This is a genomic window from Streptomyces sp. NBC_01471, assembly GCF_041438865.1.
Taxonomy (GTDB): domain Bacteria; phylum Actinomycetota; class Actinomycetes; order Streptomycetales; family Streptomycetaceae; genus Streptomyces.
In genome coordinates this window covers 6,450,001-6,676,570 of sequence record NZ_CP109450.1, presented here as the reverse complement: position 1 = coordinate 6,676,570, position 226,570 = coordinate 6,450,001, and the positions used below count along the sequence as shown (strand labels likewise).

The following is a 226,570-nucleotide window of genomic DNA, read 5'->3' as shown; positions in this document are numbered from 1 at the left end:
CCCCCTACCCTCCGGTAATCATGTCTGGCAGGCTTCGGCCATGACGCCCCGTGCTGCTGACCGGACCCGGTACGACCGGGCCACCGCCGCCCTCGATGCCCCACTGGCGATCGTCGACCTCGAAGCCTTCGACGCGAACGCCGACGACCTGGTCCGCCGTGCGGCGGGCAAGCCGATCCGGGTGGCCAGCAAGTCCATCCGCTGCCGGACGCTCCTGGAACGGGTGCTGGGGCGGGCCGGGTTCGCCGGGCTGATGTCCTTCACCCTGGCGGAATCGCTGTGGCTGGCCCGTTCCGGGTTCGACGACGTCCTCCTCGCGTACCCGTCGGCCGACCGCGGCGGGTACGCCGAGCTGGCGGCCGACCCCAAGCTCGCCGCCGCCGTGACCGTGATGGTGGACGATCCGGCTCAGCTGGAGCTGATCGACCGCGCACGGGACGGCGGCCGTGAGGAGATCCGGGTCTGCCTGGAGCTGGACACCTCGCTGCGGATGCTCGGCGGGCGGGTACGGATCGGGGCGCTCAGGTCACCGCTGCGCGAGCCCGCCCAACTGGCCGAACTGGCAAGGTCGGTGGCCCGCCGCCCCGGGTTCCGGCTGGTGGGGCTGATGGCGTACGAGGGCCATGTCGCCGGTGTGGGCGACTCGGTCGCCGGGCGGCCGCTGCGCTCCCGCGCGGTGCGGCTGATGCAGTCGGCGGCCCGCAGGGAGCTGGCGGCCCGGCGGGCCGCCGTGGTGCGGGCGGTCCGGGCGGTGGCGCCGGATCTGGAGTTCGTCAACGGCGGTGGGACGGGCAGCGTCCAGCACACGGCGGCCGAGGACGCGGTGACCGAGATCGCGGCGGGCTCCGGCCTCTACGTGCCGCGGCTCTTCGACAACTACACGTCGTTCACGGGGCGTCCGGCAGCCCTCTTCGCCCTGCCGGTGGTGCGCAGGCCCGGCGTGGGCGTGGTGACCGTGCTCGGTGGCGGCTACCCGGCTTCGGGCGCGGCGGGCGCGGACCGGCTGCCCGTCCCGTACCTTCCCGAGGGGCTGCGCTACGACCCGCAGGAGGGGCCCGGCGAGGTCCAGACACCGCTGCTGGGCTCCCCGGCCGACGATCTGCTCATCGGCGACAAGGTGTGGTTCCGGCACGCGAAGTCGGGTGAGCTGTGCGAGCGGTTCGACACGCTCCAGCTGGTCGAGGGCGACCGGGTGACCGGTACGGCGCCGACGTACCGCGGTGAGGGCCACACCTTCCTGTAGTCAGTGGCCGATGCTGCTGCCCCGGCTGGTGCCATCCCGGCTGCGCCGGACCGGACTGCTGCGGTACGGCAGCGAGCGGGCGGGTGTGCGCGGTCCAGGCCGCGCCGTCCCACCACCGCTCGGTGGCGGGCAGCCCGGTGTCCGGGTACCAGCCGGGCGGGGTCGTATGGGTCGTCCGGTCACTCTAGAGTTCGGCGCCCGGCGCGCGCGGCCGGGGCGGACGCAGGGCTTGACCCCCGGTGAACCGGCCCCGGGCGCGGGCCGGGCGGGGTGTCTTGCGGAGCGTCACCGGCCGCCCGGTTCGGTCGGATGCCACCGCCTCCACCGGCTGCGGCAGGTTCCCCGCCCGCTCACCGACACCCAGCAGTGAGTCGAACGCCGGCCACCCCTCCCAGTCCCGTATGTCGGCGTCCACATCCGGCTTGACGGGCGCGAACCGGCCGAGTTCGAAATCGTTCCCGTCCAGGTCGAACCAGCGCTCACCGAAGACCTCCGTCCCCAGCCCTGCCGCCTTGGCCGTGAGCCGTACCAGCATCCGTACCGAGTGCGCGCCGTCGAGGCGGGTGCCCTGGATCTCCCGGATGGGGACGTCCGGTACGGCCGCCTCCACCGGGATCCACACGGTGAGCGGTGCGCCGCGGTCCATGATGAACCAGGTGCGTTCCTGGGCGAGCTGCCCGTGCTGGTCCAGCACATGCAGCTGCTGTTTGTAGAAGACCGGTGTGCCGTCGTGCGGCGAGGGGCGCAGGTACCAGAGGTAGACACGCGCCGAGAGATCGATGACGGCCAGGTTCTCCATCCGGTTGTAGAACCGCACGGCCAGGATCCGGTGGTCGCTGCCGACGTGCTGCTCCGCGAAGTTGCGGGCGTCCGCCTGGTGCGCGTAGCTCACGCTGACCCGGTTGCGCCAGACGAAGGGACGCACCGAGAACATCTTGATGAAGACCACGCCGACCAGCGTCGCCGGCACGATGGCGCCGACGGCGGAGGCGAGGGTGGAGAGGGTCTCCTGGGCGCTGTTGCCCTCCTGCGGATCGATGTTGTCGGTACCGACACAGGCCCGCAGCGAGTGCAGGGTCAGATTCGTCAGGGCGTGCACATCGCCCATCCGCGCGCCCAGTCCGCGCGGCGAATCGAGCGTGAGCGTCAGGCCGACAGCGATGGCCGCCGACAGTGCCACCAGCGACCCGAAGGCGAGGCAGAAGAGTCCGAGAACCGTGCGTTCCGCGATCCACCACCGCAAGGACGTACGGAAGCGCGGATGCCCGCGGCCGCTCACCATCGCACGTGTCAGCATCAGCAAACCGCTTCCCCCATAGCCGAGTTGAGCTGTGAGACGGGATTCTAGCCAGCCGGCGCGGAGGGGTCTCCCGAGTTGCGGCACCGTGTTCACCTGGCGGCGGCGGTCCTGTGGCAAGCTCAGCGGGCGGAGAGCGTCGTCGACGAAGGGGAAGAACCGTGCAGGACCGTTCACTCGAAGCACTCGGCCTCGCTGTGGTGCCGGCCAAGGAACCGCTCAGCTACCCGGGCCTGCCCGTCGCTGAGCCCTCGCTCCTCGAAGAGCGGACGCTGCTCACCCTGGCTCCCGGCACCGGCCCGGTGGAGACCTGGAGCGTCGGCACCGGGACCGGGCCCGTACCGCTGGACGAGCGTCTCGCCGCCCGGGGCCTGCCGCTGCTCGCCGAGCGCCACCCCGCGATGTCCGTGGGCTCCAACGCCTCCCCCGCCCAGCTCAGCAACAAGCTACTGAGCCGGGGGATCTCCGGGACCGTGCCCATGGTCCCGGTGCGGGTCGAGGGCCTCGCGATCGGGTGCTGCGCCCACATCTACCCCGCCGGATACGTCGCGACCGCGCCGTACACCGACCGCGGTTCGGTCCTCTCGCTGGCCGTCACCTGGCTGGACGACGATCAGCTGGCCGCGGTCGACGCGACCGAACTCCCGTACTACGAGCGGGTGCTGCTGCCGTACCGGGAGTTCCCCATGGAGCTGCCGAACGGCCTGCCGGTGGACGAGGTGCATCTCTACGCGAGCTCCATGGGCGTCCTGGCCGGGCCGGACGGCCGGCCGCGGCCGGCCCCCGCGACGCAGGCCGCTCTCCTCACGGAACTGCTGACGGCCTCGCCCCGGCTGCACGAGCTGCTGGGGCCCGATCCGCAGACCTGGGTGGACCGGGCGTCGAAGGACCCGGAGCTCGCGGACGAGGGAACCCGGCTGTTCCGTACGGAGGGCTGGGTCGTCATGCTGGACGACTTCCTGCCGTACGCGGAGGCCCGCTCCTGATCCGGCCTGCCCCCGACCGGTCCGATCCGGTCTCGTTCCGATCGGGTCCGATCCGAACGAGCGACGCAGGGCGCCGCGGCGCTAGCGCCGCGGGTCGGCGGTCGCGTCGACGTGCTCGGCGACAGCGACGACGACGATCCGGGTCTCGGGTGCCGTGGCCCGCCAGCGGTGCCGCACCCCCCCGGAGAGGAACAGGCTGTCGCCGCGCTCCAGGCGGTACGCGCGGCCCTCGGCCTCCACCTCCGCCGCGCCCTCGGCCACGTACAGCACCTCGTCGTTGCGGTGCTGGAACTCGCGCCCGGTGTCCTGCTCGCCCCTGAACTCCATGGCGTGCAGCTGGTGGTGTCCGCGCACCAGGTCCCGGATCTGCGGCTCGGGAGCCGGGACGGTGCCCGTGGCGGCGACCGCACGGACGACGTCGACCGTGCGTCCCGCTTCGGATGCGGCCAGCAGTTCCACGGCCGTGGTCTCCAGCGCGTCGGCGACCCGCTGGAGGGAGCGCTCGCTCGGCCGGGCCCGCTCGTTCTCGATCTGGCTGAGGAAGGGCACGGAGAGCCCGCTGCGCGCGGAGACCTTGGCGAGGGTGAGCCCCAGTGTGCGGCGGCGCCTGCGGACGGCGGCCCCCACCCGGAACGCCTCCTTCTCGTTAGCGTCCATCCCTGGTTCCCTCCCCGTGCCCTGTCGCCCGTCGTGTCTGCAAGCACCTTACGCAGCTTCGGGCCCCTGGAGGGCGCTCCTGCAACACCCGCGTCGCGCAACCCCTCCGCCGTACAGCCGCATACCCGCCCCCGGCCTCCCCCGGGGCCGCCGCCCCCAAGTGCCGATCTCCGGTGAGGAGTTGACGGTACGGCGCCCGGAACGCCGCAAGGGGTGGGCAACGCCGGTGGCGTTGCCCACCCCTTGCGGGAGAGCCTTCCGCGGAAGACCCCTTCGGGGAGGGTCGGATCAGCTGCCGACAGGCGCCAGCTTGTCCTCCAGGCCCGGGTTGGAGTCGAGCCACTTGCGGGCGGACTTCTTCTCGTTGCCCGCACCGCCGTCCTGGATCGCGACCTCCAGGGAGTTGAGCTTGTCCTCGCTGAGCTTGAACTTCTTCAGCCAGCCGTTCAGCTCGGGCAGGTCCTTGCCGAAGTCCTTGCGGGCCACGGTGTGGATCGAGTCGCTCTTGCCCCAGGCACCCTTCGGGTCCTTGAGCTTCGTCAGGTCGTACTTGCCGTACGCCCAGTGCGGCGACCACAGCACGACCACGACCGGCTCCTTCTTCTTGATGGAGCGGTCCAGCTGGGCCAGCATCGACGACGTGCTCGACGACACCACCTTGTACTCGCCCTGCAGCCCGTAGGCCTTCAGGACCTTCTTGTTCAGCAGACCCATCTCACCGGCACTCGACTCAATACCGATGATCTTGCCGTTGAACTCCTTGCCCTTGCCCTTCAGATCCGCCAGGGACTTCACACCCTTGACGTACGAAGGCACGGACAGCTCAAGGGATGTGGGCCCGTACCAGGAGCCGACATCGGTGAGTTTGTTCTTGTATCTGTCCCAGTACTGCTTGTGCGTCGTCGGCAGCCAGGAGTCGAACTGCACGTCCTCCTGGCCCTGGGCCAGCGCGGTGTACAGCGGCCCCGGGTCGAGCTGCTTGACGTTGGGCTTGTAGCCGCGGTCCTCCAGGATGTTCTGCCAGAGGTACGTGGAGGCGATGGCCTCGTCCCACGGGAAGAAGCCCAGGTTGACGCTCTTGCCGGCGTCCTTGCCCTTCTGCGGGGCGCCCGCGCCCTTCGCGACCGGCGCGAGCTTGTTGGCCATGTCCGGGTTCTTCTTCAGCCAGGCGCGCACACCGTCCTGCTCGTGCCCCTCGCCCGCGCCCTGGACCGCGTTCTCCAGGCTGGTCAGCTGGCCCTCGGAGAGCTTGAAGTCCTTCAGCCACTTCGCGACCGTCGGGTCCTTCTTGTCGAAGCCCTTGTGCGCGACGGTGTGGATCGAGTCGCTCTTGCCCCAGGCACCCTTCGGGTCCTTGAGCTTCGTCAGGTCGTACTTGCCGTACGCCCAGTGCGGCGACCACAGCACCACGACGACCGGCTCCTTCTTCTTGATGGAGCGGTCCAGCTGGGCCAGCATCGACGACGTGCTCGACGACACCACCTTGTACTCGCCCTGCAGCCCGTAGGCCTTCAGGACCTTCTTGTTCAGCAGACCCATCTCACCGGCACTCGACTCAATACCGATGATCTTGCCGTTGAACTCCTTGCCCTTGCCCTTCAGATCCGCCAGGGACTTCACACCCTTGACGTACGAAGGCACGGTGAGCTCCAGCGACGTCGGGCCGTACCACTTGCCCATGTCGTCGAGCTGGGACTTGTACTTGTTCCAGTAGTCCTTGTGCGTCGTCGGCAGCCAGGAGTCGGTCTGGAAGTCGATGTCGCCGCGGGCCACACCGGAGTAGAGCGGGCCGGCGTCGAGCTGCTTGACGTCGGTCGTGTAGCCGCGCTCCTCCAGGAGCTCCTTCCACAGGAACGTGGAGGCGATGCCCTCGTCCCAGGGGATGTAGCCCATCTTGATCTGCTTGCCGTGGCCGACGTCGGAGCCCGCCTGCGACGAGCCCTTGCTGTCGGAGGCCGAGCCGAGGTTCATGCCGCCCGCGACGAGCCCCAGGATCACGACGCCGATCACGGCGACGGTGGTGCCGGGACGGTAGTGCGTGAAGCTCCACTTCTGGGCCATGGTGGCCGCCTTCGCGGCGGCCCGGCGGCCGAGCGGGGAGACCCGCTGGTTGAGGGCGCCGGTCATCCGGTCCAGGTAGATGGCGAGGATGACCACGGCCACACCGCTCTCGGCGGCGAGACCGACCTGGAGCTGGGTGATGGCCGCGTAGACCTTCTCACCGAGACCGCCCGCACCGGCCATACCGCCGATGACGACCATGGAGAGCGCGAGCATGATGACCTGGTTGACACCGGCCATGATCGTCGGCAGCGCGAGAGGCAGCTGAACCCGGCGCAGGATGTTGCGCGGGGACGTGCCGAAGGCCTCGGCGGCCTCGACCAGTTCACCGTCGACCTGCCGGATGCCGAGCTCGGTCATGCGGACGCCCGGGGGCATCGCGAAGACGATCGTGGCGATCACGCCGGGGGTGACCCCGACGCCGAAGAACATGACGCCCGGGATCAGGTAGACGAAGGCGGGCATCGTCTGCATGACGTCGAGCACCGGGCGGACGGCGGCGCCGACCTTCGCGCTGCGCGCCGCCCAGATGCCCAGCGGTACCGCGATCACGATCGTGATGACGGCAGCGACGATCACCAGTGACAGCGTCTCCATCCCGTCGTCCCAGAGGGCGAGGGAATCGATGAGCGCGAAGCCGACGAAGGTCAGTACCGCCGGTACCAGACCGCGCAGCCAGAAGGCGAGGACGGCGAAGATGCCCGCCATCAGCAGCGGTTCACCGCCGCCGAGCACGGCGTTGACGCCGTCGAACATGTTCGTGAGAACGCTGTTGATCGCGTCGAAGAGCCAGCCGACGTGATCCTGCAGCCACTTGACGAGATTTTCGACCCAGTCGCCGAAATGGAACCTAGGCACTGGCGACCGCCTTGTTCTTGGGGGCTGCGTCGCAGGCCAGCGGGGCCTCGGCGTACTCGCCGAGGAATCCTATGAGACGGGACTGCTGGACGACACCGACCAGCTTGCCCTGGGCGTCCTTCACGGCCACCGGGTGCGGGACGCGTGCACTCACGCCGCACAGGTCGGCGAACGAGGTGTCGGGGGTGACGGTCTCGCAGCCGCACTCGCCCGCGTCGGGACGGTCGGCGTCGGTCATCATCGCCGCAGCGGTGAGAACCCGGGTGCGGTCCACGTCCTTGGTGAAGGAGGCGACGTAGTCGTTGGCCGGCGTGATGAGGATGTCCTCGGCGGTGCCGAGCTGGACTATCTCACCGTCGCGCATGACCGCGATGCTGTCGCCGAGGCGCATGGCCTCGTTGAGGTCGTGGGTGATGAAGACGATCGTCTTCTTCAGCCGCTTCTGCAGTTCGAGCAGCTGGTCCTGCATGTCGCGGCGGATCAGCGGGTCGAGCGCGCTGAAGGACTCGTCCATCAGCAGCAGGTCCGCGTCGGTGGCGAGCGCGCGGGCCAGGCCCACACGCTGCTGCATACCGCCGGACAGCTCGTCGGGCCAGGAGTTCTCCCAGCCGGCGAGACCCGTCATCTCCAGGGCCTCGGCCGCGCGCTTGTCGCGCTCCGCGCGGGGCACTCCCTGGACCTCCAGGCCGTAGCCCGCGTTCTCCAGGACACTGCGGTGGGGGAAGAGCGCGAAGTGCTGGAAGACCATGCTGATCTTCTTCGAGCGCACTTCGCGCAGCGCGCTGTCGCTGAGGGCGGTCAGGTCCTCGCCGTCGAAGAGCACCCGGCCCGACGTCGGCTCAAGGAGTCCGTTGAGCATGCGCAGGAGCGTGGACTTGCCGGATCCCGAGAGACCCATGACCACGAAGATGTTGCCCGGCTCGACGGTGAAGGATGCGTCGATGACCGCAGCAGTCGTCCCCTCACCGCGCAGCTCATCGCGGCCGGTGCCGTTCTCGAGTTTCTGCACGGCTTCATCGGGTCGTCTGCCGAACACTTTGTACAAGCGGTCGGCTTGCAGCCTGGACACATACACCTCACGCGTTGAAACGAAAACGACCCGTCACCCCCGTGTCGACGGGTCGTGGAGCGGCGCGGGATCGGTCCGCTTCACCCTCGCAATACTTGAATCTGCTACTGGTTCCGCTCCGCGGCGGCGCCTGCCCGCCTTTATGCGCCCTAAACAGAAGAGTGACTCAGCTCACTTCGGCTGGGCTGTCAGTGGCGTACGGCATGATCGGAGGGTGACGCGACGCCTGATGCTCCTCGACACCGCTTCCCTCTACTACCGGGCCTATTTCGGGGTCCCCGACACGGTACGGGCTCCGGACGGCACCCCGGTCAACGCCGTCCGCGGGCTGCTCGACTTCATCGCCCGGCTGGTGCAGGACCACCGCCCGGACTCCCTGGTCGCCTGCATGGACGCGGACTGGCGCCCCCAGTGGCGGGTGGACCTGATCCCCTCGTACAAGGCGCACCGGGTGGCCCGGGAGACCGAGCAGGGCCCCGACGAGGAGGACACCCCCGACACGCTGGCCCCGCAGGTGCCGATGATCGAGCAGGTGCTCGACGCCCTGGGTATCGCCCGGGTGGGCGTCGAGGGGTACGAGGCGGACGACGTGATCGGCACGCTCACCGGCCGGGCCACCGGGCCCGTCGACATCGTCACCGGGGACCGCGACCTCTACCAGCTGGTCGACGACGCCCGTGGCGTCCGGGTGCTGTACCCCCTGAAGGGCGTCGGGAACCTGCAGCTGACCGACGAGGCGCTGCTGCGTGAGAAGTACGGGGTGACCGGCCAGGGCTATGTGGACCTGGCGCTGCTGCGGGGCGACCCGAGCGACGGGCTGCCCGGTGTCCCCGGGATCGGCGAGAAGACGGCGGCGAAGCTGCTCGACGCGTTCGGCGATCTGGCCGGGATCATGGCCGCGGTCGACGACCCGGCGTCCCGGCTCACCCCTTCGCAGCGCAGGAAGCTGGACGAGGCGCGCCCCTATGTCGCGGTGGCGCCGAAGGTCGTGCGGGTGGCATCCGACGTACCGCTGCCGCCGTTCGACCCGGCCCTGCCGGCCGAACCGCGCGATCCCGCCACCCTGGAACAGCAGGGCGCCCTGTGGGGCCTGGGCGGTTCGCTCCAGCGGCTGCTCTCCACGCTGCGGGGCTGACCTGTCCGGGGCCGGGGTGCTAACTTAGGTGAGCCTAACTATCACGATCAGGGGAGCTGTCCGTGGCGGAAGCACCGGCCCGTAAGACACCGCAGGCCCGCGAGGCGCAGGTGGTCCGCACCGAGCGGATCACCCCGCACATGGTCCGTCTGGTCCTCGGCGGTGAGGGGCTGGACGCGTTCGACGCATCCGAGTTCACCGACCACTACATCAAGGTGCTCTTCCCGCCCGAGGGCGTGAGCTATCCGGAACCGTTCGACATGGCCCGGATTCGCGAGGAGTTCCCGCGCGAGCAGTGGCCGGTCACCCGGACGTACACGGTGCGGTCCTGGGATCCGGCGCTGCGCGAGCTGGCGGTGGACTTCGTCGTGCACGGCACCGAAGGGCTGGCCGGTCCGTGGGCGGCCGGCGCCCGGCCCGGCGACACGGTGCGCTTCCTCGGCCCCGGCGGCGGATACGCGCCGGACCCGGCCGCCGACTGGCACCTGCTGGCGGGCGACGAGAGCGCGCTGCCCGCCATCGCGGCCGCGGTGGAGCGGATGCCCGCGGGCGCGGTGGTGCACGCGTTCGTCGAGGTGTCCGGCCCCGACGAGGAGCAGAAGATCGCGGCGCCGGACGGCGTCGGAGTGCGCTGGCTGCACCGCGGCGCACGCCCGGCGGGCGAGGCTCTGATCGACGCGGTGCGGGCACTGGACTTCCCGGCCGGTGAGGTCAGCGCCTTCGTGCACGGCGAGGCGGGCTGTGTGAAGGAGCTGCGGCGCCATCTGCGGCTGGACCGCGGGATCCCCCGCGAGCAGCTGTCCATCTCGGGCTACTGGCGGCTGGGGCAGAACGACGAGACCTGGCGCGCGGTGAAGCGCGAGTGGAACGCCCAGGTGGAGGCCGAGCAGGAGCAGGCGGGCTGACCCGCCCCCCGGAGAAGCCCCGGCGGCGAGCGTGCGCTCGCGGCCGGGGCTTCCCGCTGTCCGGGACACCGGTCAGCCGGGCGGGACACCGGTCGTCCGGGTGCGGCACGATCGTGGGGAATCCCGGACCCGCGGGAGGAATCCGGAACCATTCGCACGTCTGACCAATCCGTCGCCCCACCCGCTCCGAATGGCCAGCGAGAACCCGTATGCCGCCTGCCCGCACCGTGGAGGAATCTCGCGTGAAAGAAGCCGTGCACATCAGCGGAGCCGCTTCGGCGGGACCTGATCTGCAGCAATTGCTCGCCCTGGTCGCCCGCGGCGACCAAGACGCTTTCTCGCGTCTGTACGACTCCGTGTGCGGCCCCGTTCTCGGCCTGGTGCGCGCGGTGCTGCGCGATCCCGCGCAGTCGGAGGAGGTGGCCCAGGAAGTGCTCCTGGAGGTGTGGCGCAGCGCGGCACGCTTCCAGCCCGACCGGGGATCGGCGATGAACTGGGTCCTGATGCTCGCCCACCGCCGGGCAGTCGACCGGGTGCGCTCGGCCCAGGCAGCTTCGGACCGTGAGCACCGGGCCGCACTGCTCGACCGGACACCGGCGTTCGACGAGGTCGTCGAGCAGGTCGAGTCCCGGCTCGAACGGGAGCAGGTACGCCGCTGTCTGGGATCCCTGACAGAGGTGCAGCGCGAGTCGGTGACACTCGCGTACTACAGGGGCCTTGCCTACCGGGAAGTGGCCGAGCTGCTCTCCGTACCGCTCGGCACCATCAAGACTCGACTGCGCGACGGACTCATCCGGATGCGCGACTGCCTGGGGGTCAGCGCATGATGACAGCGGATCTGCACACGCTCACCGGCGCCTACGCACTCCACGCGCTGGAACCCGACGAGCGCGCCGAATTCGAGCAGCACCTCCAGGCGTGCCCCGCCTGCACTCAGGAGGTCCGTGAGCTGGTGGCGACGGCGGGCAGGCTGGCGCTCGCCGTCACGGTGACCCCGCCCCCCGCCCTCAAACAGGAGGTCCTGCGGAGGATCGCCACCGAGCGCCAGGACGCCCCGCTGCTGCCTCAGCAGCACCGCGGCGGTGGCGGCACCGTACGCGGCGGGCGTGCGCTCTCGCGCTTCGCGCTGGCGGCCTGTCTCGCCGCGGCCGTCGGTCTCGGCGGGGTCGCGGTGTGGCAGCACCAGGAGGCGGGTGACGCCAGGAACAGCGCGGCGCAGTCGCAGCAGCAGGCGCGGGCACTGGCCGCGGTGCTCGCCGCACCGGACGCCAAGGTCACGACGGGGAAGCTGAAGGGCGGGGCGACCGGCACGGTGGTCGTATCGCACAGCAAGGACAAGGCGGCGTTCCTCACCTCGGGGCTGGCGAAGCCGCCGGGCGGCAAGGTCTATCAGCTCTGGTTCAACGACAACGGAACGATGCGCTCCGCCGGTCTGCTGAATCCTTCGTCCTCGTCGGAGAGCGTGCTCATGAAGGGCTCCGTGGACGGCGCGGCGGGCATGGGGATCACGGTCGAACCGGCCGGTGGCTCGAAGGCGCCGACGACCGACCCGATCGCGCTGATGCAGTTCGCGACCTGACCGGGCGGTGCTGAAGACGTGAAGGGGGGAGCCCGGCCGGTCGGCCGTGCTCCCCCCTTCACGTTCCGCCGCTCCGGGCTCCCGTGTCAGCTCCGCTTCGGCGGCAGCGGGAAGAAACCACTGGTCCGCGCGGTGTACTCGGCGAAGCCCGGCCGGTCGGCCATGTGCCGCTCAAGCAGCCGCTTCCCGCTTCCGCCGATCAGCAGGAAGCTCATCACGAGCGGGCTCACCACGGTCGCGGCGGCCACCACCGGATCGTCGCAGACGAGCAGGAAGAGCCCCCACCAGACACAGAAGTCGCCGAAGTAGTTCGGGTGCCTGGTCCAGGACCAGAGGCCGCGGTCCATGATCCGCCCCCGGTGAGCCGGATCGGCCTTGAAGCGGGCCAGCTGCCAGTCCCCCACACCCTCGAAGAGCAGACCGGCCAGCCATACCGCGCAGCCCGCGTACCCGGCGGGCCCCATCGCCCCCGGCAGGTACTGCGCGGCCTGGACCGGCAGCGACACGAGCAGGACCAGCGCTCCCTGGAGCAGATAGACCATGCGCAGCGCGTACAGGTCCCGGTTGCCCGGGGCCTTGGCGAGCATCGCCTCGTAGCGTGCGTCCTCTCCGTGGCCGCGTCCGCGCCGCGCGATGTGGGCGCCGAGCCGCAGCCCCCAGATCACGGTCAGGGCGGTGACCACGAGCCGGCGTACCCCGTCGCCGCCCTCCCCCGCCGAGACGGCGTACGAGACGACCGCGACCGCAGCGAACGCCGGGCCCCAGGCGATGTCGACGATCCGGTGCAGTCCCTTCGCCACCGCGATGGCGAAGGTGAGCAGCATGACCGCGAGCGCGGCGGCGGCCGCCGCGCCGGCCCCCTGTCCGAAGGCGCCCCACGGATAGCCGCTCACCGGCGGGCGTCCTCGGCGTACCAGTCGTGCGGGGTGGCGGGCATCGCGCTGTCGCCGCTGTCGTCGGGCCGTACGGCGAGGATCTGGTCCACGCCCATCCGGCGCTCCTCGAACGCGAGCCGCCCGCCCACCAGATAGAGCCGCCACACCCGGGCGGTCTCCTCACCGACCAGGGCGCGGAACTCCTCCCAGCGCTCCTCCAGCGTCCGCTCCCAGGCGCCGACCGTCCGGGTGTAGTGCTCGCGGATCGACTCCACGGCCCGTACCTCAAGACCCGCGCCCTCAAGGAGCGAGACCGTCTCACCCAGCGGGCGCATGTGCATGTCGGGTGCGATGTACGCCTCGATGAAGGCGCCGCCGCCCGGGGCGACCGCGCCGCGGGACATCTGCTGGACCAGCACGCGGCCCGCCGGGCGGAGCATCCCGAACAGCGTGGCGGTGAAGCCGGGGTACTGCTCGTCGCCGACGTGCTCGCCCATCTCGATGGTGGACACAGCGTCGTAGTCGCCGCCCGTGATGTCGCGGTAGTCCGAGAGCCGGACCTCCACCAGGTCGGTCAGCCCGCGCTCCACCACCTGGCGCCTGACGTACTCCGCCTGCTCAGCGGCCAGGGTGACCGCGGTGACCTTCACCCGGTACTCCTGCGCCGCGTACAGGGTGAGCGATCCCCAGCCGCAGCCGATGTCGAGCAGCCGGGCACCGGGGGTCAGCGCCAGCTTGCGGCAGATCAGTTCCAGCTTGTCGCGCTGGGCGTCGGCCGCGCCGTACTCGGGCTTGTCGCTGGTCCAGTAGCCGCAGGAGTACGCCATCGTCTCGTCGAGCAGCAGGGCGTAGAAGTCGTTGGAGAGGTCGTAGTGGTGGCTGATGGCGGCCCGGTCGCGCGCCTTGCTGTGCAGCGCGCCGCGCAGCCTGGCCTGGGCGGCCGGCGGAGCCGGGCGCGGGCCGACGGCGCCGAGCCGCACCGCGGTGCGCAGCGCTCGTGCACGGTCGGCGACGGTGAGCCGCGGCGGGCGCAGCCCGCGGGCCCGGACCGCGCTCCACACGGTGCGCAGGCCGTCGGCGAGGTCGCCTTCGATGTCCAGTTCGCCGGTGACGTAGGCCTGGGCCAGGCCGAGTTCGTCCGGCTGCCACACCAGCCGGCGCAGTGCCCGGCGGGAGCGCAGGACCACGACGGGTGCGCCGTCGGGGCCCGCGGTGGAGCCGTCCCAGGCCCGCAGGCGCAGCGGAAGGCGGCCGCCGAGGAACTGTTCGGCCAGGGGGAACAGCTGCTGGGCGGCGCCGGTCCGGGTCTGAAGGCGCGTCATCGGGGGGTCTCCTCCTTGGCGAGCAGCAGTTGCTGCACATCGAGATAGCCGGAGCGGAAGCCCGCTTCGGAGTAGGCGAGGTAGAAGGTCCACAGCCGTCGGAAGGTCTGGTCGAAGCCGAGTGCCCCGACCTCGTCGGCCTGTTCCTCGAACCGTTCGCGCCAGAGTCTGAGGGTCTCGGCGTAGTGCGGTCCGAACTCCTCGCGCCGCCGGACGCGCAGCTCCGTGTGTTCGGTGGTGATCTGCTCGATCGCCTCGGTCGACGGCAGCAGACCACCGGGGAAGATGTACTTCTGGATCCAGGTGAAGGTGTCCTTGCTGGCCAGCATCCGCTCGTGCGGCATGGTGATCGCCTGGAGCGCGATCCTCCCGCCGGGCGCCAGCAGCCGGTCCAGGGTCGTGAAGTACTCGGGCCAGAACTCGGCGCCGACGGCCTCGATCATCTCGACGCTCACGATGGCGTCGTAACTGCCCTCCACCCGGCGGTAGTCGAGGATCTCCACCGAGACACTGTCCTCGTGCCCGGCGGCGCGGATGCGCTCCACGGCCAGCTCACGCTGCTCCCTGGAGAGCGTCACGGTGCGCACCCTGGCGCCGCGCGCCGCGGCCCGGACGGCCAGTTCGCCCCAGCCGGTGCCGATTTCGAGGAGTCGGGTGCCGGGGCCCACCCCGGCCTCGTCGAGCAGCCGGTCGATCTTGCGGTGCTGGGCGGCGGCCAGCAGCGACCGGTCGGCGGGGAAGCCGCGGAAGAGCGCCGCCGAGTAGGAGAGCGTCTCGTCGAGGAAGAGCGCGAACAGGTCGTTGGAGAGGTCGTAGTGGTGGCTGATGTTCTCGCGCGAGCCCTCGGGTGTGTTGCGCTGGGCCACCGGCTGCTTCCTGGCCCAGACGGTGCGCAGTCTCTGCAGCGGCGCGGGGATCAGGCTCGCGGCCCGTTCGGCCAGCACGGTCAGGACTCCGACCAGGTCGGCGGCCGCCCACTCGCCCGCCATCCAGGACTCGCCGAAGCCGATCAGCCCGCCCGCGCCGATCCGGCGGAAGAACGCCTCGGGATCCTGCACGTCGAGCAGCGGTCCCCCGAGTCCGAGTGTCTCGGCGCCCGCAAGGCGGACCCGCAGCGGAAGTCCGGCGAGCGCCCGGCGGACGATGCGTTCCGCGATGGCGGTGCGCAGCCAGGACGCGTCCGGGAGCCGGGCGACGTCCGGCCAGCGCTCGGCGTCGACCGCGGTGCGGGGCAGTGCTGTCGAGGGGGTGGCGGGCCCGGGAGATCCTGTGGATCCGGGAGACGCCGGGGAGACGGACACACTCACTTCACGCCCTCCTGGGGCAGATGACGGGGGCGGGGCTGGACGGGCAGCCCGCGCAGATACAGCCAGATGCCATGTACCCGGATCCCGAGGGAGAGGGCCATGGTCGACCACGGATGGCGGAGCGCCGACCGCAGCAGAACGGCCGGGGTGGCGGCCCGGCGTTCCCCCCGTACGGTCGCGGTGAACGGACGCGCGTCGTCGCGTTCCAGATGTACCGCGAGACTCAGCCGCTCGCCCGGTTCGGGCAGCCGCATCCGGTAGTCGCCGTCCACGGGGAAGAACGGCGATACGTAGAACTCCTTCGGTACGACGTCGCGGCCCGCCGGGTCGGGGCGCAGCAGATAGCAGTGCCGCTCGCCGTAGGTGTTGTGCACCTCGGCGACGACGCACAGCGGCCGGCCGTCCGCGTCACGGCACCAGTAGACGGTCAGCGGATTGAAGACGTGGCCGAACACCCGGGCGTGGGCGAGCATCAGGACGCTGCCGCCGCCGAGATCCACACCACGGGCGGCAAGGAACTTCTCCAGGCCCGCACGGATGGTCCGGTCGCCCCCGCCGAAGTGGTCGCGGGCGTCGAACCGGGCGAGGGGACGCAGCCCGCGCGGCAGCCGGGGCGGCGTGTCGGGGTCGATCAGCCACATATAGGTGTGGTGGTGCATGGTGTGCCGCTTCGGCGCGGTCCGCACGTGGGTGATCGTGGCCGGGTAGACGGCGTTCACCAGGTCACCCCCAGCGCCTGTGCGGCGACGGCGCCCGAACGGCAGCCGTCCTCGTGGAAACCCGAGCCGTGGTACGCCCCCGCGTAGGCGGTGACCGGGCCGCTCAGTGCGGGGAGCCGGCGCTGGGCGGCCACCGAATCGACGCTGAACACGGGGTGCTCGTACACCATGCGGTCGAGCACCCGGTCGTCGGCGATCCGGTCGGCGCCGTTCAGTGTGACGACATAGGTCTCCGGCGCGTCGAGGCGCTGGAGGCGGTTCATGTCGTAGCTGACCCGGACGCGGTCCGCACCGGCGGCGCACTGCGGCATCAGGTAGTTCCAGGAGGCGCGGGCCCGCGGGCTGCGCGGCAGGATCGCGGTGTCCGTGTGCAGCACGGTGGGATTGCGGGAGTAGCGGAAGGCTCCCAGGACGCTGCTCTCCTGCTCGGTCGGGTCGGCCAGCAGGGCGAGCGCCTGGTCGGGGTGGACGGCGATGACCACCGAGTCGTACCGCTCGGTCGTCCCGTCGTCCGTGGTGATCTCGACGCCGCCGGAGACGCGCCGCACGCTGCGGACCGGGGTCGAGGTGTGCAGCGCCGTGAGTTCCTTGCCGACCCGCTCGACGTACGTACGCGAACCGCCGGTCACCGTGCGCCAGGTCGGGGACCCGGTCACCGAGAGGAGACCGTGGTGTTCCAGGAAGCGGAAGAGCGGTCCTGCGGGGTGGCCCAGCGCGGTCACCGGGTCGCAGGACCAGACAGCTGAGACCAGCGGGGTCATGAAGTGCGCGGTGAAGTACGGCGAGAAGCCGCCTCGGGCGAGGAACTCCCCCAGCGTCAGTGTCTCCGCGCCTTCGCCGGCCGCCAGCAGTTTCCGGGCCAGGCGGTGGAAGCGCGGCACTTCGGCGAGCATCCGCAGATAGCGGCCGCGGAAGGCGTTGCGCGGCTGGGCGAGGAGCCCGGAGAGGCCGCGCGCACCGGCGTATTCGAGGCCGCACCCCTCGCACCGCACCGACATGCTCATCTCCGACTCCTGCGTCTCGACGCCGAGTTCGGCGAAGAGCCGCAGCAACTGCGGATAGGTGCGCTGGTTGTGGACGATGAACCCGGAGTCGACGGCGTGCACGCGGCCGTCGGCCGACGGTATGTCGTGGGTGTGCGCGTGGCCGCCGAGCCGGTCGTCCGCCTCGTACAGCGAGACCTCATGCGCGCGCCGCAGGACATGCGCGGCGGTCAGCCCCGCGATCCCGCTTCCCACCACGGCCGTCCGACGCCTCTGGTCCGCCATGCCGCTCCCTCCGGTAAGTGATGTCGGGCACCGCCCCTCACCAGGTATTCGCAGCCGGAGTCCACCCGGATTGGTCCGTCACACGATCGGATGACAGACCAATCCGCGACCGCACCTGGCCCGAATAGCCGACGTGAGTGCACTTCGGAGAGATGCGGCCGCACCGGGTTTTTGGACAGAACACCCGCTGCGCGACGCGCTGCGTGTCGGCGGCTCTCTCCGCTGGTGCCCCATCCCTTGCAGACGTTCTGAGCAACCCTTTCCATGAGGAGAACCCCATGCGCACCACCCGCTTCCCCCGCATCACGCTCGCCGTCGTCGGCGCGGTCGCCCTTCCCCTGGCGCTCTCGGCGTGCTCGTCCAACGACTCGAAGAAGGACGACTCGAAGGCGGACAAGCCCTCGGCGGCGGCGACCAAGTCGAACGCCATGGACACCAGCAAGCCGTTCGGCCCGGGCTGTGCCACGGTCCCCAAGAACGGTGCGGGAAGCTTCAACGGCATGGCCAAGGACCCGGTGGCCACCGCCGCTTCGAACAACCCGGCGCTGTCCACCCTGGTGACGGCCGTCAAGAAGGCCGGCCTGGTCGACACCCTGAACAACGCCAAGAACATCACCGTGTTCGCCCCGACCAACGACGCCTTCAACAAGATCCCGAAGGCCCAGCTGGACAAGGTCCTCAACGACAAGGCGATGCTCACCAAGATCCTCACGTACCACGTCGTCGGCCAGAAGCTCACGCCGAAGATGCTGGAGAACGGCAGCTACCCGACGCTGGAGAAGAGCAAGCTCACCACCTCGGGCTCCGGCGTCTCGTACAAGGTCAACAACGCCTCGAACGTGGTCTGCGGCAACGTCCCGACGGCCAACGCCACGGTGTACATCGTCGACTCGGTGCTGATGCCGAAGTAAGCGCATCGGAGCCGGTACACGCACCGCCTCAAGCGTCCCACGGCGCGGGCCGCCGCACATCTGCTGCGGCGGCCCGCGCCGTGCGCGGGCGCGGGGCGGGGCCACGGAGTGTCTGTATGGCGGGGCGGGGTGTGTGCCCTTCGCCCCGCCGCTCGTACCCTTGAGCCACGATGAGACGCAAGACTTCCCGGCTCCCGGGCCCCCTGCCCCAGCGCGAGGGCATCGACGCGGTACGGCTGAGGCTTCCCGTGGACGGAGTGTGGACCACCGTCAGGGAACATCTGGCGGAGCGGCTGCCGGGCGGTGCCGCCGAGGTCGACGCCATGCTGCGGGAGGGCGCGTTCGTCGGGGTGGACGGGCCGGTCCTGGCCGACACGCCGTATCTGCCGGGTGCCTCGGTCTGGTTCCACCGGGACTTCCCCGCTGAGGTGCCCGTGCCGTTCGAGATCGCTGTGCGCTACCGCGACGAACACATCGTCGTCGCGGACAAACCGCACTTCCTGGCCACCACCCCGCGGGGCAGGCACATCACCCAGACCGCGCTGGCACGGCTCCGCAGGGACCTCGGGCTGCCCGCACTGAGCCCCGCCCACCGGCTCGACCGGCTGACCGCTGGCCTCGTGCTGTTCTCGGTGCGGCCCGGGGAGCGCGGTGCGTACCAGACGCTGTTCCGCGACCGGAAGGTGCGCAAGGTGTACGAGGCCGTCGCCCCGTACCGGGCCGGTCTTGAACTGCCGCACGTCTCCCGCAGCCGCATCGAGAAGGTGCCGGGGATCGTCGCCGCCTTCGAGACACCCGGGGAACCGAACAGCGAGACGCGGATCGAGCTCGCCGGACAGAGGGGGGATCTCGCCCGCTACCGGCTCACCCCGGTCACCGGCCGTACGCACCAGCTGCGCGTCCATATGAACGCGCTGGGCGTCCCGCTCCTCGGCGACCCGTTCTTCCCGGTGGTCACCGACCCGCCACCGGACGACTTCCGCAGGCCGCTGCAACTGCTGGCCCGGGTACTGGAGTTCACCGATCCGGTCACCGGCGCCGAGCACCGCTTCGAGAGCGGGCGTTCGCTCCTGGCCTGGACGGCGTACGACGAGTGGGCGGCGGGCCGCTGAGCAGACGCGTACGGCCCCCGCAGGGAGCGATCCCTGCGGGGGCCGTACGGCCGTACCGCGTTGAGCGCGTCAGCCCACCGAGCTGTACGCGACCACGCCCCGCCGTACGGCGTCGACTGCCTTGCGGGCGTTGCGCGAGACCGTGCTGTTCTCGCCCGGCGCCGCCGCCGCGATCTGGCCGAGGACATCGATCACCTGCTTGCACCAGCGGACGAAGTCACCGGCCGGCATCTCGGCGTCGCGCAGCACCTCGTCGAGGCCCCGGCCGGATGCCCACTGGTAGGCAGCCCAGGCGAAGCCGAGGTCGGGCTCGCGCTGGCCCACGCCCTCCGTCTGGTTGATCTTGAAGTCCTCCTCCAGGGCGTCGAGCCTGCCCCAGATCCGGACCATCTCGCCCAGCGCGGTCTTCGCCGCACCGTCGGGGACCTTGGGCGCGACGGCGTCGTCGGACTGGCGCGCCTCGAAGACCAGCGCCGAGGCGCACGCGGCGAGTTCGGCGGGGCTGAGCCCTTCCCAGACACCGGCCCGCAGACACTCCGACGCCAGCAGGTCCAGCTCGCCGTAGAGCCGGGCGAGGCGCTTGCCGTGGACGGTCGACTCGTCGCCCCGGAGGTAGTCCAGCTCGGTCAGCAGGGCGTAGATCCGGTCGAAGGTGCGGGCGATGGTGTTGGTGCGGCCCTCGATCCGGCGCTCCAGCTGCCGGGTGTCACGCTGCAGACGGTGGTAGCGCTCGGCCCAGCGCGCGTGGTCCTCCCGCTCGTCGCAGCCGTGGCAGGGGTGCGCGCGCAGTTCGGTGCGCAGCCGGGCGATCTCCCGGTCGTCGGCGGCGGCGGCCCGCGGCTTGCGGTGCCGGTCCGGCACGATGTGCCCGGCCTTGGTGCGCAGCGCGGACGCCAGATCGCGCCTGGACTGGGGCGACTTGGCATTGAACGACTTCGGGATCCGCATCCGGTCCAGCGCCTCGACGGCCACCGGGAAGTCCATGGCGGCGAGCCGTTTGACCTGCCGCTCGGCGGTGAGCACCAGCGGCCGGGGCCCGTCGTACGCCTCGAAGCCCCGGTGCCCGTTGGCCCGGCCGGCCGGCAGTCCCGGGTCCAGGACCAGTGCGAGCCCGGCGAACTTGCCCGTCGGCACGTGGATGACATCGCCCGGCCTCAGCTTCTCCAGGGCGTCGGCGGCGGCGGCCCGCCGCTGCACGGCCCCCTGCTTGGCCAGCTCCGTCTCACGGTCCTTGAGATCGCGGCGCAGCCGTGCGTACTCCTCGAAGTCCCCGAGGTGGCAGGTCATGCCCTCGCGGTAGCCGGCGATGCCCTCCTCGTTCTTCTGCACCTGCTTGGAGATGCCGACGACCGACTTGTCGGCCTGGAACTGCGCGAAGGACGTTTCGAGCAGTTCCCGCGAGCGGTGCCGGCCGAACTGCTGCACCAGGTTGACGGCCATGTTGTACGAGGGCCGGAAGCTGGAGCGCAGCGGATAGGTACGGGTGCCGGCGAGGCCGGCGAGCGCGCCGGGATCCATGGCGCGCTGCCAGAGCACCACCGCGTGGCCCTCGACATCGATACCGCGCCGCCCGGCCCGGCCGGTCAGCTGGGTGTACTCGCCGGGGGTGATGTCGGCGTGCTGCTCGCCGTTCCACTTGACGAGCTTCTCCAGGACCACTGAGCGGGCGGGCATGTTGATGCCGAGCGCCAGGGTCTCCGTCGCGAACACGGCCTTGACGAGCCCGCGTACGAAGAGCTCCTCGACGACCTCCTTGAAGGTCGGCAGCATCCCGGCGTGGTGCGCGGCGATGCCCCGCTCCAGGCCTTCCAGCCACTCGTAGTACCCGAGGACGTGGAGGTCCTCGCGCGGGATGGCGGCGGTGCGCTCCTCGACGATCTCGCGGACCGTCTGACGTGCTTCCTCCGGGTTGAGCCGCAGCCCCGCGTAGAGGCACTGCTGGACCGCGGCCTCGCAGCCGGCCCTGCTGAAGATGAAGGTGATGGCGGGCAGCAGCCCCTCGGCGTCGAGCCGGGCGATGACCTCGGCCCTGCTCGGGGTCCAGATCCGGCTGCGGGAGCGGCGCTCGCGCTCGCGGTCCGCCTCGCGCACCATCTTGCCGCGGCGGCGGTCGCGCGGGTTGTACGTGCGCTGGTTCTCCTGCCGGGCCATCCGGAGCAGGTCGGGGTTGACCTCGCGCTTGGCGCCGCCCCGGCCGCCGTGGTCCGTCGACTCCTCGAAGAGGTCGTACATCCGGCGCCCGGCGAGCACGTGCTGCCAGAGCGGGACGGGCCGGTGCTCGGAGACGATCACTTCGGTGTCACCGCGCACGGTGTCCAGCCAGTCGCCGAACTCCTCGGCGTTGGACACGGTCGCCGAGAGCGACACCAGGGTCACCGAATCCGGCAGGTGGATGATCACCTCCTCCCACACGGCGCCGCGGAAGCGGTCGGAGAGGTAGTGCACCTCGTCCATCACCACATAGCCGAGCCCCAGGAGCGACTGGGAGCTCGCGTACAGCATGTTCCGCAGGACCTCGGTGGTCATGACGACCACCGGGGCGTCCGCGTTCACGCTGTTGTCACCGGTGAGCAGGCCGACCTTGTCCGCCCCGTACCGCTTCGCCAGGTCCGCGTACTTCTGGTTGGACAGGGCCTTGATCGGGGTGGTGTAGAAGCACTTGCGACCCTGCTCCAGGGCCAGGTGCACGGCGAACTCGCCGACGATCGTCTTTCCCGAACCGGTGGGTGCCGCGACGAGCACACCCTTGCCCGCCTCCAGGGCCCGGCACGCCTCGATCTGGAACGGATCGAGATCGAAGTCGTACATGCGGCGGAAGGGGGCCAGCGCGGCGGCCTCTTCGACAGCGCGGGTGCGGGCAGCTGCATAACGCTCAGCGGGCGAAAGGTCCTCGGTCATCTTGTCAACGAGCCTACCCGCCGCCTCCGACAGTCAGCACGATCTTTAGTCCCATGCGGGCGCAGACCTCCAGCGGCGTTCAGCAAGCCCGGGACGGGCGCGACGGGGGGAAAAGACGGATAAATCGGCTCCACAGTAACCAGCAAACGAAATAGCACACTGATCAGGAAAAATCAGCAGTCCACTCACAATGCCGAGGCGAAGCGTCAATAAATCTCCTTGACTCTCATTCGGGAGTCTGAATATATTCATCGAGCTCACGAACACACTGGGTGACGGTACGCGGACTCCGAGCCATCGTCGCTCACCAAGAGGGGGGAAACATATGCGTAAGAACCTGCTCCAGCGCTTGGGAGCTGTCGCTGCGGCTGCTGCGGCAATCCTCGCGGTCTCAGCATCGACTCCGGCGATGGCCGCCACCTCGGCCGATGCTTCTCCGCTCTCCTACCATTCAGGATCGACAGGTTGTTTCAACTGGTCCTGGACGGACGGATCGGTGACATGGACCGTTTATTACCACAACACCTGTAGCGGGAAATCAGGCCTTGAGGTCAGAACAGGTGCGTTTACTACCGAATGCATAAAGGCGTCCGGAGGCGCCAAGGGTAACTATGTGTTCTACAACAAGCCCATCGGCTTCAAGAGCTGCTGAACTCGAACCTTGAGCTACTTGGTCTAGCCCCTGATTGCGCCAAGACTTGAAGTTCCACCCAAGCACGAAAATGCGGTTCCACGAATTCCGTGGAACCGCATTTTTCGCAGCAGATTTTCTCCCGCAAATCAATTCACGACGGAAGGAAAGCCATCAATTAGGTGATGTCGTCATGCTCGCCAACCCTATTGAAACCGCTCCGCTCGGGAACCATTGGCGAAGGGGAGACTGGCTCGATCGCTCCTACGCCTTCAGGTGTCAGGTCCAGCTCGGAGGGTTCGTCAGCATCGGGTTCGTTAGCCTCGCGCGATGCCTTACGGCGATCGTGAAAAATCGCCACACCGACTGCGAGGAAGTACAACAAGCAGATTGGAGCAGCCAGTGCGAGCATGCTGAGCGGATCGACGCTGGGAGTTGCCACGGCAGCGAACACCGTGATGCCCATGATCATGCCGCGCCACCAGCCCAGCATCCGACGACCGGTGCAAATCCCGACGAAGTTGAGCATCACCAGAAGCAACGGCATCTCGAAAGAAAGTCCGAAAACGACAATCATTCGCGTCACGAGGTCAAGCAGGTCGTCGAGCGGTAGCAAGTTGTCCACGCCCAGCGGAGTGAACTTGATAAGCACCGAAGCAGTTGTCGGGAGGATCTTGTAGGCGAACAGTGCCCCGCCGAGAAAAAGCGGAACTCCCGCCCCAGCAAAGAAGCGCGCATACCGCTTCTCGTGCCGGTGCAAGCCAGGCGCTACGAAGGCCCACAGCTGATAGAGCCAGACGGGCGACGCCACAACAACACCCGCTGTCAGGGAGACCTTCAGTGCCAGCGTGAACGGAGCGAGGAGGCCGTTGAGCGTAATGCGGGCGCAGGTACCGGCGGGCTTGGCTGCCAAGTCGGCGAAACTCGTGTTGCAACCAACAGATTGCAGTACCGGCTTGGTGACGATATCGATTATGTGGTCATAGAAGAAAGCCGCAATAATCGTGACGACCATGATCGCCAGCAATGCCTTCGCTACGCGGTTACGCAGCTCACGCAAGTGCTCCACGAGAGGCATGCGCCCGTCGGGCCCTGTTTCCGACTTGCGGTCAGAATTAAGCAACCCACGTCCTCATCTCGTGCGGCGGGCGGCCGCTCACCGCGGTGCCCGCTCCGGCCCGGTTGTCAGCGCTTGGTCGAGTCCGACGGCTCGGTCACAGGACGGGCGCTGGTCACGTCTCCCGGAGCAGCCTGGATCGTACGCGGGACGTCGGTCTGGGCGTTGTCCTGCGGCGGGTCGGCCGGGGCGGTCTGCTGGCCTTCCGACTTCATCGCCTTGGCCTCGCTCTTGAGGATGCGGGCGGACTTGCCCAGGGACCGGGCCATGTCCGGAAGCTTCTTCGCACCGAACAGCAGGACGATGACGACGAGGATCAGGATGATCTCGGGGGCGCCGAGCCTTCCGAACATAAGCTGTACCTTCTCACCGAGGCGGCTGGGGTGGGGCTGCCCGACCGATCGGACAGGCGTCCGGTCGTCGTGCTGGCAGCGATCGTAACCCGCGGGGGTAAACGCAGGGCAATCCCTGTGCAGACTCGCGCTTGCGGCCCGCGCCTCGCTCCCGGGCCCGCGACCAGCAGCGTACCGCCCGAAACGGCCCCGCAGCAGAGCCGAGCGCCTCTATCGCAAACTTTCACCGCTCCGTGCGAGCCCGGTGGCCGCACGCTCCAGGCCCTCGGCGGCCTGGCCGATCTGTTGTGTGGCACGCGCCACTTGGGTGCCGAGGCGCTGGGCCTCGACGAAAACCCTGATGGCGAGCACACCGAGCACGGCGATTCCGAGGAACCCCAGGACGATCGCGGTCATCGGCCAGAACATGTGAGCACCCTAGACAGTGGAGTGGAGGCGCAGCGTCCGCACGCCTCCGCCGGTGAGGAGTTCGACGATCCGCTCACCGGCCGGCTTGCGCACCGACGATCCGCAGTCGGGGCAGGTGAAGGAGTAGAAGGTGGTGCGCCGGCTGGCGCCGATCGCCAGCCGCAGCGCGCCCGCGGCCAGCTCGAACCGGCTGCGGCAGTCCGGGCAGGCGGCCCGGAAGATGACCGGGCCCACTTGCGCCGCGAATCCGGGCATAACCGACATATTTCCCAACTCCTCTACTCCTGCCCGTCGTAGGCCGCGAGCGCCTCACGGGCCGCGAGCTGTGCGCTGGCCGCCAGGTCACCCGGCGAGACGATGCGCCCGTCCCGGCCCAGCCGCAGGGCGAGCCTGCGCAGCGAGGCGGGGTCGGGGGTGCGCAGGGTGATGCGCAGCCCGCCGTCGGCGAGTTCCTCCGCGGTGTCGTGGGGGTAGTACTCGGCGACCCAGCGGCCGCCCGGTCCGACCTCGACCACGACCTCGGGGTCCTCGGCCGCGGGCTGGACGAGCCCCGCCGACAGATCGCGCAGCTCCAGCTCGGGCGGCGCGGAGGGCTCGTCGAGCAGCCGGATCTCGGCGACCCGGTCCAGCCGGAAGGTGCGCCGGGCCTCGGACAGGTAGCACCAGGCCTCCATGTACGTATGGCCGACCGCGAACAGCCTGATCGGGTCGACCTCGCGCTCGGTGAGCTCGTCGCGCGCCGGTGAGTAGTACCGCAGCCAGAGCCTGCGCCGCTCCGAGATGGCCCGGTCGACGTCGGCGAACACGCCGCCCTCGGACTCGAAGGTCACCGAGAGCCGGGAGCTGGCACCCGCCGCCTCACCGGCCGCGGCCTCCAGCTTGGCGGTGGCCCGCAGCAGCGCCTGCCGGTCGCCCTCGCGGAGCCCCGGCAGGGTCGCCACGGCGCGCGCGGCCACCAGCAGGGCCGTGGCCTCGTCGGCCGCGAGCCGCAGCGGCGCGGCGACGTCGTCGGCGTTGTGCCACCAGATGGACTCGCCGTCGGTGTCGATGTCGAGGAGGTCGCCGCCGCGGAAGCTCGTTCCGCACATGGGCAGCACGTCGAGGTCCGAGATCAGCTCGTCCTCGGTGATGCCGAAGGCGCGCGCGACATCTCCGACCCGGGCACCGGGGCGCTCGCGCAGATAGGTCACCAGGGACAGCATCCGGCGGGTCTGGTCGATCGCGTTCGTAGCCACGTGCTCCTCAGTCCTTGGCCACGGCGCGCAGCCGGTCCACCACATCGGCCCGCAGGTCCACGGGCTCCAGCACGATCACGTCGGGTCCGAACTCCACCAGCCAGGCATCCAGGCCGTGTCCGTACGGAATCTCCAACTCGTCCCATCCGTCGCCGAGTTCCCGGACGGCTGTGGCACGAGAGCGCAGCGGGTATCCGGCACCCGAGCGCAGCCGGATCCGCGCGCTGCGGGTCGCGGTCTCGCCCGCCCAGGTCTCCACGGTCTCGCGCACGGTCACCACGTCCGGCACCTCGGCGGTGAACACACCGGGCCGTGAACGGACTTTGCCGGTGATACGGGAGAGCCGGAACACCCGCTCGGCGCCGCGCTCACGGTCCCAGCCCGCGAGATACCAGTGGCCGCGCCAGCACTCCAGCGTCCACGGTTCGACCTGACGGGCCTCGGGGCGGGCCGCGTTGGCCTTGCGGTAGTCGAAGACGACCGGGCGGCGGTCGCGGCAGGCCAGCATCAGCGGTTCGAACGCGGCCTCGTGGACCGGGATGCGCGGTTCCAGGGCGCCGTGCTGCACGGCGTACGGGTCCTCGGCCTCGGGCATGCCGGCGGCCCGCAGTTTCTGCAGCGCGCCGCTGGCGGCGCCGGCCAGCCGGGCCTGCTGCCAGACCTTGGCGGCCAGTCCGAGCGCGGCGGCCTCCTCGGCGTCGAGCGCGACCGGCGGAAGCCTGTTGCTGTCGCGGCGGGCCAGATATCCGGCGTCCCCGTCCAGGCTCTCGACCGTCTCGATCACCAGGCCGAGTTCCCGCAGATCGTCCTTGTCCCGCTCGAACATCCGGTTGAAGGATTCGTCCGAACCCGCTTCCAGATACGCCTCGATGGACCCCCGCAGTTCCCGCTTGCTGAGGGGTCGCCTGGTTCCGAGCAGGCACAGTGCCAGATTCATGAGCCGCTCGGCCTTGGCAATCGCCATCGACGCCCTCTCTGGAGTCCGGGTGCGTCCGCCGGGGCCATTCCCCGGGAAGAACGCAGCACGTGGAACGCAGGACGTTCCACGATCGCCGACCGTACCGCTCCGCGGTGCCCGGTCAAAAGCCGAGGGTCCATGCCGGCAGGCATGGACCCTCGGAAACGATCAGTTCCGGTCAGACAGCGACCAGGTCACAGACGAAGATCAGCGTCTCGCCCGGCTTGATACGGCCACCGGCGCCGCGGTCGCCGTACGCGAGGTGCGCGGGGATGGTCAGCTGGCGGCGGCCGCCGACCTTCATGCCCTGGACGCCCTGGTCCCAGCCGGCGATAACCTGGCCGACACCGAGCTGGAACTCCAGCGGAGTGCCCCGGTTCCAGCTCGCGTCGAACTCCTCGCCGGTGGAGAAGGCCACGCCCACGTAGTGGACCTTGACCTTGTCCCCGGCCTTGGCGACAGCGCCGTCGCCCTCCCAGATCTCCTTGATCTCCAGGTCGGCAGGCGGCTCGCCGCCCGGGAAGTCGATCTCGGGCTTGTCGATGCTCACGTAACTGCTCCTACTTCTTGGTGCTGGACAACCGGGACAGTCTTACATTGCCGCCAGAATGTCGACGACGAAGACCAGCGTCGACTTGGCGGGCAGGGTCGTGCCCTGGGCCTTGTCGCCGTACGCCAGCTCCGGCGGGATCACCAGCATGACCCGGCTGCCGACCTTCTTGCCGACGATTCCCTGGTCCCAGCCCTTGATGACCGCGCCCTCACCGATGGCGGTCTGGAACGGCGTGCCGGTCTTCCAGGACGAGTCGAAGAGCGTCGCGGAGGCCTTGCCCTCGTTGGGCTTCCAGGCAGCACCGCTGTACTGCATGTAGACGGTCTGGCCCTTCTTGACCGTGGCGCCCTTGCCCTGGATCAGCTCCTTGTCGACCAGCTTCTTCGGCGGGTCGCTCTTCGGTACGGAGATGGTGGCGGGGGCTTCTTTGTCCGCCTTGATCTGGGGCAGGTCGGACGAGGTGGGGGCCTGGGTGCCCTCGACCTTCTTCGGGATCACCTTCTTGATGTCCAGCGCGAAGATCAGGGTGTCCTTGCCGGTGACACCGAGCTGCTGCTGGCCCTGGCTGCCGAAGGCCGCGCTGGGCGGCGCGACGACCAGGACGCGGCTGCCGATCTTCTTGCCGGTGACGGCGTCGGCGAAGGCCGGGATGATCGTCTTGGAACCGGCGGTGATGAGCTGCGGGGCGCCGCCCTTGTCGAACGAGCTGCCGATGTCCTTGCCGCTCTTCCAGACCTTGCCGGTGAAGTCGGCCATCACCAGGTCGTTCTTCTTGACCACGGCGCCACTGCCCTCGGAGAGGGTGTGGATGACGAACTTCCCGCTCGGGTCCTTCTTGGGGACCGTGATGGTCGCCTTCTTGCCCGCGCCGCCCGACACCGTCGGCAGTGGGGACGCCGAATCGACAGGCTTGGGCACGGCCGTGGCGGCGGCCTTGTCGGGCGGTGAGGACGAGTCATCCGTCTTCTTGGAGTCCTCACCTCCGCAGGCGGTCAGCACCAGGGCCGGCACGATGAGCAAGGCAGCAAAACGGCGTCGCACAGTGGTCCTCGGGGTAGTGGGGGTGTCAGTGGCCGCCACTCTACGACTCCGCGTCCCCCATGTGGGCTCACGGCATGCGCGAGGGCCCCGCGCACTGATGTGTGCGGGGCCCTCGCGCGACCGGGGGTGAGGACGGTCACATCCCGGCGATCAGCTTCTCCACCCGGTCGTCCACCGACCGGAAAGGGTCTTTGCAGAGCACGGTGCGCTGCGCCTGGTCGTTGAGCTTGAGATGGACCCAGTCGACGGTGAAGTCCCTGCGCTGCTCCTGGGCCCGGCGGATGAAGTCGCCGCGCAGCCGCGCCCTGGTGGTCTGCGGGGGCACCGACTTGCCCTCGAAGATCTTCAGGTCGTCACAGATCCGCGCGGCCTGGCCGCGCTTCTCCAGCAGGTAGTACAGCCCGCGCCGGCGGTGGATGTCGTGATAGGCGAGGTCTATCTGAGCGACCCGCGGATTCGACATGGTCATGTTGTGCTTGTCCCGGTACCGCTCGATGAGCTTGTACTTCATCACCCAGTCGATCTCGGTGCCGATCCTGTCGAGGTCCTCCTCCTCGATCGCGTCGAGCGTGCGGCCCCAGAGCTCCAGGACCTGCGCGACCTGGCCCGTACGGATGCCGCGGCGGTCCACGAAGTCCACGGCCTTCTCGTAGTACTCGCGCTGGACTTCGAGCGCCGAGGCCTCCCGCCCGCTGGCGAGGCGCACCTTGCGCTGACCCGTGGTGTCGTGGCTGACCTCGCGGATGGCCCTGATCGGGTTCTCCAGGGTCAGATCACGCATGACCGTGCCCGCCTCGATCATGCGCAGGACGAGGTCGGTCGCCCCGACCTTCAGCAGCATGGTCGTCTCGGACATGTTCGAGTCACCGACGATGACGTGCAGCCTGCGGTAGCGCTCGGCGTCCGCGTGCGGCTCGTCGCGGGTGTTGATGATGGGACGGGAACGGGTGGTCGCGGAACTGACACCCTCCCAGATGTGCTCCGCCCGCTGACTCACGCAGAAGACCGCTCCGCGCGGTGTCTGCAGCACCTTTCCGGCGCCGCAGAGCAATTGGCGGGTGACGAGGAAGGGGATGAGAATGTCCGCGAGCCGCGAGAACTCCCCGTGGCGGGCGACGAGATAGTTCTCGTGGCAGCCGTAGGAGTTTCCCGCCGAGTCGGTGTTGTTCTTGAAAAGATAGACGTCGCCCGCGATTCCCTCCTCGTGCAGGCGGCGTTCGGCGTCGACGAGCAGGCCTTCCAGAATGCGCTCGCCGGCCTTGTCGTGTGTGACCAGTTCAGCCACGTTGTCGCACTCGGGAGTTGCGTATTCCGGATGCGATCCCACGTCGAGGTAGAGGCGGGCGCCGTTCCGCAGAAAGACGTTGCTGCTGCGGCCCCATGACACAACACGGCGGAAGAGGTAGCGCGCCACTTCGTCAGGTGACAGTCGGCGCTGTCCCCTGAATGTGCACGTGACGCCGTACTCGTTCTCCAGCCCGAAAATGCGGCGGTCCATGACTGAACATTACGCCTGATGGCCTGTCCTGAAACCGGGTTCGACGGCCCCGTTCCGATCATTTTCGGAACCGGCCTCGACGGAGCTGGTACCGCCGGGAGCTGCGAGGACCCGCTGAGTGGCCAGCAGGACGAGCAGCGCGGCGGTCCCCCCGCCTCCAGCGGCGGCGAACCCGGCGGGCGCACCGCCCGCCTCGACGGCCGGTCCGGCCACGGCCGTACCCAGCGCGGCACCGACGCCGAAGGTCGTCACCAGCCAGGAGAACGCCTCGGTCACCGTGCCGCGCGGGGCGTGCCGGTCGACGAGGATGAAGGCGCAGGCGAGGGCCGGGGCGAGGAAGACGCCGGCCACCGTCATCAGTGCGGACATCGCGGTCACCCCGGGCACCAGCATCAGTGGCAGGTAGCAGAGCGCGAGGGCGCCGACGAGGACGCGCAGCCGCTTCTCCGCGGCGCCCGCCCACTGCCGTGCCCCGTACAGCAGCCCGCCGACGAGCGCACCGAGGCCGATCGCCGCCATCAGCACGCCGTACGCGGCGTCGCCGCCGTTTCCGTCCGAGTAGGCGACCGCGGCCACCGTGATCGAACCCAGCGCCAGGCCGACGAAGAAGAAGGCACCCAGGAGCGCGAGCAGCCCGGGCGAGCGCAGCGCGCCCAGCCAGTGGGCCTCTCGGGGCGCCGAGCGCCAGCTGCGCGAGGGTTCCGAGACAACCACGGAGAGCGCCCCGAGCACCCCGAGGACGTTGACGGCCACCAGCGCGACGGCCTCCGACCACAGCGAGGCCGCCAGAGTGATCAGCAGCGGGCCGACGGTGAACATCACCTCCTGGGCCACCGCGTCCATCGCGTACGCGGCGTGCACCCGGTCCTCGCGCTTGAGGACGCCGGGCCACAGGGCGCGCAGTCCGCCCTCCAGGGGCGGCGTGAAGAGCCCGGCGATCAGCATCGCGGCGACGGCGACCGGGAGCGGATCGGTGCCGGCCACGGCGAAGAGCACCATGCCGAGGGCCGACACCAGGGCCGACGGCAGCATCACCCGGGGCTGTCCGTACAGGTCGACGGCCCGGCCCAGCAGCGGCTGGCCCACCGCGGTGGCCAGCCCGTAGACGGCGGAGAGCGCCCCCGCGAGCGAGTAGCTGCCGCCCTGGGCGCGGACGAAGAGCACGACGGCGATGGCGGCTGTCGCGTTCGGCAGCCGGCCGACGAGGGTGCCGGTCAGCAGCCGCGTCACATGCCTGGTGCCGAAGAGTTCCGCGTATCCCGCGGCCATGTCCGCCCCTTGTCTCCCGGCCCTGACCGGAGTGTTACGTATAACTTGCTGGCTCATACGTACCATGTGCGCAGACCGCGAGTCCAGATGGCCGCGGTCGGGAACAGGCCGGACGGAGGCCCGAGTGGACGCCCGAGCGACCAGCCCGGAACCAGTGGTTCCGGCTCGCCCCACCAGCCGTGACGTGGCCCGCGCCGCAGGCGTCTCACAGGCCACCGTCTCGCTGGTGCTCGGCGACAAGTGGCGCGGGCGGGTCTCCGAGCGCACGGCCGGTCTGGTCCGTGACGCGGCCCGGCAGCTCGGCTACCGGCCGAATCTCGCCGCCCGCGATCTCCGTCTGGGCAGCACCCGGACCGTGCTGCTTGTCGTCCCGGCGCTGACCACGGAGTTCTTCGCCCGCGTCTACACGGGTGCCGCGGCGACAGCGGCCGAGCACGGCTTCGGGGTGGTGCTCTACCCCTCCCCCGACGGTGTGGGGCCGGCCCGGGATCCCTTCGGCTCGGCGCGGACCGCGCTGGACGGGGTCATCGCTTCGTCGATGGCCGTCGGCGCGCTCGCCGCGATCCAGGAGTCCGGTCTGCCGCTGGTGATGCTGGACAGCGATCCCGGCCAGTCGGGGGCTGCGGCTCATGTGAATCTGGACATCGCGGACGGTATGCGCCAGGTGACGGACCATCTGCTCGCATTGGGCCACCGCAGATTCGTCCATCTGGCACCGGCGGTCGACTCCTGGACCTTCGATGTACGGGACACCGTGCTGCGGTCCGCGCTGCGCGGCGCGGAGGTCCGGACCGTCACCGCCCCGCTGGCGGTGGACGCCGCGCGGCAGGCGGCGGAGGACGCGCTCACCGGCCCCGGCCCCCGGCCGACCGCGGTGATCTGCGACGACGACATCCTGGCCGCGGGGGCCTGCAAGGCGGCGCGGCGGCTGGGGCTGCGGGTGCCCGAGGACCTGTCCGTCACCGGTTTCGACGATCTGGCGCTCGCGACCGCGATCGAACCGGAGCTGACCACGGTGGCCCTGCCGGCCGAGCAGATCGGCCGGCGCGGAATGGCGGCCCTGCTCGCCGTGCTCGACGGCCGCCCGCCGCAGAGCGGCGACCTGCCGGTGAACCTTCTCGTACGCGGCTCGACGGCCCCGGCACCGGTGCCGGACTGACGGACCCGGTACGGCCCCCGGGAGCCGTACGGGGTCCGACGGGGCCGCACAGGCGCGTGCCCCGGGCCGCGCAGGCGGACCGGGGCACGGACGGAACCGGGCGGCAGCCGGGCTACTCGTCCTCGTCCGACGGCGCGTCCGTCTCGGCGGTCGCGGCGTCGTCCGCGGCGAGCAGCCGGGACAGCTGGCGGCCGACGATGCGCTTGAACTTGCGCTGCTGCGGCCGGGTCCGGTCCAGCACCGCCACTTCGAGACGCTCGGCGGGGATCTCCCGCTCTCCTCCGTTGGTGTCGCGGGACAGCGCCTGCACGGCCAGCTTGAGCGCCTCCGCGAGCGTCATCCCCTCGCGGTGCTGCTGGTCCAGGAAGGTGCTGATCGTCTCGGCGTTGCCCCCGACCGCGACCGAACCGTGCTCATCCACGATCGATCCGTCGTGCGGCAGCCGGTAGATCTGGTCGCCGTCGGGCTCGGACCCGACCTCGGCGACGACCAGCTCCACCTCGTACGGCTTCTCGGCCGCACTGGAGAAGATCGTGCCCAGCGTCTGCGCGTAGACATTCGCCAGTCCACGGGCCGTCACGTCGTCGCGGTCGTAGGTGTAGCCGCGCAGATCGGCGTAGCGCACACCGCCGATCCGCAGGTTCTCGTATTCGTTGTACTTGCCGGCGGCGGCGAAGCCGATCCGGTCGTAGATCTCGCTGAACTTGTGCAGCGCACGGGACGGGTTCTCGCCGACGAAGACGATGCCGTCGGCGTACTGCAGCACGACCAGGCTGCGACCACGGGCGATGCCCTTCCGGGCGTATTCCGCCCGGTCGGCCATGGCCTGCTGAGGTGAGACATAGAACGGCGTCGACACCGGCTATCCGTCCCTTTCTGTCAGTGACGAGTGCATCGGAAGGACCTCAGAGCAGCTCGGCGCGGGGGCCGTCGGGCTGTTCGAGACGCCGCGCCAGGATCGAACGGGCGAGCTCGGAGCCCTCCTCCTCGGTCAGCCTGCGGCAGCCCTCGTCGGTGATGACCGTGACGATCGGATAGATCCGGCGGGCCACGTCGGGCCCCCCGGTCGCCGAGTCGTCGTCGGCCGCGTCGTACAGCGCCTGTACGACCAGGGTGGTGGCCTGCTGCTCCGTCAGGTCGTCGCGGTAGAGCTTCTTCATCGAGCCGCGCGCGAAGATCGAGCCGGAGCCCGTGGAGGCGTATCCGTGTTCCTCGGAGCGGCCGCCCGTGACGTCGTAGGAGAAGATCCGGCCCTTCTCGCGGTCGACGTCGTACCCGGCGAAGAGCGGGACCACCGCGAGGCCCTGCATGGCCATGGAGAGATTGCCCCGGATCATCGTGGAGAGCCGGTTGGCCTTGCCCTCCAGGGAGAGGGTGGCGCCCTCGACCTTCTCGAAGTGCTCCAGTTCGAGCTGGAACAGCTTGACCATCTCGACGGCGAGGCCGGCCGTCCCCGCGATCCCGACCGCCGAGTACTCGTCGGCCGGGAAGACCTTTTCGATGTCGCGCTGGGCGATCATGTTCCCCATGGTCGCTCGCCGGTCACCGGCGAGGACGACCCCGCCGGGGAAGGTCGCGGCGACGATGGTCGTCCCGTGCGGCGCCTCGACCGGCCCCTGGGTGGGCGGCAACGGCCGCCTGCCCGGCAGGATTTCCGGCGAGTGGTCGGACAGGAAGTCCATGAACGAGGAGGATCCCGGCGTCAGGAAAGCGGCCGGCAGACGCCCGGTGCTACGAGGGTTGGCTTCCACGCGTTTCCTTCCGGATGGGCGGCGGCCCGCCTTCTGGAGGCCGGGCCGATCTTGCGGACTGTGAACGGACCTTACCCGTGCCCGCGCCGGTCATCCGTCGCGGTGCGGTCGGCTTCCGCCGGCCGCACCGGACACGGACAACAGGTGCTACTCGCCACCCTTTTGAACGAATGACCGAACGAAGTCCTCGGCGTTCTCCTCAAGCACGTCGTCGATCTCGTCGAGAACGGAGTCGACGTCGTCCGAGAGCTTCTCCTGGCGCTCCTTGAGGTCCTCGGAGCCCTGCGCCTCAGGCGCCTGCTCCTCGGTCTCCTCGGTGGAGCGCGTCGCCTTCTGCTGCCCGCCGCCGGTGTCCTTGGTCGCCATCTACCTCACCCCGCTCGGTTCGATGTTGTTGAAGCTAAAACAGACTGGAACAGACTGGGAACGAACTGAATCGGCCCGACCCGGTCAGAAGCATGATCGGATCCGCTTGATCAGACACTACAAGCGGGGTCCGACATTGGCCCCGCACTTTCCTCAACGTCCGGGACCTACCCTGATGATTCCCACAGGCAGGGCTTTTCAGCCGCCCTGCAACACCCGGACCAGGTCTTCCGCCGTCCGGCACCGGTCAAGGAGCTCCTTGACGTGCTCACGGGTCCCGCGCAGCGGCTCCAGCGTGGGTACCCGCTGCAGTGAGTCGTGCCCCGGCAGATCAAAGATCACGGAGTCCCAGGAGGCCGCGGCGACGTCGTCCGCGTACTGTTCCAGACAGCGGCCCCGGAAGTACGCCCTGGTGTCCTCGGGCGGGTTCGCCACGGCCCGTACGACCGCGGGCTCGTCCAGCAGCCGCTTCATCTTCCCGCGGGCCACCAGGCGGTTGTACAGCCCCTTCTCGGGCCGTACGTCCGCGTACTGCAGGTCCACCAGATGGAGCCTCGCCGCGTCCCAGTCGACACCGTCCCGGCGCCGGTAGCCCTCCAGGATCTCCTGCTTCGTGATCCAGTCGAGCTCCCCGGACAGGCTCATCGGATTGTTCTCCAGCCGGTTCAGCACGTCCTCCCAGCGGCCCAGGACGTCCCTGGTCTGCTCGTCCGCGTCCGCGCCGTACCGCTCCTCCACGTACTTCCGCGCCAGCTCGAAGTACTCCATCTGGAGCTGTACGGCGGTGAGGGTACGGCCGCTGCGCAGCGTGATCAGCTGCTGGAGCCCGGGGTCGTGCGAGACCTGGTGGAGGGTGCGTACCGGCTGGTCGACGGCGAGGTCCACATTGATGAACCCGTCCTCGATCATCGCCAGCACCAGCGATGTCGTGCCCAGCTTGAGATAGGTCGAGATCTCCGAGAGGTTCGCGTCGCCGATGATCACGTGGAGGCGGCGGTACTTCTCGGCGTCCGAGTGCGGTTCGTCGCGGGTGTTGATGATCGGCCGCTTGAGCGTGGTCTCCAGGCCGACCTCGACCTCGAAGTAGTCCGCGCGCTGGCTGATCTGGAACCCGTGCTCGTGGCCGTCCTGGCCGATACCGACGCGGCCGGCCCCGGTCACCACCTGGCGGGAGACGAAGAAGGGGGTCAGATGGCGCACGATGTCCGAGAAGGGGGTCTCCCGCTTCATCAGGTAGTTCTCGTGCGTCCCGTACGAGGCGCCCTTGTTGTCGGTGTTGTTCTTGTACAGGTGGATCGGCTGGGCGCCCGGGATCTCGGCGGCCCGTTCGGCGGCCTCCGCCATGATCCGCTCGCCCGCCTTGTCCCAGAGCACGGCGTCGCGCGGATTGGTGATCTCCGGGGAGCTGTACTCCGGGTGGGCGTGGTCGACGTAGAGGCGAGCCCCGTTGGTGAGGATCACATTGGCCAGGCCGATGTCCTCGTCGGTCAGCTGGCTGGTGTCCGCGGTCTCCCGGGCGAGGTCGAAGCCTCGCGCGTCCCGCAGCGGGTTCTCCTCCTCGAAGTCCCAGCGGGCGCGGCGCGCCCGGTGCATCGCCGCCGCGTAGGCGTTGACGATCTGGGACGAGGTGAGCATGGCATTGGCGTTCGGGTGGCCCGGAACGGAGATGCCGTACTCCGTCTCGATGCCCATTACCCGCCGTACGGTCATGCGGCCCTCCTTGCCCGGCAGCGCCCCTCGCGGGAACGTCGCTCAAGTACCGCTGCTTCTCCGGTGCGTGCGCGGTCGTCCCCCGCACTGCGCGACTCGGTGATACCGAAGAGCGTAGAGCGCCATGGCGCCGCTGGGGAGATCATTACAGGCATTGCTGTCCTTGCGGCCGAAGGCCGGAAAACACGGCGGCTGCGGGTACCCGCCGGGGGACCCGCAGCCGCCCTGCCTTTTACAGGTACTGACCGGTGTTCGCCACCGTGTCGATGGAGCGCCCGGTGTCCGCGCCCTGCTTTCCGGTGACAAGGGTGCGGATGAAGACGATCCGCTCGCCCTTCTTGCCGGAGATACGGGCCCAGTCGTCGGGGTTGGTGGTGTTCGGCAGGTCCTCGTTCTCCTTGAACTCATCCACACATGCCTGGAGGAGGTGGGAGACCCGCAGACCCTTCTGTCCCTGGTCGAGGAAGGCCTTGATGGCCATCTTCTTGGCCCGGTCGACGATGTTCTGGATCATCGCGCCGGAGTTGAAGTCCTTGAAGTACAGGACTTCCTTGTCGCCGTTGGCGTACGTGACTTCGAGGAAGCGGTTCTCCTCGGACTCCGTGTACATCCGCTCCACGACGGACTGGATCATGGCGCTGACCGTGACGTCGGGGTTCTCCCGGTGTTCGGCCAGGTCGTCCGTGTGCAGCGGCAGCGAAGAACGCAGGTACTTGGCGAAGATGTCCTTCGCCGCCTCCGCGTCCGGACGCTCGATCTTGATCTTGACGTCGAGCCGGCCCGGCCGCAGGATCGCCGGGTCGATCATGTCCTCGCGGTTGGATGCGCCGATGACGATGACGTTCTCCAGGCCCTCCACACCGTCGATCTCGGCGAGCAGCTGCGGGACGATGGTGTTCTCCACGTCCGAGCTGACGCCTGACCCACGGGTGCGGAAGAGGGATTCCATCTCGTCGAAGAAGACGATGACGGGGGTGCCCTCGCTCGCCTTCTCCCGGGCACGCTGGAAGACCAGGCGGATGTGCCGCTCGGTCTCACCGACGTACTTGTTGAGGAGCTCGGGGCCCTTGATGTTGAGGAAGTAGCTCTTCCCCGCGGGCTGACCGGTGACCTCGGCGACTTTCTTGGCAAGGGAGTTGGCCACGGCCTTGGCAATGAGAGTCTTGCCGCAGCCGGGCGGGCCGTAGAGCAGGATGCCCTTCGGCGGCCGCAGCTCGTGCTCCTTGAAGAGGTCGGGGTGGAGGTACGGAAGCTCGACCGCGTCGCGGATCAGCTCGATCTGGTCGCCCAGGCCGCCGATCTTGTCGTAGTCGATGTCCGGGACCTCTTCGAGGACGAGCTCCTCGACCTCGCTCTTCGGCACCACTTCATAGACGTAACCGGACCTGGAGTCGAGCAGCAGGGCGTCGCCGGGGCGGATGGTGATGTCCAGCAGGGGCTCGGCGAGCCGCACCACCCGTTCCTCGTCGGTGTGCCCGATCACCAGGGCACGCTCGCCGTCCTCAAGGATCTCCTTGAGGGTGACGATGTCCCCGGCGCGCTCGAATTCCATGGCCTCGACCACGTTGAGCGCTTCGTTGAGCATGACTTCCTGGCCACGCCTGAGCTCTTCGAGCTCGACGCTGGGACTCACGTTCACCCGGAGCTTGCGGCCCCCGGTGAAGATGTCGCAGGTCCCGTCCTCATTGGCCTGCAGGAAGACACCGAAGCCGGCCGGCGGCTGTGCGAGCCGGTCGACCTCCTCCTTGAGGGCCACGATCTGGTCGCGGGCCTCACGGAGTGTATTGGCGAGCCGCTCGTTCTGCGCGGACACGCCTGCCAGGTTGGTCTGCAGCTCGACGATCCGCTCTTCGAGAATCCTCGTATGACGCGGAGAGTCGGCGAGCTTGCGGCGCAGGACGGCGATTTCCTGCTCGAGATAGGCAACCTGGCCGGCGGGGTCCTCGGACCCTCGCGCGGGCCGGGTGCCGCGGTTGATGTCGTCGTCGTGGGCTGCCACGGTCCTCACCTCCTCCAAGGGGAGCTGGACGCTTCCTGACCCTACCTGGGCGGCTGGTGATTGAAACCCCTAGATCACAAAGACCGTCGGGGTGTGTCTGATCTTCACCCTTGCGTACTCCCTCACGCCTTGGGAATACCCACCCAACAACATCGGAAAGCGGCCGGTTGTATCGTCGAAGTGTTCAACACCCGTCAGGGCTGGCTTCAATTGGTTCAACCGCGCAGGAACGGCAGGAGAAATGACCGTGCAGGACGAGGCTCCCACCAGCGACGGCGCCCAGGCGCTGGAGGTCTGGATCGACCAGGATCTCTGCACCGGGGACGGCATCTGCGCCCAGTACGCGCCCGAGGTGTTCGAGCTGGACATCGACGGGCTGGCGTACGTGAAGAGCGCCGACGACGAACTGCTCCAGTCGGTCGGCGCCACAACGCCCGTACCGCTGCCGCTCCTCCAGGACGTGGTGGACTCGGCCAAGGAGTGCCCGGGCGACTGCATCCATGTACGGCGTGTTTCGGACAGCGTCGAGGTCTACGGACCCGCTGCCGAGTAGGCCGTCATACGCCAGGCGCCGTCACGTGCCCGTACACCTGGTGCCGTCACGTACTCGCCGTCGGCGTACGCCCGCCACCGTCATACGCTCCGCGCCTGGGAAGGCACGGAGCGTACGAACTTGCCGCCCTGCCAGCGCCACTTGGCCTGCTGCCGTACGTCCGGATTCCAGCGCGGCACATCGGGCGAGGAGTAGCCGAGCAGCGTCGTGGTCACCGCGCCGTCCCGTACCGCGAGAGCGCCCACGGTCTGCTGCTCCGCCGGGGTGACCAGCGTCGCGACGATCCGGGGCGGGCCGTGGCCGGCCCTCGGCCGGGTGAGCACGTAGAGACCGCTGGGCGGTGTGCCCGATCCGGCGTCGCAGCGCACCGCGGCCACCGTTTCCGGGCTGCCGTCCCCGTCGAGGTCGCCGGACGCCTTCTTGGTGACGGTGGTGCCCGCCCCGCCGCACTTCAGCGGGAAGGTGACGGCCGCCGGGTCCGGCGCGGCCGCCCGGGTGCGGGCCGGTGGTCTTCCGCCGGGCTGGGACGCGGTGGCCGGGTCGGGCGTCAGGACGCCCGCCAGGGCGACGACGCCGGCCATCGCGGTGGCCGTGGCCAGCCAGTGGACCGGGCTGGTCCTGTTGTGCGCGAGGTCCGGGGGTACGAGGTCCGGGAGCGCGGAGGGCTGCACGCGAGAGGTCTCCTGTGGGGCTGTGCCGGAGGGGGTGGCCAGAATAGTGCCACACGTCACAGGGGATCGGAACGCCGGGGTCCGTAAGTTCAACGTAAAGAAGCCGTCGCGGAGTTCCCCGATGTGCTGGGGGAACTCCGCGACGGCGTCGGTGCGTTGTGCGGTCAGACGGTCTCGTCGGACCCGGTGGAGTCGCCCTCGGTCCCGGCCTTCGGCTGGGCGGGGCTCTTCCCGGGGCCGCTGTAGTCCTCACCGTAGGCGCCCTTGGACGGCCGGCGGCGGCGCAGCGGGGCCTCCACTCCGTCGGCGAGGCGGCGGGCGGTGACGAGGAAGCCGGTGTGGCCGATCATCCGGTGGTCCGGGCGGACGGCGAGCCCCTCGACGTGCCAGTTGCGGACCATCGACTCCCAGGGCTGCGGCTCGGCGAAGCAGCCGATCTCCCTGATCGACTCGACGGTGCGCGAGAGCTGGGTGGTGGTGGCCACGTAGCAGCAGAGGATGCCGCCGGGGACGAGCGCCTTGGAGACGGCGTCCAGGCACTCCCAGGGGGCGAGCATGTCCAGCACCACACGGTCGACGTCCGTGTCGGAGAGGTTGTCCTGGAGGTCGCCGACGGTGAGCTGCCAGGCGGGGTGAGGACCGCCGAAGTAGCGCTCCACGTTCTGCGTGGCGATCTCCGCGAAGTCCTCACGGCGCTCGTACGAGTGCAGCATCCCCTGCTCGCCGATGGCGCGCAGCAGGAAGCTGCTGAGCGCGCCGGACCCCACACCCGCCTCGACGACCCGTGCGCCGGGGAAGATGTCCCCGAAGGCCAGGATCTGGCCCGCGTCCTTGGGGTAGACCACGGCGGCGCCGCGGGGCATGGACAGGACGAAATCGGGGAGCAGGGGGCGCAGCGCGAGGTAGGCGACGTTTCCCGTGGTTCGGACAACACTGCCCTCGGGAGCACCGATCAGCTCGTCGTGCGAGAAAGAACCCTTGTGGGTGTGGAAGTTCTTTCCTGCTTCGAGCGTGAAGGTGTAGTGGCGTCCCTTGGGGTCGGTGAGCTGGACCTGGTCCCCGACTTTGAAGGGCCCACGTCGGCGGGCGGCACCGGTCGGTTCGGACATACGAGCAGACTACCGGCCTCAGGAACCGGGTCGCGCCATCGCCTGGACGAATGCCCGTTCGACGTCGGCCGTGGAGAGGACTCCGTAGATCGCGCCGCTCTCCTCGACCACCAGGTACTCGGTGGCGGGACTGGCCCGCAGCTTGTCGAGGAGCGCCTCGCCCGCCAGCTCGGCCGGCACCCGCATGCCCTCGGTGAGGTCCTGGGCGAGTCCGCTGACCGCGACCCAGGGGCGCCGGTGCTCCGGCACACCGACGATGGCCGCTTCCCTGACCAGGGCGGTCGGGTCGCCCTGGCTGTCCACGACGACCAGCGCGCGGGCTCCGGCGTCGTTGGCCCTGCGCAGCGCCTCGGAGAGCGGTGTCGTCGTCTCCACGGGGACGGCACGCCGGGTGAGCGTACGGGCGCGCAGCTCGGGGAGGTGCTCGCGCAGCCTGGCCATCCGCAGGCTGTTGCCCGCGCCGGTCCAGATGATCGCGGCGAGGATCGCCGCGAGCAGCGCGTCCATGACCGTCTCCATGCCGCCCACGTCGGCGTCGGAGCCGGTGTGGGTGAGCAGCGGGAGACCGATCAGGACGGAGACAGCGAGCAGGCGGCCGAACCAGGCGGCGGCGATGGTGCCGCTCATCGGCTTGCCGGTGATCTTCCAGACGACCGCGCGGAGCATCCGGCCGCCGTCCAGCGGCAGCCCGGGAAGGAGGTTGAAGATCGCCACGATGAGGTTGGAGATCATCAGTCCGGCCAGCAGGACCCCGGGGACGGTTCCGGGCTCCACCGCCTTCATCCCGAGGTAGAAGAGGCCGGAGAGGACCAGCGACAGCAGCGGTCCGACGAAGGCCAGGATGAACTCGCGCCCCGGGGTGTCGGACTCCTTCTCGATCTCCGAGACACCGCCGAAGAACTGGAGCTGGATGCGGCGCACCGGGAGCTTGAACCGCAGCGCGGCGACGGTGTGGGCCAGTTCGTGGACCAGTACGGACGCGTAGAAGGCGACCGCGAAGAAGAGGGAGACCAGATACCGGAGGTTGCCGAGCTCGGGGAGGATCCGGTCGAGCTGGCCGCCGAAGACCCAGGTGATGAGCGCTGCCACCAGGAACCAGCTGGGGGCGACATACACCGGAACGCCGAAGGGGCGGCCCATCAGGATGCCGCCGCCCGGCGCGTCCCGGCGCTGCGGCTTGCCGCCATCGGGTGCGGGGCCGGGGCCTGACCCGTCCGCACCGGGCTGCGGGCGCCCGCTGTCGCCGCTCTCGTCCACGGTGTCCCTTCGTATCGTTCGGATGCGTTCCGCACCACCGCCGGTCCTTCACCGCTTTCCGCGGTTTCCGCGATGGTCTGATCATGCAGTGTGAGGAGGTCTGCCGTCGATGGTATGCGGCTCGGTGTCAGTGGCGGGTCGTAGGGTCTGGGACATGACTACCGCCCAGCAGCCCACTTCACTCTCGCCGTCGCGTGCGAGCGACTTCATGCGGTGTCCGCTGCTGTACAGGTTCCGGGTGATCGACAAGCTGCCGGAGAAGCCCAGCCCCGCGGCGACGCGCGGAACTCTGGTGCACGCGGTGCTGGAGCGGATGTTCGACGACCCGGCGGCGGAGCGGACGGTTCCGCGTGCCCGGGCGATGGTCCCCGGTCAGTGGGACCGCCTTCTGTCGGCCAAGCCCGAGCTGGGCGAGCTGTTCGCGGACGACCCGGGGGGCGAGCAGCTCGCGAAGTGGCTGTCGGAGGCCGAGTCGCTGGTCGAGCGGTGGTTCACGCTGGAGGATCCGACGCGGCTGGAGCCCGCCGAGCGGGAGCTGTTCATCGAGACGGAGCTGGCGTCCGGGCTGCGGCTGCGCGGGATCATCGACCGGGTCGATGTGGCACCGACCGGCGAGGTCCGGATCGTCGACTACAAGACGGGCAAGGCGCCGCGTCCGCAGTTCGCGGAGGGCGCGCTCTTCCAGATGAAGTTCTACGCGCTGGTCGTGTGGCGGCTGAAGGGGGTCGTGCCGCGCCGGCTCCAGCTGGTGTATCTGGGAAGCGGCGAGGTGGTGACGTACGACCCGGTCGAGGCCGATCTGGAGCGGGTCGAGCGGAAGCTGCTGGCGCTCTGGGACGCGATCAGGAAGGCCACGGAGAGCGGCGACTGGCAGCCGCGGCAGTCGAAGCTCTGCGGCTGGTGCGACCACCAGGCGGTCTGTCCGGAATTCGGCGGCACCCCGCCCGTCTACCCGCTGGAAGTGGTGCGCGGGGCCGAGGTGTCCGGCGGGGCCGGGCCCCAGTAGCTCCGGGCGGCCGGGCCGGCGCTGTGTCTGATCCGTCCGGGACTCCCCCGGTACGCCCCGCCGGGTCCCGGTGGGCCGGTCAGGGCAGAATGGGGCCGGTCTAGTGAAGGAGTTCCCGTGGCGATCCGCGTCCTACTGGTCGACGACCAGCCGCTGCTGCGCACCGGTTTCCGGATGATTCTGGAGGCCGAGCAGGACCTCGCGGTGGTCGGTGAGGCCGGGGACGGCCTCCAGGCCCTCGACCAGGTCCGGGCGCTGCAGCCCGATGTGGTGCTGATGGACATCCGGATGCCCCGGATGGACGGGGTCGAGGCCACCCGCCAGATCACCGGCCCCGGCCGGGACGGTCCGGCGAAGGTCCTGGTGCTGACCACCTTCGACCTGGACGAGTACGTCGTGGAGGCCCTGCGGGCCGGCGCGAGCGGCTTTCTGCTCAAGGACGCGCCCGCCAATGAACTGGTCCAGGCGATCCGGGTGGTGGCGGGCGGCGAGGCGATGCTGGCGCCGAGCATCACCCGCAGGCTGCTCGACAAGTACGCGGACCACCTGCCGTCCGGCGAGGATCCCGTTCCGAACACGCTGCACACGCTGACCGAGCGCGAGGTGGAAGTCCTCAAGCTGGTCGCGCGCGGCCTGTCGAACGCCGAGATCGCCGCCGACCTGTTCGTCAGCGAGACCACGGTCAAGACGCATGTGGGCCACGTACTGACCAAGCTGGGGCTGCGCGACCGGGTCCAGGCCGCGGTCTACGCGTACGAGAGCGGTCTGGTCCGCCCGGGCGCCCAGCAGTAGCTCCCGGGCCGCCGGGCTCTTCCGGACCAGCCGGCGGCGCACCGGGCCAACCCGGCAGCACGACGGAGCGGACCCGGGCGGCAGCACACCGCCGGCGCCCGGGTCGGGCGCCCGCGGTGTACTGCCGCCGGCCGGTCAGCTGACGCCGCGGCCGAGCTCCCAGATCTGCAGGGCGGACGAGTTGCTGAGCGCCCACTCCGCACCGGTGAGGTCGTCCCGGGCCGCCACGTACTGCTTGTTCTGCCAGAGCGGCAGCACGGGGACGTCGTCCGCGACGGTGTCCTGGATCTTCTGGAGCGGGGCCATCGCCGTGGTGCGGTCCGCGGCACGGCGGGAATCCGGGATGTACTTGTCGCGGATGGTGCTGTTCGCATAGGGCAGGTTGAGGAAGTTCCCCTTGCTGAGGAACGGCGCGATGAAGTTGTCCGCGTCGGGGAAGTCCGGGAACCAGCCCATGCCGTAGACCGCGTAGTCACCCTTCAGCTCGGCGGGGCGGAACTGGGCCCACTTGTGGCCCTGGACCGACACATCGAAGAGTCCGGAGGCGTTCAGCTGCTTCTTGAGCAGCGCGAACTCCTTCGCCGTACCCGGCCCGTAGTGGTCGCTCGTGTAATGCAGCGTCAGCTTGACCTTGTCGTTGATCCCCGCGGAGTGCAGGATCTGGGTGGCCTCGCTCTTGCTCGGATCGCCGTACTTGTTGAAGAACGAATTCGTGTGGCCGCCGATACCGGTGGGGATCAGCGAGTAGAGCGGCTCGGCGGTCGCGCCGTACACCTGGCTGGCGATCTGACCGCGGTCGACAAGGGCGGCCATCGCCTGGCGGACCGCCTTGTTCTTCACCGACGTGTCATTCGTGTTGAAGCCGAGGTAGCGGATCTCCAGACCGGGGCTCTCGATAAAGTTGATGTTCGGCGACGAGCCGTCCGAGAACTTCTTGATCTGCTCCGGGGAGAGGGTGCGGGCCATCATGTCGATCTTCCCGGACTTCAGCGCGGAGCCCATGCCCGCGGCGTCGGCGAAGGAATCGATCTCGACCTTGTCGTTCTGCAGCTTCAGCGAACCCTTGTAGTGGGGGTTCTTGGTGAAGATCGCCTTCTGGAGACGTCCGTTGCTGACCTGCGCCTTGAAGGTGTACGGGCCCGAGCCGTCGACCACGAAGCCCTTGCGCAGCTTGTTCGGCGCGTACTGGCTCTTCTCCACGATGCCCGCGGCCGGGGTCGCCAGCTTGTACGGGAAGGTGGCGTCGGACGTCTTGAGGTGGAAGACCAGCTCGTGAGAGCTCAGGGTCTCGATGGTGTCGATGTTGTCCAGCAGACCGGCCGGCCCGTTCGGGTCGTGGATGCGGGTGACGCGCTCCATCGAGTACTTCACATCGGCTGCCGTGAGGGGGTCGCCGTTGGCGAACTCCAGCCCGCTGCGGAGCTTGCAGCGGTAGCTCTCGTTCTCGGTGTCCGTGAAGCGGCAGTCGCTGGCGGCGTCCGGCACCGGCAGGCCGCCACCACGCGGCATCTGCATCAGCGACTGGAGGGTCGGGCGCAGGAAGTTCCAGACGCCGGTGTCATAGGTGTAGGCGGGGTCGAGAGGAGCCGGAGCCTTCGCGCCGGACTCGATGAAGTCCGTCGTGCCCACGACGATGGCCTTGCCACCGTCGTCGCCGCTTCCTGTGCCGCCGCACGCGGCGAGTACCGGAGCGAGCAGGCACACTATCGCCGGCAGCACCAGAGTCTTGCGGTTCATTCTGGACGTTCTCCTCATCCGGCACTGGGATACAGCGATGTACAGACACTCCGCCGCTGCCGCCCGATCGGGGCGGGGCGATCGGGCCGGGTACAGAGCGATCAGTCCGGTGATCCCGGCCGCTTGGTGGGCACCGGGGGCACAGAAGTGTACGGCGAAGTTCTCGCCATGAGATTAGTGGGGAACGTCAGGAAACCCGGACCGGGGGCGACTTGGGTGGGATCCACACCACCTTCACGAATAGCGGAGCGTCAATATCCGACCACCGAAATGATTCGTACACCGCTTCACCAATCGGGACACATGGGCATGTGCTGAGCGGTGATTCGCCGCTCGCAGCACGCAAACGGCCCCGTGTCGATGTTTCATCAGGTGATGAACGTCACTCCGGGCTCGGCTTTCGTAAAGCACGAAGCCCTCTCTTCATGTTCACGTAAATGCAGGTGGATGGCGGACACCGATTCTCTTCAAAACAAAGTCAGCACGCTCAGTGTCCGGCTCGGTGCATTCCGTTGACCAGTGCCCTGAGAAAGCCCAGGTCGACTTCTTCCAGAGATCCGACGACTACGCGTCCGTCCGCTGCGGCGATCGGTGCCACGGAGGGTACGGCCACCACCCGGCAGCCTGCGGCCTCCGCCGCCGCCACTCCGGTCGCGGTGTCCTCGATGACCGCACAGCGGGCCGGATCGGCGTCCAGGCCGGCCGCGGCGGTGAGGTAGGGATCCGGGTGCGGCTTCGTCCGCGCCACCTCGTCGCCGGCGACCGTCAGGGCGAAGTTGGCCGGGCCGAGCGACGTGAGGACCCGGTCGATGATCCGGCGGTGCGAGGCGGACACCAGGGCCGTGGGGACACCGTGGGCGGCCAGTTCGGTGAGCAGCCGCAGCGCCCCGGGCATCAGCGGCACCCCGCCCGAGATCCGCGCCTCGAACCGGTCGTTGAGCAGTGTGGTCAGCTCGGGGAGCGCGATGTCCGCGCCGGTGACCTCGATGAGGTATCCGGCGCTCCGGGTCATGGGCCCGCCGACCACGGTGTCCCGCCAGCTTTCGTCGAGCCGGTGGCCGAGGGCGCCGAACACCTCCACCTCGGCGTCCCACCAGATGCCCTCGGTGTCCACCAGAGTGCCGTCCATGTCGAGCAGGACGGCCTGCAGAGCTGCGCCTTCGGCCATACGGGTATCGAGCGCGGTAACCGTACTGGTCATACGGGGACACCTCCTGGTGGGACACGAAGGCCGGTCACCCGCCCTGCTGGGAAGGCAACCGGCCTGCACCGGACCGATAAGTGTACGTCGGGACGGTCCGGTGCGCGCTGCGATACGGCGCATCTGCGGACGCCGGCGAGCGACCGGGCTGCTGGGCTACCGGGCTACCGGGCTACCGGGCTACCGGGCTACCGGGCGTTGAAGTACTTGGCCTCGGGGTGGTGGATGATGATCGCGTCGGTGGACTGCTCGGGGTGGAGCTGGAACTCCTCCGAGAGGTGGACCCCGATCCGCTCCGGCTGGAGCAGCTCGGCGATCTTCGCGCGGTCCTCCAGGTCGGGGCAGGCGCCGTAACCGAGGGAGAAACGCGCGCCGCGGTACTTGAGCGCGAACATGTCCTGGACCTCGGAGGGGTCCTCGCCCGCGTAGCCGAGCTCGGAGCGGACCCGCGCGTGCCAGTACTCCGCGAGGGCTTCCGCCAACTGCACCGACAGACCGTGCAGTTCGAGGTAGTCCCGGTAGGAGTTCGCCTCGAACAGCTCGGCGGTGGCCTCACCGATCTTCGAGCCGACCGTGACGACCTGGAGGCCGATCACGTCCCGCTGCCCGGACTCCTCCGGGCGGAAGAAGTCCGCCAGGCACAGACGGCGGCCGCGGCGCTGGCGGGGGAAGGTGAAGCGGGTGCGCTCACTGCCGTCGTCGTTGAGGAGGATCAGGTCGTCGCCCTTGGACACGCAGGGGAAGTAACCGTAGACCACGGCCGCCTCCAGCATGTTCTTGGTGTGCAACTGGTCCAGCCAGCCGCGCAGATGCGGGCGTCCCTCGGTCTCGACCAGCTCCTCGTAGGTGGGGCCTTCGCCCTTGCGAGCCTCCTTGAGTCCCCACTGCCCCTTGAACAGGGCGCCCTCGTCCAGCCAGGACGCGTACTCCTTGAGCTGGATGCCCTTGACGACCCGGGTCCCCCAGAACGGCGGCTCCGGGACCGGGTTGTCGACGGAGACGTCCGAGCGGACGGACCCCTCGGGCTCCTGGACCTCCGGCACGGCGGCGGTGTCCCGCTTGGGCACCCGGCGCTGCTTGAGATCGGGCAGTACGGCGCCGGGGACACCGCGCTTGACGCCGATGAGGGCGTCCATCAGGCGCAGGCCCTCGAACGCGTCGCGGGCGTAGCGGACTTCGCCCTCGTAGATCTCGTGGAGGTCCTGCTCCACGTACGCCCTGGTCAGCGCGGCACCGCCCAGGATGACGGGGAAGTCGGCCGCCAGCTTGCGCTGGTTCAGCTCCTGCAGGTTCTCCTTCATGATCACGGTGGACTTGACGAGGAGGCCGGACATGCCGATGACGTCGGCCTTGTGCTCCTCGGCGGCTTCCAGGATCGCGGAGACGGGCTGCTTGATGCCCAGGTTGACGACGTTGTAGCCGTTGTTGGTCAGGATGATGTCGACGAGGTTCTTGCCGATGTCGTGGACGTCGCCGCGGACCGTGGCCAGGACGATGGTGCCCTTGCCGTCGTCGTCGGTCTTCTCCATGTGCGGCTCCAGATGGGCCACCGCGCTCTTCATCACCTCGGCCGACTGGAGCACGAACGGCAGCTGCATCTGGCCGGAACCGAAGAGCTCACCGACGACCTTCATGCCCTCCAGGAGGGTGGCGTTGACGATGTCCAGCGCCGGGCGGTCCTGGAGTGCTTCGTCGAGGTCGGCCTCCAGGCCGTTCTTCTCGCCGTCGATGATGCGCCGCTGCAGGCGCTCGTCCAGCGGGAGCGCCATGAGTTCCTCGGCCCTGCCCTGCTTCATGGACTTCATGTTGACGCCCTCGAAGAGCTCCATGAGCTTCTGCAGGGGGTCGTAGCCCTCGGCGCGCCGGTCGTGGATCAGGTCGAGGGCCACCTTGACCTGTTCCTCCTCCAGACGCGCGATCGGCAGGATCTTCGAGGCGTGCACGATCGCCGAATCCAGCCCAGCCTTGACGCACTCGTCCAGGAAGACGGAGTTCAGCACCACCCGGGCGGCCGGGTTGAGGCCGAAGGAGATGTTGGACAGGCCCAGCGTGGTCTGGACGTCCGGGTGGCGGCGCTTCAGCTCACGGATCGCCTCGATGGTGGCGATCCCGTCGCCGCGGGACTCCTCCTGACCGGTGCAGATGGTGAAGGTCAGGGTGTCGATGAGGATGTCCGACTCGCGCACACCCCAGTTGCCGGTCAGGTCCTCGATCAGCCGCTCGGCGACGGCGACCTTGTGCTCGACCGTACGCGCCTGGCCCTCCTCGTCGATGGTCAGCGCGATCAGCGCGGCGCCGTGCTCCTTCGCCAGCCCGGTCACCCTGGCGAAGCGGGACTCGGGCCCGTCACCGTCCTCGTAGTTGACGGAGTTGAGGACCGCCCGGCCCCCCAGCTTCTCCAACCCGGCCTGCAGCACCGGCAGTTCGGTGGAGTCCAGCACGATCGGCAGGGTCGATGCGGTGGCGAAGCGGCCGGCCAGCTCGGCCATGTCGGCCACCCCGTCGCGGCCCACGTAGTCGACGCACAGGTCGAGCATGTGGGCGCCCTCACGGATCTGGTCGCGCGCCATCTCCACGCAGTCGTCCCAGCGGGCCTCCAGCATCGCCTCACGGAACTTCTTCGACCCGTTCGCGTTCGTCCGCTCACCGATCGCCATGTACGCCGTGTCCTGCCGGAACGGAACGCTCTGGTAGAGGGAGGCCGCGCCCGGCTCGGGGCGCGGGTCGCGCACGGTGGGCGTGAGGGCGCGGGCGCGCTCGACGACCTGGCGCAGATGCTCGGGCGTCGTCCCGCAGCAGCCGCCGATCAGGGACAGGCCGTAGTCGCTCACGAATACTTCCTGCGCGTCAGCCAGCCCCTCGGGGTCGAGCGGGAAGTGCGCACCGTCCTTGGTCAGCACGGGCAGGCCCGCATTCGGCATGCACATCAGCGGCGTACGCGAGTGGCGCGCCAGATAACGCAGGTGTTCGCTCATCTCGGCCGGGCCCGTCGAGCAGTTCAGCCCGATCAGGTCGATGCCCAGCGGCTCCAGGGCGGTCAGCGCCGCCCCGATCTCGGAGCCGAGCAGCATGACGCCGGTCGTCTCGAAGGCGAGCGAGCAGATCAGCGGCACGTCGATACCCAGGGCGTCCATCGCGCGACGCGCGCCGATCAGGCTCGACTTGGTCTGCAGCAGGTCCTGCGTGGTTTCCACGATCAGGGCGTCCGCGCCGCCGGCGAGCAGGCCCTCGGCGTTCTGCTGGTAGCCGTCCCGCAGCACGTCGTACGTGGTGTGGCCGAGCGACGGCAGCTTGGTGCCGGGACCGATCGAGCCGAGAACCCAGCGCTGGCGGCCGTCCTTCGCGCCGAACTCGTCGGCGACCTCCCGGGCGATACGGGCGCCCGCCTCGGACAGCTCCACGATCCGGTCGGCGATGTCGTACTCGTTCGCCGCCGAGTGGTTCGACCCGAAGGTGTTCGTCTCCACACAGTCGACGCCGACAGCGAAGTACTCCTCGTGCACCGAGCGGACGATGTCCGGCCTGGTCACGTTGAGAATCTCGTTGCAGCCCTCCAGCTGCTGGAAGTCCTCAAGAGTGGGATCCTGCGCCTGCAGCATCGTGCCCATCGCACCGTCGGCCACCACCACGCGGGTGGCCAGTGCCTCTCGGAGGGCGTCGGCTCGGGTCCGGCTGTCAGCGGAAGGGGCTGGCGACGAGGCCATGGAATGTACTCCCTGGGATGCGACGGCTGTCGGCTTTGCGCCTTCCGGCAGGATGGCGCACCTCGCCAGGGTAACGGGGACGGCGCCGATCGGGGCCGGCGTTCCACGGGGCGGACGCCCCTGCCACCGCAGGGGACTGTGGAAGGGTCGGGTACCGCCCGGCCGCACTCCGCGTGACACTGGGTCGACATGGACCGATAGTGTTCAGCATTGCCGAACAGCGTGGAGGGTGGCTCAGCAATGGCGAAGAACATTCAGTCCCTGGAGCGGGCGGCTGCGATGCTGAGGCTGCTGGCGGGCGGCGAGCGGCGGCTCGGGCTGTCCGACATCGCCTCCTCCCTCGACCTGGCCAAGGGCACCGCCCACGGCATCCTGCGCACCCTCCAGCAGGAAGGCTTCGTGGAGCAGGACCCGGCGTCCGGGCGCTATCAGCTGGGAGCCGAGCTGCTGCGTCTGGGCAACAGCTATCTGGACGTGCACGAGCTGCGGGCACGCGCCCTCGTCTGGACCGACGACCTGGCCCGCTCCAGCGGTGAGAGCGTCTATCTGGGCGTGCTGCACCAGCGGGGCGTCCTCATCGTCCACCATGTCTTCCGACCCGACGACAGCCGCCAGGTGCTGGAGGTCGGAGCCATGCAGCCACTGCACTCCAGCGCCCTCGGCAAGGTGCTCTCGGCATACGACCCGGTGGCGCACAGCGAAGCCCTGGAGACCGAGCGCGAGAGCTTCACCCCGCGCACGGTCAGCGACCTGGAGCCGTTCGAATCGGTGCTCGACCTCACCAGGGCGCGCGGCTGGGGCTCCGACGTCGAGGAGACCTGGGAGGGCGTGGCTTCGGTGGCCGCCCCCATCCACGACCGGCGCAGGATGCCGCTGGGCGCCATCGCGGTGACCGGTGCGGTCGAGCGGGTCTGCGTGGACGGGGAGCTGCGCCCCGAGCTGGTGGCCGCGGTGCGCGACTGCGCCCGCTCCGTCTCGCGCGATCTGGGCGCCGGCCGCTTCTGAGGCGCGCGGCGGGCACGGTTCCCGGGCCCTTTCCACGGCCCGTGGCCGCCCCCGATCAGGCCCCGGCGGAAACCCTGATCGAGTTTCACGTCACAGCCTCTTGACCTTTACCGACCGCAGGACAAAACTGCCGTTCATCGGTCGGCATTGTCGAACACCTACCGGAAATAGGCGTTAAGGTGTGACAGTGCCAAAGGGCCGGCAACGCCCTCACCTGAGGGCGCGGACGACCGGAGGAAACCGGTGTCCGGCTTCCCCTGGACGAAGGACAAAGGAGTCGCGGGTGTCCAGCTCCGACATCTTCATCGGCGAGACCATCGGTACCGCCGTACTCGTACTGCTCGGCGCCGGCGTGTGCGCCGGCGTAACCCTGAAGCGCTCCAAGGCCAAGGACGCGGGCTGGCTGGCCGTCACGTTCGGCTGGGGTTTCGCCGTTCTGACCGCCGCCTACATCTCCACGGGCATCTCCGGCGCGCAGCTGAACCCGGCGGTGACCATAGGCCTGGCCGTCAAGGGCGACACCGCGTGGAGCGACGTGCCCCTGTACCTCGGCTCGCAGCTGCTCGGCGCCATGATCGGCGCGGCGCTCGTCTGGGTGGCGTACTACGGTCACTTCCAGGCCCACCTGAAGGACCCGGAGATCGTGGCGCTGGACAAGAGCCCCGCGAAGAGCGAGCCGGGCCCCGGCCCGGTGGGCGGCGTCTTCTTCACCTCGCCCGAGATCCGCAACGTGGCGCAGAACCTGGCCACCGAGATCATCGGCACCCTGGTCCTCGTCCTGGCGATCCTGACCCAGGGGCTGAGCGCGGACGGCAAGGGTCTGAGCACCCTCGGCGCACTGATCACCGCGCTGGTCGTCGTCTCCATCGGGCTGTCGCTCGGCGGTCCGACCGGTTACGCCATCAACCCGGTCCGTGACCTCGGCCCGCGTATCGTCCACTCCCTGCTGCGGCTCCCCCACAAGGGCAGCTCGGACTGGAGCTACGCGTGGATACCCGTGGCGGGCCCGCTCATAGGCGGCGCTCTCGCAGGCGGTCTGTACAACCTCGCCTTCGCGTGAGCACCCGGCACCGACGACCACCCCTCAGACTTTCGGAGCACACCGTGACCACTGACGCTCACACCACCGGGCCGTTCATCGCGGCCATCGACCAGGGCACCACCTCCAGCCGCTGCATCGTCTTCGACCGGGACGGACGGATCGTCGCCGTCGACCAGAAGGAGCACGAGCAGATCTTCCCGAAGCCGGGCTGGGTCGAGCACGACGCCGCCGAGATCTGGACCAACGTCCAGGAGGTCGTGGCGAGCGCGGTCGAGAAGGCCGGCATCACAGCGGACGACGTCAAGGCCATCGGCATCACCAACCAGCGCGAGACCACGCTGCTGTGGGACAAGAACACCGGTGAGCCCGTCCACAACGCCATCGTGTGGCAGGACACCCGCACCGACGCGGTCTGTCGCGAGCTGGGCCGCAACGTGGGCCAGGACCGGTTCCGCCGGGAGACCGGCCTGCCGCTGGCCTCGTACTTCGCCGGGCCGAAGATCCGCTGGCTGCTCGACAACGTCGAAGGGCTGCGCGAGCGCGCGGAGGCAGGCGACATCCTCTTCGGCACCATGGACTCCTGGGTCATCTGGAACCTGACGGGCGGGGTGAACGGCGGCGTCCACGTCACGGACGTCACCAACGCCTCCCGCACGCTGCTGATGAACCTGCACACGATGAAGTGGGACCCGAAGATCCTCGCCTCCATCGAGATCCCGGCGGCCGTGCTGCCGGAGATCCGCTCGTCCGCCGAGGTGTACGGCACGGCCGCCGGGGGCGTGCTGGCCGGTGTCCCCGTGGCTTCCGCGCTCGGCGACCAGCAGGCGGCCCTGTTCGGCCAGACCTGTTTCGCCGAGGGCGAGGCCAAGTCGACGTACGGCACCGGCACCTTCATGCTGATGAACACCGGTGGCACGCCCGTCAACTCGTACAACGGCCTGCTGACGACGGTCGGCTACCAGATCGGCGACCAGAAGCCGGTGTACGCCCTGGAGGGGTCGATCGCCGTCACGGGCTCGCTCGTCCAGTGGCTGCGCGACCAGATGGGCATGATCAACAGTGCCGCAGAGGTCGAGACGCTGGCCTCCTCGGTCGACGACAACGGCGGCGCGTACTTCGTACCGGCCTTCTCCGGTCTGTTCGCCCCGTACTGGCGCCCCGACGCGCGCGGCGTGATCGCCGGTCTGACCCGCTACGTCACCAAGGCGCACATCGCCCGTGCCGTACTGGAGGCCACCGCCTGGCAGACGCGGGAGATCAGCGACGCCATGACCAAGGACTCCGGCGTCGAGCTGACCTCGCTCAAGGTCGACGGCGGTATGACCTCCAACAACCTGCTGATGCAGACCCTCTCCGACTTCCTGGACGCACCGGTGGTGCGCCCGATGGTGGCCGAGACGACCTGCCTCGGCGCTGCCTACGCCGCCGGTCTCGCCGTCGGCTTCTGGCCGGACACCGACACCCTGCGCGCCAACTGGCGCAGGGCCGCCGAGTGGACACCCCGGATGGATGCGGCCGTCCGTGACCGCGAGTACAAGAACTGGCTCAAGGCCGTGCAGCGGACCATGGGCTGGCTCGAAGACGAGGAGTAACCAATATGACCACCCTGCAGAGCGTCCCGGCCCTCGGGACGCACCCGGCCTCCGGCTCCCTTCCGAGCCGCGCCGAGACTCGGGAGCAGCTTTCCAAGGCGACGTACGACCTCCTGGTGATCGGCGGCGGAATCCTGGGCATCTCCACCGCCTGGCACGCCGCGCAGTCCGGGCTGCGGGTGGCCCTGGTGGACGCCGGCGACTTCGCCGGCGCCACCTCGTCCGCTTCCTCCAAACTTCTGCACGGTGGCCTCCGCTACCTCCAGACGGGGGCCGTGAAGCTGGTCGCGGAGAACCACTTCGAGCGCCGCGCCGTCTCCCGTGACGTGGCCCCGCACCTGGCCAACCCGCTGACGTTCTACCTGCCCGTGTACAAGGGCGGCCCGCACGGTGCGGCGAAGCTCGGCGCGGGCGTCTTCGCCTACTCGGCGCTCTCCGCCTTCGGCGACGGTGTCGGCCATGTCATCTCCCCCGCGAAGGCGCAGCGTGACGTGCCCGAGCTGCGGACCGACAACCTCAAGGCCGTCGCGGTCTACGGCGACGACCAGATGAACGACTCCCGGATGGCCCTGATGACGGTGCGCGCCGCCGTCGAGTCCGGCGCCACCGTGCTCAACCACGCGGAGGTCACCGGGCTGCGCTTCACGCGGGGCCGGGTGACCGGCGCGGAGCTCAAGGACCGTCTCGACGGCAGCGAGTTCGGCGTCAGCGCCCGGCTCGTACTGAACGCCACCGGCCCCTGGGTCGACCACCTGCGCAAGCTGGAGGACCCGAACGCGGCGCCCTCGATCCGGCTCTCCAAGGGCGCGCACCTGGTGCTCAAGCGCACCGCGCCCTGGCGTGCCGCGCTGGCGACGCCGATCGACAAGTACCGGATCACCTTCGCCCTCCCCTGGGAGGACCAGCTGCTGCTCGGTACCACCGACGAGGAGTACGAGGGCGACCCGGCCGACGTCGCGGTCAACGAGAAGGACATAGCCCAGATCCTGGACGAGGCCGCCTTCTCCGTACGGGACCAGCAGCTGTCGCGTGACCTGATCACGTACTCCTTCGCCGGACTCCGGGTGCTGCCCGGCGGCCCCGGTGACACCTCGAAGGCCAAGCGCGAGACGGTCGTGACCGAGGGGCGCGGCGGGATGCTGTCGGTGGCGGGCGGCAAGTGGACGACCTTCCGGCACATCGGCCGTACGGTCATGAACAAGCTGGCCGCGCTGCCCGGCCACCCGCTCGGCGACGACATGGAGCCGATCTCGCACCTGCCGAAGAAGCAGCCGCTGCCCGGCATCGCCAACCCGCAGGCGGTCGCGCACCGGCTGCTGGTGGACGGCGGGACGCCGGGGCCGCACATGGCGGCGGACACCGCCCGCCATCTGGCCACCCACTACGGCTCGCTCTCCTTCGACATCGCGAGGCTGGCGAACGAGGACCCGGCGCTGGCCGAACGGGTCCACCCGGACGCCCCGGAGATCTGGGCGCAGGTCGTCTACGCGCGCGACCACGAGTGGGCCGAGACGGCCGACGACGTGCTGCGCCGCCGTACGACGCTGACCATCCGGGGCCTGGCCACGGACGAGGTCCGCGCGAAGGTCGAGGACGTGCTCGGCAAGAAGTGACGGCCGTGCGCCGACAACCAGCGCGCTGACAACGGCAGCACGCTGAACACAGCAGTGAGGGGCGGTCCTGCGGGGCCGCCCCTCACTCGTGCCACACGGCAGCCACAGCGCCGCAATGTGCGGCGACCAGAGTTGCACCATGAAGTTTCAAGTGCTCTCCCTCATCAGCCACGCCCCCCACCCGCTGACCGGTGAACTGCCCTCCGCCGCAGACCGGTTGGCCGAGGTCGTCGATGTCGGCGTGGCGGCCGAGCAGCTCGGCTTCGACGGGTACGCGGTCGGCGAGCGGCACGCGGGGCCCTTTCTCTCGTCGAGCCCGACGGTGGTGCTGGGCGCCCTCGCCGCCCGGACCTCCAGGATCCGACTGCTGACCGGGGTCACGGTCGTGGCGATCCTCGATCCGGTCCGGGTCGCCGAGGACTACGCGACTCTGGACCAGCTGTCGCGGGGCCGTGTCGAGCTGGTCGTCGGCAAGGGGGCGGAGGCCGGGCACTTCGACCTCTTCGGGCTCGACGAGGAGCGGCAGTGGGACCTCCAGAAGGAGAAGTACGAGCTGCTGCGCCGGCTCTGGAGCGAGGAGGAGATCGACTGGGAAGGTGAGTTCAGGCCCGCCCTGCACGGGGCGACGACCCTCCCGCGTCCGTACGACGGGGTCCCGCGCATCTGGCACGGCTCCGCCACCAGCCTCAACTCCCCCGAACTGGCGGCGCGCCACGGTGACCCGCTCTTCACCGCCAACGCCATCCAGCCGCGCGAGGCGTATGCGGCGCTGATCGCCCACTACCGCGAGAAGTTCGAGGAGTACGGGCACGACCCGGCGCGGGCCCATGTCGCCGCCGGGTCGGGCGGGCTGCTGATCGCCGACAGTTCGCAGCAGGCGGTGGAACGCTTCAAGGAGCTGTACGAGGCGAAGGTGGCACAGACCTTCAAGCCCCATCTGGCGGGCAGAGCCGGATACAACACCCCCTTCCGCACCATCGAGGACGCGATGGGGAGCGGCCCGCAGCTCATCGGGTCCCCGCAGCAGATCATCGACAAGATCCTCGGCTACCACGCGGTCTACCGGCACGACCTCCAGTCCATCAGCGTCGACGGATTCGGGCTCGCGCGCGGGGAGCAGCTGGAGACACTTCAGCGGTTCGCGGAGGAGATCGCCCCGGTGGTGCGGAAGGAGGCGCCGTCGACCCTCTGGGAGTGAGGCCCGACCGGAACCCACCGGTCCGGGCGGCGGGCGGTGGAGGGCCCTTCAGGGCGGCCGGATCGGTTCAGGGCGGCGGCGGTTCAGGGCGAGACCTCCTCCAGGCGCCGCCCCGCCGTCTCCTCCGCGCCGAGCACCGCGACGGCCGCGCCCGCCAGGGCCACCGCGCCCAGCACCACGAAGACCGGGGAGACCTGTCCCCCGGCGTACACCGTGCCGACGGCGATCGGGCCGAGGATCACCCCGAGCCGGTTCATCGCGCCGCCCACGCTGCTGCCCAGGGCCCGCATCCGGGTCGGGAACAGTTCGGGTGTGTAGAGGTAGAGGCAGATGTTGGAGCCGAAGAAGAAGACCGCGGCGAGCGAGGTCCACACCATCACCTGGAGCGGTGTCCGGGCACCGAGGTACGCGAGGACGAAGAGCACCACGGCGGCTCCGGATAGGCAGACGGTGATGACGCGCCTGCGTCCGGCCCTGTCCACGGTGAGCGCGGCCGCCAGACAGCCCGCGAGTCCCGCGCAGGCGGTGATCGTCGAGTAGAGGAGCGCGGCGGAGAGCGAGAGGCCGTAGCGGTTCTGGTAGATCGTCGGCAGCCACGACGTGATGCCGTAGTTGACGAAGTAGCCGGTGAACCAGAGGGCTCCGATCACCAGGGTGCGGCGGCGGTAGCGGCCGGTGAACAGCCCGCGCAGACCGCTCGCCCCCGCCTCCGGAACCGGTTCGGGCGCCGTGCCCGCGCCGTCCGGCGGCGGTTCGCTGACCGGTGGCAGCGGTTTCCCGGTGGCGCGCTGGACTTCGGCCTCGATCCTGGTCATGACCTCGGCCGCCTCCTCGGCCCTGCCGTGTTCGGCGAGCCAGCGCGGGGACTCCGGTACGGCACGCTGCACCAGGACGCACAGCACCCCCGGTACGGCGGCCAGCACATACATCCAGCGCCAGCCGAGCAGCGGCACCACCCAGGCGGCGACCAGCGCGCCCACGGTGAGTCCGGCCGGGAAGACCAGCTCGTAGAGCAGGACGAACCGCCCCCGCCGGTGGCTGCGGGTGATCTCGGCGATGAAGGTGGCGGCCACCGGGACCTCGCCTCCGATGGCCAGGCCCTGGACGAAGCGCACCGCCATGAAGGAGCCCGACGACGTGGTCGCGGCCAGGGCGAGATTGGCGACGCTGGAGACGGCCACGCACAGGGCGATGACCTTGACCCGGCCGATCCGGTCGGCGAGCCGCCCGGACAGCACCGCACCGATCAGCATCCCGACCGATCCGACGGTGAGCAGCCAGGTGGACGCGGAGTCGGTCAGCTGCCACTCGTGGCGCAGCTGCGGCATCGCGTACGCGATGAGGAGCTGGTCGAACGCCTCGAAGAAGGTGACGGCGCCCACGATGAGCCGGACGGTGACATGCCAGCGGCTCATCGGGAGCCGTTCGAAACGGGCGGCGACGGCCGCCCGGACGGCTCGGTCCGCTGAAGCGTCGATCGTCATATGCGGGGTCCTCCGACTCCACGGCTGAGGGGCGAGGGCGAGGCGAGAAGAACGCGGTGTCCCACGGGGGTTGTCCGCAACCCGGGCTACGAAGCGCGTTAGGCCAAAGTTTCTTAGCGCTTAAGTTGTACCGCCCGCATACCGGAAGCCGTCAAGGGTCTGCACAGGTAAATCACCAGAGAATTGGGGGGTTGCGCTGAGATATTTAAGCCCTTAGATTCCTAGCCCTGACCCAAGTAAGCCCCCACCCAACCCCGTTCAGCCAGGAGGCTCCCGCATGCCCCGGTCCCCTGCTGCCGAAGTACCCGACGAAGCGCTCGTGGCCGGCGTGTGGCGCCGCGGCGCCGGCGCCCCGGCCGAGACCGTCGACCCGGCCACCGGCCAGGTGCTCGCCACCGTGCACGCCGTGACCGTGGCGGAGGTCGACGAGGCCGCCGAAGGCGCGGCCCGCGCCGCCGCCGACCCGGCCTGGCGCGCGCTCCTGCCCCATCAGCGCGCCCGGCTGCTGCACCGGATCGCCGAGCTGACCGAGGGCGCAGCCGAACACCTCGCCGCGCTCCAGACCGCCGACACGGGCAAGGCGCTGACCGAGACCCGCGCGCTGGTGGCCAGTGCGGCGGGGACCTTCCGGTACACGGCCGCCGCGCTGGAGACCGCCGAGGAGGCGATCACCCCCTCGCGCGGCGACTACCTCACGATGAGCACCTGGGAACCGATCGGTGTCGTCGGTGCGATCAACCCCTGGAACTCACCGGTGGCCAGTGACGCGCAGAAGCTCGCGCCCGCCCTGGCCGGCGGGAACGCGGTCCTGCTGAAGCCCGCCGAGTGGACCCCGCTGGTCTCGCTCGCGCTGGGCCGCCTGATCACCCGCGCCCTCGGCGAACTCTCCCTGCCCGCCGGGCTGCTGTCGGTGCTTCCCGGGCGCGGCAGCGTCGTGGGCGACGCCATCGTGCGCCATCCCCGTACCGGAAAGGTCAGTTTCACCGGCGGTACGGACACCGGACGGACGATCGCGCACGCCGCGGCCGAGAGGATCATGCCCGTCTCGCTGGAGCTCGGCGGCAAGTCACCGACGATCGTGCTCGCCGACGCCGACATCGAGCAGGCCCTGGCCGGAGTCATGTTCGGGGTCTTCTCCTCCAGCGGCCAGTCCTGCGTCGCCGGTTCACGGCTCTTCGTGGCGCGGGAGATCCACGACACCTTCGTCGGGGAACTCGTCGAGCGGACCAGGAAGCTGCGGGTCGGACCCGGAACCGCGCCGGACACCCAGGTCGGCCCGCTGGTGCACCACCGGCACCGGGACTCTGTGGCGGCCCGCGTCGACCTGGCGCGCGCCGAGGGGGCCCGGGTGCTCTGCGGCGGCTCGGTGCCGCCGGGCGACGCGTACCGGGACGGCGCCTACTACCTGCCGACCGTCCTGGACGGTCTGGACAACTCCTCGCGCACCTGCCAGGAGGAGATCTTCGGGCCGGTGCTCGCCGCGCTGCCCTTCGACGACGAGGACGACCTCGTCCGACAGGCCAACGCCTCGGTGTACGGGCTGGCCTGCGGCATCTGGACCCGTGACCACCGGGCCGCCTGGCGGATCGCCCGCCGGGTCGAGGCGGGCACCGTCTGGATCAACACCTACAAGCAGTTCAGCATCGCCACCCCCTTCGGCGGCCTCAAGGACAGCGGGCTCGGGCGGGAGAAGAGCCGCGACGGCATCCGCGCCTACCAGCACCAGAAGTCCCTGTACTGGGGCACGTCGGACGCCCCCCTCCCCTGGGCCGCCCCGTAGGCCCTGTCCGGTCGCCACAGCCCGTCTGGAGACACAGTCATGCCCCAACAACCCCCCATCGCCCGGCTGCGGTCGCTGCGCAGCGTCGAGCTGCTCACGCCCGCCTTCACCGAGACCGCCGACTTCTACCAGGAGGTCTGGGGCCTGGAGAGCGTCGAGTCCGGCCCCGGTGCGCGCTGGCTGCGCGGCACCGGTACCGAGCACCACGTCCTGCACCTCACCCGCGCCGACCGCACCGGCCTCGGCCGGATCGCCTTCGCCGTCGCGACACCGGCCGACGTGGACGAGGCCGCCCGGCGGCTGCTCGCCCGGGGCATCACCCCGGTCGCGGGCCCCGGCCCGCTCGACCAGGTGGGCGGCGGCTACGGCCTGCGCTTCACCGACCCCGAGCACCGGCTGATCGAGATCAGCGCCGAGGTCGAGGCGGTCGCACCGCGCGGCCGGGACGGCTCGGTGCCGGTCGGTGTCACCCACACCGTGCTCAACACCACCGACATCGACGCGTCCGTCGCCTTCTACCGCGACGTGCTCGGCCTGCGGGTCTCCGACTGGTCCGAGCACCGGATGGCGTTCCTGCGGTGCAACGCCGACCACCACTGCATCGCCTTCAACCAGGCCGAGTGGGCCTCGCTGAACCACGTGGCGTACGAGATGAGTTCGGTCGACCACTTCATGCGGGGACTGGGCCGCCTGCGCCACCACGGCATCGTCCCGCAGTGGGGCCCCGGCCGGCACGGTCCCGGCGACAACACCTTCTCGTACTTCACCGACCCGGCCGGGCTCGTCTGCGAGTACACGTCGGAGGTCGCGCAGATCGTGGAGGACGCGTGGATCGCCCGGGTCTGGCGGCGGACCCCCGAGCTGTCCGACCTCTGGGGGACGGCAGGACCGCCGTCGGCGGAGATCCGCGACCGGATGGCGGGCACCCCCGACCCCGGCCCGCTCGCCACCGGCCCGTCCACCGCAGGCCCGACCACCACGAGCCCGACCACCACGAGCACAGGCCCGTTCACCACCGACACCGAGGAGGTCCCGGTATGACCCGCCGCGTGGGACTCGTCGGCTGGGGCGCCATCGGCCGCACCGTGGGCACCGCACTCGCCGCGGGTGCCGTCGAAGGGGCCGAACTGGTCTGCGTGGTGGACAACCGCGCGATCGGCGAGGCGCCCGCCCCACAGCTGACGTTCGAGGAGGCCCTGGAGCGCTGCGATCTGATCGTGGAGGCGGCGGGCCAGGGCGTCGTACGGGAGTGGGCCGAACGCATCCTGCGGTCCGGGACGGATCTGCTGATCGCGTCGGCCGGGGCGCTCACCGACGAGGAGCTGACGAAGCGGCTGCTGGACGCCGGGCCGGGCCGGGTGTACGTCACGGCGGGCGCCGTCGGGGGCCTGGATCTGCTCCAGGCGGCCCGGGGCCTCGGACCGCTGCACGACGTACGGCTGACCACCACCAAACTGCCGTCGACGCTGGAACAGCCCTGGATGGACGCGGAGTTGCTGAGCCGACTGCGGTCGGCGACCGGTCCCGTGGAGGTCATGGCGGGCACCGCACGCGACATCCCGGTGAAATTCCCCAAGTCGACCAATGTGGCCGCTTCGGTGGCCCTCGCCGTGGGGGACCTGGACGCGGTACGGGTCCGGGTGGTCGCCGACCCGGGCGCCGACCGCACCCGTCATCTGATCGAGGCGGAGGGCCCGCAGGGGGCGTACCGCTTCGAGGTCGCGCACCTGCCCGACCCGGGCAACCCCGCCACCAGCCGGATCGTGCCGTACGCGGTGCTGCGCAGCATCGCGGCCGTCGCCGGGCGGACGGGGCAGATCCTGTGACCGCCGCACCGGTGACCGGCCCGCACGTGACGGAGGCCGGGACGCAGGGCCCGCTGCTGCTCTGTCTGCACGGCATCGGCTCCTCTTCGGCCGCCTTCGCCCCGCAGCTCGACGAACTCTCGGCGTACGTCCGGGTGGTGGCCTGGGACGCGCCGGGCTACGCGGCGTCACCCGACCCGCAGGGCCCCCTGACGCTCGACGGTTACGCGGACGCGGCGGCCGCTCTGATCGAGGAGCGCGGTGGCAGCGCCCATGTGCTGGGCGTCTCCTGGGGCGGGGTCATCGCGCTGCGGCTGGCCTCCCGCCACCCCGGGCTCGTCGCCTCACTGATCGTCGCCGGCTCCAGCGCCGGCTCGGGCACCGATCCGGCGAAGGCCGCGGCGATGCGCGGACGGGCGGCCGAACTGGCGGCAGCCGGGCCGCGGGCCTTCGCGGAACAGCGCGGCCCCCGGCTCGTCTCCGCCGCGGCGCCCCCGGATCTGGTGCGGCGGGTCGTCGACACCATGGCAGGCGCCGTCCGGCTGCCCGGTTACGGCTACGCGACGGAGGCGATGGCCGCGGCCGACCTCCGGGCCGAACTCGCCGGAATCACCGCCCCCGCCCTGGTCATCTGCGGTGACCAGGACCGGATCACCGGCGTCGGGGCGAGCCAGCTCATCGCGGGCTCCCTCCACAAGTCCGCCTACGTGATCGTCAAGGACGCCGGTCACCTGGCCAATCAGGAGCAGCCCAGGGCCTTCGACGCCTGGGTCCTCTCCCACCTCCGGATCACCGCACAGATCCCCGAATGACCGAGCGGCCCGAGCATCACCCCACGAAGAAGGAGCACATCATGCCCGTCACCACCACCGAGTACGACAACGGCGGCGACCTCGCCGGCTACACCGACTCGCTGATCGCCACCAAGGACTCCCGCGAGCCCGACTGGAACACCCTGGCCTTCCAGGCCAAGGCCGGTGAGCAGTACCGGCGCGCGCAGATCCGCTACGTCGGCTCCGGCGCGACCGGCAACCACGACGGCGACAACCGGATCCTGCCGTCCGGCGGCTTCACCTTCTCCAACATGCTGCTGCCGCCGGGCGCCGAGGGCCCCGAGCACACCCACCACGACGTCGAGGAGGCCTTCTTCGTCCTGGAGGGCAGGGTCCGCGTCGGAATCCACCGCGGGGACGACGAGTCCGAGTACCGCACGCTCGGCTACCGCGACATGATCGTGGTTCCGGCGGGCGTGGCACGTTCCCTGAAGAACGAGGGCGACACCGACGCGCTGTTCTGCGTCGTCATCGGTACGCAGAAGCCGCAGGTCCCGACCTACCCCGAGCACTCGCCGATGCACGGCGTGACCCGCGACTGATGCGCACCGTCGTCATCACCGGCGCCGGCCGTGGCCTGGGACTGGCCATGGCCCGCCGGGCGGGCCGGGACGGCTTCCGCACCGTGATCGCCGAACTGGACCCGGAACGCGGCGAACCGGCGGTCCGCGCGCTGCGCGACGAGGGGCTCGACGCCCACTTCGTACCGTGCGACGTGGCGGACCCCGCCTCGGTCGACGCCCTCGCGTCGGCCGTCGCCGGTCTCGGCCCGCTGCACGGTCTCGTCAACAACGCGGCGCTCGCCAACGGTGTCGGCGGCAAGGAGTTCCAGGACATCACCGTCGCGGAGTGGGACCGGCTGATGGCCGTGAACGCCCGCTCCCCCTGGCTGGTCTCCCGGGCGCTGCTGCCCCAGCTGCTGGCGCACGGCGAGAGCGGGCGCATCGTCCATCTCGCGTCCGACGCCGCCCTGTACGGCTCGGTACGGCTCGCCCACTACGTCACGTCCAAGGGCGCGGTGATCGCGCTCACCCGGGCGATGGCCCGGGAACTCGGCGACCGGGGCATCACCGTGAACGCGGTGGCGCCCGGCATCACCGAGGGCGAGGCCACCGATTCGGTACCGGCCGAGCGCCATGAGCTGTACCGCGCCAACCGGGCCATCTCACGCCCGCAGCGCCCCGACGACCTGCTGGGGCTCGTCTCGTTCCTGCTGGGCGCGGAGTCCCGCTATCTCACCGGACAGGTGATCGCCGTCAACGGCGGCTTCACCATGAACTGACCCTCGGAGCAACTGATATGGATCTGTGCCTCGCCGACCGCACCGTACTGGTCACCGGCGGCAGCTCGGGCGTCGGCCTGGCCACGGTCCGCGCCCTGCTCGACGAAGGCGCCAACGTCGCCACCTGCGGCCGCGACGCCGACCGGCTCGCCGCGGCCGCCGCCGGTCTCGGCGCGGGCGGTGACCGGCTGCTCACCGGGGTCTGCGACGTCCGGGACGCCGGAGCGGTCCGCCGCTTCACCGAGCGCACCGCGGAGCACTTCGGCGCGCTGGACGGGCTCGTCAACAACGCCGGCCAGTCGCGGATGAAGAGCCTCGCCGAGAGCACGGCGGAGGACTGGCGGGACGAGCTGGAGCTGAAGTTCGCCGGCGTCCTGAACCCGCTGCACGCGGGGCTCGCCCTGCTGCGCGCCTCGCCGGTCGCCTCCGTCGTCAACATCAACGCGGTACTCGCCAGGCAGCCCGAACCCCGGCTCATCACCACCAGCGCCGCACGCGCCGGGATCCTCAACCTCTCCAAGTCCCTGTCGCAGGAGCTGGCCCCGGACGGGATCCGGGTCAACTCGGTCTGCCTGGGCCTGGTCGACACCGGGCAGTGGACCCGCCGCCACACGGCGTCCGGCACCTCGCAGCCGTACGAGCGGTGGCAGGCGGAACTGGCCGCCGACCGCGGGGTCTCGCTCGGCCGGCTCGGCCGCGCCGAAGAGGTCGCCTACGCGGTGGTGGCCCTGCTCTCGCCCCGCGCCTCGTACATCACCGGCACCGCCGTCGACGTCTGCGGCGGCGTCGGCCGCTCCATCCTCTGAGGAGACCACCATGCGTTACACCACCGGAGGCGATCTCCTCGTCGCCGTCCTGCGCGAACTCGGCATCGACACGGTCTTCGGCATCGTCAGCGTGCACAACCTGCCGCTGGTCGAGGCCGTCGACCGGGAGCTGCGCTTCGTGCCCGTGCGGCACGAGGCCACCGCCGTCAGCGCCGCCGACGCGTACGGCCGGGCGCGCGGCTCGATCGGCTGCGCGCTCACCTCCACGGGCACCGGCGCGGGCAACGCGGCCGGCTCGCTCATCGAGTCGCTCAGCTCGGGCACAGCGGTCCTGCACGTCACCGGGCAGATCGACAGCGCCTATCTGGGCGGCGGGCGCGGCTTCATCCATGAGACCCGGGACCAGCTCGCGATGTTGCGCGCGGTCTCCGCCTACGCCGCGACCGTCACATCGGCCGATGACGCGGGCCGTCTGCTGCGCGAGGCGGCCCGGGCCGCGCTCACCGCTCCCGGCGGACCCGGCAGCGTCGAGTGGCCGGTGGATCTCCAGTACACGGCGCAGACCGACACCGGTGCGGTGCCCGGCGAACGCCCGCACCCGGTGCCCGACGCGGCGGAACTCGCCTCGGCGGCAGCGCTGCTGGCATCCGCCCGGCGCCCGCTGATCTGGGCGGGTGGCGGCGCGACCGGCGCCGGGCCGCAGCTGACGGCGCTGCTCGCCGCGACAGGCGCGGGCCTGCTGACGTCCAACTCGGGGCGGGGAGCGGTGCCGGAGGACCACCCGGCGGTCATCGGCAACTTCGCCACCACCCCGGCGGGGCGCGCCCTGCTCGCCGAGGCGGACGTGCTGCTCACCGTCGGCACGCACTTCCGGTCCAACGAGACCGCCGACTACACCCTCGAACTGCCCCCGGCCCACATCCAGCTCGATGTCGACCCGGCCGCACCGGGCCGTGTCTACCCGGCGCGTCACGCCCTGCACGGGCGGGCGGCCGATGTACTGGAATCCCTGCTGCCGCACGCGCGTGCGGCAGAACCGGACTGGACGGCCCGGGTCACGGCCGTGCGCGAGGAGGTACGGGCCCTGCTGCACGACTCCATCGGCCCACAGGCGGCGGTCTGCGACGCACTGCGGGCCGTACTGCCCCGCGAGGCGGTCGTCGCCCGCGATGTCACCATCGCCTCCAGCAGCTGGGGCAACCGGCTGCTCGACATGTACGACCCCCGGTCCAATGTCTTCCCGCGCGGCGGGGGCATCGGACAGGGCCTCGGCATGGGCATAGGAGCGGCGCTCGCCCGGCCGGACACCCCCACGGTGGTGCTGGCGGGTGACGGCGGCCTCGCCGTCCACCTCGGCGAACTGCTCACGCTCGCCCAGGAGCGCCCGGCCCTGACGCTGGTCGTGTTCAACGACGGCGGCTACGGCGTACTCCGCAACATGCAGGACCGCTACAGCGAGCGGCGGTCCGGGGTCGATCTGGCCACACCCGACTTCGAACAGCTGGCCCGCGCCTGCGGCCTCCCGTACGCCCGGATCGCGGCCCCCGGCCACGCACACCCGGTACTCGAACAGGCGGTGGCGTCCGCCGGGCCGGTGCTCGTCGAGGTCGATCTGGCCGCGCTCGGCCCGATGAAGAACCCGTTCACCCCGCCCGTCACGATCCCCACGGCGTAGGGAGGCCACCATGGACGCGCCCAGCGAACCCCGGCTCGAACTTCTTGTCCGCACCATGACCCTGGAGGCCGACGGGGTCCTCTCGGTCGGCCTCGTCCACCCGGACGGCAAACCGCTGCCGGCCTGGGAGCCCGGTGCCCATCTCGACCTGGAGGTCGGCGGGCTCACCCGGCAGTACTCGCTCTGCGGAGACCCGCACGACCTGTCCGGCTACCGCATCGGCGTCCTGGACGAGCCGTCGTCGCGCGGCGGTTCGCGGTACGTGCACACCCGGCTGCGCCCCGGCCGGCGGGTCACCGCCACCGGGCCGCGGAACCACTTCCCACTGGACGGGGCGGAGCGTTACGTCTTCATCGCGGGCGGGATCGGCATCACCCCGATCCTGCCGATGGCCCGCGAGGCCGGTCGCCGGGCCGTTCCGTACACCCTGGTGCACGGTGGCCGGACGCGGGCCTCCATGGCGTTCGGCTCCGAACTGGCCGCGCTCGGCGGCGGGAATGTGGTCCTGCACCCGCAGGACGAGCTGGGCCACATCGATCTGGCGGCGGCGCTGGACGGTGTGGGGCCCGGCACCCTGGTCTACTGCTGCGGGCCCGAGCCGCTGCTCGCCGCCGTCGAGGCGGCCTGTCCGGCCGGACTGCTGCGGGTGGAGCGGTTCGCCGCACCGGCCGTCGAGCCGGCCGGTGACGACACGGCCTTCGACGTGGAGTGCCGGGCGTCCGGCGTCACCGTCACGGTCGGCAGCGGCACCTCCGTCCTGGCGGCCGTCGAAGCCGCGGGCATCCCGGTCGGCAGCTCGTGCCGGGACGGCATCTGCGGGACCTGCGAGACCCGGGTGCTCGAAGGCACCCCGGACCACCGGGACTTCGTCCTCAGCGACACCGAGCACGCGTCGAACGCGACCATGATGATCTGCGTGTCGCGCTGCGCCTCCGGCCCTCTCGTCCTCGACCTGTGAAACCCCGAACCCCTCTGGAGACTCCGCGATGACCACCGACTGGCCCTACCTGGACGTACATCAGTCGCGCACCCATGAGCCCACCCCCTACGAGTACCGGCTGGCCTCGGCGCTCGAAGAGGTCTTCACCCACGAGGGCCATGAACTGGCCGACATCGTACGGGGACTCAACGCCCGCCAGGTGCACTCCCCCGACGGCGCCCCGTGGACCGAGCGGTCCTTCCGCGACGAGATCAACCGACTGGGAGCGTGACATGACCACTTCGCCTGCCGACCGCCTCACCGCCGACCACATCTACGCCACCGGACTGCGCAACCAGTGGCACCCCGTCGTGCCCTCCCGCTTCGTGGCGCCGGGCGCCATGCGCAAGGTCACCGTGCTCGGGGAGCAGTGGCTGCTGTTCCGCCGCTCCGACTCGACGCTGAGCATGCTCGCCGACCGCTGCCCGCACCGCGGCGCACCGCTCTCGCTGGGCAAGCACCTGGGCGACCGGGTGGCCTGCTGGTACCACGGGCTCGAAATCGAGACCGACGGTACGGTTTCCTCGGTGCCCGGGCTGCCCGGCTGCAATCTGGAGGGCAAGAAGCTCGTCAGGAGCCTGCCGGTACGCGAGGTGGGCGGGGCGGTGCTCGCGTACTTCGGCGACGACGAGCACCCCGAACCGGCGCCGCTGACGCTGCCGGAGCCGCTCACCGACCCGGACACCGACTCGTTCCTCTGCTACGCGGAGTGGAACGGCCCCTGGCGGTACGCGGTGGAGAACCTGCTCGACCCGATGCACGGCGCGTTCCTGCACCACGAGTCGCACACCATGTTCGACGGCGACACCACGGCCAAGTTCCGCATCCGCGAGACGGACCGCGGCTACTTCTTCGAGAAGACCGACCAGCGGGGCGTCAACTTCGACTGGGTGGAACTGTGCAGGACCGGTGTGGACTGGGTCGACCTGTCGATCCCGTATCCGCCGTCGGCGGGCCCCGGGGGCCCGTTCGGCATCGTCGGGATGGTCTGCCCGGTGGACGAGAACCGTACGGGCGTCTTCTTCTGGCGCTACCGCAAGGTCGAGGGCTGGCAGCGGGACAGCTGGCGCTTCCTCTACCGGACCCTGATCGAGAAGCGCCACTGGGCGGTGCTGGAACAGGACCGGGTGATGCTGGAGGCGATGCCCGCCGACGCCGACCAGCGGGAGAACCTGTACCAGCACGACCTGGGCGTGGTCCGGCTGCGCAGGATGTACCGGGCGGAGGCCGAGGCGCAGGCCGCGGCACCGGCTCACTGACCGCCGGGGGCGCCCTGCGCGCCGGCCGGGCCGGGGTCCGTGTCCGAGCCGGTGATGGACCGCTCAAGACGGGAGAGCAGCCGTGCCAGCTGGCGGCACTCCGCGGGGGTGAGGCCGCCGAGCATCCGGCGTTCGTTGTCGAGATGCTCGGCGAACACCTCGTCCACCTTGGCCAGCCCGGCGTCCGTGAGCCGCGAGTAGACGACGCGGCGGTCCTCGGCGTCGCGTTCCCGGACGATCAGGCCGTCCTTCTCCAGCCGGTCGATCCGCAGCGTCACCCCGGCCGACGACACCAGGCCCGAGTCGGCGAGCTGGCCCGCCGTCAGCCGGTAGGGCGTACCGGACCTGCGCAGTGCGGTCAGTACGTCGAAGCCCGCCACCGAGAGTCCGTGCCGGTCGATCGCGGTGGTGAGCCGGGTGCTGTACCGGAGGAAGGTGCGGTGCAGCCTGGCGAGGACCTCCAGGGGCGCGGTGTCCAGTTCGGGGCGCTCCCTCGCCCAGTCCGCCACAATGGACGCGACAGCATCCTGATGTGCCCCCGCCGCCTTCTTCCCGGCCATGCGCCGCAGCCTCCCTGTCACCGCTCACAACGTCATACAAGGATGAAATCTTAGCCCTGAAATATGGCAGCTGACACAGGTCCGCACAGGTGGCGGACGGCCTGATCCGGCGGGTTCCGCGGACCCGCGTGCACGAGCGGGCCCGGAGGAGCCATAATCAGCAGATACATCGGATGTCTGTTGAGGCGAGGTTCCCATGGCTGTGACCGACGAGGCCATCGAGAAGATCAAGGAAATGATCGTCTCGGGCGCACTGCGGCCAGGCGACCGGCTGCCCAAGGAGAGCGAACTCGCCGCGGAGCTCGGCCTTTCGCGCAACTCGCTGCGCGAGGCGGTGCGTGCGCTGTCGCTGATCCGCATCCTCGATGTGCGGCAGGGCGACGGCACGTACGTCACGAGTCTCGACCCTCAGCTGCTGCTCGAAGCGATGAGCTTCGTCGTGGACTTCCACCGGGACGACACCGTGCTGGAGTTCCTGGCCGTACGCCGGATCCTGGAGCCCGCCGCGACGGCGATGGCCGCGCACCGCATCGGCGAGGAGGAGCTGGAGACGCTCAGCGCCCAGCTGGACGCGCTCGGCCCGCAGCCGTCCGTGGAGGAACTGGTCGCCTGCGACCTGGAGTTCCACCGGGGCATCGTGCAGAGCTCGGGGAACTCGGTGCTCTGCTCCCTGCTCGACAGCCTCTCCGGGCCCACCACCCGCGCCCGGGTGTGGCGGGGACTGACCCAGGAGGACGCGGTGAGCCGTACGCTCCACGAGCACCGCGCCATCCTGACGGCGCTCAGGGACCGGGACGCCGAAGCGGCCAGGTCCTGGGCGACGGTGCACATCGCGAGTGTCGAGCAGTGGCTGCGCTCGACCCTGTGAGTACGGCGCGGCCGGGGCCGGGAGCGCTCCCGGCCCCAGTCCCGGGGTGCGTCCGTCAGTCCTGCTCCTCACCGCTCGCGAAGCGGGAGGCGATCAGCGCGATGATGATGATCGCGCCGTTGAGGAACGTCTCCCACTGACCGGGCACCCCGGCGAGCGTCATGACATTGACCACCAGCTGGAGGGCGAGCACACCGGTGAGCGCGCCGAAGATGGTGCCCCGGCCGCCCTTCAGCCCGATGCCGCCGATGACCGCGGCCGCCATGACCTGGAAGATCATGTCCTTGCCCTGCGCGGCGCCGACCGAACCGTAGTGGCCGGTGTAGAGGATTCCGGCGAAGGCCGCGAGCAGCCCGCCGATCGCCAGCACGATCCAGGTGACCCGGTCCACCCGGATACCGGCCGCGCGGGCCGCCTCCGGGTTCCCGCCGATCGCGTACAGCGACCGGCCGTGCCGGGTCCAGGCCAGCGCGGCCCCGCCGACGGCGAACAGCGCCAGGCAGATCCAGACCGCGGCGGGGGCGCCGAGCCAGGAGGCCCGGCCCAGGTAGCTGAACGAGGCGGGGACCTCGATGATCGACTTGCCCTCGGTGATCCCGATGTGCAGCCCGCGGAGCATCATCAGCATGCCCAGCGTCGCGATGAAGCCGTTGACCCGCAGCTTGAGCATCAGGAAACCGTTGAACGCGCCGATCGCCAGCCCGGCGAGCAGGCAGAGCGGGATCGCCGTCCAGGCGGGCAGCAGCCCGAGGCCGGTGAACCGGTCCCCCGACGAGGGCAGGACCAGCCACAGCGCGATGACCGGCGCGATGCCGATCGTCGACTCCAGTGACAGGTCCATCCGCCCGCAGATCAGGATGAAGGCCTGGGCCAGCACCAGCAGGCTGAGTTCGGAGGACTGCTGGATGACGTTGATCAGGTTCTGGGACGTCAGGAACACCGGCGAGACGATGAACCCGATCACCATCAGCACCAGGATCACCGGCACGAGCGAGAAGTCGCTCCAGCGGATCAGCGCCAGCCTGGCGCGTACCGGGCTCACCTGCCCCTTGGTCTCCTCGGCCGCCACCGGCCGGATCGTGTCGGTCATGCCCGCTCCCCCACACCTTCCATGGCGGCGACCAGTTCCCCGTCCGTCCACCCACTGTCGTATTCGGCGACCACCCGCCCGTGGAAGAGCGCGACCACCCGGTCGCACACCCGCAGGTCGTCGAGTTCGTCGGAGATGATCACGGCGGCGTTGCCCTCGTCGGCGACCCGCCGCACCACGCCCAGGAGCGAGTCCTTGGACTTGATGTCCACGCCGGCCGTCGGCCGTACCGCCACCAGCGTGCTGGGGCCGCGGGCCAGCGCGCGGGCGACCACCACCTTCTGCTGGTTGCCCCCGGAGAGCCCGGAGACCTTCTGGTCGGGTCCGGTGGTCTTGATGTCCAGCGAGGAGATCATGGTCCTCGCGAACTCCCGGGTACGGGAGGGGAGCACGGTCCCCCACGGCCCCAGCTGGTCGGCGACCGTGAGGGTGGCGTTCTCCGCCACGCTGCGTTCCAGGACGAGGCCCTGGCGGTGCCGGTCCTCCGGGATGTAGCCGATCCCCGCCTTCAGGGCGTGCGGCACGCTGCCCGGCCTGACCTCGCGGCCCCGGACCGAGACCCGCCCGGAGGTGGCCTTGCGCATGCCGACGAGCGTCTCGCCCAGCGCGGTGTTGCCGCTGGCCGCCGCGCCCGCGATCCCGAGGACCTCGCCGGGGTGCACCGCGATGTCGAGCGGCTCGAACTCGCCTTCCACGGCCAGCCCCTCGGTCCGCAGGACGGGCTCGGCCGTCCCCGCCTTCGCGGCCGGCCTCTCACCGGACGCCGCGTGCCAGGCCACCGGGCCCGTCGCCGACTCGCCGGTCATGGCGGCGACCAGATCGGCCTTGCCCAGGTCGGCGACGGGCGCCGTCAGGACGTGCCGGGCGTCGCGGTAGACCGTGACCGCGGTGCACAGCTCGTACACCTCCTGGAGGTGGTGCGAGATGAAGAGGAACGCCACCCCCTGGCTCTGGAGGTCCCTGAGCTTGGTGAACAGGCTCTGGATCCCCCGCGCGTCGAGCTGCGCGGTGGGTTCGTCGAGGATGATCAGCCGGGCGCCGAAGGACAGCGCGCGGGCGATCTCCACGAACTGCACCTGCTCTACGGAGAGATCCTTCGCGCGGGTGCTGGGGTCGACGTTCACCCCGTACTCGGCGAGCAGCGCCGCGGCCCGCTTGCGCAGCCCGGACCAGCTGATCCAGCGGCCGCCCGCCTCACCCGGGCCGAGGCCGAAGTTGTTCAGGAAGAGGTTCTCGGCCACGGTGAGATCGGGTACGGCCATGGACTTCTGGTAGACGCAGGCGACCTTCGACTGCCAGGCCATGGTGTCGCCGAAGGCGGGCGCGGGCTCACCGCTGAAGGTGACCGTCCCCGCGTCCGGCTTGTGGAGTCCGGTGATGACGCTGACGAGGGTGGACTTTCCGGCGCCGTTGCGCCCGACCAGGGCGTGCGACTCACCGGGCTGGACTGTCAGGCGGACATCGTCGAGTGCGACGGTGGGACCGAAGCGCTTGACGATGCCCTGCGCATGAACCGCGGGTGCATCGGGCATGGTCAGTTCTTCTTCCCCAGCTGATTGGCCCACAGCTTCGGGTCGTTCACATTGGCCTTGGTCACGAGCGGCGCGGGAAGCTGGTCCTCGAAACCGTTCGGGATCTTGATGATGTTGGAGTTGTGGTCGGTCGGGCCCACCTTGAAGGTCTTGCCGTCGACGGCCGCCTTCGCGTAGTACAGCGCGTACTTCGCGTACAGGTCGGCGGGCTGGGAGATGGTCGCGTCGATCTTCCCCGCCTTGATCGCGTCGAACTCCTCCGGGATGCCGTCGTTGGAGATGATCGTGATGTGGCCCTTGGTGCCGGCCGGCTTCAACAGCTTCTTCTGCTCCAGGAGCGCGAGCGTGGGCTGCAGGAAGACGCCGCCCGCCTGCATGTAGATCCCGTTGATGTCGGGGTTGGCGGCCAGGGTGGACTGGAGCTTGGCGGAGGCGACATCGCCCTTCCAGTCGGTGGCCAGCTCGAAGACCTTGATCTTGGGGAAGTTCTTCGTCATGCACGACTTGAAGGCCACGGAGCGGTCACGGCCGTTGATCGACGACAGGTCGCCCTGGAACTCGACGACCTTGCCCTTGCCCTTCAGCTGCTCGCCGAGGTACTTGCAGGCGTTCTCGCCATAGGCGCGGTTGTCGGCGCGCACCACCATGTAGACGTCGCCCTTGTCGGGGCGGGTGTCGACGCTGATGACGGGGATCTTCTTCTTGTTGAGGTTCTGCAGTGTCGAGGCGATGGCCCCGGTGTCCTGCGGGGCCATGACGACGGCCTTGGCACCCTGGTCGCTGAAGGTCTGGACGTTGGCGACGAGCTTGCCGATGTCGTTCTGCGAGTTGGTCAGCGGGAGCGCCTTGACCTCACCGGCCGCGACGCCCTTCTTGACGTACTGCTGGTAGGAGTTCCAGAAGTCGCTGTCGCTGCGCGGCAGGTCGATGCCGACCTTCTTGTCCTCCGAGCCGCTGCCGGAGTCGCGGTTGCAGCCCGCGAGGGCAGTCACGGCCAGCAGTACGGCGCAGGCCGCCGCACTCGTTGTACGCACTCTCATTGGTGTCCCGTCCTTGATAGTGGCGCTTGATGCTCTGTCGGCCGTGCGGCCTGGGGTGCGCGGTGCCTCTGTTCAGTACGTCCGCGGCTGCTCACCCGGCGGCGGGGCGCAGGCGCAGTCCCTGCATGCCGCCGTCGACCGCGAGTGCCGTCCCGGTCACGGCCGCCGCCGCGGGGCTCGCCAGGTAGAGGACGGCCGCCGCCACCTCTTCGGCGGTGACCAGCCGCCCGGTGGGCTGGCGGGCGTTGAGCGCCGCGCGTTCGGCCGCCGGGTCGTCGGCCTGGCCGAGGAGCCGCCCGACCCACGGGGTGTCCGCGGTGCCGGGGTTGACGCAGTTGACCCGGATGCCCTCCCGGACGTGGTCGGCCGCCATGGCCAGCGTCAGCGAGAGGACCGCGCCCTTGCTGGCGCTGTAGAGGGCGCGCTGCGGCAGTCCGGCGGTCGCGGCGATCGAGCAGGTGTGGGTGACGGAGACGCAGCCCGGCCGGCCGGCGGCCGAACGGCGCAGGTGCGGCAGCGCGTGGCGGGCCGTGCGGACCATGCCGAGGACGTTGATGTCGAGGACCCGCTGCCACTCGTCGTCGGGGTTGTCGGCGACCGTGCCGACGGCCCCGATGCCCGCGTTGGAGACCACCGTGTGCAGCGCGCCGAATTCGGCCGCGGCGGCGTCGACCGCCTCCCGTACCGCGGCGTCGTCGGTGACGTCCGCCTTGAGCGCGAGAGTGCCGTCCGGTGCCCCGTCGGTCTCGCGATCGAGTACGGCGACCCGGGCGCCGCGGGCGAGCAGCTCGGTGGCGATGGCGGCCCCGATGCCGGAGGCCCCGCCGGTGACCAGGGCGCCGAGCCCTTCGAAGTCGCGTGCAATGGTCACGAGTTGACCTCCTGGGTGGTGCGGCGGGCCTGCCAGACGGGCCCGTCGGGGTAGCGGTGCGCGGTGAGGGAAGCGGGGTGCATACGGGCGGAGAAGCCCGGCGCGCGGGGCGCCCGGTAGCGTCCGCCCTCGATCACCGCGGGGTCGGTGAAGTGTTCGTGCAGGTGGTCCACGTACTCGATGACGCGGTCGTCCTGGCTGCCCGACACGGCGACGTAGTCGAACATCGCCAGGTGCTGGACCAGCTCGCACAGCCCGACGCCCCCGGCGTGGGGGCAGACCGGGACGCCGAACTTGGCCGCGAGCAGCAGGATCGCGAGGTTCTCGTTGACCCCGGCGACCCGGGCCGCGTCGATCTGTACGAAGTCCACGGCGCCCGCCTGGAGCAGCTGCTTGAAGACGACCCGGTTGGCGACGTGCTCGCCGGTGGCGACCTTCACGGGCTGCCCGGACCTGACCGCCGCGTGGCCGAGGATGTCGTCGGGGCTGGTGGGCTCCTCGATCCAGTGCGGGTCGTAGGGGGCGAGCGCCTCCATCCAGCGCAGCGCGTCCGGGACGTCCCAGCGCTGGTTGGCGTCCACGGCGACGCGGATGCCGGGGCCGACGGTCGCACGGGCCAGCTTCATTCTGCGGACGTCGTCGTCCAGGTCGGCGCCGACCTTCAGTTTGATCTGCCCGAAGCCGGCGTCGACCGCCTCCTGGGCGAGCCGCACCAGCTTCTCGTCGGAGTAGCCGAGCCAGCCGGGCGACGTGGTGTACGCGGGGTAGCCGTCGGCGCGCAGCAGGGCGGCCCGTTCGGCGCGGCCGGGTTCGGCGGCCCGCAGGATGGCGAGTGCCTCGTCGGGGGTGAGGGCGTCGGTCAGATAGCGGAAGTCCACCAGGGAGACGAGCTCCTCCGGACTCATACCGGCCAGGAACTCCCAGACCGGCTTGCCCGCCGCGGTGGCCGCCAGGTCCCAGGCGGCGTTGATGACGGCGCCCGCTGCCATGTGCATCACACCCTTCTCGGGGCCGAGCCAGCGCAGCTGCGAGTCGTGGGTGAGATCGTGGTGCAGCTCCGCGAGCCCGGCGGCGGTGAGCGGCGCGGGACGCCCCTCCACGTAGGGCCGCAGCGCTTCGATGGCGGCGGCGATGACGTCGTTTCCGCGCCCGATGGTGAAACAGAAGCCATGTCCCGCGACACCGCCCGGCGCATCGGTGCTGAGCACCACGTAGGCCGCCGAGTAGTCGGGGTCCGGGTTCATGGCGTCCGAGCCGTCGAGCTGTTCCGAGGTGGGGAATCGGATGTCGTGGACCTCGAACCCCGTGACGGTCGGACTCATCCACACTCCCTTGGTAAGAACGGGTAAGAACATCGGACCTTTAATTTGTCATCCGATGTATAGCCCCGCACATGCCATACCGTCCAGGGGTGGGACGAAATTTGCCGGTACAGCTCGGATGAATCGACGCGATATGGGCAGACTGTCGGAACGGCCTGTCGCGGTGCCGGGGTGTGCGGGGGAACGCACGCCGGGGTGAACGGAGCCGTGTGCAAGGGCTGCGTCGGGGCATGCGGAACGCCGTAAGGTTGGTGCGTAAGAGAAGAACTTCGGAGGGAGGCACTGGGTGATCGAGCTCGAGGGGGTTCCCGAGCTGATCGACCCGGTCATGGTGGCCGCGTTCGAGGGCTGGAACGACGCCGGCGACGCAGCCTCCACCGCGGTCGCGCACCTGGACCGGGAGTGGAAGGGCGAGGTGTTCGCGGCGCTGGACGCCGAGGACTACTACGACTTCCAGGTCAACCGGCCCACGGTGTGGCTGGACGGCGGGGTGCGCAAGGTCACTTGGCCGACGACCCGGCTCTCCGTGATCCGGGTGACCGGCGACAAGCCCCGCGACCTGGTACTGGTCCGCGGGATCGAGCCCTCCATGCGCTGGCGCTCGTTCTGCAACGAGATCCTGGGCTTCGCCCATGAGCTGGGCGTCGAGATGGTGGTGATCCTGGGCGCGCTGCTCGGTGACACCCCGCACACCAGGCCGGTGCCGGTCAGCGGAGTCACGTCCGACGCGGACCTGGCCAGGACGATGGACCTGGAGGAGACCCGGTACGAGGGGCCGACCGGCATCGTCGGCATCCTCCAGGAGGCGTGCACCCACGCCGGTGTGCCGGCGGTGAGCCTGTGGGCCGCCGTCCCGCACTACGTGTCGCAGCCGCCCAATCCGAAGGCGACGCTCGCCCTGCTGAACCGGCTGGAAGACCTGATCGACCTGCGGATCCCGCTGGGCGAACTGCCCGAGGACGCACGGGCCTGGCAGGTCGGGGTCGACCAACTGGCCGCGGAGGACAGCGAGGTGGCGGAGTACGTCCAGACGCTGGAGGAGGCACGCGACACCGCGGAGCTCCCCGAGGCGTCCGGCGAGGCCATCGCGCGGGAGTTCGAGCGGTATCTGCGCCGCCGTGACGGCGGCCCCGGCCCGGGCCAGGCCGGCGGCGGGCACGCCACGGACGGCGGCGAGGGCAGCAGCTATCTGCGGGACAGCTCCGGCCCCGGCAGCCGCTCCCGGCCCCCGAAGCCGCAGCGCCCCGACCCGGGAAGCGGCAAGCCCACCGAGGACCGGCCGACGGACGAGGAGAACGGCCCGGAGGACCCCTCGGAGGAGTGACACCGCCCCGGGAGGCCCGGGCACACCCCGGCCGAACGGACGTCGCCCCCGGACCCCACTGCTGGGGTCCGGGGGCGACGGCGTGGAAGCGGCGTTCTCGCCGAGGGCTAGAGGGCCACGCCGAGCAGGGCGTCGGCGGCGCGCGACACCAGGCCGGGCGCGCCCTCGTCCGTACCGCCGCCGGACTGCTGAAGAGCCGCCCAGCGGTCGACGGCGCGCAGCGCGGCGGGTGCGTCGAGGTCGTCGGCGAGCGCCTGCCTGATCTCCTCCACCAGGGCGTCGGCGGACGGTCCGTCGGGCCGGGAGACAGCAGCGCGCCAGCGGCCGAGCCGCTCCACCGCGTCCTCCAGGACCTGGTCCGTCCACTCCCAGTCCGAGCGGTAGTGGTGGGCCAGCAGGGCGAGCCGGATCGCGGCCGGGTCCACGCCGTCGTGGCGCAGCTTCGACACGAAGACCAGATTGCCCTTGGACTTGGACATCTTCTCGCCGTCCAGGGCGACCATGCCGGCGTGTACATAGGCCTGGGCGAACGGGTGCTCGCCGGTCAGCACCTGGGCGTGCGAAGCACCCATCTCGTGGTGCGGGAAGGCCAGGTCGGAGCCACCGCCCTGGACGTCGAAGCCCATCCCGAGGTGGTCGAGGGCGATGGCCACGCACTCGATGTGCCAGCCGGGCCTGCCGCGGCCCAGGGAGCCGCCGTCCCAGCTCGGCTCGCCCTCACGGGCACCCAGCCAGAGCATCGGGTCGAGCGGGTTCTTCTTGCCGGGGCGGTCGGGGTCGCCACCGCGCTCGGCGGAGAGCAGCCGCATCGCCTCGGCGTCGAGGTTCGACACCTCGCCGAAGTGCGTGTCGCTCTCCACGGAGAAGTAGACGTCGCCGTCGAGTTCGTAGGCCGCCCCGCAGTCCCGCAGCCGCTCGACGAGCGGCACGATGCCCGGTATGGCCTCGACCGCTCCGATGTAGTGCTTCGGCGGGAGCATCCGCAGTGCGGTCATGTCCTCGCGGAAGAGTGCCGTCTCGCGCTCCGCGAGCTCGGTCCAGTCCTCACCGTCGCGCACGGCCCGCTCCAGCAGCGGATCGTCCACGTCGGTCACGTTCTGCACGTAGTGGACCTGCCGCTTGGTGTCGAGCCACACGCGCTGAACGAGGTCGAACGCGTTGTAGGTCGCCGCATGACCGATGTGCGTCGCGTCGTACGGCGTGATGCCGCAGACGTAGATGCGGGCGACGGGGCCGGGGTCGAGGGTGACTCGTCCGCCGGTCGCGGTGGAGTGGATCTGGAGGTCGGCGCCCTTGCCGGGCAGGGCGGGAACCTCAGAAGCGGGCCAGGCATACATGTACACGAGCGTAACCGGACGTCAGTTCAGAGAACGAACCGGAGTAGTGACGTTGGCCGAATCGGCACTCTTGCGCGGGTGAGGTGCCCCCGTGATACGGGGCCTGCCCGATACGGGACCGACGGGACTGGGGTGGCGCAAAAGGCGCCCGCTCCTGGATCCCCTTGCCCCTACACAGGCGGCCAGGGGATCGCCGGCCACTCACCGCTCGGTACGGGGTGCCGTCCGGCCTTCCGCAGGCCCTCCACGCGCCCCCGCAGCGCTTCCAGCTCCGTCCCGGTGATGAGCCCCGCCAGCCGCTCCGTGAGCCCCGTGCCGGGCGCCAGCGCCTCCGCGAGCCGGTCCAGCACCCCGGCCGTCTCGGAGGTCAGCGGTTCGCCCGCCCATCCCCACAGCAGCGTCCGCAGTTTGCCGTCGGCGTTGAAGGTGACCCCGTGGTCGATGCCGTAGAGCCGCCCCTCGTCCGTCGGGAGCAGATGGCCGCCCTTGCGGTCGCCGTTGTTGATCACCGCGTCGAGCACCGAGAGCCGCCGCAGCCGCTCGTCGTCGGCGTGCACAAGGAGCGCCGATCTGCCCTCGCCCACGTCGGCGAAGCCGATGGCCTTCCAGCCGTCGGCGGGCTCGTCGTCCTCGACGAGGCCCAGCAGCGACGGTTCGGCGGCGGACTCGATCCACAACTGGCACATGCCCTCGCCGTACGGTCCGTCGCGCAGCACCGTCGGCGGGACGAATCCCCACCCGGTCGCCTCGGAGACCTCGTACGCCGCCACCTCGCGCTGGGCGAGCGTGCCGTCGGGGAAGTCCCACAGCGGCCGTTCACCGGCGACCGGCTTGTACACACAGGCCGCTTCCCGGCCCTCGTACGAGACCGAGCAGTACAGCACCGCGTTGGATGCCTCGCGCACCCGTCCGCGTACCGTCAGCTCCCCCTCCAGGAGGAGCCGGGTGGCCGTCACGCCCCCCTGCGGTATCCGTTCTGGCGCGGGCATACGTGTCCCTCCGGGTCGAGCGGCAGGCTGCACAGGGGGCACGGCGGCCGTCCCGCGTTGACGACGTCGAGCGCGCGCTTGGCGAAGGCCCTGGCCTGCGCGCCGGTCAGCCGTACGCGGAGCATCGGCGGGCCGTTCTCGTCGTCCTGGAGGAGCCGTTCCTCGGCCTCCGCGAGGTCTTCGTCGGTGTCCGCGTCCAGCTCGACGAGCGCCTGTGCCTCGATGATCATGCGCTGTTCGTCGCCGTCCCAGGCGAGCGCCATCGTGCCGACGCGGAACTCCTCCTCGACCGGAGCGTCCAGCGGGGCGGTGTCACCGACCTCGGTCGGGGCGACCGCGGGCACCGGGGAGTTGCCCCCGGTCCTGCGCACCACCTCGTCGAGCAGTTCGTCGATGCGCTCGGCGAGCGCGGCCACCTGGGTCTTCTCCAGCGCGACGCTGGTGGTGCGGGGGCCGGACGACGCCTGAAGGAAGAACGTACGGCGCCCAGGCAGCCCGACCGTACCGGCAACGAAGCGGTCCGGCGGGTCGTAGAAGTACACCTGACGGGACACGTCCTGATCTCCATGGGGTTCGGCTGCGAGGTGGTCCGGTTTACGGCCCGCCCACCCTACTGTGCGGAGCGATCACGGCGCGCCCGCGCCACCACCGACAGCCGCGTCCGATCCCGAACCGCTCTCGCGGGGCGCCAGTGAGCCGAACTCGCCGGTGTCGCCGAGCCGCAGGAGGAAGGGCCGCACCGCGGTGTAGCGGATGGCCGTGAGGGAACACGGGTCGACGTGGATCCGCTGGAAGAGGTCGAGGTGCATCCCGAGGGCGTCGGCGATCACCGACTTGATGATGTCGCCGTGCGAACACATCGCGTACACCGCGTCCTCGCCGTGTTCGGCGTCGATCCGGGCGTTCCAGTCCCGTACGGCGTCCACGGCACGCGCCTGCATCGCGCGCATCGACTCACCGCCGGGGAACCCGGCGGACGACGGGTGCTGCTGCACGGTCCTCATCAGCGGCTCGTCGCCGAGCTCGGCGAGTTTGCGCCCCGACCAGTCGCCGTAGTCGCACTCGCTGATGCGGTCCTCGGTGTGCGGGATCAGCTCCGGCCTGGCGGCGAGCAGCGGCGCGACGGTCTCCCGGCACCGCTGCAGCGGGCTGGTGACGACGGCGGCGAGCGGCAGCCCGGCCAGCCGCTCCGGCAGCGCGGCCGCCTGGGAAACACCCCGTTCATCGAGGGAGACCCCCGGCATCCGGCCCGCGAGCACGCCCGAGGTGTTGGCGGTGGAGCGTCCGTGCCGTACAAGAATCAGCGTGGCCATGGCGGCCAGCCTAAAGGCAGTCGGACGGCTTGTGGGGTCCGGTGGGATCGGGACGACGACCGGGAGACAGCCCCCCGCGCGTGCACGGGTGGTCCCGTCAGGGAAGAATGCGCGCCGTGATTGTCGATTGCGCCATCTACCGGGACGGACGCCGCATCGAGGGCCCGTCGGACCTCTCCGATGCTCTCGCCGAGGCACGCGCCGATGGGAACGCCTTCCTCTGGGTCGGGCTGCACGAGCCGACGCAGCAGGAATTCGACCTGGTCAGAAGCGAGTTCACGCTGCACCAGCTGGCCGTTGAGGATGCCCTGCGGGCCCACCAGCGACCCAAGCTGGAGGTCTACGACGAGACGCTCTTCATGGTGCTGAAACCGGTGATGTACGACGCGGACAGCGACACCGTGACCACCGACGAGCTCATGGTCTTCCTCGGCGACTCCTTCGTGGTGACGGTGCGGCACGGCGAGGGCGCCCCGCTCGCCGCCGTACGCAAGCGGCTGGAGCAGGAGCACGATGTGCTCAAGCACGGCCCCACGGCCATCCTCTACGCGGTGAGCGACACGGTCGTCGACCACTACATCGACGTGGCCGCCGAGCTCCAGACCGACCTGGAGGAGCTGGAGGCCGAGGTCTTCGCGCCCAACGGCGGTGATTCGAAGAACGTCGCGTCGCGGATCTACACCTTCAAGCGGCAGGTGCTCGAGTTCCGCCGTGCCACCGGGCCGCTGGCGGCCCCCATGGCCCGGCTCGCGGGGGCGGGGGTGCCGTTCGTGCACGAACACTCGCAGCCGTTCTTCCGGGACGTGGGCGACCATCTGACCCGCGCCAACGAGCAGGTGGAAGGGCTGGACCGGCTGCTGTCCGACATCCTCTCCGCGCATCTGGCGCAGATGGGTGTCCGGCAGAACGACGACATGCGGAAGATCTCCGCCTGGGCGGCGATGGCCGCGGTGCCGACCATGGTCGCCGGCATCTACGGCATGAACTTCGAGCACATGCCGGAACTCAAGTGGGTCTGGGCCTATCCGGCGGTGATCGCGCTGATGGTCGCGGTCGTCGTCGGCCTCCACCGGCAGTTCAAACGGCGCGGCTGGCTCTGAGGCGGGACGCCGGCGTCCGGCGGCCCCCGGCGGCCGCCACGCGGCACCGGGGCGGGCTCAGGCGAACTCGGCCGCGTGGGGTGCGGCCGGGCCACCGAGCGCGTTGCGGCGTTCGGGCATGGCCAGACGCACCGACCGGCGCCAGCCGCCCGCCCGCTCGAACCCGTACAGCCCCTGGATGCCCGCGGCCAGCACCGCCGACTTGGCCCCCGGCCAGCCGAGCAGGGCGCCCATCCGCTCCATCACCGCGAGACCCACCTCCCGGTAGACGCGGATCTCCTCCAGCGCGCTCTCCCGCAGTACGGAGTGGATGGTGCGGGCGTGGCCCCGCGCGGCCAGCCGCAGCAGTTCCTCGTGGCAGTAGGCGAGGTGGTTGTCCTCGTCGTGGCAGATCATGCGTACGGCCCTGCCGATGTCCGGCTGGTCACCGAGGAACCGCACCAGGGTGTTCATCTGCTCGGACGCACGCTGTTCGGTGACCCTGCTGTGCGCGAGGTAGACCACGATCTCCCGCTCGGTCAGCCGCTCGCTGCCGCGCAGCCTGCGGTGGCTCAGACCGACGCCCCGCCGTTCGAGCAGCATCGTGTAGTCGGTCGCCGCGGGCACCTCCACGGGGTCGAGCCCGCGCTTCTTGAGCAGGGCCCGGAAGATCCGGCCGTGCTTGTCCTCGTCGGCGCCGTGCCGGGCGATCTTCGGGGCGAGCGCGCTCATACTCTCCGGGGCGAGCGCGGAGATCCGGCCGTTCTCCCAGCCGCCCTGGGCCTCCCCGCCGGCCGCGATGGAGCAGAAGAGCCGGAAGGCGTCGTCGCTCTCGACGATCTCCTGGAAAATGCTCCGCGCCGAAAGCATCACTGCCACCTCCATGCCGATATCTGACGCTATGAGTCAAATGCGATATCGGGTGACCGGCAATGTGTGCCCCTGCCCGGTTCGGCCGAAAGGTGGTACGCCTGCCCGGTGCCCGGGGGCGTAACCGAGCGGGCCCCACGGCGTTGTTCAGCACGACGGCCGTGGCGGGGAAGACCCCCCGAGCCCCCACCACGGCCGCAGACCTCTCCCGGGCTCCAGAGGGGCTCCGGGGGTCTCGGCTACGCCAGCCCGGCCCGCTCCAGCGCCTCCGTACCGGCCCGCAGCCCGGCCACCCGCTCGTCGAGCGTGAATCCGGCGGGGGCCAGCGTCAGCGTGGTGACCCCGGCCGCGGCGTAGGCCTGCATCCGGTCGGCGATCCGCTCGACGGACCCGAGCAGCGTCGTCCGGTCGATCAGCTCGTGCGGTACGGCGGCGGCCGCGCCGTCCCGGTCGCCCGCCAGGTACTTGTCCTGGATCTCGGCGGCCTCCTTCTCGTACCCCATGCGCTGCGCGAGCTTGTTGTAGAAGTTCTGCTTGCGGCTGCCCATCCCTCCCACGTAGAGGGCGGTGTACGGGCGGAAGGTGTCGGCCAGCGCGGGCACGTCGTCGCCCACCGCCAGCGGCAGGGTCGGGCAGACGTCGAAGCCCTCCATCGTGAGCCCGGTCTTCTCCCGGCCGGCGCGCAGCGGGCTGATCGCGGTGGACTCCAGGTGCTCGGCCGAGGGGAAGATCAGCAGCGCGCCGTCGGCGATCTCACCGGTCTGCTCCAGGTTCTTGGGGCCGATCGCCGCGATGTAGAGCGGAATGTGCTCGCGCTGCGGGTGGACGGTGAGCTTGATGGGCTTGCCGGGGCCGCCGGGCAGCGGCAGCGTCCAGTGCTCACCCTCGTACGACAGGCGCTCGCGCGACATCGCCTTGCGGACGATCTCCACGTACTCACGGGTCCGCGAGAGCGGCTTGTCGAACTTGACGCCGTACCAGCCCTCGGAGACCTGCGGCCCCGAGACGCCGAGGCCGAGCCGGAAGCGGCCGCCGGAGAGCGAGTCGAGGGTGGCCGCGGTCATCGCCGTCATCGCGGGCGCCCTGGCCGGGATCTGGAAGATGGCGGAGCCCACGTCGATCCGCTCCGTACGGGCGGCGACCCAGGAGAGCACGGTCGGCCCGTCCGAGCCGTACGCCTCGGCCGCCCAGCAGACGTCATAGCCGAGCCGGTCGGCCTCCTGAGCCACGGCGAGGTTGTCGCCGTCCATCCCCGCACCCCAGTAGCCGAGGTTGATTCCGAGCCGCATGACCGCTCCCTTACCGCTGAGTAACGTCCCTGTTCCGGGGACTCTAACGCGCGGTGGCCCCATCCGTCAGGGGGTGGTTGTCCACAGGCCTCCACCGGGCCGCCCTGCGGCCAGTACTCTCAGCGCCCATGGAGCAGAGGCATCTCGGCCGCACGGGCCTGCGCGTATCCCGGATCGGGCTCGGCACCCTCACCTGGGGGCGGAGCACCGATGAGCACGACGCCGCCGACCTGTTGAAGGTGTTCTGGGAGGCCGGCGGCACACTCGTCGACACGGCCGATGTGTACGGGGACGGCGACGCCGAGTACCTGCTCGGGCAGCTCTGCGAACGGCTCATACCCCGCCGCGATCTCGTGATCGCCACCAAGGCGGGCAGCGTGCCGGACCCCTACCGCCGGTTCGACGGCTCGCGCGGGCATCTGCTGACGGCCCTGGACGCCTCGCTTGAGCGACTGGGGACCGACTACGTGGATCTGTGGCAGGTGCACGCGTTCGACCCGGAGACCCCGCTGGACGAGACACTCCAGGCACTGGACATCGCGGTCTCCAGCGGGCGGGCACGGTATGCGGGGCTGTCCAACTTCTCCGGCTGGCAGCTGGCCAAGGCCGCCACCTGGCAGCTCGCGGCGCCGGGGGTCAGAACCCGCCTCGCCAGTACCCAGATGGAGTACTCCCTGCTCCAGCGCGGGGTCGAGCGCGAGGTACTGCCGGCGGCGGTGGACCTGGGGGTCGGGCTGCTGCCGTCGTCGCCGCTCGGGCGCGGGGTGCTCACCGGCAAGTACCGCCGTGCGACTCCGGCTGACTCGCGCGGGGCGTCGGAGCAGCTGGCACCCTTCGTCGCGCCCTACCTGGACGACGCCGCGGGCAGGATCGTCGACGCGGTCGCCACGGCGGCCGACGGGCTCGCGACCACACCGCTGGAGGTCGCGCTGGCCTGGGTCCGCGACCGGCCGGGCGTGGTCGCCCCGATCATCGGCGCGCGCAACGCGCAGCAGCTCACGGCGGCATTGTCAGTGGAGACGCTTAGTCTTCCTGACGAGATCTGCCGGGCGCTCGACGATGTGTCGGAGCCCGTTCACCGTTATCCCGACCAGGACTGGACCGAGCTGTGAGTACGGATCGCCTCGACACCGAGGCCAGCACCGAGGCCGCTCCCGGCGCCGAAGCCGCACCGGAGACGGAGACCGAAGCCGACCCGGAGACCGAAGCCGCTCCGGAGACCGAATCCGCTTCGGAGACGGTGTCCGGGACCGCCGACGGGAGCGGCGGGAGCGACGCCGAGGCCGCCGACGGGAGCACCGGCGACACCGAACTGTCGCAGGTCGGCGCCGAAGAAGCGGACGGAGCGGAGTCGGCGGAGGAAACAGCGACGGAGGCCGCGGGAGAGACGGCGGCGGAGGCCACGGGGGCGGCCGGGGCGCCCGCCCTGTCCGAGGCCGAGGCCGAGCTGGCCGCCCAGCGCGAGCTGCGGGCCAGAATCGAGCAGCGCAAGGCCGAGAAGGACGGGCCCATCCAGGCCGGCACGAAGCTGAGCGGCCGCGCCGCCGATCTGCTCGCCGCGGTCAGGGCGGTGGAGGGCGGCGAGAAACCGTCCGTGCACTTCCCGCCGCCGGCACCCGAGCCGCGCCGCGCCGCGCCTGCCGCTCCGGCGGAGCCGCACCCGGTGCGTCCGGCCGCCGCGCCCACCGGTGCGGCGCCGGAGACCGTGTCGTCCGTGCGGGCCGTTCTGGCCGCGGGCGGCGCCCCCGAAGCACTGGCCGTACGGGCGGCCGGGACGCTCGGCGAGCAGGCCGCCGACGCCCTGCGGGAGGATCCCTGGCAGTTGCTGTCGGTTCCCGGGGTGCGGCCGGAGCAGGCGGACGGCTTCGCCCGCGCGCTGCTCGGCGCGGAGTGCGGCCCCGGCGACGAGCGGCGGGCCGCCGCACTTGTCGGCTGGCTCCTCGAGCGGGCAGCGCTCCAGGGGCACACCGCACTGGAGTCCGACGCGGTCCGCGCGGCGCTCGCGGAGCGGTCCGTACCGGACCCCGACGGGGCGCTGCAGAGCGCTGTCGCGGACGGCGCCGTGCTCGTCTTCCAGGACGCGCTGGACACCGCTCCCGGCGCGGCTGCCGAGCGGGAGGGCGGTCAGGACGCCGACGCCGCCGGGAGCGAGGACGAAGCGGCGCCGCAGCCCGTGCGGGTCCTGCTCGGTCTCGACCGGTACGCGCTCGCGGAAGAGAGCCTGGCGGACGGGCTCGCCCGGCTGCTGAACGCGGGTGCTCTCGCCCCCGGCGGTGAACAGGCCGGCTGGGAGCGGGCCGCGGCGGACGCCCCGTCCCCGTCGGCCGCCGAACTGATCCGGGCGGTCGCGCGGGACGGCCTGGTCGCCCACACCGGCGGCGAGGCTGCCCGGGCCGAACCGGCGGCGGTGGTCACGGCGGCTCGGGCCATGGGCCTGCGGGCGTACGCGGCCGCCCACACGCCCGACGGAAGGCGGCGGCTGGCCGCCGCCCTGGACGATCCTGCGGCGGCCGTCACCGTCTCCGGGCTGCTGGCCGGTTCGGAGGGCCCGGGACGGGACGGCGAGGGCGCTCTGGCGCTCGATCTGCTGGCCGTCGTGGACGCCCCGCAGCTGGATGTCGAGAGCGCGGCCGTACTGGTCGAGTCGCTGGCCGACGGCAGCCGCCTGGTCCTCAGCGGGGACCCCGGGGTGCTCTGTTCCGCCGGTGCCGGGCAGGTGTTCGCCGACGTCCTCGCAGCGCGTGCGTGCCCGCAGCTGGCCTCCCGCACACCCGATCCGGGACCCATCGGCGAGCTGGTCTCGGGGATCGGCATCGGCGAGCTGAACCAGGTGGCGGCGCCCGGCAGGGAAGTCGTGATCGTCCCCGTCCGGGAGCCCGGTGAGGCGGTGCACCGCACCGTGCAGCTCGTCGCCGACTCCGTACCCCGGGCCATCGGCGTACCGGTCTCCGACACCCAGGTCATCACACCCGGACACGGCGGTCCCGCCGGTACCCGTGCGCTCAACGTGGCGCTGAAGGAGCGCCTCAACCCCGGCCCGGGCCGCTTCGGCGGTTTCGATCCGGGCGACAGGGTCGCCTACACTCCGGCGCCCGGCAGGACCCTGCCCGGCACGGTCGTCTCGGCCGACGCCGACGGCCTTCATCTGGACTGCGCCGGCACCCCCGTCGTCGTACCGAAGGACCGGGTCGAGGCGTCGGTGCGGCACGGCTGGGCGCTCACCGCGCACCAGGCTGCCGGGCTGCGGTGGCCCGCGGTGGTCGTGGTGCTGCCCGGCGACGCGGCGGGCGGGCTGAGCAGGCCGTGGATCTACACCGCCTTCGGCCGCGGCGAACGGCATCTCTCGGTGGTGCACGGAGTCGACCAGGCGCTGCCGCACGCGGTGGCCGAAGTCCCCGCACAGCCCCGCACCACCAGGCTGCGCACACTTCTGCGGCCCGCGGCGGTCTAGGGCGACCCTGGGCGCTCGTACGGGCGGCGGCCGGGGCAGGAGCCCCGGCCCGCCGCCGCACCGGACACCGGACGTCACACGCCCGGATCAGACCCTCTCGTCCTCCGGGTCCCCGTGCGCGGCGGATGCGCCTGCGGCATCGTCCTCGTCATCCTCGTCGTCATGGTCCGCGGCCCCGTCATCGTCATCTTCATCGTCATCGAGCAGTTCGTCGTCGTCGAAGACCGAACTGACGTCGAACCGGCACACGATCTGCTGCGGGTCCGCCTGGTCGAAGGGCGCACTCAGCCACTCCCCCGGTTCCGGCAGGTCGTCGGCCGCCGAGACCCAGAGCGTGGAGTCGCCCTCCTCCAGGCCGAACTCCTTGTGCCGCGAGGCGACCTCGTCCGGTTCGTACTCGCCGAACAGCACCCCCAGCGCGGCGTGCACGCTGTTGCCCACGACAGCCCCCGCGCCGGGCCCGCCGTCCGCCTCCGGGTCGAGGTCGACGATGCGCTGTGCCTGCCCGAGCAGCCGCTGCGGCTGGGCCACCGCGTAGTCACGGCGGATGAGCACCGTGAGCGCGTGCGGGTCGTCGGGGCCCGCGTACGGCGGAAGTGCGTCGTCCGCAGCGGGAATCTCGAAGGGGGTGACCTCGTCGTACCGGTCGTAGAGCCTCTCGTCGTACGCCTCGGCGGCCGCCGCGAGCGCGTTGAACGCGCTGTAGACGGCCGGGTCGTCCTCTCCCGTACGGGCTTCGACCGCGTCGAGGTGACGGTCCAGCGCGGCTTTGACCGCCTCGGCGGCGGCGCGTACCTCGGCAGCCGTGGGCTGCGCAGCATCAGACATAGGGCAGACGCTATCCGTACCGGGCCTCTGCCCGCACAATAGATGCGATGCCGGAATACGAATTTGTCGACGTGTACGTACCGCGCGGGGTCTCCCGCAAGGACGCGACACGCCTGCTCACCGACCACGCCGAGTACGGACACTGGGAGTTGGACCGACTGAGTCTGCACCGGGACGGCAGCCGCAGAGTGCGGCTGCGCCGGCGCATCATTCGCCAGGTGCGCGCCACATGGTGAACAGGGAGCGGGCCCCGCGACTGCGGGACCCGCTCCCTTCCGTGCGTACGCGTGGGGCTCAGCGGCCCGTTACGCCGCTGCCCGGGACCGCCTGTACAGGACGATCCCCCCGAGCACCATGCCGGCGCTGGCCGGGATGATCAGCCCGAGCGGGGCGGAACCGGTGTGCGCGAGCTGCTCGGTGCCCGAGGGCACCGACACGGTCTGCGTGACCGGGGCGTGCGGTGCCGCGGGCTTCGGGGTGTTCGGCGTGTGGCCGCGCGGCGTCCCGGGCTTCTCCGGCTGACCCGGCTGACCGGGGTGGACCGGGTGGTGCGGGACGTGGACCGGCGGCGGGACGCTCTCGTCGTTGGCGCAGTCGTTGCCGAAGACCGGGTTGAGCAGACCGACCACGTCGACGCTGTTGCCGCAGACATTCACGGGTACGTCGACCGGAAGCTTCACGCTGTTGCCGGAGAGAACGCCGGGCGAGCCAGTCGTGTCGCCCTCTGCCACCGCTCCGCCGCCGCTGTGGCTGCCGGAGCCGCTGTTGTGGCTGCCGGTGTTGCCGTTGCCGGGGGCGCGGTGGTGGCCGCTGCCCTGGCCCTGGTGCCCGGTGTGGGACGTACCGGATCCGGGCTTGGCAGACGACACGTTGCCGCACCTGTTCCCGAACGCGGGATTGAGCAGCCCGACCACATCGACGGTGTTGCCGCAGACATTCACCGGCACGTGCACCGGCGCCTGCACCGAATTGCCGGAGAGCACTCCGGGCGAATTGGCCGCGGTCCCGTCAGCTGATGAGTCGGCGTACGCGTAGCCACCGCTGAGAGCGAGCACTCCGCCCGCGGCCGCAACGGTGATCAGGCCTTTCTTCGTGACCTGTCGCATAGGTTCGTTTCCTGCCTTCTACCTTCCGGAAAAGCCCGCGGACGTCGTTGCCCATGGGCCGAATGCCTCTCCGGCCCCGGAGCGCGTGGTGCGTGCTCCGGGGCCGGCGGGGCTCAGACCCTCACGGGTCGGAGGTACAACGTCACTTGTTGACGCAGGTGTTGCCGAAGGCGGGGTTGAGCAGCCCGATCACGGAGACCGTGTTGCCGCACAGGTTCACCGGGATGTGCACGGGCACCTGAATAACGTTGCCCGAGGCCACACCGGGAGAGTGCACGGCGGCACCCTGCGCGCCTGCGTCGGCGACGGCCATGCCCGCACCCGCGAGCACCAGACCACCAGTGACTGCCGCAGCAGCGACGACCTTCTTGATCATTAGTTCCTCCTAGTCGGCAAAACGGTCCAGACCGCGGACCGCACCACCTGTAACGAGGAGAACCCGGCGGGGCTACGAAACAGTCGGCCTATTCACTCTTTCCGGTTGGATGCGCACGTACGGCCGATTTAGCTGGAGAGTCCGGTCGGCATTTCCCCAGTTGGTCCTTGTCCAGTCAGCACTTGTCCAGGAAGCGGTCGAGCACCCGTACACCGAACTTCAGGCCGTCCACCGGTACCCGCTCGTCGACTCCGTGGAACATTCCGGCGAAGTCCAGCTCGGGCGGCAGCTTCAGCGGCGCGAATCCGAAGCAGCGGATCCCCAGGTCGTCGAAGGATTTGGCGTCCGTACCGCCCGAGAGCATGTACGGCACCGCCCGGGCGATCGGGTCCTCGGCCTTCAGCGCCACCTGCATGGCGTCGACCAGGTCCCCGTCGAAGCCCGTCTCCAGCGCCTTGTCGCCGTGCACGTCCTCACGCCTCACCCGGGGGCCCAGGAGCTTGTCGAGGTCGGTCAGGAACTCCTCCTCGTAGCCGGGCAGGAAGCGGCCATCGACGTGGGCCGTCGCCTGTCCGGGGATGACGTTCACCTTGTAACCGGCGCCGAGCATGGTCGGCGCGGCCGAGTTGCGCAGCGTCGCGCCGACCATCTTCGCGATGCCGCCGAGCTTGGCGAGGGTCGCCTCCATGTCCTCGGGGTCCAGCGGGGTGCCGAGCGCGTCGGACAGCTCGTCGAGGAAGGACCGCACCGTCTTGGTGACCCGCACCGGCCACTGGTGCCGCCCGAGCCGGCCCACCGCCTCGCAGAGCTCGGTGATGGCGTTGTCGGTGTTGGTCATGGAGCCGTGGCCCGCGGTGCCGTCCACGGTGAGGCGCATCCAGTGCATGCCCTTCTGCGCCGTCTCCACGAGATACAGCCGCAGATTCTCGTTGACGGTGAACGAGAAGCCGCCGACCTCACCGATGGCCTCCGTGACGCCCTCGAAGAGGTCCGGGTGGTTGTCCACGAGGTGGCGCGCGCCATACGTGCCGCCGGCCTCCTCGTCGGCGAGGAAGGCGAGCACGATGTCACGCGGGGGCTTGCGGCCGCTGCGGAGCCTGTCGCGCACGACCGCGAGGGTCATCGCGTCCATGTCCTTCATGTCGACCGCCCCGCGGCCCCACACGCAGTCGTCCACGATCTCCCCGGCGAAGGGGTGGTGCGTCCAGTCATCGGCGTTCGCGGGAACGACGTCGGTGTGCCCGTGGATGAGGAGCGCGGGCCGGGACCGGTCCTCCCCCTCGATCCGGGCCACCGTGGACGCGCGCCCCGGGTGGGACTCGAAGATCTGCGGTTCGAGACCGACCTCGGCGAGCTTCTCCGCCACGTACTCGGCGGCGGCCCGCTCACCCGGCCCCGAGTGGTCGCCGTAGTTGCTGGTGTCGATCCGGATCAGGTCACGACAGAGGTCAACGACCTCGTCCTCGCCGGAGACGTGCCGTTCGGTACCTGTCCTGCTGGGCTCGCTCACGCTGATTCCTCCCACTGTCGCTGCTGGTGGTTCCCCTTCCCATACTCGCCCGCACCACCCCCCGGACCCAAGCGCGGGGACCGGTCGTCATACACGGTTCACAGACTCCGGCGCGTGATCGAGCACCTCCCAATGTTTGCTATGGTTTTCCACGTCGGAACGGCCTGCGGCCGCGAGACAGACACCTTGTCCGGGTGGCGGAATGGCAGACGCGCTAGCTTGAGGTGCTAGTGCCCTTTATCGGGCGTGGGGGTTCAAGTCCCCCCTCGGACACCAGCACAGACGCACGAGATCAGATCGGAAGAACCCCAGCTCCCGCTGGGGTTCTTCCGCGTTTACGGGCACCTGCGGGCGGTCCACACGACCGAGGCGGTGGCCGATACATCGGATGTCGTTGCACCACCGCACCTCTTGCGGGCGCTCGAAAGCCGCCCAGAACGTTGACACGCCCCATCAGACATCGTACGTTTCCGTCGCTTCCTGAGGTGCCGTCATGGCACACCACGTCGAAGGGACCGGTAGATGACCCATGCCCCGGAACAACCCGCACCGTCGCGTCGAAGCGTTCTGGGGGCAGCGGGCGGAACCCTCGCCGCGGGCCTCGCGCTCGGTGGGCTGCGTCCCTTCACCGCCGCGGCCGCCGTACCGGGCCGGGACCACGTCGCCCGGCTCGTGCCCGAATCGGCTGCCACCGAGCTGCGTTACCCGGCGCCCGCGAGTGAGAGCCTGATCATCCAGCAGGGGCTGCCGATCGGAAACGGCCGCACGGGCGCCCTGCTGACCGGGGACCCCGCGCACGACGTGCTCTACCTCACCGACGCCACCCTGTGGACCGGCGGTCTCAACGACAGCCTCCAGAGCGACGGCCAGTTCCCTTACGGAGCCGACGACTTCGGCAGCTTCACGCTGCTCGCGAAAGCGGCGCTCGACCTCCCGGGCCACGAACTGTCCGCCGTCACCGGTTACCGCCGCACCCTCGACCTCAGCAACGGCCTGAGTACCGTCACCTACCGGCTGGGCGGGGTCACCTACCGCCGGGAGGTCTACGCCAGCCACCCCGACGAGGTCGTCGTCATCCGTCTCACCCAGAGCGGCGGGGGCACCTGCACCGGCTCGCTCTCCCTCGCCGGCCGGCACGGCGAGACGACCGTGGCGGACGGCGCCACCCGTACCGCCTCGTTCTCGGGCGCGTTCCCCAACGGACTGAGGTACGCGGCGGCGGCCGGTGTCTCCAGCGGCACCGGCACCGTGGCCTTCGAGGGCGCCGACATCACCTTCGCCGGGTGCTCCGAGGTGCTGGTGGTCATAGCCGGCGGTACGGACTATGCGCCGGACCCCGCGACCGGCTACCGGAACCCCGGCGCGGACCCGCACACCATCGCGACCGGCCGGCTGTCCGCCGCGGCGAGGGCGGGCGGCTCGGCGCTGCTCAGCGCCCATCTCGCCGACTACCAGCCGCTGTACAACCGGATGACGGTCGAGCTCGGGACGTCGACCGACGCGCAGCGCTCGCTCGACACCTGGTCCCGGCTCACCGCCCTCGGCGCGCAGGGAGCGCCTTCCGACCCGGAACTGGAAGCCGCCTACCTCCAGTTCGGCCGCTACCTGATGATCAGCGGCTCGCGCGACAGTGTGCCGCTCAACCTCCAGGGCCTGTGGATCGACCGCACGGACCCCGACTGGATGGGTGATTACCACACGGACATCAACGTCCAGATGAACTACTGGCTGGCCGACCGGGCCGGGCTCTCCGACTGCTTCGGCGCCTTCCTGGACTACTGCCTGGCCCAGGTGCCCTCCTGGACCCGGACCACCGCCAAGAGCTTCAACGACCCGCGCAACGGATTCCGCAACTCCAGCGGGAAGGTCGCGGGGTGGACGACCGCCATCTCCACCAACGTCCACGGCGGGATGGGCTGGTGGTGGCACCCCGCCGGGAACGCCTGGCTCTGCAACTCGCTCTGGCAGCACTACGAGTACACCCAGGACCGCACCGAGCTGAAGAAGATCTACCCGCTGCTCAAGGGCGCCTGCGAGTTCTGGGAGGCGCGGCTGGTCACCACGACCGTCACCGACCCGGCCACCGGCGCGTCCCGCCAGGTCCTGATCGACGACAGCGACTGGTCACCTGAGCAGGGGCCGACCGACGCCAAGGGCATCACCTACGCCCAGGAACTCGTCCACGACCTCTTCGCCTCGTACCGTACGGCGGCCGCGCTGCTCTCCACGGACGCCGGTTACGCGAAGACCGTCGCCGGGCTGCAGTCCCGCCTGTACCTCCCGGAGGTCAGCCCGGAGACCGGCTGGCTGGAGGAGTGGATGACCCCCAAGAACCTGGGCGAGACCGCACACCGGCATCTGTCACCCCTGATCGGCCTCTTCCCCGGCGACCGGATCACCCCCGAGGGCAGCCCGGCCGGACTGGTCACCGGCGCACGCAATCTGCTGACGGCGCGCGGGATGTCGAGCTTCGGCTGGGGGTGCGCCTGGCGCGCGGCGAGCTGGGCACGGCTGAAGGACGCCGATAAGGCGTACCAGCTGGTCCGTACGGTCATGGCGCCGTCCACCGGCACCAGCAACGGCACTTCGCAGAACCTCTTCGACATGTACGACCTGGGGTCGCGCGCCACCCTGCAGATCGATGCGAACTTCGGCACCCCGACCGCGATGATCGAGATGCTGGTCTACTCCAGGCCCGGCGTGATCGAGCTGCTGCCCGCCCTGCCCGGCGCCTGGGCCGCGGCGGGCCGGATCACGGGGGTCGGTGCGCGCGGCGGTGTCACCGTCGATCTGGAGTGGCACGCCGGGAAGGTCACCAGCGCGGTGCTGCGCTCCACGGTGAGCACGACGACCGAGGTACGGGCCGGGGACTGGCACCGGACGGTGCGTCTGCGGCCGGGCCGGGCGGTCACGCTCCGGCCCTAGGCCCGCGCCCGGCAGGTTCTTGCACGTACACAGGAGGGCGCTGAGCAATCCGCGGCGCCCTCCTGCGTACCGGGGGCACTCCCGCGGCCGGTCCGGACAGGGATCAGGCCCACTCCGGCACTTCACCCATGAGCTGGCACACCATGAGGTAGAGCGGGATCGGCGGGGTGTAGGGCAGGGAGTCCCCGGGCCAGTGGAGCAGCCGGGGACGGGCCGCCGGCACATAGGCGCCGGGGGCGTAGCGCACCCGGTCCGGCCAGGCGAGTTCGTGGTCGGAACCGGCAGGGACGATCCACCACCACCAGTCGTCGTCCGCGAAGACGCAGCCGGGCTTGGGCAGCCTCGCCAGGAGCCGGAAGCCGTGGTGTTCGGGCACACCGACCGCGTCGCAGCCGAGCGGTGTCGAGAGAGTGGGGACGCGCGCGAGCGCATTCCTCAGCACGGCCGCCCCGCGCGGCACTCCAGCTCCGCCCACACCAGCCGTCCTGGCCCGTGCGCGGCGTCGCGGACGCCCCAGGCGCTGCTGACGGCGTCGACCAGCAGCAGTCCGCGGCCGTGCTCCCCCTGCGGCGAACGGCAGAGCTGCGGGCCTGCGGCGGCGTGTCCCTGGTCCTGTATCGCGATGCGCAACTGGCCTCTGTCGTCCCGCAGTTCGCAGGCGATGTGGTCACCTGCCGTGTGGACGACCGCGTTGGTGACCAGCTCCGAGACGATCAGCAGCGCGGTGTCGCTGGCGTCCTCCGAGAAGTCCCAGCAGGCGAGCCGGTTCCGGGTCAGGCGGCGGGCGCGGGCCACGGAATCGGTACGTGCCGGTAATTCGAAGGCGTACCGCCGTACGTCGCTGCCGGGGCACTGGTCGATGAGCTGGGGGATGAGCGCGGTGCCTGGAGCCACAGCCGAAATCCTTACGGTGGGGTACCGCGACTGCCGCACCATCCCCCATGGGTATGCGCCAGTCGCGTGAGCTGGTTCGCCCGTCTACTCTCCTCCGTAACGGACACCTTGGCAAGAGGCACTTTGGAAAGTTCAGAGTGGCATTTCACTGATCGGGCGGGCATGGCACACTGCTGGACAACTGCCCAAGTGGAGGTCTCAGTTGAGTGAGCCGCGGTCCGCCCCGACCGTTGGCCAGGTCGTGCTCGGTAAGCGCCTGCAGGAACTGCGCGAGCGAGCCGGTCTGAGTCGCGAACAGGCTGCCAAAGTGCTCAGGGTCGCCCAGGCCACCATCCGCCGGATGGAGACCGCCGAGGTGGCGCTGAAGATCCCCTATGTGCAGTTACTGCTGAAGGCGTACGGGATCAGTGAGGCCGAGAACGATGCCTTCGTCGAGCTCGCCGAGGAGGCCAACCAGCCCGGCTGGTGGCAGCGGTTCCACGGGATCCTGCCCGACTGGTTCAGCATGTACGTCAGCCTGGAGGGCGCTGCCTCGCTCATCAGGCAGTACGAGCCGCACTTCGTACCCGGTGTGCTGCAGACCGAGGAGTACGCGCGCGCGGTCATGCTGAGCGGCGCCGTCGGCGAGACCAGCCCCGAGGACATCGAGCGGCATGTCGCGCTGCGGATGGAGCGGCAGTCCCTGCTGACACGGCCCAACGCACCGACGCTCTGGGTCGTGATGGACGAGACGGTGCTGCGGCGGCACGCGGGCGGCCGCGACGTCATGCGGGGCCAGATCGACCGCCTGCTGCGAGCGGCCGAGCTGCCGCATGTCACGCTGCAGATCGCGGAGTTCTCCACCGGTCACCATCCGGGGACCTATGGCCCCTTCGTCCTCTTCCGTTTCGCAATGCCCGAACTTCCCGACATGGTCTACAGCGAGTACCTGACCGGCGCCGTCTATCTGGACGCGCGTCCCGAGGTGGCTGCCCACCTCGAGGTCATGGACCGCATGGCGGCTCAGGCCGCAACTGCACAACGCACGAAGGAGATCCTCAAGGATTTCCGCAAGGAGCTGTAATGGATCGCATATACAACGGCATGCCTGCCGCGGACCTCGGCGCCGAGGGCTGGCACAAGCCGTGGAGCGGCGGTAACGGCGGCAACTGCATCGAGGCCATGAAGCTGGCCGACGGCAGGGTCGCCGTACGCCAGTCCGCCGACCCTGAAGGCCCCGCACTCATCTACTCCACCGGCGAGATCGCCGCGTTCATCCAGGGGGCGAAGTCCGGTCAGGCCGACTTCCTCCTGACCTGACCTGACCAGACCTGGCCTGGCCTCACCGGACCGGACCAGTAGCTTTGCCCGTCGTCGTTTGCCCGTTGTCATTGCCGCCGTTGTCCGACTGCCAACTGGAGCGTCCCGTGACCGGATCAGAGCCAGCGCACGTCCAGATCGACACCAGCAAGCCGCATCCCGCCCGGATGTACGACTGGTTCCTGGGCGGCAAGGACAACTATCCGGTCGACCAGGAGATGGCCGAGCAGCTCCTCGCCCTCGACCCGCGGGGCAAGGAGATGGCACGGGTCAACCGGGCGTTCATGCACCGCGCGACCCGCTGTCTGGCGGAGAGCGGCATCCGCCAGTTCCTGGACGTCGGGACGGGTATACCGACCGAACCCAACCTGCACCAGATCGCTCAGCGGTCGGCGCCGGACTCCCGCGTCGTCTACTGCGACAACGACCCGATCGTGCTGGCACACGCCGCGGCGCTGCTGCGCTCCACGCCCGAGGGCGCGACCGACTACATCCAGGCGGACGCCCGGGAGCCCTCCACCATCCTGGAGGCGGCGGGCAAGCTCCTGGACTTCGGCCGGCCGGTCGCGCTCTCGCTGGTGGCCCTGCTGCACTTCGTCGCGGACGAGGACGCGGACGAGCTGGTGAACCGCATGATGGAGCCGCTGGCGCCGGGCAGCTACCTCGTTCTCTCGCACATCACCGGGGAGTTCGACCCGGAGAGGTCGGCGAAGGCCGTCGAGATGTACCGGGCCCGCGGTCTGACCCTGCGGCCCCGGTCGCGTGCGGAGACCGCGCGGTTCTTCGAGGGCTTCGAACTCCTCGAACCCGGGGTCTCGCTGGCCGCCGAGTGGCGACCCGAACTCGGTGAGCGGGTGCCGGTCGCCGGCGACGACCCGATCCCCGGCTGGGTGGGCGTCGCCCGCAAGCCCTGAACCCGCCGGGTGCTCCGGAAGAACGCCGGACCGGCTGCCTTCCGGAGCACCCGCGGCGGTATCAGCTGTCCTGCGCCAGCCACTCCGGCAGGCCGGGAGCCTCTGCGCCGATCGTGGTGGAGTCGCCGTGGCCGGTGCGGACCACGGTCTGCGGGTCCAGCGTCAGCAGCCGGTCCCGGATGGACGCGACGATCGTCGGGTGGTCCGAGAACGACCGCCCGGTCGCACCGGGGCCGCCCTGGAACAGCGTGTCGCCGGTGAAGACCGTGGCCAGGCCGGGGGCGTGCAGACAGACCGCGCCCGGCGCGTGGCCCGGCGTGTGCAGCACCGTCAGCACGGTCCCCGCCACCGTCAGGATCTGCCCGTCCTGGAGCTCGCCGTCCGGCAGGCGGTCGGGGTGGGTCATCCGCCACAGCGGCAGATCGTCCGGGTGCAGCAGGACGGGCGCCCCGGTCGCCGCGGCCAGTGCGGGCGCCGCGTCGATGTGGTCGTTGTGCGCGTGCGTGCAGACGATGGCGCGCAGCGTACGGCCGTCCAGGGCGGCCTCGATCGCGGCGGCGTCATGGGCGGCGTCGATGACGATCGCCTCGCTGTCGTCGCCGACGATCCAGACGTTGTTGTCGACGTCCCAGCTGCCGCCGTCGAGCGAGAACGTGCCGGAGGTGACGAGATGGTCGATACGGGCCGCCATCAGAACTCCACCACCGAGCGCAGCACATCGCCGTCGGCCATCCGCCCGAATGCCTTCTCGACCTCGTCGAGCCCGATCTTCTCGGTGACGAAGGCTCCGAGGTCGATCCGGCCCTGCTGGTGCAGATCGACGAGCATCGGGAAGTCGCGGGAGGGCAGGCAGTCCCCGTACCAGGAGGACTTGAGCGACCCGCCGCGGCCGAAGACGTCGAGGAGCGGGAGTTCCAGCTTCATCTCCGGCGTCGGGACGCCGACCAGGACGACGGTCCCCGCCAGGTCGCGGGCGTAGAACGCCTGCTGGTACGTCTCGGGGCGGCCGACCGCCTCGATCACCACGTCGGCGCCGAAGCCGCCGGTGAGCTCCCTGATGGCCTCTACGGGGTCCGCGGTGCGCGAGTTGACGGTGTGGGTGGCGCCCATCCGCCGCGCGGTCGCGAGCTTCTTGTCGTCGATGTCGACGGCGATGATCTTCGCGGCCCCGGCGAGCCGGGCCCCGACGACGGCCGCGTCGCCGACGCCGCCGCAGCCGATGACCGCCACCGAGTCGCCGCGGCCGACCTGTCCGGTGTTGATGGCGGCGCCGATCCCCGCCATCACTCCGCAGCCGAGCAGACCGGCGACGGCCGGGGAGACGGCCGGGTCGACCTTGGTGCACTGGCCGGAGGCGACCAGGGTCTTCTCGGCGAAGGCACCGATGCCCAGCGCCGGGGAGAGCTCAGTCCCATCGGCCAGGGTCATCTTCTGCTTCGCGTTGTGCGTGTCGAAGCAGTACTGCGGCCTGCCGCGCAGACAGGCCCGGCACTGCCCGCACACGGCGCGCCAGTTGAGGATCACGAAGTCACCCGGGGCGACGTCGGTGACGCCCTCGCCGACCGACTCCACGACTCCGGCCGCCTCGTGGCCGAGCAGGAACGGGAAGTCGTCGTTGATCCCGCCCTGCTTGTAGTGGAGATCCGTGTGACAGACCCCGCAGGCCTGGATCTTCACCACGGCCTCGCCGGGCCCCGGGTCCGGGACCAGGATCGTCTCCACGCGGACGGGTTGGTTCCTGCCGGGGGCCACGACCCCTTGGACCTGCTGTGTCATGCCGTCAACAGCCTTCCTGAAACCGAGCGGTAAGGGGCCTCAGTCTTCCAGGCCCTGGCGCTCGGCGGCGACGGACGCGACCCGTCCGCGCACCACGAACCAGCCGCCGACGAGTGCGGCGGCGATCAGCGGCAGGCACTCGACGGTGGTGCGGCCCACTCCCCCGCCCCACCACATCAGGAACGCGACGGCGACCAGGAAGCAGAGGGTGACGATCTGGGTGTACGGCGCCCACGGCAGCCGGTAGGCGGGGCGGGTGACCCGGCCCTCCTTCGAGCGCTGCCAGAAGAGCAGCGAGCAGAGCATGACCATGCCCCAGGTGCCGAGGATGCCGATGGAGGCGAAGTTGAGGACGATCTCGAAGGCCTTGCCGGGGACCAGGTAGTTGAGGACGACGCCCAGCACCCCGAAGCCCGCAGTGAGCAGGATGCCGCCGTAGGGCACCTGGCCCTTGTTCATCCGGCCGGTGAAGCGCGGGGCGGAGCCGGAGAGCGCCATCGAGCGCAGGATACGGCCGGTGGAGTACAGGCCCGAGTTGAGGCTGGAGAGCGCCGCGGTCAGGACGACCAGGTTCATCACGCCGGCCGCGCCGGGGACGCCGATCTTCGAGAGCACCGTGACGAACGGGCTCTCGCCGTCGGAGTAAGCGGTGTACGGAAGCAGCAGGGCCAGCAGCACGACGGAGCCGACGTAGAAGATGCCGACCCGCCACATGATCGAGTTGATCGCCTTGGGGATGATCTTCCCGGGGTTCTCGGTCTCGCCCGCGGCGACGCCGCACAGCTCGACGGACGCGTAGGCGAAGACGACGCCCTGGATCACCAGCAGCATGGGCATCACGCCCTTGGGGAAGAGACCGCCGTGGTCACCGATGGTGGTGATCCCGGGGGTGTGCCCGTCGACCGAGTGCTGGGTGACCAGCAGATAGATGCCGATGCACATGAAGGCGACCAGTGCGGCGACCTTGATGATCGAGAACCAGAACTCCGTCTCGCCGAAGTACTTCACCGAGATGAGGTTGGCGGTGAGGACGAGGGCCAGGGCCACGAGCGCGCAGACCCACTGCGGGACCGAGCTGAACATCGACCAGAAGTGGGCGTAGGTGGCGGCGGCCGTGATGTCGGCGACCGCGGTGGTCGACCAGTTGAGGAAGTAGAGCCAGCCCGCGGTGTAGGCGCCCTTCTCCCCCATGAACTCACGTGCGTAGCTGACGAAGGCGCCGGACGAAGGGCGGTAGAGGACGAGTTCGCCCAGGGCCCGTACGACGAAGAAGGCGAAGGCTCCGCAGACCGCGTAGGCGATGGCGAGCGAGGGGCCGGCACCTGCCATCCGGCCGCCGGCGCCGAGGAAGAGGCCGGTGCCTATGGCCCCGCCGATGGCGATCATGTTGATGTGGCGGGACTTCAGGTCTTTGCTGTAGCCCTCGTCACCGGCATCGACGTGCGGAGAGGGTTCTGCCGCGGTGAGGGTGCGGTCAGTCATAGGTTGCGTCGCCTTACGTGGGGGAGGTGGCGGCCGATCACGATCAAGGCGTTAGCGTAAACGGGGCGTGTCGGGCGCGAGAACCGAATGAAATCTATGTCACAAAAACGTTTGGAACAGTTCCGGTCAGGGCGCCAGGACGTCGAGCTCCTTCAGTGCGCCGACCGCGATCTCTCTGGTCAACTCCTCCGCCCGGTCGGCATTGCCTTCCCTTACGGCCTCCGCCACTTGCACGTGCAAGGTAACGGCGGCCGGGTCGGGATCGTCGAACATCACCTGGTGCTCCGTACGCCCGGCGAGCACCTCGGCGACCACGTCGCCGAGCCGGGCGAACATCTCGTTCCCCGATCCGCGCAGAACAAGCCGGTGGAAGGCGATGTCGTGCACCAGATACGCGGCCAGCCGGTGGCCGCGGGACGTGGCGACCATGCCGAGCGCCTGCTCGGTGAGGGCGGCGCACTGCGCGGCGGTGGCGTGCCGGGCCGCGAGCCCGGCGGCGACCGGCTCCACGGAGTACCGCAGGACGGTCAGCGAGCGGAGCTGGCGGGACCGGTCGGCGCCGGCCAGCCGCCACCGGATGACCTGCGGGTCGTAGACGTTCCACTCCTCGGTGGGGCGCACGGTCACACCGACCCGGCGCCGGGACTCGACCAGGTGCATCGACTCCAGGACGCGGACGGCCTCGCGGATCACCGTGCGGGAGACGTCGAAGCGCCGGGCCAGTTCGTCGGTGCGCAGCACGCTGCCCGGCGGGTACTCCCCCGAGGTGATCGAGGGGCCGAGGTTTTCCAGCACGTGGGCGTGCAGCCCCGGGCCCTGAGTGGTCATGGCATCACCCTACGGGGCATCCCTGAGACCCATTAAGTATGACTTTTAAGTCACAGACTCTTGAATAAGTCGTACCTAATGGGTTTCAGTAGCGCGACGGATCCATGTCGCCCCGTCGAAGTCATGTCGAAGAGGACAGCGAGGCACCACCGATGAGCACCCCCCGAGTCGTAGTCCTGATGGGCGTGGCAGGGACCAGCAAGACCACGATCGGTCCGCTGCTCTCCGCCGCACTGGGCGTTCCGTACGCAGAGGGGGATGACTTCCACCCCGCCGCGAACATCGCCAAGATGTCGGCCGGCACGGCCCTCGAGGACGCCGACCGGTGGCCGTGGCTCGACGCGATCGGCCGCTGGGCGCACGAGCGCGCCGACCGGGGCGGGGTGGTCAGCTGCTCCGCGCTCAAGCGCTCCTACCGCGACCGGCTGCGGGCCGAGGCGCCCGGCGTCGTCTTTCTGCACCTGACCGGCGACCGGGAGCTGATCGAGCAGCGGATGGCGGAGCGCAAGGGGCACTTCATGCCCACCGCGCTCCTCGACTCGCAGTTCGCCACGCTCCAGCCGCTGGGCCGGGACGAGGCGGGCGCCGCCGTCGACATCTCCGGGACCCCCGAGGACATCACCGGGCGGGCCGTGGCCGCACTGCACGGCATCGGCCAGTAGCACCACCGTCACGCCGTACCGCTCACCGCACGACGGACACCTGCCTGACGAACCACCGCATGACGAACCACCGCCTCACGAACCGAAGGAATCCACCGTGTCCAGTCTCAGTGTCGAGATGCTGGCAGCGGACGCAGCGCCGATATCGTCGGCCGGCCATGCCCAGCTGGGGATCGCCGTCCTCGCGGGCATCGCCGTCATCGTCCTGCTCATCACGAAGACCAAGCTCCACGCGTTCCTGTCGCTGACCATCGGATCGCTCGTCCTGGGAGCGGTCGCGGGTGCTCCGCTCGACAAGGTCATCACCAGCTTCACCTCGGGGCTCGGTGACACCACCGCGAGTGTGGGTGTCCTGATCGCGCTCGGTGCCATCCTCGGCAAGCTCCTCGCGGACTCCGGCGGCGCCGACCAGATCGTCGACACCATCCTCGCGAAGGCGAGCCGGCGCAGCATGCCGTGGGCGATGGTGCTGATCGCGGCGATCGTCGGTCTGCCGCTCTTCTTCGAGATCGGCATCGTGCTGCTGATCCCGGTGGTCCTCCTGGTCGCCAAGCGCGGCAACTTCTCGCTGATGCGGATCGGTATCCCGGCGCTGGCCGGCCTGTCCGTGATGCACGGTCTGATACCGCCGCACCCCGGGCCGCTGGTGGCCATCGCAGCCGTGCACGCCAACCTCGGTGTGACGCTCGCGCTCGGTGTCCTGGTGGCCGTCCCCACCGTGGTCATCGCCGGTCCGGTCTTCTCCCGGTACGCGGCCCGCTGGGTGGACATCCAGGCGCCCGACCGGATGGTGCCGGAGCGCCCCTCGGAGGACCTGGCGAAGCGGCCCGGTTTCGGTGCCACCGTGGCGACCGTGCTGCTGCCCGTCGTGCTGATGCTGGCCAAGGCGCTCGTCGACATCGTGATCGACGATCCCGCGGACACGGTCCAGCGTGCGTTCGACGTCATCGGCTCGCCCCTGATCGCTCTGCTGGCCGCGGTACTCGTCGCCATGTTCACGCTCGGCCGGGCCGCCGGATTCAGCAAGGGGCGGATGTCGGAGACCGTCGAGAAGTCCCTCGCCCCGATCGCGAGCGTGCTGCTGATCGTCGGCGCGGGCGGCGGGTTCAAGCAGACCCTGATCGACTCGGGTGTGGGTCAGATGGTGCTGGACATCTCCAAGGACTGGTCGATCCCGGCGCTGCTGCTGGCCTGGCTGATCGCCGTGGTGATGCGCCTGGCGACCGGCTCCGCCACGGTGGCGACCGTGTCCGCCGCCGGTCTGGTCGCACCCCTCGCCGCGGACATGTCGACGGCACACGTGGCGCTGCTGGTACTCGCCATCGGCGCGGGCTCGCTCTTCTTCAGCCATGTGAACGACGCGGGATTCTGGCTGGTGAAGGAGTACTTCGGGATGGATGTCGGCCAGACGATCAAGACCTGGTCGGTCATGGAGACCATCATTTCGGTGGTCTCCATGATCTTCATCCTGCTGCTCTCACTCGTTGTCTAGTGCCCCGGCACCAGTAAGAACACGGAGTACGGGGCCACGGAGCAGCAGGCCCGCCGGCCGCCGCCCGCATCGGAGAGGACACACCTCATGCCACATCCGCTGTTCGAGATCGGCGGCCGTACGGCGCTGGTCACCGGGGCCGGCAGGGGCATCGGCCACGCGCTCGCCCGCGGTCTGCTGGAGGCGGGCTGCACCGTCGTCATCAACGGCCGGGACGAGGACCGGCTGAAGGCGGCCGCCGCCGCGCTCGCGGACGCCGGGGGCACGGTGCTCACCGCCGCCTTCGACGTCACCGACGGGCCCTCGGTCGCCGCCGGGATCGCCGCGGCCGAGGAGCAGGCGGGCCCGCTGGACATCCTGGTCAACAACGCGGGGATGCAGCTGCGTGCTCCACTGCTCGACTTCGCCGACGCCGACTGGCACCGCATCGTGGACACCAACCTCACCAGTGCCTTTCTGGTGGGTCGCGAGGCCGCCCGGCGGATGGTCCCCCGCGGCCACGGGAAGATCATCAACATCTGTTCGCTGCAGAGCGAGGTGGTGCGCCCCGGCATCGCTCCGTACGCGGCCACCAAGGGCGCCCTGAAGATGCTCACCAAGGGCATGTGCGCGGACTGGGGGCAGCACGGCATCCAGGTCAACGGTCTGGGCCCCGGCTACATCGAGACCGAGCTGACCCGGCCGCTGGTGGAGGACGAGGAGTTCAGCTCCTGGGTGCGCGGCCGTACCCCGGCCGGTCGCTGGGGGCGTACCGAGGACCTGGTGGGCGGTGTGCTCTACCTCGCCTCACCGGCCGCGGACTTCGTGAGCGGCCAGATCCTGTACGTCGACGGCGGAATGACGAGTGTGCTGTGATGCGCGGATGTGTGATCCACGGAGCGGGTGACCTGCGGGTCGAGGAGCTGCCCGAGCCGGTGGCCGGACCCGGCCGGGCCGTCGTCGCGGTGCGGTACGGCGGAGTGTGCGGCTCGGATCTGCACTACTGGCGGCACGGCGGGGTCGGTGACTTCCTTCTCAGCGAGCCGATGGTGCTGGGGCACGAGGTCGTCGGCACCGTGGTCGCGTACGGCGAGGGGGCGGACGGCCCCGCGCCGGGCACGCAGGTGGCGGTGCACCCCGCGACACCGTGCGGCGCGTGCCCGGAGTGCCTGGACGGGCGGGCCAACGTCTGCCGGGACACCCGCTATCTGGGCAGCGCGGCCCGTACGCCGCACGTGCAGGGCGGGTTCGCGGCCCGGATCGCGGTCCCGGCCGGCCAGCTGAGGGCCCTTCCGGCGGGCCTCGGACTGCGCAGGGCCGCACTGGCCGAGCCACTGTCGGTCGCGCTGCACGCGGTGCGCCGGGCCGGTCCCGTCGAGGGCCGGCACGTCCTGGTCACGGGTGCGGGGCCGATCGGCGCCCTGGTGGTGGCGGCGCTGCGGGCCGCGGGCGCCGCGGCCGTCACGGTCACCGACCTGCTGCCGAGGGCCCTGGAGTTCGCGGCCGCCGCGGGCGCGACGACGCTCGTACGGGCCGGCGACCCGGCGGATCCCGGTCTGCCGGAGGAGGTGGACACGGCGATCGAGGCCTCCGGGTCGGCAGCCGGTCTGGACACCTGTCTGCGGTCGGTGCGGCGGGGCGGGGCCGTCGTACAGCTGGGAATGCTGCCTCCGGGCATGAGCCCGTTCGCCGGAAACCTGGTGGTGAGCCGCGAGATCGAACTGCGCGGGGCGCTCCGCTTCGACGTGGAGTTCGACGGGGCGATCGAGCTGCTGGCCCGGGAGGACTCCTTCGACGCACTGGTCAGTGCGGTGGTGCCGGTGGAGCAGGCCGTGGAGGCGTTCGCCCTCGCCGCGGACCGGTCGCGGTCCTGCAAGGTCCTGCTGGACTTCGGCGCCTAGGGTATTCGGTCCGGGTCAGCCGGAGACCCCGGGCGCCGCGCCTCACTGCTCGTCCAGCCACCGCGGGTGCTCCCGCCGTGCCCAGCCGCGCCCGACCCATCCGGTCCGCATCCCCCGCCTGGCCTCCGGGTCGCCGAGCGCCATCCCGATGTGCCCGGCGACCACGATGCCGACGGCGAGAGCCAGCCAGTCGTGGATGAAGGTGGCGCTCGTCCGCCAGACCAGCGGTGCCAGGTGCGTGAACCACATCAGCAGCCCGGTCCCGAGCATCACCAGCGCGGCGCCCGCGATCCACCCCGCGTAGATCTTCTGGCCGCCGTTGAACTTGCCCGCCGTGCGCGGGGATCCGTCCCTGCGCAGCGCCGACCGGAGCCAGGCGCGGTCGTACGGCGCGAAGCGGTTGAGGCGGCCCAGGTCCGCCCGCAGCGCGCGCGAGACCAGGCCGAGCAGGACCGGCACCGGCAGCAGCACCCCGGACCACTCGTGGACGGTGACCACCAGATAGCGGCGGCCGACGAGTTCCGCGAGCTGCGGGATGTACAGGCAGCCGGCCGACGCGATGCACACCAGCATCAGGGCCGACGTCGTGCGGTGCACCCATCGCACCGGCCGGGTGAAGCGGCGCAGGTCAGACCGTGGGGTGGTCGTCGCGTCCGTTGGACTTGCCGACCCAGGCGTCGATGTCATAGCCCCGCTCCTCCCAGTAACCGCGTCGCACGTCACTGGTGACGGTGATCCCGGACAGCCATTTCGCGGACTTGTAGAAGTACATGGGCGCGACGTAGAGCCGGACCGGGCCGCCGTGGTTGTGGCTCACCGGCGCGTCCTGCATCCGCAGCGCCACCAGGACGTCAGCACGGCGCGCCTGGTCCAGGGTGAGGCTCTCGCTGTACGCGCCGTCGAAGCAGGTGAAGCGGACGGCACCGGCCCCGGGCCGCACGCCCGCCGCGTCGAGCAGCCGGGAGAGCCGGACGCCCTCGAAGGGGGTCCCGGGCACCCGCCAGCCGGTGACGCACTGCACATCGCGCACCAGCCTGGTCTGCGGCAGCCTGCGCAGTGAGCCGAGGGTGTACGTGGCGGGCCGCTCGACCATGCCGTCCACGGTGAGCCGGTAGGTGCCGGCGTCCTTGCGGGGCACCGACGAGGTGACCGAGTAGTAGCGGAATCCGCCGCCGTTGGGCAGCAGACCGGTCAGGCCGGTGGGGTCCTTGCCCGCGACCGTCCCCAGCGCCGAGTCGACCCCGCGCTGGATGTAGGGCGCGGTGACGAGCCCCGCGGCGCCCAGGCCGAGCATGCCGAGGACCAGACGGCGGCCGACCGGCGCGCCGTCCTGATCGGATGGTTCTGGTTTCACCCAACGATTCGAGCACTCGCGGCCGCCAGAAGCCAGCGGCCGCGGGTGCCGTCAGGATTCCGTCATATCTCCGCGGCGACTCCGGCCCGCGCCTCGGCGGCCTTGTCGAGCTGGAACGCCTCGTTGCCGAGCCCGATCCGGGCGTGCACCTCCGGCCGGCCCGAGCGCAGCACCAGTCCGTAGACCAGCCCGCCGAGCAGCGCGAGGCCGATGATGCCGGGCAGCAGCCAGCTCAGTACGGAGCCGGGGCCCGCGCCGACCAGCACGTCGAAGTCCTTGACCGTCATGAAGGCGATGCTGAGCAGGGCGAGGCAGGCGAGCCCGGACGCGGTCAGCCGCCAGATCTGCGCGCGGACCGCCCCGCGCCGGCCGAAGAAGGCGATGACCGCGACCGACGCGGCGGCCATCAGCAGGATGATGCCGAGGGCGCCGATGTTCCCCATCCAGGTGAAGAGGTGCAGGACGGGCGCCGTCGGGTCGCCGTGCGGCTTGCTGTCGGTCACCGCGAAGGCGATGACGACGACGAGGGAGATCACGGTCTGGAGCAGCGACCCGATGCCGGGTGCGCCGCTGGACTTGTTGGTACGGCCGAAGGCGGCGGGCAGCAGTCCTTCGCGGCCCATCGCGAAGGCGTAGCGGGCGACCACGTTGTGGAAGCTGAGCATGGCGGCGAACATGCCGGTGACGAAGAGGACGTGCAGTACGTCGGTGAAGGACTTGCCGAGCACCCCCTCGCTGAGGCCGAAGAGCAGTCCGGGGCCGAGCTTGCCCGCCCGGGCACTGATCGCCGACGGGCCGGCGGCCACGGTCAGCGCCCAGGAGCTGAGGGCGAAGAACAGCGCGACGAAGCCGACGCCGAGGAACATCACCCGGCGGACGACCACCTGCGGCCTGCTGGTCTCCTCGGCGTACACGGGGGCCTGTTCGAAGCCGACGAAGGCGGCGATGCAGAAGCAGAGGGCGGTTCCGAAGCCCGCTCCGGTGAGGGTGCCGGGGTTGAAGGCGTGCAGCGAGAGCCCTTCCGCGGCGGGGTTCGCGACCGAGGCGATGTCGAAGATCACCACGAGGGCGCACTCGATGAGCAGCAGCACCCCGAGGACCTTCGCGTTGAGGTCGATCTTCAGCCAGGACAGCACCCCGACGACCACGACGGCCGCCAGCGCCGGTATCCACCAGGCCAGTTCGGTGCTCAGGTAGGTGTCGAAGAGGCCGGAGACCTCGAAGCCGAAGATGCCGTAGATGCCGACCTGCATGGCGCTGTAGGCGACCAGGGCGACGAAGGAGGCACTCGCACCGGCGGTGGCGCCGAGGCCGCGGGCGATGTACGCGTAGAAGGCCCCGGCGTTGTGGACGTGCCGGCTCATCTCCGCGTAACCGACGCTGAACAGCGCCAGGACGACCGCCAGGATGACGTAGAGGATCGGCTGCCCGACGATCCCCATCAGACCGAAGATCGTGGGCATGACACCCGCGACGACCATCAGGGGAGCACTGGCCGCGAGCACGGAGAGCAGCAGCCCCGCCGTCCCCAGACGGCCGGCGCGCAACGCCTGGTCCTGGCCCTTGAACGTGCTGATCTCGTTGATCTCGCTCGTGCTCGAACTGCCCGGCGGCATGGCGGGTCGGTCCCTTCGGTGAGGAGTTAGACGGAGCCGAGCGCGGCACCGCGCGCGGCGCTGAACGCCTGGTACGGGTCCCGGTCGGGGTACGCCCAGGGGGCTGGCGTGATGTGCTCTCCGATGCGGTGGAACAGCGCGGCGGCCTCCGCCGGCCGGCCCTCGCAGAACTTCGCGTGGGCCAGGAAGTTGAGGTCGATGCGATTGCGCGGATGGTCCTCGCGCTCCCACTCCAGCCACCAGTCGAAGGCGGCCTTCATCACCTGTCGGGCCCGCCGGCCCGTCCAGTGCGCGGAGCGTGCGGGATCGCCCGGTTCGCTGCCCGCGGTGGCGAGCACCCGGTAGCGCTCCGCGTGGGCCACCACCGGCAGCACCGCGAGCGGCGAGTCGGCGGGCGCCTGTTCGGCCGCCCAGGCCGCGAAGTCGTACACCTCGTGGAGGGGGTCCTGGCCGGCTTCCGGATGGCGCTCGGCGAGCCGCGCCGCCATCAGGTGGTGGGCGTGGTGGTGCTCGGGGTGGCGTGAGCGCACCTCGTCGAAGAGGCGGCTGACCTCCTCCTCGGTACCCCGGCTGCGGGCCAGGATCAGCAGACCGAGCCAGGGCGTGGGGTCCGACGGCGCCATCCGGGCAGCGGCCCGGCAGGCCTCCCTGGCCGCGCCCTCCTCCTCGACGCCGGCCCGGCCGGTCCTGGCCGCCTTTCCGGACCTGCCGTCCTTGCCCCGGAGCGACCGCAGGACGGTGGCGCAGGCCAGCAGGGCGGCGGCGTCCGCGCTCTCCGGCTCGGCGAGCAGCCAGTCCTCCGCCCAGGCCACCGATCCCGCGCCCTCGGCGAGTACGACCAGACGGTGGCCCCGGCGGTCCCAGTCGTCGGCGGTCGCGGTGAGCAGCGAACTGACGCTGCCCCAGCGGCCCTGGGCCAACTGGGTTCTCGCTTCGGCGAGTTCGACATCGTCGAGTGCCGGGTCGGCGAGCTGGCCGGCCCGTCTTCGGGAGCGGCCGAGGAGAGGGGGCATCCGCGGGGTTCCTCAGGGCGCCGGGGGCAATGATCACGCACAGCAAACCGGTATTGATGGCTCCACGTCAAGGCCGTACGGGCGCCACCCCCTCCTCAACTCCCCTTGCGCCGCCATGTTTTACCCGTGTGCGTACGCTGGTGCCATGACCGGTCCCGAGCCTCTCAAGCCCCTGCTTTTCGCCTTCCCCGGCCCGCTCCGCGATCAGCTCGTCGACTCCGTGCTGCGCGGGGAGAAGGTCTCGACCAGCGGGTTGCTCGCCGAGTACGAGGCGGAGCAGGAGGAACTGCCTCCCGTCGGCGAGCGCTCCGCGCTGATCGACTCGGACGGCCGCGAGGTCGCGGTGGTCGAGCTCACCGGGGTCCTGGTCCTGCGGCTGGGGGACGTCGGGCTCCAGCACGCGCTGGACGAGGGCGAGGGATACGCATCGGTCGCCGAGTGGCGCGCCGGGCACGAGCGGTTCTGGCACGGGGACGAGATGCGGGAGGCGCTGCGGGACCCGGAGTTCACCGTGGACGACGACACGATGATCGTGGCCGAGAGGTTCCGGGTGGTGGAACGGCTGTAGGGCGGGCGCCCCGGACAGCCCTCCGGGCCCCGCCACCGCTCAGCCCGCTCATCCCACCGCCCGGGCCGCCGCCCGCCCGGCGATCCGCCCGGAGTAGATGCAGCCGCCCAGGAACGTGCCCTCCAGCGACCGGTAGCCGTGCACCCCGCCCCCGCCGAACCCGGCGGCCTCCCCCGCCGCGTACAGACCGGGCACGGGCCGGCCCCGGTCCGGGCCGGCGCCCGGCTCGGCGACGACCCGCGACGACAGGTCCGTCTCCAGGCCGCCCAGCGACTTGCGGGTCAGGATGTGCAGTTTCACCGCGATCAGCGGCCCCGCGGCGGGGTCCAGGATCCGGTGCGGCGCTGCCGTACGGATGAGTTTGTCGCCCAGGTAGTTCCGGGCGCCGCGGACCGCCATCACCTGGAGGTCCTTGGTGAAGGGGTTACTGATCTCCCGGTCGCGGGCGACGATCTCCCGGCGCAGCCCGGCCTCGTCGATCAGCGGCTGGTCGGTGAGCGCGTTCATCCCCCGCACCAGCGACGCGAGGTCCTTCTCGACGACGAAGTCCGCGCCGTTGTCCATGAAGGCCCTGACCGGCGCGGGTACGTCGGCCCGCGCCCGCCCGATGACGTCACGGACGGACTTCCCGGTCAGGTCCGGGTTCTGCTCGGAGCCCGAGAGCGCGAACTCCTTGCCGATGATGCGCTGGTCGAGGACGAACCAGGTGTGGTCGTGGCCCGACTTCATGATGTGGTCGAGCGTGCCCAGGGTGTCGAAGCCGGGGAAGAGCGGCACCGGCAGGCGTTTGCCGCGTGCGTCGAACCAGAGCGACGAGGGCCCCGGCAGGATGCGGATGCCGTGCTTCGCCCAGATCGGGTTCCAGTTCTGGATGCCCTCGGTGTAGTGCCACATCCGGTCCCGGTTGATCTGGCTGCCGCCGGCGGCCTCCGTGATGCCCAGCATCAGCCCGTCCACATGGGCGGGCACCCCCGACAGCATGTGGGCGGGCGGGGTGCCGAGCCGCTCCGGCCACTGCGCCCGTACGAGGTCGTGGTTGCCGCCGATCCCGCCGGAGGTGACGATGACCGCCTGCGCCCGGTAGCTGAACTCGCCGGTGACCGTACGGCTGCTCGCGGTGCCCCGCTCGGCCCCGCTCTCCTCCAGCACCTCGCCGGTCACCGTGTCGACCGCGCCGGCGCTGCGGGCGAGGCCGGTCACCCGGTGGCGGAACCTGAGCTGCACCAGGCCGCGCGCCACACCGGCCCGCACCCGGCGTTCGAAGGGCGCGACGACACCGGGCCCGGTCCCCCAGGTGATGTGGAAGCGGGGCACCGAGTTGCCGTGGCCCGTCGCGTCGTACCCGCCGCGCTCCGCCCAGCCGACGACCGGGAAGAAGCGCATCCCCTGGGCGTGCAGCCAGGCCCGCTTCTCGCCCGACGCGAAGTCGACGTACGCCTCGGCCCACTGCCGCGGCCAGTGGTCCTCCGGCCGGTCGAAACCGGCGGTGCCGAGCCAGTCCTGCATCGCCAGCTCGTGACTGTCCTTGATGCGGAAGCGCCGCTGTTCGGGCGAGTCGACGAAGAAGAGACCGCCGAAGGACCAGTGCGCCTGCCCGCCGGCCGACTGCTCGGGTTCCTGGTCGAGGAGGATCACCTTCTTCCCCGCGTCCACCAGCTCGGCGGTGGCCACCAGACCGGCCAGACCGGCCCCGATCACGATCACGTCAGCGTCGTCCGCCATGAGCCCCATCCCTGCCAGGTTACTTGTGGGTCACATCTTCAGTTCGTCCCGAAGCTGCGTCAACCGTCCCGTTCGGTGCACTCAACGGGTACAGGTGCCCCTCCAAGCGCTATCGTCGCCAGCATCCCGCCCCCTCTGGCCGGTCTTGAGGTTGATCACGTGTCGGTACTCGTCGTCGCGCTCTCCGTGGGCGCGGCCTGCTGTCTCGGCTTCGGTTTCGTGCTCCAGCAGAGAGCGGCGCGGCACGCCCCGATGAAGGACTTCCTCTCCTTCCGGCTGCTGCTCGACCTGGTGCGGGTGCCGCTCTGGCTGGGCGGCATCGGCCTCATGGTCTGCGGCATGGTGCTGGGCGCCCTGGCACTCGGCCAGGGCGAGATCTCCCTGGTCGAACCACTGCTCGCGACGAACCTGCTCTTCGCCATGGCGCTCTCCCGGCACCAGACCGGGCAGCCGCTGGGACGGCAGGGCTGGGGCGGTCTCGCGCTGCTGGCGGGCGGTGTCGCGGTCTTCATCCTGGCGGGCCAGCCGAAGGCCGGTGCCGCGTCGGTGGACGAGCTGCGGCACTGGCTGATCATCGGCGCGGTGGCCGGTACCGCGATGCTCCTGGCGTTCTGCGCCAAACGGACCCGGCTGACCGTGGGGCCCGCGCTCCTCGCACTCGGCGCGGGGCTGCTGTACGGGCTCCAGGACGCCCTGACCCGGGTCAGCGGACAGCATCTGGAGCACGGCGGCTGGGCGGGGCTCGTGAGCGGCTGGGAGGTGTACGCCGTGATCGTGCTCGGCGTCACCGGCCTGGTCCTGGTCCAGAGCGCCTTCGAGGCCGCGCCGCTGCGCAGTTCGCTGCCCGCGCTCACCGCCGCACAGCCGCTCGCGGGCATCGTATGCGGCGTGGGCTTCCTCGGCGACCGGCTGCACACCGATACCGGAGCCCTGGCCTGGGAGTCGGCCGGGCTGGCGGCGATCGTCGTGGGGATCATCCTCCTGGGGCGGCATCCGGCGATGCCCTCCGGCTCGGCGCGGGCGCCGCGCGAGAAGATGGCCGCATGACCGCTGCACACCCCGTACCCCCCGCTTCCCCCGCCGACGAGATCCTCGATGTGGTCGACGCGTCCGACCAGGTGACCGGGCAGGCCCCGCGGGGCGAGGTGTACGCGAAGGGGCTGCTGCACCGCTGCGTCTTCGTCCTCGCCCGGGACGCCGAGGACCGGATCTTCGTCCACCGGCGGACCCCGGTGAAGCTGGTCTTCCCCTCGCTGTACGACATGTTCGTCGGCGGGGTGGTCGGCGCGGGCGAGTCCTACGACGCGGCGGCGCTGCGGGAGGCCGAGGAGGAGCTCGGCGTCTCGGGGCTGCCCGCGCCCGTACCGCTCTTCAAGTTCCTGTACGAGGGCCCCGGGCAGGGCTGGTGGTCCTGGGTCTACGAGGTGCGCTGCACACTTCCGGTGAATCCCCAGGTGGAGGAGGTCGCCTGGCACGGCTTCCTCTCCGACGAGGAGCTGGCGCTCCGTATCGGCAGCTGGGAGTGGGTGCCCGACGGCCTCGCCGCGTACCGCCGCCTGACCGCTCCGCGCCCGCGGTGACGGCGGCCCGCCGGCCTCCGCGGCGGGCCGCCGGGTCGGCGTGCGGCATGCCGGCGCGAGGACCGTCCGGGCATCGGGGAGCCCGCGGACCCGGCGTGCCGGCGGATCCGCGGTGCCCGCGGGAGGATCCTCGGGGCGCCGTTCCGGGAAGTCCGGGAAGGCGCCCCGGTGCGCGTACGGGTCAGGCCGCGTCCCAGTCGACCGTGACGACGATCTTGCCGCGGGTGTGGCCTTCCGCGATGAGCCGCTGCGCCTCGGCCGCCTGCTCCAGCGGGAGGACCCGGTCGACGTGGACGGCGATCTCCCCCTGGTCGGCCAGTTCGCCCAGGACGTGCAGATCCAGGGCGTCGGGCCGTACGAAGACATAGCGCCCGCCGAATTCGGCCACGTCACCGTCGACGATGGAGGCGAGCCGGCCCTCCGGGGCGAGCAGGTTCGCCGACAGCCTGAGGGTGTCGCCGCCGACCGTGTCGAGGACCGCGTCCACTCCGTCGGGCGCCAGGGCCCGCACCCGGTCGGCGAGCCCGCCGCCGTAGGCCACCGGTTCCGCGCCCAGCGTGCGCAGATGGTCGTGGTTGTGGGTGCTCGCCGTGCCGATGACCCGTGCACCCGAGTGCAGGGCGAGCTGTACGGCCATCGAGCCGACGCCGCCCGCCGCCGCGTGCACCAGGACGGTGTCGTCGGAACGGATTTCGAGCGCGCGCAGGGCCTGGTAGGCGGTGAGCCCGGTCAGCGGCAGCCCGGCGGCCTCCTCGAAACTCAGCCGCAGCGGCTTGCGGGCGAGGGTGCGCACCGGGGCAGCCACGTACTCGGCGAAGGTCCCGCGCGAGAGGAAGTCCTCCCGTACGTACCCCATCACCTCGTCCCCGACGGCGAACTCGGTCACGGCCGCCCCCGGCTGCACCACGACACCGGAGACGTCCCAGCCCGGCACGACCGGGAAGACGGCTTGGAGCCCCGCGTCGAGGTGTCCCTCGCGGGCGTGCACATCGACCGGGTTGACCGCTGCCGCACGGACTTTCACCAGTACGGAGTCCGGCCCGACCTTGGGCTCGGGGCGCTCGCCGTACTCCAGGACCTCGGGGCCGCCGTAACGGCTGTAGCTGATCGCCTTCATGCCTACGAGCCTCTGGTCAGGCCACGCCTCGCGCAACCGGACCCCGTGCAAACGGGAGTCCGGTTCCCTCCCGGCCGACGCCGGCCGGGAGGGAACCGGACGCGGCCGAGCGGTGTATCAGAGATGTGACGACCGCGCACCGGCTGCCGGAAAAGGGCCGGGGGTGGACGGCATACCGACTGGTCGGCATGATGGGCGCAGGCGTTACGGCGAGCGTTCCAGCAGTCATCCGCGCGACGGTCCACCCGGACGGTCCGCCCCTACACACGGAGGTGCCCCATGAGCGCAGTCCATCCACCGGGAATCGACCCCGAGGCGCTGCGCGGTCATCTCGACCGGGTGCGGCCCGGCCTGGTGAGCGGACCGCTCAGCGCGCGGCTGATCGAGGGCGGCCGGTCCAATCTGACGTACGCCGTGACCGACGGGACCGGCCGGTGGGTCGTGCGCAGGCCCCCGCTCGGCCATGTCCTGGCCACCGCGCACGACATGAAGCGCGAGCACCGGGTGATCAGCGCGCTGCACCCGACGGGGGTTCCGGTGCCCGCGCCGGTGCTGCTGTGCGAGGACGAGTCGGTGATCGGATCACCTTTCTACGTCATGGAGTTCGTCGAGGGCACCCCGTACCGTACGGCCGCCCAGCTGGCGCCCCTCGGCGCCGAGCGGACCCGTGCGGCGGTGCTCGGGCTGGTCGACACGCTGGTGGATCTGCATGCCGTGGATCCGGAGGCGGTGGGTCTCGCGGACTTCGGGCGCCCCGAGGGGTTCCTCGACCGGCAGCTGCGCCGCTGGGGCAAGCAGCTGGACGCCTCGCGCAACCGCGAGCTGGCCGGCATCGACGAGCTGCATGCCACGCTCGGACGCGACCTGCCCGGGTCCCCCGCCCCCACGGTCGTGCACGGCGACTACCGCCTGGACAACGTCCTGCTCGGTGACGACGACAGGATCAACGCGATCCTGGACTGGGAGATGTCGACACTCGGTGATCCGCTCACCGATCTGGGGCTGCTCGTGATGTACAGCTCCGACCTGGGCATCCCCGAGTCGCCCGTCTCCACGACGAGCGGTGCGGCGGGCCACCCCTCGCCCACCGAACTGGTCGAGCGCTACGCGGCCCGCTCGGGCCGGGACACCTCCGCCATCGCCTGGTACACGGCGTTCGCCTGGTTCAAGCTCGCCGTGATCCTCGAAGGAATCCACTACCGCTACACCCTCGGCCAGACCGTCGGCGCCGGCTTCGACCAGATCGGCTCTCTGGTCCCCGTCTTCATCGAGCACGGCCTCACCACCCTCCAGGAAGGCTGAACACCCCATGGACTTCGCATTCGACGCGCGCACCGAAGAGCTGCGCGGCAAGCTCCTCGCCTTCATGGACGAGCACGTCCTGCCCGCCGAGGCCGTCGCCCACGAGCAGCGCGCGCGGCTCGCCTCTCCCTGGGACACCCCGGCGGTGGTGGCCGAACTGAAGGCCGAGGCGCGCCGCCAGGGCCTGTGGAACCTCTTCCTGCCGGACGCCGAGTACGGCGCGGGGCTGACCAACCTTCAGTACGCGCCGCTCGCCGAGATCACCGGGCGCTCACCGCAGTTGGCGCCCACCGCTCTGAACTGCGCTGCCCCCGACACGGGCAACATGGAGGTGCTGTTCCAGTTCGCCACCGGGCAGCAGAAGAAGCAGTGGCTGGAGCCGCTCCTCGCCGGTGAGATCCGGTCGGCCTTCGCCATGACGGAGCCGGAGGTCGCCTCGTCCGACGCGACGAACATCGAGACCCGTATCACGCGCGAGGGTGACGACTACGTCATCAACGGCCGCAAGTGGTACATCTCCGGGGCCATGAACCCGGACTGCAAGATCTTCATCGTGATGGGGAAGACGGACCCGGACGGCGCCGACGTCCGCCGCCAGCAGTCGATGATCCTGGTCCCGCGCGACACCCCGGGCCTCGAAGTCCGGCGCGCCATGCAGGTGTACGGCTACGAGGACCACTACCACGGCGGCCATGCCGAGCTGGTCCTCGACAACGTCCGGGTCCCCGCGTCCCACCTGATCGGTGAGGAGGGTGGCGGTTTCGCCATCGCCCAGGCCCGTCTCGGCCCCGGCCGGATCCACCACTGCATGCGGCTGATCGGTATGGCGGAGCGCGCCATCGAGCTGATGTGCCGGCGGGCGGTGTCCCGTACCGCGTTCGGCAAGCCGCTGGCCCAGCAGGGTGTCGTACAGAACTGGATCGCGGATGCCCGGGTCACCGTGGAGCAACTGCGGCTGCTGGTCCTCAAGACGGCCTGGCTGATGGACACGGTGGGGAATCGCGGTGCACACACGGAGATCCAGGCCATCAAGATCGCGACGCCGCGTGCGGTCATCGACATCATCGACAACGCGGTGCAGCTGTACGGCGCGGGCGGGGTGAGCCAGGACTTCCCGCTGGCGGAACTCTGGGCCGGGGCAAGGACGCTGAGGCTCGCCGACGGGCCGGACGAGGTGCATCAGAGGTCCCTGGCGAGGCGCGAGCTGAAGAAGTACCTGTAGCGGAAAGGTGGTTGCACCGGCGGGGGCGGGCGTTCCCCCACACCCCCCCCCGGCGGTGCGGCCACCCCGCCGCTGAGGCCAGGTCCATCGGTGCGGACAGGCCCATCGGTGCGGGCCGGCCCACCCGTGCGGACAGGGCCACCGGGGCTACGGGCGCAGCGCCCTCAGCAGCAGATCCGCCAGGTGGTCGGCCAGTTCTCGCGGGGTCAGCGGGCCGTCCGGGCGGTACCACGTCGACAGATGGTGCACGGACCCGAAGTGGTAGTCGACCACCAGATCGGCGGAGGTGGCCTTCGAGAACACCCCGGTGCGCTGGCCCTCCTCGACCAGCGCCCGGAAGCGTTCGTGGTAGCGGCGCCGTTCCAGCCGTACCTGCTTGTTCTTCTCCGGGCTGAGGTGGTGCATCGAGCGGAAGAAGATCGCCGCGTCGTCCAGATTGGCGATGGTCGTGACCACGACGTCCGCCGCCGCCTCGCGCAGCCGTTCCTCGACGGGCGCGTCAGCGTCCGCGAAGGCGTCGAGCCGCTCCTGCTGGAGCCTCAGCACCCGGGAGTAGACCTCCTGGAGCAGATCCTCCTTGGAGCCGAAGTAGTGGTAGAGGGCGCCCTTGGTGACCCCCGCCGCTTCGACGATCTCCTGGACGGAGGTCCGGTCGTAGCCGCGCTCGGCGAAGAGCCGGGTGGCGGCGGCCAGCAGCCTCTGCGGGACGGGGACGCCGTTCCCGTCGGTCGTTCTGGCTGCCATCGCCGCCACCTTCCGTCCGTTCATGTGCTCGTCCTGCGTGTGCTCGCTGTGCGTGTACTCGTTCTGCGTGTGCTCGTTCTGCGTGTGCTCGCTGTGCGTGTGCTCGTGCGGTGGGTCTCTGCCCGCGCCGTTCACTGCGGGGAACGCAGTTCCCGCCTCAGGATCTTCCCACTGGTGGTCTTCGGCAGCTCGGGCAGGATCTCGACCTCGCGCGGGTACTTGTACGCCGCGAGCCGCTCCTTGCAGTAGGCGGCCAGCTCGGCCGGGGTCACCGCGGGCCCGGACTCGCCGGACCCGGACTGGCCGGCCCCGGGCCCCGTGGGCCGCAGGCTCACGTACGCCTTGACCGACTCGCCGCGGTAGGGGTCGGGGATCCCGACCACGGCGGCCTCGCGTACCGCGGGATGGGTGTACAGCACGTCCTCGACCTCGCGCGGCCACACCTTGAAACCGGAGGCGTTGATCATGTCCTTCATCCGGTCCACGACATAGAGCCAGCCGTACCGGTCCATGAACCCGATGTCACCGGTGCGCAGCTCGCCGCCCGGGAACGCGTCGGCGGTGGCGTCCGGACGGTCCCAGTAGCCGGAGACGACCTGCGGTCCGCTCACCACGATCTCGCCCTGCTCGCCGAAGGGCACCTCGTCCCCGTTGACGTCCAGGATCCGCACCACGGTGTCGGGGCCCGGCACACCGACCGAGAGTGTGCCCGAGACCGGGTCGACCGGGGCCTCCAGCTCGGGCGGGACGGAGGCGCACGGAGCGGTGCACTCGGTGAGTCCGTAGCCGTTGCGGATGTACGGGCCGAACCGCTCACGGAATCCCTCCACCAGCGCGGGCGGCAGCGGTGCGCCGCCCGACGAGATCACCTCGAAGGAGGCGAAGTGGTCCGGGGTGACCGACGGATCGGCCGCGAGCGCCATGAAGGCCGTGGAGGGGCCGACGGTGTACGCGGGACGGTGCTCGGTGAACGCGTCGAGCACCACTCCGGGGTGGAACCGGTAGGCGAGGACGAGGGTCCCGGCGTTGGCGACACACGCGGCGAGTTCGCAGACCATCCCGGTGATGTGGAAGAGCGGCGCGAGCGCGAAGTACGCCGAGCCCTCCGCGACGGGGTGGCCGGTGCGCTGGCGCTCGGCGTTCACCATGATGTTGGCGTGCGCGTTCATCGCGCCCTTGGGAGTCCCGCTGGTGCCCGAGGTATAGCTGATCAGCGCCACGTCGGTGGCGCGCGGATCGCGGTCCGCGGGGGCCGGGAGCCCCTGCCGGGCCACCGCCAGCAGATCGTCGGTGTCGGCGGGACACGGCAGCCGCTCGAAGCCGAGGACCCGTGCGTCGTCGCGGGTCTGCAGATCGCGTTCGCAGGCGGTGAGCGCGAACCTCAGGGGGGAACCGGCCGCGGTCTCGCGCAGATACGCCTCCCAGGCGCGGTCGGAACAGACCAGCGCGGTGACACCGGCGTCCCGCAGGGCATGACCGACCTCCGCCGATTTGTACATCGGGTTGAGCGGGACGACCGTGGCGCCCGCCTTCCAGGCGCCGAGGAGCGCCAGCACGAAGTGCGGCGAGTTCTGCAGCATCACCGCGACCCGGTCGCCGTGGCCCACGCCCCTGGCGGCGAGGTGTCCGGCCACCGAGTCGGAGAGTGCGTCGGTCTCGCGGTAGGTGAGCCGCCCGTCGAAGTAGGCCAGCGCGGGGTGTTCCGGTGCGCGGGCCACGGCGTCGCGGAACGCGTGCACCACGCTCGCCTGCGGGTGCACGGGGCGGCGCTGGGCCTCGCTGAGCCGGCCGAGCCAGGGCTTCGCCGCGTAGATCGAGGTGCTCACTGTCCGGCCTCCCACTTCTGCTGGAGGTGGTTCATCCCGCCGATCCACCGGTCGGGCTCGGCGGCCCGCGCCTGGTAGTACTCGGCGACCTCGGGGTGCGGCAGCACCAGGAACCGGTCATCGGCGATGGCGGCGAAGAGCGCGTCGGCCACGTCGTCGGGTTCGATCGCCGTCGGGGCGAGCACCAGTTCGCCCGCGGACCCCGCCGCGGTGAGCATGTCGGTCCGTACGCCCTGCGGGCAGATCGCGTGGACCTTCAGCCCGCGGTGGCGGTAGGTGAGCGAGAGCCATTCGGCGAAGGCGATCGCACCGTGCTTGGTGACGCTGTACGGCGCCGCACCGATCATGGTGAGCAGCCCGGCGGCCGACACGGTGGAGACGAACCGGCCCTCGCCGCGCTCCAGCCAGTCGGGCAGCAGGGCCCGGGCGGCGCGGACATGGGCCATGACGTTTACGTCCCAGGCGGCGGCCCAGACCTCCTCGTCGGCGAAGGGGTCACCGGCCGAGCCGAGACCGGCGTTGGCACAGTAGACGTCGATCCGTCCGCCGAGTGCTTCACGGGCGGCGTCCACGATCGTCGAGGCGTCGCCGGGCACCGCGACCGCGCCGATCCCGTCGGCCACCGCACGGGCCTTGGCGGCGTCCAGGTCATTGACCACGACACGGGCTCCCTCTGCGGCGAACCTCCGGGCCAGCGCCGCGCCGATACCGCCGCCCGCCCCTGTGACCACTACACGCGCGCCGTCGACCGTACCCATCACGACCTGCCTCTCCGTTGAATGCACCAGCAGACTAACCAGTCGGTATGCGGCAGGGGAAGGGTCGAGAGTTAGCCTGCGTGGCCATGACACTCGGCGAGATCATGGAGGTAGCCCGATGAACCTGTCCAGGCGGGGACTGCTGGCCGCGAGCGGAGCCGTGGGCGCGCTGGGAGCCGTGGGTGCCGCGGCACAACCGGCCACCGCGCAGGGGAAGCGCGCCCGGGTCCGTACCGGATTCGACCGGCTGGCCGCCGATGGCTACGGGCTGCTCGACGGGAAGCGCGTCGGGATCGTCACGAACCCGACCGGGGTCACCCAGGACGTCCGGCACATCGTCGATGTCATGCACGCCGACAAGAACGTGAACCTCACCGCCGTCTTCGGCCCGGAGCACGGATTCCGCGGCACGGCGCAGGCGGGCGGTTCGGAGGGGCGGTACGACGACCCGGCGACCGGCCTGCCGGTGTACGACACGTACACCAAAAGCGGGCAGCCCCTCGCCGACATCTTCACCGCGTCCGGTGTGGACACGGTGGTCTTCGACATCCAGGACGCGGGCGCCCGCTTCTACACGTACATCTGGACGCTGTACGACTGCATGGAGGCGGCGGCGCTGGCGGGGCTGCGCTTCGTGGTGCTGGACCGGCCGAACCCGGTCACCGGGCGGGCCGCGCTCGGCCCGGTGCTGCACAAGGAGTTCGCCACGTTCGTCGGGCGGCAGCCGATCTCGCAGGCGCACGGGATGACGGTGACGGAGCTGGCGCGGCTCTTCAACGGTGAGTTCCTGCCGGAACCGGTCGAGCTGGAGACCGTGCGGATGTCCGGCTGGCGGCGCGGCGACTTCTTCGACGCGACGGGGCTCCCGTGGGTGCCGCCGAGCCCGAACATGCCGACCCCCGACACCGCTCTCGTCTACTCGGGGACCTGTCTGTTCGAGGGGACGAACCTCTCCGAGGGGCGGGGCACCACCCGGCCGTTCGAGCTGCTGGGGGCCGAGGGGATCGACAGGCGGTGGGCGGAGGCCGCCAATGCGCTGGAACTGCCCGGAGTCGCCTTCCGTGAGGCGTACTTCGCACCGACGTTCTCCAAGTTCGAGGGGAGGACCGCCGGTGGTGTGCAGCTCCATGTCCAGGACCGTGCGGCGTTCGACCCGGTGCGGACCGCCATCGGGCTGCTGGTCACGGCGAAGAAGGTCTGGTCCGGATTCGCCTGGCGTTCTGACGACTGGATCGACAAGCTGACCGGGTCCGCGCAGGTCCGCACGGCGATCGACAAGGGTGCGGACACCGACGAGGTGGTGGCGGCCTGGCAGGGCGAACTCGCCGCCTTCCGGTCCGTCCGCGAGCGGTATCTGACGTACCGCTGAGCAACTGCCGCGGGCCGGAACGGAGTTGCCCGTTCCGGCCCGCGGCCCCGTGCCCCGGTCCGTCTACCGGTGCGAGGGGAACTCCACGACCTGCTGGTACGTGGGCCGGTTCTGCCACTGGATGGGCCAGAACTGCAGCCCGCCCAGCGGACGGTGGATGATCGCGTCCGAGCACCACTGGTCACCGGCGGCGCAGCTGTCGTCGCCGGGGTAGACCTGCGCCGGGGTCTTGGCCGCGGCCTGGCCCAGGGTCGAGAGCAGCGCGTCGCGGCAGGCGCTCAGGTCGCCCCCGCCGCAGTACGTCTTGCCCAGCTTGCCCTGTACCGGGCGGCCCAGGACCGTACGGATGTCCTTGTCGACATAGCTCCACCAGCCGTACTGGAAGGCCGATCCGGCGTGGGCCCCGGTGGGTCCGTGGCCCGCCGACGGCGACTCGTCGACGGAGAGGTTGGTGGTGAGCGCCGAGTAGAGGTCGTCACCGAGCCCCGGCTTGAACTCGGCCTCCACCAGCAGCGGCCACCAGGCGTCCATGATCCGCACGGCGTCCGGATGGGTGTAGACGTGCGAGCTCTGGGCGTTCTCCTTGCGCTGGGTGCCGTCGGCCACCCAGGCCTCCAGCTGTTCGACGGCCTTGGCCTCCGCCGGGTCGGTGACCGGCCGGCTCCGTACGACGTCGAGCAGTTCGGGCAGGACGTCCTCACCGCGCAGGTCGGTGACGGCCGCCTCGGCCATGGCGCGGGTCAGCCCGGCACGGGTGACGCCGCCCTTGGCGACGAGTTTCGCCACCCGGTCGCCGAGCAGGTCGACCCGGTGCACCGAGCCGTTGCCGAACCCGGCCGACGAGTAGTCCTTGGCCTGCTTGTTGTTCCACGAGACGTAGTAGTCCTGGCCCACGGACTGCGGATGCTGGGTGGCCGGGGTCACGTCGGTGGTGTAGTGGTCGGGGTCGAAGCCCTTCCACTCGTAGGCCGGCTCGGCCCTGACCGGCAGGGAGGCGTCCACCCCGGCCGCGCGCACCGGGTTCATACCGCTGTTGAAGTAGGCGGCCTGCCGGGAGTCGGCGTAGAACCAGTTGAAGGTGTAGCCGATGTGGGAGGCGGCCTCCTGGAAGGTCTTCGCGTCCTTCACGTACCCCGGGTCGTTCATCATCTGGAAGCCCACTATCGAGTCGGCCTCATGCCCGTACGTACTGCGCAGCGAGGTGTAGGCGACGGGTTTGCCGCCGACGGTCGCGCGGTGGGTCACGATGCCGTACTTGGTGCGGTAGACCTGCATCCGGTAGGACCCGGCCGCCGTGGAGTCGGCGACCGTCGGCGTCCAGGAGTTGGTCCGCTCCATCTTCTCCATCGGAGTGCAGACGCCCCGGAAGAGGTAGTGGGTGTCGTCCTGGCAGAGCTCCACCGCGTAGGTGTCGGTGATGTCCTGGCCGGCCGATGTGGCGCTCCACGCGTAGTCCTGGCCGCGGCCCAGCTGGATGTACATGCCGACACCGGCGAAGGAGACACCGCGGGCGCTGATTCCGGGGCCCTGGAGTTCCTGGAGCATCAGCAGCTGCGGCAGGAAGTACCCGGTCTGCGGTCCGAACACGGCGACCGGGTTTCCGCTCGCGGTGTGCTGCCCCGAGACGACGAGGGCGTTGGACATGCCCTTCTTGCTGCTGAACAGGTCGGTCGGCAGCACCCCGTTGTCGTACATGCCCTGCACGGGCTTGAGCTTCTTCGGCGCCTTGACCGGGGTCCTCGCCTCGGTCTTGGCACCGCCGGACCGGTCGTACACCAGCGGCTCGGCCTTCACCGAGCCCGGGTCGGGCATCGCGGTGCCCTTGGGGTCCGCTGGTTTGTCCGCGTAGGGGAAGCTGGTGCCGTCGTGGACGGTGAGGGTCGCCTCCGGGTCATTGCGCTCCCGGAAGGACTCCCAGACCTTGCTGCCCTCGGTGACGCCGTACTTCTGCTGGGCCGAGAGCAGCGAGAGCGCGGCCTGGACCTCGCCGCCACCGCCGCCGCCGAAGAGGCCGCCGACGACCGAGGCGAGCGCGATCATGTCCGTGATCTTGAACGGTTCGATCTCGCCCGCGTTGGTGATCGCGTTGATCTTCCCGGTGAGGACGTACTCGCCGGGGAAGTAGCGGCCGTCCTTCGACTTCTGCCGGTAGGAGTTGATGCCGTCGACGTACGCCTGTGCGTCGTCCATGGCCTGCTTGCCGCGTGCGCCCTGGGCCGCTATCCGGTCGGCCTGGTCCTGGAGGTCCTGCTCGGTGTACGGGGCCATCGGCCAGAACTCCTGCTCCAGGCCCTGGTTGGCGAGTGCCCCGCCGGCGAAGGAGGTGAGCTCGCCGCGGCCGATGTGCCGGAAGAGGTCCATCAGCCAGAGGCGGTCCTGGCCCGCCGCGTACCCGGCGCCGAACTCGGTCCCGTAGCGCGTGGTCCCCTTGATGTGGGGTACGCCGGTCTTCTTGTCCCGCGTGATGCTGACGTCGTCGCGCGGCTTGGTGACCGAGGCCACCTGGTCGTCGGGGACGCCGAACGAGCCGTCGTTGAAGAAGTTGTTCAGGGTGGAGTCGGTGAGCGACGGGGCCCCGGCGGGCAGCGCGTCGTACGGTCCGAGCTGGTCCGCGCTGTGCTCGGGACGGGTCCCCAGCGCACGGTGCGCGAGGATCTGGGCGAGGGTGGCGTTGCCGTTCTCACCCGGCGGCAGGATGTCGTTGCACTGGCTCTTGCAGTAGTCGGTGACGGGATCCGCGGCCGCGGCGGTCGCCTGCGGCAGCGGAGCCATCAGGCCGGCGCCGAGCGCGAACACCGCTACGGCGATGGCAGTTCTGAGCTTTCCGGTGCGTCGTCGCATGAATGCTCCTGAGGGGGAAGCCGATGAGACGGACGTTACTGGCGGGGTGACCCGTCAGTAAGGTGAACATGCGTCACCTTTTCCGAATCGACACACAGGTGCGGGACCGGTCGAATCGATGATGGCAGCCATCGGGAATTCGATGGAGCCGAATCGGGTAGCCGTACGTCCATTGACTGACGCAGGAGTTTTCAGCGACGGAGGTGGCAGTGCGATGGCCGGTTTCCGGAGTCTCGCGAGACAGGTGCGCGATCCCCACCACGACCTTGCCCTGCGGCGGTATTCGCTGCGCAAGTGTCTGGAGAGGTTTGCCCCGTACGGACACAGGGCGACCTGGGACCATCTGTGTGCCAGGCATCACATCGGGCCCGAGGACCGGGCCCCGGATCCGGCGCGGCTGGTGGCCGCGCTCGACGAACTGGAAGAGGCGCGGACCGTCTGGCTCGCCTACGAGGCGGAGTTCGCGGAGCGGCGCAAGCGGGAGAAGCACGACGGGATACGGCGTCCCGGCGCCTTCGACGACTGGCACCGGCGCACCTGGGGCGGCTGCGGTGTGGCCTGGTGCGGCGACCCCGCCGTGCATCCGTCCCGGCCCCTGGCGGAGGTTCTGCGGCGGCTGATTTCCGCCCTCAGGGCCGACCCGGCCGGCGCCTGCCCGGTGTGCACCGAGAAAACGATCACCTGGACCTCGCGGGGCGGACGGGAGCCGTGGTCGGGGCCGGTCTGCAGCCGGTGCGGGATCCTCGTCCCGCAGCCGGTCCTCACCTCCACCGCGCTGGCCCGCGCGAGGAGCGCCCGGCACACGGCCCTGGCCTCGGCGGCCTGAGGACGGGCGCGGCCGTCAGCCGGCCGGACCCTCCGCGGACGGGTCGGGGGGTCCGGGCAGCAGCCTCGAACCGGTCATGCGGTCACCGACGGTGTCGTCCGGGTTGGACAGGACACAGTTCTCCAGCGACAGACAGCCGCAGCCGATGCAGTCGGTGAGATGGTCGCGGAGGCGGGCGAGCTGGGCGAGGCGGCCGTCGAGTTCGGCGCGCCAGGCGGCGGAGAGTCGCGCCCAGTCCTCGCGGTTGGGCGTGCGCTCGTCGGGCAGCTCGGCGAGCGCGCCCCTGATCGTGGCGAGCGGGATGCCGACGCGCTGCGCCGCGCGGACGAAGGCGACCCGGCGCAGCGCGTCCCGGGTGTAGCGGCGCTGGTTGCCGCTCGTCCTGCGGCTGGTGATCAGCCCCTTGCTCTCGTAGAAGTGCAGGGCGGAAACGGCGGCTCCACTCCGTGCGGAGAGCTGGCCGACCGTGAGCTCTTGGACCTTCTCTGGAATGTGCGGCACTCCGCAGAGCCTACTGCCCGTCGCTGCCGACGACCGGCCGTACGAACAGTCGTATGAACGGCCGCACGGTCGGTCGCCGAGGCTCCCGGTCGTCGAGGCCCGCGTCGTTGAAGCTCCGACGTCGAGGCCGGTCGTTGACAGGGGCGGGCGCACGCGACAATGCTGAGCAAGCGCTTGGACACCTCACTGCGGCCGCCGGAGCGCCGCCGGTCGCCGGGACTGTTGGGAAAGGCAGGATCACGCATGGCAGAGCCGAGGATCTTCACATCCGCCGATGAGCTGCGCGCCGGAATCGGTGAGCAGCTGGGGCCGAGCGACTGGCTGGAGATCGACCAGAAGCGGATCGACCTCTTCGCGGACGCCACGGGCGACCACCAGTGGATCCATGTCGACCCGGTGAAGGCCGCGGCGGGCCCGTTCGGCACGACCATCGCCCATGGCTATCTGACCCTGTCGCTGCTGCCCACGCTGGTCCCGCAGATCATGCGGGTCGAGGGAATGAAGATGGGCATCAACTACGGCACCGACAAGGTGCGCTTCCCCGCCACGGTGCCGGTCGGCTCCCGGCTGCGGGCCACGGCGGTCCTCACGGATGTGTCCGAGGCGGGCGGCGGCGTGCAGGTGACGGCCGCGGTCACGGTGGAGCGCGAGGGCGGCGACAAGCCGGTGTGCGTGGCGGAGTCGGTCTCCCGCTACTACTTCTGATCCGGACGGGTTCCGATACTTCTGATCCGGACGGGTTCCGATCCGGACGGGTTCCGATCCAGACGGCTTCCGATTCCGGACCGCCGCACCCCCGAGGTGCCGGGCCGCCGAGCCGCCGGGCCCGTGCTACTTCCGGGCGGAGACCATCCGCAGGACGAGGTCGGCGTAGAACACGCCGACCTCGTCGGGCGTTCTGCGCCCCTCCACGTTGAACCAGCGCGCCACGTCGATGCAGAGCGACAGCACGGCCAGCGCGGTCCCGGGGACGTACGGGACGTCGAACTCCCCCGCCTGCACGCCGTCGTTGATGATGCGGCGCACGGCGTCGTCGCTCCGCCTGCGGAGTTCGACGATCTCGGTGCGGTGGTCGTCGCCGAGCGCGTCGAGTTCGTACTGCACGACACGGGCCGTCGTATGGTGCCCGGCGTGCCAGCGGACGAAGGAGCGGACGGCCGCCGCAAGCCGTTCGGCGGGCGCACCCGGGCCGTCGGCCGCTGTCTCCAGGATCTCCAGGGCCTTCTCGTGGCCGATCCGGCTGATCCGGTGGAGCAGCTCTTCCTTGGTCTTGTAGTGGATGTAGAGCGCGGCCGGGCTCATTCCGGCGCGGCCCGCGATGTCGCGGGTCGTCGTCGCGTGGTAACCGCGTTCGGCGAAGGCCTCGACCGCGGCGACGAGCAGCCGCCTGGCGGCCTCGGGGCCGACCTCCGCCCAGGGCTCCTCGCCGCCCGCCGTCTCCTCCGCCGTGCTCATTGCTCGCCCCTTCCGCCCGTGACGCAGCGCTGCTGCAGGACGCACACCATACCCCGAAGGTGAGCAAGCGCTTAGGACACTGGCCGGGGCGGCGGCAACGGCCGTCAGAGCTTCTGGAACGGATCGTGCTCGGCGAGCAGCTTCTCAAGCCGGGCCTGGTCCACCCTGGTCACGATCTGGCCGGCCTCCTGCCGGTCCCTGATGACCTTGGCGAGGGTGAAGGCGGATGTCGTGAGGTAGAGGAGCCCGAGACCGAGGAAGGCCCGCACCCAGACGTTGACGTCCAGATTGAGGATGCCCAGGGCCATGGCCGCCAGTGCTACCGCGAAGGACGCCACGGCCTGGCCGAAGTATGCGGCGGTGTTCTGCTGTCGGACCGGTGTGTCACTCATGGGGACAGCATCGTGCGGATGCGGCGCCGGTCATATCCGTACAGCTACTCAGCTTCGGGTTCTGGTGCCCGCCCGGCCCGGGACCGTCAGCGAGACAGGGCGGCCGCCCGGGAGGGCTCTCGCGAGGGTGCGGCAGGTCAGTCCTCGTCCGCACCGGACAGGGCTTCGGTGACCATGCGGGTGGCGAAGTCGGGGTCGTCGGTGATCCGGTTGATGTGCTCCGCGAGCAGGAAGGCGGTGGCTTCCAGTGGGTTCATCTCCTCCGCGGTCCAGTCTCCGTACTGTTTGCGCCACAGGCTGGGGCTCAGTCCGGTGCCCGCGGCGACGACCAGGCCCGCCATGGTGGGGATGGCCTCGGGGCGGATGCTCCTGGGCATCATGCGCATCGTGGTCACGAGGCTGGGCACCACGTACTCGATGACGTCCTTGTCGTGTTCCTCGTGCGCCTGCCGCAGCCACGTCATGAACATGAAGATGAGCGTGCACGCGCCGTCCAGCACGTCGTTGGCCCCTCTGGGCCCCAGTGACGCGGTCAACCGGTCGACCAGTTCCTGTTGTTCGGGGTCGGCCTCGGTCCGGCCGGCGTGGATTTCCTTGAGCCGGGAGTCGATCATCATGAGCGCTGCGCCCACATCGCCGACGGGAGCGTGTTCGGGATCGCAGGGTGATGACACAGGATTCCTCCTCGGACGGCTGCCGGCGGGCGTCGCGGCTGTCCATACGGTAGACGTCCGATGAGGCGGGCGCAGGCGGCTTGTCACCTTTTACGTCGATGGGGTGGAACGATCGCCGATCACCGGCGCATCCCCTTCCCCGAGCGTGCGAGGGGCCCGATAACGTCGTACTGCGTCATCAGGAACCGTGCATCCCCCGGAGTGGTCCGCCGGAGTGGTCCGCGTGAAAGACGGGCTGCTGAGCGGCCCTTCCCCCACCCGTGCCGCGGCTGACAATCCGGAGTCGGCGGACGCCGGGGCGCCACGAATCCCCGAACACACGCGAGCCAGGAGCGCCTTGATGGATTTTGACACCGACGTCCTCATCGTCGGAGCCGGCCCGGTCGGGACCTGGCTGGCCGCCGAGCTCGCCGCCACCGGGGTCGGCGTCCGGCTGCTGGAAGCCCGTACTGAGCGCTCGACCTGGTCCCGGGGCCACACCGTTCAGCCGCGTACCCTCGAACTCCTCGACACCCGCGGCCTGTCCGAACCCCTGCTCGCGGCAGGACGGATCAGCGACTCCTGGCACTTCGCCCTGGGGCAGACCCGGCTCGACTTCACGGGCCTCCCTACGCGGTACCCCTTCGTATTGCTCAACCCGCAGGTCGGGACCGAGGAGTTGATGGAACGCCGGCTGCGCGAACTCGGCGGCGGGGTGACCCGCCAGTGCCGGGTCACCGGATTGCGGCAGTACCCCGACCGGGTCGAGACGGAGATCGAGACCCCGGCAGGCCCGGGGCGGCTGACCGCACGCTACGTGGTCGGCTGCGACGGCGCGCACAGCACCGTCCGCACCGCCGCCGGGATCCCCTTCACCGGCACCGAGAACATCACCACCACCCTCAGCGGAGACGTCGTTCTGGAGGATCCGCCGCCGGACGGGGCGCCGATCCTGTCCTGCGAGGCGGGCGTCCTGCTCACCATCCCGCTGCCGGAAGGCCGTCACCTCGTCGGCGTGCTCGACCACGCGACCATGCACGGGACACCGCCCTCCCCGGTGCCCTTCGCCTACCTGCGCGCCGCCGTCGAACGGGTGGCAGGCACCGACCTCGGCATGCGCGATCCCCGGCGGATCGCCACGGTGGGGGATGCGGGAAAGGTCGCGGACGCCTACCGCGCCGGACGGGTGCTGCTCGCCGGGGACGCCGCCCACATGCACTACCCGATGGGCGGCCAGGGCCTGAATCTCGGCGTCCAGGACGCGCACAACCTGGCCTGGCGGCTGGCCGCCGTCCTGCGCGCGGGGGCCGCCGACAGGGTGCTCGACGACTACACGGCCGAGCGCCGTCCGGTCGGCGCGGCCGTCCTGGCCGACGTCCGCGCCCAGGTCGCCCTGGTCACCGCCACCGGTCTGGACGGCTTCACCCTGCGCCGGCGCTTCGACACCCTGCTGTCCGAATACCCGGCGCTCAACCACGACCTCACCGCCCGGCTGTCCCAACTCGGCGTCCGGTACGGAGCACTCGACGGCTCACACGACGACGACCGGCTCGTCGGCACCCGCGCCCCCGACCTGGCCTTCGCCCCCACGCCCGACGGCGCCGGCCCCCGACGGCTGTTCGAAACCGCACGACCGGGCCGGTTCGCTCTCCTCGACCTCACCGGTGGCCGCCTCCGTGCCGACCGGGCGATCGCGGCCGCCGGCCTTCACGAGCTGGCGGGTACGGCTTCCGTCACCGCCGAACCCGACGCGAACCCGCCGATGGACCAGGACCTGGCCAGGTCCTGGTCCACGGTCCCGGCCGCGTTGATCAGGCCGGACGGCCACACCGCCTGGATCGGCGACGACCCGGGCCATGCCGTGGACACCCTGAAGTCCCTGCTGTTCTGAGCAGGGACGGGTGAGCAGGGGCCAGTCAGCAGGGGCCGGCTCCGGGAGTCCGTGCGGGCACGGGTACGCGTCCCGAACGGCCGGAAGCCGGCCGGAAGGCGAGCGGGTCAGAAGGCGGAAACCCCGGTGAGGGCGCGGCCGATGACCAGTTTCTGGATCTGGCTGGTGCCCTCGTACAGCGTCATCACCCGGGCGTCGCGCAGCAGTTTCCCCGCCGGGTACTCGTCGATGTACCCGTAGCCGCCGAAGACCTGGAGGGCGTTGTTCGCGGCCCGTACGGCGGCCTCCGATGCGAAGAGCTTCGCCTTGGAGGACTCGGTGGCGAACGGCTCGCCGCGGTCGATCAGGTCGGCGACCCGCCAGGTGAGCAGCCGTGCCGCGTCCACGTCGACCGCGATGTCGGTGATCAGTTCCTGGATGAGCTGGTGGTGGGCGATCGTCCGGCCGAACTGCTCGCGCTCGGTGGCGTACTTCACCGCGCAGTCGAGTGCCGCCTGCGCGATGCCCACACAGCCGGCTGCGACCGACATCCGCCCCTTGGCCAGCGCCGACATGGCGACCGTGAATCCCTTGCCCTCGGGTGCCAGCATCGCCGAGGCCGGGACCCGTACGTCCTCCAGGACCAGCTCGGCCGTGGCCTGGCCGCGCAGCCCGAGCTTGCCGTGGACGGTGCGGCGGGTGAGTCCGGGGGTGTCGGTGGGGACCAGGAACGCCGAGATGCCCCGGTGGCCCGGGGCATCGGTGGACCGGGCGAAGAGCAGCACCACATCGGCCCAGGTGCCGTTGGTGATGAACATCTTGGAGCCGTTGATGAGGTAGTCGCCGGAGCCGCCGTCCCGGACGGCCTTCGTCGTGAGGTTGCCCGCGTCGGAGCCGGTGCCGGGCTCGGTGAGGCCGAAACAGCCGATGAGGTCGCCGGAGGTGAGACCGGGCAGCCAGCGCCGCTTCTGCTCCTCGTCGCCCCAGTGCGCGACGGTCTTGGCCACCAGGCCCAGCGAGACGGAGACGATGCCGCGCACCGACGAGTCGCCACGGCCGAGCTCCTCGGTGACCAGGCAGTACGAGAGGTGGTCGCCGCCGGAGCCGCCGTACTCCTCGGGCACGGTCAGTCCGAGGAAGCCCAGCGCGCCGAGCTTGCGCACCACGGAGCGGTCGACGCTCTCCGCCCGGTCCCACTCGACGACGTGCGGGGTGATCTCCCGGGCGACGAAGTCCTCGGCGAGCCGCCGTACCGCGGACTGCTCCTCACTGAGCTCCAGGTTCATGGGGCACCTCATTTAAATTAGCACTGCTAGTTTCTGAGTGGCAGGCCCTACTATGTGCGCCATGGCCCGCCCACGCAAGCCCCTCCTCAGCAGGGAGCGCATCGTCACGACCGCGAGCGCGCTCGTGGACTCCGAGGGGCTCGCCGCCGTCTCCACCCGCCGGCTCGCCGCCGAGCTGGGGGTCAGCGGGCCCTCGCTCTACAACCACTTCCGCACCAAGGACGAGATCCTCGAAGCGGTCGCCGACGCCGTCTCGGCCAAGGTCGACCTGTCGATGTTCGACGAGACCGACGGCCGCGACTGGCGCACCGCACTGCACGACTGGGCCGTCTCCTACCGGGCAGCCCTCAGCGACCACCCCCACATCGTCCCGGTGCTGGCCCGCGGCCCCGGACGGCGCCCGGCGGGGCTGCGGGTGGCCGACGCGGTCTTCGGCGCGATGGTCCGGGCGGGGTGGCCGCCCGCCCAGGCGACGTACATCGGGGCGCTGATGCGGTACTTCATCACCGGCTCGGCGCTGGGCTCCTTCGCGCGCGGCTTCGTCGACGACGAGACGGCCTACGACCCGGCCGACTATCCGCACCTCGGCCAGGCGCATCTGCTCGCCGAGCACCGGCAGAAGGTCGACAACGGCGCCTTCGAGACCGGGCTCAGGGCGCTGGTGGACGGTCTGGCGCTGCAGTTCGAGGCCGTGCGGCCGGTCCGGGACGGCGGCTGACAGCTGCGGCCGGGCGCTACTCGAAGACCACCAGCGCCCGACCGCCCCTGCCCGCCAGCATGTTCTCGAACGCGCCGGGGATCCCCTCCAGGCCGATCCGCTCCGTCACCATCGCTCCGACGTCGAGCCGGCCCGCCCTGATGTGCCCGGCGAGCACCGGCAGGTCCTGCGCCGGATCGGAGTTCCCGTAGACACAGCCGGAGAGCGTGCGGCCCCAGTGGAAGAGCTCCAGGGCGTTGAAGGTGACCTGCTGGTCCTTGCCGCCGATGCCGACCACGGTCGTGCGGCCGCCGCGCCGTGTCGACTCCCAGGCCGTACGGATCGTCACGGCGCGGCCCACACACTCGACCGCGGCGTCCACGCCCTGGCCACCCGTCAGCCGGCGGATGTCCTTGGCCGTCGTTTCGGACGCCACCACGAACTCGGTGGCGCCCGCGGCCCGCGCCAGTTCCTCCTTCGCCGGGGAGACGTCCACGGCGATGATCGCCGACGCACCCGCGATCCGCGCGGACTGCAGCGTCGCGAGGCCGACCCCGCCCGCCCCGAAGACCGCGACCGTCTCCCCCGCGCGGACCCGCGCCGAGTGGTGGACCGCGCCGTACCCGGTGAGGACCGCACAGCCCAGCAGCGCCGCATCGGTGAGCGGGATGCCGTCGGGCACCGGCAGCACGCAGTTCGCGGCGACGACCGTCTCCTCGGCGAACGCCGCGACGTTCAGGCCCGGGTGGAGTTCGGTGCCCTCGTGGGTACGGGCGTGGACGCGGCCCGCCCCCGACAGCGCGTCGGCGCAGAGCCACACCTCCCCGAGCGAGCAGGCGTGGCACTTCCCGCAGGACGGCGCCCAGTTGAGGACGACACCGTCACCGGGGGCGACATGGGTGACGCCCTCCCCCACGGAGAGGACGGTGCCGGCGCCCTCGTGGCCGAGGACCGCGGGGACCGGCACCCGCATGGTGCCGTTGGCCAGGGAGAGATCGGAGTGGCAGACCCCGGCGGCGGCGAGCCGGACCCGGACCTGGCCGGGGCCGGGTTCGGGCAGTTCGATGCCGGTGATCTCCAGAGGGGAACCGATGGCGGACAGGACAGCGGCGCGGACCATGTGCGGTGCTCCCGGGCTCAGAACTGAAGGGACTTGGTCTGGAGGTACTCGGCGAGGCCGTGCGAGCCGAGCTCGCGGCCGACGCCGGACTGCTTGTAGCCGCCGAAGGGCGCGAGCGGGTTGAAGCGGCCGCCGTTGATGTCGACCTGGCCGGTGTCCATCCGCCGTGCGAAGGCCGCCGCCTCGCTCTCCTCACCGGCCCAGACCGCGCCCCCGAGGCCGTAGACGGTGCCGTTGGCGATGCGCAGGGCGTCCTCCTCGTCCTCATAGGCGATGACCGAGACGACCGGGCCGAAGATCTCCTCCTGCGCGATGGTCATGTCGGGGGTGACATCGGCGAAGACGGTCGGACTGACGTAGTACCCGCGCTCGAAGGGCGCCTCGGGGCCGCCGGCGACGAGCCTGGCCCCCTCCTCTACGCCCTTCTCGATGTATCCGCGGACGCGGTCCAGCTGTTTGGCGTTGACCAGCGGACCCATCCGCTCGCCCGGGGTGTACTTGGCGGCAGCGGCGGCAGCGAGCCCGACCGCCTCGTCGTACTGGTCGCGGTGGACCAGCATCCGGGTCCAGGCGCTGCACGTCTGGCCGGAGTTGCCCATGACGTTGGCGACGCCGACACTCACCGCCTTGGCCAGGTCGGCGCTCGGCAGGATGACGTTGGCGGACTTCCCGCCGAGCTCCAGGGCGACGCGCTTGACCGCCGCGCCCGCGACCGCGCCGATCTGGCGGCCGACCGCGGTGGAGCCGGTGAAAGAGACCAGGTCGACGCCGTCGTGTCCGGCCAGCGCCTGTCCCGCGACCGGCCCGACCCCGGTGACCAGGTTGAACACTCCGGCGGGCAGCCCCGCATCCGCGGTCGCCTCGGCGAACAGCTGCGCCGTCAGCGGGGTGTCCTCGGCCGGCTTCAGGACGACGGTGCAGCCCGCGGCGAGTGCCGGGGCCACCTTCGCGACGATCTGGTGGAGCGGGTAGTTCCAGGGGGTGATCGCACCGACGACGCCGACCGGTTCGGAGAGGACGGTGGAGTTGCCGACCGTCTCCTCGAAGGGGTGGGCGGCAGCCAGTTCCGCGTACGAACCGGCGACCAGCGGGGGCACGCCCGCGTGCACGAGCCGGGAGAACTTCAGGGGTGAGCCCAGTTCGGCGGTGATGGTCTCCGCGATCTCGTCCTGGCGCGCGACCAGCACATCGCGCAGGGCCCCGATCCTGGCCGCGCGTTCGGCGGGCGCCGTCGCCGCCCAGGCCGGGAAGGCCGCACGGGCCGCCCGCACCGCCGCGTCGACATCCTCCGGGGTACCGGCCGGGACATGGCCGATGACCTGCTCGTCGGCCGGATTCACCACGGCGATCGTGTCCCGGCCCGCCGCGGGCCGCCACTCGCCGCCGATGTACATGCCGTCGTGGGCCTTCATCGCACTCCTCCAGAGCCTGCCGGTGTCGCTGTGCCGCACCGCCGCGGTGCCGGGCGGTTCCGGGCGGTGACCGTCACCGCCCAAACTAGCGATGTTAGTTTTCCGGCGCCAGGGCCCCCGGGCGGAGCGCCCCCGGACAGGCTCAGTCCAGTACCGGACCGAGATACGCGTGCAGCAGCTCCCTGACCTCCCCGATCAGCCCGGCGTCCCCCGACGGCTCAGCGCGGAAGGCGAGTTGGAGCAGCGCGTCGGTCGCCTCGACACCGACGAGCACCTTGCGGCGCAGTCTGCCGTCGGCGGCCCTGCCGAGATGGGACGCGAGAAGCTCGGTGAGACGGTCGGCGACCTTCGGATTGGGTTCGTCCAGTGCCGCCGGGCCGCCGAAGTCCACGAACGCGAAGCCGGGCACCGTCCGCCGCATGGCGAGGTACTCGTCCAGCACGGCGTCGACCACCCCGCGCCAGTCCGCTGCCGGAAGCGCCGTGAGCCGTTCGGTGATCCGGGCCGCGTAGCCGTCCAGATTGCGCTGCGCCAGGGCGTCCACCATCGCGCGCTTGTTTCCGAAGAACCGGTAGACGGAGCCGATGGGCACGCCCGCCCGCGCGGCGACGGCGCGGGTGGTCAGCCGCTCGTAGCCGTCCTCGTCGAGGATTTCCGCGCACGCGTCGAGTATCCGGGCCAGCCGTTCGGCACTGCGCTGCTGTACGGGGACGCGCCGGAGCGCGTGCGGATCGGACATGCGCTCCATGATGCCCCTGTGCGCGGTCGCCCCCGGTTTCGCCCCGTTGACGCGCGGTAAGCGCAATCCTACTGTTGTGCATAGGATTCTTTCGGCACCGGGAGCGAGCGATGACGACCACCGAGCAGGCCAGAGAGATCGAGCGGGCCAGGGAGACGGCCGACGCCCTGGTGTACTCCCCGGGTTTCGGTAATGAGCACAGCACGGAGGCAGTGCCCGGCGCCCTGCCCCATGGCCGGAACTCGCCGCAGCGCGCCCCCCTCGGGCTGTACGCGGAACAGCTCAGCGGCTCCGCCTTCACCGAGCCCCGCGCCCACAACCGGCGCTCCTGGCTCTACCGGATCAGGCCGTCCGCGGCCCACCCGCCCTTCGTGCGCATCGACAACGGAGCGGTGCGCGGCGCGCCGTTCACCGAGACGGTCCCCGACCCCAACCGGCTGCGCTGGGACCCGCTGCCCGAGCCCGCGCCGGGCACGGACTTCCTGGCCGGCCTGTGGACCCTGGGCGGCAACGGCGACGCGAGCCGGCGCTCCGGGATGGCCGTGCACCTCTACCACGCCAACTCCCCCATGACCGACCGGGTGTTCAGCGACGCCGACGGCGAGCTGCTGATCGTCCCGGAGAGCGGCGGGCTCCTCATCCGTACGGAGCTGGGGCTGCTGAGCGCACGGCCCGGCCAGATCGCGCTGATCCCGCGCGGGGTGCGGTTCCGCGTCGAGCTGCTGGACGGGGTGGTCCGCGGCTATGTCTGTGAGAACTACGGCCGCCCCTTCCAGCTCCCCGACCTCGGCCCGATCGGCGCCAACGGCCTGGCCAACGCACGGGACTTCCTGGCCCCGGTGGCCGCCTACGAGGACGACGGCGGCGACGGGCGCCCGGTCCAGGTGGTCAACAAGTTCTGCGGCAATCTCTGGGCCGCGGAGTACGACCACTCGCCGCTGGACGTCGTGGCCTGGCACGGCAACCATGTCCCGTACGTCTACGACCTGCACCGGTTCAATGTGCTGGGGTCGATCAGCTACGACCACCCGGACCCGTCGATCTTCACGGTGCTGACGTCCCCGTCCGACACCGAGGGTCTCGCCGGTGTCGACTTCGTGGTGTTCGCGCCGCGCTGGCTGGTCGGCGAGGACACGTTCCGGCCGCCGTACTTCCACCGCAACGTGATGAGCGAGTACATGGGGCTCATCGAGGGCGCGTACGACGCGAAGACGGCGGGCAAGGGCGGATTCGTACCGGGGGGTGGCTCCCTGCACAACATGATGTCCGCGCACGGTCCGGACCGGGAGACCTTCGAGCGGGCCGGCGCCGCCGAGCTCAAGCCGCAGAAGATCGACGACGGACTGGCCTTCATGTTCGAGACGCGCTGGCCGGTGACCGCGACCGCGCAGGCGGCCGGGGCCGGTCATCTGCAGGCCCGGTACGACGACGTGTGGCAGGGGCTGGCCAGGCACTGGGAGAGTTGAGAGATAATCGGACACCACGGTCGGCCGCCGTCCGGTGCCAGTGGCCGGCCGGCCGTACGTACGGAGAACCACGTGACCGCCTTCGCGCCCGACTCGCTGGTCCTGAACCGCCGGCTGCCCCTCTGGTACCAGGTGTCGCAGTCGCTGCGGGCCTCGATACTGGGCCGCCGTCCGCAGGACCCGCTGCGGCTGCCCACCGAGGAGCAGTTGGCCGGGCACTACCGCGTCAGCGTGCTCACCATGCGCCAGGCCCTCAAGGAGCTGGAGACCGAGGGCCTGATCACCCGGCACCGGCGGCGCGGCACCTTCATCGACCCCGGCGCACGGCCGAGCGCTCCGCGCCGCCTGCTGGGGTCGATCGACGCGATCGTCGCCCAGCAGTCGGGCGAGCGGACGACCGTGCTCAGTCACGGTCCGGTCCCCGTGCCGGGCGAGCTGTCGGAGCACTTCCCCGGTCTGGACGAGATAGTCGACTTCACCCGGCTGCGCTGCGACGGCGAGAGCGGCGAGCCGACCAACTGGGCGGAGAACGCGCTCCGCCCGGAGATCGCGGCCGCCGTCCGGATCAGCGATCTGGAGCGCTGGCCGATGACCAAGGTCCTGCGCGACGAGGCCGGGGTGCGGATCAGCCGGATCACCGACACGATCGAGGCCCGGCTGGCGGACCCGGTGACGGCCGAGCTGCTCCGGGTTCCGCTGCTCTCGCCGATCCTGCACTACACGGGGGTGACCTACGACGAGGCGGGGCAGGTCGTGGATGTGGCCCGGATCCGGTACCGGGGCGACCGGTTCTCCTTCTCGGTGACGGTGGAGGCGCCCTGATCCGGCGCCCCGGGCGGTGCGGGTACGGGCCTGTGGACGGCCCGGCCGGGGCGTCCGAACCGGTTGCTATCGTTCCCGGGCGGGTCAGGAGAGGCACGCGAACGAGAGCGGGGGAGGTTGTCCCATGGGGCTGTTCGACAGCATCCGCGGAGAATTCATTGACATCGTCGAGTGGACCGACGACAGCCGGGACACCATCGTGTGGCGGTTCCCGCGTCATGACAACGAGATCAAGATGGGCGCCAGGCTCGTCGTACGCGAGTCGCAGACGGCGGTCTTCGTCAACGAGGGCCGGATAGCGGATGTCTTCCAGCCCGGCACCTACACACTGGAGACGCAGAATCTGCCGCTGCTCTCCACGCTGAAGGGCTGGAAGTACGGGTTCGACTCGCCGTTCAAGGCCGAGGTGTACTTCGTCACCACCCGCCAGTTCACCGACATGAAGTGGGGCACCCAGAACCCCGTCATCGTCCGCGACCCCGAGTTCGGCATGGTGCGGCTGAGGGCTTTCGGCGCCTTCGCCGCGCGGGTGGTCGATCCGGCCGCGCTGCTGCGCGAGCTGGCGGGCACCGATCCGCAGTTCCGCACCGAGGAGGTGCAGGAGTATCTGCGTCAGCTGATCGTCGGCAAGCTGGGCAGCGCGCTGGCCAACTCGGGCGTGCCGATGCTCGATCTGGCGACCCAGCAGGACGTCATCGGCGTGAAGCTGGCGAGTGTGCTCACCCAGGAGCTGACGCCGGTCGGTATCGCGGTCCCCAAGTTCATCATCGAGAACATCTCGCTGCCGCCCGAGGTGGAGCAGGCGATCGACACCCGCTCCCGGATGGGCATCGCGGGCAATCTCGACCAGTACACCCAGTTCCAGGCGGCCGACGCGCTCGGCGCGGGTGCGCGGACCCCCGGCAGCGGTGTCGGCGAGGGCATGGGGCTCGGCCTGGGAATGGCCGCCGGTCAGCGGATGGCTGCGGGGCTCGCCCCGCAGCAGTCCGCGGCTGCGCCCGCACCGGCGGGACCGCCACCGCTGCCGGCGCAGGAGCAGTGGTTCGTCGGCGTCAACGGCGCCCAGCAGGGCCCGTACGACAGCGCCGCGCTGAGCGGCCTGGTGGGCGCCGGCACCCTGACGCGCACGACGCTGGTCTGGAAGGACGGGATGTCGGGCTGGCTTCCCGCCGACCAAGTGCCCGGAATCGGCGGACTCTTCGGGTCCGTTCCACCGCCGCTCCCGCCGCAGGGCTGAGGCAGGGCGACGATGACCACCGACGATCAGTACACGGGTGCCTCCAACGGACCGGCCGCGGCTCCGAACACCGGCTGGGGCACCGATCCGGGCACCGGGCCCGCCACGCCCGGTGCGGCTTCCCTCTCCTACCCGTGCCAGGCGTGCGGCGCCACCGTGGAGTTCGCTCCGGGCTCCGGCGCGATGCGCTGCCCCTACTGCGGCCAGGAGCAGGCCGTCACCTCCGTGCCCCGCCAGGTGCGCGAGCACAGCTGGGACGAGCTGGCGGCGCTGCCCGCCAAGCCGCGGGGCTCCGTGCCCGCGGGGGTGCGGGCCTACGTCTGCCCCGGCTGCGGCGCTCACACCGAGACCGACGACCTGTCCGCCCGCTGCCAGTTCTGCGCGACCGCGCTGGTCGCGGAGCCGGACGCCACCGAGCGCGTCACACCCGAGGCGGTGGTCCCGTTCGGCCTGGACCGCAACAACGCCCGTGAGGCGCTGCGCAAGTGGACGTCGTCCCGCTGGTTCGCCCCCTCCAGCCTGAAGAAGGTCAGCGAGGCGGAGACGTTCAAGGGCAGCTACCTGCCGCACTGGACGTACGACGCGGAGACGGTCTCCGACTACTGGGGCCAGCGTGGTGAGTACTACTACGTGACGGAGACGTACACGGCGGAGGAGAACGGCCAGACAGTCACCAAGACCCGCGAGGTGCGCCACACCCGCTGGTACCCGGCCGCCGGGACGGTCAGCCGCGACTTCGACGATGTGCTGGTCGCGGGGACCAACCACGTGGCCACCAAGCAGCTGGACAAGCTGACGCCCTGGCCGCTGGAGGAGGCCAGGCCCTTCCAGCCGGAGTACCTGGCCGGTTTCCAGACCGTGCGGTACGACGTGGAGCCCGAGGACGGGCTGGTGACGGCCAAGGAGCGGATGGCCGAGGTCATCACGGGCGACTGCCGGTCCGACATCGGCGGGGACGAGCAGCGGGTGCACTCGGTGGACACCCGGTACTCCGGGCTCACCTTCAAGCTGATGCTCCTGCCGGTGTGGTTCCTGACCTATCTCTACGCGGGCAAGAGCTGGCAGGTCATGGTCAACGCACGGACCGCCGAGGTCATCGGCGAACGCCCGTACAGCAAGGGCAAGATCGCCGCCGCGGTGGTGGCCGCCCTGGTCGTCATCGCGGTGATCGTCCTGCTGGTGGTCAGGAAGTAGAGCCCGGCCCCGGCCGACGGCAGGCGTGAAGGGGGGAGCGGGGCAGGGCCCCCTACGCCCCCTTTCTGCGTGCCCGGCCTGATCCGAACGAGAGGCCCTAGCATGCGGACCGTGACGGATGACGCTCCCCTGCTCGACGATCTGATGCCCTGGTCGGTGGGGTCACCGCGGCTGGGGCGCGACTGGGTGGCGGCGCCCGACGCCCGTTCACTCAGGGCCCGCTGGGACACCCTGGTACGGGCCACCGGCCCGGAACGGGAGCGGCTGTTCCGCGCCACCAGGTCCAGGACGCCGGACAGTTCCGTCCCCGCGCTGCCGGGACAACCCACCGGTACGGGCCGCTTCAGCCGTGAGTCGGGCCCGTGTCCCGCACCGGTGCGGCTCGGCTGCGGCCCGTTCGACGAGCAGTGGCTGATTCCGGACCACCGGCTGCTCGACGCCGCCCGCCCGGAGCTGTGGCGGGTCGCCGACGAGCACCAGCTGTTCGCCGTCGAACAGGCCGGAGCCCCGGGAGACGCCGCCGCACGGGACACGGAGCCGGCCCTGCTGGTCTCCGCCGTGCTCCCGGACGGCCGTTCCCCGGCGGGCCGCCCCGGCCGGATCAGGCCGCTGTACCGCAGGCCGGGCGGCGCCGAGCCCAACATCGCACCCGGGCTGACGGAGCTGCTCACCGCGCGGTACGGCCAGGACGTCACCGCCGGACAGATACTCGCCTGGGTGGTGGCCGCGGCCACGCCGGTGCCGGGCGGCTGCGCCGTACCGCTGCCGGCCGACCCGGAGCTCTGGTCGTCCGGGACGGAACTGGGGCGGGAGTTGCTGCGGATCCAGCTGCGCGGGGCGCGCGGCGGTGACCGGCCGAGGCTGCCGGGCGGCCACAGACCCTATGTGCGGGCCGCCGTCCCGCCCCGGCCGGACACCCTCACGTACGACCCGGGCGATGAGGCGCTGCTGCTCGGAGACGGGCGCATTTCACCGGTGCCCGCCGAGGCATGGGACTTCACGGTGGCCGGTGTCCGGGTGCTCGACCTCTGGTTCGGGCGCAGGACCGCTCCGGTGGAGCCCGGCACCTTGGCGGCGCTGCGCCCGTCGGGCTGGCCCCCGGAGTGGAGCTCCGAACTGCTGGAGCTGATCACGGTGCTGGCCCTGCTGGCCGGACTCCGTTCCGGCCGGAGCGAGTTGCGGCGGAGGCTCACAGCGGCCCCGCGTATCGGGCGGAGCGAACTCGAAGCGGCGGGCGTCCTCCCGGCCCCGGCTGCGGCCCGCCGCCCGGCGTCGGTGCTCGACCACCACGAGGAGGGCCCGGAAGGACAGTTCGCCCTGGTGTGAGCCGTCGGGTCCGGCCCCTGCTCCGGCTGGTTCCTGTCCGGCCGGACAGGACCTGCCCGTCGGCGGCCTCGGGGAGAGTCGCGGGCCAGCCGGGCAGCGCCACCTTCATCCTTCCGCTGCTCTCCGGCGGCTCCGCGGTGTTCGTTCCGCTCGCGGTCCACCGGTACGCGCACGGCGAGGACCAGGGCCGGGGCGGCGCGTGACGAGGCAGGCGGGGCCGGGCCGCCCCGGGCCGGTCGGCCAGCGGGCTGGGGAGGACCCGCGGACGGACCGGGCTTGCCGACGGACCGGGCTCGCCGAGACAGGGTCGCCGACGGGAAGGGCCCGTCGGACGGGGGCGGGGGCCGGTCGTTCCTTTCGGTTCGGAGGCTTCAGCCGCGGCTGCCGAAGAGCGAGCGGCGCAGCCGTCGCAGCGGGGCGAAGAGCTTCACCCGTGCGCCTCTGCCCGTCCTGGAGTGTGCGACGTCACGCGAGGTGAGCTCACGCATCAGGGACGTCGCCTCTGCCGACTCGCGCTGCGGGACCACAGGGCCGCCGAGCACCGAGAGATGGCGGTCGAGGCGCGAACTGGTCGCACCGCTTCCGCATGTGATCGCAGGCACTCGTGGCCTGCTGCGCACTGTTATCTGTTCCATGTCACTCCCCACCCGTACGAGGGCACCCGGCCCGGGGCACAGTAACCCTATCGCCCCTCGGAGGCACCCGTGTATCCCGGGCGCCGGATTCACCTCTGTCATACGGAGGTTGACGGTAACCCTCCGAATATATCTGATTCCAGGGTGAGTTGACCGGCCCCGTCCCGCCCCGCCGTACAGGCGGACGGAGCCGGACGGAGGCCCCGGATTCAGGGCCTCCTCCCCCTTGACGTCGCGCGTCAGTCCTGCGCGGTGAGCACGGGCAGGTAGCCGCCGGACTGGCCGGCTGCCGTGGGGTGGTAGGACTCGGTCAGATTGAGGATGTTCACGCTGTGCAGCCAGCTGTCGGACGAGCAGATCTCGTGTCCGGAGAAGGCGGAGGTGACATCACCGAACGCGAAGCCGTGGTCGGCGGCCCGCTTGGCGGTCACCGCGTTGAGGTGGTCGGACGCCGAGTTGATCGCGCCGCGCTCCTTCTCGCTCAGCCCGGCGACGCAGCTGCCGTTCAGCTGGTAGAAGCGCGGATAGCCGAGCACGACCACGTGTGCGGAGGGGGACTTGGCGTGGATCGCCGCGTAGACCTTGTCCAGCAGGCCGGGCAGCGTCGAGTCGATGTAGGTGTTGGCTGTCGCGAGGGCCGCGAGACAGGTCGCCTCGGACTTCAGCACACAGGTGGTCATGGTGTCGGCGAAGCCCGCGTCGTTGCCGCCGATGGTGAGGGAGACCAGGCCGGTCGAGGCGTTCAGCGCGGAGAGCTGACTGGAGAGAACGTCACTCGTACGAGCACCCGAGCAGGCGACGAAGGCGAACGAGGAGGGCGAGTGGGCAGCCGCCCACAGCTTCGGGTACGCGAGGCTGCTGCGCTTGCAGTCCCCGCTGGCGCTGTCGTAGCTGCCGGATCCGACACCCGCCGAGTACGAGTCTCCGAGGGCCACATAGCTGGTGGATGCGGCCGGTTGGGCAGCCTGAGCCGCGCCCGCCCCGGTGAGGGCGAGTCCGACGGCGAGCAGAACAGAGGATGAGAGAGTCACAAATCTGGACAATTTCATGGAACCTCCCTGAGCAGGATTTCCGCCACGTCTGTCGTACCAGCCCACGGCCACCTTCTGGAAGTGTCCATGCCAAGTATTCGGCGCATCGACGGCTTCCGGTCGCCTGGTCGCCAGTGAAGCCCGGCACTCGGCGGCCCGGGGGGCAAACGGCCGTGATTCACACGTTCGGTGACACGACGTCAGTGGGCCGGAAGGACGGACGGCGGTCCCGCCCCGGCAGAAGGCGGGGAGAACGCGTGGAGAACGCGTGGCACAAAGGACGTGCACGGGCCGCCCCGGTGCCGGATCATGGGCGCATGTCCGCAAACCCTGAGGCATCCCTGCCGATCCGGCTCAACGTCGACGACAGCGATTCGCCGTCCGATGTCGTGGACGCGCTGTTCCTCGGCCGCTTCGCCACGGGCGAGCAGCCTTACTCGCACAGTTCGTCGATCGACCGCGTCAAGAAGGGACTCACCCTGCTGCCGCCCGGCGCGACCGTGTTGCGCGCGGCCCGGGACGACGACCGCAGCGCGACGCTCGCCGAGGGTGAGGGGTGGACGCTGCTCGTCTCGCGCTGGAACCGCGGCGCCGATGTCACGGTCACCGCGGTCAGCGAGGAGCTGGCGGCGAAGGTACTGAAGCAGTCGACGGACGACGCGCAGGACGAGCCCGAACCGCAGCCCGAGAACGTCGCCATGGGGTTCTGGTACGTCTCCCCGCGCCGCGGTCCGCACCGCACCACCCGGCAGATCGCGGCCGGCACCTGGGAGGAGGTGCGGGCCAACTACACCGCACCGGTGGCCGATGCGCTGGACGGCCTGATGAAGGTCACCCCCGACGACATCTCGGGCCGGCTGCTCCTGCTGCACGGTCCGCCCGGCACCGGGAAGACATCGGCGCTGCGCACTCTGGCCCGGTCCTGGCGCGACTGGTGCCAGGTGGACTGCGTGCTCGACCCGGAGCGGCTGTTCAACGACGTCGGCTACCTGATGGACATCGCCATCGGCGAGGACGACGGCTCGGCGAAGGGCCGCTGGCGGCTGCTGCTCCTAGAGGACTGCGACGAGCTGATCCGCGGCGAGGCCAAGCACACCGCGGGGCAGGCGCTGTCGCGGCTGCTGAACCTCACGGACGGGCTGCTGGGCCAGGGCCGCAACGTCCTGGTGGGCGTCACCACCAACGAGGACCTGGAGCGGCTGCATCCCGCCGTGGTGCGCCCGGGCCGCTGCCTGGCCCGGATCGAGGTCGGCCCGCTGACCCGCTCGGAGTCGACGGCGTGGCTGGGCACCGAGGAGGGCGTGGGCCGGGACGGCACCACGCTCGCCGAGCTGTACGCGCTGCGGCGGGGCGCGGGCCCGGCGTCCGTCCCCGCGCAGGAACGGGGCGTGGACGCGGGGCTGTACCTGTAAGGGATACGCGTGACCTGTACGGGGCCCGCGTGACCCGTACGGGATCGGCGCGCGCGTCCTCCGCCGCCCGGGCTACTTTCCGTAGACCGCCCGCAGCGCGTCGTCGACCGCGGTCCGGGCCGCATCCGGAGCGAGGCCCAGCCGGAGGGCGCGCTCGGCGAAGGTCCGTGCCGCCTCCGCCGCCTCGCGTTCCGCCGCGTCACCGGCGGCCGCCACGAAGGTGCCGTTGCGCCCGCGCGTCTCGATCACCCCGTCCGCCTCCAGCGCCCGGTACGACTTGGCGACCGTGTTCGCGGCGAGGCCGAGCTCCTCGGCCAGGCCCCGCACCGTCGGCAGCCGGTACCCCGCGGGAAGCTTCCCCGAGCGGGCCTGTCCGGCGATCTGGGCCCTCAGCTGCTCGTACGGGGCGGTGGCGGCATCCGTATCAATGGCGATCTTCAGAGTCACCCCGCGATTCTCCCCCACGGAGGACGGCCCTCAGGGCGGCACCCGGCCGAAAAGGGGAGGCGGCCCGCCGGTGTCCGCCCGTAATCTGCGACCTCGGTCGGACAAGGGTCCGGACAGGACCTACGGGATCCGCGCGACGGAGGTACGGCATGTCAGGGAGTCCGGCCGAGCTCACGGTCGTCCTGCTGAAAGCGGGCAGCACCAAGATCCGCTATCCGGCGACGGTGGTCTCCGACGACGGCACCAGGGTGACCGTCCGGGCGGAGTGGGCCGGCGCGGGCGTACGGGACTTCGGGTTCGTACGGTTCGAACCCGGTGACGTGTTCACCGAGCACTACTGGCGCGACCGGTGGTACGCGGTCAAGGAGGTCCGGACCGGAGCCGGGGAGCTCAAGGGCTGGTACTGCGACGTGACCCGGCCGGCCGAGGTGCGCGGAGGTGAACTGGTCGTGGAGGATCTGGACCTCGACCTGTGGGTGTCGGTGGACGGGGCCGGGATTCTCCGGCTGGACGAGGACGAGTTCGAGGCGAGCGGTCTCGCCGGGCGGGACCCGGAGGCGGCACGGCAGGCTGTACAGGCCTTGGACGAGCTCGAACTGCTCGCCGCCCGCGGCCGGTTGCCGCACGCCTGACCGTACGGCGAAGCCGGGGGCCGGGGTTCGTCCGCCCGGCCCCCACCACCCCTCCTCAGCCGTCTCAGGCCAGCGCCACCAGGACATAACGCTCGTCGTCGACCTCTTTGCCCCAGAGAGCCGGGTCGGCCGAGAGCAGTTCGTGGTGCACGGACTCGGTGAGCGGGTCGAGAGCCGCCATCAACTGGCCGGCGGAGAGCCCGACGCCGCCCCGGACGCCCTCCACCAGCACCAGCCGCCCGCCCGGGTTGAGCAGTGAGCACCAGTGCTTGAGCGCCGCCTCGAAGTCGGGCAGCAGCCAGACCACATGGCGGGCCAGCACCACGTCGAAGGTCCGCTCCCCGACAGGCGGCAGTGCCGCGTCGCCCACCAGCACCTCGGCGTCCGCACCGGCCAGTTTGGTCCGCGCCCGCTCGGCCATCCGGGGGGAGAGGTCGACCGCGGTGACCCGGTGCCCCTGCCCGGCGGCGAGCAGGGCGAGGCTGCCCGTGCCGCAGCCGACGTCGAGGATCTCGGCCCGCTCCCCCGGCAGCCATCTCTTCAGCCGCGCCGCCCATGCGTCGCGCACCCCGGTGTCGCGCAGGCCGTGGTCGGCCTCCTCGTCGAAGGTGGCGGCGGCGGCATCCCAGTTGATCGTCATGATCCGATGCTCTCAGTTCCCACCGCCAATCCGGCTGATCACATGCCCGGCGAGACACACGTGTATCTCCGTGCGGTGCTCGGGGAGTTCGCAGCCGTACGGCGGGCGCGGCGCCTGTTTCCCCCGCACCGGCGCGTTCGTATACAACGCGTTCTTAACCGTCACTCAGCGGCTCCTTAACCGCGTCATAAAGATCGCCAACAGGCCGTCTCCGGCGGCGTTTCCGCAGTTCCGGCGGGCTAGCGTGCTGAACGCCGGGCCGGGGTCCACCCCGTGCGCCGGCACCCCCACGCACCCGTTCGCCGAAGGAGTACGTCCTGATGACCGTTCGCCGCAAGGCCGCCGGTATCGCCGCTGCCGGCATCGTGCCGCTCGCGCTGACCGGGCTGGCCGCCACTCCGGCCGCCGCCCACGGTTCGATGACGGACCCGGTCAGCCGGGTCGCCGCCTGCTACGCGGAAGGACCCGAGAGCCCGGACTCCCCCGCGTGCAGGGCCGCCGTCACGGCGGGCGGCTCGCAGGCCCTGTACGACTGGAACGCGGTCAACATGGCCGGCGCCGGGGGGAAGTCGAAGGAGCGCGTCCCCGACGGCAAGCTGTGCAGCGCGGGCAAGGACGAGTACAAGGGCCTCGATCTGCCGCGCGACGACTGGCCGTCCACGAAGATGGCGGCGGGCAGCCACACCTTCCACTACCGGGCCACCGCACCGCACAAGGGCACCTTCGCGCTGTACATCACGAAGGCGGGCTACGACCCCACCCGGCCGCTGACGTGGTCCGATCTGGAGCCGGAGCCCTTCGCCCAGGCCACGGACCCGGAGCTGAAGGGCGGTGAGTAGGTCTTCGACGGCACGGTCCCCCAGCGGACAGGCCGTCAGCTGATCTACTCGGTCTGGCAGCGTTCGGACAGCGCGGAGGCCTTCTACACCTGCTCCGACGTGGTCTTCGGCCAGTCGGCAGGCTCCATGGGCGGCCCGGCCGCCGCGCCCACCGCCTCCGCCCCGACCGAGCAGGAGATCGCTGACGGGGCGGACAGGTCCAGCATGCCGGTGCACCACGGCACCGGGGCCATGAAACCGGCCGGCGAGGCCACTGCGAGTGCTGCCGCGGGTGCCGCCCCGGGCACCACAGGAGGTACGGACACGCCGCAGGCGCAGGGCGGCCGGGCGGCCCCGGTCACGGCAGGCGGCGAGCACCTCGCCGAGACCGGCGGCGACAGCGGTACCCCGTATCTCGCGATGGCCGGCGCGGCCGCCGTGGCGATCGGCGCCGCCGCCCTGTTCGCGGGCGTCCGCCGCAAGGCGGGCCCGGCGAACCGCTGACCGTGTTCCGGCCCGGTGTTCCCTCCCGCCCGGGGACGGGAGGGGGCGCCCCGCCGTTCTGCGCCCTAACCGACGGCGGAGGCGCAGGTGGTGGGGGTGGCGTGCGCGGGGTCGAGGGCGTTGGCGACCTCGTGGTAGGCGATCTTGTCGGTCAGACCGATGGTGACGTGCTCGGAGAGGTCGGCGGCGCACTTGTCCTGGAGCAGCACGTTGTTGACGTCCGGGCCGCTGAGGAACTGCGTCTTGTAGGGGGTCACCACCTCGTCGTACTTGGTGGCGATGACGGTGTAGTGCACGCCGGGCACCGTGTCGGGCACCGAGTTGAGCTTGGTGACGAAGGGCGAGCCGGCGACCTGGTCCGTGAGGCCCGGTGCGCCCTTCTTGAGGATGTCGGCGGCGCCGGGGAAGTACGGCAGGAGTTTGGTGAGGCCCGACAGGGTGGTGCCGTGGTTGTCGGGGGCGATGCCGGTCATCGAGTTCACCTTGGCCGCCCCGCCGAGGAACTTGATGTAGTAGTTCGGCATCATGCCGCCCTGCGAGTGGCCGACGATGTCGGCCTTCGGGGTGCCGGTCGCCGCGAGCACCTTGTCGACGAAGGCGGAGAGCTGGGCGGCCGACTGCTCGATCGGGGCGAGCCCGTCGAAGAGGGTCTCGCCGGGGAGCTGTCCGTAGTCGAGGGAGAAGACGCAGTAGCCGCGGTCGACGAGGTACGGGGCGAGCACCAGCCAGTTGTCGGTCGCGTTCCCGAGAGTGCCGGGGACGAGGACGACCGGCCGGGGGTGGGCAGCCGACGGTTTGCAGGAGTAGTTGTTCCATCCGCTGCTGGGGGCGGCGGCCTGCGCCGTCGTGGCGGCGGGGACCGCGGCGGCCGTGACCGCCAGCGCCAGTGCGGGGAGGGCTCCGAGCGCACGCTTCCAGGGCATCATCGAGTGATCTCCTTGCGACTCAAGGGAGTGACGACGGATGTTCGCCCTGCGGCCCGGACCACAAGAATGTTCTGCTCACGCCAAATTACGCGCGAGTAAGGTAGCGGGGGAAGTTACGCGCGGGTAAAGAACTGATGGAGGATCAGAAACCGATCTTCGCGATCACCGTACAGCGGGCCGCCGTGCGGACCGCTCCGTACGGCAGGTGTGTCGCCGGTCCTGCGTGGCCAGCGTCCCCGGCACGATCGCCCCGGGCCCGAACCGTGCCCGCGCCCGGTCGGCGACCGCCTCGATCCGGCGTGCCTTGTCGTCGGCGGGGTCGAACATCAGCTGATGGGCGGCGTGCTCGGCCGGGGTCAGCCCCTCGGCGCGCAGCGCGATCCCGCGCACCCTGGCGCGCTGGAGCCCGAGCGAGTCGTGGATCGCGTACGCCGCGGCGGTGAGCGCGGCCGAGTGCGCGGTGCGCTCGTGCAGGGTGCGGCCGCGGGTGGTGGTGGACCGGTCGGCGTACCGCACGGTGAGCGTCAGCGAGCCGCACACCTGTCCCTCACGGCGCATCCGGGCGCCCAGTTCCCCGGTGAGCGAGAGCAGGGCCCCGCGCTGCCGGTCGCGGTCCAGTTCGTCGCGGGGGAAGGAGCGTTCGGACGAGGTCGAGCGGGCGGCGGCGTTCGGCACGACCCGCGTACGGTCGATACCGCGCGCCCGCTCCTGGAGTTCGCGCCCCGCGCGCGCTCCGGCGATCCGCTGGAGGGTGGCGAGGGGCGCGGCGGCGATCCTGCCGATGGAGTCGAGTCCGTACGAGCAGAGGGCGCGGGCCAGCTTCGGCCCGACCCCCTGGAGCGCGGCGGCCGGTTTGTCCGCGAGGAACTCCCGGGCGTCACCGGCCACCAGCGTCGTCCCCGGCCGGGCCTCCCGTGCGGCCATCCGGGCCAGCAGCGGATTGGCGCCCACCCCGATCGCGCAGTCGAGGCCGTGGTGCGCGAGCGCCCGTACCCGCAGCAGCGCGGCGAGTTCGGTGGCGTTCCGCCCGAAGTACCGCTGCGCTCCGCGCACATCGATGAGCGCGGCGTCGGGCGGGAAGGCCTGGACCACCGGGGTGAGGTCCTCGATCAGGTCGAGCGGCAGGGCCTCGGGCGTGAACCGTACGGAGAGGATCATCCCGCGCTCCCCTGGCTGGAGTGCCAGAGCTTGCGCCCGGTGGCGTTCGGGTCCCCGGCGGGCCTGAGGTCCGCCCAGGGGTTCATCTCGTAGCCGGTGGAGAGCTGGATACGGCGGCCGTCGCCGCCGGGCTCCTCCTGGCCGCCGGGTGCGGGCGCGGCCAGGGCGGCGGCGACGGCCTCAAGGCCGCCCGTACGCCGCAGTTCCACCAGGTCGGCCAGATTCCAGGCCGCCGAGCCGACCACGCTGAGGCTGCGCGGCCCGCGCCGCTGCACGACTCCGCGCACCAGCAGCAGCCAGGAGTGGAAGACGGTGTACGCGCACGCGGCGTGGCTGTCGTCGAAGAAGGCGAGGTCGACCAGGCCCGTGCCGTCGTCCAGGGTGGTGAAGACGACCCGGCGCCCGGAGCGTACCGGCGGGGTCTGGGTGGCGGCCTTGGCGCCCGCGACCAGGACACTCTGCCCGTGCTCGGCGGAGCGCAGCCGCTGGGCGGAGAGTGCGCCCAGTTCCTTCAGGAAGGCGTAGTGGTCCTCCATCAGGTGGCGCGACGAGTCCATGCCGAGGATGCCGAGCTCGGCGCTGAGCCGCTCGGTGTCGCTGAGGTCGGGCAGCCCGGCCGGAGCCGTCTTCCGCCCCTCGCCCAGGGCGAGTTGGCCGCTGTGCGCGGACCCGCCGCTGCCCGCGTGCAGCTCGGAGATGTGCAGCAGCAGGTCCCTGCGGTTCGCGCCGAACGCGTCCAGCGCGCCGACCTGGGCGAGCCGTTGGGCGACCGGCTTCCCCGGCCGGGCGCGCTGCCAGAAGTCCAGCAGCGAGGAGTAGGGCTGCCCGGCCTCGATCCGTCCGGCCTCGGCCTCGCTGATGCCGTGGACGTCGGACAGTGCGAGACGGACGCCAAAAGTACCGGACACCAGTTCGATACGGTGTGCGACCGCCGACCGGTTCACATCCAGCGGCAGCACCGGGACCCCGCGCCGCCGCGCGTCCGCCAGCAGCAGCCGCTTCGGATACATCCCCGGATCGTGGGTGAGCAGCCCCGCGTAGAAGGCCGCGGGATGGTGCGCCTTGAGCCAGGCGGACTGGTACGTCGGCACGGCGAAGGCCACCGCGTGCGCCTTGCAGAAGCCGTACGCGCCGAACGCCTCGATGATCTCCCAGGTGCGCGCGGTGACTTCGGGCGCGTAGCCCCGTTCCGCGGTCGTCCCGGTGAACCAGGCGCGGATCCGCCCCTGCCACTCGGGGTCGGACAGCCGGCGCCGCGCCTGGTCCGCCTCGTCCCGGCCGCAGCCCGTCATGATCCGCAGGATCTCGATGATCTGCTCGTGGAAGACGACGACCCCGTACGTGGCGCTCAGCGCCTCCGCCAGATCGGGGTGCGGGAAGCGCACCGGGGCCCGGCCGTGCCGGGCTTCGATGAAGGGCCGCACCATGTCGGCGGCGACCGGCCCCGGCCTGAAGAGCGAGATGTCGACGACCAGATCGTCGAAGGTGGCGGGCTGCAGCCGTCCCACCAGGTCGCGTTGGCCGGGTGATTCGATCTGGAAGCAGCCCAGCGTCTCGGTGGAGCGGATGAGTCCGTACGTCGCGGGGTCGCCGGCGGGCACCTGCGCGGGGTCGTCCAGGTCGAGGCGCTCCCCCGTGGCCCGGCCGATCTCGGCGACGGCGTGGGCCATCGCGGACTGCATCCGCACCCCCAGCACATCGAGCTTCAGCAGCCCCAGGTCCTCCACGTCCTCCTTGTCGAACTGGGACATCGGGAAGCCCTCGCCGCTGGTCGGCATCACCGGCGTGCGCCGCAGCAGGGAGGCGTCGGAGAGCAGCACCCCGCACGGGTGCATGGCGATTCCGCGCGGCAGCGCGTCGAGCCCCTCGACCAGCTCCCACAGCCGTCCGTACTTCCCGCCGTCCCGCTTCGACTCCTCTGCCACGGCGCGCAGTTCGGGAAGTTCCGCCATCGCGGCGCGGGCGTCGCGGGCGCGGATGTGCGGGAAGGCCTTGGCGAGCCGGTCGGTCTCCGCCGGGTCCATGGACAGGGCGGCGCCCACGTCCCGTATCGCGTGGCGCACCCGGTAGGTCTCCGGCATGGCCACGGTGGCGACCCGCTCGGCGCCGAAGCGGCCGATGATCGCGCGGTAGACGTCGAGCCTGCGGGCCGACTCGACGTCGATGTCGATGTCGGGCAGCGCGAGCCTGCGCCGGGAGAGGAAGCGCTCCATCAGCAGCCCGTGCTCGACGGGGTCCGCGTTGGCGATGCCCAGCAGATGGTTGACGAGGGACCCCGCGCCGGAGCCGCGGGCCGCGACCCGGATGCCCATCTCCTTCACGTCGTCCACGACCCGGGCGACGGTCAGGAAGTAAGAGGCGTGGCCGTGGAAGGCGATGATGTCCAGCTCGTGGTGCATCCGCTCCCAGTACTCGCGCCTGCGGTCGTAGCCGCGCAGCACCATGCCGGCGGCGCTGCGGGAGGCGAGCACCCGCTGGGCGGTGCGGTGCGCGGCTCCGACGAGGCGCGGTTCGGGGAAGTGGACGGTGCCCATGCCGAGGTCGTCCTCGGCGTCGACGCTGCACGAGGCGGCCAGGGTTTGGGTCTCGTCGATCAGCCGGTGTGCGGTGTCCCGGCGGAAGCCCGCCGCCTCGGCGATCCGCTCGGCGGTGCGGAACATCTCACCGGCGTCCTTGAGCCAGCGCTCCCCGCTGTCGAGGCCCTTGCGCGGGTCGACGGGCACCAGCCTGCGGGCGGCGTCGAGGACATCGGCGACGGGCCCCTGCCCCTGGTCGGCGTAGCGGACGGCGTTGGTCAGCACGGGGCGTACGCCCTGCTCGGCGGCGAAGCCGAGCGTGCGGGCGGCGAGTCTGAGCGAGCCGGGCCCGGTACCGCCCAGCCCGTGGTGGACCGCTTCGAGGCGCAGCGCGTCGCCGTGGACCTCCCGCCAGGGCCCGAGCAGCACGGCGGCCCGGTCGGGGCGGCCGGCCGCGAGCGCCCGGCCGACGTCGGAGTCCGGGCCGAGCAGCACGGCGAGGCCGTCCCCGTGGTTCTCGTCCCAGGGCAGCAGGGGCCGCTCCCCGCCCGCGTGGGCCGCGGTGACCAGCCGGCACAGGGCCGCCCAGCCCTGTGCGCCGTCCCGGGCGAGGAAGGTCGCGCGGGGCGCGGACTCGTCCACGAACGCCCCGCCGCGCACGGGGGCGCGCATCCGGTGCGTGGGCCCCTCGGCGCGCGCCCGCCCGCCGACCGCGAGCCGCGCCCCGAACAGCGGCCGCACCCCGGCCGCGGCACACGCCTTGGCGAAGCGGACGGTGCCCGCGAGGGTGTCCCGGTCGGTCAGCGCGATGGCGTCCATGCCCCGCTCGGCGGCCCGCTCCGCGAGCCGTTCCGGGTGTGAGGCCCCGTACCGCAGGGAGAACCCCGAGACGGTGTGGAGATGCGTGAAACCAGGCATTCGCCGCACCTCCTGCTCCGATGATCCAGTCCGGTCCTGACCTTCTTCTCCACCATAGACCACTTTCGAATGCTTGTGCGATTAACGGTGTGTCAGCCATTCGGACCCGTCCCACCTGCGCAAACGCCTGCCCTGCCGGACCGTGGGGCCATGACTTTCCTGGACGAGATGAAGACCGCTGTCACTCCGCGCGCGGCGCTGCTCGTCATCGGCACGCTGGTGCTGCAGCTGCTGTTCATCGCGTCCTATGTGGGGGCCCTGCACAGTCCCAGACCGAAGGACGTCCCCTTCGGGGTCGTCGCGCCCGCGCAGGCGGGCCCGCGGCTGGTCGGCGAGCTCAGAGGACTTCCCGGCGGGCCGCTGGACCCGCGTACGGTCTCCAGCGCGACCGACGCCCGGAAGAAGATCCTCAACCGTGATCTCGACGGCGCCCTGATCGTCCGCCCCGGCGGTTCGAAGGACACGCTCCTGGTGGCATCCGGCGGCGGGACCGTGCTGTCCTCCTCGCTCGACCGGATCATCACCGGCGTGGAGAAGACACAGCGGCGGAGCGTGCGGACCGTCGATGTGGCACCGGCGTCGGCCCGGGACTTCGACGGGCTCTCCGCGTTCTACCTGGTCGTCGGCTGGTGCGTCGGCGGCTACCTCTGTGCGTCGATCCTGGCGATCAGCGCGGGCTCCCGGGCCGCCAACGGGCGGCGGGCCGTCCTCAGGCTCATCACCATGGCGCTCTACTCGGTCCTGGGCGGGCTGGGGGGCGCGGTGATCGTCGGCCCGGTGCTCGGTGCGCTGCCCGGCAGCGTCCTGGGGCTCTGGGGGCTCGGCGCCCTGGTCGTCTTCGGGGTCGGCGCGATCACTCTCGCCCTCCAGGCACTCACCGGCATCGTGGGGATCGGCCTGGCCGTCCTGCTGGTCGTGGTCGCGGGCAATCCGAGTGCGGGCGGCGCCTTCCCGCTGCCGATGCTGCCGCCGTTCTGGCACGCGATCGGCCCCTGGCTGCCCCCGGGCGCGGGCACCTGGACGGCGCGCTCCATCGCGTACTTCAGGGGCAATTCCGTCACCGGGCCGCTGCTGGTGCTCTCCGGCTGGGCGGTGGTGGGCACGGTGGTCACGATCGGCATGTCCGTGTTCCGCCGGAGGCCGGCCGTCGATCCCGGGGCGCGGGCGACGCCCCGGACCTGAGGGCGGACGGCAGAGGCCCGGCCCGTCACGAGGACGGGCCGGGCCCGGTGCTGTCGCAGCACGCGCCGCCCCGGAGCGTGCCGTGACGGGAGCGTCAGCCGATCGTCGCTCCGAAGGCAGCCAGCGCCGCGGGCACCGGCTGGAAGAACGTCTCGCCGCCGGCGGAGCAGTCACCGCTGCCACCGGAGGTCAGACCGATCGCGCTGTCGCCCGAGAAGAGCGCACCGCCGCTGTCACCGGGCTCGGCGCAGACATCGGTCTGGATGAGACCGTTGACGACGTCGCCGTTGCCGTAGTTGACGGTGGCGTTGAGCCCCTTCACGGTGCCGCCGTGCACCTGCGTGGTGGAACCACTGCGCTGGACCGCCATGCCGACGGTCGCGTCGGCCGCCTTGGTGATCGGCTGCGTCTTGCCGTTGTAGAGGTCGACCTCGCTCGGGTGCGGGGTGTCCGACGTGTACTTCACCAGGCCGTAGTCGTGGCCGGGGAAGTCGGAGGCCGCGTTGGTGCCGATCTCGGAGCCGCCCTGCGAGTCGGACCAGCTGCTGACGGCCTGGGTGCAGTGCCCGGCGGTGATGAAGTACGGCTGACCGTCCTTGACCACGTTGAAGCCGAGCGAGCAGCGGGCGCTGGATCCCCAGATGGCGTCGCCGCCCGCGATCAGGGGCTTGAACTCCCCTGCGCTGCGCTTGAGTACGGCCTTGGAGCCGAGACCCTTGACGACACTGTCCAGCTTCGAGAGCTTCGCACCGGATACGGTGCGGTCGGCGGTGACGACGATCTTGTTACTGACCGGGTCCACCGCCCACGAAGTGCCCGGCAGCGATGCCTTGTCGGCCAGGGTCTTGCGCGCGCCGGTCAGCGCGGCCGTCGAGTTCTGGACGACTCTCGCCCGGCCGCCCGCCTTGCGCACGCCCTGGGCCGCCGCCTCGTCGACGACGTTCACCACCAGGTGCTTGCTCTTGGCGTCGTAGTACGAGCCGGCCGCGTCTGCGCCCAGTTCGTGGGTCAGCGTCGAGGCCAGATTCCCGGCCGCGGTCACGGACAGCGTCTTCACCGGGGATGCCGGTGCTGCCTCGCTGGCGTTGGCCGTCTGGAAGGTGACGCCTGCGGCGATCAGCGCGGCGGCGCCGGTCGCTGCCGCGATCACACGGCGCTTGGGTATGCGTCGGTGCTTCAACTTCGACCTCCTGTGGGGGCCGCTTCCGGTCATGTGGGGTGACCGGAAGCGGAGGATGGAGCCGCCCACTATTCCGACAGTCACAGCTCGCACACAAGGTCGACTCAAGGACGGGCACACGACACCAACAAGGCACCCGCACTCCGTTCACGAATCGGGAGCCACGCGGGGGGACACAACCGGAGACAAGCCGTGCTGGAGGAGAAACCGGCGCCACGTCCGACAGCCCGCCGTCCGCTATCCACCACTGGGGGACCGGATTGCGGCGCATCCCCGTCCGCATCCGCACTTCCCCATCAACTCCTCACCCCGGACGGCGCTCTGATGGGTCATCATCGGAACGAAGGGGGATGCCAGTGCACACGATGCATGCATACGGCACAGAGGGACCGGGGCTGCGCGGGCGGGTTCGCGCGCCGGACGGACGTCATCTCACAGTGGAGCGACTCGGTGATCCGCGCGGCAGGCCGGTGTTCCTGCTGCACGGCACACCGGGCAGCAGACTCGGACCGGCCCCCCGCGGCATGGTGCTCTATCAGCGCAGGATGCAGCTCATCGCCTTCGACCGCCCCGGTTACGGAGGCAGTGACCGGCTGCCGGGCCGCCGCGTCGCCGATGTCGCCCAGGACGTCGGGGCGATCGCCGACGCGCTGGGAATCGAGAAGTTCGCCGTCGCGGGCCGGTCGGGCGGCGCACCCCACGCGCTCGCCTGCGCGGCCCTGCTGCCCGACCGGGTCACCAGAGCGGCCGCCCTGGTGACACTCGCCCCCCGGGACGCCGTCGGGCTCGACTGGTTCGAGGGCATGGCCGCGTCCAACGTCCGGGAGTACACCAGCGCGTCCGACGACCCCGACGGTCTGGCGGCCCGGCTCATCCCGCGCTCGGCGGAGATCAGGAAGAACCCCGTCCGCCTCCTCGACCAGTTGTTCAGCGACCTCACCGACGCCGACCGCAGAGTCGTCAACGACGCGGGCGTGCGGGCCATGCTGCTGCGCAACTACCAGGAGGCGCTGCGCACTTCACCGTACGGCTGGATCGACGACGCGCTGGCGTTCTCCCGTCCCTGGGGCTTCGACCCCGCCGACATCCGCAGCCCGATCATGCTGTGGCACGGGGTGAAGGACGTCTTCTCGCCCGTCGGCCACTCCCGCTGGCTGGCCCGGCGCATCCCGGGCGCGACGGCCGTACTCGAACCGGCCGCCGCGCACTTCGACGCGCTGCACGCGCTCCCCCGCATTCTCAACTGGCTGCTGGACGAGTGAGGACCGGGCGCGTGGCGGCGGCCCGGCCCCTCACACCACGAGCGGCTCCAGGTCCCGGCTGAACCGCCGTGCGTCGCCCGCGATCCCCACGTAGTCGTGGTCGTCACCGAGCTGCCGCCGCAGTTCGCTGACGGTCTCCGCCCTCAGCAGCTGCGCCTCCTCCTTGCGGCCGAGCGCGTCCAGCGTCACCGACATGTTGGACGCACAGGCCAGGGTCTCCGGATGGTGGGCGCCGACCACCTCGCGCAGGGCCGCGACCACCCGGCGCTCGATCTCCAGGGCCTTGGGGAGATCGCCCAGCTCGGCCGTGACATTGGCCAGGTTGACGGTCGCGAACAGCACATGCGGATGGCGGGGGTTCAGCACGTCGCTCATCGCCCTGATCGTGCTGGCGAGCACCGACTCGGCGGTGTCCAGCGCCCCGCAGGCCCCCTGGTAGATACCGAGGTTGTTCATGGCCGTGAGGGTGTACGGGTGCCGCTCCCCCGGCATCTTCATGTACTGGTCGACCACCGCCTGCGCGGTGTCCCGCGCCCCCACCGCGTCCCCGGCGGCGAACAGGTCGGCCGCGAAGTTCAGGTCGCAGGCGAGCCAGTCCGGGTTGGCCACCGTGTACTTGAGGCGGTACCGGTCCCGGGTGGCCGCGGTCAGCCGTCTGGCGTCCTCCGGACGGCCGGCCCTGCGCAGCGAGACGGCCAGGCTCTTGGCCGCCGCGAGCGTCCCGGGGAAGGCCCGGCCCAGCTGCTCCTTGAAGATCTGGTACGTCCGCGAGAGCAGCGCGACGGAGTCCTCGTACCGGCCGACCTCGCGCAGGTCACGGGCGAGGTTCTGTGCGGACGAGAGGGTGTACGGGTGCTCGGGGCCGAGCACTTCGGTGCGCCGGTCGTAGACGTCCTGGTCCATCTCGCGCGCGCGGGCGTACTGGCCGGCGATGCGCAGGTTCAGCGCCAGGTTGTTGGCCGCGGCCAGGGTCCTAGGATGCGACTCGTCGAAGATCTCCTTGAACCCCTCGTACGCCTCGGTCGCCAGGGTCATGGCCCTGCTGTACTCACCGACCGCGCCGAGGTCCATGGCCAGCGCACTGGTGGTCATATAGGTGTGCGGATGCGAGGGGCCCAGCTCCGGGAGCTGCTCGCGCTGGCGCCGCAGGGTCTCCTCGTCCAGCTCCATCGCCTCCACGTACCGTCCGCGCGAACGGAGGATGTTGGAGAGGTGGAAGCGGAGGTAGAGGTACTGCAGGTCGTTGTTGCCGAGGCGTTCGCGCCACACCTCGCGCAGCTCCCCGGCGAGTGCCGCGGCCGTGACGAAGTCGCCGCGCTTCCAGAGGTAGCGCACCCGGTCGATCATCAGCCGCCGGGTCTCCGGCTCCTTGCAGAGCCTGGCCTCCGACGGGCCCAGGTGCGGCCAGATGGGGGCGAAGTCGGGCCAGGTGCCGGGGTTGTCTATCGGCTCGTCACCGTCGGGCCTGGCGCCCGCGAGGATCATGTGGACGGCGTGCCGCGCCTCGTCCCGCTCCGCATGGGTGAGCTGCGCCTTGATCACGGCCTGCACCAGCCGGTGCACCTGGATGGAGCCGCCCACCGGGTCCACCTTGGCGAGCGCGAAGCGGCCGATCTCCCGGATGACCCGGCCGAGCACCAGCTTCTCCTGGAGCGTCGCGTCGTACGGCTTGAGCGCGTCGATCATCTCCCGGCTGTAGAGGAGCTTCGCCGAGATCGGTTCCGGTGCGAAGAAGGCACAGAGCTGGAGCAGCCGGACCGCGGCGGGCGAACGCTCCTTGAGGCGGGCGATGGACACGTTCCAGGTGGCGGCCACCGGCTCGGGGTATCCGGCGGGCTGGTTGAGCCCGAGGACGCTCTCGGCCTCCTGGGCGAGCTGTTCCAGATAGGTGTCGACGGGGGTGGCGGTCTCGGCGATCCAGGCGGCGGCCTGCTCGACGGCGAGCGGCAGGTCGCCCACCGCCTCGGCGACCCGCGCCGCGTCCTCGCCGGAGAGCCCCGGCGCTCGGCGCTGGATGTGCTCGACGGACTCCTCCCGCATGAAGACGTCCACGGGCAGCGCGTCCCCGTACTGCGACCAGGTCTGGTTCCGCGAGGTCACCAGCACATGGCCGGGGCCGCCCGGCGGGAAGAAGCGCTTCAGCTGCTCGGGGTCGTCCGCGTTGTCGAAGACCAGCAGCCAGCGTGAGGTGGGCACCCCGCGGCGCAGCAGGTCGATGGCCTCCTGCGACGCGGACGCCATGTCTTCGGCGCCCTGGGTGCCAAGACGGACGGCGAGTTCGGCGAGGCCGGCGATCACGTCGTCGGTCTGTTCCGCGGAGATCCACCAGACCAGGTCGTAGTCGGCCATGAAGCGGTGCACGTACTCCAGGGCCACCTGGGTCTTGCCGACGCCGCCGAGCCCGTACAGCGTCTGGGGCTGCGGCAGGACCACGGCCATCCCGCCGCCGAGCTGGTCGCGCATCCGCTCCAGCACCAGGGAGCGCCCGGTGAAACCGGAATTGCGGGCCGGCGCGTTCCAGACCTTCGGGACGGTCCCGGGGAAGCGGGGTCCCGGCGCCACGCCGTCGACCGCCTGGCCCGGCCGGTCCACCGCCCGCAGCAGCGCCGCGGTGGCGTGCACTTCGTCCAGCCGGAACAGGTCGACCGGGTTGCGGTCGATGTACGGCGTGGTCAGCCGTACGTCGCCGACGCGCAGCGGCAGCAGGTGCCTGCGGGTCCCGGAGGGGTCCTCGGCCGCCGAGCGCTGCCAGACCTCCACCGCGCGGGCCGACTTGAGATAGGCGCTGGAGAGGACGACGACGGTACGGGCCGCGCCGTCGGCCGCCGCGGTCTCCGCGTCGGACGGCGCGGCCTCGGCGGAGACGTCGCGCGGCACCACCCGGAAGCCCGCGCGGGTGAGCACCGACTCGATCCAGTCGGCCCACATCCGGTTCTCCGCCACATAGCTGAGCAGCAGGTCGGCGGGGAGCGCGGGACGGCGGCGGGTGAAGGCGTCCCTGATGCGCAGCCTGACCTCTTCGGGGATCTGCGGCATCGAGGTGATCCGGCGGTCGGTGACGACGGCGGCGAGCCGTTCGAAGGCGGAGAGCAGCGAGTTGGTGAGTCCGGCCTCGTCGCCGAAGGTGGCCAGGGTCTCCTCGTAGGCGTAGTAGGGGCGGTACGGAATCTCGACCGCGCCCCAGTACGCGGTGAGCTCCTCGCCCGTCAGCCCGCGCGGCAGCCCGTCGAACCGGAGCCTGGCCAGGGCCCGTCCGGCGTCCGCCTTCTCTTTCTCGCCCTCGTCGATCCGCATCGGGACGGGCAGGATCTGGATGCCCCGGCCGCCGTCGTGCTTGTCGATCTGGCGGGCCACCGCGGCGGCGCCGTCGATGGACTGGTCGCTGAGGGTGAAGCAGTCGACGAGCGCGTCGGGCAGATGGACGGTGCAGATGTCGGCGATGTCGCTGAGGCCGGTCCTGCTGTCGATGAGGACGTAGTCGTAGTTGGCCTTCATGTCGTCGCGCAGCGCGTCGAAGAAGTGGCCGCCGCCGAGCCGGTCGTAGAAGTTGTCCCAGTCGAAGGTGGAGACGGTGGCGGAGTACTCGCGGTTCTGCCGGCCCGCCGACACGAAGTCGAGCGTGCCGCCGTCGGGGAACTCCCAGCCCAGCCTCTCCGGTGTCAGCGAGACCGCGTGCTGCTGGATGCGGGCGTAGTCCCGGTGCCAGTCGTCGGGGCGCGGGACGGGGCTGGTGGCCGCCCAGGCGTACTCGGTGATCAGGTCGATGATCCCCGTGGTGGCGCCGAGCGTGGACGGGTCGAGGAAGGGGTGGAAGAAGCGGTAGAGACCCGGCGCCTCCAGGTCCCAGTCGACCGCGAGGACGCGTTTCCCGTTGGCGGCCAGGATCCAGGCGGTGTTGGCCAGGGCCATGGTCCGGCCGGTACCTCCCTTGTACGAATAGAAGGTGACGATGCGTCCGTCACGACCTGCCGTCATCCGTGTCCTCCGCATCGAGCGCGAGATCCTGTGTAGCCGGTGTGCAGCGCGTGCCGGCCTGTTCGGTCGCCATCGGGCCGATGAGCCGGGGCCGTTCGTGGTGTCCGCCGCCGCCCGGCGGGTAGACCGCGGCGTGCTTCAGATACTGCTGGGCGGCGGCTTCCACCACCTGGGGCAGGATCTGGCCGAAGGCCTCCATGCTCGGGACGCCTTTGGCCGCGGCTCTCGACGCGGCGCGCCCCTCCCGCATCTTGCCCGGCATGGTGTCTTCGAGACGGCCGGTGAGCTCGGCCTCGGACGCCCTGCTCTGGTGGTCGTCGCGGTTCCAGGGGACGACGACGCTCACCCAGGGCCGGTGCTCGGAGTCGAAGGCGGAGAGCCGCTGGCGCCGTTCGTCGTCGTGCAGGGCCCAGCGGTCGACGAGCAGCACCTCGGGGCGTGACGGAGGCTGCTTTCCGTCGAGATGGAGGACCTCCTCGTCGAACGAGGTCACGGTGGCCTGGTAGTTGAGCGAGCGCACCAGGTCCTCGGCGAGCCGGGACAGCGGCTGCGCGGAGACCGGGTGGTACGGATTCCAGTCCAGCGGGGTGTCCCCGTAGTACTCGGAGTGCCGGCCGTCGGGCAGGTCGTGGCGGGTGGGCGCGGCGACCGTCAGTTTCATCGGGCGGGGCCCGGCGCTGGGCGGTCCGAAGGCGCTGGGTATGGCCCGGTAGTCGACGGGGCGGCAGGGGCCGATGTCCGATGAGTCGGCGACGCTCACAATGCGTTTGGCCAGTTCGTAGACGGCCCGCTCGTACTCCTCGGCGAATATCCGCAGCTTGACGAGACCGTAGAGCCCGTCGGTCACATAGCGCTCGCCGAAGGCCCGGTGGTTGAACTGCAACCGCGCTGCCGGGCCCGGCAGTTGGTGCGGCGGCACGGGAACCCAGAGGGCGGGGACTATCGCGTCGGCGGTGCGGTTGCTGCGGACCTGCTCCTGAATGGCGCGCTGGGCGAAGGCGTACCACTCCTTGCCGCACATCTCGCTGCCGAAATAGCGGGGTGAGAAGAGCGGCACGAAGACCCGGCAGGTGGCGAGGACTTCACCGAGCCGCTCCGACCAGCCCTCCCCCGACCGCAGCTCCCGGTCGATGAAGCCCGCGGGCGCTCCGGCGGGCAGATTGGTCATGGCCATCACATGGGCGCAGAGATCACGGAAGAGCCGCTCGACCCACATGTCCGGGTCGGGCCCGACGGCTCCGTGTTTCGGAGTGTGTGCGTAGCTGAGAAAAAAATACGGCCTGTGGTTCGCCGCTCTCGGCTGTTCCGATGCTGCCAACTCGGCCCCCCGTCGTCCACGAAGACATCATTCCGGAGCGAACAGTCTCCACCCCGTCAACGTTCGGTCAATCAACGCCGTTTTTCGGTCATCCACTTCGTCGCGTGCGCCACAGCTTCCTTGATCGGAAACGCCATGGCGGCCACATTTCCCAGCTTCCCCTCCCGCAGGCTCCCGCGGGGGAAATCCGCACCGATCAGTTCGAAATCGCTGTCGTCGAGTTCGATGTCCCGGTATTCGAACCACTCACGCCCTCCGCCCGTACCGACCACGCACCGGTACGGCCGCGTCGGGATATCCGGAATCCGGTATTCAGCGAGATGGAAGGAGGTGCACACACCGAATCCCACATTGATCATCAATTCCTCCGCTCCGGCGGCGGCAAGCCTGCCGAGCGGCGACTCCTCACCGAGGTGGCAGTCGGCGGGATGGTCCTTTACCAGTTCCCCGGCGCGCGCGCCCAGCGCCGCGAACGAGGTCTGCGGATGGCCGCTGCGCACCGCGCCCGGGGAGAGCCGGACGCATTCAGCCAGCCGGCCCATGCCGGGGCAGGGGGTACGGGCGGGATCGAAGGCGGGCATCGAGGCGAGGAAACGGGCCCTGGCGTCCGCGGTGAGTCCGGCGGTCTGCCGCAGATGGGCCGCCGATGTCGTGGAGTTCTCCGGGGTGAAGGCCGGGACCACCAGCGTCCCGCCCCCGCCCAGTACCTCCAGGAGCGCGTCGCGCAGCGTCCGTGCGTCCAGTCCCGTGCCGCCGAGGGCGGCGTGCACCAGCAGCGTCGTCCCCTCCGTCACACCGAGCGCTCTCAGCCCGGCGGCAAGCGCGGCTCCCTCAGCCACCGGCCGTCTCCTCCCACTCGTCCCACAGGGCGGCGACCAGACTCTTCCCGCTGACAGTCAGTTCGGCCGCACCCTCCAGAGCTTCCAGCGCCTGCCGGGTGTGCGCCAGGGTGCGTGCGCGGTTCTCTCCTCCGTACGCGGCGAGCGCCACGCCCTCATAGGCGCCGGTCAGCACCTCCGAGACCGGCACCGGTTCCGGCCGCCAGGCCACCCGGTGCGCCCAGGAGCCGTCCTGGGCGTAGAGGTCGGTGACATCAAGGAGCGCGCGCAGCTTCGCGCGGCGCGCGGCGCGCAGCAGGCCCCGGGGGGTGAGGCCGGGCAGGGGGACGCCGATGGCTCCGTGGCCGTGCCGGCCGACGACCGGCTCGCCGGCGGTCAGCGGGGTCACCGTGGTGAGCCGGGCGGCGGCGTCCTCGGCGTGCGCCGGGACGGCCGCGCGCAGCGCGGACCAGGTGTGCGCGAAGCGCCGGCTCCAGTCGGCGGCGCCGACCAGGGTGAGGCGCGGCCCTACGGGCGTACCGAAGCAGTCGCGGTACGGATCGAGGTCGTCCAGCGCGAGATCGGGGGCCCCGTCGCAGTCGATCCGGCGCAGCGGCTGCCAGTCGGCGGTGGTCTCGTCCGGGCGCGGCACGCGCAGTTCGGCGCCCCCGCTCCTGACGAGGAAGCCCTTCTCGGCGCGGCGGACCTCGGCAAGGCCGCTCCCGGCGGCCCCGGTGAGACGTAACGCCCCGTAGGTCGGGAGGTGCAGCAGACCGCCGGTGTACGGGACGGTGACGGGCAGGTCGAGCCCGCCGCGCAGGGCTCCTGCCGCGACGTGGGCGGCCAGTCTGCCGGGGGTGCCGGTCCGGCCCTGGTGGAGGGCGTCCAGGCAACTGAGCAGCCAGCTGCGGGCGTAGGGGTGGGCGAGCACGGTGTCGAGCCCGTCGGACCGCTGCTCGACCGCGCCCGCCAGCTCCCAGGCCCGCGCCCACTCCTCGCCGCCGCGGCCCGCGAGCTCCGTGTGGAGCGCGGCGAGCAGCGTGCGGGTCAGCTCCTGCTGTCCGGCGTCCAGCTCCCGCGGGTCGGTGAGCGCGGGCGAGGTGGTGGCCGCCGCGGTGCGGCTCTCGATGCCGCGGACCAGCGCCTCCAGGTCGGCGCAGTAGACGCTCTCCTGGCCGAAGGAGCCCGCGCGGTAGCGGTGGGTGTAGAGGCCGCCCCCGCAGGACCGCACGACGGGGCACTCCCGGCACTTCTCACCGACACCGGCCAGGCCGAGCTGGCGGGCGCGGACCCCCGGGTGGGCGACGACCTCGTCGAAGGCGTGGCTGAAGACGTCGAACCCGGTGAACGCGGCGCCCTCGTAGGCGCTCTTGAGGGAGTCGACCTGCTCCAGCGTGCCGTCGGTCTCCACGACCACCAGGTCGGTGGGGGCCAGGCCGAGCGACTCGGTGAGGCTCGGGCCGCCGTTGAGCGTGGAGATGACCGACTCGAAGAGCCGCACGGGGATCTGACGCCCCTGCGCGTCCCAGCGGTCGAAGACCGCCAGGATCCAGTCGGCGTAGGCGGTCGGTGATCCGGCGGGCCGGTGCGGGGGGTCGTCCCAGGTCGCGTGCGGCAGCAGGAAGTCGATGCGCGGCGGGGCGAGGCCGGTCAGCGCGTCGTATACGGCCACCGGGTCGTTCAGCACGTCGATGGTGCAGAGCAGACCGAGGTCGAGGTGGGCGTACCGGTCCTGGCGGAGCAGTTCGACGGCCCTGAGCACCAGCGGATGGCTGGTGCGGCCGTCGGCGAAGCGGCGGTGCCGGTCGTTGGACGCGCGGTCCCCGTCGAGGGAGATGCCGACCCGGACGTGGAACTCGTCGAACAGGTCGAGGTACCGGGGGCTGAGCTGGAGGCCGTTGGTATGGATCCGGAGGTCGAGCTCGGCGGTCCCCTCCAGGGCCCCGGTGAGCTCCTCACAGACGCGGCGCAGCCGTGCGGGCCCTGCCAGCAGTGGCTCCCCTCCGTGCAGGATCACTGACACGGAGGGCAGGTCATGGGTCCTGGCGTGCTCCGCCAGTCGCAGAGCTGTCCAGTGGATCGCCTGGTCAGAGATGGCTTTGGGCCGAGTGCGCCAGCTCTGGTCGGCATGTTCGTAGACATAACAGTGGTCACAGGCAAGATCGCATCTGCTGTGGACCTTGAGGACGATCTCGCGGAATGGGACCAGGGGTCCTGTCATTCCACCAGTCTAGAGCGCCGAATTGAAGGTCGATGCCCGCATGGAACGGCCGGTCGAGAGGGTGAGGACCCGGCCGAGCTGCTTGACAGCCTCGGTACCGCGCACATCGATCTCGGCCAGGGGGACACGCGGCTTCTTGACAGTGGCGGAAGAGGCTGAAGTTACGGACATGGTGAGGCCGTCCTTGAGGGATGTTTTCTGGACATGGGCAGGAATGCCGATACTTGCACCGTTGCAGTGTCGGCGGGTCGACTTTACTCTCAACCAGACTGATGGCAACTGAGCGCGACCGGACGCAACAAGAACGTCGCACAGAGTGTGCTCCAGAATTCCGGAACACACCATTCCATCTAAAGAGTGAAGACTGAAGTCGCAGACGGGGGTTCATGTGACGGTGTTTCCCGCTCCGGGGCGGAACCCGGAACGCAGCATGGTCTTCCGGAATGCCGATCTGCCCGAGCTGTTCCACCACGCCGACGCCCACGCCATCGCCAGACAGGGCGAGGCCGTGGGCTCCACCCGGGCCCAGCTGGTGCTCCTGGTGGTGGGCGCCGCGACGGCGTCACTGCCCTGGCGGGCGGAGCTCGGGGGCGGCTTCCAGGCCATCGGCGTACTGAGCACACTGGCCTACGCCGGGGTGCTGCTGCTGACCTTCAGCACCTCCCGCCGCAAGGCGAAGGCGGAGTGGCAACTCAACCGCTCCGCAGCGGACTTCATCAAGTCCATGTGCTGGCGCTACGCGGTCCACGGCGCGCCCTTCGACGTCGGTTCGGCCGAAGTCGACGCGCTGTTCACCAGCCGCGTCGGGGAGCAGCTGGAGGAGCTGCGCACGGTGGGCTGGGACCAGGAGCCGCCGGGAGCGGATCTGATAACTCCTCAGATGCGTGCCCTGCGGGCCAAGTCGTTCGAGGTCCGCAAGGAGACCTATGTACGGGACCGGCTGATCGAGCAGCGCAACTGGTACCGGCGCAAGCAGGAAGTGTCCCGCGGTGCCACCCTCCTGTGGTCCAGCGCCTTCGCGCTGCTCACCCTGGTCGCCCTGGTCTTCGGAGTGCTGCGCGCCCTCTCCCTCTCCGAGAACACCGAGGTCGCCGCGGTGGTCTCGGCCGCCGCCGCGTCCGGGGTGGCCTGGAGCGAATTCCGCCGGCACCAGCCGCTGATCTCGGCGCACGCACTGGTGGAGGAGAAGCTCAAGGCGCTGCATCTGGAGATGGAGAGCCCCCTCACCGAGAAGCAGTGGTCGGCCGCGGTCTACGAGACCGAGCGGGTCGTCTCACCGCAGTACACCGACTGGCTTGCCCGGCACGGTAGTTGACACTGCGTCACACCCGGGTTGCCGCACTGCCCGGGGTCTCCGGCCGTACGGAGGCGCCGCGGCGATCGTTTTCAGTCACGTTTCACGCCCTCGCGCCAGATGACCGTCACCGGCTTGCCCGCCTCCCGGGCGTAGCTGACGATGTCGCCCGTACCGCCCGGACCGCGGGCCGGCAGGCCGTCCCAGACGGCCACCAGGCGGTCGCAGTTGTCGGCGATATAGGCGCCGGCCGCGTAGTAGGCCTCGTCCGTGGCGTGCGGGAAGTCCATCCGGACCTCCTGGGCCGCCCGGCTTCTCAGCCGGTGGTAGCCGGCCAGCTCGCCCGGGTCGCAGAAGCCCAGTTCGTAGTCGCCGCTGGGGATGACCGCGGTCAGCTCGGCGCCGCATTCGAGCGCGATGCAGGCGAAGAGCTGGTCGGCGCCCGCGGCCAGGCTGGAGAGGACCTCCAGGGGCCCCGCGTGGCCGCCGAGCAGCGTGCGCAGCGCCTCCCGCACATGGGCGACGGCGTCGGGCGGAATACTGCGGTGCCCGGTCACTCCGATGCGCTCCATACGCCCCCGCCTTCCGTGAGCTCCCCGCTCCCCCTGACATCCTCTCAAAAGTACGCAAGAGCCCCCGCCCGGAATCCCGGACGGGGGCTCTTGCGCTGCTGCGTCAGCGGGGGCGGCGGCAACCGCCCGGGAGGCCGGTCAGTAGACGCTGACCCCGTAGGCGCTCAGTGCCTCGGTGACGGGCTGGAAGAAGGTCGTACCGCCCGATGTGCAGTCACCGCTGCCGCCGGAGGTGAGACCCAGGGCCGTGGAGCCCGAGTAGAGCGGGCCGCCGCTGTCACCGGGTTCGGCGCAGACCGTTGTCTGGACGAGTCCGGAGACGACGTCCCCGCCGCCGTAGTTGACGGTGGCGTTCAGCGCGGTGACCTTGCCGCTGTGGGTACCGCTGGTGGAGCCGGTCCTGGTCACGGTCTGGCCCACGGTGGGGTTGGCCGCACTGGTGATGTCCTGGCTGCCGACGGTGCCGTCGTGCGGCACCGCGGTGTTGGTGTACTTGACGATGCCGTAGTCATTGCCCGGGAAGCTGGTACCGGCCGTCGGGCCGATGCTCGTGGTGTCGGAGGAGTTGGTGTACCAGGCGGGAGAACCCTCGGTGCAGTGCCCTGCGGTGAGGAAGTAATAGGTGGAGCCACTGCGTACGTTGAAGCCGACGGAGCACCGCCACTGCGAGGTGTAGATGGCGTCACCGCCCTTGAGGAGCTTGTTGAAGGTGCCGGCGGTGCGCTCGACGCGTATCGCGCCCGCGTTGGCCCCGGTCCGCTGCTGGATCCGGCTGATCTCCGCCGATGAGACCGAGCTGTCCGCGGTGACGACCAGGTGGCCGGTCGCCTTGTCGACGTACCAGGCGGTGCCCGCCACGTTCGCGCTCTGCACGGCGTTGCTCGCGGCGGTCAGCTGCTGGGGGCTGTACGCCGTGGCCTGGTCGGCGTGGGCGGTGGGGACCGTGAGTGCGGCCGCGACCAGCAGGCCGGACGCCACGGCGATCAGCCGGCCGCGTCTCGCGGGGCCGCTGTGGGGGGTGGTGCGCTTGATCCTCATATCAGTTCCTCCGGAAGAGAATCCGCGGGTCCTTCGGTGGGGGACCCATGAGGCGCAGGCCGGGACGCGGCGGATCGATTCCGCCGTGTCCCTGACAAACGCGCTGCCGGGAGTACAGCGCGACCCGGCCGTCCGGCGCAAGAGCGCCTTTCGGCCGGGCCCCGCCGTCGCGTGCCCCGGGTCAGCGGGTGAGCGCGGTGCGTTCGCCCGCCGCGACCGCGACCGGGAGGGTGTTGCCCGGCGGCGGGAAGGGGCAGATGAAGTGCTCGGCGAAGGCGCAGGGCGGCAGCAGCGTGCGGTTGAAGTCCACGCTCACCGTCCCGTCGGCGGCCGGTGCGGACGGCCGCAGGAAGCGGAACCGGTAGCTGCTCGTCCCGCTGGTGACGTCGGCGAACACCGCCCAGAGCGAGCCGTCCTCCTCCTCGGCGACCTGGAGGGTGTGCTCGTCGCCCGCCAGGTGGAAGGCGAGTTCACCGGAGAGTCCGAGACCGCGGTCGCGGCCGTCGGCGTTGGGGACCTGGACGGTGCGGCTCGCACCGTACGGCCGGTAGAGGCCCGGGAGCACCCACTCGGCGTCGTACGGCGTGGCCTCGATACCCGCGAAGGCCCGCCGGTTCGCGGAGTCCGGGTCCCAGACGCGGACCGCCCACAGCCCTTCCCTGCGCACCACGACCAGACGCCGCCCGCCCTGCGCGATGCGGGCCTGCGCGGGCGGGGCGTGGTCGGCGGTGAGCGCGGCCCGGCCGGTGAACGGCTTCCCGTCGAGGGAGAGCCCGTCCTCACCGGTGGCCGTCAGCACCACCTCGTCACCGGCCGCCTCCCAGTGCCCCGCGACGCCCGGGATCCGTCCTTCCGGCGCATCGTCGAGCCAGTGGGTGCCGGTGAGGGCCAGCGGGCCGTAGGGCGCGGAGACGGTGGCCGTGCGCTGCTCGTGCCACGCCTTCCAGCTGTCCGGCCCGGAGGCCGCTTCCTCGGTGTCGCCGGTACTGCCCGTTCCTTCTGTCATGTGATCAACCCTTCCATACCGGCTCGGCGAGACCGAGGTGGGAGCGGAGCGTCGGCCCGGTGTACTCGGTACGGAACACCCCGCGCTCCTGGAGCAGCGGCACGACCCGGTCGACGAAGTCGTCGAGGCCGCCCGGGGTGAGGTGCGGGACGAGGATGAACCCGTCGGCCGCGTCGGTCCGGACGAACTCGTGCAGTTCGGACGCCACCGCCTCCGGGGTGCCGATGAAGGACTGGCGGCCGGTGGTCTCGATGACCGTCTGCCGGATGGACAGCCCCTTCTCCTGCGAGAGCGCCCGCCACTTCGCGGCGACGGCGAGCGGATCGGCCACCCGGACGCGCCCCTGGACGAAATCGGAGCCGACATCGGGGTCGGTCTCCGGCAGCGGCCCGTCCGGATCGTACGAGGAGAGGTCCCGGCCCCAGATCTGCTCCAGGGCGAGGATCGCGTTCTGCGGGGACACCTGCTGCTCACGGATGACCGCCGCCCGTTCCGCCGCGTCGGCCGCGGTGTCACCGAGGACGTAGCTGACACCCGGCATGATCTTCAGCTCCGACGGCTCGCGTCCGTACTTCGCCAGCCGCCGCTTGGTGTCGGCGTAGAACGCGCGGCCCGCCTCCAGGGTGCCGTGCCGGGTGAAGATCACGTCGGCGGAGGAGGCGGCGAACTCGCGGCCCTCGTCCGAGTCACCGGCCTGGATGACGACGGGATGGCCCTGCGGGGAGCGCGGGACGGTGAACTCACCCGCGATGTCGAAGTGCGGGCCCGTGTGGGCGAAGGGCCGCGGGCTGCCGTCGGGGCTCCAGGAGTCCCACAGCTCACGCGCCGTCGCGACGAACTCGGCGGCGCGGGTGTAGCGGTCGGCCCGGTCGAGATAGCCGCCGCGCCGGAAGTTCTCGCCGGTGAAGGCGTCGGACGAGGTGACCACGTTCCAGGCGGCCCGGCCGCCGCTGAGGTGGTCGAGGGTGGCGAGCCTGCGGGCGAGTTCGTACGGCTCGTTGAAGGTGGCGTTCACGGTCGCGGCCAGTCCGAGCCGGTCGGTGACGGCTGCCAGCGCGTTGAGCAGGGTGATCGACTCGGGTCGGCCGACCACGTCCAGATCGTGGATCCGCCCCTGGTACTCACGCAGCCGCAGCCCCTCGGCGAGGAAGAAAAAGTCGAACCTGCCGCGCTCGGCCGTCCGGGCGAGATGCTCGAAGGAGGAGAACTCGATCTGGCTCCGCGAGCGCGGATCGGTCCAGACGGTGGTGCTGTTGACGCCCGGGAAGTGGGCGGCGAGATGGATCTGCTTCTGCTGTCCGGTCATGGCCGTCCCCCGGCGGTCGCGTCCTTCGTGAGCGGCGGGCCCGGGCGGTGCGGCTGCGGGTGCGCTGCCCGCGGCGGGCTGCCGGGGGCCCGGGGGCTCCGCGCGTACCGGCCCGCGGGACGGGCGAGGCCCAGGTGCTCGCGGAGCGTCGCGCCCGGATAGAAGCGGCGCAGCAGGCAGTGGTGCTGGAGCAGCGGGACCGTACCGTCGACGATCAGCGGGAGGTCGCGCTCCACATCGGTGGGCCGCAGGTGGAAGCCGTCGGCCGCGTCCTGCGCGTACCAGTCGGCGATGAGGCGGGCGAGGCCCACCGCGTCGGCGCTGGTGTGCAGTTCGACCGGGAGCGAGACCAGGACCCGCAACTGGTCGGGGCTGCGGCCGTGGGCGGCCGCCCGGTTCCTGATCTCCTCCCTGAACGTACGGGCGGTGAGCGGGTCGTCGGCCCGGACGAGCACCACATCGGCATGCCGGACGGCCGCCTCACGGGCCGCCGCGCCTGTTCCGTCGACGACCGTGACGGGGTGGCCCTGGGGCGGTCTGGGCACGATGGAGGGCCCCCGGACGGAGAACGTACGGCCGGTGAAGTCGGTGTAGTGCAGTCGGTCCCGGTCGATGAAGCGGCCGGTGGCCACATGGCGGATCTCCGCGTCGTCCTCCCAGCTGTCCCACAGCCTGGCTGCCACGTCGGCGACTTCGCCCGCCTCGTGCCAGAGGTCGTCGCCGGGCGCGGCGTCACGGCGTCCGAAGAGGGCGGCCTCGGCTGCGGTGTCCGACACCGCGGCGCTCCAGCCGGCCCGGCCCCGGCTGACCCAGTCCAGGGTGGCGACGGCCGACGAGACGTGGAACGGCTCGGTGTGGGTGGTGGTCACGGCCGGTACGAGACCGATCCGTCCGGTCCCGGGCGCCACCCGGGCGAGCACGGCCAGCGCGTCGGGTCCCGGCCGGGCGAAGGAGTCGCCGAGAGTGACGAAGTCGAGGGTGCCGCGCTCGGCGAGGAGCGCGAGGGCGGTGTAGTACCCGGCGTCGTAATGCGGCCGGCCGCCGATCTCGGCGGCGAGGTGGAGGGGTCGGGGCACTGGCATGGTCAGGAGTCCTTTCACAGGACCTTGGAGAGGAAGGCGCGGGTCCGCTCGTGCCCGGGGTGGTCGAGTACGGCGGCGGGCGGGCCCTGCTCCACGATCCGGCCGCCGTCCATGAAGACCACCGTGTCGGCGGCCTCCCGGGCGAAGCCGATCTCATGGGTGACGACGATCATCGTGGTGCCCTGTGCGGCCAAGTCCTTGATGACGTCGAGGACTTCACCGACGAGCTCGGGGTCGAGGGCCGATGTGGGCTCGTCGAAGAGGAGCAGGCTGGGCTCCAGCGCGAGCGCTCGGGCGATGGCCACCCGCTGCTGCTGTCCGCCGGAGAGCCTGCCCGGGTAGGCGGACGCCTTGTCGGCGAGGCCGACGCGGGCCAGCAGTTCCACCGCCGCCGCCTCCGCCTCCTTACGTGGCCTTCCGAGGGCCGCCACGGGGGCTTCGGTGATGTTCTCGAGGACGGTCAGGTGCGGGAAGAGGTGGAAGTTCTGGAAGACGAAGCCGATCCGGGTGCGCTGCTTGAGCACCTCGCGCTCGGGCAGTTCGTAGAGGCGGCCGCCGGAGCGGCGGTAGCCGATCAGGGCGCCGTCCACGCTGATCCAGCCGCGGTCCACCTTCTCCAGGTGGTTGATGGTCCGCAGCAGGGTCGACTTCCCCGAACCGGACGGGCCGAGGACGACGGTGACCTCACCGGTGCGGACCGTCAGGTCGATACCGCGCAGCACTTCGAGAGCGCCGAAGCTCTTGTGCACGGCCCGGATCTCGACCATGTTGGGGGCCGGGTCCGGTGCGGTGGTCAGGGCTTCCTCCGCCGGGCCGGCGTCGGCAGGGGCCGATTCCGCCTGGACCGTTTCCGTGGAGGCCGTCTCCGTGGAGGCCGTCTCCGTGGAGGCCGTCTCCGTCAGGCTGTTCTCCGTCAGGCTGTTCTTCGTCAGGCTCGCTGTCATCGTGCGGACTCCTTGAGCAGGGTGAGGGCGGCGCGCGCGGTGGCGTCGTTCTGCCGGAAGGCGGGGGCGTTCGTGTGCGGCCTGGCGAAGGCGCCGGACGAGCGGGCCGTGGTGTGCGGGCCGAGGGCGAAGCGCCGCGGATGCGGCCCCGTGCCGCGCTCCACGACCCGCCCGTCGACCGGGTCCACGACCAGCAGCCCCGCCGCGCTGGACCGCGCCCCGTCCTCGTACAGCGCGTTCAGCAGGGTGCTGCGGGTGCGCGCCGGCGAGGGCGCGGGCAGCCTCGCCTCGACCAGCGCGCGGGCCTCGACTCGCTCCCCCGGCACGCTCGCGCCGCCCGCGCTGAACACACCGCGGCTCTCGTCTGCTTCGACGGTGATGCCCGCTCCGAGGAACCGCACCACACCGGCGCGGGACAGGGCGAGGAGCTGGCGCAGCCGCGGCCCCGGCGGGCCCGACGCCAGATAGCTGAAGAATCCGTGCCAGCGGGCGCCGCCCTCACCGGTGTCGCCGAAGCGGGTCAACTGCCCGTACACGGAGAGCAGTCCGAGGAAGACCGCCAGGTCCGGGCTGTACACCGGGTCGTGGCGACGGGCGAGGTCGGCCTCGATGTAGTCGCGCAGGCTCTCCTGGAGCGCTTCGGACGAGTCGTGCCGTACGCCGTCCAGCGGCCGGTCCAGCGCCGCGGTGTCGAAGCGGTCGGCGGGGTCGGGGACGGCGTCCTCGGCCAGCGCGGCCAGCTCCGGCCCGGTGGCGGCCGCCGCGTACTTCTCCTCGAAGACCGGCCAGTCGACGGTGGTGCGCCCGGGATACCCGGTGAAGAGCCGGTGGTAGTGGGCGTATCCGAGCTCCCGGTCGATGAGCGGCCGCAGGTCGCGGTCGAAGTCGACCGGGCCGGGCCTGGCGAGCAGCTCGTCCACCTGCGCGGGGCCGAAGAAGCGCGGCAGCGGCGGGCGTTCGCCCGTCCAGGTGTAGCCGATCTTGGAGTGGTACGGCACTCCGCGCCGCGATCCGACGTACAGGACCGGCTCCCGGCCGGAGGGCAGGTACTCCCCCCGCGCGTCGTACCGGCCGCCGCGCCCCTCGGTGAGGAGCACCATCAGGTCGATGAAGGCGAGGCCGAAGCCGCGCACGACGACCGGTTCACCGGCGCCGAGCACCGACAGGTCGCTGTCCGCGGTGAAGGCGGGCGGGAGGTGCACGAGCCCGTGCCGCCGGGCGAACCGGGCCAGCTCCCGCTGCTCCTCGTCGGGGTCGGCGTCGAGGTGGCCGACGGTCAGCACCACCAGATCGGCGACGACCGGCTCGGCCTCCCCTTCCAGCCACACCTGCTGGCGGCCGTCGGCCGGCCCGCTGATCCGCACCGCGCGCGTCCGGTGTTCGCGCACCGCGGAGCCCGGCGGCAGCGCGGCCACGGCCTCCTCGTACACCCAGCGCAGATAGCCGCTCTGCGCCTGCCGGCTGGGGAAGGACTGCGGGTCGGCCCCCGACCACTCGGCGAAGTCGGGGCCCGGGCGTACGGGTCCTTCCAGGGGCTGCGCGGACGCGTCGGTGAACATGGTGACGTCGGCCGCCATGGAGTTCATCCACAGCAGCGGCGACTGGTCCTGCCGCCATATCCGCCCGCCGCCGGGCGGGTACGGGTCGATCAGATGGATGTCGAGCGGCTGGTTCCCGTACAGCGAAGGGGCGTTGGCGGCGAGCCGCTCCAGGAAGCCGGTGCCGCGCGGACCGGCCCCGACCACCGCCACGGACGCCCTCACCGGGCACCGCGCGCGTAGTACCGCTCGATGTAGTGCTGGCCCGCGCTGAGCACCGAGGTGACGAGCGCGTACCAGATGGTGGCGACCAGCAGCAGCGGGATGACCTGGTACGTGCGGTGGTAGACGAGTTGCACGGAGTAGAGCAGGTCCTGGACGGCGATGACGGAGACGATCGAGGTGCCCTTGAGCGTGCCGATGAGCATGTTCCCGGCGGGCGGCACGATCGACCGCATGGCCTGCGGCAGTACGATCCGCCGCAGCCTGCGCCCGCGGCTGAGCCCCAGCGACTCGGCCGCCTCCAGCTGACCACGTCCGACGGAGAGGATGCCGCCGCGTACGACCTCGGCCGCGTACGCCGCCTCGTGCAGGGTCAGCCCGATGATGGCCACGGTGACCGGGCCGAGGAGGTTGACGGTCCTGACCCCCAGGATCTGCGGATACAGCGCTCCGATGTTGAACCAGAAAAGAAGCTGCACCAGGATCGGGGTCGACCTGAAGAGCCAGATGTATCCCCAGCCGACCGCGCGCAGTACGGGGTTGGCGGACAGCCGCATCACGGCGAGCACGGTGCCGAGCGCGAACCCGAGCACCATGACGGCGGCGGTGAGCCAGAGGGTCAGGCCGAGTCCGCGCAGTACGGCGGTGGTGGCGAAGTAGTCACCGACGACGCCCCACTGGAAGGCGTCGTTGCGGACGACGGAGGTGAGGGCGCCGGCCAGCAGCACCAGCACCGCGGCGGCCGCCGCCCACTGGCCGGTGCGGCGGACCGGCACGATGCGCGGCAGCGGTCCGTCGTCCGCGGGCGGTGCCTGGGAGAGCTGAGGAAGGGTGTCTGACGACGCGGACATGAGAAGGCTCCGTGGATGCAGAGATCGAACACGGTGATGCCTTCACGCGGTGCAGCGGTGGACCGAGCCCCTCAGCACGGTCCACCGCTGAGATTACGGCGCTGGTTCTGTGCCCTGTCAAGGGTGTCCACACTGTGGGCGTTACGTCTTACGGCAGTTGACGGGGAAACGGATGCCTGTTCCACTTGGGCCATGCATCCGCAGCAGTGGCTGGTCACACGCTCCCACATCGACTTCGGTCGAGTGTGGTCCTCTTCCTGTTGAGCTGACCCCGCACTTCCTCGCTGCGCGCATCTCCGCGTATCGCCCCCGCTTCGCCCCAGTGCCCTTCCGGGGCCGCTGTCACACGATCTCGTCCCGCGCCCGCACCGCGGCGTCGTGCTGACCCCTCACGCCTTCACCCGCGCAGCACCTTTCCCACCCCTCCCCTCGCTGTCCGTCTTTCCCTGTGGCCCCTTCCGCCGCTCCCTCCTGCTCTGCCGCGCTCGTGATGCGCGGACGCGGACCAGGACCGGAACGGCGGTCGTGCCGTGCGCATCTGGAGAATCCGACGTCATGAGCAAGACCCGAAGAGGCGCTGCCTCAGTCCTGATCACCGCTGCCGCTCTGGCCCTGACGGCCTGCGGTTCGGGCGACCCGGCGACCACCGGCGGCGGCTCGAAATCCGTGGCGAAGTCCGCCGCGCTCCCGACCCGGGACGTGGTGTCGGACATCCACCCCGACCGGGCGGCCGTCGCGCTGCTCCCCGCCGCCGTGCGGAAACAGGGCACGCTCACCCTGGCGACCGCCGTCGGCGGGGCCCCGCCCGGTACCAGTTACCTGCCCGATGGCAAGACCATGGTGGGCCAGGACATCGACTTCGCGGACGCCGCCGCGAGGACGCTGGGCCTGAAGCTGAAACGCGAGGCCGCCGGTTTCGAGACGATCCTGCCCGCGCTCGACAGCGGCAAATTCGACCTGGGCGTGGGTAATTTCGGGGTGACCGACGAGCGCCGCAAGGTGATCGACTTCGTCACCTACATCAATGACGGCCAGGGCTTCGCCGTACGCAAGGACAGCAAGCTGGGAAAGGTGACCGACCTGACGCAGCTGTGCGGCCTGAACGTGGCGACCGGTGCCGGAACCACGTTCGAGGCGACGCTCGACGCGGCGAAGAAGCGGTGCGCCGCGGCGGGGAAGAAGGATTACCAGGTCCAGACGTACGCGGACACCGCCGCGCTCTGGGGCTCGCTCCAGCAGGGCCGCAGCGATGTGGTGATGTCGACGATCAACGGCCTGCGCTTCGCCGTCGAACAGCAGCCGGGGCTGAAGTTCCTCAACGAGTTCCACCGCCTCGATGTGGGATTCGCCTTCAAGAAGGGGACCCCGCTGGCCCCCGCCTTCCAGGCCGCGGTGGATCAGCTGATCAAGGACGGTACGTACCGGCGCATCCTGAAGAAGTGGGGCACCGTGCCGTCCGGGATCAAGGAGTCGCGGATCTCACCGCCCGAGATCAAGTAGCGGCTGTCGGGGATCAGCAGCCGTCGCAGGGACAACAGCAGTCACAGCCGTCACAGCCGCAATCGCAGCCACCACAGTCGCCGCAATCACAGCCGTCGCAGTTGTTGCAGCAGCCCTCACGCTTGCGGCCCGACCACGGGCCCTCGAACTCGGAGGAGCAGCAGACCCGGCAGGTGCAGCAGAGCCCGGCGGCGACGGCGCACCCCGCCAGGAAGCCCCTCTTGGGCCGGCCCTGGTGACCGTGACCGCCGTGGCCGTCGGACCTGCCCTGACCGTCGTGTTCCGGCGCATCGGGGTCGAACCCCGGCGGCGGCGGGCCGAACGGACCGGGCGTCCGGTGGGCGCAGCGCCCGCCGAACGCACGGTCCACGGAGCGCCCGAGTTCGTGGGCGAGCAGCACGTGCGCCAGCCGGTCGTCCGCGAATTCGGCGTCCCGCAGCGCGAGACGTATCCCGTGCAGGGCGTCGTCGCACAGCCTGCGGGCCTCGTCGAGTGAGGTGCCGGTCGCGGCCAGCGGGTTCCAGGCACCCGACGCGGCGTCAGCTTCCCTGTCCTCCACGGCGTCCAGCAGATGGGCCAGCCTTCCGAAGAGGCGGCCGGCCCCGGCCAGCGGCGGCGCGTTCCGCGGTCGTCCGGCGAGCACGGCGGTGTGCGCGAAGGCCGCGGCGGTGGCGGTCTCGGTCGGTTCGGTGACGGTGAGCAGGGGTGTGCCGGGTCCGGCGAGCGCCTCGATCCCGGTCTGCCGGTCGACGGCGTCGACCAGGAGCGCGGTGTCGAACCCGAGCTCGGCGCCGGTCCGCGCACCGGCACGGTCCCAGCGGGCGGCGACGCGGCGGGCGGCAGCGGCGACCGGCCTGCGCGCCAGGAGCCCGTCGCGGTCGGCGACATGGTCCCGCATCTTCGCCGAGGCCAGCACCAGGGAGACGGCGGCCGCGAGCCGGGCGCCCTCGCCCCGCGCGACGGGCGCGGTGCGCATCCCGCGCAGGGGACAGGGCCCCGCGGTGCGCCGCCGCCCGGTGGAGCGCTCCGTCTGAGCCTCCGTCAGCACGGAGACGATCAGGCCGTCGTAGTTGGTGGCGACTCTCGCGAACTGGCCGTGATCGCCGCGCAGCGCCAGGCAGAGCCCGCACAGATGTGCCGTCCACTCCACCCTGAGCCCCTCGGAGAGCCGGTGCGTGCAGGGCCTGACGATTCCGAACACGGCGCTCCCCCGAGCCTCGTTCACCGGTGCCGGACGGTGTGTGACGGCGCCTCCGGCATCGTAGCGAGCGGCCCTTTCACCCGTACGACCCCACCGTCACCCATACGGCTGGAGACTTACTATTTTCATTCTGTCAGTAGTCATACGTAGGAAGAATCCTGACGAACCGCCACAACTTCTGCACCAGTACCGTCACGAATCCCCTGCGCGCCGACTATCCACTTGGCGCACGATCCACATCATGGACGACGATAGGGGTGCGGAACGCAGAAGGACCGCGGCGAAAGGAGGCGTCCATGGGATCGGTACGCAAGGCGAGTGCCTGGCTGGGGCTCGTCGAGGACAACGACGACGACCGCTACTACGACGACGATTACACGGAGGGCGCCGAGTCTCCGGCCCCGGCCGAGGCATGGGTGACCGACCCCAGGGTCAGGGTCGCCTCCGAAGCGGCTCAGGCGACGAGCCGCCGGATCGCGACGATCACGCCCGACAGCTTCCGGGACGCCCGCAGCATCGGCGAGATGTTCCGGGACGGTGTCCCCGTGATCGTCAACCTCACGTCCATGGAGCCCGCCGACGCCAAGCGCGTGGTGGACTTCGCCGCCGGGCTGATCTTCGGGCTGCGCGGCTCGATCGACCGCGTGGCCAACCGGGTCTTCCTGCTGACCCCGTCCGACACGAAGATCGTGAGCGGGGAGGCCGCGGGCCGGTCCACCGAGGGCGGCTTCTTCAACCAGAGCTGAGCCGGGCCGGGAGCCGGCGGTGCTCCGGGGGCGCCCCCGGAGCACGGAACGACCGGGGCCCGGCGCGGCCGGCGGGCAGCCGGGCGGGGCCTACCGGAACGCGTCGAGGCCGGTGAGCGCCTTGCCCAGCACCAGCTGGTGCATCTCGACGGTGCCCTCGTAGGTCAGCACGGACTCCAGATTGGTCGCGTGCCGCATCACCGGGTACTCCAGCGAGATCCCGTTGGCGCCCAGGATCGTCCGCGAGGTGCGGCAGATCTCGATCGCCTCCCGCACGTTGTTGAGCTTCCCGAAGCTGACCTGTTCCGGCCGGAGCCTCCCGGCGTCCATCCGGCGCCCGATGTGGTGGGCGAGCAGGATGCCCTTGTGCAGTTCGACCGCCATGTCGGCGAGCTTGGCCTGGGTGAGCTGGAAGCCGCCGATCGGCCTGCCGAACTGCTCGCGCGTCCTGGAGTAGTCGAGTGCGGCCTCGAAACTGGCGCGGGCGGCGCCCATCGCGCCCCAGACGATCCCGTACCGGGCGTGGCTCAGACAGCTCAGCGGGCCCTTGAGCCCGGTGACTCCGGGCAGCACCGCGTCGGCCGGGAGCCGGACCTCGTCGAGGACGAGCTCGCTGGTGACCGAGGCGCGCAGCGACCACTTGTGCTTGATCTCGGGGGCGGAGAACCCGGCCGTGTCCGTGGGGACGACGAAACCGCGTACCCCGTCGTCCGTCTGTGCCCAGACCACGGCGACGCCCGCCACCGAGCCATTGGTGATCCACATCTTGCGGCCGGTCAGTACCCAGTCGCTGCCGCTCCGCTTCGCGTACGTCCGCATCCCTGCCGGGTCCGAGCCGTGGTCGGGCTCGGTGAGCCCGAAGCAGCCGATGACCTCACCGGCCGCCATGCCGGGCAGCCACCGCTGCTTCTGCTCCTCGGAGCCGAAGCGGTGGATCGCGTACATCGCGAGCGACCCCTGTACGGAGACCAGCGAGCGGATGCCGGAGTCGGCGGCCTCCAGCTCCAGGCAGGCGAGGCCGTACTGGACGGCGGTGGCGCCCGCGCAGCCGTACCCCTGCAGGGACATGCCCAGCGCGCCGAGGGAGCCCAGCTCGCGGGCCAGCTCACGGATGCCGGGCAGCTCGCCCTTCTCGTACCACTCCCCGATGTGCGGCAGGACCCGGTCGGCGGCCCAGGCGCGGACGGTGCCGCGGATCGCGAGATCCTCGTCGCCGAGCAGGTCGTCCAGGCCGATGGGGTCGGCGGGGTCGAAGGGCGGCAGCTTGGACGGTGCGGACATGGGGGGTGCCTCCGGCGGCTCGCGCGGACAACGGATAAAACTAGCAGTGTTAGTTACGGAGCGCCGCCGACGTTACGGCTCAGCGTCCCGCTCGTCCAGACCCGGCCGTGTCGGCCGACACCGGGCGCGCCATGGCGGGTGCGGGCGCCCGCGGCAGGGCCTCGCGGGCCCGTCCGTCCGACGGCTGCCCGACCACCGCACGGCCCCCTTCCGCCTGTTCCACCCGCTCCCCGGGCTGGGCCGCGCACTCCATCACCCGGGGCAGCCGCAGCGCGGCCGCCGCGCCGAGCAGCAGCAGTCCGGCACTGACCAGCAGGGTGACGTGCAGCCCGTGGACGAAGGCGTCACGGGCGGCGCTGCGCAGCGCCGTCCCGGCGGGGCCGCCGAGCCGGCCGGCCACCTGGTACGCCTCCCCCAGCGAGTTGGCGGCCTGGTGGCTCGCCGCCGCCGGGACCCCGGGCACCGAACGGAGCGACGGCCCGTAGGCCGCGTTCATGACACTGCCGAGCAGCGCTATGCCCATACCGGCGCCCAGCTGGTACGAGGTCTCGCCGACCGCCGCCGCACCGCCCGCCCGGTCGGCGGGCGCCTCGCTGAGCATCGACTCGTACGCCCCGAAGAGCGTGGCCTGGAGTCCGAAGCCGAGCAGCACGAAGGCGACGGTCAGCAGCACCGGATCGTCGTGGGATCCCATCCTGACCAGGCAGAGCACGGCGACGGCGGTCAGCACGAAGCCGGAGCCGACCATCAGGCGCGGCCCGACACGGCGCAGCACGGAGGAGCCCATCGCCCCGGCGGTGATGGCCGCGAAGGTGAGCGGGAGCAGCCGCAGGCCGGTCGCCAGCGGGCTGAGGCCGAGCACCAGCTGGAGGTACTGGACGGCGATCAGCTCCAGGCCGACCAGAGCCAGCATGGCCACGACGATGCAGCCGACCGCCGTGGTGAAGGTGGGCCGGGAGAACATCCGGATGTCGATGAGCGGGTGCTTCCGGTTCCGCTGGCGCCGGACGAAGAGCACCAGCAGCACGGCGCCCACCACCAGCGGCACGAGCGTCGCGGCGCCGAGGGCGCCTTCGCCGCCGCCGATGCGCTTCACCCCGAAGACCACACCGAGTACCCCGGCGGCCGCCATCAGCGCGCCGAGCACGTCCCACGGGCCGTCCGCGCTGCCCCGTGACTCGGGCAGGACCCAGCAGGCGAGCGGCAGCAGCACGGCCATCAGTGGGAGGTTGATCAGGAAGACGGAGCCCCACCAGAAGTGCTCCACCAGGAATCCGCCGAGGACCGGGCCGATGGCGGCGCCGACGGCGGCCACCGCGGTCCAGGCCCCGATGGCGACGGCGCGTTCACGGCGGTCGGGGAAGACGGCCCGCAGGACCGACAGGGTCGCCGGCATGATCATGGCGCCGCCGACTCCGAGCAGGGCGCGGGCCCCGATCAGGAGCTCGGGGGTGGCCGCGAAGGCCGCGACGGCCGAGGCCACGCCGAACAGCGCGTAACCGATCAGCAGGACACGGCGGCGGCCCACCCGGTCGCCGAGCGTGCCGAAGAGGATCAGCAGTGCGGCGCAGACCAGCGGATAGGCGTCGACGATCCAGAGCAGCTGGATCGCGCCGGGGCGCAGGTCCTCGGTGAGCGCGGGGACCGCGACGTGCAGGACGGTCGCGTCGAGCGCGACCAGCAGCAGGCTGACGCACAGGACGACGAGCACGACCCAGCGGTTGGCACCGGCTGCGACGGCGGCGCCGGAGCGCCTGCCGGTCGTGGACGTCCCTGACATGCGCGTACCTCCCACAACAGTGTGCCCCTCGCGGTCGGCGGGCCTGCGGGGGACGCACGCCCTCCGGGGCCCGGCTTCGACGGGCGAGTGAGCCGTCAGCGTACGCGAGACCTCGCGCCTGTCACGTGGCCCATCTCACCTCCCGGGGCACCGGTCCGGGCCGCACCGCACCCGCTCAAACGATCTTGTGAGGGGGGCGGTGCGGCAGCGGCGGCCGGGAGGAAATACCGAGTGCGCACCCGTAAAAGTCTTTACCAGAGGACCGATAACACGAGCGTAAGGACCTTCTTGCATATAACGAGACCCCCGAACCGCTATTCGACATTCCGTCGGAATAAACAAGCAGCTGAGACATAGTCCACATCACATCGTCATCACAAAGAGACCGGATCGGCCAGGCTTGTCACTCACTCGCTGTAACGTCGATTGAGTGCGTATCGACCGAATCTTTACCCGCCTGGACCGGGAGCCGGAACCGCCGAAGCTAGAGATCCCGCGGATGAGCCGGACCCGGATCGCCCTGCTCGGCGCGACGCTGGCCTTCTACCTGGCCATCGTCGTCGCCGTGCTGTCCACGTCCTGGCTCGTGGAGCTGGACTGGAAGGTCATGCTCTTCCGGCCGTACCAGCAGTGGCCGCAGCTGCATGCCTTCCTCGACTACTTCGTGGTGCTCGGCCAGCGCGGACCCACCGCGGTGATGGTCGCGGCCTGGCTCGGCTGGCGCTCCTGGCGGCAGCACACCGTCAGACCCCTGCTGACGCTCGGCGCGGCCCTGCTGCTGCTGAACATCACGGTGGGCGCGGTCAAGCTCGGCCTCGGCCGCCTGGGCCCGCACTACGCGACCCAGATCGGTTCGGCCGAGCTCTTCGCCGGCGGCGATATATTTCCTTCGGGGCACACCGCCAACGCGGTCGTGACCTGGGGAATCCTGGCCTATCTGGCCACCACCCCGCTGGCCAGGCGCTGGCTCTCGGTGGGCTCGGCCGCGCTGGCCCTGGGCGTCGGCGCCACCACGGTCTACCTCGGTACGCACTGGCTGAGCGATGTGCTGCTCGGCTGGGCCGCCGGGCTGCTGGTCCTGCTGGGCCTCCCCTGGTTCGAGCCGCTGATCGGCCGCGCGGAGACCGCGGTCTTCGCGGTGCGTGAGAAGCTGCGCGCCGCCCGCCGCAGGCCCGCCGCACCCGCACCGATACCGGTCGACGTGCAGCCCGTGCTCTTCCCGCACGGCCACCCGCGGGCCGAAGGCTCCGACGACGGGGAGAGCCAGCCGCTGGAGCCGGCGGGCATCGCGGGACGCTCCGCAGGTACGCCCAGGAGCAGCACACACCCCACCTCGCTCCAGCGCGCGCACGGTCCGCGCTCGGAGCGCACACCGGCCACCCCGGCCGGCAGCCGCCGGCCCCCGCACGCCGACCGCACCCCGCGCACCGGGCAGACACGGCCGGTCCCGGGCGGCTCCACCTGACGGCGTAGAGCGGTACGCACAGACTCCCCAGCACGTACGAAGGCCCCGGCCCGGGATCACTCCCGGGCCGGGGCCTCCGTACGTGCTGACGCGGGTTCCGGCGCGCCGGCGGCCACCGGGATCAGCCCGGCCAGCAGCGGACGACCTTCCCCCCGTCGACCTCGAAGTTGAGCCGGCCCGACTGGAACTCCATGGTGATGACCGTGCCCGTGGGCAGCGCTCTCACGGTGGACCAGCCGCGTTCCCTGGCCAGCTGCCCGGCATGCTCCTCATCGAGGCCCACATAGCTGTCGGGGGCGTCGTCGGGCTGTACGGGAGGGGTCGGAATGGGTGCCATGACACCCACCGTAGGCCCCGGGCCGAGGTGGACGAAAGCCGGATTCCCCGGTGTCCGGACCACGCCGGCATCCGCGTGCTGTCACGCTTCTGTCACAGCACCAAGACACCTGTTCGGCCGTGGTCCGTCACCCGAAGGGGTGCTCCGTCCATGTCGAATCATCATTGCGCACAAGGGGAACCGCGGGGTAATTACGGTCCCCGAATTTCGCGGGAACCGGGCCGCACACGGGTGCTGAATTTCCGGTGAATAGAGCGGACGAAAAATAGCAGGAACGCGGTTGATTCACGAATTCCATACAGAATCCGCACTACCGCGATGGCCGCTCCTCAGCCCTTCGGCGGGTCCAGCCGCACGCTGAGGTCGTTGTCCACCGTGTAGTACGGCGTGGCCGTGGCGGCCCTCCCCGCACCGTCGCCGCAGGGTGATCCGGGGTAGACGAAGACGGATTTCCGGTCGGCGAGGTCGTCCAGGATGCGGCTGATCCGGACGCCCGGTCCGCCCGCTTCCGCGCCCTCAGGCAGCAGCCAGAGGTCCCAGAGCCCGGTCCCCTCGCCTGCGCCCCCGGCCAGCGGCCCGTAGGGCAGCGTGCAGCTGAACGTGGCGTCCCCGCCGGGTCGCACGGCCTCCCGGTGCACCTGTCCCGGAGTACCGCGCAGCCGCGCCTCGACCACCGCGTCCGGGCCGAGCTCCGCCCCGTACAGCTGTCCCCGTACGGTCAGCGCACCCGCCCGCACGGTGAGTTCACCGGCCTCCACGTGCGGTGAACGGGACCAGCTGCGCACGGCGAGCGTCCCGTCGGCCGTACGGTACGGGACGCGGGCGACCACCGTCGTGGCCGCGGGCTCCGGTACGCGGCCGATCAGCTTCCGCAGGTCCCGCAGGCCAGGTGCGACTCGCTGCTCACCGGCCGGGCCGCCCTCGGTGAAGACGTCCCAGCGCCCCTCACCGAGCTCGGCGGCGGTGTCCAGGACCGCGGCCGGCCGGCCGTCCGGCGATTCCGTGAACGCCAGCCGGACCCGGTCGCCGGACTTGCGCCGCTTCAGTACCAGCCCGGTCGGGCCGGCCTCCGCGGCGGCGAAACCGAGGGTTCCGTCGCCGTCGGCCGTGCAGTCGACGGCGTACGGCAGCCGGTCCTCGCTGGTCCCTGTCATGCGGCCCTCCTCCTTCGCACCGCACCGGAGATCCGGTGCCGCAGTCCGTACGCCCTGCTCCCGGCCGTCCCACGGGCGCGCAGCATCCCTTCGCCCAGCGCGCCGCGGGACGCTCCGCCGCCGTGCCCGGCGGCCAGTTCGGTGAAGAGCGCCTCGTGCCGTGCCGCGACCGGCGCCGGGTCGAAGCGCGCGGAGCTGTCACGCGCGGCCTTTCCCATCGCGCGGCGCAGGTCGTCGTCCTCGATGAGTTCGAGCAGGGCCGAGGCGATGGCCTTGGTGTCTCCCACGGGCACCAGCCGCCCGTCGACGCCGTCGCTGATGATTTCGCGCGGACCGTGCGGGCAGTCGGTGGAGACGACCGGCAGGCCCGAGCGCATCGCCTCGACCACCGACATACCGAAGGATTCCAGACGCGAGGTGACGGCGGCCACCGAGCCCTTGACCCACTCGGCCTCGATGGGGTTGGCCGGTCCCATCAGGAACACGTGGTTGTACAGACCCAGTTCGTCCACCAGGGCCCGCAGGGCGCTCTTCTCGTTGCCACTGGCGTCGCCGCTCCCGTAGATCCGCAGCCGCCAGTCCGGGCGGACCTCCACCACCTGCCCGAAGGCCCGTACCAGCAGGTCGAAGCGCTTTGTCTCGGTCAGCCGGCCGGCTGCCACGACCCACTTCGCAGTGGAGTCGGAGACCGGGAGGCGTGGCGCGGGAACGCTGTTGGGGATGGCTTCGATCCGCAGACCGGGAAGGGCCAGCCGGGTGCGGTACGCGTGTGCGTCCGCCTCGGAGACCGTGGTGACCGCGTCCAGCAGGCCGTAGCGGTACCCGATCTCGCGGCGCAGCAGGGCGTTGTGGCTGTCGAGCGTCAGGTGCTCCTGACCGACCCGGACCGGTCCGCGCCGCGCCTGGCGGGCGATCTGCACATTGAGCCCCGGCCGGGTCCCGACGATCACATCGGTCTCCAGGGACTTCAGATACCCGGCGATCCGGGTGTCCGTGAGCCGGCTGTACTGGCGATGGCGGTGATCGCCGCGGGGGAAGACGGTGGCCGGCCTGGCGTGGAGCGGATCGTCCCCCGCGTAGTCCGCGCCGCCCTTGCGCATATCGAGGAGATGGCTCATCCGTACGCCGTCGGGAGCCCCCATCGTCGGCCGGTCGAGGTGCCGGAAGACGGAGACGATCTCCACGTCGTGCTGCTCGGCCAGCGTTCCGGCCAGCGTGAAGGTAGTACGGATCGTGCCGCCGATGCCATAGGCGTTGTGGAGCATGAATGTGATGTGCATGTCGCCGTCTTGTCCCCCGCGTTCGCCGCCCTGTTCCGGGACCGCGGCACCCCGGCGCCCCCGGTGTCCCGGATCTCCCCCCGTGGACTGCCGTGCGAAGGGACTCTACTCGGCGCCCGCCGGTCCGCTCAGGCCGAGCCCCGGACCGTGGCCGGCACGGTCAGCCGGGTACCGGTGGCGAGCCGGTCGGGGTGCGCGCCGACGGATCGGGCGTTGGTCCGGTAGAGCGCGGGCCAGCCGCCCTTGACCCGGTAGCGCCGGGCGATGGAGCTGAGGGTCTCGCCGGACGTCACGATGTGGACCCGCCCGGCGGGGCCGTCGAAGCCGTACCGCTTGGAGCAGACCGGCCAGGCCTGCCAGCCCTGGGTGGCGAGGATCCGCTCCGCGACGGTGATCTGCTGCTCCCGGGTGGCCAGATCGGCCCGCGGGGCGTACGCGAGGCCGCCGTTCTCGACCCAGGTGGACTGGAGGATCTGCAGCCCGCCGTAGAAGGAGTTGCCGGTGTCGGCGTCCCAGTGACCGCCGCTCTCGCACTCGGCGATGCACCCCCAGGGCCGCTGGTCACCGGTGCAGGCCAGCGGCTCGGAACCCGGGACCCCGGCGGGGGCCGGGGCGACGCGTGACGGCACGGCCTGCGCACCGGACGGCGCCACGGCGATCAGCAGGGCCAGCAGGGCGGCGGGCCACACACGAGGGGTAGGCATCGGGCCACGCTAAGCAGAACGGATCAGATGATGATCGTGCCGCGCGGCGGGCGGAGGCCGCCCCACCCGGTCGGCGGACCGCGTCCCCTCCCCGGGGCACCCCCGCGGATCCCGCTTCCCGGCGACCCCGACGTCCCCAGGCCCTCGCGCTCTCCCCATTTCCGTCCGCCGTTACGCGTGACCCCGGCAGGCGGTCTCCCGTTGTTCTCTTGTTGGCCGGGAACTGCCCGGCGCACGCACCGAGTTCGAGGAGCCACCCGTGCCGCGCATGCTCGACGTCAGCCAGGACGTACGTGCCGAGATCGGCGACGAAGAAGCCGATCTCCTGCTCGCCGGGGGAAACGCCCCGGGCAGCTACGACTGCACCTCCTGCCGCACCCCCGGAGACTCCGAGCAGGAGCGCACCAGCACGGTGCTGTTCGTCGGCGACGAGACCGCCGTGCTGGCCTTCGCCCACGCCACCTGCATCCCCTCACAGGTCGTCAAGGTCTCCGAGACGCAGCTCCAGGGCGCCGTACGGAGCATCACGGGTGAGGGCGCCGACGCGCAGCAGGCCCCGCCGGTCGCGGCAGCTCCGGAGCAGGCCGTGCTCGGCATCACCAGCGGTCTCGTACTGATCCAGGGCGAGCTCTGCCCGGCGCTGGTCGTCGAGCCGACCGCACCGGTCGTCCGGCCCGGCTCCTCCGGCACGGGCGACGACTTCCTGCAGCTCCTCACCGAGCAGGGGTTCCTGCCCGTCGCCGATCTGGAGCAGCCTCCCAGCGCCCTGCCCGGCTGGTCCGTGCTGCTCGCCATGGGACAGCTGCACGCCATCCTCCAGCCGGGCACGGGCGGCGGCAGCCCGGTCTCCTGGTGGCAGGCACACCAGCCGCTCCATGTCACCGACGGCTGGCGCACGGCGGCCAACAAGTCGCACACGGTGCTGGTCTTCGCCGCCCCGGCGGGCTCGATCGGACAGCAGGGCCGCGAGGACCTGCTGCGTGACGCCCTGGAGCGGGCGGCGATGCGTGGCGCTCTGGTGGCCGCCGCTCTTCCGCTGGCCGGCACCTGAGCGACCGGCTGACCCGATGTCCGCAACCCCCAGCCATTTCCGGTTTGGGGGTTATCGGCATGTTTGCGGGTGGGAATCCGTTACTTCCCACCCGCATCCGATGGACCCCGGGGTCGTTGGCCCCTGTGTGCACCCATACGAGCCGAGCCGCCAGCCGTACCAGACTCCGATCCCCGCGATGCGCCCGTCGCAGGACCCGGCGGGCAACCGCTCCGCCACACCGATCTACGACGCGCTCTACTCCGAGTACCGCAGATCGTTCCGTACGCTCCCCGGCGACCGGACCAACGAGGAGAACACCGGCTTCACGGCGTTCGGCACCGGGATGCACGGAACGGGCCTGCACGGAACCGGTATGCACAGCACCGGGATGCACGGGGGCGGGATGCACTCGGGCGGCGGGCAGCGGCCGCCGGAGAACCCCGGTTCCTGGCAGCGCCAGCACAACGGGGGTCACGCGCGTCCCGCGCTGCCGCCCGGCCCGCGCAGAGGGCTGTGACAGCCTCAGGAGCGGGCCGGCTGTCCCGGTCGGTGGTGTCGGCCGGCCCGGACAGCTGATCCGTGCCTGACTACTTCTTGCGGCCGCGCTTCTCGCGCACCCGGACCGAGATGTGGATCGGCGTTCCGTCGAAGCCGAACTCCTCACGCAGCCTGCGCTCGATGAAGCGCCGGTAACCGGCCTCCAGGAAGCCGGACGCGAAGAGCACGAACCGCGGCGGCATCGTCCCGGCCTGCGTACCGAACAGGATGCGCGGCTGCTTTCCACCGCGGACCGGGTGCGGGTGCGCGGCGACGATCTCACCGAGGAAGGCGTTGAGCCGGCCGGTCGGGATCCGGGTCTCCCAGCCCTTGATGGCCGTCTCGATCGCCGGGACCAGCTTCTCCATGTGGCGCCCGGTGCGGGCGGAGACGTTCACCCGGGGGGCCCAGGCGACCTGGCCGAGCTCGGTCTCGATCTCCCGCTCCAGGTAGTAGCGGCGCTCCTCGTCGAGGTTGTCCCACTTGTTGAACGCGATGACCATCGCCCGGCCCGCCTCGACGGCCATGGTGATGATGCGCTGGTCCTGGACGCTGATGGACTCGGTGGCGTCGATCAGGACGACCGCCACCTCGGCCTTCTCCACGGCGGCCGCGGTACGCAGCGATGCGTAGTAGTCCGCGCCCTCCTGGAGGTGGACCCGGCGGCGGATGCCCGCCGTGTCGATGAACTTCCAGACGATGCCGCCGAGCTTGATCAGCTCGTCGACCGGGTCCCGGGTGGTGCCCGCCATCTCGTTGACCACGACGCGGTCCTCGTTGGCGACCTTGTTGAGCAGCGAGGACTTGCCGACGTTCGGGCGGCCGATGAGCGCGATCCTGCGCGGGCCGCCCACCGTGTTGCCGAAGGTCTGCGCCGGCGCTTCGGGAAGCGCTTCGAGTACGGCGTCCAGCATGTCTCCGGTGCCGCGGCCGTGCAGCGAGGAGACAGGGTGCGGTTCGCCGAGGCCGAGCGACCAGAGCGTGCTGGCGTCGGCCTCGCCGCTCTGCCCGTCGACCTTGTTGGCGCAGAGCACCACGGGCTTGCCCGCCCGGCGCAGCAGCTTGACGACGGCCTCGTCGGTGTCGGTCGCGCCGACCGTCGAGTCGACCACGAAGACCACGGCGTCGGACGCCTCGATGGCGTACTCGGCCTGGGCCGCGACGGAGGCGTCCAGGCCCAGGACGTCCTGCTCCCAGCCGCCGGTGTCGACGACCTTGAAGCGGCGGCCGGCCCACTCGGCCTCGTACGTGACGCGGTCGCGGGTGACACCCGGCTTGTCCTGGACGACCGCCTCACGGCGGCCGATGATGCGGTTCACCAGGGTCGACTTGCCGACATTCGGCCGGCCGACGACGGCGAGGACGGGCAGGGGGCCGTGCGAGGCCTCCTCAAGAGCGCCTTCGACGTCTTCGACGTCGAAGCCCTCTTCCGCGGCGAGCTCCATGAACTCCGCGTACTCGGCGTCGCCGAGTGCTCCGTGGTCGTGCTGGTCGTTCATGAAGTCCGTTCCTCTGTTGCGTCATCGATGGACCGCGGTTGCGCGGTCCACTACTCAAGTCTCGCTCAGCGCCCGGTGAGGCGCCTGGCACTTTCCAGGTGGGCGGTGAGCCGCTGCTGGATCCGTACGGTGGCCTCGTCCAGCGACGTACGCGTACGCCGTCCGCTGCCGTCACCCGCGTCGAAGGGGTCACCGAACACCACGTCGACCCGGCTGCGCAGCGGTGGCAGCGCCCTGACGAGGCGTCCGCCGCGCTCGGTGCTGCCCAGGACGGCCACCGGGACGATCGGTGCTGCCGCCCGCAGCGCGAAGTACGCGAGTCCCGCGCGCAGCGAGGCGAAGTCGCCCTCGCCCCTGGTCCCCTCGGGGAATATCCCGAGCACTCCCCCGCCGTCGAGCACCCCGAGGGCGTCCGTGACCGCCGCCCGGTCGGCGGTTTCGCGGTCCACTCTCAGCTGCCCGATTCCGTGCAGGAACGGGCCGAGCGGACCGGTGAACGCCTCTTTCTTGATCAGGAAGTGCACCGGTCGTGGCGCGGTTCCCATCAGCATGGGCCCGTCGATGTTGTGCGAGTGGTTCACGGCCATGATGACCGGACCGCTCGCCGGGACCCGCCAGGCGCCGAGGACACGGGGCCGCCACAGGCCGTACATCAGCCCGATGCCGATGCCCCGTCCGACCGCGGCACCGCGTGGCCCGGGTGGTGTCACCTGGCCGCCCGCTTCTCCTCGACGAGGGTGACGACGCACTCGATGACCTGCTGAAGGGTCAGCTCCGTGGTGTCCACCTCGACCGCGTCGTCCGCCTTGGCGAGCGGCGACGTCTTACGGCTGGAGTCGGCCGCGTCCCGCTTGACGAGGGCGTCCCTGGTGGCGGCGAGACCGGCGGCCTGGCTGCCCTTGAGCTCGCCGCTGCGGCGGGCGGCCCGCGCCTCGGGGGAAGCGGTCAGGAAGACCTTGAGGTCCGCGTCCGGGAGGACCGTCGTCCCTATGTCGCGGCCCTCGACGACGATGCCGCCCTCGGCCGCGGCGGCGATGTCCCGCTGGAGCTCCGTGATCCGGGTCCGTACCTCGGGTACCGCGCTCACCGCGCTGACCTTGGCGGTGACCTCCTGGGTGCGGATGGGGCCCGAGGCGTCGGCGCCGTCGACGGTGATGGTCGGGGCGGCCGGGTCGGTGCCCGAGATGATGACGGGCTTGGCCGACGCGATCGCGACGGCCGCGGCGTCCTGCACGTCGATCCCGTTGCTGATCATCCACCAGGTGATCGCCCGGTACTGGGCGCCCGTGTCCAGGTAGCTCAGCCCGAGCTTGGCGGCGACGGCCTTCGACGTGCTGGACTTGCCCGTGCCGGAGGGGCCGTCGATGGCGACAATCACTGCTGCCGGAGTGTTCCGGGCGGCGGTTTCCACGGTGACGGACACCTTCCTGCTTCACGGGGCGGTATGTGCGGGACGCCGGTGCGCCCCGCACAAGGTTACTGGCTGGGGCGGCCGTCCCGTTACGCCGTCCGGCGGCGGCACCCGCACCCGGCCCCGGGACCCTACTGGCGCAGCGACCAGCCGTGCTCCCGCAGGGACGCGGCCAGTGCGGGGGCCACGCCCGGCTCCACCATCAGCTGCACCAGACCGGCCTGCTGTCCCGTCGCGTGCTCGATCCGTACGTCCTCGATGTTGACCCCGGCCCGGCCGGCGTCCGCGAAGATCCTGGCCAGCTCGCCCGGCTGGTCGCTGATGAGCACGGCAACGACCTCGTAGGCGGCCGGTGCCGCCCCGTGCTTGCCCGGCACCCGCACCCGGCCCGCGTTGCCCCGCCTCAGTACGTCCTCGATGCCCGCGACCCCGGTGAGCCGCTTCTCCTCGTCGGCGGACTGCAGCGCGCGCAGTGCCCGCACGGTCTCGTCCAGGTCGTCCGCGACGCCGGTCAGGACGTCCGCCACCGGCCCGGGGTTGGCCGAGAGGATCTCCACCCACATCCGGGGGTCCGAAGCGGCGATCCGGGTGACGTCCCTGATGCCCTGGCCGCAGAGCCGTACGACCGTCTCGTCCGCCTCCTCCAGGCGGGCGGCGACCATCGACGAGATCAGCTGCGGGGTGTGCGAGACCATGGCCACCGCCCGGTCGTGTGCCTCGGCGTCCATCACCACGGGCACCGCCCGGCAGAGTGCCACCAGCTCCAGGGCCAGGTTGAGCACCTCGGTCTCGGTGTCCCGGGTCGGAGTGAGCACCCACGGCCGCCCCTCGAAGAGGTCGGCGGTCGCGGCCAGCGGGCCCGAGCGCTCCTTGCCCGCCATCGGATGCGTCCCGATGTACGGGGCCAGATCGCAGCCCATCGCCTCCAGCTCGCGGCGCGGGCCGCTCTTCACGCTGGCCACGTCGAGGTAGGCGCGGGCCACGCCGCGGCGCATCGCGTCGGCCAGGGTGGCCGCCACATGGGCGGGCGGCACCGCGACGATCGCGAGGTCGGCCCGCCCTTCGAGCGGTTCGTCGGTGCCCGCGCCGAGCGCGGCCGCCGTACGGGCCTGGGCCTCGTCGCGGTCGACGAGGTGGACCGTGATCCCCCGGCCGGCGAGGGCGAGGGCGGCGGAGGTGCCGACGAGGCCGGTCCCGATGACGAGGGCGGTTCTCACTGGGCGATGTCCTTGCGCAGGGCGCCCGCGGCGCCGAGATAGACGTGGGTGATCTCCGGCCTGGGCAGATCGCTCTCGATGTGCGCGAGGATCCGCACGACGCGCGGCATGGCACCGGCGATGTCCAGTTCCTGGGCACAGATCAGCGGGACGTCCACGATGCCGAGCCCGCGCGCGGCCGCCGCCGGGAAGGCGCTGTGCAGATCGGGGGTGGCGGTGAACCAGATGCTGATCAGGTCGTCGGCGGTGAGGCCGTTGCGCTCCAGGACGGCCGTGAGGAGGGCGGCGACCTGGTCCTCCAGGTGTCCGGCCTCGTCCCGCTCCAGCTGGATCGCTCCCCTGACCGCTCGTACCGCCACGTCCTGCTCCTCGCTCCCGTGAAACGTCCGCCGCGCGTCTGCCGCACCGGCTCCGACCAGAGTAGTCAGCCGTACGGGCTTCCGGCCTCCGCGCCCGTCCTGCGAGACGGGGACGGCCCCGGCGGCCCGCCGCGCCTGGCGTAGCCTCTCGGCATGCGGCTCACCCCCGGCGATCTGGTCCGCGACCACACCGTCTACTCCTGTGTGATGGGCTCACGCGCCTTCGGTCTGGCCACCGGGGCCAGTGACACGGACCGCCGCGGGGTCTTCCTCGCGCCGACCCCGCTGTTCTGGGGTTTCGCGAAACCCCCGACGCATGTGGAGGGCCCGGCGGACGAGCAGTTCTCCTGGGAACTGGAACGCTTCTGCGAGCTGGCCCTGCGCGCCAACCCCAACATCCTGGAGTGCCTGCACTCCCCGCTCGTCGAGCACATCGACGCCACGGGCCGTGAACTCCTCGCCCTGCGTGGCGCGTTCCTCTCCCGGGAGGTCCACCGCACCTTCACCCGGTACGCGCTGGGCCAGCGGAAGAAACTGGCGGCCGATGTCCGTCAGTACGGCGCCCCGCGCTGGAAGCACGCCATGCATCTGCTGCGGCTGATGGCCTCCTGCCGCGATCTGCTGCGCACCGGTGAGCTGGTCATCGATGTCGGCGACGCACGGGAGCCGCTGCTCGCCGTGAAGCGGGGCGAGGTGGCCTGGCCGGAGATCGAGCGCCGGATGTCCCGCGTGGCGGACGAGGCCGAGGAGGCCGCCGCCCGCACCCCGCTGCCGCCGGAACCGGACACCGCCCGGGTCCGGGACTTCCTGTTCCGGGTCCGCCGGGAGTCGGCGCTCCGGCCGGGGCGGCCCGCTGCGGCGCCGTGACCGCTGCTCAGGCGTCCCAGAGCGCACCGAGCGCCAGCAGTTCGCCGTGGTACTCGATCCGCTCAGCCCACTCCCGCGGCCAGGCAGCGGGGCCCAGACGCGCACCGGCGAAGGCACCCGCCAGGCAGGCGATCGAGTCCGAGTCGCCCTGCGTGCAGGCGGCCCGGCGCAGCGCCAGGAGCGGTTCGTCCGGGAAGAGCAGGAAGCAGAGCAGCGCGGTGGCGAGAGCCTCCTCGGCGATCCAGCCCTCCCCCGTGGCCAGGCAGGGATCCGTCTCGGGCGAGGGTGCCCGGAGCGCGTCGACGAGCCGGTCCAGGGCGGCGAGGCAGTCGTCCCAGCCGCGCGCCATGAAGTGGGCGGGGGTCGCGTCCCCGGCGTCTCCCGCGTACGTCCAGAGGTCGCCGAGCCACCGCTGGTGGTAGCGCGTGCGGTTCTCGATCGCGTACGAGCGCAGCTGTCCCACCAGCCCCGTCGGCTCGGCCCCGTGCGCCAGCAGGAACACGGCGTGCGCCGTCAGGTCGCAGGCGGCCAGCGCCGTGGGGTGGCCGTGGGTGAGCGCCGACTGCAACTGCGCGGCTCCGGCCCGCTGTTCGGTACTCAGTCCGGGTACGAGGCCGATCGGTGCGACCCGCATATTGGCCCCGCACCCCTTGGAGTGCGGCTGGCTGGCCTGCTGCCAGGGCCGGTCGCTGTCGAGGAGACCGCAGGCGGTCAGGCAGGTGTTGCCGGGCGCGCGGTTGTTCTCCGGCGAGTGGTACCAGGAGACGAACTCCTGCCGGACCGCCGCCGCCATCGCCGACGGTTCGAGGAGCCCGCGGTCCATCACGGTCCGCAGGGCCCGCCCGAGCGCGAGCGTCATCTGGGTGTCGTCGGTGACGAGTGCGGGGCGGGGCAGCTCCATCTCGCGCCACGGACCGTACGTGGCGAGGATGGACGGTACGTCGTGGAACTCGGTGGGGTAGCCGAGGGCGTCCCCGATGGCGAGTCCGGTGAGGGCGCCGGTGGCGGCCTGTCCGGTCGTGGTGGCCATCCGGCTCGTACGGCTGGCAGGGCTCATTCGGATCGTCCTTCCGGGCGCAGCAGAGGTGGGTGCAGGGCGGTGGCGGGGCCCGCCCGGTAGAGGGCGGCCGGTTTCCCCCGGCCACCCGTCAGCCGCGCGGCCCCCGGCACCGGTTCGACGAAACCGGGGCTGGCGAGGACCTTGCGGCGGAAGTTGGGGCGGTCGAGCACGGTGCCCCAGACCGTCTCGTACACCTGCTGGAGCTCGCCGAGGGTGAACTCGGGCGGGCAGAACGAGGTGGCGAGGCAGCTGTACTCGATCCTGGCGCCGATCCGTCGGTGGGCGTCGGCCAGGATCCGGGTGTGGTCGAAGGCGAGAGCGCGCTCCGGCCGGGCGGGCATCCACTGGGCGTGGGCCGCGTCGCCGCCGCCCCGGGGCTCGGGCAGATCCGGTACGAGCGCGGCGTACGCGACGGAGACGACCCGCATCCTGGGGTCGCGGCCGGGCTCGCTGTACGTCCGCAGCTGCTCCAGATGGAGCGCGTCGGCAGTCGCGCCGGACAGCCCGGTCTCCTCGGCCAGTTCACGCCTTGCAGCCTCCTCGGCCGACTCCTCCGGCAGGACGAAACCGCCGGGGAGCGCCCAGGCTCCCGGATACGGCTGCTCACCCCGGCGTATCAGCAGGACGTGCAGCGCCCCCTCCCTCACCGTGAAGACGGCCAGGTCGACGGCGACGGCGAACGGTGTGAAGGCATAGGGGTCGTAGGGCGCGCAGGGCTGGTCTTCCTCCATGTGCGGCCCCCTCCGGCACTGGGGGTGGCACGGCCTCCCGGAAATCCGGTCCACCCCCGTGGGTCCGGTTCGCCGGGCGGCCGTGCACCCGCCCTCTTTATGGTCACTATGACTATAAAGGAGCGAGCGGGCCGGGACAAGAGAGAACCCGGCCCCCGCACGGAGCGGGGACCGGGTTCCGGGTGCGTCTGCGGCAGCGGTTACAGGCCGACTTCCTTCATCAGCATGCCGACCTCGGTGTTGGTGAGGCGGCGCAGCCAGCCGGACTTCTGATCGCCCAGCGGGATCGGGCCGAAGCTGACCCGCACCAGCTTCTCGACCGGGAAACCGGCCTCGGCCAGCATCCGGCGGACGATGTGCTTGCGGCCCTCGTGGAGGGTGACCTCGACCAGGTAGTTCTTGCCGGTGTTCTCGACGACGCGGAAGTGGTCGGCGCGCGCGTAGCCGTCCTCCAGCTCGATGCCGTCCTTCAGCCGCTTGCCGAGGTCGCGCGGCAACGGGCCCTGGATCGCGGCGAGATAGGTCTTCTTCACGCCGTACCGGGGGTGGGTCAGCCGGTGAGCCAGCTCACCGTGGTTGGTGAGGAGGATGATGCCCTCGGTCTCCGTGTCGAGACGGCCCACGTGGAACAGCCGCGTCTCACGGTTGTTGACGTAGTCGCCCAGGTTCTGGCGGCCGTCCGGGTCCTCCATCGAGGAGACGACACCGGCCGGCTTGTTCAGCGCGAAGAAGAGGTACGACTGGGTGGCGACCGTCAGGCCGTCGACCTTGATCTCGTCCTTCGGCAGGACCCGGCGGCCCTGCTCCATGACGATCTCGCCGTTGATCTCGACCCTGGCCTGCTCGATCAGCTCCTCGCAGGCACGGCGGGAGCCCATCCCGGCCCTGGCCAGCACCTTCTGCAGGCGCTCGCCCTCCTCCTCGGCACCGGGGAAGGTCTTGGGGGTCTTCACCTGCGGCTTGTTGTGCCGCTCCCGGTTGCGCTCCTCGATCTTGGCGTCGAGCTCGCGCGGCCTGGACGTCTCCCGCTGGCCGTGCGGGCCGCGGCGCGGGGGCTGGCCCTGCGGGCTCTTCTTCGGGCCGCCCTTGGCACCGCCGCGGGCGGCCGCGCCCCGGCTGCCCGAGGGCTTGGAGCCGGGCTTGCCGCCGGTGGCGGGCCCGCCCCGGCCGCCGGCCGCGGGCTTGCGGCCCTGGTCGTCGGAGGAACCCGTGCCGACGTCGTAACGCCGTTCCTCGGGGCGGGGCCGGCGCGGACGCTCCTCCTGCTGGCCGCCGCGCCCTCCGCCGGCACCGCCGCCACCGCCGGACGTCCGACGGGGCGGCTTGCCGCCCGCACCCCGGTTGTCCCGGTTGCCGGTTCCGCTGTTCCTGCCGTTGCTTCGCATCAAAGTTCCGTCTTGTCGTCTGCGTCGGTGTCCGGACCGTACGGTGCATCCGGATCGAACGACGGCACACCTTCTTGTGTCTCGGCCTCGATCGCATCCGCCTCCGGAAGGAAGGGCGCGAGCTCCGGGAGCTCGTCCAGGCCTCGCAGGCCCATCCGCTCCAGAAAGTAGTTCGTCGTCCCGTACAGGATCGCACCTGTTTCGGGTTCCGCGCCCGCCTCCTCCACCAGACCCCTCTGCAGGAGGGTCCGCATGACCCCGTCACAGTTGACTCCACGGACCGCGGAGACCCGGGACCTGCTGACCGGCTGGCGGTACGCGACCACCGCGAGGGTCTCCAGCGCGGCCTGGGTGAGCCGGGCCTGCCGGCCGTCCAGGACGAAGCTCTCGACGGCCGCGGCGTACTCGGGGCGGGTGTAGAACCGCCACCCGCCCGCGACGAGCCGCAGGTCGAACCCCCGGCCCTGGACGGTGTACTCGTCGGAGAGTTCGCGGAGCGCGTCGGCGATCTCGCGCCGGGACCGGTCCAGGACCTTGGCCAGGTGTTCTTCGGTGGCCGGTTCGTCGACGACCATCAGCACCGCTTCGAGTTCGGGCTTGAGGTCACTCATGCCGTCTCCTCCACCACTTGATCGAATTCGTCCGTCACGACGGGCTCCGCGCCGTCACCGCCGGTCCAGCGCACGAGCAGTTCGCCGAGCGCCTCCGGCTGGTCGAGGGCGACCGCTTTCTCGCGGTAGAGCTCCAGCAGGGCCAGGAAGCGGGCCACGACGGTGAGGGTGTCCGGCGCGTCCTCGGAGAGGGTGTGGAAACTCACCTCGCCGAAGGAGCGCAGCCGGGCCACCACGATCTCGGCCTGCTCCTGTACGGAGACCAGTGGGGCGTGGATGTGGTCGACGTAGATCTGCGGTCTGGCCCTCGGCTGCATCGCCTTCACGGCGAGCTTCGCGAAGCCCTCGGCGCCGATGCTGATGACGACCTCGGGCAGCAGCGCCGCGTGGTGCGGTTCCAGGCCCACGGTCCGCGGGTACCGCTTGCCCTCCGCGTCGAACCGGTCGCTGAAGATGTCCGCGATCTGTTTGTACGCGCGGTACTGGAGCAGCCGGGCGAAGAGCAGGTCCCGCGCTTCGAGCAGCGCGAGATCGGCCTCGTCCTCGATCTCGGCGGCGGGCAGCAGCCGCGCCGCCTTCAGGTCGAGCAGGGTGGCGGCGACCACCAGGAACTCCGTGGTCTGGTCCAGATCCCACTCCGCGCCCATGGCCCGGATGTGCGCCATGAACTCGTCGGTGACCTTCGACAGGGCGATCTCGGTGATGTCGAGCTTGTGCTTGGAGATCAGCTGGAGGAGAAGATCGAAGGGCCCCTCGAAGTTGGTGAGCCGCACCGTGAACCGTCCGTCGCGCGGCTCGTCCGGATCGCCGTCACCGGTCCGGGCGGAGTCCGGAGGGGGCGGGAGCACCGGCTCGGGCGACGGCGTGGGTACGGGCTGCCCGGCCCCGGGCGCCTGCGCCGGCTCAGGTCCGGCAACGGCCTCCGGCGACGGAGTGAGTACGGGCACCCTCGGGCGTTCCGGCGCCGCTGGGAGTTCCGGCGCCTCCGGGGTTTCCCGCGCCGCTGCCGCCGCGGCGGGCTCCCCGGCGGGCTCCGGTGCCCGCGGCCCCGCGGACCGCGCCCCGGGGCCGCGCCCCAGGGCGCGGCGGCGGATCGGGGCTGAGTCGTCGTCGGCAGGCATTGCGGTCCAGGGTACGGAAGTGGAGGCGCGGGGCCGCTACCGGCGCGCAGCCGCTCAGCGCCCGCGCAGCCGCCGTACGAGAATGCTGGCGTCGCCGCGCGACTCCAGGTCGGCGAGCACCACGGCGACCGCCTCCCGGACGATGCGCCCGCGGTCCACGGCGAGACCGTGTTCCCCGCGCAGCACCAGACGCGCGTGTTCGAGGTCCATCAGCTCCTCGGCCGAGACATAGACCGTGATCTTCTCGTCGTGCCGCTCGCGCCCGGTGGGGCGCCGGTTGGCCCCCCTGCCGCCGCCCCGGCGGCGCTGCTGGCCGGCAGGTGCGACCGGCGCGGTCATCGGCCGCGCCTCCTGCGCTCTGCGCCCAGCGGCCGCCTCCGCTTCGGCGGTCCTGCTGCGGGATTCGGTCGTCTCCGCCGCCGCGGTGGAGTGCTCCGCCGCGGACCCGTCCCGCTGGGCGGACGGCGCCGCCGGGTCGCTCTCACCCGCGGGACCGGGGATCCGTGCCTCGCCGTTGACCGGCCGCCGCGGGGACGACGACTGGAGCGCCGTCCCCCCGGTCGTACGGAACAGTTCGTCGGCCCCCGGCAGACTCACTCGGCGTGACACCGGGCGAGCACCTCCCTGGCGAGCTGACGGTAGGCGGCCGCGCCGACCGAGTTGGAGGCGTACGTCGTGATGGGCTCACCGGCGACCGTGGTCTCCGGGAAGCGCACGGTCCGGCCGATGACTGTGTGGTACACGTGGTTGTCGAAGGCTTCGACCACCCGGGCGAGCACCTCGCGGCTGTGCACCGTACGGGAGTCGTACATCGTGGCGAGGATCCCGTCGAGCTCCAGGTCGGGGTTGAGCCGCTCCTGGACCTTCTCGATGGTCTCGGTCAGCAGGGCCACCCCGCGCAGCGCGAAGAACTCGCACTCCAGCGGCACGATGACCTTGTGCGCGGCGGTCAGCGCGTTCACGGTCAGCAGACCGAGCGACGGCTGGCAGTCGATCACGATGTAGTCGTAGTCCTGCATCAGCGGCTTGAGCGCGCGCTGGAGCGTGGACTCCCGGGCCACCTCGCTGACGAGCTGCACTTCGGCGGCCGACAGGTCGATGTTGCTCGGCAGCAGGTCCATGTTGGGCACTGCGGTCTTGAGCAGGACCTCGTCCGCCGCCATGCCCCGCTCCATGAGCAGGTTGTAGACGGTGAGGTCGAGCTCCATCGGGTTCACACCGAGACCGACGGAGAGCGCGCCCTGCGGGTCGAAGTCGACCAGCAGCACCCGCCGTCCGTACTCCGCGAGGGCTGCGCCCAGGTTGATGGTCGACGTGGTCTTGCCCACGCCGCCCTTCTGGTTGCACATCGCGATGATCTTGGCGGGACCGTGGTCGGTCAGCGGTCCTGGGATCGGGAAGTACGGCAGCGGCCGTCCGGTCGGGCCGATCCGCTCGCGGCGCTGGCGGGCAGCGTCCGGGGCGAGCGTGGCCGCGTACTCCGGGTCGGGCTCGTACTCGGCGTCGGGGTCGTAGAAGTGACCCTCGGGTACCTCGTTGTAGACGGCGAGATGGGTGGTCGAATCGCCACTCCGGTCGCCGGCCCTGGCGTTCACGTGTAGGCCGTCCATACTCTGGTGGGCTGTCGTCATGTGCGGGTGGGTCTGGTGGCTCGCGAAGGTGCGGACAGCGACGGAGCCGACAGCCTCGCGCCCCGCAGGGCCGTGGCCCCGAGCAGGCGTTCCTGATCGACCACCCCCGGGAGTAAATGTCGACTCATTCACAAGTCGTCTTACCTCCTTGGACGTGACCAGGAAACTTTATCGATAGGTCAGCGTGGCACCATGCCGACGATGGGCGACTCTATGGCGTGTCACCGGTCCGCAGCAACACAATCCGCCGGACCCGGCCCGATGTGTCGGGAACGGAACACCCCGGTGTCAAGGGCGTACAGGGATCACTCGCCGGGTTTCACGGGTGTACGAAACGGCTAAAGGGTTACGTTCACGGCGAGTTGAACGAGGGGCGCAAAGGGGGCAGACGCGCAACCGGCCGGACCTCGGCGAGCAAGGTCCGGCCGGTTGCGTGAGATTGACGACGCGTGTTGACGGGTCAGCCGAGCAAGGCACTCAGTTCGGTGTGCGGAAGACCGAGATCCTCGGCGACAGAGCGGTAAACGACCTGCCCGTCATGCGTGTTGAGGCCCAGCGCGAGCGCGGGGTCACGGCGCAGCGCCTCCTCCCAGCCCCGGTTCGCGAGCTCCACGATGTACGGGAGCGTCGCGTTGGTGAGGGCATAAGTCGACGTACTCGGCACCGCGCCCGGCATATTCGCGACACAGTAGAACACCGAGTTGTGGACCTGGAAGGTCGGGTCGGCGTGCGTGGTCGGACGGGAGTCCTCGAAGCAGCCGCCCTGATCAATCGCAATGTCGACAAGTACACTTCCGGGCTTCATCTTGGCGACGAGCGCGTTGGTGACGAGCTTCGGCGCCTTGGCACCGGGGATGAGCACGGCGCCGATGACGAGGTCGGCGGCGACGACCGCCTTCTCCAGCTCGAACGCGTTCGAGACGATCGTCTGCACCTTGGTGCCGAAGATCCGGTCCGCCTCGCGGAGCTTGTTGATGTCCTTGTCGAGCAGGGTGACGTGGAAGCCCATGCCGATGGCGATCTGCGCGGCGTTCCAGCCGGAGACGCCACCGCCGATGACGACCGCCTCGCCCGCCGCCGTACCGGGCACACCGCCGGGCAGCACACCCCGGCCGCCCGCCGAGCGCATCAGGTGGTACGCGCCGACCTGCGGGGCGAGCCGGCCGGCCACCTCCGACATCGGGGCGAGCAGCGGCAGCTGGCGGTTCGCGGTCTCGACCGTCTCGTATGCGATGGCGGTGGTGCCGGACTCCAGCAGGGCGTCCGTGCACGCGCGGGAGGCGGCGAGGTGCAGGTAGGTGAAGAGCGTCTGGTCCTTGCGGAGGCGGTGGTACTCCTCGGCGATCGGCTCCTTGACCTTGAGCAGCAGATCGGCGGCGGCCCACACCTCGTCGGCCGTGGCGAGGATGCGCGCGCCTGCGGCCACGTACTCCTCGTCGGTGATCGCCGAGCCGACGCCGGCACTCTGCTCGATGACGACCTGATGTCCGTGGCGCACCAGCTCGTGCACGCCTGCCGGGGTGATGGCCACCCGGAACTCGTTGTTCTTGACCTCGCGGGGGATGCCGACCAGCACGTCGATCACGGTCCTTGAATCTGGGGGGTGATGTTCTGGAGATGACGCACATATCCGGCTATGCACAGCAGAACTGAAGGCATCCCGGATGGACGCGACGAAAACCAGTGTTAATGAAGGACTTCGCGCTGTCTAGCCTTTCAAAGCATCAATCTTCAGTCGAGACACCACGGATTTCGTAGGCAAATCTCTAATCAGCCAGCAATCTCTCAGCCGAACCGCGGTGCAGCTGAGCGGCGGCGGAGTCGCCCAGCCGCTCCAGGGTGTCCGCCAGCCGCAGGTGCAGCGCCGCCTGAAGCCGCACGTCATCGGCGCGCCGGGCCCACTCCACCGCCTCCGTGCAGGTGCGGAGCGACTCCTCGGGGCGCCCCGCGTACTCCTGCACCCGGGCCACCTCACTGAGCGCCCGCGCCTGGGCCGGCAGGTCCCCCACGCGCCGGTATCCGGCCACCGCGGCCCGCCAGCTGCGCAGCGCGTCGGCGTAGTGGCCCGCATAGGTGTGCACGGCCCCGAGCCGTCCGTAGAGCCGGGACTCGTCCGCCAGCTCCCCCCGCGCCTGCCGCTGGGAGAGCGCCCGTCCGTACCAGTCGCAGGCCCGCTGCCAGTCCCCCAGCTCCTGGTAGGCACCGCCGACGGATTCCGTCGCCCGGCCGGTCGCGTACGGGTCGTTCGCCGCGCGTCCCGCGTCCAGCGCGGCCCGGTAGCGGGTCAGGGCGTCGTGGGTGCGACCGGTCCGTGCGTCGAGATCGGCGAGGTTCAGCAGCGCCGCCGCCTGCTCCCGGTGCAGCCCGCGCCGCTCCGCGACACCGAGGACCAGCTGGTGGAGCCCGTACAGCTCGGCAGCGGCGGCCTCGGCGCCGCGGTGTGCGGTCAGGGCCCGTACGAACGCGGCGACCAGCCGTCTGGCCAGCGTGTCGAGCTCGCCGTCCGCGACGGCCAGCCGGGCGCTCGCGAGGAGCGCGGGCTCCCGCAGCCGGAGCCACTCCGCGGCGGCCGGGACGTTGGCGAAGCGCAGTGTGCGGGGCAGCCCCGCCAGTTTCCGGCGGGACGGCGAGCCGTCCGGGTCGGTGACCGCACGGCAGGACTGGAGCAGCCGCACGGTCCGCTCAAGGAGGCGCGCCCTGGCCAGCTGCACCTCGCCGGGCCGGTCCTGGGCCTCCATCAGCGCGCTGAGCAGTGGGGCGAGACAGCCCGGCACCTCGAACTGCCCCTCCGGGCGGGCACGCAGCAGTCCGAGCCCGGCGAAGTCCTCCAGCGTGGCCCGGGCGGCGGACACCGAACAGCCGGCCAGCGCGGACGCCGTGTGCGCGTCGGCCAGTCCGGCGGGGGCGAGGGCGAGCAGCCGCAGTATCCGGGCGGCCGGCTGCGGGAGGGAGGCGTACACGAAGCGGAAGGCGCGGGCCAGCGGACGGGCGACCGCGGGCTCGTCGGCTTCGTCGGGGAGGTTCCGGAACTGCTGGGCGACGTCCGCGACCGACAGCTTGGGCGTTGCGGCGAGCCGGCCGCCGAGCAGCACCAGTGCGGCGGGCTGGCCGCCGCACTCCTCGGCCAGCGCCTCTGCGGTCCGCGGGTCCACGGTGATGCGGACCGCGCCCGCGAAGTGACCGAGCAGTCCCACGGCGGACCCGGTGTCCAGACCGCCGAGCGTGCAGGGCCTGACGTCGGGGATGCCGGTCAGCGGGCCGGTCGAGACGGCCACGACCAGGGAGTCCGAGACGTCGGGGAGGAACGGGTCGACCTGTCCGGCATCGGCCGCGTCGTCCAGGACGAGCAGCACCCGGCGTCCGGCCAGTGCCTCGCGCACCAGCTCGGTGAGGTCGTCGGCGGCGGCGCCCGCGGGTGCCGGCAAACCGAGCGCGCCGAGCAGCTGACGGGCGGTGTCCCCGGTGGGCACCCGGTCGCCGCCGGGCGTGGTGAGCCTGGCGTTCAGCACCCCGTCCGGGTAGTCGGCGGCGAGCTGTCCGGCCAGTTCGGTGGCGAGTGCGCTCCGCCCCGATCCCGGCTTCCCCGCGATGAGCAGGACCCGGGGGCGAGCGCCCTTGCGGCCGGCCATGGTGTCCAGACCGGCCCGTTCGATGTCGGCGCGCAGCGCCTTCAACTCCCGCTGCCTGCCGAAGAAGTGACCGGCTGTCCGGCCGGCGTCCGACGTCGTGACCCGGTCGACCGCGTCCAGCGCCTGATCCGTCACGGGCTCGCTCCGTCCGCCTGCGCACCGGCCCGCCGGGGGCCCGGACGGGACGGTGCCGAGCGTAGTTCACGTACCGAGACGAACCAGGCGGGGCGGGGCGGGCACAGTAGGCATGTCCCTCAATCGGATCAACAGATCATCGGATCAGCAGCCGGAAGTACTCCGGGATCAGGGCTCGGTTCTGCGGTGGGGCGCCTCTGCCCCGCTACGCCTCGAAGGGGCGGGCCGGCCAGGGGGCGTCGGCCGGGCGCAGCGCGTCGAGGCCGTCGCCGTTCAGTGCCGCGGTGAGCGCCAGGACCCCCACCACCAGGCAGGTGTTGTGCAGCTCTCCGGCGAGCGCGCCCCGGACGAGCTCCGCTGGCTCGACCCGCGCGTGCTCCATGTCCGCCTCCTCCTCGGAGACCTCGAAGCACGCGCCCTCGGCCTCGGAGACCTCACGGGCGAGGAAGATCCGTACGGCTTCGTCGCAGCCGCCCGGCGTGGGGTAGACGTCGGCGAGCACCCGCCAGTCCTCGGCCTTGACGTGCGCCTCCTCGTACAGCTCGCGCTGCGCGGCGTGCAGCGGGTTCTCTCCGGGGATGTCGAGCAGCCCCGCCGGGATCTCCCAGAGCTTCTGCCGTACGGGATGGCGGTACTGGCGCAGGACGATGACCTTGCCCTCGTCGTCCAGCGCGAGGACGGCGACCGAGCCGGGGTGGACCTGGTAGTCGCGGTGTACGACGGTTCCGTCGGGCATCACCACGTCGTCGGTGCGGACGCTGGTCTTGTTGCCGGTGAAGGGGGTGGTGGTCGCGGTGACCTGCCACTCCTCGGCGGTGTCCCTGATGGCCATGGAAGCGTCCTCTCAAAAGCGGAAACCGGGGCGGGGGCTCATCAGAACCCCGCCCCGGTCAACCGTAACGCCCGTGCCCGCGTGCTACTTGCCCGTCTTGCGCGCCACAGCGGCCTTCACCAGGCCCGCGAAGAGCGGGTGCGGGCGGGTGGGCCGGGAGCGCAGCTCCGGGTGGGCCTGGGTGGCGACGAGGTAGGGGTGCACCTCGCGGGGGTATTCGACGTACTCGACGAGCTTGTTGTCGGGTGACGTGCCCGAGAAGACCAGGCCGGCCTTCGTCTCCAGCTCGGCGCGGTAGGTGTTGTTGACCTCGTAGCGGTGGCGGTGGCGCTCCTCGACGTACGGCTGGTCCTGGTACGCCTCACGGACGAGTGAGCCCTCGGCGAGCTTCGCCGGGTAGAGGCCGAGCCGCATGGTGCCGCCGAGGTCGCCGGCGCCCTCGACGTAGGCCAGCTGCTCCTCCATCGTGGAGATCACCGGATGGCCGGTGGCCGCGTCGAACTCGGTGGAGTTGGCGTCCGGGATGCCCGCGACGTTCCGCGCCGCCTCGATGACGATGCACTGGAGGCCCAGGCAGAGGCCGAGCAGCGGGATCCGGTTCTCGCGGGCGTACTGGATCGCGCCGACCTTCCCGTCCACTCCGCGCTCGCCGAAGCCGCCCGGGATGCAGATCGCGTCGACGTCCCCGAGCTGCTTCTTCGCGGCGGCCTGCGTCTGACAGTCGTCGGACGTGACCCACTTGACCTTGACCCGGGCGCGGTTGGCGAAGCCGCCGGCCCGGATGGCCTCGGTGACCGAGAGGTAGGCGTCGGGCAGGTCGATGTACTTGCCGACCAGGGCGACGGTGACCTCGTGGTCGGGGTTGTGGACGCGGTCCAGCAGGTCGTCCCAGGTGGACCAGTCGACGTCACGGAACGGCAGGTCGAGCTTGCGCACGACGTAGGCGTCCAGTCCCTCGGTGTGCAGCACCTTCGGGATGTCGTAGATCGACTTGGCGTCGACGCAGGCCACCACGGCGTCCTCGTCGACATCGCACATCAGCGAGATCTTGCGCTTGATGGCGGTCGGCACGTCGCGGTCGGCACGCAGCACGATGGCGTCGGGCTGGATGCCGATGTTGCGCAGGGCCGCGACGGAGTGCTGGGTGGGCTTGGTCTTGAGCTCGCCCGAGGGCCCGATGTAGGGCAGCAGCGAGATGTGGACCACGAAGACGTTGTCCCGGCCGACCTCGTGGCGGACCTGGCGGACGGTCTCCAGGAAGGGCAGCGACTCGATGTCACCGACCGTGCCGCCGACCTCGGTGATGACGACATCGACGTCGTCCGTGGCCATCCGGCGGATGCGGTGCTTGATCTCGTTGGTGATGTGCGGGATGACCTGCACGGTGTCACCGAGGTACTCGCCGCGCCGCTCCTTGGCGATGACCGTCGAGTAGACCTGACCGGTCGTGACGTTGGCGGAGCCGTCGAGGTCCACGTCGAGGAAACGTTCGTAGTGGCCGATGTCCAGGTCGGTCTCGGCGCCGTCGTTGGTGACGAAGACCTCACCGTGCTGGAACGGGTTCATCGTGCCGGGGTCGACGTTCAGGTACGGGTCGAGCTTCTGCATCGTGACCCGCAGGCCGCGGGCCTTGAGGAGCGCACCGAGACTGGAGGCGGTCAGACCCTTGCCGAGGGAAGAGGCGACACCCCCGGTGACGAAGATGTGCTTGGTCGTCGCGGATGTTGAGTTGCGGGCCTGCATGGCCAAGACGGGGCTCCCGTGGTCGCGATCTGGAGTGCGTGCCGGCACGGGGCCCGGAGAATTCCCGGGGGTGCCGTCGCTGCGGTTCGGGGCGTAGTGACCACCGGTCCACGGGCCACCAGGGTATCAGCGACGGCGCGAGGCTGCTTCCGGCCACGCACAGCACTGTCTCCGCCACACACAGGTCAGCCTTCACCGGAAGGTCGCAACCCGGTCACCCAACACTCACCCGTTCGGACCAGCCGCGTTGCCCGGCAGGTCATGCGGATCACCTGGGTGCGTCGTATCCTGCTCGGACACTCGCTGCCGAGACGGCCGGAAAACGGCACCACCCCCGCCCGTTCTCCGGAACAAGCGCCGCCGGCGTTCGTCAGCGCTTGTTTCAAAGAGCCCTTGACTGCAACACAAGCGCCCCGCGGGGCGACGTGGCCGTTCGACTGGAGATTGCACGTGGCCGGGCGCATCGAGGATTACGCACTCATCGGAGACATGCAGACCGCTGCCCTGGTCTGCCGGGACGGGACAGCCGACTGGCTGTGCCTTCCCCGCTTCGACTCGCACGCCGTCTTTGCCGGACTTCTGGGAACCGAGGAAAACGGTTTCTGGCGGCTGGGACCCGCGCATGCCCCTTCGGCATGCCCGCCGGTCGCCGACCGGCGCCGCTACCGCGGGGATTCACTGATCCTCGAATCGGAGTGGGACACGCCGCGCGGCACCGTCCGTGTGACGGATTTCATGCCGCCGCGAGACGGCGCCCCCCAGCTGATCCGCATCGTGGAAGGAGTGAGCGGGCGCGTCCCGATGCGCTCCACGCTCCGGATGCGGTTCAGCTACGGACGGGTGACGCCCTGGGTCCACAAGGTGGACGGGCGTACGGTCGCGGTCGCCGGACCCGACTCGGTCTGGCTGGACACCTCGGCGGACACCTACGGCGAGGACCTCACGACGTACTCCGACTTCACCGTCGGACCGGGCGACCGGATCGCCTTCACCATCAGCTGGGAGCCCTCCCACAAGGCCCCGCCCGCGCTCCCGGAGCCCGAGAACTCGCTGGTGGCGACCGAGGACTTCTGGCGCGACTGGGTCGACCAGTGCACGTACCACGGCCCCTACCGCGAGGCCGTGGTCCGCTCGCTGATCACCCTCAAGGCGCTCACCTACGCGCCGACCGGCGGCATCGTCGCCGCGCCGACGACCTCACTGCCCGAGGACATCGGCGGCTCCCGCAACTGGGACTACCGCTACACCTGGCTCCGCGACGCGGCGATCACACTCTCGTCGCTGCTGCGCACCGGCTACCGCGAGGAGGCCCGCGCCTGGCGCGAGTGGCTGCTGCGCGCCGTCGCGGGCGACCCGGAGAACCTGCAGATCATGTACGGGATCGCCGGTGAGCGCGAGCTCGGCGAAGCGGAGCTGGACTGGCTGCCGGGGTACGAGAACTCGGGCCCCGTCCGGGTGGGCAACGGCGCGGCCGGGCAGCTCCAGCTGGATGTGTACGGCGAAGTCACCGAGGCCCTGCACCTCGCCCACATGACGGGGCTCGCCCGCAGCGACTACGCGTCCCTGCTCCAGCTCAAGCTGATCCGGTACCTGGAGGACCACTGGGACCAGCCGGACGAGGGCATCTGGGAGGTGCGCGGGCCGCGCCGCCACTTCGTGCACTCCAAGGTGATGGCCTGGGTCGCCGTCGACCGGACCATCAAGCTGATCGAGTCCGGGGACGCGGACGGGCCCATCGAGCGCTGGCGTGAACTGCGCGACGACATCCACCGCGATGTCTGCGAGCGGGGTTACGACAAGGAACGCAACACGTTCACGCAGTCGTACGGCTCGAAGGAGCTGGACGCGTCCCTGCTGCTCATCCCGCAGATGGGGTTCCTGCCGCCGGACGACAAGCGGGTCATCGGCACCGTGGAGGCGATCCAGCGCGAGCTGTCCACACCGGACGGCTTCGTCCTGCGCTATCCGACGACGGGCGGCGCCGCGGGCGTCGACGGCCTGGAGGGCGACGAGGGAGCCTTCCTCGCCTGCTCGTTCTGGCTCGCCGACGACCTGGCGATGATCGGGCGGGTGGATGAGGCGCGCAAGCTCTTCGAGAAGCTGCTCGGGCTCCGCAACGACCTCGGGCTGCTCGCCGAGGAGTGGGATCCCAGGCTCCAGCGCCAGGTGGGCAACTTCCCGCAGGCCTTCAGCCACGTGCCGCTGATCGACACCGCACTGCGGCTCACGGCCTCCGGGGCCTACGGAGGGTGACCTTGCGGCCGGGCGGCTTCGGGTAGCGTCCGGCCTCATGGAGAACCAGGGCGGAATCACAGTGCAGCGGGCGCTTGAGCTGCCGGGGCTGCGCGGTGGACTGCCCGAGGTCGTCGCGGGCGCTGACCGGCTCAGCCGCACCGTCCGGTGGGTGCACGCGGGTGAGGTGCCGAACATCGCCTCGCTGCTCAAGGGCGGTGAGCTGCTGCTCACCACCGGGCTGGGGCTCGGCACCCGCCCCGCCGAGCAGCGGGCGTTCGTCCGCCGGCTCGCCGACCGCGGGATCGCCGCCCTCGTGGTGGAGCTGGGCCCGCGTTTCTCGCGGCTTCCCACGACGCTCGTGGAGACCGCGCGGGCGGCGGGGCTGCCACTGGTCCAGCTGCACCGCGAGGTGCCCTTCGTCTCGGTGACGGAGGAGGTCCACACCGAGATCGTCAACGGTCACTACGCACTGGTGCAGCGCGCCGACGAGGTGCACAGGCGGTGCACCCAGGCGCTGCTCGGCGGTGGCGGAGTGCCGCAAGTGCTCTCGATCCTCGCCGAGTTCACCGCCAACCCGGTCTTCCTGGAGACCCCCGACGGACAGCTGCTGTACGCCGCGGGCGAGGGCGAGCCGCTCCAGGTGTGGGAGGGCCTGCGCGGACACCGTCCGGCGGGCGCGGTCCTGGTGGACGTTCCGGGCGGCGGCTCCGGCACCGGTTCGGTACGGGCCAGGCTGGCGCTCCTCCCGGTGTCGGCGCCGCTGGCCCAGGTGCACCGGATGGCCGCCGAGCGGACCGCCGGGATCCTCGCTGTCGTGCTGATGCAGGCCCGCCAGGAGGAAGAGCTCGCCGCACGCGGGCGAGGTGACTTCCTGACCGATCTGGCCGAGGGGCGGGTCTCCGCCCACGACGCGCCCGCGCAGGCCCGGGTCCTCGGATTCCGGCCGGGTGAGGGGCCGCTGCTGCCCGTGGTCATGCGGCTGGCCGCCGAGCTGTCGCCGTCGGGCAACTGGGCGGTGCTGGCCCGCGCCGTCCTGGAGGAGCTGAGCTCCGTCGGAGTACCGGTGCTCCTCGGCGTACGCCCCGTGGAGGGCCGCGTCCCGCTGCTCCTCGGTCTGCGTGAGGAGTCGGAACGCACCACCGTGGCCGACCGGGTGGCCGTCGCGCTGCGGGCCGGCGTGGCGCGCGCCGGTCTGGAGCGGGCGGGCGCGCATCCGCCGATCGTCGTGGTGGGGGTGGCGGGCGGCTGGGCCGCGGCATCGGCCGGGCTGCGGCACGCCGCGGAGACGGCGACCGCCGCGCAGGGGCTGCCCGACCGCCCCTGGTACGACGCGCGGCGCCTGGACATCGACCTGCTGCTGTGGCGGCTGCGCGACCAACCGGACCTGGCGGCCTTCGTGGACCGGGCGATCGGTCCGCTGCGCGAGCACGACCGCACGTCACGGCCCGCCCTGCTGCCCACACTCCAGACGTATCTGGCGCACGCGGGCCGCAAGGCCGAGACGGCCCGAGAGCTGCACCTCAACCGCCAGACGCTCTACAACCGGCTGGCGCGGATCGCCGAGCTCCTCGGTACGGACCTGGACGACCCGCAGACGGTGCTCGCCCTGAGCCTGGCGCTACGGGCCCGCAGGCACACCCCGTGACGCGACATCCCTGACTCCACGTGACGGGACACCACGTGCCGGAACACCACGTGACGGGGCGCGTCGTGTGGGCACACGCGTAATCGGCCGCCCCGTCCCACGGGGACCCGTACCAGGACGGGCGGTCACGGGGCCTCCGGCGGCCGGCTCTCAGTGGGCGCCGGCCGACTCGGTCAACTCGTCGTAGACGCTGAGCACTTGCGCCACCGTCTCGTCCTCGGTCGGCCAGTTCTCGGCCTGGGCCAGGCCCGCCGCGGCGAGTTCGGCGCGGCGCACGGGGTCGGCCAGCAGCGCGGTCACCCGTGCGGCCAGCGCCTCCGGATCACCGTACGGGACGAGTTCGGCCGCGTCGCCCACCAGCTCGGGCACCCCGCCGACCGCCGTTGCCACCAACGGCACCCCCAGCCGCAGCGCCTCCTGCGCCAGCAGGGAACGCGCCTCCCAACGGCTCGACAGCACAGCGACATCGGCGGCGGCGAGCAGCTCCGTCACGTCCTCGCGGCTGCCGATCAGGCGGACCGCGAGCGCGTCGGCCGCGATCCGGCTCTGCAGCGCGGCACGCTCCACTCCCTCGCCCACGATCACCAGCAGCGGGACCGGGTCGAGGTGCTGCCAGACCCGGGCCGCGTCCAGCAGCGTCCCGAAGCCGTGGTGCGCGACGAGGCTGCCCACGGCCATCACCAACGGCCGGTCCACCGCGCCCAGTTCCGCGCGGGCCTTGCTCTCGGGGCCGCCCTCGGTCACTCGGGGTGCGGGAACAGCGACCGGCGCGAGCCGCGCGTCGCGCGCCCCCCGGCTGCGCGCCCTGTCGACCAGTTCGGACGACGTTCCGAGCACAACTGCCGCCGCCCTGGCCGCCCTTCGCTCCATCAGCCGCAGCAGGCGGCTCCGTGCACCTTCGGTGTGCGGGCGGGTGTGCCAGGTGACGACGAGCGGCCGCCGCAGTCCGCTCAGTGCCAGCGAGGTCCGTACGGCGGCATTCAGCCCGTGCGCGTGGACGATGTCGGCCCGCAGACAGGCGGCACGCAGCGTGGCGACGGACGCCGGATCACCGCGCCGGGGTACGGGCACGAAGCGCGCGCCCGCCTCACTGAAGCCGTACGTCCGCTCCAGTTCGGCGGGGGCGCACACCGTGACGTGCACGCCCCGCTCGACCAGGCCCCCGGTGATCGAGCGGACATGTGCGCTGCTGCCGGCGCTGCCGCCGCCCAGCACCTGGACGGCGCAGAGAGGTGAACGGCCGTACGGCGGGACCTGGGTGCTGCTCACTGACCGGAGCTCCTGAGTCGGCGTCGGACGGGTATGTGCGCCCCAGGATGCCAGCCCGCGCGCGGGTTCCGGCACTCTCCGGGGGGCCGAGCCCCTGTGCGGTCGCGTCAACGCGCCGGAGCTGTCACCCGCATGGGTGAGCCACGGCTCAACCGGCTGCCGCGCGGCTCACCTTGTCACCGTACGCGGCGGCGGCGACCACCGCTGCCGCATGGGCGGCGAGTCCGGCCCGCCCGTTGCCCGCGACGATCGCGACACCGAGGGCGGCGCCGAGCGCGTGCGCCCCCGCGTCGCCGAGCATGGTCTGTTCTGCCAGGTCGTCGATGACGACCGCGGCCGCGGCTCCGAGCGGTGCGGCGGCCAGCGCCCCGGCCGGACCGCGCCGCAGCAGGCCCGGCGCCGCGAGCCCGAGCACCGCGACGGCCGCGCGCCCCGGACGCACATCCACCAGGTTGACGAAGTGGGCGGTGCCCGCGACGACGACACCCGCGAGAATCCGGTCGGCGGGCCGGTCCTTGAGCAGCGCGCCCGCGGCCAGACCCGCCGCGCCGACACCCAGGAGCTTCACCGCGCCGCTGGTGATCTCGCCGCGGCGCAGCGCACCGAGATGGGCACGGAACCCGCGGCGCGGATCGCCCGCGCCCGCGGTGTCGTCATAGGCCCCGCAGGCCCCGGCGGCGAGCACGGCCAGGGCGGCCGCGCCGCGCGCCCGGGGCGGAAGAGTGCCCGCGACCGCACCGAGCGCCGCGCCGACGGTGGTGGCAGGACCGGCGCAGAGATCCACCGTGCGCCCGGCGTAGTTGGTGCGCTCCCAGCGCGGCGCACCTCCCGGAGGCCGACGGCGCAGCCCCGTCGCGGCGGCGCGGGTCGCGCCGAACGAGGCGAGGAGTGCGGTGGTCCGGGCGCCGTGTCTGCTCATGCGCCCCACCCTAAGCGGCGTACCGCGGGGGCCAGGGGGCAGCCCCGGAACGGCCGGACGGGGTCACCGCCCGGACGTTCAGCCGTCCGCCCGCGCCGTGGCCAGCAGTTCCTCGGCGTGCGCCCGGGCCGTCTCCGAGTCCTCCTGGCCGGCGAGCATCCGCGACAACTCCCGTACCCGGTCCTCGCCCTCCAGGACCGTGACACCGCTGCTGGTCACCGAGCCGTCGTTGGTCTTCTCGACGAGCAGCTGACGGTCGGCGAACGCGGCCACCTGCGGCAGATGTGTCACGACCACCACCTGCGCGGTCCTGGCGAGCCTGGCGAGCCGCCGGCCCACCTCCACAGCGGCCTTGCCGCCGACCCCGGCGTCGACCTCGTCGAAGAGGTACGTCGGTACGGGGTCGGACCCCGCGAAGACGACCTCGACCGCGAGCATCACCCGGGAGAGTTCACCGCCCGACGCCCCCTTGGAGATGGGGCGGGCGGCCGCGCCGGGGTGCGGTGCGAGCAGCAGCTCCACCTCGTCGGCGCCGAGCGGGCCGTAGGCGACGGTCCGCCCGCCGACCTCCACCCCTTCGGGGTCATCGGTCTGCCGGATGTCGATCGTCACCCGTGCGTGCGGCATGGCGAGCGAGGCGAGTTCGGCGGTGACGGCGTCCGCGAACCGCGCGGCCGCCTCCGTACGCGCGTCGGTGAGGGTCTGCGCGAGGCCGGACAGCTCCGAGCGCAGCGCCTCGTGCTCCGCCGTCAGTTCGCCGATCCGGTCGTCGTCGCCCTCCAGCTCGGTGAGGCGCGCCGCGCCCTCCTCGGCCCAGGCCAGTACGGCCGTGATGTCCTCGCCGTACTTGCGGGTCAGCTGGGTCAGCGCCGCCCTGCGCTCCTCCACGGCGGCGAGCCGCAGCGGATCGGCGTCGAGGTCGTCCGCGTAACCGGCCAGCTCCCCCGACACGTCGGCGAGCAGGATGCCGATCTCGCCGATCCGGTCGGCGAGCGCGGCCAGGGCCGGGTCGTGGGTGCGTACGGCGTCGAGCGACCGTCCCGAACCGCCGACCAGCGTCGTCGCGTCGACGCTCTCGGGGTCCTCGGGGTTGCCGACGAGCGCGGTGTGCGCCGCCGACGCCGCGGACGCGAGTGCTTCGGCATGACCCAGCCGCTCGGCCTCGGAGGCGAGTTCGGTGTCCTCGCCGGGCAGCGGCTCGACGGCGGCGATCTCGTCCAGCCCGAAGCGGAGCAGGTCCGCCTCCTGGGCCCGTTCCCGCGCCCGGGTGGTCAGTTCGACCAGTTCGGCGGCGACGGCACGCAGCCGCTTGTAGGCCGCCGCGTACTTGGTGTGCGGGCCCGCCACCGCCTCACCGGCGTACCGGTCGAGGGCCTGGCGCTGTCTGGCCGGGCGCAGCAGCCCCTGCTGGTCGGTCTGCCCGTGCACGGCGACCAGTTCGTCGGCGATCTCGGCGAGCAGCCCGACCGGTACGGAACGTCCGCCGATGTGCGCCCGTGAGCGCCCTTCGGCGGAGACCGTCCGGCTGATGAGCAGCGCGCCCTCGTCGAGCTCGGCGCCCGCTTCCTCGGCCCGTACCGCGGCCGGCGCGCCCGCGGGCAGCACGATCCGCCCTTCGACCACCGCCGACTTGGCTCCGAGCCGCACCAGGGCGGCGTCGGCGCGACCGCCGAGCAGCAGCCCGAGGCTGGTCACGACCATGGTCTTGCCCGCGCCGGTCTCACCGGTCACCGCGGTGAAACCGGGTGAAAGCTCCACCACAGCGTCGTCGATGACTCCGAGCGACCGTATCCGCATCTCCTCCAACACGCACATGACCATACGAGGTTTCCCGGGTCCCGTGCGACGTGCCCCGGCCGGAGGGCCCGCCGGCCGGCCCGCGCCGGGGCAGCCGGCACGGGCCGCGCCGTCAGTGCGGAGCGCCGCGCCAGCCCGCCACGGGCAGGGCGAACTTGGCCACCAGGCGGTCGGTGAAGGACGCGTGGTGCAGCCGCGCCAGCCGTACGGGCACGGCGCCCCTGCGCACCTCGACCCTGGCCCCGGACGGCAGCTCGACCGACCGGCGCCCGTCGCACCACAGGACGCCCGGCGGGGTGTGCGGCTGTACCTCGACCGCGAGGATGGACGCGGGCGAGGTCACCAGCGGCTTGGCGAACAGGGCGTGGGCGCCGATGGGGACCATCAGCAGCGCCTCCACCTCGGGCCAGATCACCGGTCCGCCGGCCGAGAAGGCGTACGCGGTCGAACCGGTCGGGGTGGCGCAGACGACGCCGTCGCAGCCGAAGCCGGTGACCGGACGGCCGTCGATCTCCAGGACGACCTCCAGCATCCGCTCGGGCGCGGTCTTCTGCACGGCGGCCTCGTTGAGCGCCCAGTCCCGGTGCACGATGTCGCCGTTGTTGTGCACGAGGACGTCGACGGTCATCCGTTCCTCGACCTCGTACGACCGGGTGACCACCCGGTCGACGACCTTGTCGAGGTCGTCGCGCTCGGCCTCGGCGAGGAAGCCGACCCGGCCGAGGTTGACGCCGAGCATCGGGACCCCGGACGCGCGGGCGAACTCGGCGCCGCGCAGCAGCGTTCCGTCGCCGCCGAGCACGATCAGCAGCTCACAGCCGTCCAGGCAGGCGGGTGTCGCCTCGGCGACGAGTTCGACGGAGGGCGGCACCGGCAGGTCGGCCGCCTCCGCCGCCAGGACCCGCACCCGCAGGCCGTTCTTCAGCAGCCCCTCCACGACGCGCTCGGCGCTCCGGATGGCGGCGGGCCGCCCGGTGTGCGCGAGCAGGAAGACCGTACGGTCCGCGGGGGGCGCCGCTGCCGGCTCCGCCGCCCGTTCCACCGCCGGCCCCGCTGCCACGGCCGGTGGCACTGCCCGTACTGCTGAGCCGGTTGCCGATGGTGCTGCTGCTTCCGTCACTGCGGCCCCTCCGCCACTGCACGCTCCACATCCGCCGGATCGAGCGCGGGCGCATCCGCCCGCAGCCACAGAAAGTACTCGACATTCCCCGATGGCCCCGGCAGCGGGCTGGCGGTGACGCCCCGGACGCCGAGTCCGAGCCCGGCCGCCTGCCCTGCCACCGTCCGCACGGTCTCCGCCCGCAGCTCCGGGCTGCGGACCACTCCTCCGCTGCCCAGCCGGTCCTTGCCGATCTCGAACTGCGGTTTGACCATCAGCACCAGGTCGGCGTCGGGCCCAGCGCACCGCGCGAGAGCGGGCAGCACAAGACCCAGCGCGATGAACGAGAGATCGCCGACGACCAGATCCACGGGCGCTCCGCCGATGTCCTCCAGCGTCAACTCGCGTACGTTCGTACGGTCCTTGACGGTGACGCGGTCGTCGCTCTGCAACGACCAGGCGAGCTGCCCGTACCCGACGTCCACCGCGACGACCTGCGCGGCGCCCGCCCGCAGCAGGACGTCGGTGAAGCCGCCGGTCGACGCACCCGCGTCCAGCGCCCGCCGCCCCCCGACCCGCAGGCCGAGCGGGGTGAAGGCCGTGAAGGCGCCTGCGAGCTTGTGCCCGCCGCGCGAGACGTAGTCGGGGTCGTTGCCGTCCTCGCGTACGACGACGGCGGCGCTCGTCTCGACCTGGGTGGCCGACTTGGTCGCGGTGGCGCCTCCGACGGTCACCCGGCCTGCCGCGATCAGCTGGCTCGCGTGCTCCCGCGAGCGGGCGAGACTCCGGCGGACCAGCTCGGCGTCGAGACGCCGGCGTGCCACTCCTGCCACGTTCGGTTCAGCTCCTGCTGTTGTGAGGGACGTTGTGAGGGGCGGGGCCGCGGGCCGGGACCGGAGGTCCGGGCGGTGCGTCCAGCGCGTCCAGCGCCTCACGCAGCCCACGGTGTACATCTTCGTACACCTCGACATGTCCGTCGGCAGCGAGGTGGTCGGCGTCGGCCAGCCGGTCGAGCACCCGGTCCACCCCGCCGTCCCCGGTGGGCGTGCGGACCACGCCCAGCGGCGCCGGACGCTGTTCCGTACCGTCCTGACCGTCCTGCGCCCCGGGGGGCTCCGGCATCACGTCACTCATGCCCAGACGCTACCCCGAAGCGCTGCGGTACGGTCGATCACGATGGCGACGACAGAAGAGTGCCGCAGCGCCCTCGACAGGCTCTCGGACAACATGACAGAGGCGAACAGCCAGGTACGCGGCGCGGCGGCGCTGGACCGCTCGCTGAGCTGCCACATCACCGACCTCGACGTCACCTTCACCGGGCGTCTGGTGGACGGCCGGATCCAGGTGCTCGACACCGTCGAAGGTCCGCCGCCCGTGAAGGCGGAGATCCGGCTCGCGATGAAGGGCGACGACCTGGTGGCCCTGGTCGCGGGCGAGCTGAACTTCGCGAAGGCCTGGGGCTCGGGCCGGGTCCGGCTCGAAGCGGGCTTCCGCGATCTGCTGCGCCTCAGGACACTGCTGTAGCCGTCACCGCGGTACGCGCCCCGCGCCCGGCGGGCACCACCAGCGGTGTTCCCGTCTCGGGGTCGTCGATGATCTGGCAGCGCAGCCCGAACACCTTCTCCACGAGTCCGGCCGTGACCACCTCGGCGGGCGGTCCCTCGGCGACGATCTCACCGTCCCGCATGGCGATGAGATGGGTCGCGTAGCGCGCGGCGTGGTTGAGGTCGTGCAGTACGGCCACCAGAGTGCGCCCCTGCGTCTCGTGCAGTTCGGCGCAGAGGTCGAGGACGTCGATCTGGTGCTGGATGTCGAGGAAGGTGGTCGGCTCGTCGAGGAGCAGCAGCGGGGTCTGCTGGGCGAGCGCCATGGCGATCCACACGCGCTGGCGCTGGCCGCCGGAGAGCTCGTCCACGAAGCGGTCGCCGAGCTCGCCGATCCGCGTGGACTCCATGGCCTCCGCGACGATGCGCTCGTCGTCCGGCGACCACTGGCGCAGCAGACCCTGGTGCGGGTAGCGGCCGCGGGCCACCAGGTCGGCGACCGTGATGCCGTCGGGCGCGATGGAGGACTGCGGGAGCAGCCCGAGCGTCCTGGCCACCTTCTTGGCGGGCATCGAGCCGATCACCTGCCCGTCCAGCAGCACCCGCCCCTGCGTGGGCTTCAGCATGCGCGACAGGGCGCGCAGCAGGGTCGACTTGCCGCAGGCGTTCGGGCCGACGATGACGGTGAAGGAGTTGTCGGGGATCTCGACCGAGAGGTTCTCGGCGATGGTCCGCTGCTCGTAGCCGAGGGTGACGGATTCGGCGGTGAGTCGCTGCATGGGGGCACTCCTGGTTGTCATCAGATCCGTCCTGCCTTGCGTTCGGAGACCAGCAGCCACAGCAGATAGCAGCCGCCGAGCACTCCCGTCACCACTCCCACGGGCAGCTGCCGGTCCCCGAAGGCCCGCTGGGCGATCCAGTCGGCGACCAGCAGCAGGGCCGCGCCCATGGCGGCCGAGGGGAGGAGGTTGGCGCCCGGTGAGCGGGTCAGCCGCCGGGCCAGCTGCGGCGCGCTGAGGGCCACGAAGGCGATCGGCCCCGCGGCGGCGGTTGCCACCGCGGTGAGCAGGACCGCGGCCAGCATCAGCACCAGCCTGGTCCGCTCGACCCGTACGCCCAGGGCGTACGCGGCGTCGTCACCCATCTCCAGCATCCGGAGGTTGCGCCCGTACCCCAGGACCAGCGGTATCAGGACGACGCAGGCGGCCAGCAGTGGCCAGACCTGCGACCAGTCGCGGCCGTCGAGCGAACCGGTCATCCACACGACGGCGCGGGTCGCGTCGACCAGATTGGCCTTGGTGAGCAGATAGCTGTTGCAGGCGGTGAGCATGGCGGCGGCGCCGATCCCGACGAGGACCAGCCGGAAGCCGTGCACACCGCGCTTCCACGCCAGGAGGTACACGGCGATACCGGTGGCCAGGCCGCCGACGATCGCCCCGCCCGCCACCGCGGTCGCCCCGCCGTGGAAGAGCACGATCACGGCGAGCGCGCCGACGCTGGCGCCCTGCCCGAAGCCGATCACGTCCGGACTGCCCAGCGGATTACGGGAGATGGACTGGAAGACCGCGCCCCCGACACCCAGCGCAGCGCCGACGAGGAGGCCGACGAGCGCCCTGGGCAGCCGCAGGTCGTTGACGATGAACTCCTGGGCGGTGGTGCCGTTGCCGAGCAGGGTCCGGATCACGTCCGCGGGTGCCATCGGGTAGTCGCCGCTCCCGATGAGCACGACACCGGCCGCCAGCGCGACCACGGCCAGCAGGACGACAACGACGGCGGCCCTGACCTCGACCCGCAGGGAGAGCCCGCCCGGGGTCCGTATCGCGTGGATCGCTTTCACAGCTGAGTCATCCTCCGGCGGCGTACGAGAAAGATGAAGACGGGACCGCCGATGAGCGCGGTCACGATGCCGACCTGGAGTTCCGCGGGCCGGGCGACCATCCTGCCGACGACGTCGGCGCCCAGCAGCAGGACGGGCGAGAGGACCGCCGCGTACGGCAGCGTCCAGCGCATGTCGGGTCCGGTGATGGCCCGGACGATGTGCGGGACCATCAGCCCGATGAAGACGATCGGCCCGCAGGCGGCGGTCGCCGCACCGCAGAGCAGGGTCACGGAGACCATCGCGAGCACCCGGGTGCGCGTCAGATGGGCGCCGAGCGCCCTGGCCGTGTCGTCGCCCAGGGCCATGGCGTTGAGCGGGCGGCCGAGGAGCAGTGCGACCAGCAGACCGGCTGCCACGAAGGGCCACACCTGCGCGACCGTCCCGGACGTGGCCGTGGCCAGGGAACCGACCGTCCAGAAGCGCATCTTGTCCAGCGCTGCCGAGTCCAGCAGTTCCACGGCGTTGACGTATCCGAACATCGCGTACGTGGCGGCCGTGCCGGCGAGCGCGAGCCGTACCGGGGTGGCCCCGCGGCTCCCGCTCAGTACGTACACGAGCACCGAGACCACGGCGGCGCCGGCGAACGCGAACCACACATAACCGGTGAAGGAGCTGACGCCGAGAAAGCTCATCGCGGTGACCACGGCGGCGGAGGCACCCGCGTTGACACCGAGGACGCCGGGCTCGGCGAGCGGGTTGCGGGTGAGCGCCTGCATGACCGCTCCCGCGACCCCCAGCGCGGCCCCGACGAGGACCCCCAGCGCGGTGCGCGGTATTCGCACATCCTGGATCAGGACGTCGTCGCCGGTGCCCGTGCTGTGCACCAGGCCGTGCCACACGTCGCCGAGCGGCACCGCCTTGGCGCCGATCGCGATGCTCGCGACGACGACCAGGAGCAGCACCACGAGCGACAGCAGCAGCCCGGCGGCACGTGCCGCGTTGCGCTTGGGGGGCGCGGGGGCTTGCTCCGCGCTCTGTCTGGAGGGACTCTCGACCAACACGTGGTTAGGTTAGCCTACCCTCGCAATTCTTCGACCAGAAGGCGACGGGGGGAAGCGGCCCGCGCCGGAGCCCGGCCCGAGCGGGGGCCGGTTCCGGCCCGTATGGACGTCAGAACCCGATACCAGTGCCCGATATCAGAGCCCGATACGGGAGATCATCTCGCCCGCGTCCCGACCGTACGTACCGTCGCCCGCCTGTGTCCAGGCTGCGGCACACAGCGCCCGCAGTCCGTCCAGCGGACCCCCGTCACCCTCGACGGCGAGCTCCCCGTCCCGCACGGAAGCGGTCCAGCCGCCGCAGCGGAACGCACCGCCCTCGCCGGTCACTTCGGGCTGACCGGTGAGCAACCCGCGCAGATCCGCGTCCACATAGGTGGGCCGGTGCTCGGGCGGGGCGGCCAGCAGCTGCGCCGCGTCCGTCACCCCGGTCAGTACGAGCAGGGAGTCCACGCCGCCGTTGAACGCACCCTCGATGTCGGTGTCGAGCCGGTCCCCGACGACCAGCGGCCGCTCGGCGCCGGTCCGCAGCACCGTCTCCCGGTGCATCGGGGGCAGCGGCTTCCCGGCCACCTGCGGCTCTGCCCCGGTGGCGATCCGGACGACCTCGACCGCGGCGCCGTTACCGGGGGCGATCCCGCGCGCACTGGGAATGGTCAGATCCGTGTTGGAAACGAACCACGGCAGACCGCTGTTGATCGCGTACCCGGCCTCCGCGAACCGCGCCCAGGTCATGTCGGGACCGCCGTACCCCTGGGCGACCGCCACCGGGGAGTCATCGGCGGAGTCCACCGGCTCCAGGCCGCGTTCGCGCAGCGCGACCCGCAGCCCCTCCCCGCCGACGACCAGCACCCTGGCTCCCCGCGGGACCTGATCGGCGATCAGCCGGGACACCGCCTGGGCCGACGTGATGACATCGGCGGCCTCGGCCGGCACCCCCAGCTCGGTGAGATGGTCCGCCACCGCCTCCGGTGTCCGCAGCGCGTTGTTGGTGACGTACGCGAGATGCATCCCGCCGTCCCGTGCGGTCCCGAGTGACGCGACGGCGTGGTCGATCGCCGCACCACCCGCATACACCACCCCGTCCAGATCGAGCAAGGCTGTGTCGTACGTCTCACTCAGCGCTGTCTTCGTGCCGTCCGGGCTGGTCCTGGTCTGGCGGGTCATCGCACTCCTCGTTGGCTGTCTTCTTCCGATCATCCCGTATGACGGATCCCCACATACCATGCACCAATGACTTCAAGTGGTCGGCATGCGGACAACGGGCTGCGTCTTTTCCCTTTCCGCGGAGTGCGCTACGTCCCCGAACGCGTCGGCAGCCTCGCAGCCGTGACGTCTCCGCCGTACGACGTCGTGGTCAGGCCGGACGGGCTGCTGCACCTGGAGTCGGCCGATCCGCACAACATCGTGCGGCTGATCCTGCCGCAGGCCGACACTCCGGCCGCCCGCAACGAGAAGGCCGCGGCGACGCTCTCCGACTGGCTCAGCGACGGCATCCTGGCCGCCGACCCCGAGCCCGCCCTGTATGTGTACGAGCAGCGCGACGGCGGCCTGCTCCAGCGCGGACTCATCGGCGCACTGGCCCTCACCACCCCCGAGGAGGGCGTGGTCCTCCCGCACGAGGACGTGATGGCCGACATCGTCGCGGACCGGGCGGCGCTGATGCGGACCACGGCCGTCAACTTCGAACCGCTCCTTCTGACCTATCGCGGCAGCGGCGGCGCGACGGAGGCCAAGGCCCCGAGGGGTGCCGGCGCTGTCATCGAGCGGACCACAGCCGGCCCGCCACTGCTCGCCACGACCACCGAGGACGGCTTCAGCCACCGGCTGTGGGCCGTCACCGACCCGGCGGACATCGCGGAGGCGCAGGCGGACCTGGCCGACCGCCAGGCCCTCATCGCCGACGGCCACCACCGGTGGGCCACCTATCTGCGACTGCACGGCGAGCACCCGGGGCCGGGGCCCTGGGGATACGGCCTGGTGCTCCTCATCGACACGGTCCGCTATCCGCTCCAGGTCAGGGCGATCCACCGGGTGCTGCGCCGGCTGCCGGTCCCTGAGGCACTGGCAGCGCTCCACGGCGCCTTCCGGGTCCGCACGATCGACGCGCTCCCGGAGGCGCTGACCGCTCTCGCCCAGGCGGCGGCCGCGGGCAACGCCTTCCTGCTGGCCGGAGACGGCCGGTTCCATCTGGTCGACCGTCCCTCGGAGGAACTGGTGGCCCGCACGGTCCCCACGGACCATCCACCGGCCTGGCGGGCGCTCGACGCGACGGTCCTGCACCACACCCTCCTCGACACGGTCTGGTCGGTCCCGGACGCGCCCGAGCACATCGCGTACATCCATGCCACGGACGCGGCCGTCGAACAGGCGGAGCGGCACGGCGGCACGGCGGTCCTGCTGCATCCGGTACGCGAGGAGGTCGTACGGGAACTGGCCCGCCAGGGTGTGACGATGCCCCGCAAGTCGACCTCGTTCGGCCCGAAACCGGCGACGGGGCTTGTCCTGCGCAGCCTCACCATCGGCTGAGGACGGTACGGAACCCGCACCGTCCCCACGCGGAGAAGGGCCGCACCCGGCTTCCCGGAGTGCGGCCCTTCTCGTTGTCAGTTCACTGACCGATCGCCTGGACCGGACGGCGGGCTGTCAGTCCCGGCCGTCGGCCGTACGGTCGTCGTCCGCGCTCCGGACCGGGCCGTCGGCCTGGGGCTCGTCGGCCTCGTCGGCCGCCTCGTCCTCGACGTCGACGAACTCGACACCTTCCAGCTCGGCGAGCCGGTCCGAGGCGTCCGTCGAGCCGTCCTTGTCGGACTCGATGGTCTTGGCGAACCACTCCCGCGCCTCGTCCTCGCGTCCCGCCGCCAGCAGCGCGTCGGCATACGCGTAGCGCAGCCGCGCGGTCCACGGCTGTACGGAGTTGGACGCCAGCTCCGGGCTCTGCAGCGTCACGATCGCCGCGTCGATCTGTCCCATGTCGCGGCGCGCGCCGGCGGCGACCAGACGCATCTCGACCTGTCCGGCCTTGTCGAGCTTCTGCACCTCGGGCTCTCCGGCCATCGCCATCGCCCGCTCGGGCCGGCCAAGACCGCGCTCGCAGTCGGCCATGACGGGCCAGAGGTCGACCGTGCCGGTCATCCGCTTCGTGGCACGGAATTCGGCGAGCGCCTCCGTGTACTTCTGCGTCGCGTACGCGGCGAACCCGGCCGCCTCACGCACAGCAGCGACACGGGAGGCCAGCCGGAGCGCGATACGCGAGTACTCGTACGCCTCGTCGGGGTCCTCGTCGATCAGCCGGGCCACCATCACCAGGTTCTTGGCGACGTCCTCGGCGAGAGTCTTCGGCAGGCTCATGAGCTCCTGCCGCACGTCCTTGTCGATCTCCTGGCCGGTGACGTCCTCCGGAATCGGCAGCCGCTTGACCGGCTCGCGGTCGCGGTCACGGTCGTCCCGCTGGAAACCGCCCCCGCGCTCGTCACGCTGGCCGCCCCGGTATCCACCGCGGTCCCGGTCGTCGCGCTGGCCACCGCGGAACCCACCACGGTCGCCGCCCCGATCGTCACGCCGGTCGTCGCGCCGGTCGCTGCCGCGGTCGTCGCGCCGGGCGTAGCCGCCACCGCTGCTGGGACGGTCGTCACGACGGAAACCGCCGCCACGCTCATCATCACGGCGCGGACCACTGGAGGAACGGTCGTCACGGCGCGGACCACCGAAGGAACGGTCGTCACGGCGCGGACCACTGGAAGAACGGTCGTCGCGGCCACCGCGGAACCCACCACGGTCGCCACCCCGGTCGTCGCGGCGCTCAAAACCACCACCGCTGGGACGCCCACCACGGCTGTCATCACGACGCTCACCACGGTTGTCGTCACGCCGGAACGAAGGACGGTCATCACGACGGGCAAACCCACCGCCACCACCACTGGGACGCCCACCCCGGTCGTCATCACGGCGCGGACCACCGGACGGCCGGTCATCACGGCCACCACGGAAACCGCCCCGATCGTCGCGCCGGTCGCTGCCGCGGTCGTCGCGCCGGGCGTAGCCGCCACCGCTGCTGGGACGGTCGTCACGACGGAAACCGCCGCCACGCTCATCATCACGGCGCGGACCACTGGAGGAACGGTCGTCACGGCGCGGACCACCGAAGGAACGGTCATCACGGCGCGGGGCACTGGAAGAACGGTCGTCGCGGCCACCGCGGAACCCACCACGGTCACCACCGGACGGACGGCCACCACGGTCGCCACCCCGGTCGTCACGGCGCTCAAAACCACCACCGCTGGGACGCCCACCGCGGCTGTCATCACGACGCTCACCACGGTTGCCGTCACGCCGGAACGAAGGACGGTCATCACGACGGGCAAACCCACCGCCACCACCACTGGGACGCCCACCCCGGTCGCCGCTGGACGGCCGGCCGCCGCGGTCGTCACGCTGGCCACCACGGAACCCACCGCCGCTGCTGGGACGCCCACCACGGTCGTCATCACGACGGGGACCACCGGACGGCCGGTCATCACGGCCACCACGGAAACCGCCACCGGCACCGGCCGGGCGCCCGCCGCGGTCGTCACGGCGCGGGCCGCTGGACGAACGGTCGTCACGACCACCCCGGAACCCACCACCAGTGCTACCGCCACGGTTGTCATCGCGACGGAAACCACCCCGGTCGTTGTCCCGGCTCGGGCCGCTGGATCGATTGTCACGACCACCGCGGAATCCGCCCTGGTCACCGCCGTCCCGGCGACGCGGCTCGCGCTCCGGTCGGTCGTCGGGAGAGTTGGTGGACATGGGTGGGGCTCCTGTCTTCGGGTACCGCAGTCATTCTCACGCAGTCGGCGATCCGACGCGCTTCGGGAAATAAAAAAAGGACCTTTGGTCCCAGCGTTGAACGCTGGGACCAAAGGTCCTTCAAAGATTGTTCGGCGGCGTCCTACTCTCCCACAGGGTCCCCCCTGCAGTACCATCGGCGCTGAAAGGCTTAGCTTCCGGGTTCGGAATGTAACCGGGCGTTTCCCTAACGCTATGACCACCGAAACCCTATTTGGGCTCTAGCGAACAAGCACACTCTTCAGTTAAGTAAGTGAAACAAGTTCCGCCGGCACGATAGTTCGTGGCCTGGGAACAACACAGTGGACGCGAGCAACTGAGGACAAGCCCTCGGCCTATTAGTACCAGTCAGCTCCACCCGTTACCGGGCTTCCACATCTGGCCTATCAACCCAGTCGTCTACTGGGAGCCTTAACCCCTCAAAGGGGGAGGGAATACTCATCTCGAAGCAGGCTTCCCGCTTAGATGCTTTCAGCGGTTATCCTTTCCGAACGTAGCCAACCAGCCATGCCCTTGGCAGGACAACTGGCACACCAGAGGTTCGTCCGTCCCGGTCCTCTCGTACTAGGGACAGCCCTTCTCAATATTCCTACGCGCGCAGAGGATAGGGACCGAACTGTCTCACGACGTTCTAAACCCAGCTCGCGTACCGCTTTAATGGGCGAACAGCCCAACCCTTGGGACCGACTCCAGCCCCAGGATGCGACGAGCCGACATCGAGGTGCCAAACCATCCCGTCGATATGGACTCTTGGGGAAGATCAGCCTGTTATCCCCGGGGTACCTTTTATCCGTTGAGCGACAGCGCTTCCACAAGCCACTGCCGGATCACTAGTCCCGACTTTCGTCCCTGCTCGACCCGTCGGTCTCACAGTCAAGCTCCCTTGTGCACTTACACTCAACACCTGATTGCCAACCAGGCTGAGGGAACCTTTGGGCGCCTCCGTTACTCTTTAGGAGGCAACCGCCCCAGTTAAACTACCCATCAGACACTGTCCCTGATCCGGATCACGGACCGAGGTTAGACATCCAGCACGACCAGAGTGGTATTTCAACGACGACTCCACAACCACTGGCGTGGCCGCTTCACAGTCTCCCACCTATCCTACACAAGCCGAACCGAACACCAATATCAAACTGTAGTAAAGGTCCCGGGGTCTTTCCGTCCTTCTGCGCGAAACGAGCATCTTTACTCGTAGTGCAATTTCACCGGGCCTATGGTTGAGACAGTCGAGAAGTCGTTACGCCATTCGTGCAGGTCGGAACTTACCCGACAAGGAATTTCGCTACCTTAGGATGGTTATAGTTACCACCGCCGTTTACTGGCGCTTAAGTTCTCAGCTTCGCCACACCGAAATGTGACTAACCGGTCCCCTTAACGTTCCAGCACCGGGCAGGCGTCAGTCCGTATACATCGCCTTACGGCTTCGCACGGACCTGTGTTTTTAGTAAACAGTCGCTTCTCGCTGGTCTCTGCGGCCACCCCCAGCTCACCAAGTAAATTGGATCACCAGAAATGGCCCCCCTTCTCCCGAAGTTACGGGGGCATTTTGCCGAGTTCCTTAACCATAGTTCACCCGAACGCCTCGGTATTCTCTACCTGACCACCTGAGTCGGTTTAGGGTACGGGCCGCCATGAAACTCGCTAGAGGCTTTTCTCGACAGCATAGGATCATCCACTTCACCACAATCGGCTCGGCATCAGGTCTCACCCACCATGTCATCCGGATTTACCTGGACAACGGGCTACACCCTTACCCCGGGACAACCACCGCCCGGGCTGGACTACCTTCCTGCGTCACCCCATCGCTTACCTACTACCACCTTGGTTCAGCGGCTCCACCACTCCCCTTTGCCCGAAGGCTCCAGGACGGCTTCACGGCCTTAGCATCAGAGGATTCAGTATTGGGCGTTTCAAAGCGGGTACCGGAATATCAACCGGTTGTCCATCGACTACGCCTGTCGGCCTCGCCTTAGGTCCCGACTTACCCTGGGCAGATCAGCTTGACCCAGGAACCCTTAGTCAATCGGCGCACACGTTTCTCACGTGTGTATCGCTACTCATGCCTGCATTCTCACTCGTGAACCGTCCACAACTCGCTTCCGCGGCTGCTTCACCCGGCACACGACGC

201 protein-coding genes, 1 tRNA gene, 2 rRNA genes and 2 pseudogenes (1 of these 206 cut by a window edge) are annotated in these 226,570 nt (G+C 70.9%); 76 read left to right on the top strand and 130 right to left on the bottom strand.

Going from position 1 to position 226,570, the window contains the following annotated elements; translation table 11 throughout:
- Positions 1–40 precede the first annotated feature (40 nt).
- Positions 41–1,243: an amino acid deaminase/aldolase gene (locus OG285_RS29910; protein WP_371792722.1), complete on the top strand. Its 1,203-nt coding sequence runs from the start codon at positions 41–43 to the stop codon at positions 1,241–1,243.
- Positions 1,244–1,427: 184 nt separating this feature from the next.
- Here the strand turns inward: OG285_RS29910 and OG285_RS29905 are convergent, their stop codons facing one another.
- Positions 1,428–2,540 (bottom strand): hypothetical protein, encoded by a 1,113-nt coding sequence (locus OG285_RS29905; protein ID WP_371792721.1) that lies wholly within the window; start codon positions 2,538–2,540, stop codon positions 1,428–1,430.
- 161 nt (positions 2,541–2,701) lie between these two features.
- Between OG285_RS29905 and OG285_RS29900 the strand changes: the two genes are divergently transcribed.
- Positions 2,702–3,526, top strand: a complete 825-nt coding sequence (locus OG285_RS29900; RefSeq protein ID WP_356829529.1) for a hypothetical protein — start codon at positions 2,702–2,704, stop codon at positions 3,524–3,526.
- An 81-nt stretch (positions 3,527–3,607) separates the two neighbouring features.
- On the opposite strand, the gene OG285_RS29895 is transcribed toward OG285_RS29900, so the two are convergent.
- From OG285_RS29895 to OG285_RS29885, 3 genes are all read right to left on the bottom strand, one after another.
- A complete protein-coding gene (locus OG285_RS29895; protein ID WP_356829531.1) occupies positions 3,608–4,183 on the bottom strand; it encodes a cupin domain-containing protein in 576 nt (191 codons plus the stop codon).
- 288 nt (positions 4,184–4,471) lie between these two features.
- On the bottom strand, positions 4,472–7,102 hold the full coding sequence (locus tag OG285_RS29890) for an ABC transporter permease/substrate binding protein (RefSeq protein WP_371792720.1): 2,631 nt from the start codon (positions 7,100–7,102) through the stop codon (positions 4,472–4,474).
- Positions 7,095–8,171, bottom strand: a complete 1,077-nt coding sequence (locus tag OG285_RS29885) for a glycine betaine/L-proline ABC transporter ATP-binding protein (RefSeq protein WP_356829535.1) — start codon at positions 8,169–8,171, stop codon at positions 7,095–7,097. Before OG285_RS29885 ends, OG285_RS29890 begins: the two co-directional genes overlap by 8 nt.
- A 229-nt stretch (positions 8,172–8,400) precedes the next feature.
- On the opposite strand from OG285_RS29885, the gene OG285_RS29880 reads away from it, so the two are divergent.
- The 4 genes from OG285_RS29880 (at position 8,401) to OG285_RS29865 (ending at position 11,790) form a co-directional block, all read left to right on the top strand.
- A complete protein-coding gene (locus OG285_RS29880; protein ID WP_356829848.1) occupies positions 8,401–9,306 on the top strand; it encodes a 5'-3' exonuclease in 906 nt (301 codons plus the stop codon).
- 62 nt (positions 9,307–9,368) lie between these two features.
- Entirely contained in the window at positions 9,369–10,211 is an 843-nt protein-coding gene (locus OG285_RS29875) for a siderophore-interacting protein (protein ID WP_356829537.1), read from the top strand.
- Between the two features lie 242 nt (positions 10,212–10,453).
- Positions 10,454–11,038, top strand: a complete 585-nt coding sequence (locus OG285_RS29870; protein WP_356829539.1) for a sigma-70 family RNA polymerase sigma factor — start codon at positions 10,454–10,456, stop codon at positions 11,036–11,038.
- Positions 11,035–11,790, top strand: a complete 756-nt coding sequence (locus OG285_RS29865; RefSeq protein ID WP_356829541.1) for an anti-sigma factor — start codon at positions 11,035–11,037, stop codon at positions 11,788–11,790. Before OG285_RS29870 ends, OG285_RS29865 begins: the two co-directional genes overlap by 4 nt.
- An 86-nt stretch (positions 11,791–11,876) precedes the next feature.
- Here the strand turns inward: OG285_RS29865 and OG285_RS29860 are convergent, their stop codons facing one another.
- The 5 genes from OG285_RS29860 to OG285_RS29840 form a co-directional block, all read right to left on the bottom strand.
- On the bottom strand, positions 11,877–12,683 hold the full coding sequence (locus OG285_RS29860) for a DUF1295 domain-containing protein (protein ID WP_371792719.1): 807 nt from the start codon (positions 12,681–12,683) through the stop codon (positions 11,877–11,879).
- Positions 12,680–13,987, bottom strand: a complete 1,308-nt coding sequence (locus OG285_RS29855; RefSeq protein WP_371792718.1) for a class I SAM-dependent methyltransferase — start codon at positions 13,985–13,987, stop codon at positions 12,680–12,682. Before OG285_RS29855 ends, OG285_RS29860 begins: the two co-directional genes overlap by 4 nt.
- Positions 13,984–15,222 carry a class I SAM-dependent methyltransferase gene (locus OG285_RS29850; RefSeq protein ID WP_371793650.1) on the bottom strand — a complete coding sequence of 413 codons (1,239 nt, stop codon included), beginning with the start codon at positions 15,220–15,222 and terminating at the stop codon, positions 13,984–13,986. The genes OG285_RS29855 and OG285_RS29850 overlap by 4 nt, the downstream gene beginning before the upstream one ends.
- A gap of 68 nt (positions 15,223–15,290) precedes the next feature.
- A complete protein-coding gene (locus tag OG285_RS29845) occupies positions 15,291–16,013 on the bottom strand; it encodes a DUF1365 domain-containing protein (RefSeq protein WP_371792717.1) in 723 nt (240 codons plus the stop codon).
- Positions 16,010–17,281, bottom strand: coding sequence for an NAD(P)/FAD-dependent oxidoreductase (locus OG285_RS29840; protein ID WP_371792716.1), 1,272 nt, complete (start codon positions 17,279–17,281; stop codon positions 16,010–16,012). The genes OG285_RS29845 and OG285_RS29840 overlap by 4 nt, the downstream gene beginning before the upstream one ends.
- Positions 17,282–17,559: 278 nt before the next feature.
- On the opposite strand from OG285_RS29840, the gene OG285_RS29835 reads away from it, so the two are divergent.
- The gene (locus OG285_RS29835; protein WP_371792715.1) at positions 17,560–18,192 is read left to right on the top strand and encodes a fasciclin domain-containing protein; all 633 of its coding nucleotides are present in this window, start codon (positions 17,560–17,562) and stop codon (positions 18,190–18,192) included.
- 170 nt (positions 18,193–18,362) lie between these two features.
- Positions 18,363–19,304 carry an RluA family pseudouridine synthase gene (locus tag OG285_RS29830; protein ID WP_371792714.1) on the top strand — a complete coding sequence of 314 codons (942 nt, stop codon included), beginning with the start codon at positions 18,363–18,365 and terminating at the stop codon, positions 19,302–19,304.
- A 69-nt stretch (positions 19,305–19,373) separates the two neighbouring features.
- On the opposite strand, the gene OG285_RS29825 is transcribed toward OG285_RS29830, so the two are convergent.
- Positions 19,374–22,202, bottom strand: a complete 2,829-nt coding sequence (locus tag OG285_RS29825) for a DEAD/DEAH box helicase (protein WP_371792713.1) — start codon at positions 22,200–22,202, stop codon at positions 19,374–19,376.
- A gap of 325 nt (positions 22,203–22,527) precedes the next feature.
- On the opposite strand from OG285_RS29825, the gene OG285_RS29820 reads away from it, so the two are divergent.
- Positions 22,528–22,854: a hypothetical protein gene (locus tag OG285_RS29820; protein WP_371792712.1), complete on the top strand. Its 327-nt coding sequence runs from the start codon at positions 22,528–22,530 to the stop codon at positions 22,852–22,854.
- Between the two features lie 157 nt (positions 22,855–23,011).
- On the opposite strand, the gene tatC is transcribed toward OG285_RS29820, so the two are convergent.
- From tatC to OG285_RS29770, 10 genes are all read right to left on the bottom strand, one after another.
- The gene (gene tatC, locus OG285_RS29815; protein WP_371792711.1) at positions 23,012–23,956 is read right to left on the bottom strand and encodes a twin-arginine translocase subunit TatC; all 945 of its coding nucleotides are present in this window, start codon (positions 23,954–23,956) and stop codon (positions 23,012–23,014) included.
- 62 nt (positions 23,957–24,018) lie between these two features.
- Positions 24,019–24,303: a Sec-independent protein translocase subunit TatA gene (gene tatA / locus OG285_RS29810; protein ID WP_356829559.1), complete on the bottom strand. Its 285-nt coding sequence runs from the start codon at positions 24,301–24,303 to the stop codon at positions 24,019–24,021.
- A gap of 210 nt (positions 24,304–24,513) precedes the next feature.
- The gene (locus OG285_RS29805; RefSeq protein ID WP_371792710.1) at positions 24,514–24,711 is read right to left on the bottom strand and encodes a hypothetical protein; all 198 of its coding nucleotides are present in this window, start codon (positions 24,709–24,711) and stop codon (positions 24,514–24,516) included.
- 9 nt (positions 24,712–24,720) lie between these two features.
- Positions 24,721–24,966, bottom strand: a complete 246-nt coding sequence (locus OG285_RS29800; RefSeq protein WP_356829563.1) for a hypothetical protein — start codon at positions 24,964–24,966, stop codon at positions 24,721–24,723.
- Positions 24,967–24,989: 23 nt separating this feature from the next.
- A complete protein-coding gene (locus OG285_RS29795) occupies positions 24,990–25,946 on the bottom strand; it encodes a helix-turn-helix transcriptional regulator (protein ID WP_371792709.1) in 957 nt (318 codons plus the stop codon).
- 7 nt (positions 25,947–25,953) lie between these two features.
- Positions 25,954–26,910 (bottom strand): WYL domain-containing protein, encoded by a 957-nt coding sequence (locus tag OG285_RS29790; protein WP_356829567.1) that lies wholly within the window; start codon positions 26,908–26,910, stop codon positions 25,954–25,956.
- A gap of 172 nt (positions 26,911–27,082) precedes the next feature.
- Positions 27,083–27,454 carry an FKBP-type peptidyl-prolyl cis-trans isomerase gene (locus OG285_RS29785; protein WP_356829569.1) on the bottom strand — a complete coding sequence of 124 codons (372 nt, stop codon included), beginning with the start codon at positions 27,452–27,454 and terminating at the stop codon, positions 27,083–27,085.
- A gap of 42 nt (positions 27,455–27,496) precedes the next feature.
- Positions 27,497–28,498: an FKBP-type peptidyl-prolyl cis-trans isomerase gene (locus OG285_RS29780; protein WP_356829571.1), complete on the bottom strand. Its 1,002-nt coding sequence runs from the start codon at positions 28,496–28,498 to the stop codon at positions 27,497–27,499.
- 136 nt (positions 28,499–28,634) lie between these two features.
- Complete coding sequence (gene pafA / locus OG285_RS29775) at positions 28,635–29,996, bottom strand: Pup--protein ligase (RefSeq protein ID WP_356829573.1); 1,362 nt, start codon at positions 29,994–29,996, stop codon at positions 28,635–28,637.
- Between the two features lie 9 nt (positions 29,997–30,005).
- Positions 30,006–31,265 carry an MFS transporter gene (locus OG285_RS29770; protein WP_371792708.1) on the bottom strand — a complete coding sequence of 420 codons (1,260 nt, stop codon included), beginning with the start codon at positions 31,263–31,265 and terminating at the stop codon, positions 30,006–30,008.
- A gap of 64 nt (positions 31,266–31,329) precedes the next feature.
- Between OG285_RS29770 and OG285_RS29765 the strand changes: the two genes are divergently transcribed.
- Positions 31,330–32,424 (top strand): LacI family DNA-binding transcriptional regulator, encoded by a 1,095-nt coding sequence (locus OG285_RS29765; protein ID WP_371792707.1) that lies wholly within the window; start codon positions 31,330–31,332, stop codon positions 32,422–32,424.
- A gap of 112 nt (positions 32,425–32,536) precedes the next feature.
- Here the strand turns inward: OG285_RS29765 and prcA are convergent, their stop codons facing one another.
- The 5 genes from prcA to arc form a co-directional block, all read right to left on the bottom strand.
- Positions 32,537–33,283 carry a proteasome subunit alpha gene (gene prcA, locus OG285_RS29760; RefSeq protein ID WP_356829579.1) on the bottom strand — a complete coding sequence of 249 codons (747 nt, stop codon included), beginning with the start codon at positions 33,281–33,283 and terminating at the stop codon, positions 32,537–32,539.
- A 46-nt stretch (positions 33,284–33,329) separates the two neighbouring features.
- Positions 33,330–34,175, bottom strand: coding sequence for a proteasome subunit beta (prcB, locus tag OG285_RS29755; protein WP_356829581.1), 846 nt, complete (start codon positions 34,173–34,175; stop codon positions 33,330–33,332).
- 147 nt (positions 34,176–34,322) lie between these two features.
- The gene (locus OG285_RS29750; RefSeq protein WP_164263898.1) at positions 34,323–34,541 is read right to left on the bottom strand and encodes a ubiquitin-like protein Pup; all 219 of its coding nucleotides are present in this window, start codon (positions 34,539–34,541) and stop codon (positions 34,323–34,325) included.
- Positions 34,542–34,739: 198 nt separating this feature from the next.
- Positions 34,740–36,251 carry a depupylase/deamidase Dop gene (dop, locus tag OG285_RS29745; protein WP_356829584.1) on the bottom strand — a complete coding sequence of 504 codons (1,512 nt, stop codon included), beginning with the start codon at positions 36,249–36,251 and terminating at the stop codon, positions 34,740–34,742.
- Between the two features lie 232 nt (positions 36,252–36,483).
- A complete protein-coding gene (gene arc, locus OG285_RS29740; protein WP_266858700.1) occupies positions 36,484–38,250 on the bottom strand; it encodes a proteasome ATPase in 1,767 nt (588 codons plus the stop codon).
- 241 nt (positions 38,251–38,491) lie between these two features.
- Here arc and OG285_RS29735 point away from each other — a divergent pair, with 241 nt between their 5' ends.
- Positions 38,492–38,803 (top strand): ferredoxin, encoded by a 312-nt coding sequence (locus OG285_RS29735; protein WP_164263904.1) that lies wholly within the window; start codon positions 38,492–38,494, stop codon positions 38,801–38,803.
- 80 nt (positions 38,804–38,883) lie between these two features.
- On the opposite strand, the gene OG285_RS29730 is transcribed toward OG285_RS29735, so the two are convergent.
- The 3 genes from OG285_RS29730 to OG285_RS29720 form a co-directional block, all read right to left on the bottom strand.
- Entirely contained in the window at positions 38,884–39,474 is a 591-nt protein-coding gene (locus OG285_RS29730; RefSeq protein ID WP_356829587.1) for a hypothetical protein, read from the bottom strand.
- Between the two features lie 164 nt (positions 39,475–39,638).
- The gene (locus OG285_RS29725; protein WP_356829589.1) at positions 39,639–40,583 is read right to left on the bottom strand and encodes a tRNA (adenine-N1)-methyltransferase; all 945 of its coding nucleotides are present in this window, start codon (positions 40,581–40,583) and stop codon (positions 39,639–39,641) included.
- An 18-nt stretch (positions 40,584–40,601) separates the two neighbouring features.
- Entirely contained in the window at positions 40,602–41,840 is a 1,239-nt protein-coding gene (locus OG285_RS29720; RefSeq protein WP_356829590.1) for a site-2 protease family protein, read from the bottom strand.
- A gap of 109 nt (positions 41,841–41,949) precedes the next feature.
- Between OG285_RS29720 and OG285_RS29715 the strand changes: the two genes are divergently transcribed.
- Together OG285_RS29715 and OG285_RS29710 are read left to right on the top strand one after the other, a co-directional pair.
- Entirely contained in the window at positions 41,950–42,846 is an 897-nt protein-coding gene (locus tag OG285_RS29715) for a RecB family exonuclease (protein WP_371792706.1), read from the top strand.
- Between the two features lie 117 nt (positions 42,847–42,963).
- A complete protein-coding gene (locus tag OG285_RS29710) occupies positions 42,964–43,638 on the top strand; it encodes a response regulator transcription factor (protein WP_250303283.1) in 675 nt (224 codons plus the stop codon).
- Positions 43,639–43,773: 135 nt separating this feature from the next.
- On the opposite strand, the gene OG285_RS29705 is transcribed toward OG285_RS29710, so the two are convergent.
- From OG285_RS29705 to metH, 3 genes are all read right to left on the bottom strand, one after another.
- Positions 43,774–45,375, bottom strand: coding sequence for an ABC transporter substrate-binding protein (locus OG285_RS29705; protein ID WP_356829594.1), 1,602 nt, complete (start codon positions 45,373–45,375; stop codon positions 43,774–43,776).
- 487 nt (positions 45,376–45,862) lie between these two features.
- A complete protein-coding gene (locus OG285_RS29700) occupies positions 45,863–46,576 on the bottom strand; it encodes an HAD family hydrolase (protein WP_371792705.1) in 714 nt (237 codons plus the stop codon).
- 188 nt (positions 46,577–46,764) lie between these two features.
- Positions 46,765–50,280: a methionine synthase gene (gene metH / locus OG285_RS29695; RefSeq protein WP_371792704.1), complete on the bottom strand. Its 3,516-nt coding sequence runs from the start codon at positions 50,278–50,280 to the stop codon at positions 46,765–46,767.
- Between the two features lie 240 nt (positions 50,281–50,520).
- Between metH and OG285_RS29690 the strand changes: the two genes are divergently transcribed.
- From OG285_RS29690 to OG285_RS29670, 5 genes are all read left to right on the top strand, one after another.
- The gene (locus tag OG285_RS29690) at positions 50,521–51,285 is read left to right on the top strand and encodes an IclR family transcriptional regulator (protein ID WP_371792703.1); all 765 of its coding nucleotides are present in this window, start codon (positions 50,521–50,523) and stop codon (positions 51,283–51,285) included.
- A 283-nt stretch (positions 51,286–51,568) separates the two neighbouring features.
- Positions 51,569–52,345, top strand: coding sequence for an MIP/aquaporin family protein (locus tag OG285_RS29685; RefSeq protein WP_371792702.1), 777 nt, complete (start codon positions 51,569–51,571; stop codon positions 52,343–52,345).
- Between the two features lie 44 nt (positions 52,346–52,389).
- Complete coding sequence (gene glpK, locus OG285_RS29680; protein WP_371792701.1) at positions 52,390–53,919, top strand: glycerol kinase GlpK; 1,530 nt, start codon at positions 52,390–52,392, stop codon at positions 53,917–53,919.
- Between the two features lie 5 nt (positions 53,920–53,924).
- A complete protein-coding gene (locus tag OG285_RS29675) occupies positions 53,925–55,532 on the top strand; it encodes a glycerol-3-phosphate dehydrogenase/oxidase (protein WP_356829606.1) in 1,608 nt (535 codons plus the stop codon).
- 139 nt (positions 55,533–55,671) lie between these two features.
- Complete coding sequence (locus OG285_RS29670; RefSeq protein WP_356829608.1) at positions 55,672–56,730, top strand: LLM class flavin-dependent oxidoreductase; 1,059 nt, start codon at positions 55,672–55,674, stop codon at positions 56,728–56,730.
- 83 nt (positions 56,731–56,813) lie between these two features.
- On the opposite strand, the gene OG285_RS29665 is transcribed toward OG285_RS29670, so the two are convergent.
- Complete coding sequence (locus tag OG285_RS29665; protein WP_371792700.1) at positions 56,814–58,214, bottom strand: MFS transporter; 1,401 nt, start codon at positions 58,212–58,214, stop codon at positions 56,814–56,816.
- A gap of 277 nt (positions 58,215–58,491) precedes the next feature.
- Between OG285_RS29665 and OG285_RS29660 the strand changes: the two genes are divergently transcribed.
- From OG285_RS29660 to OG285_RS29610, 11 genes are read left to right on the top strand one after another with little or no spacing between them, the layout of a single operon-like run.
- On the top strand, positions 58,492–59,994 hold the full coding sequence (locus OG285_RS29660) for an aldehyde dehydrogenase family protein (protein ID WP_371792699.1): 1,503 nt from the start codon (positions 58,492–58,494) through the stop codon (positions 59,992–59,994).
- A gap of 39 nt (positions 59,995–60,033) precedes the next feature.
- Positions 60,034–61,035 (top strand): VOC family protein, encoded by a 1,002-nt coding sequence (locus OG285_RS29655; RefSeq protein ID WP_371792698.1) that lies wholly within the window; start codon positions 60,034–60,036, stop codon positions 61,033–61,035.
- The gene (locus OG285_RS29650; RefSeq protein ID WP_371792697.1) at positions 61,032–61,820 is read left to right on the top strand and encodes an aspartate dehydrogenase domain-containing protein; all 789 of its coding nucleotides are present in this window, start codon (positions 61,032–61,034) and stop codon (positions 61,818–61,820) included. The genes OG285_RS29655 and OG285_RS29650 overlap by 4 nt, the downstream gene beginning before the upstream one ends.
- Positions 61,817–62,611: an alpha/beta fold hydrolase gene (locus OG285_RS29645; RefSeq protein WP_371792696.1), complete on the top strand. Its 795-nt coding sequence runs from the start codon at positions 61,817–61,819 to the stop codon at positions 62,609–62,611. Before OG285_RS29650 ends, OG285_RS29645 begins: the two co-directional genes overlap by 4 nt.
- 41 nt (positions 62,612–62,652) lie before the next feature.
- A complete protein-coding gene (locus OG285_RS29640) occupies positions 62,653–63,174 on the top strand; it encodes a cupin domain-containing protein (RefSeq protein ID WP_356829621.1) in 522 nt (173 codons plus the stop codon).
- Entirely contained in the window at positions 63,174–63,914 is a 741-nt protein-coding gene (locus OG285_RS29635; RefSeq protein ID WP_371792695.1) for an SDR family oxidoreductase, read from the top strand. The genes OG285_RS29640 and OG285_RS29635 overlap by 1 nt, the downstream gene beginning before the upstream one ends.
- 17 nt (positions 63,915–63,931) lie before the next feature.
- Positions 63,932–64,720 carry an SDR family oxidoreductase gene (locus tag OG285_RS29630; RefSeq protein ID WP_371792694.1) on the top strand — a complete coding sequence of 263 codons (789 nt, stop codon included), beginning with the start codon at positions 63,932–63,934 and terminating at the stop codon, positions 64,718–64,720.
- A 10-nt stretch (positions 64,721–64,730) separates the two neighbouring features.
- The gene (locus OG285_RS29625) at positions 64,731–66,356 is read left to right on the top strand and encodes a thiamine pyrophosphate-binding protein (protein WP_356829627.1); all 1,626 of its coding nucleotides are present in this window, start codon (positions 64,731–64,733) and stop codon (positions 66,354–66,356) included.
- A gap of 10 nt (positions 66,357–66,366) precedes the next feature.
- Positions 66,367–67,314, top strand: a complete 948-nt coding sequence (locus OG285_RS29620) for a PDR/VanB family oxidoreductase (RefSeq protein ID WP_356829629.1) — start codon at positions 66,367–66,369, stop codon at positions 67,312–67,314.
- Positions 67,315–67,342: 28 nt separating this feature from the next.
- A complete protein-coding gene (locus OG285_RS29615) occupies positions 67,343–67,567 on the top strand; it encodes a recombinase-like helix-turn-helix domain-containing protein (protein ID WP_371792693.1) in 225 nt (74 codons plus the stop codon).
- Position 67,568: 1 nt separating this feature from the next.
- Positions 67,569–68,594: an aromatic ring-hydroxylating dioxygenase subunit alpha gene (locus OG285_RS29610; RefSeq protein WP_356829631.1), complete on the top strand. Its 1,026-nt coding sequence runs from the start codon at positions 67,569–67,571 to the stop codon at positions 68,592–68,594.
- Here OG285_RS29610 and OG285_RS29605 read toward each other — a convergent pair.
- The gene (locus OG285_RS29605; RefSeq protein ID WP_356829633.1) at positions 68,588–69,154 is read right to left on the bottom strand and encodes a MarR family transcriptional regulator; all 567 of its coding nucleotides are present in this window, start codon (positions 69,152–69,154) and stop codon (positions 68,588–68,590) included. The genes OG285_RS29610 and OG285_RS29605 overlap by 7 nt on opposite strands.
- 196 nt (positions 69,155–69,350) lie before the next feature.
- Between OG285_RS29605 and OG285_RS29600 the strand changes: the two genes are divergently transcribed.
- Positions 69,351–70,022: a FadR/GntR family transcriptional regulator gene (locus OG285_RS29600; RefSeq protein ID WP_164265741.1), complete on the top strand. Its 672-nt coding sequence runs from the start codon at positions 69,351–69,353 to the stop codon at positions 70,020–70,022.
- Between the two features lie 55 nt (positions 70,023–70,077).
- Here OG285_RS29600 and OG285_RS29595 read toward each other — a convergent pair whose 3' ends face one another.
- The 5 genes from OG285_RS29595 to OG285_RS29575 form a co-directional block, all read right to left on the bottom strand.
- Complete coding sequence (locus tag OG285_RS29595) at positions 70,078–71,112, bottom strand: ABC transporter permease (RefSeq protein ID WP_356829636.1); 1,035 nt, start codon at positions 71,110–71,112, stop codon at positions 70,078–70,080.
- Entirely contained in the window at positions 71,109–72,644 is a 1,536-nt protein-coding gene (locus OG285_RS29590) for a sugar ABC transporter ATP-binding protein (RefSeq protein ID WP_356829638.1), read from the bottom strand. The genes OG285_RS29595 and OG285_RS29590 overlap by 4 nt, the downstream gene beginning before the upstream one ends.
- Positions 72,645–72,646: 2 nt before the next feature.
- Positions 72,647–73,684: a sugar ABC transporter substrate-binding protein gene (locus tag OG285_RS29585; RefSeq protein ID WP_356829640.1), complete on the bottom strand. Its 1,038-nt coding sequence runs from the start codon at positions 73,682–73,684 to the stop codon at positions 72,647–72,649.
- Between the two features lie 91 nt (positions 73,685–73,775).
- Entirely contained in the window at positions 73,776–74,555 is a 780-nt protein-coding gene (locus OG285_RS29580) for an SDR family NAD(P)-dependent oxidoreductase (protein ID WP_371792692.1), read from the bottom strand.
- Positions 74,552–75,877, bottom strand: coding sequence for an enolase C-terminal domain-like protein (locus OG285_RS29575; protein WP_356829644.1), 1,326 nt, complete (start codon positions 75,875–75,877; stop codon positions 74,552–74,554). Before OG285_RS29575 ends, OG285_RS29580 begins: the two co-directional genes overlap by 4 nt.
- Positions 75,878–76,163: 286 nt before the next feature.
- Between OG285_RS29575 and OG285_RS29570 the strand changes: the two genes are divergently transcribed.
- The gene (locus tag OG285_RS29570; RefSeq protein ID WP_356829646.1) at positions 76,164–77,201 is read left to right on the top strand and encodes a PAC2 family protein; all 1,038 of its coding nucleotides are present in this window, start codon (positions 76,164–76,166) and stop codon (positions 77,199–77,201) included.
- A gap of 107 nt (positions 77,202–77,308) precedes the next feature.
- Here OG285_RS29570 and mshC read toward each other — a convergent pair whose 3' ends face one another.
- The 4 genes from mshC to OG285_RS29550 all read right to left on the bottom strand — a co-directional run bounded on the left by mshC (position 77,309) and on the right by OG285_RS29550 (position 80,840).
- Positions 77,309–78,538 (bottom strand): cysteine--1-D-myo-inosityl 2-amino-2-deoxy-alpha-D-glucopyranoside ligase, encoded by a 1,230-nt coding sequence (gene mshC, locus OG285_RS29565; protein WP_356829648.1) that lies wholly within the window; start codon positions 78,536–78,538, stop codon positions 77,309–77,311.
- A gap of 170 nt (positions 78,539–78,708) precedes the next feature.
- Entirely contained in the window at positions 78,709–79,527 is an 819-nt protein-coding gene (locus OG285_RS29560; RefSeq protein WP_356829650.1) for an SCO1664 family protein, read from the bottom strand.
- A complete protein-coding gene (locus OG285_RS29555) occupies positions 79,491–80,081 on the bottom strand; it encodes a DUF3090 domain-containing protein (RefSeq protein WP_356829652.1) in 591 nt (196 codons plus the stop codon). Before OG285_RS29555 ends, OG285_RS29560 begins: the two co-directional genes overlap by 37 nt.
- A 72-nt stretch (positions 80,082–80,153) precedes the next feature.
- Positions 80,154–80,840, bottom strand: a complete 687-nt coding sequence (locus OG285_RS29550; protein WP_356829654.1) for a histidine phosphatase family protein — start codon at positions 80,838–80,840, stop codon at positions 80,154–80,156.
- 107 nt (positions 80,841–80,947) lie between these two features.
- Here OG285_RS29550 and corA point away from each other — a divergent pair, with 107 nt between their 5' ends.
- Positions 80,948–81,940: a magnesium/cobalt transporter CorA gene (gene corA, locus OG285_RS29545; protein ID WP_371792691.1), complete on the top strand. Its 993-nt coding sequence runs from the start codon at positions 80,948–80,950 to the stop codon at positions 81,938–81,940.
- Positions 81,941–81,997: 57 nt separating this feature from the next.
- Here the strand turns inward: corA and OG285_RS29540 are convergent, their stop codons facing one another.
- Both OG285_RS29540 and OG285_RS29535 read right to left on the bottom strand, forming a co-directional pair.
- A complete protein-coding gene (locus OG285_RS29540; RefSeq protein ID WP_371793649.1) occupies positions 81,998–82,789 on the bottom strand; it encodes a ferritin-like domain-containing protein in 792 nt (263 codons plus the stop codon).
- 239 nt (positions 82,790–83,028) lie between these two features.
- Positions 83,029–84,078, bottom strand: coding sequence for an LLM class F420-dependent oxidoreductase (locus tag OG285_RS29535; RefSeq protein WP_371792690.1), 1,050 nt, complete (start codon positions 84,076–84,078; stop codon positions 83,029–83,031).
- 128 nt (positions 84,079–84,206) lie between these two features.
- Here OG285_RS29535 and OG285_RS29530 point away from each other — a divergent pair, with 128 nt between their 5' ends.
- Both OG285_RS29530 and OG285_RS29525 read left to right on the top strand, forming a co-directional pair.
- The gene (locus tag OG285_RS29530) at positions 84,207–85,190 is read left to right on the top strand and encodes an aldo/keto reductase (protein ID WP_371792689.1); all 984 of its coding nucleotides are present in this window, start codon (positions 84,207–84,209) and stop codon (positions 85,188–85,190) included.
- A complete protein-coding gene (locus OG285_RS29525; RefSeq protein ID WP_371792688.1) occupies positions 85,187–87,529 on the top strand; it encodes a helix-hairpin-helix domain-containing protein in 2,343 nt (780 codons plus the stop codon). Before OG285_RS29530 ends, OG285_RS29525 begins: the two co-directional genes overlap by 4 nt.
- An 87-nt stretch (positions 87,530–87,616) precedes the next feature.
- On the opposite strand, the gene OG285_RS29520 is transcribed toward OG285_RS29525, so the two are convergent.
- Positions 87,617–88,357, bottom strand: coding sequence for a hypothetical protein (locus tag OG285_RS29520; RefSeq protein ID WP_356829663.1), 741 nt, complete (start codon positions 88,355–88,357; stop codon positions 87,617–87,619).
- A gap of 47 nt (positions 88,358–88,404) precedes the next feature.
- Between OG285_RS29520 and OG285_RS29515 the strand changes: the two genes are divergently transcribed.
- The gene (locus tag OG285_RS29515) at positions 88,405–88,593 is read left to right on the top strand and encodes a DUF5703 family protein (RefSeq protein WP_030907692.1); all 189 of its coding nucleotides are present in this window, start codon (positions 88,405–88,407) and stop codon (positions 88,591–88,593) included.
- Positions 88,594–88,662: 69 nt separating this feature from the next.
- Here OG285_RS29515 and OG285_RS29510 read toward each other — a convergent pair whose 3' ends face one another.
- The 3 genes from OG285_RS29510 to OG285_RS29500 all read right to left on the bottom strand — a co-directional run bounded on the left by OG285_RS29510 (position 88,663) and on the right by OG285_RS29500 (position 91,349).
- Entirely contained in the window at positions 88,663–89,463 is an 801-nt protein-coding gene (locus OG285_RS29510) for a chaplin (RefSeq protein WP_371792687.1), read from the bottom strand.
- Between the two features lie 142 nt (positions 89,464–89,605).
- Positions 89,606–89,839, bottom strand: coding sequence for a chaplin ChpH (gene chpH, locus OG285_RS29505; protein WP_356829667.1), 234 nt, complete (start codon positions 89,837–89,839; stop codon positions 89,606–89,608).
- A gap of 175 nt (positions 89,840–90,014) precedes the next feature.
- Positions 90,015–91,349, bottom strand: coding sequence for a M20/M25/M40 family metallo-hydrolase (locus tag OG285_RS29500; protein WP_356829669.1), 1,335 nt, complete (start codon positions 91,347–91,349; stop codon positions 90,015–90,017).
- A gap of 188 nt (positions 91,350–91,537) precedes the next feature.
- Here OG285_RS29500 and OG285_RS29495 point away from each other — a divergent pair.
- Together OG285_RS29495 and OG285_RS29490 are read left to right on the top strand one after the other, a co-directional pair.
- Positions 91,538–91,625 (top strand) — tRNA-Leu (locus tag OG285_RS29495).
- A gap of 246 nt (positions 91,626–91,871) precedes the next feature.
- Entirely contained in the window at positions 91,872–94,274 is a 2,403-nt protein-coding gene (locus OG285_RS29490; RefSeq protein WP_371792686.1) for a glycoside hydrolase N-terminal domain-containing protein, read from the top strand.
- A gap of 103 nt (positions 94,275–94,377) precedes the next feature.
- On the opposite strand, the gene OG285_RS29485 is transcribed toward OG285_RS29490, so the two are convergent.
- A complete protein-coding gene (locus OG285_RS29485) occupies positions 94,378–94,749 on the bottom strand; it encodes a hypothetical protein (protein ID WP_371792685.1) in 372 nt (123 codons plus the stop codon).
- Positions 94,710–95,168 (bottom strand): ATP-binding protein, encoded by a 459-nt coding sequence (locus OG285_RS29480; RefSeq protein WP_371792684.1) that lies wholly within the window; start codon positions 95,166–95,168, stop codon positions 94,710–94,712. Before OG285_RS29480 ends, OG285_RS29485 begins: the two co-directional genes overlap by 40 nt.
- Positions 95,169–95,370: 202 nt before the next feature.
- Between OG285_RS29480 and OG285_RS29475 the strand changes: the two genes are divergently transcribed.
- From OG285_RS29475 to OG285_RS29465, 3 genes are all read left to right on the top strand, one after another.
- Positions 95,371–96,231, top strand: coding sequence for a helix-turn-helix transcriptional regulator (locus OG285_RS29475; protein WP_356829677.1), 861 nt, complete (start codon positions 95,371–95,373; stop codon positions 96,229–96,231).
- Positions 96,231–96,467: a DUF397 domain-containing protein gene (locus OG285_RS29470; protein WP_328316635.1), complete on the top strand. Its 237-nt coding sequence runs from the start codon at positions 96,231–96,233 to the stop codon at positions 96,465–96,467. The genes OG285_RS29475 and OG285_RS29470 overlap by 1 nt, the downstream gene beginning before the upstream one ends.
- A 107-nt stretch (positions 96,468–96,574) precedes the next feature.
- Positions 96,575–97,381: an SAM-dependent methyltransferase gene (locus OG285_RS29465; RefSeq protein WP_356829679.1), complete on the top strand. Its 807-nt coding sequence runs from the start codon at positions 96,575–96,577 to the stop codon at positions 97,379–97,381.
- Between the two features lie 61 nt (positions 97,382–97,442).
- On the opposite strand, the gene OG285_RS29460 is transcribed toward OG285_RS29465, so the two are convergent.
- From OG285_RS29460 to OG285_RS29445, 4 genes are all read right to left on the bottom strand, one after another.
- A complete protein-coding gene (locus tag OG285_RS29460; RefSeq protein ID WP_356829681.1) occupies positions 97,443–98,072 on the bottom strand; it encodes an MBL fold metallo-hydrolase in 630 nt (209 codons plus the stop codon).
- Positions 98,072–99,157, bottom strand: a complete 1,086-nt coding sequence (locus OG285_RS29455) for an S-(hydroxymethyl)mycothiol dehydrogenase (protein WP_356829683.1) — start codon at positions 99,155–99,157, stop codon at positions 98,072–98,074. The genes OG285_RS29460 and OG285_RS29455 overlap by 1 nt, the downstream gene beginning before the upstream one ends.
- A 39-nt stretch (positions 99,158–99,196) precedes the next feature.
- On the bottom strand, positions 99,197–100,639 hold the full coding sequence (locus OG285_RS29450) for an amino acid permease (RefSeq protein ID WP_356829685.1): 1,443 nt from the start codon (positions 100,637–100,639) through the stop codon (positions 99,197–99,199).
- Between the two features lie 126 nt (positions 100,640–100,765).
- On the bottom strand, positions 100,766–101,467 hold the full coding sequence (locus OG285_RS29445; RefSeq protein ID WP_356829687.1) for a FadR/GntR family transcriptional regulator: 702 nt from the start codon (positions 101,465–101,467) through the stop codon (positions 100,766–100,768).
- 152 nt (positions 101,468–101,619) lie between these two features.
- Between OG285_RS29445 and OG285_RS29440 the strand changes: the two genes are divergently transcribed.
- From OG285_RS29440 to OG285_RS29425, 4 genes are all read left to right on the top strand, one after another.
- Positions 101,620–102,129, top strand: coding sequence for a gluconokinase (locus OG285_RS29440; protein ID WP_356829689.1), 510 nt, complete (start codon positions 101,620–101,622; stop codon positions 102,127–102,129).
- A gap of 97 nt (positions 102,130–102,226) precedes the next feature.
- Positions 102,227–103,621, top strand: coding sequence for a gluconate:H+ symporter (locus OG285_RS29435; RefSeq protein WP_356829691.1), 1,395 nt, complete (start codon positions 102,227–102,229; stop codon positions 103,619–103,621).
- A gap of 87 nt (positions 103,622–103,708) precedes the next feature.
- The gene (locus tag OG285_RS29430; RefSeq protein WP_371792683.1) at positions 103,709–104,476 is read left to right on the top strand and encodes an SDR family oxidoreductase; all 768 of its coding nucleotides are present in this window, start codon (positions 103,709–103,711) and stop codon (positions 104,474–104,476) included.
- Complete coding sequence (locus OG285_RS29425) at positions 104,476–105,501, top strand: L-idonate 5-dehydrogenase (protein ID WP_371792682.1); 1,026 nt, start codon at positions 104,476–104,478, stop codon at positions 105,499–105,501. The genes OG285_RS29430 and OG285_RS29425 overlap by 1 nt, the downstream gene beginning before the upstream one ends.
- A gap of 42 nt (positions 105,502–105,543) precedes the next feature.
- On the opposite strand, the gene OG285_RS29420 is transcribed toward OG285_RS29425, so the two are convergent.
- The 4 genes from OG285_RS29420 to OG285_RS29405 all read right to left on the bottom strand — a co-directional run bounded on the left by OG285_RS29420 (position 105,544) and on the right by OG285_RS29405 (position 109,484).
- Positions 105,544–106,188 (bottom strand): cytochrome b/b6 domain-containing protein, encoded by a 645-nt coding sequence (locus tag OG285_RS29420; protein ID WP_371792681.1) that lies wholly within the window; start codon positions 106,186–106,188, stop codon positions 105,544–105,546.
- Complete coding sequence (locus tag OG285_RS29415) at positions 106,130–106,795, bottom strand: molybdopterin-dependent oxidoreductase (RefSeq protein WP_371793648.1); 666 nt, start codon at positions 106,793–106,795, stop codon at positions 106,130–106,132. Before OG285_RS29415 ends, OG285_RS29420 begins: the two co-directional genes overlap by 59 nt.
- Before the next feature lie 122 nt (positions 106,796–106,917).
- Positions 106,918–108,471 carry an APC family permease gene (locus OG285_RS29410; RefSeq protein WP_356829699.1) on the bottom strand — a complete coding sequence of 518 codons (1,554 nt, stop codon included), beginning with the start codon at positions 108,469–108,471 and terminating at the stop codon, positions 106,918–106,920.
- 26 nt (positions 108,472–108,497) lie between these two features.
- Entirely contained in the window at positions 108,498–109,484 is a 987-nt protein-coding gene (locus OG285_RS29405; RefSeq protein ID WP_356829701.1) for a hypothetical protein, read from the bottom strand.
- A 145-nt stretch (positions 109,485–109,629) separates the two neighbouring features.
- Between OG285_RS29405 and OG285_RS29400 the strand changes: the two genes are divergently transcribed.
- Complete coding sequence (locus OG285_RS29400) at positions 109,630–110,052, top strand: ASCH domain-containing protein (RefSeq protein WP_356829703.1); 423 nt, start codon at positions 109,630–109,632, stop codon at positions 110,050–110,052.
- Between the two features lie 48 nt (positions 110,053–110,100).
- On the opposite strand, the gene OG285_RS29395 is transcribed toward OG285_RS29400, so the two are convergent.
- Positions 110,101–111,774, bottom strand: coding sequence for an FAD-binding dehydrogenase (locus OG285_RS29395; RefSeq protein ID WP_371792680.1), 1,674 nt, complete (start codon positions 111,772–111,774; stop codon positions 110,101–110,103).
- A gap of 159 nt (positions 111,775–111,933) precedes the next feature.
- Here OG285_RS29395 and OG285_RS29390 point away from each other — a divergent pair, with 159 nt between their 5' ends.
- Positions 111,934–112,821 (top strand): DMT family transporter, encoded by an 888-nt coding sequence (locus tag OG285_RS29390; protein ID WP_371792679.1) that lies wholly within the window; start codon positions 111,934–111,936, stop codon positions 112,819–112,821.
- Positions 112,818–113,354, top strand: coding sequence for an NUDIX domain-containing protein (locus OG285_RS29385; RefSeq protein ID WP_356829709.1), 537 nt, complete (start codon positions 112,818–112,820; stop codon positions 113,352–113,354). The genes OG285_RS29390 and OG285_RS29385 overlap by 4 nt, the downstream gene beginning before the upstream one ends.
- 181 nt (positions 113,355–113,535) lie before the next feature.
- Here the strand turns inward: OG285_RS29385 and OG285_RS29380 are convergent, their stop codons facing one another.
- Positions 113,536–114,471: an NADP-dependent oxidoreductase gene (locus tag OG285_RS29380; RefSeq protein ID WP_371792678.1), complete on the bottom strand. Its 936-nt coding sequence runs from the start codon at positions 114,469–114,471 to the stop codon at positions 113,536–113,538.
- A gap of 279 nt (positions 114,472–114,750) precedes the next feature.
- On the opposite strand from OG285_RS29380, the gene OG285_RS29375 reads away from it, so the two are divergent.
- Positions 114,751–115,773 (top strand): phosphotransferase family protein, encoded by a 1,023-nt coding sequence (locus tag OG285_RS29375; RefSeq protein ID WP_356829713.1) that lies wholly within the window; start codon positions 114,751–114,753, stop codon positions 115,771–115,773.
- Between the two features lie 7 nt (positions 115,774–115,780).
- Entirely contained in the window at positions 115,781–116,995 is a 1,215-nt protein-coding gene (locus tag OG285_RS29370) for an acyl-CoA dehydrogenase family protein (RefSeq protein ID WP_371792677.1), read from the top strand.
- A 147-nt stretch (positions 116,996–117,142) separates the two neighbouring features.
- On the opposite strand, the gene OG285_RS29365 is transcribed toward OG285_RS29370, so the two are convergent.
- From OG285_RS29365 to OG285_RS29355, 3 genes are all read right to left on the bottom strand, one after another.
- Positions 117,143–117,739, bottom strand: a complete 597-nt coding sequence (locus OG285_RS29365) for a TetR/AcrR family transcriptional regulator (protein WP_356829718.1) — start codon at positions 117,737–117,739, stop codon at positions 117,143–117,145.
- 131 nt (positions 117,740–117,870) lie between these two features.
- A complete protein-coding gene (locus OG285_RS29360; protein WP_371792676.1) occupies positions 117,871–119,565 on the bottom strand; it encodes a class I adenylate-forming enzyme family protein in 1,695 nt (564 codons plus the stop codon).
- Positions 119,562–120,323, bottom strand: a complete 762-nt coding sequence (locus tag OG285_RS29355) for an SDR family oxidoreductase (protein ID WP_371793647.1) — start codon at positions 120,321–120,323, stop codon at positions 119,562–119,564. Before OG285_RS29355 ends, OG285_RS29360 begins: the two co-directional genes overlap by 4 nt.
- Before the next feature lie 118 nt (positions 120,324–120,441).
- Between OG285_RS29355 and OG285_RS29350 the strand changes: the two genes are divergently transcribed.
- Positions 120,442–121,692, top strand: coding sequence for an exo-beta-N-acetylmuramidase NamZ domain-containing protein (locus OG285_RS29350; RefSeq protein WP_371792675.1), 1,251 nt, complete (start codon positions 120,442–120,444; stop codon positions 121,690–121,692).
- Between the two features lie 63 nt (positions 121,693–121,755).
- Here the strand turns inward: OG285_RS29350 and OG285_RS29345 are convergent, their stop codons facing one another.
- Entirely contained in the window at positions 121,756–124,533 is a 2,778-nt protein-coding gene (locus OG285_RS29345; RefSeq protein WP_371792674.1) for a penicillin acylase family protein, read from the bottom strand.
- A gap of 214 nt (positions 124,534–124,747) precedes the next feature.
- Between OG285_RS29345 and OG285_RS29340 the strand changes: the two genes are divergently transcribed.
- Positions 124,748–125,359 (top strand): hypothetical protein, encoded by a 612-nt coding sequence (locus tag OG285_RS29340; protein ID WP_356829726.1) that lies wholly within the window; start codon positions 124,748–124,750, stop codon positions 125,357–125,359.
- Between the two features lie 15 nt (positions 125,360–125,374).
- Here the strand turns inward: OG285_RS29340 and soxR are convergent, their stop codons facing one another.
- Positions 125,375–125,860, bottom strand: a complete 486-nt coding sequence (gene soxR, locus OG285_RS29335) for a redox-sensitive transcriptional activator SoxR (RefSeq protein ID WP_356829728.1) — start codon at positions 125,858–125,860, stop codon at positions 125,375–125,377.
- A gap of 243 nt (positions 125,861–126,103) precedes the next feature.
- Here soxR and OG285_RS29330 point away from each other — a divergent pair, with 243 nt between their 5' ends.
- Complete coding sequence (locus OG285_RS29330) at positions 126,104–126,565, top strand: MaoC family dehydratase (protein WP_356829730.1); 462 nt, start codon at positions 126,104–126,106, stop codon at positions 126,563–126,565.
- 126 nt (positions 126,566–126,691) lie between these two features.
- Here the strand turns inward: OG285_RS29330 and OG285_RS29325 are convergent, their stop codons facing one another.
- From OG285_RS29325 to OG285_RS29315, 3 genes are all read right to left on the bottom strand, one after another.
- Positions 126,692–127,315, bottom strand: coding sequence for a TetR/AcrR family transcriptional regulator (locus OG285_RS29325; protein ID WP_371792673.1), 624 nt, complete (start codon positions 127,313–127,315; stop codon positions 126,692–126,694).
- A 104-nt stretch (positions 127,316–127,419) separates the two neighbouring features.
- A complete protein-coding gene (locus OG285_RS29320; protein WP_328316664.1) occupies positions 127,420–127,707 on the bottom strand; it encodes a YiaA/YiaB family inner membrane protein in 288 nt (95 codons plus the stop codon).
- Positions 127,708–127,844: 137 nt separating this feature from the next.
- Entirely contained in the window at positions 127,845–128,381 is a 537-nt protein-coding gene (locus OG285_RS29315) for a hypothetical protein (RefSeq protein ID WP_371792672.1), read from the bottom strand.
- 340 nt (positions 128,382–128,721) lie between these two features.
- Between OG285_RS29315 and OG285_RS29310 the strand changes: the two genes are divergently transcribed.
- On the top strand, positions 128,722–130,251 hold the full coding sequence (locus tag OG285_RS29310; protein ID WP_371792671.1) for an FAD-dependent monooxygenase: 1,530 nt from the start codon (positions 128,722–128,724) through the stop codon (positions 130,249–130,251).
- A 107-nt stretch (positions 130,252–130,358) separates the two neighbouring features.
- On the opposite strand, the gene OG285_RS29305 is transcribed toward OG285_RS29310, so the two are convergent.
- Complete coding sequence (locus tag OG285_RS29305) at positions 130,359–131,516, bottom strand: acyl-CoA dehydrogenase family protein (RefSeq protein WP_371792670.1); 1,158 nt, start codon at positions 131,514–131,516, stop codon at positions 130,359–130,361.
- Positions 131,517–131,577: 61 nt separating this feature from the next.
- Here OG285_RS29305 and OG285_RS29300 point away from each other — a divergent pair, with 61 nt between their 5' ends.
- Entirely contained in the window at positions 131,578–132,234 is a 657-nt protein-coding gene (locus tag OG285_RS29300; protein ID WP_356829741.1) for a TetR/AcrR family transcriptional regulator C-terminal domain-containing protein, read from the top strand.
- A 16-nt stretch (positions 132,235–132,250) separates the two neighbouring features.
- Here the strand turns inward: OG285_RS29300 and OG285_RS29295 are convergent, their stop codons facing one another.
- The 3 genes from OG285_RS29295 to OG285_RS29285 all read right to left on the bottom strand — a co-directional run bounded on the left by OG285_RS29295 (position 132,251) and on the right by OG285_RS29285 (position 135,493).
- The gene (locus tag OG285_RS29295) at positions 132,251–133,333 is read right to left on the bottom strand and encodes a Zn-dependent alcohol dehydrogenase (protein ID WP_371792669.1); all 1,083 of its coding nucleotides are present in this window, start codon (positions 133,331–133,333) and stop codon (positions 132,251–132,253) included.
- A 17-nt stretch (positions 133,334–133,350) separates the two neighbouring features.
- A complete protein-coding gene (locus OG285_RS29290) occupies positions 133,351–134,745 on the bottom strand; it encodes an aldehyde dehydrogenase family protein (protein WP_371792668.1) in 1,395 nt (464 codons plus the stop codon).
- Positions 134,746–134,887: 142 nt separating this feature from the next.
- Positions 134,888–135,493, bottom strand: a complete 606-nt coding sequence (locus OG285_RS29285; RefSeq protein WP_356829747.1) for a TetR/AcrR family transcriptional regulator — start codon at positions 135,491–135,493, stop codon at positions 134,888–134,890.
- A 101-nt stretch (positions 135,494–135,594) separates the two neighbouring features.
- Here OG285_RS29285 and hmgA point away from each other — a divergent pair, with 101 nt between their 5' ends.
- From hmgA to OG285_RS29255, 6 genes are all read left to right on the top strand, one after another.
- The gene (gene hmgA / locus OG285_RS29280) at positions 135,595–136,950 is read left to right on the top strand and encodes a homogentisate 1,2-dioxygenase (RefSeq protein WP_356829749.1); all 1,356 of its coding nucleotides are present in this window, start codon (positions 135,595–135,597) and stop codon (positions 136,948–136,950) included.
- A 72-nt stretch (positions 136,951–137,022) separates the two neighbouring features.
- Positions 137,023–137,772, top strand: a complete 750-nt coding sequence (locus tag OG285_RS29275; RefSeq protein WP_356829751.1) for a GntR family transcriptional regulator — start codon at positions 137,023–137,025, stop codon at positions 137,770–137,772.
- Between the two features lie 124 nt (positions 137,773–137,896).
- Positions 137,897–139,009 carry an SPFH domain-containing protein gene (locus OG285_RS29270; protein WP_356829753.1) on the top strand — a complete coding sequence of 371 codons (1,113 nt, stop codon included), beginning with the start codon at positions 137,897–137,899 and terminating at the stop codon, positions 139,007–139,009.
- A 12-nt stretch (positions 139,010–139,021) separates the two neighbouring features.
- Positions 139,022–140,203: a hypothetical protein gene (locus OG285_RS29265; RefSeq protein WP_356829755.1), complete on the top strand. Its 1,182-nt coding sequence runs from the start codon at positions 139,022–139,024 to the stop codon at positions 140,201–140,203.
- Positions 140,204–140,305: 102 nt separating this feature from the next.
- Positions 140,306–141,529, top strand: a complete 1,224-nt coding sequence (locus tag OG285_RS29260) for a type ISP restriction/modification enzyme (RefSeq protein ID WP_371792667.1) — start codon at positions 140,306–140,308, stop codon at positions 141,527–141,529.
- Complete coding sequence (locus OG285_RS29255) at positions 141,526–141,732, top strand: hypothetical protein (RefSeq protein ID WP_356829759.1); 207 nt, start codon at positions 141,526–141,528, stop codon at positions 141,730–141,732. Before OG285_RS29260 ends, OG285_RS29255 begins: the two co-directional genes overlap by 4 nt.
- Positions 141,733–141,900: 168 nt before the next feature.
- Here the strand turns inward: OG285_RS29255 and OG285_RS29250 are convergent, their stop codons facing one another.
- Complete coding sequence (locus tag OG285_RS29250) at positions 141,901–142,164, bottom strand: hypothetical protein (protein WP_164267539.1); 264 nt, start codon at positions 142,162–142,164, stop codon at positions 141,901–141,903.
- A 239-nt stretch (positions 142,165–142,403) separates the two neighbouring features.
- On the bottom strand, positions 142,404–143,213 hold the full coding sequence (locus OG285_RS29245; RefSeq protein ID WP_356829761.1) for an SGNH/GDSL hydrolase family protein: 810 nt from the start codon (positions 143,211–143,213) through the stop codon (positions 142,404–142,406).
- 299 nt (positions 143,214–143,512) lie between these two features.
- Here OG285_RS29245 and OG285_RS29240 point away from each other — a divergent pair, with 299 nt between their 5' ends.
- Entirely contained in the window at positions 143,513–144,607 is a 1,095-nt protein-coding gene (locus OG285_RS29240) for a DUF5925 domain-containing protein (RefSeq protein ID WP_356829763.1), read from the top strand.
- A gap of 72 nt (positions 144,608–144,679) precedes the next feature.
- Here the strand turns inward: OG285_RS29240 and OG285_RS29235 are convergent, their stop codons facing one another.
- Positions 144,680–145,054 (bottom strand): GntR family transcriptional regulator, encoded by a 375-nt coding sequence (locus tag OG285_RS29235; protein WP_356829765.1) that lies wholly within the window; start codon positions 145,052–145,054, stop codon positions 144,680–144,682.
- Between the two features lie 149 nt (positions 145,055–145,203).
- Here OG285_RS29235 and OG285_RS29230 point away from each other — a divergent pair, with 149 nt between their 5' ends.
- Positions 145,204–145,686, top strand: coding sequence for a DUF402 domain-containing protein (locus OG285_RS29230; RefSeq protein ID WP_371792666.1), 483 nt, complete (start codon positions 145,204–145,206; stop codon positions 145,684–145,686).
- Positions 145,687–145,753: 67 nt separating this feature from the next.
- Here OG285_RS29230 and OG285_RS29225 read toward each other — a convergent pair.
- A pseudogene (locus OG285_RS29225) lies at positions 145,754–146,329 on the bottom strand (class I SAM-dependent methyltransferase); the annotation flags it as partial.
- Positions 146,330–146,646: 317 nt separating this feature from the next.
- Here OG285_RS29225 and OG285_RS29220 point away from each other — a divergent pair.
- Positions 146,647–147,648 (top strand): annotated as a pseudogene (locus OG285_RS29220) (lytic polysaccharide monooxygenase).
- 65 nt (positions 147,649–147,713) lie between these two features.
- On the opposite strand, the gene OG285_RS29215 reads toward OG285_RS29220, so the two are convergent.
- From OG285_RS29215 to OG285_RS29205, 3 genes are all read right to left on the bottom strand, one after another.
- Positions 147,714–148,574 carry an alpha/beta fold hydrolase gene (locus tag OG285_RS29215; RefSeq protein ID WP_356829771.1) on the bottom strand — a complete coding sequence of 287 codons (861 nt, stop codon included), beginning with the start codon at positions 148,572–148,574 and terminating at the stop codon, positions 147,714–147,716.
- Between the two features lie 162 nt (positions 148,575–148,736).
- The gene (locus tag OG285_RS29210) at positions 148,737–149,732 is read right to left on the bottom strand and encodes a hypothetical protein (protein ID WP_371792665.1); all 996 of its coding nucleotides are present in this window, start codon (positions 149,730–149,732) and stop codon (positions 148,737–148,739) included.
- Positions 149,729–153,166 (bottom strand): DNA polymerase III subunit alpha, encoded by a 3,438-nt coding sequence (locus tag OG285_RS29205; protein ID WP_356829775.1) that lies wholly within the window; start codon positions 153,164–153,166, stop codon positions 149,729–149,731. The genes OG285_RS29210 and OG285_RS29205 overlap by 4 nt, the downstream gene beginning before the upstream one ends.
- A gap of 150 nt (positions 153,167–153,316) precedes the next feature.
- Between OG285_RS29205 and OG285_RS29200 the strand changes: the two genes are divergently transcribed.
- Positions 153,317–154,348 (top strand): DUF3533 domain-containing protein, encoded by a 1,032-nt coding sequence (locus tag OG285_RS29200; RefSeq protein WP_371792664.1) that lies wholly within the window; start codon positions 153,317–153,319, stop codon positions 154,346–154,348.
- A 94-nt stretch (positions 154,349–154,442) separates the two neighbouring features.
- Here the strand turns inward: OG285_RS29200 and OG285_RS29195 are convergent, their stop codons facing one another.
- Complete coding sequence (locus OG285_RS29195; RefSeq protein ID WP_356829779.1) at positions 154,443–155,528, bottom strand: S1 family peptidase; 1,086 nt, start codon at positions 155,526–155,528, stop codon at positions 154,443–154,445.
- 395 nt (positions 155,529–155,923) lie between these two features.
- On the opposite strand from OG285_RS29195, the gene OG285_RS29190 reads away from it, so the two are divergent.
- Positions 155,924–156,790 carry an alpha/beta fold hydrolase gene (locus tag OG285_RS29190; protein WP_356829862.1) on the top strand — a complete coding sequence of 289 codons (867 nt, stop codon included), beginning with the start codon at positions 155,924–155,926 and terminating at the stop codon, positions 156,788–156,790.
- Between the two features lie 30 nt (positions 156,791–156,820).
- Here OG285_RS29190 and fxsT read toward each other — a convergent pair whose 3' ends face one another.
- The 5 genes from fxsT to OG285_RS29165 all read right to left on the bottom strand — a co-directional run bounded on the left by fxsT (position 156,821) and on the right by OG285_RS29165 (position 165,293).
- Positions 156,821–160,765 carry an FxSxx-COOH system tetratricopeptide repeat protein gene (gene fxsT, locus OG285_RS29185; RefSeq protein WP_371792663.1) on the bottom strand — a complete coding sequence of 1,315 codons (3,945 nt, stop codon included), beginning with the start codon at positions 160,763–160,765 and terminating at the stop codon, positions 156,821–156,823.
- Positions 160,749–162,083, bottom strand: coding sequence for an FxsC protein (gene fsxC, locus OG285_RS29180; RefSeq protein WP_371792662.1), 1,335 nt, complete (start codon positions 162,081–162,083; stop codon positions 160,749–160,751). The genes fxsT and fsxC overlap by 17 nt, the downstream gene beginning before the upstream one ends.
- A 71-nt stretch (positions 162,084–162,154) precedes the next feature.
- The gene (locus OG285_RS29175; RefSeq protein WP_356829785.1) at positions 162,155–162,922 is read right to left on the bottom strand and encodes an AAC(3) family N-acetyltransferase; all 768 of its coding nucleotides are present in this window, start codon (positions 162,920–162,922) and stop codon (positions 162,155–162,157) included.
- Positions 162,915–165,122: a radical SAM/SPASM protein FxsB, inactivated metallohydrolase extension form gene (gene fxsB / locus OG285_RS29170; RefSeq protein WP_371792661.1), complete on the bottom strand. Its 2,208-nt coding sequence runs from the start codon at positions 165,120–165,122 to the stop codon at positions 162,915–162,917. The genes OG285_RS29175 and fxsB overlap by 8 nt, the downstream gene beginning before the upstream one ends.
- A 9-nt stretch (positions 165,123–165,131) precedes the next feature.
- Positions 165,132–165,293 carry an FXSXX-COOH protein gene (locus OG285_RS29165; RefSeq protein WP_371792660.1) on the bottom strand — a complete coding sequence of 54 codons (162 nt, stop codon included), beginning with the start codon at positions 165,291–165,293 and terminating at the stop codon, positions 165,132–165,134.
- A 259-nt stretch (positions 165,294–165,552) separates the two neighbouring features.
- Here OG285_RS29165 and OG285_RS29160 point away from each other — a divergent pair, with 259 nt between their 5' ends.
- Positions 165,553–166,437, top strand: coding sequence for a DUF4231 domain-containing protein (locus tag OG285_RS29160; RefSeq protein ID WP_356829791.1), 885 nt, complete (start codon positions 165,553–165,555; stop codon positions 166,435–166,437).
- A gap of 71 nt (positions 166,438–166,508) precedes the next feature.
- Here OG285_RS29160 and OG285_RS29155 read toward each other — a convergent pair whose 3' ends face one another.
- The 8 genes from OG285_RS29155 to OG285_RS29120 all read right to left on the bottom strand — a co-directional run bounded on the left by OG285_RS29155 (position 166,509) and on the right by OG285_RS29120 (position 174,975).
- Positions 166,509–166,988, bottom strand: a complete 480-nt coding sequence (locus OG285_RS29155; protein ID WP_356829793.1) for a hypothetical protein — start codon at positions 166,986–166,988, stop codon at positions 166,509–166,511.
- A gap of 138 nt (positions 166,989–167,126) precedes the next feature.
- Entirely contained in the window at positions 167,127–168,026 is a 900-nt protein-coding gene (locus tag OG285_RS29150; protein WP_356829795.1) for a S1 family peptidase, read from the bottom strand.
- 181 nt (positions 168,027–168,207) lie between these two features.
- Positions 168,208–169,032, bottom strand: a complete 825-nt coding sequence (locus OG285_RS29145) for a DUF1684 domain-containing protein (protein ID WP_371792659.1) — start codon at positions 169,030–169,032, stop codon at positions 168,208–168,210.
- A gap of 4 nt (positions 169,033–169,036) precedes the next feature.
- A complete protein-coding gene (locus OG285_RS29140) occupies positions 169,037–170,338 on the bottom strand; it encodes an NtaA/DmoA family FMN-dependent monooxygenase (RefSeq protein WP_356829799.1) in 1,302 nt (433 codons plus the stop codon).
- Entirely contained in the window at positions 170,335–171,420 is a 1,086-nt protein-coding gene (locus tag OG285_RS29135) for an LLM class flavin-dependent oxidoreductase (RefSeq protein WP_371792658.1), read from the bottom strand. The genes OG285_RS29140 and OG285_RS29135 overlap by 4 nt, the downstream gene beginning before the upstream one ends.
- A gap of 14 nt (positions 171,421–171,434) precedes the next feature.
- Positions 171,435–172,187 carry an amino acid ABC transporter ATP-binding protein gene (locus OG285_RS29130; protein WP_371793646.1) on the bottom strand — a complete coding sequence of 251 codons (753 nt, stop codon included), beginning with the start codon at positions 172,185–172,187 and terminating at the stop codon, positions 171,435–171,437.
- A gap of 173 nt (positions 172,188–172,360) precedes the next feature.
- Positions 172,361–174,127 carry an FAD/NAD(P)-binding protein gene (locus OG285_RS29125; protein ID WP_371792657.1) on the bottom strand — a complete coding sequence of 589 codons (1,767 nt, stop codon included), beginning with the start codon at positions 174,125–174,127 and terminating at the stop codon, positions 172,361–172,363.
- On the bottom strand, positions 174,124–174,975 hold the full coding sequence (locus OG285_RS29120) for an amino acid ABC transporter permease (protein ID WP_356829805.1): 852 nt from the start codon (positions 174,973–174,975) through the stop codon (positions 174,124–174,126). The genes OG285_RS29125 and OG285_RS29120 overlap by 4 nt, the downstream gene beginning before the upstream one ends.
- Before the next feature lie 555 nt (positions 174,976–175,530).
- Here OG285_RS29120 and OG285_RS29115 point away from each other — a divergent pair.
- A complete protein-coding gene (locus tag OG285_RS29115) occupies positions 175,531–176,475 on the top strand; it encodes an ABC transporter substrate-binding protein (protein ID WP_356829807.1) in 945 nt (314 codons plus the stop codon).
- Positions 176,476–176,488: 13 nt separating this feature from the next.
- Here OG285_RS29115 and OG285_RS29110 read toward each other — a convergent pair whose 3' ends face one another.
- Complete coding sequence (locus OG285_RS29110) at positions 176,489–177,676, bottom strand: DUF5685 family protein (RefSeq protein WP_371792656.1); 1,188 nt, start codon at positions 177,674–177,676, stop codon at positions 176,489–176,491.
- 296 nt (positions 177,677–177,972) lie between these two features.
- On the opposite strand from OG285_RS29110, the gene OG285_RS29105 reads away from it, so the two are divergent.
- Positions 177,973–178,422 carry a cell division protein SepF gene (locus OG285_RS29105; protein WP_356829811.1) on the top strand — a complete coding sequence of 150 codons (450 nt, stop codon included), beginning with the start codon at positions 177,973–177,975 and terminating at the stop codon, positions 178,420–178,422.
- A 90-nt stretch (positions 178,423–178,512) separates the two neighbouring features.
- Here OG285_RS29105 and OG285_RS29100 read toward each other — a convergent pair whose 3' ends face one another.
- Together OG285_RS29100 and OG285_RS29095 are read right to left on the bottom strand one after the other, a co-directional pair.
- On the bottom strand, positions 178,513–179,703 hold the full coding sequence (locus OG285_RS29100) for an acyl-CoA dehydrogenase family protein (RefSeq protein WP_371792655.1): 1,191 nt from the start codon (positions 179,701–179,703) through the stop codon (positions 178,513–178,515).
- A gap of 79 nt (positions 179,704–179,782) precedes the next feature.
- Entirely contained in the window at positions 179,783–181,483 is a 1,701-nt protein-coding gene (locus tag OG285_RS29095) for an MFS transporter (RefSeq protein WP_371792654.1), read from the bottom strand.
- Between the two features lie 430 nt (positions 181,484–181,913).
- Between OG285_RS29095 and OG285_RS29090 the strand changes: the two genes are divergently transcribed.
- Entirely contained in the window at positions 181,914–182,948 is a 1,035-nt protein-coding gene (locus OG285_RS29090) for a phosphatase PAP2 family protein (protein ID WP_356836806.1), read from the top strand.
- A gap of 121 nt (positions 182,949–183,069) precedes the next feature.
- Here OG285_RS29090 and OG285_RS29085 read toward each other — a convergent pair whose 3' ends face one another.
- The 4 genes from OG285_RS29085 to OG285_RS29070 form a co-directional block, all read right to left on the bottom strand.
- Positions 183,070–183,285, bottom strand: coding sequence for an I78 family peptidase inhibitor (locus OG285_RS29085; RefSeq protein WP_356836808.1), 216 nt, complete (start codon positions 183,283–183,285; stop codon positions 183,070–183,072).
- Positions 183,286–183,614: 329 nt separating this feature from the next.
- A complete protein-coding gene (locus OG285_RS29080; protein ID WP_371792653.1) occupies positions 183,615–184,439 on the bottom strand; it encodes a transferase in 825 nt (274 codons plus the stop codon).
- Complete coding sequence (locus tag OG285_RS29075) at positions 184,436–185,719, bottom strand: glycosyltransferase family 4 protein (RefSeq protein WP_356836812.1); 1,284 nt, start codon at positions 185,717–185,719, stop codon at positions 184,436–184,438. Before OG285_RS29075 ends, OG285_RS29080 begins: the two co-directional genes overlap by 4 nt.
- Before the next feature lie 128 nt (positions 185,720–185,847).
- Positions 185,848–186,423, bottom strand: coding sequence for a transglycosylase family protein (locus tag OG285_RS29070; RefSeq protein WP_356836814.1), 576 nt, complete (start codon positions 186,421–186,423; stop codon positions 185,848–185,850).
- A gap of 259 nt (positions 186,424–186,682) precedes the next feature.
- On the opposite strand from OG285_RS29070, the gene OG285_RS29065 reads away from it, so the two are divergent.
- Positions 186,683–187,474, top strand: coding sequence for a hypothetical protein (locus OG285_RS29065; protein ID WP_356836816.1), 792 nt, complete (start codon positions 186,683–186,685; stop codon positions 187,472–187,474).
- A 178-nt stretch (positions 187,475–187,652) separates the two neighbouring features.
- Complete coding sequence (locus OG285_RS29060) at positions 187,653–187,973, top strand: hypothetical protein (protein WP_356836818.1); 321 nt, start codon at positions 187,653–187,655, stop codon at positions 187,971–187,973.
- A 70-nt stretch (positions 187,974–188,043) separates the two neighbouring features.
- On the opposite strand, the gene der is transcribed toward OG285_RS29060, so the two are convergent.
- The 5 genes from der to aroH form a co-directional block, all read right to left on the bottom strand.
- Positions 188,044–189,492: a ribosome biogenesis GTPase Der gene (gene der, locus OG285_RS29055; RefSeq protein WP_356836820.1), complete on the bottom strand. Its 1,449-nt coding sequence runs from the start codon at positions 189,490–189,492 to the stop codon at positions 188,044–188,046.
- Between the two features lie 65 nt (positions 189,493–189,557).
- Positions 189,558–190,241, bottom strand: coding sequence for a lysophospholipid acyltransferase family protein (locus OG285_RS29050; protein ID WP_371792652.1), 684 nt, complete (start codon positions 190,239–190,241; stop codon positions 189,558–189,560).
- Complete coding sequence (gene cmk, locus OG285_RS29045; RefSeq protein ID WP_371792651.1) at positions 190,199–190,915, bottom strand: (d)CMP kinase; 717 nt, start codon at positions 190,913–190,915, stop codon at positions 190,199–190,201. Before cmk ends, OG285_RS29050 begins: the two co-directional genes overlap by 43 nt.
- Before the next feature lie 119 nt (positions 190,916–191,034).
- Positions 191,035–192,120, bottom strand: a complete 1,086-nt coding sequence (locus OG285_RS29040; RefSeq protein WP_356836824.1) for a prephenate dehydrogenase — start codon at positions 192,118–192,120, stop codon at positions 191,035–191,037.
- The gene (gene aroH / locus OG285_RS29035; protein ID WP_371792650.1) at positions 192,117–192,479 is read right to left on the bottom strand and encodes a chorismate mutase; all 363 of its coding nucleotides are present in this window, start codon (positions 192,477–192,479) and stop codon (positions 192,117–192,119) included. Before aroH ends, OG285_RS29040 begins: the two co-directional genes overlap by 4 nt.
- 153 nt (positions 192,480–192,632) lie before the next feature.
- On the opposite strand from aroH, the gene OG285_RS29030 reads away from it, so the two are divergent.
- Positions 192,633–193,346, top strand: a complete 714-nt coding sequence (locus OG285_RS29030) for a DNA polymerase beta superfamily protein (RefSeq protein WP_371792649.1) — start codon at positions 192,633–192,635, stop codon at positions 193,344–193,346.
- Positions 193,347–193,353: 7 nt separating this feature from the next.
- Here the strand turns inward: OG285_RS29030 and OG285_RS29025 are convergent, their stop codons facing one another.
- From OG285_RS29025 to OG285_RS28975, 11 genes are all read right to left on the bottom strand, one after another.
- Complete coding sequence (locus OG285_RS29025; RefSeq protein WP_371792648.1) at positions 193,354–194,403, bottom strand: ADP-ribosylglycohydrolase family protein; 1,050 nt, start codon at positions 194,401–194,403, stop codon at positions 193,354–193,356.
- The gene (locus tag OG285_RS29020) at positions 194,400–195,137 is read right to left on the bottom strand and encodes an NUDIX domain-containing protein (protein WP_371792647.1); all 738 of its coding nucleotides are present in this window, start codon (positions 195,135–195,137) and stop codon (positions 194,400–194,402) included. Before OG285_RS29020 ends, OG285_RS29025 begins: the two co-directional genes overlap by 4 nt.
- A 200-nt stretch (positions 195,138–195,337) precedes the next feature.
- Entirely contained in the window at positions 195,338–196,522 is a 1,185-nt protein-coding gene (locus OG285_RS29015) for a pseudouridine synthase (protein ID WP_356836832.1), read from the bottom strand.
- Positions 196,522–197,133, bottom strand: a complete 612-nt coding sequence (scpB, locus tag OG285_RS29010) for an SMC-Scp complex subunit ScpB (protein ID WP_356836834.1) — start codon at positions 197,131–197,133, stop codon at positions 196,522–196,524. Before scpB ends, OG285_RS29015 begins: the two co-directional genes overlap by 1 nt.
- Positions 197,130–198,254 (bottom strand): ScpA family protein, encoded by a 1,125-nt coding sequence (locus OG285_RS29005; RefSeq protein ID WP_371792646.1) that lies wholly within the window; start codon positions 198,252–198,254, stop codon positions 197,130–197,132. Before OG285_RS29005 ends, scpB begins: the two co-directional genes overlap by 4 nt.
- Before the next feature lie 54 nt (positions 198,255–198,308).
- Positions 198,309–198,851, bottom strand: coding sequence for a hypothetical protein (locus OG285_RS29000; protein WP_371793645.1), 543 nt, complete (start codon positions 198,849–198,851; stop codon positions 198,309–198,311).
- Positions 198,848–200,017: a ParA family protein gene (locus OG285_RS28995; RefSeq protein ID WP_328316726.1), complete on the bottom strand. Its 1,170-nt coding sequence runs from the start codon at positions 200,015–200,017 to the stop codon at positions 198,848–198,850. Before OG285_RS28995 ends, OG285_RS29000 begins: the two co-directional genes overlap by 4 nt.
- A 328-nt stretch (positions 200,018–200,345) precedes the next feature.
- Positions 200,346–201,461 carry an alanine dehydrogenase gene (gene ald / locus OG285_RS28990; protein WP_356836844.1) on the bottom strand — a complete coding sequence of 372 codons (1,116 nt, stop codon included), beginning with the start codon at positions 201,459–201,461 and terminating at the stop codon, positions 200,346–200,348.
- Between the two features lie 190 nt (positions 201,462–201,651).
- Positions 201,652–203,649 carry a tetratricopeptide repeat protein gene (locus tag OG285_RS28985; RefSeq protein WP_371792645.1) on the bottom strand — a complete coding sequence of 666 codons (1,998 nt, stop codon included), beginning with the start codon at positions 203,647–203,649 and terminating at the stop codon, positions 201,652–201,654.
- A gap of 205 nt (positions 203,650–203,854) precedes the next feature.
- Positions 203,855–204,481: an NUDIX domain-containing protein gene (locus OG285_RS28980; protein ID WP_371792644.1), complete on the bottom strand. Its 627-nt coding sequence runs from the start codon at positions 204,479–204,481 to the stop codon at positions 203,855–203,857.
- A gap of 84 nt (positions 204,482–204,565) precedes the next feature.
- Positions 204,566–206,224, bottom strand: coding sequence for a CTP synthase (locus tag OG285_RS28975; protein WP_371793644.1), 1,659 nt, complete (start codon positions 206,222–206,224; stop codon positions 204,566–204,568).
- Positions 206,225–206,674: 450 nt separating this feature from the next.
- Between OG285_RS28975 and OG285_RS28970 the strand changes: the two genes are divergently transcribed.
- Positions 206,675–208,477: a glycoside hydrolase family 15 protein gene (locus OG285_RS28970; RefSeq protein WP_356836959.1), complete on the top strand. Its 1,803-nt coding sequence runs from the start codon at positions 206,675–206,677 to the stop codon at positions 208,475–208,477.
- Between the two features lie 37 nt (positions 208,478–208,514).
- Positions 208,515–210,104 (top strand): PucR family transcriptional regulator, encoded by a 1,590-nt coding sequence (locus tag OG285_RS28965; protein WP_356836961.1) that lies wholly within the window; start codon positions 208,515–208,517, stop codon positions 210,102–210,104.
- 150 nt (positions 210,105–210,254) lie between these two features.
- Here OG285_RS28965 and OG285_RS28960 read toward each other — a convergent pair whose 3' ends face one another.
- The 6 genes from OG285_RS28960 to OG285_RS28935 form a co-directional block, all read right to left on the bottom strand.
- A complete protein-coding gene (locus OG285_RS28960) occupies positions 210,255–211,373 on the bottom strand; it encodes a glycosyltransferase family 4 protein (protein WP_371792643.1) in 1,119 nt (372 codons plus the stop codon).
- A 148-nt stretch (positions 211,374–211,521) separates the two neighbouring features.
- Entirely contained in the window at positions 211,522–212,292 is a 771-nt protein-coding gene (locus OG285_RS28955; RefSeq protein ID WP_356836965.1) for a hypothetical protein, read from the bottom strand.
- 78 nt (positions 212,293–212,370) lie between these two features.
- Entirely contained in the window at positions 212,371–214,113 is a 1,743-nt protein-coding gene (gene recN, locus OG285_RS28950; protein WP_371792642.1) for a DNA repair protein RecN, read from the bottom strand.
- Between the two features lie 88 nt (positions 214,114–214,201).
- Positions 214,202–215,149: an NAD kinase gene (locus OG285_RS28945; protein WP_356836969.1), complete on the bottom strand. Its 948-nt coding sequence runs from the start codon at positions 215,147–215,149 to the stop codon at positions 214,202–214,204.
- Between the two features lie 56 nt (positions 215,150–215,205).
- Positions 215,206–216,021 (bottom strand): TlyA family RNA methyltransferase, encoded by an 816-nt coding sequence (locus OG285_RS28940; RefSeq protein ID WP_356836971.1) that lies wholly within the window; start codon positions 216,019–216,021, stop codon positions 215,206–215,208.
- 7 nt (positions 216,022–216,028) lie between these two features.
- Positions 216,029–216,322 carry a hypothetical protein gene (locus tag OG285_RS28935; RefSeq protein WP_371792641.1) on the bottom strand — a complete coding sequence of 98 codons (294 nt, stop codon included), beginning with the start codon at positions 216,320–216,322 and terminating at the stop codon, positions 216,029–216,031.
- 42 nt (positions 216,323–216,364) lie between these two features.
- Between OG285_RS28935 and OG285_RS28930 the strand changes: the two genes are divergently transcribed.
- Positions 216,365–216,712, top strand: coding sequence for a sterol-binding protein (locus OG285_RS28930; protein ID WP_356836973.1), 348 nt, complete (start codon positions 216,365–216,367; stop codon positions 216,710–216,712).
- On the opposite strand, the gene OG285_RS28925 is transcribed toward OG285_RS28930, so the two are convergent.
- From OG285_RS28925 to OG285_RS28910, 4 genes are all read right to left on the bottom strand, one after another.
- Complete coding sequence (locus OG285_RS28925) at positions 216,696–217,511, bottom strand: ABC transporter ATP-binding protein (protein ID WP_356836975.1); 816 nt, start codon at positions 217,509–217,511, stop codon at positions 216,696–216,698. The two genes, OG285_RS28930 and OG285_RS28925, sit on opposite strands and share 17 nt — an antisense overlap.
- A gap of 20 nt (positions 217,512–217,531) precedes the next feature.
- The gene (locus OG285_RS28920) at positions 217,532–218,569 is read right to left on the bottom strand and encodes an iron chelate uptake ABC transporter family permease subunit (RefSeq protein WP_356836977.1); all 1,038 of its coding nucleotides are present in this window, start codon (positions 218,567–218,569) and stop codon (positions 217,532–217,534) included.
- Positions 218,566–219,612: an iron chelate uptake ABC transporter family permease subunit gene (locus OG285_RS28915; protein ID WP_356836979.1), complete on the bottom strand. Its 1,047-nt coding sequence runs from the start codon at positions 219,610–219,612 to the stop codon at positions 218,566–218,568. The genes OG285_RS28920 and OG285_RS28915 overlap by 4 nt, the downstream gene beginning before the upstream one ends.
- A gap of 135 nt (positions 219,613–219,747) precedes the next feature.
- Positions 219,748–220,776, bottom strand: a complete 1,029-nt coding sequence (locus tag OG285_RS28910) for an HAD hydrolase-like protein (RefSeq protein WP_356836980.1) — start codon at positions 220,774–220,776, stop codon at positions 219,748–219,750.
- A 66-nt stretch (positions 220,777–220,842) separates the two neighbouring features.
- Between OG285_RS28910 and OG285_RS28905 the strand changes: the two genes are divergently transcribed.
- Entirely contained in the window at positions 220,843–222,138 is a 1,296-nt protein-coding gene (locus OG285_RS28905; protein WP_371792640.1) for a DUF1015 family protein, read from the top strand.
- Positions 222,139–222,255: 117 nt separating this feature from the next.
- On the opposite strand, the gene OG285_RS28900 is transcribed toward OG285_RS28905, so the two are convergent.
- From OG285_RS28900 to OG285_RS28885, 4 genes are all read right to left on the bottom strand, one after another.
- The gene (locus OG285_RS28900; protein WP_371792639.1) at positions 222,256–222,975 is read right to left on the bottom strand and encodes a hypothetical protein; all 720 of its coding nucleotides are present in this window, start codon (positions 222,973–222,975) and stop codon (positions 222,256–222,258) included.
- Positions 222,957–224,513, bottom strand: coding sequence for a hypothetical protein (locus OG285_RS28895; protein WP_371792638.1), 1,557 nt, complete (start codon positions 224,511–224,513; stop codon positions 222,957–222,959). The genes OG285_RS28900 and OG285_RS28895 overlap by 19 nt, the downstream gene beginning before the upstream one ends.
- 16 nt (positions 224,514–224,529) lie before the next feature.
- Positions 224,530–224,646: ribosomal RNA gene (gene rrf, locus OG285_RS28890) — 5S ribosomal RNA — on the bottom strand.
- Between the two features lie 111 nt (positions 224,647–224,757).
- Positions 224,758–226,570, bottom strand: a 23S ribosomal RNA gene (locus OG285_RS28885) (it continues 1,312 nt past the right edge of the window).

Excerpts from the sequence above, each read along its gene's own strand:
- OG285_RS29910 (WP_371792722.1), top strand. The coding sequence starts at position 41 with ATGACGCCCCGTGCTGCTGACCGGACCCGGTACGACCGGGCCACCGCC.
- OG285_RS29905 (WP_371792721.1), bottom strand. The coding sequence starts at position 2,540 with ATGCTGACACGTGCGATGGTGAGCGGCCGCGGGCATCCGCGCTTCCGT.
- OG285_RS29895 (WP_356829531.1), bottom strand. The coding sequence starts at position 4,183 with ATGGACGCTAACGAGAAGGAGGCGTTCCGGGTGGGGGCCGCCGTCCGC.
- OG285_RS29880 (WP_356829848.1), top strand. The coding sequence starts at position 8,401 with ATGCTCCTCGACACCGCTTCCCTCTACTACCGGGCCTATTTCGGGGTC.
- OG285_RS29865 (WP_356829541.1), top strand. The coding sequence starts at position 11,035 with ATGATGACAGCGGATCTGCACACGCTCACCGGCGCCTACGCACTCCAC.
- OG285_RS29855 (WP_371792718.1), bottom strand. The coding sequence starts at position 13,987 with ATGACGCGCCTTCAGACCCGGACCGGCGCCGCCCAGCAGCTGTTCCCC.
- OG285_RS29840 (WP_371792716.1), bottom strand. The coding sequence starts at position 17,281 with ATGGCGGACCAGAGGCGTCGGACGGCCGTGGTGGGAAGCGGGATCGCG.
- OG285_RS29835 (WP_371792715.1), top strand. The coding sequence starts at position 17,560 with ATGCGCACCACCCGCTTCCCCCGCATCACGCTCGCCGTCGTCGGCGCG.
- OG285_RS29830 (WP_371792714.1), top strand. The coding sequence starts at position 18,363 with ATGAGACGCAAGACTTCCCGGCTCCCGGGCCCCCTGCCCCAGCGCGAG.
- OG285_RS29825 (WP_371792713.1), bottom strand. The coding sequence starts at position 22,202 with ATGACCGAGGACCTTTCGCCCGCTGAGCGTTATGCAGCTGCCCGCACC.
- OG285_RS29820 (WP_371792712.1), top strand. The coding sequence starts at position 22,528 with ATGCGTAAGAACCTGCTCCAGCGCTTGGGAGCTGTCGCTGCGGCTGCT.
- tatA (WP_356829559.1), bottom strand. The coding sequence starts at position 24,303 with ATGTTCGGAAGGCTCGGCGCCCCCGAGATCATCCTGATCCTCGTCGTC.
- OG285_RS29805 (WP_371792710.1), bottom strand. The coding sequence starts at position 24,711 with ATGTTCTGGCCGATGACCGCGATCGTCCTGGGGTTCCTCGGAATCGCC.
- OG285_RS29800 (WP_356829563.1), bottom strand. The coding sequence starts at position 24,966 with ATGCCCGGATTCGCGGCGCAAGTGGGCCCGGTCATCTTCCGGGCCGCC.
- OG285_RS29790 (WP_356829567.1), bottom strand. The coding sequence starts at position 26,910 with ATGGCGATTGCCAAGGCCGAGCGGCTCATGAATCTGGCACTGTGCCTG.
- pafA (WP_356829573.1), bottom strand. The coding sequence starts at position 29,996 with ATGGACCGCCGCATTTTCGGGCTGGAGAACGAGTACGGCGTCACGTGC.
- OG285_RS29770 (WP_371792708.1), bottom strand. The coding sequence starts at position 31,265 with ATGGCCGCGGGATACGCGGAACTCTTCGGCACCAGGCATGTGACGCGG.
- OG285_RS29765 (WP_371792707.1), top strand. The coding sequence starts at position 31,330 with ATGTGCGCAGACCGCGAGTCCAGATGGCCGCGGTCGGGAACAGGCCGG.
- OG285_RS29750 (WP_164263898.1), bottom strand. The coding sequence starts at position 34,541 with ATGGCGACCAAGGACACCGGCGGCGGGCAGCAGAAGGCGACGCGCTCC.
- dop (WP_356829584.1), bottom strand. The coding sequence starts at position 36,251 with ATGACCGTACGGCGGGTAATGGGCATCGAGACGGAGTACGGCATCTCC.
- OG285_RS29735 (WP_164263904.1), top strand. The coding sequence starts at position 38,492 with ATGACCGTGCAGGACGAGGCTCCCACCAGCGACGGCGCCCAGGCGCTG.
- OG285_RS29725 (WP_356829589.1), bottom strand. The coding sequence starts at position 40,583 with ATGTCCGAACCGACCGGTGCCGCCCGCCGACGTGGGCCCTTCAAAGTC.
- OG285_RS29715 (WP_371792706.1), top strand. The coding sequence starts at position 41,950 with ATGGTATGCGGCTCGGTGTCAGTGGCGGGTCGTAGGGTCTGGGACATG.
- OG285_RS29705 (WP_356829594.1), bottom strand. The coding sequence starts at position 45,375 with ATGAACCGCAAGACTCTGGTGCTGCCGGCGATAGTGTGCCTGCTCGCT.
- OG285_RS29700 (WP_371792705.1), bottom strand. The coding sequence starts at position 46,576 with ATGACCAGTACGGTTACCGCGCTCGATACCCGTATGGCCGAAGGCGCA.
- metH (WP_371792704.1), bottom strand. The coding sequence starts at position 50,280 with ATGGCCTCGTCGCCAGCCCCTTCCGCTGACAGCCGGACCCGAGCCGAC.
- OG285_RS29690 (WP_371792703.1), top strand. The coding sequence starts at position 50,521 with ATGGCGAAGAACATTCAGTCCCTGGAGCGGGCGGCTGCGATGCTGAGG.
- OG285_RS29675 (WP_356829606.1), top strand. The coding sequence starts at position 53,925 with ATGACCACCCTGCAGAGCGTCCCGGCCCTCGGGACGCACCCGGCCTCC.
- OG285_RS29670 (WP_356829608.1), top strand. The coding sequence starts at position 55,672 with ATGAAGTTTCAAGTGCTCTCCCTCATCAGCCACGCCCCCCACCCGCTG.
- OG285_RS29665 (WP_371792700.1), bottom strand. The coding sequence starts at position 58,214 with ATGACGATCGACGCTTCAGCGGACCGAGCCGTCCGGGCGGCCGTCGCC.
- OG285_RS29660 (WP_371792699.1), top strand. The coding sequence starts at position 58,492 with ATGCCCCGGTCCCCTGCTGCCGAAGTACCCGACGAAGCGCTCGTGGCC.
- OG285_RS29655 (WP_371792698.1), top strand. The coding sequence starts at position 60,034 with ATGCCCCAACAACCCCCCATCGCCCGGCTGCGGTCGCTGCGCAGCGTC.
- OG285_RS29650 (WP_371792697.1), top strand. The coding sequence starts at position 61,032 with ATGACCCGCCGCGTGGGACTCGTCGGCTGGGGCGCCATCGGCCGCACC.
- OG285_RS29640 (WP_356829621.1), top strand. The coding sequence starts at position 62,653 with ATGCCCGTCACCACCACCGAGTACGACAACGGCGGCGACCTCGCCGGC.
- OG285_RS29635 (WP_371792695.1), top strand. The coding sequence starts at position 63,174 with ATGCGCACCGTCGTCATCACCGGCGCCGGCCGTGGCCTGGGACTGGCC.
- OG285_RS29630 (WP_371792694.1), top strand. The coding sequence starts at position 63,932 with ATGGATCTGTGCCTCGCCGACCGCACCGTACTGGTCACCGGCGGCAGC.
- OG285_RS29625 (WP_356829627.1), top strand. The coding sequence starts at position 64,731 with ATGCGTTACACCACCGGAGGCGATCTCCTCGTCGCCGTCCTGCGCGAA.
- OG285_RS29620 (WP_356829629.1), top strand. The coding sequence starts at position 66,367 with ATGGACGCGCCCAGCGAACCCCGGCTCGAACTTCTTGTCCGCACCATG.
- OG285_RS29615 (WP_371792693.1), top strand. The coding sequence starts at position 67,343 with ATGACCACCGACTGGCCCTACCTGGACGTACATCAGTCGCGCACCCAT.
- OG285_RS29610 (WP_356829631.1), top strand. The coding sequence starts at position 67,569 with ATGACCACTTCGCCTGCCGACCGCCTCACCGCCGACCACATCTACGCC.
- OG285_RS29605 (WP_356829633.1), bottom strand. The coding sequence starts at position 69,154 with ATGGCCGGGAAGAAGGCGGCGGGGGCACATCAGGATGCTGTCGCGTCC.
- OG285_RS29600 (WP_164265741.1), top strand. The coding sequence starts at position 69,351 with ATGGCTGTGACCGACGAGGCCATCGAGAAGATCAAGGAAATGATCGTC.
- OG285_RS29595 (WP_356829636.1), bottom strand. The coding sequence starts at position 71,112 with ATGACCGACACGATCCGGCCGGTGGCGGCCGAGGAGACCAAGGGGCAG.
- OG285_RS29590 (WP_356829638.1), bottom strand. The coding sequence starts at position 72,644 with ATGCCCGATGCACCCGCGGTTCATGCGCAGGGCATCGTCAAGCGCTTC.
- OG285_RS29585 (WP_356829640.1), bottom strand. The coding sequence starts at position 73,684 with ATGAGAGTGCGTACAACGAGTGCGGCGGCCTGCGCCGTACTGCTGGCC.
- OG285_RS29575 (WP_356829644.1), bottom strand. The coding sequence starts at position 75,877 with ATGAGTCCGACCGTCACGGGGTTCGAGGTCCACGACATCCGATTCCCC.
- mshC (WP_356829648.1), bottom strand. The coding sequence starts at position 78,538 with ATGTATGCCTGGCCCGCTTCTGAGGTTCCCGCCCTGCCCGGCAAGGGC.
- OG285_RS29560 (WP_356829650.1), bottom strand. The coding sequence starts at position 79,527 with ATGCCCGCGCCAGAACGGATACCGCAGGGGGGCGTGACGGCCACCCGG.
- OG285_RS29550 (WP_356829654.1), bottom strand. The coding sequence starts at position 80,840 with ATGGCCACGCTGATTCTTGTACGGCACGGACGCTCCACCGCCAACACC.
- corA (WP_371792691.1), top strand. The coding sequence starts at position 80,948 with ATGCGCGCCGTGATTGTCGATTGCGCCATCTACCGGGACGGACGCCGC.
- OG285_RS29540 (WP_371793649.1), bottom strand. The coding sequence starts at position 82,789 with ATGCTTTCGGCGCGGAGCATTTTCCAGGAGATCGTCGAGAGCGACGAC.
- OG285_RS29535 (WP_371792690.1), bottom strand. The coding sequence starts at position 84,078 with ATGCGGCTCGGAATCAACCTCGGCTACTGGGGTGCGGGGATGGACGGC.
- OG285_RS29530 (WP_371792689.1), top strand. The coding sequence starts at position 84,207 with ATGGAGCAGAGGCATCTCGGCCGCACGGGCCTGCGCGTATCCCGGATC.
- OG285_RS29520 (WP_356829663.1), bottom strand. The coding sequence starts at position 88,357 with ATGTCTGATGCTGCGCAGCCCACGGCTGCCGAGGTACGCGCCGCCGCC.
- OG285_RS29515 (WP_030907692.1), top strand. The coding sequence starts at position 88,405 with ATGCCGGAATACGAATTTGTCGACGTGTACGTACCGCGCGGGGTCTCC.
- OG285_RS29510 (WP_371792687.1), bottom strand. The coding sequence starts at position 89,463 with ATGCGACAGGTCACGAAGAAAGGCCTGATCACCGTTGCGGCCGCGGGC.
- chpH (WP_356829667.1), bottom strand. The coding sequence starts at position 89,839 with ATGATCAAGAAGGTCGTCGCTGCTGCGGCAGTCACTGGTGGTCTGGTG.
- OG285_RS29490 (WP_371792686.1), top strand. The coding sequence starts at position 91,872 with ATGACCCATGCCCCGGAACAACCCGCACCGTCGCGTCGAAGCGTTCTG.
- OG285_RS29470 (WP_328316635.1), top strand. The coding sequence starts at position 96,231 with ATGGATCGCATATACAACGGCATGCCTGCCGCGGACCTCGGCGCCGAG.
- OG285_RS29460 (WP_356829681.1), bottom strand. The coding sequence starts at position 98,072 with ATGGCGGCCCGTATCGACCATCTCGTCACCTCCGGCACGTTCTCGCTC.
- OG285_RS29455 (WP_356829683.1), bottom strand. The coding sequence starts at position 99,157 with ATGACACAGCAGGTCCAAGGGGTCGTGGCCCCCGGCAGGAACCAACCC.
- OG285_RS29450 (WP_356829685.1), bottom strand. The coding sequence starts at position 100,639 with ATGACTGACCGCACCCTCACCGCGGCAGAACCCTCTCCGCACGTCGAT.
- OG285_RS29445 (WP_356829687.1), bottom strand. The coding sequence starts at position 101,467 with ATGACCACTCAGGGCCCGGGGCTGCACGCCCACGTGCTGGAAAACCTC.
- OG285_RS29440 (WP_356829689.1), top strand. The coding sequence starts at position 101,620 with ATGAGCACCCCCCGAGTCGTAGTCCTGATGGGCGTGGCAGGGACCAGC.
- OG285_RS29430 (WP_371792683.1), top strand. The coding sequence starts at position 103,709 with ATGCCACATCCGCTGTTCGAGATCGGCGGCCGTACGGCGCTGGTCACC.
- OG285_RS29425 (WP_371792682.1), top strand. The coding sequence starts at position 104,476 with ATGCGCGGATGTGTGATCCACGGAGCGGGTGACCTGCGGGTCGAGGAG.
- OG285_RS29420 (WP_371792681.1), bottom strand. The coding sequence starts at position 106,188 with ATGACATCGACGCCTGGGTCGGCAAGTCCAACGGACGCGACGACCACC.
- OG285_RS29415 (WP_371793648.1), bottom strand. The coding sequence starts at position 106,795 with ATGCTCGGCCTGGGCGCCGCGGGGCTCGTCACCGCGCCCTACATCCAG.
- OG285_RS29410 (WP_356829699.1), bottom strand. The coding sequence starts at position 108,471 with ATGCCGCCGGGCAGTTCGAGCACGAGCGAGATCAACGAGATCAGCACG.
- OG285_RS29405 (WP_356829701.1), bottom strand. The coding sequence starts at position 109,484 with ATGCCCCCTCTCCTCGGCCGCTCCCGAAGACGGGCCGGCCAGCTCGCC.
- OG285_RS29400 (WP_356829703.1), top strand. The coding sequence starts at position 109,630 with ATGACCGGTCCCGAGCCTCTCAAGCCCCTGCTTTTCGCCTTCCCCGGC.
- OG285_RS29395 (WP_371792680.1), bottom strand. The coding sequence starts at position 111,774 with ATGGCGGACGACGCTGACGTGATCGTGATCGGGGCCGGTCTGGCCGGT.
- OG285_RS29385 (WP_356829709.1), top strand. The coding sequence starts at position 112,818 with ATGACCGCTGCACACCCCGTACCCCCCGCTTCCCCCGCCGACGAGATC.
- OG285_RS29380 (WP_371792678.1), bottom strand. The coding sequence starts at position 114,471 with ATGAAGGCGATCAGCTACAGCCGTTACGGCGGCCCCGAGGTCCTGGAG.
- OG285_RS29375 (WP_356829713.1), top strand. The coding sequence starts at position 114,751 with ATGAGCGCAGTCCATCCACCGGGAATCGACCCCGAGGCGCTGCGCGGT.
- OG285_RS29370 (WP_371792677.1), top strand. The coding sequence starts at position 115,781 with ATGGACTTCGCATTCGACGCGCGCACCGAAGAGCTGCGCGGCAAGCTC.
- OG285_RS29365 (WP_356829718.1), bottom strand. The coding sequence starts at position 117,739 with ATGGCAGCCAGAACGACCGACGGGAACGGCGTCCCCGTCCCGCAGAGG.
- OG285_RS29355 (WP_371793647.1), bottom strand. The coding sequence starts at position 120,323 with ATGGGTACGGTCGACGGCGCGCGTGTAGTGGTCACAGGGGCGGGCGGC.
- OG285_RS29350 (WP_371792675.1), top strand. The coding sequence starts at position 120,442 with ATGAACCTGTCCAGGCGGGGACTGCTGGCCGCGAGCGGAGCCGTGGGC.
- OG285_RS29345 (WP_371792674.1), bottom strand. The coding sequence starts at position 124,533 with ATGCGACGACGCACCGGAAAGCTCAGAACTGCCATCGCCGTAGCGGTG.
- OG285_RS29340 (WP_356829726.1), top strand. The coding sequence starts at position 124,748 with ATGGCCGGTTTCCGGAGTCTCGCGAGACAGGTGCGCGATCCCCACCAC.
- OG285_RS29330 (WP_356829730.1), top strand. The coding sequence starts at position 126,104 with ATGGCAGAGCCGAGGATCTTCACATCCGCCGATGAGCTGCGCGCCGGA.
- OG285_RS29325 (WP_371792673.1), bottom strand. The coding sequence starts at position 127,315 with ATGAGCACGGCGGAGGAGACGGCGGGCGGCGAGGAGCCCTGGGCGGAG.
- OG285_RS29320 (WP_328316664.1), bottom strand. The coding sequence starts at position 127,707 with ATGAGTGACACACCGGTCCGACAGCAGAACACCGCCGCATACTTCGGC.
- OG285_RS29310 (WP_371792671.1), top strand. The coding sequence starts at position 128,722 with ATGGATTTTGACACCGACGTCCTCATCGTCGGAGCCGGCCCGGTCGGG.
- OG285_RS29305 (WP_371792670.1), bottom strand. The coding sequence starts at position 131,516 with ATGAACCTGGAGCTCAGTGAGGAGCAGTCCGCGGTACGGCGGCTCGCC.
- OG285_RS29300 (WP_356829741.1), top strand. The coding sequence starts at position 131,578 with ATGGCCCGCCCACGCAAGCCCCTCCTCAGCAGGGAGCGCATCGTCACG.
- OG285_RS29295 (WP_371792669.1), bottom strand. The coding sequence starts at position 133,333 with ATGGTCCGCGCCGCTGTCCTGTCCGCCATCGGTTCCCCTCTGGAGATC.
- OG285_RS29290 (WP_371792668.1), bottom strand. The coding sequence starts at position 134,745 with ATGAAGGCCCACGACGGCATGTACATCGGCGGCGAGTGGCGGCCCGCG.
- OG285_RS29285 (WP_356829747.1), bottom strand. The coding sequence starts at position 135,493 with ATGGAGCGCATGTCCGATCCGCACGCGCTCCGGCGCGTCCCCGTACAG.
- hmgA (WP_356829749.1), top strand. The coding sequence starts at position 135,595 with ATGACGACCACCGAGCAGGCCAGAGAGATCGAGCGGGCCAGGGAGACG.
- OG285_RS29270 (WP_356829753.1), top strand. The coding sequence starts at position 137,897 with ATGGGGCTGTTCGACAGCATCCGCGGAGAATTCATTGACATCGTCGAG.
- OG285_RS29265 (WP_356829755.1), top strand. The coding sequence starts at position 139,022 with ATGACCACCGACGATCAGTACACGGGTGCCTCCAACGGACCGGCCGCG.
- OG285_RS29260 (WP_371792667.1), top strand. The coding sequence starts at position 140,306 with ATGCGGACCGTGACGGATGACGCTCCCCTGCTCGACGATCTGATGCCC.
- OG285_RS29250 (WP_164267539.1), bottom strand. The coding sequence starts at position 142,164 with ATGGAACAGATAACAGTGCGCAGCAGGCCACGAGTGCCTGCGATCACA.
- OG285_RS29245 (WP_356829761.1), bottom strand. The coding sequence starts at position 143,213 with ATGAAATTGTCCAGATTTGTGACTCTCTCATCCTCTGTTCTGCTCGCC.
- OG285_RS29240 (WP_356829763.1), top strand. The coding sequence starts at position 143,513 with ATGTCCGCAAACCCTGAGGCATCCCTGCCGATCCGGCTCAACGTCGAC.
- OG285_RS29230 (WP_371792666.1), top strand. The coding sequence starts at position 145,204 with ATGTCAGGGAGTCCGGCCGAGCTCACGGTCGTCCTGCTGAAAGCGGGC.
- OG285_RS29215 (WP_356829771.1), bottom strand. The coding sequence starts at position 148,574 with ATGATGCCCTGGAAGCGTGCGCTCGGAGCCCTCCCCGCACTGGCGCTG.
- OG285_RS29210 (WP_371792665.1), bottom strand. The coding sequence starts at position 149,732 with ATGATCCTCTCCGTACGGTTCACGCCCGAGGCCCTGCCGCTCGACCTG.
- OG285_RS29205 (WP_356829775.1), bottom strand. The coding sequence starts at position 153,166 with ATGCCTGGTTTCACGCATCTCCACACCGTCTCGGGGTTCTCCCTGCGG.
- OG285_RS29200 (WP_371792664.1), top strand. The coding sequence starts at position 153,317 with ATGACTTTCCTGGACGAGATGAAGACCGCTGTCACTCCGCGCGCGGCG.
- fxsT (WP_371792663.1), bottom strand. The coding sequence starts at position 160,765 with ATGACGGCAGGTCGTGACGGACGCATCGTCACCTTCTATTCGTACAAG.
- fxsB (WP_371792661.1), bottom strand. The coding sequence starts at position 165,122 with ATGACAGGACCCCTGGTCCCATTCCGCGAGATCGTCCTCAAGGTCCAC.
- OG285_RS29165 (WP_371792660.1), bottom strand. The coding sequence starts at position 165,293 with ATGTCCGTAACTTCAGCCTCTTCCGCCACTGTCAAGAAGCCGCGTGTC.
- OG285_RS29160 (WP_356829791.1), top strand. The coding sequence starts at position 165,553 with ATGGTCTTCCGGAATGCCGATCTGCCCGAGCTGTTCCACCACGCCGAC.
- OG285_RS29155 (WP_356829793.1), bottom strand. The coding sequence starts at position 166,988 with ATGGAGCGCATCGGAGTGACCGGGCACCGCAGTATTCCGCCCGACGCC.
- OG285_RS29150 (WP_356829795.1), bottom strand. The coding sequence starts at position 168,026 with ATGAGGATCAAGCGCACCACCCCCCACAGCGGCCCCGCGAGACGCGGC.
- OG285_RS29145 (WP_371792659.1), bottom strand. The coding sequence starts at position 169,032 with ATGACAGAAGGAACGGGCAGTACCGGCGACACCGAGGAAGCGGCCTCC.
- OG285_RS29140 (WP_356829799.1), bottom strand. The coding sequence starts at position 170,338 with ATGACCGGACAGCAGAAGCAGATCCATCTCGCCGCCCACTTCCCGGGC.
- OG285_RS29135 (WP_371792658.1), bottom strand. The coding sequence starts at position 171,420 with ATGCCAGTGCCCCGACCCCTCCACCTCGCCGCCGAGATCGGCGGCCGG.
- OG285_RS29130 (WP_371793646.1), bottom strand. The coding sequence starts at position 172,187 with ATGGTCGAGATCCGGGCCGTGCACAAGAGCTTCGGCGCTCTCGAAGTG.
- OG285_RS29120 (WP_356829805.1), bottom strand. The coding sequence starts at position 174,975 with ATGTCCGCGTCGTCAGACACCCTTCCTCAGCTCTCCCAGGCACCGCCC.
- OG285_RS29115 (WP_356829807.1), top strand. The coding sequence starts at position 175,531 with ATGAGCAAGACCCGAAGAGGCGCTGCCTCAGTCCTGATCACCGCTGCC.
- OG285_RS29105 (WP_356829811.1), top strand. The coding sequence starts at position 177,973 with ATGGGATCGGTACGCAAGGCGAGTGCCTGGCTGGGGCTCGTCGAGGAC.
- OG285_RS29100 (WP_371792655.1), bottom strand. The coding sequence starts at position 179,703 with ATGTCCGCACCGTCCAAGCTGCCGCCCTTCGACCCCGCCGACCCCATC.
- OG285_RS29095 (WP_371792654.1), bottom strand. The coding sequence starts at position 181,483 with ATGTCAGGGACGTCCACGACCGGCAGGCGCTCCGGCGCCGCCGTCGCA.
- OG285_RS29085 (WP_356836808.1), bottom strand. The coding sequence starts at position 183,285 with ATGGCACCCATTCCGACCCCTCCCGTACAGCCCGACGACGCCCCCGAC.
- OG285_RS29080 (WP_371792653.1), bottom strand. The coding sequence starts at position 184,439 with ATGACAGGGACCAGCGAGGACCGGCTGCCGTACGCCGTCGACTGCACG.
- OG285_RS29075 (WP_356836812.1), bottom strand. The coding sequence starts at position 185,719 with ATGCACATCACATTCATGCTCCACAACGCCTATGGCATCGGCGGCACG.
- OG285_RS29070 (WP_356836814.1), bottom strand. The coding sequence starts at position 186,423 with ATGCCTACCCCTCGTGTGTGGCCCGCCGCCCTGCTGGCCCTGCTGATC.
- OG285_RS29060 (WP_356836818.1), top strand. The coding sequence starts at position 187,653 with ATGCGCCCGTCGCAGGACCCGGCGGGCAACCGCTCCGCCACACCGATC.
- der (WP_356836820.1), bottom strand. The coding sequence starts at position 189,492 with ATGAACGACCAGCACGACCACGGAGCACTCGGCGACGCCGAGTACGCG.
- OG285_RS29030 (WP_371792649.1), top strand. The coding sequence starts at position 192,633 with ATGCGGCTCACCCCCGGCGATCTGGTCCGCGACCACACCGTCTACTCC.
- OG285_RS29025 (WP_371792648.1), bottom strand. The coding sequence starts at position 194,403 with ATGAGCCCTGCCAGCCGTACGAGCCGGATGGCCACCACGACCGGACAG.
- OG285_RS29020 (WP_371792647.1), bottom strand. The coding sequence starts at position 195,137 with ATGGAGGAAGACCAGCCCTGCGCGCCCTACGACCCCTATGCCTTCACA.
- OG285_RS29015 (WP_356836832.1), bottom strand. The coding sequence starts at position 196,522 with ATGCGAAGCAACGGCAGGAACAGCGGAACCGGCAACCGGGACAACCGG.
- scpB (WP_356836834.1), bottom strand. The coding sequence starts at position 197,133 with ATGAGTGACCTCAAGCCCGAACTCGAAGCGGTGCTGATGGTCGTCGAC.
- OG285_RS29005 (WP_371792646.1), bottom strand. The coding sequence starts at position 198,254 with ATGCCTGCCGACGACGACTCAGCCCCGATCCGCCGCCGCGCCCTGGGG.
- OG285_RS28980 (WP_371792644.1), bottom strand. The coding sequence starts at position 204,481 with ATGGCCATCAGGGACACCGCCGAGGAGTGGCAGGTCACCGCGACCACC.
- OG285_RS28975 (WP_371793644.1), bottom strand. The coding sequence starts at position 206,224 with ATGCAGGCCCGCAACTCAACATCCGCGACGACCAAGCACATCTTCGTC.
- OG285_RS28965 (WP_356836961.1), top strand. The coding sequence starts at position 208,515 with ATGGAGAACCAGGGCGGAATCACAGTGCAGCGGGCGCTTGAGCTGCCG.
- OG285_RS28955 (WP_356836965.1), bottom strand. The coding sequence starts at position 212,292 with ATGAGCAGACACGGCGCCCGGACCACCGCACTCCTCGCCTCGTTCGGC.
- recN (WP_371792642.1), bottom strand. The coding sequence starts at position 214,113 with ATGGTCATGTGCGTGTTGGAGGAGATGCGGATACGGTCGCTCGGAGTC.
- OG285_RS28935 (WP_371792641.1), bottom strand. The coding sequence starts at position 216,322 with ATGAGTGACGTGATGCCGGAGCCCCCCGGGGCGCAGGACGGTCAGGAC.
- OG285_RS28930 (WP_356836973.1), top strand. The coding sequence starts at position 216,365 with ATGGCGACGACAGAAGAGTGCCGCAGCGCCCTCGACAGGCTCTCGGAC.
- OG285_RS28925 (WP_356836975.1), bottom strand. The coding sequence starts at position 217,511 with ATGCAGCGACTCACCGCCGAATCCGTCACCCTCGGCTACGAGCAGCGG.
- OG285_RS28910 (WP_356836980.1), bottom strand. The coding sequence starts at position 220,776 with ATGACCCGCCAGACCAGGACCAGCCCGGACGGCACGAAGACAGCGCTG.
- OG285_RS28905 (WP_371792640.1), top strand. The coding sequence starts at position 220,843 with ATGACTTCAAGTGGTCGGCATGCGGACAACGGGCTGCGTCTTTTCCCT.